This window comes from Sporosarcina sp. P18a, assembly GCF_002743135.1.
Taxonomy (GTDB): domain Bacteria; phylum Bacillota; class Bacilli; order Bacillales_A; family Planococcaceae; genus Sporosarcina.
On record NZ_PDYQ01000001.1, the window covers coordinates 1,325,713 to 1,521,772 of the forward strand.

Sequence of the window (196,060 nt, forward strand, 5' to 3'; positions counted from 1 at the left end):
CCGGTGATTTTCTCGAGATCTGAAATTCTTGGTTCGTGTTGATGTTCGTTGACATACTGTTCTTTTGCCCTGATGGCTTTATAAGCGATATCACGTAACGATCTGGATACACGAACGGCATGATGATCACGAAGATGTCGCTTGATTTCTCCAATGATCATCGGCACAGCGTAGGTGGAAAACCGGACATTATGTTTTAAATCAAAATTGTCTATGGCTTTCAACAACCCAATACAACCAACTTGGAATAAATCATCAGCCTGCTCTCCACGATAGTTAAAGCGTTGAACAAGGCTAAGTACGAGACGTAAATTCGCAAATACCAATTCATCTCTAGCAAATTCGTCACCGCTTTGCAAACGGATGAATGTCTCTTTCATCACATCTGCAGTTAATAAAGGCAGCTCGGACGTATTGATGCCACAAATTTCTACTCTTGTACGTACCATTGGCTCTTCCTCCGCATTCTATAGGTGAGTGTACAGAGTAGTGTGTCCTCAACTCTTTAGAATATGCGAATTCACGAATCGCCAATTTCTGCCGATAAGTCCAGTTATGAAATTGGCTGATTTAGTCGATCTCGAAGCTCAGAGATGATTTTCTTTTCCAATCTAGATATATAAGACTGTGAAATACCGAGGAGATCCGCCACTTCTTTTTGTGTCATTTCATTCGTCCCCATCAGTCCGAATCGTTGCTCCATAATATAACGTTCTCTTTCATCTAAAATGGAAATGGCATCGATCATATACTGCCGCTCCAGCTTTTTCTCAACATCGTCTATAATAATATCTTCATCCGTCCCCAAGATATCTGAAAGAAGTAACTCATTGCCATCGGCATCCGAATTTAACGGCTCATCAAATGAGATCTCTGAACGAATTCGATTCGTTTTACGCAAATGCATTAAAATTTCATTTTCAATACAACGGGAAGCATATGTCGCAAGCTTAATATTTTTATCCGCTTTAAATGTTTCGATTGCTTTGATCAATCCGATAGTTCCTATACTAATAAGATCTTCAATATTCGTGTTCGTATTATCGAAGCGCCTTGCGATATAGACAACGAGACGTAAATTCTTTTCAATCAATGTATCCCGTGCCGCAGCATCTCCATTCATTAATGCAGCAATCATTTTAGCTTCCTGCTCTTTATCGAGAGGCTTAGGAAGAGATTCATGTCCACCAATATAAAATATGCCGCCTTTTCGTCTGAAGAATCCCGCAATATAAGAAACCCATTTCTTTACTTCTATCAACATATAGCCGTTCTCCCTTCTTCTTTTAGTACATCCATCGCACTCATTTGCAAAATAGCCGCTGCACCTTGAGGGTATTGATGCTGTTCTTTCGTCAAGACGATATATCCTACAGGCAATAACTCTCCTTCGAGCAACCAGCTATCATACTTGATTCCGACAGCCCACGAAGCACCTTGAACAGTCTGCAATCGTATTAACCGAAGACTCTTTTGATAAGTAGCAGGGAAACTGGCCAAGTCTGGAGATTTTTCAGGGTTCCAGGACACTAGTGCTGAAGCGAAGTCGACTGGCAGCTGTTCTTTGATTGCCGAAAAGCCGATAAAATGTACAGGATCTCCTGACAATGGTTCTACGCAATGATTACCCGTATCGATGAATACCTTAAGCGGAATAGATTGTCCCCATAAATTTAATTCTGAGTCAAGCGTGAAACTCATTAACTTATTCATCATGCGTGTGTCAATCCATTTATGCTTCACGATGTATAACGATAGATATGTTAGACCAATCGCTACGAATAAAAAGCTCTGATTTACGCTGACACTTATCTGAGCATAGATCAAGGTCAACATTCCTCCTGCGAAGAAAGCTGCGATCAGTACAGCGAGGATCGAACTTTTCCAACTACTAAACGTTTGTCCAAATGCAATATACGTCATTCCTAAAAAAGTGAAGATCATCGCTAGCAAAGAATACGGGAACAATGTAATAAAGAAGGCACCGAGAAATGCCGCACTCCATAACCTCCTTTTGCTCGTTTGATGATTTCCCACTTTATTAGTGAACGATAGGATGGCGTAGTTAAAGAGCATATTGATCCCTATCATCAGTTCTCCATACATATGCCGGCCTCCTTACAAACAGATTATCATGGCTTTAATGAAAAACCTGTCGGGCTTTGGTTTGTTTCCAATAAAAACTTCGACATATTTTTAAATGCGTATAGTCATCACGGGATGGTGAAATCAAAAAAGCTTCCCGCATGAGAATTTCATCTCTTGCGGGAAGCTAGTTCTATTTATTATTTACGACGCGTACGATTACGTAAGAACGTAGGGATATCCAGTTGTTCTTCGTGCTGATGCTGATTAACCTGTGGCTGTCTTGGCTCAGCTTGTTGTTCGTAACGTGGTTGCTCTTCATACCTGCTTTGTGTTGGCGGTTGCTGTTGTACAGGTCGTTGTGGACGAACGCCCCCCGTTACACCAGCACCACGTTGTCTTGATGGAGCTAATTGTTCTTCGTTAAATCCTGTCGCGATGACTGTTACGATGATTTCATCTTTCAAATCGTCGTTGATGACAGAACCGAAGATCATGTTAACGTTTTCGTCTGAAGCAGTGGCAACAATATCAGCCGCTTCCTGTACTTCAAACAAGCTCAAGTTCGAGCCACCTGTTATATTCATTAGGACACCTTTGGCTCCATCGATTGATGTTTCAAGCAATGGACTAGAAATAGCTTTTTTCGCTGCTTCCGCTGCACGATTTTCACCGGTAGACATACCGATACCCATCAATGCAGAACCTTTGTTGTACATAATTGTTTTCACGTCAGCAAAGTCGAGGTTGATCAATCCAGGTACTGCAATCAAATCCGAGATACCTTGAACACCTTGGCGCAATACATTGTCAGCTTCTCTAAACGCTTCAAGCATAGGAGTGTTTTTATCTACAATCTCTAGCAACTTGTCATTCGGAATAACAATTAGCGTATCGATTGCTTCTTTCATGCTTGCAATACCGCCAGCTGCCGAAGTAGATCTCTTTCTTCCCTCAAAAGTGAACGGACGTGTGACCACGCCTACTGTTAATGCACCAATATCTTTGGCGATTTGAGCAATAACTGGTGCTGCACCCGTACCCGTTCCGCCTCCCATACCAGCTGTAACGAAGACCATATCTGCTCCACGTAAAGCTTCTTCGATCTGCTCTTTACTTTCTTCAGCTGCTTTTTTACCTACTTCAGGGTTAGCGCCAGCGCCTAGTCCTCTAGTCAGCTTTTCACCGATTTGTAGTTTGATTTCAGCCGATGATAATTTCAATGCTTGAGCATCCGTGTTAACCGCGATAAACTCTACGCCTTGCACTCCATGTTCAATCATACGGTTTACCGCATTGTTTCCGCCGCCGCCCACTCCAATAACTTTAATTACCGCTAATGCATCTATGTTCGTCTCAAATTCAAGCATTGATTTTCCTCCTCTAAATTATCTGCAATTCCCCGTCTAACATAATGTTTTACTCAAAGAAATTGTCGAATACTTTTTTAGCGCGTTTCATGAATCCTTGACCTTTTTCTTTCTTCGGTTTAACTGGCCGAGCTACAGGTTCCGCAACTTCATAAATGGAATCTGGCGTTTGAGGTGCCCCAACCTGCTCTTCTTCATAACCGAAGAACACATCTTCCATATACGCATAGCGAATCAAGCCAACCGCAGTAGAGTACATTGGCTCACGGACACCAATATATTCTGGTGTGTACAATCTAGCTCTTGTTTTAAAGACATCACGAGCCAACTGTAAAATTCCGTCCAGTTTAGCCGTACCGCCTGTGATGACGATACCTCCAGGCAAGTCACGGATGCCTGTTGCATACAAATCTTCGAGAATCAATTCGAACAATTCTTCAAGACGTGAACCGATAACATCAGAGATATATCGCTGGCTATATTGATCTTTTGCATCTGACCCTACTACTGGTACTTCAAATAATTCTTCGTCTGAAGCATCATCATAATAGGCATGTCCATACTGATGCTTAATCATTCTTGCTTGTTCTGTAGGTGTTTTTAAGACGATCGACAGGTCTTTTGTAATATGGTCTCCGCCAACAGGTAATACAGATGTACTAATCAAACGATTTTCGGCAAACACCGAAACCGTAGTTGATCCTCCGCCAATATCAATAAAGGCAGTTCCATGATACATTTCATCTTCGGATAATGCGAATGTACCTGCCGCTAATGGCTGCAAATAAATTTCGCGTATTTGTAAACCAGCTTTTTCTACACAGCGTAAAATGTTATGTAGTTGAGTTTTGGACGTCGTAATTAACGTTGCGTCCATTTCCAATCTTACTCCCATCATACCACGGGGATCTGTGATTTCATCATAATCATCGACAATAAATTGCTTTGGCACTAAATTGACGAATTCTCTTTCGGGTGGAACATTCATTACTTGTGATGACTTCATAACTCTTTCTAGGTCATCATCTGTGATTTCACGATTTTCAGAGTTCACTGCCACAACGCCTTTGACGTTTTGGAACTGGACGCCATTTGCAGGTATGCCAAGAACTACTTCTTCAATTTTCAAGCCTGTCATTCTTTCAGCCTGTTCAATCGCTTTACGGATTGACTGGACAGTGGCATCAATATCAATAATTGTTCCTTTGCGAATTCCAGCAGATTGAACATTTCCTACACCGATTACATGCAGGGCATTTTGATCCATCTCCCCAATTAAGACTTTAATTGTGGATGATCCTATATCAAGTGATACGTAATGATTTGATTTACTCAATTATTGACACCTCCTTAATGTAACTAGTAACTTCCATTCTATTGTATTATGACTGCTTTGTCTAAATATTTTCAACACCCTCTTCTAAAAACATGTAATATTACGTATTTGTGTCGGAATTTTTGTTTCTCCCCGTCCATTTTGCGAGCAGGATTCTTCTGATGACCGCGATGTTTTGGAATAATCGTACACCAAAAGCGAAAACTGCTGCCAAATATAAATCAACACCTAAGTGTACACCAATAAAAGCAAGTGCTGCTGCCAAAAGTATATTGAAGAAAAATCCGCTGACGAATATTCGATCGTCATACACTTGCTGAAGATAGGCTCTGATTCCACCAAATAGTGTATCAAATGCAGCGAGAATCGCAATAGTTAAATAGTTATTATAAACTTGCGGGATCTGTATATCCGAGAGCAAACCTAGTGAAACGCCAAGGAGGAGCCCAAGTAAGGGTAGCCACATATTGTCATTACTCCTTTGTTTGTTCTTTTAAAAATCGATTTTCAAAACCGCCCGTCCAGCCTTGTAACGTAATACGGTCCGTTGGTTCACTAATGGTCAAAATTAAGTCGTCCAAATAAAATTCATCTTGAATAGTAGTTGTCAATAATTGATTATACAACTCTTCACTTGCTTCCTTCGAAGGAGAAACGACTTTAATATTGAAAGGTGGTGTAGAAACCACTTCCCCACTGACTGTCAGATTACCATTGATATCCCGAATCCAACTCAATGTAGTAAAGCGTTTGCCGTCAATCTCCAACTCATTACCTTGTTGTTGATTCACCACATTAATAAACCAAGCCAGCAGTTCAGATGATACTGGCTTTATTTCATAACCAAGCGCAATACTTTCTGGAGATGGCGCGACTTTTATTACAAATCCTGGACCAGTGGTCGGCATGAATCCCGCTTGTTTATACAATTTATCCAATGTATCTTGCAACACATTTGCTGCATTCGCTTCGGGTGATGCGTTATAAGCAGCAAGCGTCTGGTCAATTCCTCTGATTTCTTCTAAAAGTTCAGAGTGGATTTTCTTTTCACTTGATAATTCTTTACGTATAGCCCATAAATCTCGTGTGTCTCGCGGAGATGTGGTATTCATCGTGTTATATTGTAAAGCCAATACAAATCCCACTATACCGAGAATCAACGTGAACTTCCAGTGTGTTTTTTGCTTCACTCTACCCCCCCCCACAATCCCTCATACTTCGTCACGAATCGCAGGTAGTTGAACTTCCTTCATTTCTTCTAATGTGACGACGATATTATCTCTCAACAAGCCATCTATAACACTGCCTTTTAAATGTAGCGCCGGTGATAGCACTTTCGGATCTCCTACTGCTTCTATAATAAAAGGTGCTGGAAACATTCTACCATCAACCATAATAACAGGGCCTGTACATTTTATGTACGAATTCGAATTAATCCGTTGCCCGTTGATTGTCATTCCTTGCGCACCTGCGATTTTCAATTCATTGATTACACGTAAAACGTGACTCTCATGGACGATATAATCATTCGGATTTTGTATTGAAGGATCATAGTCCGCATCTTCCAATGTCACTTTTATCCCCGCACCTTTTGACGGTATATCGCCAAGCAATAATCGTAAATCTCGTGCTTTTTCTACAAGGACCGCATGATTTTTTTCTTTGTCGGAGAAATCCTGTTCAAACGAATGCACTTTTTTCTGTTTCTCTAGTAATTCATTCGTCAATTCCTTATTTCTTTCTTGCTGTTCGATTAAATCCGCCCTATACTGTTCTTCTTGCTGAAATAAATTGGTTTGCTCTAAATCCAGCATTTGTTGCTTACTGCCAATTGTACGGTAGGAAAACGCAAGCATGAAGCCTAGGACTAGAAATACGATGGATAGCACTAATTGCTTGCCGCGTTTCTCTCTAGTTTTCTTCAGTTTTTTGCTCACTTTCTTCCTCCTTATTCGTTTCTACATCGACCGGTTTATTTTTTGTTGCATTTGACTCTTCAGTAGGCTGTGGGATCTCCACATCTATCGGTACTGGTTCTTTGTAGAAATCTGTATAGGTTTTAAAGTACACGCCAATTTCAATATCTAGAACGCCTTTTTCTTCTTTAGGCAATTGAGCGATGATATCCGGATAGTAGGACATTTTATCAGCAAAACCTAGAATTACCGCATGAACTTCATATCCATCACTCATAAATACGTCAATTTTTTCTTCTCCTTGATAACGAAGCTCTGACAGGAGTTCGAAAACTGTACTATCCATCATTTGTAGTTCATTGATCATTCGTTCCGTCACTTCAGGATCGGTAAAACCTGATAGAATGGGGGCATGCGAAAGGATATCTGGATCGGTAGTTTCTAAGCGTTCACCATTTTCCAACAATAGATCATATTGTCCTTTATTCTCTATAAAGGCAACCGGTTCCCATTCTGTAACATGAATAGAAACATCATTATAAAAATCACGGTTCACCTGAGCATCCTTCACGCCAGGAATTTTCTTGATATTTTTTTCTATATCTTTAGCACGGAACCCCCATAGTGATTGCCCCTTATACAATCCACTCTGATCTTTATACTCCTCACCTTCGTGTAAAACAGTCTCATTAATGGATATATTCGAAACATCGCTTAATGAAGATTGGAAATACAACAAGGCAAGAAGAACAAGGACGAATATCACGACTAGCAAAAGAAAGCTCATATTGGCCTTTCTTCTGCGTTTTTTACGCATGGATGGAATCCGATCTTCAATATCTATTATTTTTTCCACATCCTATTCTCCCTTCATCCTGCCCTTTTATTCGCAGAGTAGTGTAAAATTGTTCCAACGGCAAGCCAAGTGGTCAACAGCGAGGATCCTCCATAACTAATGAAAGGCAACGTCACCCCTGTCACAGGCAGCAAACCTGAAACGACTCCCATATTTAAAAACGTTTGGAAAGTTACCATGGACACCATACCGGTGACAATTAAAAAAGAATTCCAGTTGTTCAGCCGAATCGCTATGCCGAATGCAGAAGCGAACAACAAGATAAACAGCAATACGATAGACGCTGCCCCAATAAAGCCAATTTCCTCCGCAATGATTGAAAAGATAAAGTCATTTTGAGGTTCAGGCAAGTACAAAAACTTTTGACGACTATTCCCGAAGCCGTGACCGAATAATCCGCCTGGGGCAATTGCAAATAAGGATTGAATACTTTGAAATCCCGTACCGAGAGGGTCATTCCACGGATCAATGTAGGATTTAATTCGATCCAAACGATACGGTGCAGCTAGAATGAGTGCGATAAAAGCACCGATTCCTGAAACGAAAAGAAAGATAAAGAATGACAATGGATAGCCCGCCAAGAAAAGAATGACAAAAGCAGACACGATCATGATGACGGCCGATCCGAGGTCTGGTTGCAACATAATCAAAGTGGCAGGTAATAAAATCCAGGCAAAATGTTGCCATTGCCAAGACTTTTCTTTATGCTTCTTCATACCGCTGGCTAACTTCCCAAGTAAAGCCACCTTCACGAATTCTGCCGGTTGTAAACTGATCGGACCGAACGCGATCCAGCTTTGAGAACCATTTCTCACCGCTCCAATACCTGGGATCAATACAGCTATCAACATAAGGATTGAAGCGATATAGCAATACGTCCAGAATTTGGGATGTGATGTTAACGGACTTTTGACTAGCACATAAGCAACTGCCAAGGAAATAATCATATAAATGCCTTGCTTGACAATAAACGGAGAAGAATCTTGATAATGAACTTCTCCCCAATAAGATCCTGCCGATTGTACAAAAACTAATCCAATCAAAGACAATAGTAAGGCGGTTGTCAAAAAGATTATTCGGTAGGTTCTCTCCAGCGTTCGCATCCTTCCTCAAGTTAATCAGTCAGTTCTTCATTTTACTCACAAACTATTACAACGAATTTACAATTTCATAACAGCATCAATAAATTCGTCGCCTCGAATTTCAAAGTTCTTGTATTGATCCCAACTTGCACAACTAGGCGACAATAAAATCACATCGTCTTCACAACTGCATGCATACGCCTGCTCAACAGCCTCCTGCATAGTCGATGCCTGTGCCGTCTCCGTTACACCACAAGACTTCGCAAACTCTGCAAAACGCTCTGCTGTCTCCCCTATCGTCACGGCAGCGCGGACATTTTTCATAAACGGTCGTAATTCTTCAAATGAATGCCCTCTGTCAAGTCCACCCGCAATCAAAACGATTGGCTTCTTAAATGAGGAAAGCGCACTTTTTGTCGCTAATGTATTCGTCGCTTTCGAATCATTGTATATGGTACGACTGTTCACTTCACGAACGAATTGCATACGGTGGCGAACACCAGTGAAAGAACTTAAGACATTTTCTATCGCTGTTTTTTCACACCCTGACAATATGGCCGCTGCTGTTGCTGATAAGATATTCTCTAAATTATGGCGACCCGGTAATTTAATATATTTAATTTCTATGAAAGGTTCACCAAGCCAATAAATCCAGTCTTCATCTGCCGAGATACCCTCATTGGTTTTTCCAAGTACTGTGAAAGGAACTTTTTGAGCTTCAAATGATTCTACCGATTCTTTGATTAACTTTTGATCCGCATTAAAAATCAAGTATTCTTCCGAAGTTTGATTGCGAGCCATTTGCAATTTTGCATCCAAATACTCTTGCATCGTTCCATGATAATCCAAGTGCGCTTCATATAAATTCGTAAATATTGCAATTCGCGGTGCAAAGCTTTCTGTTCCAGCTAATTGGAATGAAGAAGCTTCGAGTACGATTACTTCATTCGCATGGGCTTTTTCCGCCACTGTACAAGAAACCGTTCCAATATTGCCGGCAATCAACGGTTTTTTCTTTGCCATATTGAGCATGTGATAAAGCAATGTGGTGGTTGTGGTTTTACCGTTTGAACCCGTAATGGCAATAATCGGTGCTTCACTGAGAATACCTGCTAATTCCACTTCGGTCCAAATCGGGATCTGTTGCTCAACAGCACTCGCTACCAACGAATTACTATAAGGAATCCCCGGATTCTTCACGATGAAGTCGAAATTCCGTTCTAGTAAATCACTTGGATGTCCCCCACCAATAACTTCAATTCCTTCGGTTTGAAGTTCCATTGCCTCTTCATTGCCTTCTAGCGGTTTAGAGTCATTAACCACAACTTCTGCACCTAAACGATGAAGCAAACCAGCTGCTGCCACTCCACTCTTCGCAAGACCAATTACAAGTACTCTTTTTCCTATGAATTGTTCTGTATTCTTCATCTACATGACCTCCAAGAAGACCGGTACGAGGGCAGCAAGCAATGCCACACCCCAGAACACAATCACTACTTTCCATTCCGACCAGCCTGATAATTCAAAGTGATGATGAATAGGACTCATTTTAAAGACGCGTTTTCCAGTCATTTTAAAGCTGATGACTTGAATGATGACAGATAGCGTTTCTACTACAAATACAATTCCGATGATCAACAACAATAATTCTTGTTTGATTAATACCGAAATCATAGCGAGTGCGCCACCTAGTGCCAATGAACCTGTGTCCCCCATAAATACTTTTGCTGGTTTGATATTGAATAATAAAAAGCCAAGCATTGCACCTGCTACTACAAATGCAAATAACGCGATATCGTTTTGCTCATACGCTAAAGCAAATACCCCAAATGCAGAGAATGCTATAGTTGATGTACCACCAACCAGACCATCCAAGCCATCCGTTAGGTTCACGGCGTTTGAAAAACCTACAAGCCAAAAGACCAAAAATGCCACATAAAACACACCTAAATCTATTCCAATTTCTGTGAAAGGAATCATTACGCTAGTTTCGAATGGTCCTAGTTTCAGTAAGAAAAAGGCGACAATCGCAATGATAATCTGACCGATTAATTTCTGAAGTGATGTCAACCCTAAGTTGCGCTTCGCCACGATGATAATAAAGTCATCTAGGAAGCCGATGATTCCGAAACCAACCAGCACGATCAATAACACAATCGTATGAGTAGTTAATGTGTCGTTTATGTAAGATAAAGTGAGTGTTGAAATCCATATGGAAAGAAGGAAGATTAGCCCGCCCATCGTAGGCGTACCCGCTTTCTTTAAATGTGCTTGCGGGCCCTCTTCCCGTATGCTTTGACCAAATTTCAACCTTCTAAGTAATGGGATGATGATCACCCCGATAATCGCTGATACGAAAAATGCGACAGCGATTATCGTGACTGTGGTGCCGAGTGTCATGTCAAGTTCTCCTTCTACTATCAATTGCGTGTCAGTGAAGCACTGCTATTCTGTGTACAAATGAATCGTGTCTTCCACGGTCATCAAAGTATGGGGAGCAGGCAACTGTCGAATGACTTTCTTGCCTTTTCCATGCCACTTAACTTTGAACGTGTAATTTTGTGACAGTAATTCTTTTTCATTCATTCCAAGTAAATCGGGTGAACGGAATGTAATCGCGTCTCCCCATCGGTATTCTTTTTCCAACTGTTCTTTTCTTCTTTCAATATTAGCAATTGGAGCGATTTCTTCAATAATCCGTCCGACAATTGGCGCAGCGATGACTCCTCCGAATTGAATGGAATTCTTTGGACTATCAATAGCTAGATATACGAGCAGTTCCGGATCATCTGCAGGCGCAAAACCAATGAAGGAGACGATATAATCACCATCTTTATAGCGACCATTCTCTACCTTCTGTGCTGTCCCTGTTTTACCGCCGATCCGAAGTCCATCCGCAAATGCATTACGCCCCGATCCATTTGCTACAACCGATTCAAGCGCATGCCGCACTTTAGCTGATGTCTCCTCGCTAATTACTTGTCTTTTTAATTCAGGTTCGAATTCTTTTAACGTTTTGCCTTCAGAATCCTTTATCGATTTGACGATATAGGGCTTATAGAGTTTACCGCCATTAATTGCTGCGGCAACTGCTTGCACTTGTTGGATGGGCGTGACTGAGATTCCTTGCCCGAACGCAGTGGTTGCCTGCTCTACCGGTCCAAATGCTTCTTTGGAAAACAAAATACCTTTCGATTCTCCAGCAATGCCTGACTCTGTCGAGCTACCAAAACCGAATTCACGAATATAGCGATCTAATCTTTCACTACCGAGTCGCTGCCCCATCGTAATGAAACCAGGGTTACATGAGTTTTCTACAACTTCTAAAAACGTTTGATCTTTATGTCCTTCTCGTTTCCAACACCGTAATCTAGCGTTTGCAACGACTTTATAACCAGGGTCATAAAAGTTTTCATTCTCCAAGTCGATGACGTCTTCTTCCAAACTTGCCGCCAAGGTAAGAATTTTGAATGTGGAACCTGGCTCGTATGTCATCCATACAGGCAAGTTCCGGTTATAGATAGTGGAATCCGCTGATTGGTATTCCCGTGGATCAAAACCAGGGACGGAGGCCAGTGACAATAATTCGCCCGTTTTCGGATTCATTATGATAGCCAGTGCCTGTGTTGCATCATACTTCTCCATTGCTTGGATCAGTTCGCGTTCCACAATTTGGTGCATCTTCAAATCGATAGTTAGTTCCAAGGTGGATCCATTTTTTCCATGTTCAAAACTATCCTCTACATGAGGCAATGCAATTCCTTTGGCATCCGTGAACAGTCGCACTTTGTCCCCTGTTCCGTTTAAAATTTCATCATACGCATACTCAATACCCGCCAAGCCGTTGCCATCATAGCCAGTAAAACCGATTAAACGTGCCAACAGATCGTCATATGGATAATGGCGGACGAAATCTACACCTACATACAAGCCAGCTACTTGTAGTTTAGTAATTTCATCTCCCTGCTCCTTCGTGATGTTTTTTCCTTCCGGAGCTAATTTCACCATATAGGTTTTTTTCTTCAGTTTTTCTTCTAACGTTTCCGGTGGCATGTTAAGGATTTTGGCAATTGCAGGTATGTCGCTAGAAATGTCAGGATTTTGAGCTGGCATGAAGTACAGTGTGGGTGCTAGTTTATTACCAACAATCAACTTACCGCTTCGGTCCGTAATATTTCCACGCATGGCACCAAAAGGAATTTCGATGTCCCAATTTTCTTCTGCTTTTTCGGTCAGCCACTCATGCTTGACGATTTGGACATGAAATAGTTTTCCTATGACAAGTAATAGACAGATAAGAAAGCCTAGGAAGACTGCACGTAAACGTTTTTTGGACTGCATATCAATAAATGAACGCAATGACTCACTACCTTTTTTCTATTAAGGTATGCTGTGAAATCATGCGCTATTCATTAGCCTCCCATGATTTGCACTTCTTCGTTCTGTTCCTTATCTTCATTACTTTTCTTTTTATTATACTGCTGTTCAGGCGTCCGAAGTTCAACAACAATCGGATCTTTTTTGTTTACTACTGTTCCTTCTGTTACGCTTTGTCCCACAACGTAACCTTCTCCGTTGATTCGAATGTCTAACTTCGAAAGGTTCATAAATGAGAGCACCACTTTTTTAGACCAACCTGTCATATCCGGGAATGTCGTATCCCCTTTTGTTTCCAACAAGATAATTGAATCCTCCGGTAATTTCGTGTCGGCTTTTGGTATTTGTTTCGTTACTTTGCCACCTTCTCCGATTAATACAGTTTGGAAACCATCTTCCACCGCTAGTGAAGCTGCTGTTTCCGCGTCTTCTCTTTCATAATCCCCAACTTTTTTGACAGGAATCACTTGTTCATCATCAGGAGCAATGTTCAAATATTTTAAGCTGTTTTCCATAATGGGATTAAACACTTTGGATACAGGATCAGACCCTTGTTCACCAGCTTTTAATTTAGGTTGCTGAACAGTTACATAAATCAGAAGCTGCGGATCATCAATCGGTGCCATTCCAAGGAACGAATATAAATAGTTCCCGGGGCCAGACATATACCCTTTTCCATCTGTTTTGGGAAGTTCCGCCGTACCTGTTTTACCGCCTACTGCATAATTTTCAAGATGATACTTTTGTGCAGTACCATTTTCTGATGTCACTGTTGTCGCAAGGATTTCTCGCACTTCTTTGGCTGTTGCTGCGGAAATCGGTGTTCCACTTTCTTCAGGTTCATGATTCTCCAGCACTTCTTTTGTATTCGGATCAATGATTTGGTCAATTACATATGGTTTCATCATGACACCGTTATTCGCAATAGCAGAAGCAGCCTGTATCATTTGTAATGGTGTAACTGTAGAACCTTGCCCATAGGAAGTCGTTAGTCGTTCAGCCGGATAATTGTCGAGTACTACACCTGCCGCTTCATTCGGCAAATCAATTCCAGTTTGTTTACCAAAGCCAAACTTATGAACATATTCAATGAATTTCTGATCGCCGATTCTTTCCAGAAGGTATGCCATTCCCACGTTAGAGGAGCGTTGCAACCCTTCCATAAACGTAATCGTACCCCAACCGTCTACATTCACATCTCTGATCACTCGGTCATAGATCCGATAAGAGCCAGATTTGAAGTAATCGTCCGGTGCCCATTTACCTTCTTCTACTGCAGCAGCCAATGTGAACATCTTCATAGGGGAACCTGGTTCAATCGTCTGTTCAACTGCATCATTCAACCAGTTTTCCGTCAGACCCTCTCGCGTCATCGGGTTAAATGTCGGTCGCTGACTCATTGCCAGGATTTCACCGGTTTTAGGATTAGATACGAGAACCATCATTTTCTTTGGAGAATACTCCTCTTCAACTTGATCCATTGCTTCTTCTACAAAGTTACTGATCGTCTTGTCCAAAGTAAGCTTAATCGTCTGGCCATCTTTGGGTTCTGTAATTTGTTTGCTAGCTGTGGGCAATAAATATCCCCAACCATCCGATTGATAATTTACTTTTCCATCGATACCAGTTAGTTGCTCATTATATGTTTTCTCAAGCCCCATTTTCCCTTTGGTGACGGTAAGATTGTTTTCCAATTCTTCTTTTTGAGCAAAGCCCACTAAGTAAGATGCGAATCGACCGTTAGGATAGAATCGTTTTTTACCTTCCACAAACAAAATACCCGATAATTTTTTTCTATCGAGTTCTTCCTTCATTTTCAAAACCGTTTCACGGTTCAGATCTTTACCCGCATGTCCAAACTCAATTTGCCACGCGCCTTCTCTAGCATTTTTCATTTTATCGTAAATTTCACGTTCTTTTAAAGGTAAATACTTAGCCAGTACTTTAGCCGTCTCTTTATAATCAACAACATGATATTTTCTTTTGCTGTTTTTACTAGCCGCTTCATTGAGAACAGCAACTACATGATAACTTAACGTATCCGATGCAATCGGCACATCGTTTCGATCTACAATTGCCCCGCGGCTTGCTTGTAAGACTGCATGTTTTTCATATTGGTTCGAGGCGATTTTCGCTAACTCTTTACCATCAACTTGGCCCGTCATTTGAATAAATAGGATTCTGCCGAATAATATGAAAAAGAGCCCTCCGAATACTACAAACATTAGAAAGGCTCCCCATTGAAAGCGAAACTTCTTCATCGTCCTGGTACGACCTTTACGTTACTTTCGTTAAGGTTCAAACCACTCTCTTGTGCTTTTTTCCAAATACGTTCGTACGTGGATTTGTCACTTACTTGAATGGACAATTCAGTATTCTGTTTTGCAGTATCTTCAATTTCGGAATTCATCAACTGCACTTCTTTATTTACAGCGTTTATATCTGAATGTGTCTGTAAAAGCATTGAAGAAGATCCAATTGTAAATGCCGCAAATAAAGTAAACAATATCTTTTCACCCTTAGAAAAACGTTTTTTTACACGACGGACAACCTGCGGCTGATTTAAGTCTGTATGTTGTTCTATCTCCGGTGTCAGTGACGTATTAAGGTTCCGTTGTTCTAGTCCCATTGCTCTATTCCCCTTTTCTAATTTCTCTCTATAATTCGTAATTTCGCTGATCTAGCACGTTTATTATGCTTTATTTCTTCATCTGTAGGGATGACCGGCTTTCGTGTAATAAGACGGAATTCCGGATCCATGCCCTCAGGTATAATTGGTAAGTTTGGCGGCAACTCCGGCATGGAAGATGCTTCCTTAAAAATAGTTTTACATAAGCGGTCTTCAAGTGAATGGAAGGTAATTACGCTAATCCGACCATTTTCACGCAATAACGTGAGTGCATCGGTCAAAGATTGTTCAGCTGCTCCCAACTCATCATTTACCGCAATTCGTATAGCCTGAAACACACGTTTCGCGGGGTGACCTCCGGTTCTTCTCGCAGCGGCCGGAATACCCATCTTAATAAGCTCAGCCAGTTCACCTGTTGTACGGATAGGCGCATTAGCGCGTGCTTCTTCAATTTTGCGAACGATTTGTTTCGAGAACTTTTCTTCACCATAGCGGAAGAATATTCTGACCAAATCTGAATACGACCATTCATTGACTACTTCAAAAGCTGTCAATGGTGCAGAGGTATCCATACGCATATCTAGCGGTGCATCATGATGGTAACTGAAGCCTCGCTCCGGTGTATCCAATTGCGGAGATGAAACTCCTAGGTCATATAAAATCCCATCTACATGAGAGATTCCCAATTTCGCTAATTCACTTTTCAAGTCTTTAAAGTTCGCATGGACGAAGTGTACTTGTGCAGTATAGTTTGATAGTTTTTTTTGTGCTGCTTCAATAGCTGTCATATCTTGGTCGAAGCAAATTAGTTGTCCTTCGGATGATAGAAGTTTGACAATTTCTTCACTGTGACCTGCACCACCAAGTGTGCAGTCCACGTAAATGCCATCTTCTTTTACATTCAAGCCTTCAACGGCTTCATGTAGTAATACTGTCGTGTGGTTAAACATGGTTATTCCGCCTGCTTTCAAAATTCAAAATCAATAAGGTTTTCTGCAATGTCATTGAATGATTCTTCAGATTCCTCGTAATACGCTTCCCATAGTTCTGTAGACCAGATTTCAATCCGGCTGGATACGCCGATAATCATACAGTCCTTTTCAATCTTCGCGAATTCTAGTAGGTTTGCGGGTATATTTACCCTCCCCTGCTTATCGAGATTCGCTTCGCTTGCTCCTGAGAAGAAAAAACGAGTGAATGCTCGTGCATCTCTTTTTGTAACCGGCAATGCTTTCAATTTTTCTTCAAGCTTTTGCCATTCATCCAGTGGATATCCAAACAAGCAATTATCTAGTCCACGGGTTAAAATAAAGCCTTCTGCCAATTGCTCCCGAAATTTTGAAGGAACGATCAGTCGACCTTTTATATCGATTGAATGCTGATACTCACCCATGAACATATAATTCACCCCACTGTATGAAATAATGTACCACATCCCCCCACTTTCCTCCACCCACTACACCATTTTTCTTCGCATAATTTTTAAAATGTGTCAATAGTACTTCTTTCTAATTTATTTTCTCTTCTGTATCCCGAAAAAACTACTTTTTTCGCAATTTTCTCAAGTTAGCACCTTTGAGAATGTTCACTATCAATTGGAAAGTCTACAAGTGAGTACGAAGGCTGGAAGCTGTCGTTAGAGTTGCTTTTTGTCTGCCGAGAAAGCGGAGTGGACTACAGATCTTTTATTGAAGTTAGTATGGGGGATTGTGTTGCATTTAAACTTATCTACGTTCAATTTTACATTCAGTTCATCCGAAAAAAGCGAAACATAAGAGGAGTATCACTTAGACGATTAATTCTCTGCGATATTCCGGAAATACATCACCTCTGAAACGACAATCCCTACCACAACAAATTTGCTTACCAATCTTTTACACACAAACAAAACCCGCCATGTATAGAACGAATGACGGGTTTGAGTGGTTTCTTATAAAAAGACTAACTGATGCGATCCATTACACGTATAAGGTTGTTTCAGTAGCTCGTCAATCAACCCTTCACCGAATTGGTTCATATAAAAGTATGGCGAATAGAGACGCTCTTGCAGGGAGCCTTCCGGAAATAGCTGTTCCGAAATAATCTTAAAACGTTCATATTGCACGTGGTTCTTAAGCAAAATCGACTGCTCTTTTTTCCTCTGTAAATATTCAAACTGACTATTATGGAATTGCAAGTTTTTATCGAGCAATTGTAGCAGTCCCGGATCTGTCGCTTCTAGATGTGATTGCAATAGTTCGTACTGCATTTGTAATTGATTCTTCGTTTCTGCCAACAAACGATCGAATTGCTCATCTCGCTGTTGTTCTTGCCATTTTTCCAGTAGTTCCGGTAGTTCGTAATTCATTACTTGATTCATTGTAGTACCCGTAAGCTTTAACGCTTCCTGAACTTGCCTAGTGACCAAAGTAATTGAAAGCCTTGGTACGACTACCGGCATATTGATTCCCATTATGTGAAATGCCTCTTTTAATAAAGACCAATATGCTATTTCTCCAGGTCCACCGACAAATGCCAATACTGGAAATATGAGATCTTGCATAATGGGTCTTGTGGCTACATTGTTACTAAGCAACCATGGCTCATTTTTCGCAATAATATGCATTTCTTGTTCTGTAAAAGATACACCTACTTGTTCATTAATGAATTTGCCATCTTTTCTTCTGAGTAGTACCCTACCTGTATCATGAACATAAAACAGATTGGCATCCTGTTCTTCCGATTCGATGGGCTTTGCATGACCATACGTGTGAAGCTGTTGTTCTGCATAGTAAATGCTTTTCGCCATTGCTTCCGTATTTTCAATCATCTGTGAGAAATAAGGTGACTCCAATTGACGCAATGGCTTATAAGCTGCGTCCATAAATAATAATCCATGCGCAGTAAATAGGTTATTCATTAATGAAGTGAAGAAATCTGTGAAATTCTGTTGTTGTTCTACGGTTTGTAGCACATCACGCAACAATTTTTGCGTATAAGATGTCTCTCCATAACTTTTAAAAATCTTTCTAATATACACGGTCATTTCTTTTTGATCGTACTGTGTGTCTGAGGCCATCGTTTTTAAAATGGTCGGCTGTTTAAACTGCCGCTTCATTGCTTTTCCTGCCTCCGCAGTATATGTATGATTGATTTCGTTAATATCATGATCTTCCCCAGCAATCCAAAACACTGGCACTACAGGTTTGCCTAATTCTTTTCGTTGTTTTTGTGCCAATAAAACCACGGATATAGCTTTATGAACAGAATATAAAGGTCCTGTCAAAACCCCTGCTTGCTGTCCACCAATTACTACCAACGCATCTTCAGAAAGCTCTTGAATATATCGTGCAGCCAAGTCTGATATTCCAAATGGCTTCATATAATTTTCTACAGTAGCAGCCAGCTGTTCTCTTTGAAAAGAACGTCGTTGTAATTCTGCCGCTCTTTCTTCATACCCTATAGGTGTTATTTCATATTCAAAAAATTTATGGAAAAATTGTGGATCGTGACGATACGCTTCCATCAATTTATTCTTTTTCGGCAACTCCATTGTGTCCAAGTCCATCTCACAAACTCCTTTTTGTACCATACTACAGCCAGTATATCACCTCATCCGATCAGGTTGAATAGATACGCTTATGAGGACTCATTAGTTCACGTAGCGGATGATCTGCACTGTAATTCCGGTAATGAACAGTAGAAAGTATGCTGTTGTTAAGAGTAGAAAATACGCTCTCCACGTTCTGCGTAATACCCAAGACGTCCGAAACTCTTTTTCCCTCGAACGTTCTATTACTGCAAACCCGATAGCAACCAAACACAATATTCCGATTAACAAAATGGGAAGCCAAGCATCCCAAATTGCACGAATCAAAATCAAAACGGTGAGTACCATAAACGGCGTAGTCCAGTCTACTGCCCAACCGATCCTCTTCTTCTTAGGTAACCCTATTTTCTTTGCAACGATAATTAATACAACTAAAATTATAAAAGGGAACAATAATAACGCTCCAAGTATATTCGTCAACATCCGCCACATTCACTCCTGTTTATTCCAAGCAGTGTAGTCTCAAGTATTTGCAAAAAGGGAGCATTGCCGCCTTTTTGATTAATTTCTTTCAACACTGCCGTTAAAATAGTTTCAATTTCCATATTCCGACCCTTTATTCTATCTACCAGCATAGAAGATTGATTGTCGGCTGTTCTACGGCATACCTCTTCTATATCGTCATAACTCAATAGATCGCTATACTCTTCAAAGTTATTGAGCAACTCTTCACATAGCTGACGGAATAATAAATGGAAGTAGGGATTTTCTAATAACTGTCCATTCCTAATTTCCAATAATGCTGTTAGTGGGTTGATCGCACAATTGATTAGGACTTTACGAAATAATAACTGTTTTGCATTTCGTTGTGTAGTAATGGGAAAATTATGTGGATCTATTTCTTGCATCCACTGTATGGTGGGAGCAATCTTTTCATTTTCCACGATGTTAATAGGTCCAATACCATTATGCGATACTGTCCGATCATTTATTCTCTTTGCACCATGCTCGACCGTCGCGAACGACACATGTCCAAGTGGATACTGCTCAATCAGCGATAGATGCCCAATTCCATTTTGAATGAATAATAAATCCGGTTGTATAGGTAGAGCGCTGATTTCGGATAATACAGCGTGTAACGCATCATACTTGACAGCAATAATCCATAATGCGTCTAACGGCAACTCTTTAATATGTATGGTTGAATCTACTTCATATGTAAAGTTTTCTGGCTCTCTTACTAGACCACTACGTAAGTGTTTTACTTGCTCCTCACGTCTTACCCAAAAGATGACATTTGCCTGGTGTTGAGCTAAATAGGAACCAATTAATAACCCAATGGATCCTGCTCCTACCACTACAAATCGCATAGTTTTCCTCCTTAAAAAAGAGACCCAGTGAAGGCGTCTCTGTTGGTACATTTTATTATACAGGATAGACAGGATGTTTTCTCGAAGAATTCACAATTTTTTTCGTTTTATAATATTCGAATCTTTCAGCAAGCACTGACCGTAGATTATGAGGTGCAACGATTTCATCAATGATAAGTTCCGAAGCCATTTTATAGACATCGATTTCTTCTTTATATTCTAGCTGTTTCTCCTTTATAAATGCAATACGCTCTTTCGGGTCCGCAATGGCTTCGATTTTATTCGAATATACCGCATTGACAGCTGCTTCAGGACCCATTACAGCGATTTGCGCAGTCGGCAACGCAATACAGACATCCGGCTCGAATGCAGGACCTGCCATCGCGTACAGTCCCGCTCCGTATGCTTTACGTACAATAACTGAAATTTTTGGTACAGTGGCGGAACTCATTGCCATAATTAGCTTGGCTCCATGACGAATAATACCTTGTCGTTCCACTTTCGTCCCAATCATGAACCCTGGCACATCCGCAAGGAACAGCAACGGAATAGAGAAAGCATCACATAATGTAATGAACTTCGTTACCTTATCCGCTGAGTCCACAAACAGCACGCCCCCCTTTACTTTGGGCTGATTGGCAATGATTCCAACAGGACGTCCGTCAATACGTGCAAGTGTAGTGATGACTTCCCGCGCAAACAACTTCTTGATTTCGAACAAGCTACCGTTATCCACTAATTGATCGATCGCCTCATACATATCGAAAGGAGCATTTTGATTTTCGGGAATGATTTCTTCCAACGAACGACCTTCCTTTACCCCACGGGGTTCCGCTATTCTAGTAGACTCTTCAAAGTTCGCTGGGAAGTAGGATAGATACCTACGCGCTTCTACAATCGCTTGCTCTTCAGTATTTACTAGCACATCCCCACATCCACTTACCGTACAATGCATGCGTGCGCCACCCATTTCTTCTAGCGTCACTTTCTCACCTATAACTTTTTCAGCCATTCTTGGTGAACCTAAATACATCGAGGCATTGCCTTCTACCATGATGACAATATCACAGAAAGCAGGAATATAGGCACCACCAGCCGCAGAGGGACCGAATAAAAGACATACTTGTGGGATGACACCCGATAAACGTACTTGATTATGGAAAATACGACCGGCTCCACGACGATTCGGGAACATGTCTAGCTGATCTGTAATACGTGCACCTGCAGAATCCACTAAATATAGCAATGGCACACGAAGCTTTTCGGCTGTTTCTTGAATGCGGATAATCTTCTCTACCGTTCTTGCACCCCAAGAACCCGCTTTAACTGTAGAATCGTTAGCCATAACGCAAACCGTTTGACCGTTGATTTTCCCAGTGGCTGTAACCACTCCATCAGCAGGTAGATCTTTCGCTTCACAGTTTGCAAATTTTCCATCCTCAGCATACTTACCGTCATCAAATAAAAGGCGTAATCGTTCTCTGACGAATAATTTACCCTGCTCTTCCAATTTTTCATGATATTTTTCTGCACCACCCGCCATAACATGGGCAGTGATTTTTTGAAGTTTTTCATTATACGTGGTCTTTGTTGATTCGTTTGTCAAGGAACGTCCCTCCTTTCATTACGATTGAATGGAAACTAACACTTCATCTTCATCTACAAAATCACCTTCAGCACCGTGGATCTTACTTATCGTTCCATCCACTTCAGCTTCTAGCGGAATCTCCATCTTCATGGATTCCAAAATGACGACAACTTGTCCCTTTGTCACAGGATCTCCTTCTTTTACTTCAATTTGAAATATCGTACCTGCCATAGTGGCTTTTACATCTTGCATACAATCACTCCTCACATTTCGAATGCAAACACTCGCTGAAAATAACTTCTTTATAGATAGTGTATCTTATCTATGAAACCGTTTTCAAGTACATTTTAAACAGTCCCGATAGTGTATGCCTGTCGGGACTGAAAGTTTACTTACTTTTTGTTAAAAAGTTTTGGACAGCTTCATGATGCGCGTCACTTTCCCAAAGAATGGAACAGACGCGAGCTTCTTCCTGCATGGCGTGTTCAAGCCCGTTAGCCTCCCACTTCCTAGTGGCGATAGATTTATACGCACGGTGTACATTTCTATGTACTTTAAGCTGGGGAGCTAGAAATTGATCAAGAGCTGCTTGCGTATCCCCCTCATACACTTCAGTCGCCCAGCCAAGCTCTAGTAGGTGTTCAGGTGAATGAATGCTAGCACCGCCCGTGAATTGAAGCAAACGGTCATGTGGGCCGTTTTTCTCGAATAATAGGGTAGCTCCACCCCAACCAGCCGTGATCGCCAAAGTACCTTGAATGAATCCAGCTCTTGCATGCGATGCAACCAATCGGTAATCGCAAGCCGTTGCCAGTTCACATCCGCCACCAACAGCTGCCCCATTTACCAGCGCTATTGTAGGCATCGGTAATGTCGCGATACGATATAAAATACTTGCCCCCCTGCTAAGCATCGGAAACGCATGCTCCGCGGTCTGAAAGCCGTGAAAATCACTAAGATCTCCACCAGAACAAAATGCCAAGTCGCCTTCTCCTGTAATGACAGCAAAAGAAACTTCAGGGTCATCCTCGATTTTATCTAGAAAGAATTCGAGTCCCTCCATGACATCATAATTTACCGCATTTCGCATGGCAGGACGATTAATTGTAAAATATGCAATTGATTGATCGATCTTTATAGAATAAGACAAAAAAATTCCCCCTTTTCTTTTAGCATACCATTTTTATGCAAAACAAAAAAGACTACCTTGAGCCATGGTCTCAAGGTAGCCTTTCATTCGTTGTGTAGAATCTAAATTATTCGCCTACAACGTCTTTTCCTTTGTAGTGTCCGCATGATTTGCAAACGTGGTGTGCCAATTTCATTTCGCCACAGTTGTTACAAGTAGTCATACCTGGCGCTTCAATTTTGAAATGAGTTCGACGCAAATTTTTCTTCGTTTTAGAAGTTCTTCTCTTTGGTACTGCCATTGGGGGGCACCTCCTTATAAGGGTTTACTCTTTATCGGTTTCAAAAAAATTAGCCAATCCCGCTAAACGAGGATCCACTTTTTCTTCTGCTTCTTGTCGTTGCGCTTCCAATTCTTCATCGGTTGTATAGGACCAACCTTTACCTTCCACCTGTCGCATCTCATCTGCATTTTCACAGAATACTTGCAGCGGGATTTCAAGCAAAATCAGTTCTTCCAATACAGGAGTAAAATCAATTGTTTCCCCATCAACCGGATGAATTTCATCATCCATCTGAAGTGTCTCGTCGTCCCAGCTGAATTGCTCAACTGTTTCAATGGAGAATGGATAATCGACGTCTTCCCACGTACGTGCACAAGGCAAAATCATTGAACCTTCTAGCCGAAGCTGGCATGTTAACTTTTTCTCACCAATTGTACATGTTCCACTTACTCGAACAGGCTGAATTGCCCTAATTTCTTCATTCCGATTTTTCACGGAATCCAAATTCACTGCTTCGTCAAACAGTAGCGGGCCTTGCCTATGTTTCCGTAATTGATGAATGGACCATTTCATGTCTATCACCTCAAGACAACAATGTTGATTATAGTATTTTAAATAAGGGATGTCAAGATATTTTCTTGTCACCTTAACAAGTTTAACGGTATAATTCAATATACGCAAGTACAGAGGAGGATTTCATTGATAGCTACTGGTATTGTCGTCGAATATAATCCCTTTCATAACGGCCATTTGTTCCATCTTAACGAAGCTAAAAGGCTAACAGATGCAGATGTTATGATTGCTGTGATGAGTGGACATTTTCTTCAACGCGGTGAACCAGCGATTGTCGATAAATGGACACGAGCGCGCATGGCCCTTGCTAGTGGTGCAGACCTGGTCATCGAGTTGCCATATGCTTTTTCCACAGCACATGCTCCTCAATTCGCGAAAGGGGCCGTACAAATCCTAGACGCTCTCCGCTGCGAGTATATTTGCTTCGGAAGTGAAGAAGGTCGTATCGCACCATTTTTGAATAGTTTGGACACAATGAATACACAGAAAGAACTTTATGAAAAAACCATAAAGAGTTCCATACAGGAAGGGATCAGTTATCCGAATGCATTGCGAATTGCATATGAAGCAATTTCACGCACCACTGAAGAACCACTCGCTGATTTATCAGAGCCAAATAACATTCTAGGATTTCATTATATGCAAGCCGTAAAAGAAATTCAATCGAAGATGATCGCCGTCACGCTTGAGCGAAAAGGAACACATTATCATGATGCCGCATTACCTGAGGATACTATTGCTAGCGCAACGGGAATACGCAAGGAATTGTTTGCGACCGATGTCGCGCACGTTCAGTCTTTCATGCCTACAACTTCCTTTGAGCTTCTTCGTCAACAGCCTCATCAAAGCTGGAATCATCTCTACCCATTTCTTCGGTACACAATTCTTCGTGAAGGACCTGAGCAATTAGCGTCCATTGCAGATATTACGGAAGGTATTGAGTTTGCTTTATGGCGCGCTGCAAAAGAACATGCTACATTTCAAGAATTTATGCATGCCGTCAAATCCAAACGTTACACATGGACGCGCATACAACGAATGCTAGTACATGTTTTGATTGGTTATCGAAAATCAACCCGCGCACAAATTACCAGACCATCTTATTTACGGCTATTAGGTATGTCTGCAAACGGACGAAGTTATTTACGCACAGTGAAAAAAGAAATGACTTTGCCACTTATCACTCGAGTAGGTTCTCACAAAGACCCATCACTTTTGTTAGATAGTAAAAGCACGGATATTTATATGTGTGGTATTCACAAAGAGCCAGGTCTTGATTTTAAAACACCGCCCATATTGCTGTGATGACTCACTTTTCCTGTAGTTTTTCCAAATAACTTAGTGCATCGTCAATCGTTTTGACCGGTACAACTTTCATCTTTGTGCCAATTTTATCCGCAGTTGCTTTCGCTTCTTCATAATTTGAGAGAAGCTGCGGATTCTTCTGTTTCACTTCCTCCGGTAATTCATCGTCAGGCGCGAAAAATATCTCCATATCTTGACGATCAGCTGCTATGATTTTAAAATCAATTCCACCAATTCGTCCCACTGACCCATCTTCATGCATCTCGCCAGTCCCTGCGATAGTATAGCCTTTCGTTAAATCGACATCCACTAGGCGGTTCATCAATTCCAGTGTGAACATTAAACCCGCTGAAGGCCCACCGATTTCTTCTGTACGTATATCAACCTTTGGTTCTGTCTCCAATTTAATCTGTTCTTCAAACTCTATTCCAAGACCTACTCGTCCGTCCGTCCCCGGAAGTTCTTTTAATTCTACCGGAACATCCAACAGCTGTTGTCCACGTTGTACTTGCAGATGCACTTTCTGACCTTCATGCTTATCACCGATTTCACGCATAAATGCTTCTGTTGAAGCAAGCTTTAGTTGATCAATCGATCGAATGATATCTCCTACTTCGAGCTTTCCTGCAGAAGCTCCTTTCGGTAATACACCTGCAACAAAGACTCCCGTGAATTTTCTATTGATAGGTAATCCTGCCTTCTCAAATGCTACCGATATGGCATGTGTTTTAGAATCAGCCATCATTTTTTTCTGACGCACTCCATACTCCGCATCACTTTCACCATGTCTTCTCACTTGCGTGGCCGGCAACAACTTCATTTTATCTGAAATTTTTGACCAAGCGTACGTTACAGGTGTCGCCTTGCCAATCGCAATTGTCATCAAGCTAAATGTTCCTACATCGTCAGTATCTCCGCCTACTACTTCTACGAGTGGCGCCAAATCATAAGCTCCGCCGGGTCGAGAAATATACATATCTAACGGATAAAGTGCTAAAAAAGCCACTACTAGTAGGATTACCGCAGCGATTCCCCACTTACGCATTTTCATAAAAGCTCACCTCCATTAATAGCCTGTACGAATACTACATATATATTACGGTAGATTTTCTTGTATTTCAAAAATTAGGAAGGAGTGCGACAGATGCTTTTTATTTACGACCCTGCCGTATTGAACAATGAGTAACGTACTCTTCATCTGGGCGCTAATTATTTTATTTATTTTGCAACCAGATGTCGCACATGAAGGAGCCATTTCAGGCATCCAATTATTCACTCATGCGTTACTTCCCTATTTGCTACCATATATTATTTTAACGCAGTGGTTATTGAAAATGCCTAGCAAACAAGGCACTAGTCAATGGAGTCGTTACATAAAAGCTTATGTGCTAGGTTCATTTGGAGGCTTTCCGGTAGGAGCCGTGACCGTTAGCGAAATGAAAAAAAATGGAGAGATCTCTGCCGCTGAAAGTTGTTTGCTTGTCGCATCCTGTCATGCACCAGGACCTATGTTCATTATTGGCTTTGTGGGTAACGAATTATTCGGCAGCACGACAAGTGGTTGGAAATTGTTGCTCGCCATTCATCTGGCTAATATCGTGTTTTTCATATTGGCCATGTCGCTTGTGGGAAGTCGGCATCAGCAGCCATCTGTCCCATTCATCCCCCAACAACATAAAACGTCACCTTTGCTGCGCTCTATTAAAGACAGTTCATCCGTCATATTGTTAGTGGCCACCACGGTCATTTTCTTCTCTTCCCTCGGTAATGTGCTTTCGCATTCCATATCTTCTATCATCACTGTGGATATGGGCGTTACCAAAACTTTATTGCTCGCAGTGTTCGAGATGACTTCAGGTGTCCAGTCGGCTACCGAGCATTTTGCCGATGATGCGATTTATCCGATGCTCATTGCGGCTATCCTTTCGATCAACGGTATGAGTATTCATATGCAGGTTATGACGATCGCGAGGAGCGCTGGTATTCGCATACTTCCTTACGTGTTTGCAAGGGTCTGGAATACGTTACTCGTCCCTGTATTATTCATTTGGATTTATTGAGCAAGTATTCAAAACTACTGCTGTGACACGTCTAGTTGTTTGGGAGAGCATGTGCGCTTCTAAGGGAAGTGTTTGTCGGTAAACTTACTGCTACGCAAAAGGAGGCTGGGACATAACTTAAAAAACAGTCCGTTCCCCTACGCTCCAAAAGGCATGCTTTCCGCGGGGCGCGCTTGAGCCTCCTCGTCGCTGGCGCTCCTGTGGGGTCTCAACATTCGCGCTAGATCCCGCAGGAGTCGGCCTTTTTCCGCTCCGGTACACTCTTGATTACTAACTAATTAAACTTTATAAATAAGTTTCAGTAAATTAAAAAAGGTATGAAGGTGTCTTCTCCTTCATACCTTTTGAGGTTTTGTCCCAACCTTTTTTATCATTTTTTAATTATTTATCCTTACTTTCCGAACTTTCTCATCAGAGCTACATTGACATGGGGGGGTACGAGCGTGGAGACATCTCCAGCGTAACGTGCCACTTCTTTGACCATGCTTGAGCTAAGGAACGAATACTGACTCTTTGTCATCACGAAGAACGTTTCAATACTTTCATCCAGTACCCGGTTCATCGACGTGATTTGCATTTCATACTCAAAATCCGAAATGGCGCGTAACCCACGAACTATGACCGAAGCGTTAACTTCTTGTGCATAATCTATCAACAGTCCTGCAGAAGTATCAATCTTGACATTGTCATATTTCGATATCGCTTCCTGAATCAAAGCAACACGCTCCTCCACTGTAAATAACGGTTTTTTTGAAGAGTTATTCATTACGGCAACACGGACTTCTTGGAATGTTTTTGCTGCTCTTTCTATAATATCTAAATGTCCATTCGTTACCGGATCGAAACTTCCCGGTACGATTGCGATTTGTGTCATGTCGTTAGCCTCTTTTCTTGTAAATCGTAATAGCAGTACTTCCATAAACAGCGGAACTGATTTGACCATATGTACCGTAGTGTTCAGGCAAGTCTATGTGTTTATCATGTTCACAAATAATAATTGCATCGTCCGCTAGCAACCCTTGCGTTATTACATCTTTAATTACATCATAGTATTCAACCGTTGCATAGGGGGGGTCTACAAATAGCAGATCAATAGAGACTTCTTTCTGCTTAAGAATCGCAGCTGCCTGTCGTGCATCTTTTTTTTCAATCCGCAGACATTCTTCCATTCGGCACTTTTCTGTATTTACTTTGATAATAGCACACGCTTTAGGATTCTTTTCAAATACAATAGCCTGTTCCATCCCTCTTGATAACGCTTCAATGGCAACGGAGCCACTACCGCCAAATAACTCAACAATAGTTCCTCCATCGAAGTAAGGACCGATTTTATTGAAAATAGACTCTTTTACCTTGTCTGATGTCGGTCGCGTAGACGTCCCGGGTAAGGATTTCAATGATGTACCCTTTCTCGAACCGGAAATGACTCTCATTCTTTTTCCATCTCCTTTAGTAACTTTTCAATTTGTTCGATAGAAATAGTTTCATCCGATTTATCAATTAACACTAAGAAGATTCGGCGCAACCAATTTTCATCAAAGTATAACGTTTTATTGATTGTGGTATAAGGCTTTTCCGTATAATCATATTTGCGATTATTCATAATGTAGAAAGGTTGTACTTTAGAAAAACGATAGGTGCGATTTGGACTGTCGAAATAAATCGACTGCTCGTTTGAACGAATCGAATAGCCCATTTTGGACAATAATTCTTCTGCAGGGTAAAAACTTTTACCATCCTGTACTATTACCTTCACTTCCGGAACTTCTTCCCCATCAAGCCATACAGTCCGTGGATCCAATAACAAAAAAGGATAGTTATACCGCTGCTCCTTCATCGTTTTATGAAAATAGTGCGTGTCGAACGCTAGTATCTTTGATAACGACCGATCCAAATCGGATGAAGATATTTTTTTACCTATTGTCTCCTGAATGTTTTGACGGAATTGTTGGTATTGCTCTGCAGAGATGGATTCTTTCAAACGTGTAAATGCTGCTTGTTCCACTTTTGTTCCGATAGGCTCGTCTACAAGTATAGAGGCTATCATACTGCTTATGGATGGCTCGTCCGTTTGGAAAGTGAAACGCGACTGGACACTCATTCTAGCTACTTGTTTTATTACTTGCGACATATTGTCCGTTTTCTCTATAATAAAGCGTTCCGCATACAACGGCTGATTACTTGAAGCTAACACTACACTTATATGATTCCCGCCAATAGCTTCTAGCATTTTAACCAGTCGGTCATTATACTTTTTATCGATACCTTCACCAAAGATTGTCAGCTTGTTTGAAGAGAATGCAAGTGGCACGTCCTGTTTCTGCCAATACAGCTCATTAACAAATCCTACGCCACGATATAAACGATAAGTAACACGCTCTTTATTTGCCTTTCCTACACGTTCCAACCCAGACACCCACATGCCACCAACACCTTGCTCATCTGTCACGTGAAGAACTGTCGTGAGTGGCTTTGCCTCCCGAAGAACCACAAATGGCTCCTTAAATAGTTTACGCTCGGTAAGCGGTGTCTTTTTCAGCAATTTATACTGAACGGATTGTTGACCACTTTCACCTTCTTCAAATGCCACAAGAGAATCATTGAGTCGAGCGCATGCGGAGGAGTCCTCAGCTTCGCATCCGTGCTCCACACTTCCTTTCGGCCAGATAATCTCGTGTCTACCATCTGACAAGTTATAAAAGTGGTGACGAATATACAATCCATCCGCTCGATTGATGACTTCGATTTCCTGACGATACGTATTTGAATTCGCGCCTTCTCCCTTTGCATTGGCCGATTGGCTGTAATGCAAATAAACGAGTCCTCCGTTTACTGCCGCCAAAAGAAATAAAATCCTTATAATAACTTTCAACGTACAACACCTCATCACATGGTATGATGGACACGAACCATTACTAATCGCCTGAAAGGAAGCGCTTGATTATGATCCAACAACGTTTTATCGAACTAGGGGAAGGCTATAGCGACATCTATGAATTACTCGAAATCATGTCTACAAACGCCGACCGAATTCATAAGTCCTATATTTTTTCATCCAAATATAAATCTAATGAACAATTGTCATTAGCAGTTTCTCTTACACCGGCAACTGAAAACAGTCATTTCATGCCGATCTATATTTGCAGGGAAGGAATTCGTTATTCTGCGGACAAACCATCGAAACGGTATGACTTGTTTGTTGAGCATGCAGAGTCGCTAAATAAAAAGCCCGTCCGAGTTGAAATAAAACATTCAACTGAATTTGCTGAGAACGAGCTGTTTTACCAATATATTACTGGTATCTTACGCTTAAACCACTTGTTGCCGCCGCTAAATTAATAAGCGGCAGCAAGTTACAAACCTGTTTTATAATCGTATTCTTTTGCTTTATCCGGCTTTGCATTTTCATATATCGTGCTAACAAAGGGACGCTGTGAAGGCAATACTTTCCGTACAGCCGATAAACGCTCCAACTTAGTAATTGTCGTTTCCACGTCTTCCATGTCACAGTAAAGCACAACGTATTTCATTCGTTTAGAAATATAATGAACATGCCCGAATTTGCGCAATGATTTTGCTTGTTTTAAATGATGGAGATAGACAATTATGCCTTGTCGATCAATCATGATTCTCCCCCTCTTTCTTACTTCATACAATACCATAGGTGAGAAAAGTCCTGCAACCTTGCATATGAAATGTTTGCGTATATATGAAACCAGGCCCGTCCTCAATCTTTGTTTGCACACCTTCTCTGGAATAGGTTACACTTAAGAAGACATTTATCTGAATCCAAGCTGTTTTGTTTTTTACAAGATGATTGGATACAAGTATTTTCTGTTCAGTTGAAGTATAAACATCGCTTAACAAAAATGTGAAAACTCATTATAGTATTGGGGAGGTTTTAGATTGGGAAGGAAAACAAACGTTGCATTAACTGTCGGAGCTGCAAGTGTGGCTGCATGGGCGGCTACAAAAGTGATAGCAAAACAAGAACCACGTGCTGAAAAGAAAGCGCTTAGTTTTTCTGAAGTAGCTATTTTAACCGATGCACAACTGTGCCAAAATACAGAAGTTGACCCACTTACCGCTTATACCGAGATTGCTGATTTAGGTGTTCACGGATTCGCGGTCGATATACAACTCACGAAAGATGAAGACATTCTTTTAGTGCCTAACCGAGAACTTTTGCTTTCCAATGAAATAGCCGACCCTGCGGTAGATGAAATCCTGACAAAACATCATAATGCCCATGATCTTGATACTTTGCATAGTGATTTATCTAGTGTGTCGTTACGTGAACTGTTGGAAAAGTTCCCCCATCTTTTACTTGTCGTCTCTATGAATGATTGCCCTACAACATATGAAGGAAGTTTAATCCCTTCCAAACTGTGGAGATTATTAAAAGAGATGGATGCTACTGAACGTGTTGTAGTGACGAGTCAATACGATGAACAAATCGATCGATTTAATCTGTATGCGCAGAATTCTGTTGCTTTAGGTGCAGGAAGTGAAGAAATAAAAAAAGCATACGTCGCTTACACGAGCAAGTTCGGTCATCTGTACCGGCCAAACGCAGATCTATTCTGCCTGCCTGAAAAAATCGGTGTGTTCCCACTTGCTTCAGAAGGCTTCGTCCGCTTTTTACAAGATCTCAATATAACTGTATTTTACGCATTGAATGAAACGGATGAACTTCCAAAACTAGCCAAATTGGATGTCGATGGTTTCATAACCAGTTATCCAAAACAATTGTTGACATTCTTTAATGAAAACTAAAGACTCAAAGTGACTAGAATGCTTACTGTGGACATGTTTTTACGCAAAACGTTGCTTAACGTTTCCTTGCTCTTTTGATACTAACTTTATTTAAAAAGTAACCCCCTGCAAATTTGTTTCTGCAGGGGGTTACTCATTCTTATGAAATAATTTATGCCGAACAAGAACAGCTACCGCCTGAACCACAACCTCCGCCACAAGAGCTGTTGGAGAATGTGCCGTCGCCTGCTGGTACTTTCACGGCTTCTGAAACAGACCGGCCAATCAAGATACCAATTTCGTCCAACAGATCCTGTACGTCATTTTCAGCCAGACGCAAGGCAGCCACTTCATCTTGCAAATCCAGTTCACGCTTTTGAAGTCGAATTTCCTTCATAATTACTTTATAGTCTGGATGATAGCGCCCGAAACGCTGCACATCCTCATATTGTTCTTTCATTTTAGTGAAATCCATGATCTTTTTTCGCAGATCGACGTTTGAATATACACGGTTATGTGCGTCTTGATAGGTTTTCACCACTTCAGAACACAGCAGCATATCGGAAAGTTCTTCCGCCATATCGATGACTCGCATCCACTCATCTGTCATCATTACCAATTGCCGCACCTCCTATCACAACTATCATAACAAAAAACTAGTTCCTCGACTATTCATTAAGACTTTTACTTTTTGGTATTTCGATTACGAAATGATTTTTTTACTTCTTCCATATCGCAAAAGTGCGTCGTCTGATTCTCTATTTGCTGGATTTGTTCATGTCCTTTCCCTGCAATGAGCACAATCTCGCCAGGCTGTGCTTGTGTGACAGCGTATTGGATTGCCTGGTGACGGTCGATGAAGATTTCGACAGGTGTAGCAAATCCCGCCATGCCTGCCAAAATATCCACAATAATTTGTGACGGATCTTCCATTCTTGGATTATCTGAAGTCAAAATTACGTGTGAACTGTAGTGAGCAGCTACCGCACCCATTTGTGGACGCTTCTGACGATCTCTCCCTCCACCACATCCAAATACAGTAATCAACCGTTTGGAGGACTCAGACAAGGCTTCCAACACCGCTTGCAAAGCATCTGGTGTGTGAGCATAGTCTACATACACTTCAATACCCGCTTCTTCGTATTTCTCCAGACGTCCAGTTGGAAGACGCAAAGCATGCAAATGGGGGGTTATTGCGCGTAATGAATAACCGAGTGCCATGAGAGCTCCTATAGCCGCTCTTGCATTCATTTCGTTATGATGACCTTGATTAGCAAGTAGAACCTTTTGTTGTTGCGTGCCATGAATATGTCGACTGCTAAAATAAATTGGTGGTGTAGTTAATTCCTCTCCTATAGCACGACACGTCTCGTCATCTTCATTCATCACAAGCTGATCAGCCAATGGAATGAGTAGTTTTTTGGCGTCGATGTATGGCTGCCTACCTCCATGTTCTGCGTAATGATCCATCCCAATATTCAAAAAAACACCAACAGTTAACGGGCAGTGCGCTAAACGATTGGTGGATAACCCAATTGAAGACGCTTCAAGAACAATATGGGTCACTTGTTGCTTAATACATTTACGTAAAAAAGGATGTAATTGTTCAGCCGGCATCGTCGTCATAGAATTTCGAATCGTCTCTGTTAGCTTACCGTCAATATAAAGACCCGTCGTTCCTATAACAGCTGTTTTATGTCCGAGTTCTTTTAATAATTGCCCGGTAAAGTGACTGACTGTAGTTTTACCGTTTGTTCCCGTAATGCCAATGATACATAATTCTTCAGCCGGGTTATCTGAAAATTTCGCACTTGCATAGGAAATAAATAGCGAACTATCAGGAATCAGAACGACCGTAATTTCTTCTGGTATGCGTGTTCGATCTAGGTTATCTCGATCGATTACCAACGTTTTGGCTCCATTTAATATCGCTTTTTCAATAAATATCATGCCATCTGTCTTAACGCCTTTCTTTGCTACAAATACATAGTTTTTCTTAACCCTCTTTGAAGATTCCGTGATCCCATCGATCGTTCGCCGAATTGAGCCCTGTAAAATAGTGCATGGCCAATCTTTTAGTAATTCAGATAAAAGCAAGGTCTCCCGCCCCTTCCCGAACATTTTATTCTTCAGAGAATATAATGAAACGAAGCATAAAGTATTCTATGAAAGGCGTAAGAAGAATGTCACGAAGAAAGTTGGGATTCTATGATTATCCAGAAGTTTGGCGGAATTGCCATGCAGAATCAACAACAACGTACCAAGTGTATTCAGCATATTCGACAAGCGTTGTCGAAATACCGTGCCGTCATCGTTGTAGTCTCTGCAATGGGTAGAGGGGGCGACGCCTATTCCACAGACGATTTACTTACTCTTACGGACTCCTTCTCAAAATCCGGCGAAGCCAGAGACTTGGCCGCTGCATGCGGTGAATTAATCGCTTCAGCTGTATTATCTGCAGAATTATCTACAGAAGGTATAGATAACACAATTGTCTATGGACAAAATACAGGCATTCGCACATCGGGAGATTTCTGTAACGCAACGATTGATAAAATTAACAGTACACACATTGTCAGTACACTTCAAACGCATTCATGTATCATCGTCCCCGGTTTTCAAGGTATGAATGTACAAGGGAAGTTTATGACTCTCGGTAGAGGTGGCAGTGATTTGACAGCGATCGCATTAGCCTCTGCATTGCAAGCTCATCATGTAGAGTTTTTCAAAGATGTACCAGGCGTCATGTCAGCAGATCCTCATACTACTTCTGATTATAAGCGTTTTGATCGACTCACATTCGATGAATTTCTTCCATTACTAAAATGTAATCGACCCATTATTCAGGAAAAAGCAGCAGTGTATGCAAAGCAAAATGCGATGCCTCTTCATATACGAGGCATCGCATCAAATGAGGAAGGTACATGGATTCTTCCTTAGTCATCATGTATGGAGTTTTCCGATTCAGTCTGCGCCATAAATGACTGAGTATAGTATTTATTATAAACACCAATGCCGGTATGCGTGAAATTCGGATTCAGTAAGACATCCCGGTGTTTTGGAGAATTTAACCAACCATGTACAGTTTCAATGGCATCAATATAATTAAACGCTATGTTTTCGCCAGCTTTGCTTGGTGTTAGTCCAACATCTTTTAATCGATCAGCAAACACTTCCACAGGTCCTTCATCATGAGAACTATATTTACGGAATATCATTTCCTGGCTATGCTTTCTTGAAAGTGTGGCCAGCTTATCATTATATGATAAAAGAGGCAGTTGATGCCCTTCACGCAATTGGTTAGTCAATTCAAACGTCTGTCGCTCCATCGCTCGATCCACTTCAGTCTGAACAGTAGATGAAGGCTTTGGCGCTTCCATCATTTCTCCCAGATAGGTCATGTCATAAGGCTGATGTTTCACCAAAGTAGTCGGATTGATGAACCGTACACCTTCGATCCCGCCATCTACTTGATCTATATATAATTGTACATACAAATTCTCATAGGGTATAAGAAGCCGATTCTTAATATCTTCACTATTTAACGAAAATGTATAAATATTTTCATTAATCGTCACGTCAATCTCGGATTCAATTGGCGTAAAGCGGTGAATATCCTGTACGTTTTGTCCGATTTTAAACGGAGCTAAATCTGTTGTAGGATCAGCAGTATATATTTGGTTCACTTTGCCATTCAAAACCCCTGCCATAAAACGCGGTTCTTCCGTATAAACCCACCATTCGTACTGAAAACTCGATGGTTCAATCCTTGAAGGTTTACCAAATTGTTCTTCCAGCTTATTAATTTTTTGCCCAACAAGTACTGACATGCCTTCATTGGGCCTCGGCATACCTTCTCCGCCTATCGATGGACCTTTTTCAGGAACGGCAATCGGTGAACCATGCTGTACCGGTGACTCTAGGGGCAAATTTTCACTTATTTTATCAGTCATGAAATAAAAGACTCCCATTACGATCAAAAGCAAAACAAGAATCTTCCATCCTACTCTCCACATGTTATCTTCCTTTCCACTCTTTATATACTACTCCTATAATAATATTACATATTACAAGAATTCATTTTGCGGTGAATATTTATTCAAGATGAACATCAATTCTAAATCGGTAACATTCTTATATTGTACAGAAGACACACACTATAGTCACCTATATCGGACAGGAAGGAAAGCGTTGACACAATGTTGTCATTGCAACTAAAAACGATTTGTTTTATGATATAATAGTATACGTATTCGTCAGGACGAACATAGAGGGGGATATACAGATGTATGTTGAAAATATTGGCCTTAAAGGCCTTGTAGCAGATTTACGAGTAATGGAAGAAATTATGAATAAGAACAATCTTGAAATTGATGGACAATGGGATTATGAGCGTGTAACTTTCGATAAGAAGTATATTGTTAAAGAAGGTACATACTACTTGCGCGTCTTCGGCGAACTGGTTGAAGGCGATATCGATGGTAGAAAAGCTACGGTTCGTCTAAAGCAACCTGTTCTAGGAAAGCACTACTACCCACACGGCGTTGAGTATGGCGAAGAAGAAGACTTCCCTGCTAGCTTAGTTAAGGATTGCGAACTAACGTTAAAGAAGGTATATGACGAGTTAAAGCAATATAGTTTGTAATGATATGGGAAAGCCGAAGAGCTAAATGTTCTTCGGCTTTTTCTACTATTACTCCACTAATTTGGTTATAATAAAAACAGTATCTATGTGGAGGACGATCACTTTTGAAATTGCTCACAAAACGTAATATCATGATTGCATTCGGTATCATCGTACTATTGGTTATTATATTCTTTATTTTACCCGTTTCCATTCCCATTATTTTGGCTTTGCTTACGGCACTATTCTTAGATCCACTTGTAAAATGGGTAGAAATACGATTTAAGTGGAAGCGTAAAGTTTCTGTCATTGTGAATTTTATCGTATTTGTTGGAATCAGTGTGCTTGTTCTATTCTATACCGTCACTACACTCATCGGAAAAATAGTTAATTTTACAAAAGAGATTCCGAATCACTTAAATTCTCTCTCAAGTGTATGGATTAACACGCAAAGCAAGCTATTTCAGTACACAGTAGGTATGCCCGAAGATATTTTGGCTATGCTGGAGAACGAATTCAATGAAATTATCGAATCCATTCGGATTTCAATCATTACACTTTTAAGTTACGATCGAATTTTAGCCATAATATCGGATATACCCAATTTCCTTGTTAGTTTTATTGTGTTCATGATCGCACTATTTTTGTTCATGTTGGAATTGCCAAACTTGAAAAAAACTTTTTACTTTCATTTAACAGAAGCTACTGCGGAAAAAGTCCACTATATGATGAGCCGATTACGTTACGTCATAGTAGGATTCGCTAAAGCTCAATTGCTTGTTAGCTTAATTATTTTAGCCGTTTCCTTTATCGGCTTACTCGTGATCATTCCTAAATATGCAGTAGTGATGGCGTTGGTGATCTGGATTATTGATATCATTCCGATACTCGGCTCGATTATAATTCTGGCGCCTTGGTCGATCTATCAGTATATTTCAGGCGATATCGCAATGGGGACAAAATTAGCTATATTAGCTGTAATCCTCTTGATTATCAGAAGAACTGTCGAACCAAAAGTAATGGGTTCTCAAATCGGATTATCTCCATTACCTACTTTGATTGCGATGTTTATCGGCTTGAAACTTTTCGGTATTCTCGGTTTCTTCATTGGACCATTGCTCGTCATACTTTTTAATACAGCAAGAGAAGCAGGCATCATCAAACTGAATTTCAAGATTTAAAACGAAAAGGGATATCTCCATGGAGGTATCCCTTTTCGTATATACAACGTACGACTTTATGAATTTGCTAGATATAAAAGACTGAAGCCGTCCCTTTAGGGTATGGCTTCAGTCTAAAATGAAATATGAAATACTACGAATCACTTTACATACAGAAGTTGTTTCTCTACTTTTCTTGAAGGCATACAGCAACAAGTACATGACGATCCTTGTAATTACTGTAGAAAATCAGATGGCAGATGTAACATGGTTTTTTGGTATACTCCCATTTTTCTTTGCCGTATCAACTACCATCCAATCGCGACCAAAATAGCAGATAAGCTGATGAAAATAGTACCGATGGGCTGCGGGTAGTCATATTACTCCCTAACTCCCTTTTGCACAATCAGCCATGCATAGTTAAGTTATGGCGTTTGAGTAAATCTTTTCGTGTGATTTCATCCGCATTGTCTTTTTCAAACTTTGACCAGCTATAGAAAATGCGACCAATAACGACTACATAAACAAGTTCTTGAATAACTTTCATCAATATTCCACCTAATTGCTGATCATACAACGTAGGCATATTTGTGAATAGTTCAGGTCCCGAGATGCCAAGGCCTGACAGACCTGCTAAAGTTCCGCTTGGTACACAGAGTGCCATCGCTTGTAGCCATGCTTCACCACTGTTATAGGTTTCGTACACCGGTACGTCCACGAAGATGATTAACGAACAAGCAGGTGTAATGAGCAATGCACTCAATATTACATATCCTATTTTTTTCAAACCGTGTAGTTGCGGTTGTCCTTTTACTGTATTCACTACTGGCCACCAGAGACAAATAGCAGAGAAGAACAGTGTGATAGTGAAAAGCGTGTGTAAAGGCAAACTCAACTTCACTTGATCCAGTATGAGTGGATAGTGATACATCGAGAACATAAATGTAAACAGTAATAAACTAATGAGCGGTTTAGTTAATAGCATGAATACTTTCTTGAACATCGTGTATGATAAAAGTTTTTCCCATACCCAGTTCGGTATGCCAATTATGAAGAACGGTGCTACAATCAAAAGCAATATAGCCATTTGGGCCATATGGACAGAAAATAAAATATGACCGATTAAATCCATTGGTGACCCTTTGACAATATACAGTAACAGCATGGAAGCTAAAAAATACACGGCCTGTCGTTTCGTTAACGGCTGTGATCCCTCAAAACGATCTCGCCATTTAACAGTTATAAGATAATATAAAACGATTCCAAGTGCTATGGCTATTAAGAAATAAGGACTCCACAAAGCCCTAAAACCAAAAATACTTAACGGCAAAACAATCACTCTCCTTTAATAATTAACCCACTAAATCTATTCTGTGTGTAATACGGAGTTATTTACAATTGATATTCGATCACAGCACGAAGTCGACAAAGTTCTTACCTATGCCTATTATACGAGCATATAGCTCATAACTCAATGTACGAACTTTGACAATTTCATCTTAAAGCGAATAGAAAAAGAGCTTATGGAAGAATCCATAAGCCCTTTCTGTTGCTTACCACCAAACGATTGTTACAAATGTTAGTGGGATCAAAAATCCTAACATTGCACCTGTAAACATAAACATTTGTGGTACGCCATGTCCTTTTTCATTCATATGCATGAAGTAGTATAGTTGAAGACCAACTTGTACAGCTGCAAAGAGGAATAATGTTGGAATAACAAAGAATTTTGAGAAACCAGCAACGTCATTTAGATGAGCAAACACCATAGAAAATGATACAAGTGTTAAGAAAATCATCAGCGCAAACATCGCAATTTGGCTGCGCATTGATTCTTTTGCTCGACGTTGAGACAGTGACTGTTCTGCAGGAGATCTTTTAATCATTTGAACTTCTGACATCAACCGACCACTCCCATCAAGTAGACTACAGTAAAGATGAATACCCAAACTACGTCAATGAAGTGCCAATAAAGTGAAAATGTATAATATTTAGTTGCGTTATACAAATTCAATCCACGCTTTGAGTTACGGAAGATCAACAAAGTGACCCATACTAAACCAATTGCTACGTGGAACCCGTGTGTTCCTACTAATGTATAAAACGCGGAACTGAACGCACTATTACTGAAAGTAAATCCTTCTTGAACGTAATGAGAGAACTCATATACTTCTAACATCAAGAATCCAAGTCCTAATAATGCTGTTAGACCTAACCATAGTTGCATTTTTTTGAAGTTGAAACTCTTCAAGTGATACATTGCGTAGACACTTGTAAGTGACGATGTTAAAAGAAGCATAGTCATCACAAATACTAACGGCAATGTGTATAGTTCTTGCGTTGTGAAACCAAAGCCACTCGGGCCTTTGTTTTTCAAAGCCATATACGTTGCGAACAACGTAGCGAAGAGAATTGTCTCTCCACCAAGGAATAGCCAGAAACCAACGAATTTATTCTTTGCTTCCAAAGTAGCTCTCTCTGGATGAGCGGGCCACGTTTCAGGGGTGAATTTTGTATTCAAATCCATTAGTTACGCCCCCTTTTAAAATTTTCTTGATCTTGCAAGATTTGCTCTTTTGTAACATAGTAACCAAGGTCATCTTTCACTGAACGAGTTGCCATTGTTACGAACGTGAAAGCAAGTCCAAAGATCAATACTCCTAGTCCCCATGAAGTTTCCTGGTGGAACATTGCACCGAATCCAGCGATGAATAATCCAAGACTCATCAACATTGGGATAATTGAACCGTGTGGCATATGAATGTCCGTAATAGGTTCAGCTGGTGTAATCATTTCCTTACTACCTTCCATCTTCTCAACCCATAATGTGTCCAAACCACGGATTAATGGAGTTGCAGGGAAGTTATAGAAAGGTGGTGGTGATGGAATCGCCCACTCAAGTGTACGTCCGTCTCCCCAAGGGTCATTTCCAACACGCTCATTTTTAACAGTTGTCATAATGATGTTGATTACCATGACTGTAAATCCAATTGCCATTAAAAGCGCACCGATTGTACTAATAAAGTTCGCAAGGTTCCAACCTTGTCCATCCATAAACGTCCAAACGCGACGTGGCATTCCCCAGAAACCTAACCAGTGTTGAATTAGGAATGTCAGGTGGAAACCGATAAAGAAGAATACGAAAGTGATTTTACCTAAAAACTCATTCAACATCGTACCGAACATTTTTGGCCACCAGTAGTGAAGGCCTGCAAAAATGGCTAGTACTACCCCACCTACAATTACGTAGTGGAAGTGAGCTACGATGAAATAAGAATCGTGTAACTGATAATCAAGTGGTGCTGCCCCTTGCATTACGCCTGTTACTCCACCCATTACGAATGAAGGAATAAAACCTAAAGCATAGAGCATTGGAGTCGTAACTTTAATACTTCCGCCCCAAATTGTAAGCAACCAGTTAAAGATTTTAACACCCGTCGGTACAGCAATTGCCATTGTCGCTACCGCGAAGATTGCGTTTGCTGTCGGCCCAAGACCAACTGTAAACATATGGTGAGCCCATACCATGAAGCCTAAGAAACCGATTAACACTGTAGCGAATACCATCGCTGTGTAACCGAATAGACGTTTACGTGAAAACACAGAGAATATCTCAGAGAAAATACCGAATGCTGGCAAAATCAAGATATATACTTCAGGGTGACCGAAAATCCAGAAAATATGCTCCCAGATAATCGTGTTTCCGCCCATCGTATGATCAAAGAAGTTACCACTAAACATACGGTCAAACGTTAGGAAGAACAATCCAACAGTCAACGGAGGGAATGCGAATAAAATCATTGCAGACGCAACAAACGTAGTCCATGTAAACAAAGGCATACGCATATACGTCATCCCTGGTGCACGCATGTTAATGATCGTTACAAGGAAGTTAATCCCTGCCATCAACGTACCACCACCCGCGATTTGTAAACCAATTGCATAGAAATCAACACCATGTCCTGGTGAGTGAAGTGATAACGATGCATAAGATGTCCAACCAGCATCTGGAACTTCACCGAATAACCAAGAGATATTAAGGAATAAACCACCAAATGCGAACATCCAAAAACCTAATGAGTTAATGAATGGGAACGCTACGTCACGTGCTCCGATTTGAAGCGGCATGATCGCGTTCATAAAGCCAAAGAGAATCGGCATTGCTGCCAAGAAAATCATGGTCGTTCCGTGCATTGTAATTAAGTCATTAAAAAGCCCTGCGCTTACGAGATCGTTGTTTGGTGTTATCAACTGAAGACGAATGATCATCGCTTCAATACCACCTAGAACGAAGAAGAATAATCCCCCGAGGAGATACAGAATTCCGATCTTCTTATGGTCGACTGTTGTCAGCCAATCCCATAGTGTTGCGCCAAAGCCACTTTTTTGAGCAACTGAACTCACTGTGTTACCTCCTATTCAATTTCCGTTTGAAAATTATTTTGCAACTTTTAAGCCCATTAAGTATTCAGCTAATGCATCTAAGTCTTCATCAGAAATTTGATCTTTACTGAATGAAGGCATCGTGTTGCCTGGTTTATGTTTCTGTGTATCACGAATCCAATCTTTCAAGTTCTCTTCATCGTGTTCAAGGAAGCCTGCTACACGATTACGATCACCGAATGAAGCCAAGTTTGGTCCTTGTGCACCAGATTCACCTACACCTGAAACTGCGTGACAACCGATACAGCTTTGAGAGAAGACTTTTTCGCCGTCAGCATTTGCAACAACAGGTTCTTCTGCAGTTTTTTGCATAGCTGTAACCCAGCTGTCAAATTGATCTCTCGGTAATGTTTTTACTTTAAAGTCCATCAATGCGTGAGAAGGTCCACATAGCTCAGCACATTTTCCGTAGAAGACGCCATCTTTCAAACCATCGGATTCTTTCTCAAATGACAGATAGAATTTATTTACGTTCTCCACGTTCGTATCTAGCTTACCGCCAACTGACGGAATCCAGAATGAGTGCTTTACGTCCGCTGCGATCAAGTTGAAGTAAACTTTTTCATCAGTAGGTACTACTAGTTCCTGAGCCGTAACAATACCTAGATCAGGATACTCGAACTCCCACCAATATAACTTCGCAGTAACATCTACTACTAGATTCTCAGCGTTGCCTTCTTCATCAACTGCTCCCATTGCTTTCACATCACCTAATTTATATGTGTAGTGAACGGTAGGAATAGCAAGAATCAAAAGTAATACGATTGGAATGAATGTCCAAATCAGCTCAAGTGTGTGACTTCCTTCCACTTGCTCTGGTATATGATCTTCACCCAACTTGGAACGTCTGAAGCGGAATAATGCAACAGTGTAAATAATTACTACTACAATGATAACCAGTAACATGATTCCTGATGCTAATAGCAACAACTTGAACTGGTCATTAGCGACTTGTCCAGCTGGTTGGAAGGTTGAAATTTCTTCATTACCACAACCTGCCATGAACACAGCGAAAAGCGCTAGTAAAGAAAAGAGACGCCACTTTTTGAGTCCTTTAATCATCGCTAACTAATACCTCTCTTTCTAAAAAAATGTTTTTCTACTCTGGAGGACTGAGTGCCCCTTTATGATGAATTCCTGTTTTAAAGAAAGAATTCCGATACGTTAGATGAATATAGAGAAAATAATCATGGATACAAACAAGATTGTCATATAGTTTAAAGAATATACGAACATTCCCGTCGCCCATTTCAAATCTTCTTTGGCCTTAAATCCTTTAATAGATAAATAAAGCCATCCAACATTCAACAGTGTTGCAAATACTACAAAGCCGGTACCGAGCTGTGGTAATAAGAAAGGCAGTGGAAATAGTAGCAATACCCACATAAGCATCGACTTTTTCGTCCGCTCAAACCCCTTAACTACTGGTAACATCGGAATGTTAGCCGCCCGATACTCTTCTGTTCTACGCATAGCCAACGCATAGAAATGCGGTGGTTGCCATATGAACATAATTAAAAACAACGCCCACGCTCCCATTGGCAGTGTAGGATCAACAGCTGCCCATCCGATTAGGGGTGGAATTGCACCTGAAAGACTTCCTACCACGGTATTGCTTACATGCTTACGTTTAGACCACATGGAATACAAAACAACATAAGCGAATACACCCAAGATGCCAAGCCAACCTGCCATAGGTGATGCAGAGAATAGTAATACTTCTCCAGCTAGCAGGAATGTAACAGCTAGCGTCATCACAGCGGGAGCTTTAAATCTACCTGTTACTGTCGGTCTCGACTTCGTTCTCGACATGACGGGATCAATATCGCGATCAATCAAGTTATTCATAGCGCCCGAAGATGCGATAATCAATCCAGTACCTAGAATTGCAAATACCAGTAGATCCAAGTTATGGAGAAAACTTTTACCAGTGAATTGAAATGCCAAAAAAAGACCGGTGAACGTAGTGATCAAGTTCGAGTTGACAATACCTATTTTGATCAGCGCCAAAAAGTCTTTCCACAAGGTAATGGTTTCTACTTTTGGATCCGCAACTGTCGAAAGCGTTCGACCGTTTGACATAATAACCCTCCTTTCAAAGTTTTCAGCAAAGACCCTATCACCTACTATATCTAAAATCGTCCGGAATTTCCAGACCATTTCTCAATTTATAGCGGTTTATGCAACCTTTGTGTCTTTATCATTCACCTTCTATATAGTAATGCATTTCTCGCACTCATTTGTGAAGTTAAAGAGACTATTTTATGAACAATTTGTGAAAAGCCTTATACATCAGTGGTTTATTAGCTTCTTGCATTGTGTTTCTGTTATTTTTTCGTTATCATAAAGCTTGCAATAGATGCTTCAATTCCGCGGAAACCATCGAGATTTAGCTATACATCTCCATATATTTTTTTTGGAATTCAGGCAATTTTTTACGTAAATCGACCTTTTGATGGTCAATTCAATAGAAGAAGGTGTTTCGTACTTGCGATATAACAGATTTTTAAAATGGTTTGGGGTAGCTTCTACGATTGGAATGCTCGCAATCTTACTCGGCGGAGCGCTAGTTACCAAAACCGACAGCGGTATGGGGTGTGGAAGACATTGGCCAGGTTGTAATGGACAACTTATTCCTGACGACATCACAGCGGAAGTTTTAATTGAATTCTCACACCGGATAGTTACAGGTTCAGTAGGTATTTTCATCGTCATACTGGCTATATGGTCTTGGAGGGCACTTGGTCATGTTCGCGAAACAAAGTTTTTAGCTTTCATGGCAGTATTTTTCTTGATTCTACAAGCATTGATCGGAGCAGCTCAAGTATTATGGGGACAAGGTGATTTTATCTTGGCCTTGCACTTTGGGATTTCACTCATTTCCTTTGCGTCCGTCTTCCTATTAACTTTATTGGTGTTTGAAGTAGACCAGAAATTTGATACAGATAAAATACGCATAGACAAAACATTACGTTTCCACACAATTGGCGTTACTATTTATTCTTACTTTGTTATATACACGGGTGCTCTTGTTCGTCATACTAGTTCAGGCCTTATATGTTCTGACTGGCCTTTATGCCGGAATAACGAATTTAGCTTACCGAACAATATGTATGAGTGGATACAGATGGGTCACCGTTTAGCCGCAGCATTGATTGTCGTATGGATTGGGTTCATCGCAATTAAAGCCATTAAACATTATAGTGATCAACGTGTTATTTACTGGGGTTGGATTACCGCATTTGGCCTAGTACTCGCACAAGCGACCACAGGGATGATTGTCGTACTGACTAAATTAAATCTCTATTTCGCATTGCTACATTCCTTGTTCATCACTTTATTATTTGGCTTATTAACATATCTAGTTCTTCTAGTCTCTCGCAGCCGGCAGAAGAAGTAAGTGAGGAGCGTGTAACAACTGTTTTAAAGGTTGTTACACGCTTTTTGTATAAGTATATAGAAAAACAGCTTCCACAGTCTTAACGACATGTGGAAGCTGTTTTTAATGGTCTAATTCTATCAACAAGTCTCCTGATGAGATGGAATCCCCAGGGCCTGCATATATAGCCTTGACTACTCCCGCAAATGGAGCTTGAATCGTAGTTTCCATTTTCATAGCCTCTGTAATTAACAAGTGCTCGCCGCGTTTTACTTTCGCGCCAATTGAAACTGCAACTTGTAAAACAGTTCCTGGCATAGTAGCTGCAATGTGCGTTTCATTTGTCGGATCGGCTTTTTGCTTTGTATCATCTCTTGTTTCCACTTGGAAATCTTGGATAATGATCTCACGTGACTGTCCGTTCAATTCGAAATACAGCGTGCGTGTTCCGTCAGGATTGGGTTCACCGATCGACACCAATTTGACGATAAGTGTTTTACCGAACTCAATCTCAATTTCGATTTCTTCACCTAAACGTAAACCATATAAGAATTCTGGCGTATTGATGACAGAAACATCATCGAATTGCTTTCTCACTTCGATATATTCTTCAAAGACTTTCGGATACAAAACGTAAGCGAGTGCATCATGCATTGTAGCGGGCTTTTCCATTTTTTCCGTCAACTTTTTTAGAACGTCTTGGAAGTTTACTGGTTCCAGTAACTCACCCGGGCGTACAGTGATCGCTTTGCGCCCTTTCAATATTACTTCCTGTAACTCTTTCGGGAAACCACCATATGGCTGCCCAATTGAACCTTCGAAAAACTCAATAACGGATTCTGGGAAATCAATAGTTTGTCCTTTCGCAATGACCGTATGCTCGTCCAATTCATTTTGTACCATGAACAACGCCATATCCCCTACTACTTTCGATGATGGTGTCACTTTGACAATATCACCAAAGAGGAAGTTCACGCGGGAATACATTTTTTTCACTTCTTCCCAGCGCTCTCCAAGACCTACCGCTTTTGACTGCTGTTGTAAATTCGAATATTGGCCACCAGGCATCTCATGAACATAAATTTCCGAGTGTGGACTGTTCATGCCACTTTCAAAAGGTTTGTAGTATTTTCGCACATCTTCCCAGTAATGCGAAAGTTTCTCTAACGACTCTGTATTTGCACGTACATGACGTTCACTGTTTTGCATTGCATACGCAAGTGAATTGGCCGAAGGTTGTGAAGTCATTCCCGCCATTGAACCAATAGCTGTATCGACAATGTCCACTCCCGCTTCTATCGCTTTGGCGTACATATAAATACCATTGCCACTCGTATCGTGTGTATGCAAATGAATTGGCAGACTTGTTGACGCTTTCAATTCTGATACTAAACGATAAGCTGCTTCAGGCTTCAGCAATCCTGCCATATCTTTGATCGCCAATATATGAGCGCCAACTGATTCGAGTTCTTTGGCCATCTCTTTGTAGTAGTTGACTGTATATTTAGCACGATTGTCGTCCAGAATATCTCCTGTATAACAAATTGTCGCTTCTGCAATCTTTCCTGTTGACCGTGTTTCGTCAATTGCAACTTCCATACCTTTGATCCAGTTCAAGCTATCGAAAATACGGAATACATCTATACCGGATGCAGCCGATTCTTTTATGAATTCGCGAATGACGTTATCTGGGTAGTTTGTATAACCAACTGCATTGGCTCCTCTGAAGAGCATCTGGAATAAGACATTAGGTACTTGCTTACGTAATTTCTCGAGTCGATCCCATGGACTTTCTTTCAAGAAGCGGTATGCTACATCAAATGTCGCGCCTCCCCACATCTCGAATGAAAAGAGATCAGGTAATAAATGCGCACTTTCTGTTGCAATCTGCGTTAACTCTTTCGTTCTCATACGCGTAGCCAGTAAAGACTGATGTGCATCCCGGAATGTAGTATCTGTCAGTAGTACATCGTCTTGCTTTAATACCCACTCGACTAACCCATCTGCACCTTGCTCGTCCAAAATCTGTTTCGTTCCCTTTTGTATCGGCATACTATCATCAATTTTGGGTATACGTACCGGATGCAAAACAGGACGTGTTGAGTCATCAATACCAGGGAATCCATTAATGGTAACGTTTCCAAGATACGATAAAACTTTCGTGCCTCTATCATGTTTCTTAGCAAACGCGAATAATTCTGGAGTTTCATCGATAAAGCTCGTATTGTAATTGCCTGATAAAAAGTTTTCATGACATACGACATTTTCAAGGAAAGGGATATTCGTTTTAATTCCGCGTATTCTAAACTCTTTCAAATTTCTGTGCATTTTGCTTGCAGCATCCCCAAAGGTCGAGCCCCAAGTTGAAACCTTCACTAATAAAGAATCATAGTACGGGCTAATCACAGAACCTTGATACGCATTGCCTGTATCCAAGCGAACACCAAATCCGCCACTCGAACGGTAGACCATGACTTTTCCTGTATCAGGCATGAAATCATTCAACGGATCTTCCGTTGTAACACGTGATTGAATAGCATAACCAAATAACGGAATATTTTGTTGCGCTGGTATGTTCACTCGTTCAGAATGAAGGGATTCGCCTGCAGCGATAAGCACTTGTGACTGCACAATATCAATTCCTGTAATCATTTCAGTGATTGTGTGTTCCACTTGAATACGCGGATTGACTTCAATGAAATAGAATGAATCACCAGCTACTAAAAACTCCACAGTACCCGCATTGATATAGGATACATTTTTTGATAGTTTAACCGCAGCATTACAAATCTCATGGCGTAGTTCTTCAGTCAATGAAATAGAAGGAGCGATCTCTACTACCTTTTGGTGGCGACGCTGAATAGAACAATCACGTTCGTACAAATGGACTATCTCTCCATATGTATCACCTAGTATTTGTACTTCGATATGTTTTGGGTTCGTAATGTATTTCTCTACATAGACTTCATCAGAGCCAAACGCTGATTTCGCTTCGGATTTCGCTCGATTATAAGCCTCTTGCACTTCTTCCGGTGATTCGACGATTCGCATACCACGACCTCCGCCACCTAACGAAGCTTTAATAATAATTGGATAGCTATGCTGTTCACCAAATGCCGCAACCTCTTCTACAGAAGTAACTGGTCCATCACTACCTGGTATAACGGGGATATCAGCTAATATTGCTTGCTCTCTAGCTTTTACCTTATCACCGAACATTTCTAAATGATTAGACGTCGGACCAATAAAGATAATTCCTTCTTCTTCTAGACGTGCTGCAAACTGAGCATTCTCCGCTAAGAATCCGTAGCCCGGATGAATTGCATCGACATTTGCTTTTTTTGCGATGTCGATTATCCCTTCAATATCCAAGTATGCATCAATAGGCTTCTTACCTTCACCCACAATAAACGATTGATCAGATTTGTAACGATGTAGTGAAGCACGATCTTCAGCCGAATAAATTCCAACTGTCGCGATCCCTAATTCTGTACACGCTCGAAATACACGAATTGCAATTTCGCCGCGATTTGCGACAAGTACTTTCTTAATCTCTCTTTTCTCCACTAACAAATCAATCCCCTCTACTCTGATCTCTCATATTTTACAAACATTGAAACGTTCATCAAAATACCTAGCGCAATCGACAAGAACACAACAGATGTACCGCCATAACTAATAAACGGCAATGTAACGCCTGTTAACGGAATTAATCCTGTCAATCCACCTAAGTTTACCAGTGTTTGAATAGCAATCAAACTACCTACACCAGCTGCGAGCATTCTTGCATGTGCGTCTTTCGTACGCAGTGCAACCGTAAACGCTCTCATCACGATGAAAAAGAGACCTCCAAGAACAAGCGTCGTTCCAAGCAGTCCAGTTTCTTCAGAGATTACTGCCATGATAACATCAGTATGTGGCTCAGGTAAATAGCCAAGTTTCTGAATACTGTTTCCGAGGCCTACACCTTTGAGCCCTCCAGCACCAATTGCAATGTATCCATTGACAATTTGCAGGCCTGAACCTTGTATGTATTCAAAGGGATCTGTAAAAGCAAGAAAGCGTCCCATACGCGAAACAGTCATGACCGTATCCCACTTAATCCACAGAACAATCCCGATTAACACGCCTAGCAAAGCGAAAAAACGACTGATGATTAGATAGTTCTTCACTTGCATTCCGCTTGCCATGATGACAGAAATAGCAACAAGGAATAAAATCATGGTGGCTCCAAAATCCGGTTCTAATAGTACTAATAAAAGAGAAGCTGTTAAAACAGAAAATGTCGGGAAAATAGTAGTTTTGATTTCATCCAATGTACCTGCATAATATTTATTCGCAAATACACCTGAGAAATATACGATAAATGCAATTTTCGCTACTTCTGTTGGCTGTAAGTTCCCTATTCCAAACGGTAATGAAAGCCAACTCTTCGCCCCTACAGCATCACCAAATCCGATGAACTTTACAATGACCAGTAAAGTAAACATGACGATTAGCGTACTATACAAGAACTTCTTATTTCTATAATGCCGGTAAGGAATAATGGACACCAACAGAAACGCTGGTATCGCAATGGCTAAGTTCGTTACTTGTTTCCTAAAGAAATGGGATGGTTCAAAGTTATAAATATTCATAGCCCACACCATACTTGCACTGTAAATCATAATCAGCCCAAATAAAGAGAGCAATAAATAGACAAAAAATAATGGATAGTCAAAATTGCGTAAAATTCGATTCATATAAGTCTTCATTTTCATTGTACCTCGTCGTCTTAAATAAAAAACTCAAACTGTTGGAGTAGTTTGAGTCTTCCATTTATTTATTTGTATACAGTTCGTGTAAAATATTTAACTCTTTTTCGAGAACAGAGATTATCTCACGGCCTTTATCTTGTTCGACTAGTCCGAGCTTAACAGCAAAATCAATCTCACGGGATAATCCGTACATTTGCGTATCGAGTACTTCCTCATATAGTGGACATTGCGGCATCGTTAAATTATCCATTTGAACTTTGATTAGCTTTGCAATTTTCTCTGCATCGATTTGCAGTTGTTTCATGGCCTGTTCTTTGTACGTATCTTGAACTTCTATTTCCATGGAGACGCCCCCATTATTCATTATTCCCGCAAGGTGTTAATGTCTAAATTGTATCTTTTGCTCTTACAAAATGCAAGCGTTACCCAATGAAAAAAACGAATCGAAATGAAATCCTTTTCACTTCTTCTATGAAAAGGTATACTAAAACTAGTGACTATCGATTGAGGGGGATATATTTTGGAACTTATTATACCAATTACCGGAAACGTGAAACATGCAATTACATTAGATCCTACTGTTTGGATATTTGATGATCGTCGTATTGATCTGGATGAATTCTTTTCAGAGGATTTTATTGAAAAAGATGAAATGGAAGAGTATAAAGAAAGAATGGGGAAACACTGGTCTAGAGAAATCATGGAAGGTGCCACATACCCACCCACTTTGAAAAGTGAAAAAAGATATGAAAAAGATAAAATGTTGTCAAACAGCTTTGGTATTGTATTGAAGCCATTCATACACAATGCTGTTCCATCTGCAAATGCAACAACATTTACACTCATTACAAAAGACGAAAAATACACGTATCCACTTGAGGAAGCAAACAACGTCATTTTCAAATTCAGTCATAATGGCAAACCTCTTCGAGAAGACGGTCCTGTACATGTACTGTTTAAAGACGGATCAAATCAAGATTCACCGATTCGTTATGTCCAGGCTATCCAAGTGGATTGAAGGAGAAATTCCAATGCGCGTTAAATGTGTCATATGTGACCAAAACGATCAATTAGAGGATGATAATCCGCTTGCCAAGAAATTACGAAACCGGCCTATTCATACGTATATGTGCCCTACCTGTAGAGAGCGGATCAGTAATTTAACAGAGAAGCGTATTGCAACTGGCAACTTTGTTTTCCACCGTAGCTCGGATCCGACTGAAAAAGATTTTTAATCGAATAAAAAAGACTCCGTTACTCAGTAACGGAGTCTTTTTTGTGTTCATTCATTCGTCGAACACGATAGATAATAAGAATAGCAGCAGCCACAAACAGTCCTTCTACGATTGGAAGAAAGAAAGCTAAGAATGTTAGTATGATACATCCAATAAATAGGAACGTATAAATGATAACGTTTCGACCAAAGCCAATCTTCCTTGCAAATCCAAGCTTATACACAATAGCAGACATGATGAAAACGAGCGCAAACAGAATATAGCCGGCTGTCGTGAAATTTGGCGCATATTCATAAATAATGCGAGCGGTTCCCGACAACCGATTGTAGACCATTTCTGAATCTTCTACTCTCATTCCATACATTCCCTTCTATCTTTATTATTCGCCAAGTTTTTTCTTTTTATTTATACGTTCACGTTCATTTTTGTCTAGAACTTTTTTACGTATACGAATAGATTCTGGTGTAACTTCACAGTACTCGTCATCAGCAATATATTGCAGTGCTTCTTCAAGCGACATAAGACGCGGCTTTTTCGTTGTAACAGTTTGGTCTTTCGAAGCTGAACGTACGTTAGTAGCATGTTTGATTTTCGTTAAGTTAATCGTCAAATCGCTATCACGGTTACTTTCTCCTACTACTTGACCAGCATAGATTTCTGCACCTGACTCCACAAACATGGTTCCACGGTCTTCAAGTTGCATAACACTATAACCAGTTACTGTTCCATTTTCCATAGACACAAGAACTCCGTGACGTCTGCCACCGATTTTACCAGTAGTAACTGGTTTATAGCTATCAAACGTATGGTTTAAGATTCCGTATCCACGAGTCAATGTAAGGAAGTCTGTTGTATAACCGATCAATCCGCGAGCGGGTACCAAGAAAATTAAACGCACTTGGCCGTTACCGTTATTGATCATATCCAACATTTCACCTTTACGTTCACCAATAGATTCGATGATTGATCCAGTATGTTCTTCCGGTACATCAATTTGAACGCGTTCGAAAGGCTCGCTACGCTTACCATCAATTTCGCGAATGATTACTTGTGGCTTAGAAACTTGAAGTTCGAAACCTTCACGACGCATATTTTCGATAAGAATAGACAAGTGAAGTTCTCCTCGTCCAGATACGATCCATTCGTCCGGAGAATCTGTTTGTTCCACTCGTAATGAAACATCCGTCTCAAGCTGTTGATCTAAACGCTCTTGAATTTTACGTGAAGTGACCCATTTCCCTTCGCGTCCAGCGAACGGACTGTTATTAACTAAGAAACGCATTTGAAGCGTCGGCTCATCGATGTGGAGTGCAGGAAGCGCTTCTTGATGATCGGTTGGACAAACTGTCTCACCGACATCAATGTCACCCATTCCCGAAACGGCTACGAGGTCACCTGCGTACGCTTCTTCAACTTCGACTCTTTTCAAGCCTAGGAAACCGTATAGTTTTGTTACCCGTAATGTTTTTACAGATCCATCACGCTTAAGAACTGCGACTTGCTCTCCAACTTTCATCGTTCCACGGAAGATACGTCCGATTCCGATACGACCAACGTAATCATTGTAGTCCAGTAGAGATACTTGGAACTGAAGTGGTTCGTTGCGATTGTCGATTGGTGATGGAATGTTTTCCAAAATGGATTCATAAAGAACACGTAATGTGTCTTCTTGTGTTTCAGGATCTGGAGAAAGACTCGCAGTACCATTGAATCCTGAAGCATAAACAACCGGGAATTCCAATTGTTCATCATTCGCATCAAGTTCGATGAATAATTCAAGTACTTCGTCTACTACTTCTTCCGGTCTTGCGAAATCACGGTCAATTTTATTTACAACAACAATTGGCTTTAGGTTTGTTTCCAGAGCTTTTTTCAGAACGAAGCGAGTTTGTGGCATACAACCTTCGAATGCATCAACAACTAAAATTACGCCGTCGACCATACGCAAGATTCTTTCTACTTCGCCACCAAAGTCAGCGTGTCCTGGTGTATCCAAGATGTTGATTTTTGTGTCATTATATTCAATAGCAGTGTTTTTAGCTAGGATCGTAATTCCTCGTTCACGCTCTAGTTCGTTTGAGTCCATTGCGCGGTCATCTACATGTTCATTCGACCGGAAAATACCGGATTGTTTTAGTAATTGGTCGACCAATGTCGTTTTACCATGGTCTACGTGGGCAATAATTGCAATATTTCTAAGATCAGTACGTTCGTTTGTCATTTTTTCACTCCGTTTATCTTTATTTCAGATGTTCAACTGTGTTATTATAGCACAAGATAGTCTAATTAAATAATATTTTAATTTATATGGAGGGATTTTTTTGAAAGACATTAAGTGGATTTTCGTAATTTATTCACTCGGTGCCGTACTTTCCATGTCCGCAATTGGTATTGGAGTAGGTATGCGTAGTCTATTCGTTGTTGTCCTTGCCATTGCCGCCCTTATTTTAATAATGGGTAACGGATTTAAAACGAAAGCACGTATGCGTAGAGAAGGCACGCTATAAATAACTCAAAGGGACTGTATATTAAACCGTTTTGGTTTAACAAACAGCCCCTTTTTTATTTTAGTCGGATATATTTCGATAAAATCTCTTCATGTAATCCCGGACGTGTGACAATAAATGTGTCAGATCCGAGTAGATGTGGTCTCACACCTTCTAAGTTCGTTGCTACAGCTCCTACTTCTTGCGCAATGACGATTCCCCCAGCTATATCCCAAGGTGCCAGTCGCATAGAAATATACGCGTCGATTCTTCCCGACGAAACATATGCTAGCTCAATCGCAGCCGAACCATATGATCGTGTCCCACGGCAACGTGTGACGAGCTCAATAATTTTTTCATTTTCCACGCGATGATTTGGCGCAACCCAGCTAGCATTGATGCCGATGATCGCTTCTTCAAGTGGTGTAATTTCCAGCTGGGGTAGACGCTCATCGTTGAAATAAGCACCTTCACCTTTCGCCGCATGGTATAACTCATCCCGCATTACATCATATATGTAGCCCAGCATCCCCACGCCGTCTACATAAATCCCCAAGGAAATCGCAAAGTTTCTTCTCTGATGGATAAAATTCATCGTTCCGTCAATTGGATCAAGGAACCAAATTATTCCATCAAGCGAAGATATCTTATCTCCAAATCCCTCTTCCGAAACCATTTTATGCTCAGGAAAGTCTTGTTTTACCCGTTCTACAAAAAAGCTTTCCACTTCTTTATCGATATTGGTAACTAAATCATTAGCATCTGCCTTTGAATCGATGTCAATTGTACTAAAAAAAGACACTCGTATTTTGTGGCCAGCCTCTTTGATTAACGATTTCGCATATCGATCTATCGCATTAAGATTCATTCTGCCACCTCTTCCCATTCCGACTATCGCTAGTATAACACAGAGGCAACGGAACAAAAGAGATAACAGTGATAGGATATTAAGTAAAAAGACACCCCGTCACATTTCCTTCAATTTCTGAAGTGAATGGGGATGTCTTTTATTAAACCATGCTTACATCGAAAAAACATTAAGTGTCTCCATTTCATTGTGAATTTCCGTCAATCGTAGTTTGCTTTTATCAACTTGAACTGTGTCTTGGTCTTGCAGTGCGTCGTATAGAGTAGCTAATTCATAATCCAATTCCAATTGTAAAGTTCTCACATATTCTCTCTCAACATCTTCTTTTCGGATAAAATGAACGACCTGTTTCATAAGTAGCACCCCTTTTAAGTTAATATTTGACTCTAACCGTCTTATTAGTAAGATATGCAAAAATTCCGACTTTTAGTGGTTAGAAGCCTTGTTATTTTAAATTATTCCCCAATTACTGATAAGATAAACGTAGTCACTACAAACTGGAGGAGATTTTCTTGTTTCAGTCTTATTGGTCATCAAATGATTTTGACGTTTTTACCATTGATGGCTTGGATAATCGCATGAAAGCTTTGCAGGAAAAGGTACAACCGAAATTCAAAGAATTAGGAAATCATTTTGCACACCGCCTTTCCGCACACGGTACGGGTGAGTTTTTTCCACATGTTGCAAAACACGCGAGGCGAACTGTCAATCCGCCACGGGATAGCTGGGTAGCATTCGCTCCTGCTAAGAGAGGCTATAAAGCGTTACCTCACTTTCAGATTGGCTTGTGGGGCACTCATTTATTCATCGTACTGGCAATTATTTATGAAAATCCCGATAAAAAAGGGATTGCTACACGTTTAGAAAAAGACTTGGAAGTTATGACTTCCCTACCAAAAGATTTTATAGTTTCCGGAGACCATATGAAGCCTGAAGCCGAGCATATTAGTGAAGCAGGTGTAAAAGGTCTCGAAAAATTGCTGGATCGTCTACATACGGTGAAAAAAGCGGAGTTTTTAGTTGGTCGTCACCTTTCAAGAGATGAAGCATCCAAAATGAGTGAAGAACAATTTTATGAGTATGCAGAGGATACGTTCACGAAGTTATTGCCTGTTTATGACGTAGTTATTCATTCTTTAGATTGAAATAAAAATTGCATGTGGGTACACACCATGGATCGACATACTAGGCGGATGCTTCCACGTTCGATCAACAGTGTGTTTTGTAAAACGCCTATTAGGAAGTGAAATCAAAGCAAAAGACACCTTTTAAAACGGGTGTCTTTTACATTGATTATTTTTTCACCTTTAGCAGTTCGCCTGGTTGGCTCTCTTTTGCCGCTTTCACTACGCGAAATGCAACATAGTCACTGCTTTCCTCAAATTCCTTGCATAGCGTTTTTTCTTCGGCCATGGATGGAACAACACTTTTGAAAGCTCGATAATATCTCATGAATTCGTCTCGTTCGATACTCGATTCATAGGCTTGCTCTACTTTTGTGAAAAAATCAATCACCTTCACGATCTCTTCTGTTGACCAATCCGCACGTAGAGGATATTGATAACCTGCCATTTACTTCTCTCCTTATCCGACACTCCATTTTTCTCGAATAGTTATTGCTTCTTTTTTCATTCGTTCAAACAATTCGGCAACGCTTGGAACATCTTCAATCATACCCGCTACTTGGCCACCCCAACCAAAGCCTTGATCATTCATACCATCGTGAATGAATTTACAATTTGCTTCCCCGCTAATAAACGCTTTCAGTCCTTCGTAACCAGCATCTTCCGCTTCCAACTTCAGAATCTTCTCTGTCCAATCATTCGTCAATGCACGAGCAGGTGCACCAATCGTGCGTTTGATAATCGTTGTATCTTGTTCACTGCTCGCTAAAAGAGTTTCAAGATAAGCAGGTGATGCATCCACACATTCTTTTGTCGCTATGAAACGAGTACCCATCTCGATTCCTTCTGCCCCTAGTGCTTGCGCTGCCATCCAGCCCCGTCCATCACCAATACCACCTGAACCTATGACCGGTATACTAACAGAATCTACAATCCTCGGAATTAAGACCATCGTACCTATATCGTCACGGCCTAAATGCCCTCCGCCCTCTTGTCCAACCGCTATGACAGCATCTGCACCAATCTCTTCGGCTTTTTGCGCTTGTCTTCTAGCGGCCACCAACACCATCTTCTTGACGTTAGTACCGGTTAACATGTCAAAAAGCGGCGCGGGATTTCCCCCGGTAACCGATATAATATCGATCTTTTCTTCTAATGCAGCTTCCACCATCGCTTCGTAGGATCTACCATGATTACCAATTGCAAAATTTATACTGAATGGTTTATCTGTCTTTTCGCGAACTTTGCGAATCTCTTCTTTCAATGCATCAGGTGAAGTCAAGCTCATCGCTGTAATTTGACCAAGTCCACCCGCCTCCGAAACGGCAGCAGCAAGGTCTGAATAAGCCAGATACGCAAGTCCCCCTTGCACAATTGGATATTCAATTCCAAACAGTTTTGTCACTCTAGTTTCCCACATGAAAATCCCCCATTTTTCATAATGTAAAAAGACCCATGAGAAAAAATCCCATGGGCTGTTCAATTCTAGCTGTTTTATTTCGTCATCATGTGAATCGGCTTACCAAGAGCAACTTCTGCTGCTTCCATAGAAATCTCACCGAGTGTAGGGTGAGCATGAATAGTCATAGAAATATCTTCAAGAGTCATACCCGCTTCAATCGCTAGACCAAGTTCTGCAATCATGTCAGAAGCATTTTCCCCAACGATTTGAGCGCCTAGTAATAAACCGTCTTCTTTGCGACCGACAAGCTTCACGAAACCTTCTGTAGCATGCAATGAAAGGGCACGGCCGTTAGCTGCAAATGGGAATTTACCGCTTACTACGTCATAACCTTCATCTTTTGCTTGTTGTTCGTTTAAGCCTACAGTTGCCAATTCCGGATCGGTGAAGCATACAGCCGGAATAGCCATATAATCCACTTCAGATTTTTCTCCAGAAATAGCTTCCGCTGCAATTTTTGCCTCGTAAGACGCTTTGTGCGCAAGCTGAGGGCCTGCTACAATATCACCGATTGCATATACATTCGGTAGATTTGTACGGCATTGCTTGTCCACTTCGATCAAACCGCGGTCAGTCATGTTCAAGCCAAGACCTTCCAAACCGATTTCATCTGTATTCGGACGACGACCCACTGTTACCAGAACGTAGTCCGCTTCAATTTTTACTTCTTCACCTTTAGCTTCGTATGTTACTACGACGCCGTCTTTCGTTTCTTCAACGCCTTTAGCAGATGCTTTCACAACTACTTCAACGCCTTTTTTCTTCAAGCCTTTTTTAACGATTTGCGTCATTTGTTTTTCGAAACCAGCAAGGATATCATCCGCGCCTTCAAGAATAGTTACTTCAGATCCTAGATTAGCATAAGCAGATCCAAGTTCTGTACCAATATAGCCGCCACCAACAACGACAAGCTTTTTCGGTAATTCTTTCAAACTTAAAGCGCCCGTAGAATTGATTACACGGTCTGTAAATTTGAATGAAGGGATTTCAACTGGGCGTGCACCCGTCGCGATAATAACGTTGTTGAATTTATATGTTTGAGCAGAGTTGTCTGTCATGACACGTACAGTGTTTGCGTCTACGAAATACGCTTCACCTGCAACTGTTTCTACTTTATTCCCTTTAAGCAAACCTGATACGCCGCCAGTTAACTTAGAAACAACACTTTCCTTAAATTTCATAGCTTTAGAAAAGTCTAGTTCGACAGATTTCGCAGTGATTCCCATACCATCTGCATTCTGAGCATCCACAAAGCGATGTCCAACAGAAATCATTGCTTTAGAAGGAATACATCCAACGTTCAAACAAACACCGCCGATTGTATCTTTTTCTACGATGGTAACTTTTTGACCAAGTTGAGCTGCGCGTATTGCCGCTACATATCCCCCTGGGCCTGAACCTACTACAAGTGTGTCAACTTCAATTGGAAAATCTCCTACTACCATTGCTTTACGCCTCCATTAATAAAAGTGATGGATTACTTATTAATTCCTTAAGATAGTTTAACGCTAATTGCCCCGTTACGCCATCAATCACTCTGTGATCAAATACTAATGATAATGCTAACATAGGTGCAGCTACAATTTCACCATTTTTTACAATTGGTTTTTCAGAAATTCTTCCGATACCTAAAATAGCTACTTCTGGATGGTTAATAATCGGTGTAAACCACTGTCCACCCGCGGAACCAATGTTCGTGATCGTACATGATGCACCCTTCATTTCTGCCGCTTGAAGTTTTCCATCGCGCGCTTTTCCAGCGAGCTCATTCACTTCATTCGAAATGGCGAACATGGACTTGCGATCAGCATTCTTCACGACTGGTACCATTAGACCGCGATCTGTATCTGCAGCAATCCCGATATTGTAGTAGTGTTTTTGAATTAATTCCTCTGTTGCATCGTCTAATGATGTATTCAATTGAGGGAACTCACGCAATGTGGCTACGAGCGCTTTTACTACATATGGAAGATATGTTAACTTCACATCTTTCTCTGCAGCAATCGCTTTGAATTCTTTCCGATGTGCAACAAGTGCTGTTACATCTACTTCATCTAACAGTGTAACATGTGCTGCTGTGTGTTTTGAATTTGACATTGCTTTTGAGATTGCCTTTCGCATAGGAGACAGTTTCTCACGAGTCTCTGGGAATTCACCTTCAAAAACAGGAGCTTGCTTCTCTGAAGTGCTAGGTGTTTCCTCGGTCGGCTGCGATTGGGTCGTTTCTTCAACCGATTGTTGTTGATCTCCCGCTTTAAATGAATCTATGTCTTCCTTTAATACACGGCCGTTTTTTCCACTCCCAGCCACTTGCGCTATCGTTACATCTTGTTCACGTGCATATTTACGAACGGATGGCATCGCGATTACTCGGCGATTTTCATCTACCTCACTAGTAGTTGTCTCGATAGTTTGTTCTTTTTGCGGTTCTGTCGATTGCCGCTCTTCAGATGCCTGTTCAGGTTTCTTGGAATCTACGCTACCAAGTGCTTCCCCTACTTGTTCATGAGATTTTTCTGCACTTGCTTCTTCAGAAGAGTCCGCACTTTCTTCATCGTCTTCATGATCTGGAATACCGTGATCCGGTGCATCAAAACGCACTAATTTATCTCCAACAACTGCTACCGTACCTTCAGTAACATAAATTTCTTCCACTGTACCTGATACAGGTGATGGAATTTCAACTACGGATTTATCATTTTGTACTTCTAGTAATGTATCATCTTCTTGGATTTCATCGCCCGGTTTTACGAACCACTTAACGATCTCCCCTTCGTGTATACCTTCACCAATATCTGGTAATCGAAATTCATAAGTCACGTAATTCACCCTTCCTGGATTGTCCAACAGTTATTTAGAATGTTAGAACTTCTCTTGCTTTCGCTGCAATGTCTTTGGCATTAGGCAACCATGTGTTTTCGCCTGCTGCAAAAGGATATACCGTGTCTGGTGCAGTCACACGCATCACTGGAGCTTCTAGACTCAAAATAGCGCGTTCAGTAATTTCAGCTACTACGTTAGCAGCAATTCCCGCTTGTCGCTGCGCTTCTTGCACTACGATTGCGCGGTTTGTTTTTTCAACAGATTGTATAATTGTTTCTATATCGAGTGGCTGAATCGTACGTAAATCGATTACTTCCACTGAGTAATTTTCTTTTTCAAGCGCTTCAGCAGCTTTTAAGCTTTCCTGCACCATTGCACCGTACGTGACAATGGTCAAATCTTTACCTTCACGCTTCACATCAGCTTTGCCTAAAGGAATAGAATATTCTTCTTCAGGAACTTCTTGTCTGAATGAACGATAGAGTTTCATATGTTCCAAGAAAATTACAGGGTCATCACTTTTGATTGCAGAGATAAGCAATCCTTTTGCATCATACGGAGTCGATGGGATAACCACTGTTAAACCAGGTTGTGATGCTACTAAACCTTCTAGGCTGTCCGCGTGCATTTCCGGAGTGGCTACACCTCCACCAAATGGCGCACGGATCGTAATCGGCGCATTGAAATGGCCGCCTGTTCTAAAGTTCATTCTCGCAATTTGTCCACTCACTGAATCCATTACTTCAAATAGAAACCCAAAGAATTGAATTTCCATGATGGGACGAAATCCAGTAAGTGCTAGTCCAATTGCCAATCCACCAATACCAGATTCAGCTAGCGGCGTATCAAAAACCCGCTCCTCACCGAATTCTTTGTGGAGGCCTTCCGTCGCACGGAAGACACCTCCGTTTGCGCCTACGTCTTCACCGAATAGCAATACGTTTTCATCTGTCTTTAGCTCAGTACGAAGCGCATCTGTAATCGCTTGAATCATTGTTAATTCTGCCATGGATTAGTTCGACTCCTTTCCAGCATACGCATCCAATTGTTCTTGTAAGTTAAATGGCATATCGCCTTTATACATGATTTTCATAAAGTCTGTTGCCTTTTGTTTAGGCTGTGCATCCGCTTTTTTGATAGCTTCTTTAATTTCTTCTTTCGCTCGTTCAATTACTTTTTCCTCTTGTTCTTTAGACCAAATACCTTTGGCTTCTAAATACGTTCTAAAACGCACAATCGGGTCACGTTTTTCCCATTCATTATCCACATCAGATGTACGATAGCGTGTTGGGTCATCACCAGCCATCGTATGAGGTCCGTAACGGTAACACATTGTTTCGATCAACGTTGGTCCATCTCCATTAACTGCACGCTCTCTTGCGTCACGTGTTGCAACGTATACCGCCAATGGATCCATTCCGTCTACGAGCACACTTGGCACGCCTGCTGCTACACCCTTTTGAGCGAGGGTTTTTGCTGCAGTCTGTACATCACGATGTGTAGAGATTGCATATTGGTTATTCTGAATGACGAAGATAGCAGGCACTTTATATGCCCCTGCAAAGTTCAATCCTTCGTAGAAATCACCTTGCGAAGTTCCGCCATCACCTGTGTATGTAATGACGACTGATTTTTGACCTTTTTTCTTAAAGCCTAGACCTACACCAGCTGCCTGGACATATTGTGCACCAATAATGATTTGCGGTGGGAAAATATTAAGTCCATCAGGAATCACACTTCCTGCATAATGCCCTCTTGACCATAGAAATGCCATATACAACGGCCAGCCATGGAATAATAATTGAGGAACGTCACGATATCCAGGGAGAATGAAATCATCTTTTTCCAACACATATTGAGAAGCTAACTGGGAAGCTTCTTGCCCTGCAGTAGGAGCGTAAAATCCAAGACGCCCTTGTCTATTTAAAGAAATAGATCGTTGATCAAGGATACGTGTATAGACCATGCGATTCATCAATTCCACTAATTCCTCATCAGGAAGTTTCGGATCTAAGTCCTTATCGACGATCTTTCCTTCCTCATTCAATATTTGCACCATATCAAATTGGCTTTCAATCAGTTGAAGCGCTTTCACCGGGTCATACTGATTACCTTTTTTAGCTACCATATCTTGATCTCTCCTTCGTATCTGTATTATATCTTTTTCAAATAAAATTGATACAACTTCTTATAAATACTAGTATACGCAAAACTGAGCGCTTGGTCAACCATTGTAATCAAAGACTTTTAATCATTTTTATATTTTTCTAAAAACGTACTGTACTAACACAATATCGTTTCTGTATTGGTACAGAACTGTTTTTATTGGGTCATACTGGCCAATCTATATCTATGAAAGTCATCAATGAACATTCATATAACAACTGAAATGATGAGCCTTTACCAAATACCTATCGCGTACTAGTTATCGCTTTTAATCCTACCTACTCACTACTTTATATTTCCTTTTTATTGTTTTCTAAACTTTTCAAAGCGCGGGCCACTAACCTGTTTACTTCCCTAGTTGCTTCATTGAATTCTATAAGTGATTGTTGGCTAGAAGTGATTAAATCATTTACATCACGAACATGCTTTTGAAGTTCATGCTCGCGGATGGATGGATCTTCAATTTGCGTATATAATTGCGTCTGACTATCTATAAGTTTTTTATACTGCATGATGAATGTCTCTTGTATTTCAGAACGTTCATACAATGCTCCAACTACTTCATCTAGTGAATCATGTAATTCCATACGCTCTACCCACTCAGACATCCGGTCTATCGCTTTCTTCGACTCGTGTAAAGCACTTTCCTCTTTTTCTAACAGTTGAGCCCGTTCATGTGCAGACTTTTTCATCGCAACCACTTGTTGTTTCACTTCTTGATATTGCTGTTGAGTCAGTTCCATTGTCTCAATAAACAAGACTTGTTCATTCTGCTCCTTCTCGTGTAACTTCTTCCCAAAGTTGTTCCCTTGTTTTTCTTTTTCATTCAGAACCACGAGTAAATCTGTAAGTTGTTGAGTTACTTCAGTCTCTTTGGAACAACTAGTTAGTAGAAGGAAGATGAACAATACACAAATTACTTTCTTCATTAATAACCCTCCAGACACTTTATATACTTTTTTCTTTCACCATTTTTCTCATTCGTCTATACTGTATAAGAGGAAATTGGTTTTTACGATTATATACCCTTCATGCACAATAGTTACTATTTTATCGTAGATTGTACTATACCTAATATATCCGAGAGGAAGAGTAGAAATGATTTTAATGAATGATATTATCCGGGAGGGTCACCCAACGTTGCGATTAAAAGCAAAAGAGGTGAGTTTTCCTTTAAGTAATGAAGACCGTCAATTATGCGATGATCTGTTGGAATATGTCGTCAACAGCCAAAATGATGAGTTGAGTAAAAAATACGGCTTACGATCTGGCATCGGTTTGGCCGCTCCACAAGTCAATGCATCTAAAAGAATCTTCGCTCTGCATATCCCGGACGGCGAAGTTCTATTGGAAAACTTTATAGCTATTAACCCGAAAATTATTAGCCATTCCGTTGAAAAGACCTATATAGAAACCGGTGAAGGTTGTTTATCAGTAGATCGTGAAGTGCCTGGTTATGTTCCCCGGTATGCAAGAATCACCGTAAAAGCTTTTGATAAAGAAGGAAACGTAATCAAAAAACGTCTAAAGGGATTACCCGCCATTGCATTCCAGCATGAACTCGATCATTTGAACGGCATTATGTTTTATGATCATATTGATGCGAATGCCCCTTACAAGGAAGTCCCCGGCGCAACAGCATTCGACAGAGAGTAAAGCTCTTACACTTGACAGGATGATGTTTTTCTGTTACAGTCTTGTCAAGGAGTGATGATGCCATGTACAAACGTCTAAAACGCAAACTGCTAAGACGACTTAATGGCCTGCTCGGTAAAAAGACAATTGCTTAGACATTTACGCCCGCCAACTAAATTGGTGGGCTTTTCTTTATTTTAGGGAAATTGCATGCTATTATTGATGATATGTATTATTAGGAACGTAAAAAGGAGAGTTAAACATGATTTTTAAAGTATATTACCATTTAAACGTACATGAAGTTCCAGTCCGCGAGAACACACTCAGCTTGTATGTAGAAGCTGAATCAGAAAAAGAAGTCCGTGATCAACTTAAAGATCGCGATCTTATGATTGAATACGTACAAAAGCTGGAGGGCGAGCATTTAGCATATGAACAAGCCTCCCCAGACTTTCACGTTGAGCAGGTCTAATCAATGAAATCTATTAAAAACAATGAAACAGCCGTTTTTGCCCTAGGCGGACTAGGTGAAATCGGTAAAAATACGTATTGTGTACAATTCCAAGATGAAATCATCATTATTGATGCCGGAATTAAGTTTCCTGAAGATGAATTGCTTGGTATTGACTATGTAATTCCAGATTACACTTATCTTGAACGCAATATTGATAAGATTAAAGGCCTTTTCATCACACATGGTCACGAAGACCATATCGGTGGAATTCCTTATCTATTACGCAAAGTGAACGTTCCCGTCTACGGTGGTAAATTAGCAATTGGTTTACTTCGCAATAAGTTGGAAGAACACGGTTTGTTGCGCACTACGGAAATTCATGAAATTGAAGAAGATGATTTTATCAAATTCCGTAAAACCGCCGTATCATTCTTCAGAACAACGCACAGTATTCCTGATGCATTCGGAGTAGTGGTTAAAACTCCTTCCGGAAACATCGTTCATACAGGTGACTTTAAGTTCGACTTTACGCCTGTCGGTGAACCTGCTAACTTGCATAAGATGGCCAAAATTGGTAGTGAAGGTGTACTTTGTTTGTTATCAGATAGTACAAATGCAGAAGTACCGAACTTCACGATGTCTGAACGTAAAGTTGGAGAAAGCCTAAATGATATTTTCCGCACTGTAGACGGTCGGATTATTTTCGCTACATTCGCTTCAAATATCCATAGATTACAACAAGTGATCGAATCGGCGCAGATTTTTGGTCGTAAAATCGCTGTCTTCGGGCGTAGTATGGATAATGCCATCACGATAGGTCGCGAACTTGGTTATATTGATGCTCCGAAAGATTTATTCGTAGATGCTCAATCACTCAACCGACTTCCAGCTAATAAAGTGATGATTTTATGTACAGGTAGCCAAGGTGAACCGATGGCTGCACTATCACGTATCGCAAACGGTACGCATAGACAAGTCCAAATCCAACCTGGTGATACCGTTATTTTCTCATCTTCACCCATTCCAGGTAATACTCTAAGTGTCAACAAAGCGATTAATTCATTGTTCCGTGCAGGTGCAGAAGTTATTCATGGTCCATTAAACAACATTCACACATCCGGTCACGGGTCACAGGAAGAGCAAAAGCTGATGTTACGTTTAATCAAACCTAAATACTTCATGCCAATCCACGGTGAATACCGCATGATGAATATGCACTCCCAACTTGCCATAGACTGTGATGTTGAACCTGATAACATTTTCATTATGGGCAATGGTGATGTACTCGCACTCACTGACTCGACAGCAAGACTTGCCGGACGTGTACCTTCAGGCGATGTATACATCGATGGAAGCGGTATTGGGGATATTGGTAACGTTGTACTACGCGACAGACGAATTCTTTCTGAAGATGGTCTAGTCATCGTTGTAGCAACCATCGACACCAAAAAGAACCGTTTAGTATCTGGTCCTGACCTGATCTCACGCGGTTTCGTCTATATGCGTGAATCAGGCGCTATGATCAATGAAGCACAATATATGCTTTCGAAAACATTACAACGCAAACTGGCTGCTAAACCTGATTCCGTCAACAACCTCAAAGGCGATATCATCGATACACTCGTTCCGTATTTATACGAGAAAACGAAACGTAAGCCGATGATCCTTCCTGTCATTATGGAACTCTAAAAAGCATACAAAAAAGCAAGCGCACATTAGCACTTGCTCTGGACTGAAGGCAACTCCTATAAATTAGGGGTTGCCTTCATTTTTTTATTTAGATTTTTTATACGATCTTTTAACCATTTACTAGATGTTCCAAGTTGAAAAACAACACTAGTTGTTCCTAAGTGAAAGGCGACGACTGATGGATCAGCTCGACAGGTGAGACAACCAAAGGGAGCTTGCGACCTGGTTGGCTCACCGCGGGTCCATAGGAAAGCGTCCGCCTGGAACGTCGATCAACGGCGCTCTCCCCTTCTCCCACTTTCTATTCATTAATGCAATGCCTTCCGTTCAAACCGATGAATATCTAAATCAGAACCAATCACAATCAACACATCATTCACTTCTATTTGCTCAATCGCCTGTGGAGAGACTAGTATATGTGTTCCACGCTTGATCGCTACAATATTCACACCGTACTTGGCACGGATATCCAAATCTATTAGCGAAGAGCCTGCGATGTGATTATTAGCTTGAATCTCCACGATAGAGTATTCATCGGATAACTCCAGATAATCCAGAATATTATTCGAAACCAAGTTATTCGCAATGCGCTTTCCCATATCCCGCTCAGGGTGAACAACTTGATCCGCTCCGATTTTTCGCAACACTTTTTCATGGTAGTCATTTTGGGCTTTCACTGTAATTCGCTGTACACCGATTTCCTTCAAAATCAACGTAGTCAAAATGCTCGCTTGAATGTTTTCACCGATTGCGATTACCACATGTTCGAAATTTCGTATGCCTAACGACCGCAATGCTGCTTCATCCGTCGTATCGACAGCCACAGCTTGTGTAGCAATATTCGCAAATTCCTCTACGCGTTCTTGGGACTTATCAATCGCCATAACATCGGCTTCCAGTTCAATTAGTTCTTTAACGATACTGCCACCAAAACGACCTAAGCCAATTACTACAAATTCCTTTTTCATCTCATTACTCCTCGCCATTGCGAATAGTCACATGTCTTATCGCAATCCCATTTTAAATTTCAGGAATAACTCATTATACACTCCAAGTGTTTCTAAACCTAAATTTTCATACACTTCAAGGTTTTTCCTTGCCTCTTCATCAGGATAAAATCGTTCATCACCTGTAATATCTTCATCCATAAATGACAATGCTGCAGTATTCGGCGTAGAATAGCCCACGTATTCTGCGTTTTGCGCCGCCACTTCAGGATCCAGCATGAAATTAATAAATTTATGTGCACCTTCAACATTCGTAGAGGTTTTCGGGATAACAATATTATCAAACCATAAGTTCGAACCTTCATTCGGCACGATATAATTAATATCATCATTCTCAGAAATCATATCTGCCGCCTGGCCAGACCACGTGAGTGCAACGGACGCTTCGTTATTGATCATAAGTTGGGTAACTTCATCGCCTATAACCGCTTTAACGTTCGGACCCATCGTTTCTAGCTTGTCTGTTGCCTCTTTTAGTTCCTGCAAACTAGTTGAATTCAATGAGTAGCCAAGTGAATTCAATGATATTCCGATCACTTCTCGCGCACTATCGACCAAAATGAGCTTCTGCCGCAGTGAAGCATCCCATAAACTCTCCCAACTCTCAAACGTCTGACCTTCCAATAAGGATGCATTATATGCGATACCCACTGTTCCCCAGAAATATGGAATCGAATATTGATTGTTTGGATCAAACGGTAAATTCATGAAGTATGGATCGATATGTTTAACGTTCGGAATTTTCGAGAAATCGAGTGGCAGTAAAAGATTTTTCTCTTTCATCATCTGCACCGCATATTCGGACGGAACTGTTACATCGTAAGCAGTTCCCCCTTGTTCAATTTTTCCCATCATACCTTCATTCGAATCAAACGTTTCATAAATTACTTTGATGCCTTCATTTTCTTCAAATTGCTTCAGAAGATCTGGGTCAATATACTCTCCCCAGTTGTATACTGTAATCGTGTCTTTACCTGCTCGCCCCGCCTTATGCTCGAGCTGATAATTAGTGAACAACAAGAGTCCCGAAACGAGTAGGATCACAAACGCACTACTCATTAATCCTTTCATTTTTTCACCCCCTGAGGTGATTTTGCTTTATTTCCGATTATATAATAACCAAGCACTAGAATTATTGTTATTAAGAAGATCAATCCGGATAGCGCATTGATTGTCAACGTGATTCCCGTGCGTGCCATAGAATAAATTTCTACGGACAGGGTAGAAAATCCATTTCCTGTCACGAAAAAAGTAACAGCAAAATCATCCAATGAATAGGTTAACGCAAGAAAGAACCCTGCGAAAATCCCCGGCTTAATATAAGGCAATATGACACGCGTCAATATATCTTTACGTGAAGCGCCTAAATCCCGTGCTGCATCTATTAACGTCGTACTCATTTCTAATAACTTCGGCAGCACCATAATGACGACGATCGGTATACTAAAAGCGATATGAGAAATTAGCACCGAAGCAAAGCCCAATTTCACACCAACCAACGTGAATAATATTAAGAAAGATGCACCGATAATTACATCTGGACTGACAATCAATATATTATTTAGCGACAATACCGCTTGACGTGCAGATTTATTTTTCATGAAGTAAATGGTGAGCGCACCAATCACACCGATTGTAGTAGACAGTAGGGCCGATAATAATGCGATAATGACTGTATTTAAGACAATAATTAGAAGTCGCGTATCTTGAAATACCGCTTGATAGTGATCCAAAGTGAATGATTCGAAATGCGACATCCCATCTCCCGAATTGAAGGAGTAGTATATGAGATAAAAAATAGGAGCATATAAAATTACAAAGACTGCTGCCAAATAAATTCTCGGCAAAATCCCCAGTTTCTTCATTTAATGATGCCCCCCTTTTTACCAGAAGTCAGTACCATAATTAAGAACATGAAGATGATGAGAAAGACAGCAATCGTAGATCCCATTCCCCAGTTTTGTGTAACAAGGAACTGTTGCTCGATTGCGGTACCAAGTGTAATCACTTTATTACCGGCAATTAAACGGGTAATCATAAATAAAGAGAGTGCCGGTATGAACACAACTTGTATACCTGATTTCACGCCATCCGTAGTCAATGGCCAAATCACCCGTTTGAATGTCACCCATGCATTCGCTCCTAAATCTTTCGATGCATCCAATAAAGTAGGATTGATTTTATCCAAAGCATTAAAAATAGGCAATATCATAAATGGAATAAATATATACACGGAAACAAACACGAAACTGAAATCAGTGAATAATATTTGCTGACTGCCTATCCCGACAGCCTCCAAAAAGGCATTAATTGGCCCATAAATCCCCATTAATCCGATAAATGCGTAAGTCTTTAACAACAGATTAATCCATGAAGGTATGATAATGAGTAACAACCACAACTGCTTATGCCTCGTCTTCGTTAAAAAGTAGGCTGTCGGATAGGATATCAATAAAGCAAAAAAAGTTATGAGAAATGCATACCAAAACGAACTTATCGTTAATTTGAAATAGATCGATGTAAAGAAGTTTCGATAGTTAGCTAACGTTAAATGGCCCGACAAATCAAAAAATGAATAATACACAATAACGGCAATCGGTGCTAGCACAAATAATAATAACCAGGCTGCATACGGTGTGGCATATATAAAACGTAACGGATTTTTACTCCTCATCTTCCGCAACTCCAAACGATTCCAGACGTGCATCAAAATCCGCTTCAGATTCATTTAAACGCATAACGTGAATGTCTGCTGGTTCAAAATCTAAACCGATTAACGTTCCTACATCCGCTGGTTTCGTTGAATGGACTAGCCACTCATTACCATCAGAATCGTACGTTGACAGTTCATAGTGTACACCCCGGAATAATTGCGTATCTACAGTGACACTTAATTTCCCTTTTTCAACAGTCGTCATTTCCAAATCTTCAGGACGAATGACGATATCGACTTTTTCATTAGGATAGAATCCTCCATCTACACACGGAAATTGTTTACCGGTAAATTCCACTAAATAATCTTCAATGATTCTTCCAGTTACTATATTCGATTCACCAATAAAGTCTGCCACAAAACGATTGATGGGCTCATCGTAAATATCGATTGGTGTCCCCGACTGTTGAATTTCTCCATTATTCATAACGAAAATTTCATCGGACATCGCAAGTGCTTCTTCCTGGTCATGTGTAACAAAAACAAAAGTCTTGCCTAGACGCTGCTGGAGCTCTCGCAATTCATATTGCATTTCAGAACGTAATTTCAAATCTAGCGCCGACAATGGCTCGTCCAGTAAAATCACTTCAGGGTCATTGATGATCGCTCTAGCTATGGCCACGCGTTGACGCTGCCCACCTGACATTTCAGTAATTTCACGGGTTTCATAATCAGCTAGATTCACGAACTTCAACGCTTCTTTTACCCGGCGATCCACTTCATTCTTATTCACTTTTTTTATACGTAAACCGAATGCAACATTTTCATACACATTCAAATGAGGAAACAATGCGTAATCTTGAAATACCGTGTTCACTTGGCGTTCATTTGCGGGTACCGAGTTGATCTTCTTTCCATTAAAGAAGATTCCCCCATCTGTCGCTTCCGTAAATCCGGCAATCAAACGTAAAATAGTCGTTTTTCCACAGCCTGAAGGTCCAAGTAATGTATAAAACTTACCGCGTTCCATTTCGAACGAAACACGATCGAGGACAGTTGAAGATTCATTATAGCGTTTTGTAACATTCTCAAAACGAATAATCGGGTTAGTAGTCAATACGTCTCCTCCTTGCTTAAACATATTATTTCTTGTAATGAATGAACAGTTGTAAACTCACTCATTATACACAAAATGTTGGTGAAATCAACTACCTATTATAAGTAGAATCAGAAAACAGCCTACAGGAAAATAGTCATGATTATTGTTTTTTCGCAGATGACATAGTAGAATGAAACCATATATTGAGGAGGGATTCAGTTGGAAGACCATTTATTTTTTTATTTGGACTCTGATGCCAAGCGGATTCGAAAAAACGAACCCGCAACAAGAGAAAATCATCTAGAAGGAATTTTTCTAGTAAATAATAAAAAAATCCGAACATGGAAAGAGATGGCCTCTCATTGCGTAGAGTGCATGGAGCCATTACATTATAGCGATGAATTTGACGCACGTTACTGTAAAGATTGCAATGAATGGCGAGAAATGATTTGTGATCCTAATTGCAAAACATGTCAAACACGCCCAGTAAAACCTTCTGACTGTAAACAAGACTTTGAGTAATCAGATGCTCAAATCCTAAATATATGAAGTGTATCGCTCTTTATAATAATAATTATTATCTTCGAGTCATTCTAATTGAATTTTACATGAAACTTTGTTATTCTAATTATAATTGTGCAACACAGTCATGTTGTTGTACAAAAGACTAATTGGAGGTTTTATATAATGGCTGAGCGTATGGTAGGTAAACAAGCTCCAGATTTCACAATGGAAGCAGTACTAGCTGACAAATCTTTTGGTAAAGTTAGTTTACAAGAAAACATGAAGAACGACAAATGGACAGTTCTTTTCTTCTATCCAATGGACTTCACTTTTGTATGTCCAACAGAAATCACTGCAATGTCGGATCGTTACGATGAGTTCGAAGACTTGGATGCAGAAGTAATCGGTGTTTCTACTGATACTATCCACACTCACCTCGCTTGGATCAACACTGATCGTAAAGACAATGGTCTTGAACAACTAAAATACCCACTAGCAGCAGATACTAACCACTCTGTTTCACGCGACTATGGTGTATTGATCGAAGAGGAAGGTATTGCATTACGCGGCCTTTACATCATCAACCCTGAAGGTGAACTTCAGTATCAGACAGTATTCCATAACAATATCGGTCGTGACGTGGACGAGACTCTTCGTGTACTACAGGCACTACAAACTGGCGGTCTTTGCCCAGCAAACTGGCGTCCAGGTCAAAAAACTCTTTAATTTTTGGACAACCATCCCCACGCGTTACACTATTCGTGGGGATTTTTTTATCACATACTATATACACCCACTTAGCTAGGAGGAATTCTTGATGAAATTACGTGAGCAAATGCCTGAACTTCAAGGTGCTACTACTTGGTTGAATGGTGAAACTTCTAAATCGGAACTTGTTGGAGAAAAACCGACACTGATCCACTTCTGGTCTGTAAGTTGTCACATGTGCAAAGAAGCGATGCCGGATGTAAACAATTTCAGAGATCGATACAAAGAGGAACTGAATGTGGTAGCCGTACACATGCCTCGTTCAGAAGACGATGTCGATTTGGAACAAATCAAGGAAGTAGCAGCTGAGCATGATATTACACAACCTATTTTCGTTGATAGCGAATTGAAGTTAAACGATGCATTTGAAAACCAATATGTCCCTGCCTACTATGTCTTTGACAAAGATGGTCAATTACGCCATTTCCAAGCTGGCGGTAGTGGTATGAAAATGCTAGAAAAACGTGTAAATCGCGTGCTAGATGAAATGAAAAAAGAAGATTAATTGTACCATCGACTCTTTTCTAAAAGGAGTCGTTTTTTCTGCCTTCTCCTCATAATCCCCTATAGCAAACATGAGACAGACATTGCCGATTTATTTATGATACGATTAGTAAAAAGTTTTTAGAAAGCGAGCTGCCGAATGAACAAAATACCTACAAAAATCGCACTTTATATTTTAATGTTCAACATGTTCATCGCAATGGCTGGTGTCGGCTTGATCATCCCCATTATGCCTGAATTCTTAGGTACTTTCGGAGTCGCAGGACGCGCACTCGGCCTATTGATTGCCATGTTCTCTTTCGCACAATTTATCTTTTCTCCGATTGCAGGAAATCTTTCAGACAAATACGGCAGAAAAAGCATTATTATTTTCGGTTTAATTATCTACGGACTTTCTCAATTAGCTTTTAGTTTATCAACTGAGCTATGGATGCTCTATCTCGCACGATTCTTTTCCGGCTTAGGTGCCGCCTTTATTATTCCGCCTACTATGGCATTTGTAGCGGATATTACATCCACTCAAACCCGCGGTCGCGGAATGGGATTACTTGGCGCTTCAATGTCTTTAGGTTTTATGATTGGTCCTGGAATTGGCGGTTTTTTATCTAAAATCAGCTTATATTTCCCATTTTATTTCGCTGCATCCGCGTCTATTCTAGCGGCGATCGTGTCCTTATTGCTTCTACCTAACCCTAAGCCTATACTGCAAGGAATCACAATGAACGAAAACATCTTCCAACAAATGCGTAGATCTACACAAACTTCTTATTTCATTATGCTGATTGTCATGTTTGTATTTTCATTCGGATTAGCTAATTTCCAATCCACCATTTCGTTGTATGTGGATCATAAGTATAACTATACGCCTGCTCAAATCGCTGTCATTATTACAGTCGGCGGATTTGTAGGTGTCATCATCCAGACATTTGTCATCGATCGTTTGTTCAAACGTTTTGGCGAAATGCGTATTATTTTAGTCAATTTAGTCTTAGCTGCTTTCGCAATGTTAGGCATTTTATTCGTGAATACATTCTTCACTATTCTCTTGGTGTCAACGATCTTCTCAACCGCCACTTCATTGTTGCGACCAGCAGTCAACACCTTAGTATCGAAACTCGCCGGTAAAGAACAAGGTTACGCAGCCGGTATGATGAATGCTTATATGAGTCTAGGAAACATGATTGGTCCAGCCACGGCTGGATACATATTCGACTGGAATATGGAATCTCCCTATATAGTCGGCACAATCATTCTCTTACTCTGCTTTATTCTCGCTTTGTACTGGGCTAGAAACAACAAGCCACTTATAGAATCTGCCAGGACTCCATGACACAGGTCGTGTTAGCCGCAGTAATCAGAAACGTTTTATCGTAGTAAAAAATGAAGACAAACTCTAGAACTCCTAGAGTTTGTCTTCATTTAAAGAGGTGGGACATAACTTAAAAAACAGTCCGTTCCCCTACGCTACACTCTTGATTACTAACTAATTAAACTTTATAAATAAGTTTCAGTGAGTTAAAAAAGGTATGAAGGTGTCTTCTCCTTCATACCTTTTGAGGTTTTGTCCCCGCCTCTTTTTATTTACCTTTTCTTAATAACTCTGCATACTCTTGCACGATATCTACAAATGCCTTCACTTGCTTCAATTCAAAAGTAGAACTATAGCCAATCAGCCATGTATCACGTGTCAGCTCAAACTCTTCTTCGCTATTGAGCAACGGGATCAGATTGACTTTTTCATCGCCTGACAATGTAATAGAAGGCAGTATGGCATAACCTATACCTTTCAACGCGAGTTGCTTGCACATTTCAATTTGATCCACTACGATTTGACGGCTTGGGTTTTGATTGAAGTGCTTATTCCACCAGCGCTGGATTTCCATGTAATAGTTTGAATCACTTTTGTACTGAATGAAGTGACGGTTCGTGTCTTTTAATTCATCAATTGTAGAGATTTCAGAATCTACTAGATAGAGCTGATCACGAAATAAATAGACGCGATTACTTTTCCAGTCTGTTTGCCCTCTAACAATACCTATATGCGCTTCCCCTTCGTACAATGCTTTGGAGATTTCTGAACTCCATCCTGTCATCAATGAAATTTTAGCGTCGGGGTAAAGTGCTACATAGTCTTTCAATACTTGGGGCAACCAAGTTTGACCGATTATAGAGGCACAAGCAATCTTCAATGTTCCATGTACTTTATCTTCGAGCGAGGCAATCAATTCCATCGTCTCATCTTTCTTCGCCAATGCTTCCTTCGCATAGCTGATGACGTGTTCGCCTGCTGGTGTCGGTTCCAAGCCTTTTTGCGAACGTATGAACAACTGCATGCCCCATTCTTTTTCAATCGTCTGGAGGCGCTGTGACAAAGCAGGCTGAGACAAATGAAGGCGCTCTGACGCTTTTCGCATATTACCTTCTTCAGCCAAAGCTTTGATGATATCCAACTCAATTGTTGACATGATCTTGCACCTTCCCTCGTGGAATTCGTAAAATCAACAATAAGCTGATGACCGCAAATACGGCAATCGCAATATACACCCCGTGCAACGAACTATCCAAACCATATTGTAAACTGATTAGCTCTTGTGATGCAATCATCGAACGACCATCTTCGGTTAACAATGTATTTACATCATCAATCGTGTAGGGCAATTTTTCTTTGGCAAAATAGGTAATGAGTGTAGCGTTCAAAATGGCACCAAACACAGAAGCACCAATCGTATTGCCAAAATTCTTCATGAACATATTAGTTGCGGTAGCCGAGCCTCTTTGTACGCGTGGCACAGCTCCTTGAATCGTCACAATAAAGGAGGTATTGGTCAGCCCCATTCCGACACCTATGAAGAAACTTGAACACCCCGCCCATACCGGCCCTAGCGTCGCGTTCATGAAGACAAACATCATGGTGCCAATCACAAGGGACACACCACCTGCAAACGATACGAGAAATGGACCGAATCGTATGAGTAAGTGCCCTGCCAACGAGGAAGCTAAAGGCCAACCAATTGACATGGCAGTTAATGTGAAACCTGCTATGATTGCTGGTTGTTCCATGACTCCAGATACGTAAGTAGGTAAATAAGAAGAAACCCCTATTAAAATAACTCCAGTAGTCAACGAGACGAGATTCGCATATAAAATAACGGGGTTTTTCCATATGCCAAAAGAAATAAGTGGATCTTTCGCCAACTTTTCTTGTCTAAAAAATAACCAAAATGAAATCCCTGAAACTATGATCAATGCTATACCGAAAGCTGAAAGACGTCCAAATCCTTGACCTCCCTCTACTAGCCAGATTAAGATGGTCGCCAAAGCAGATGTTAGGAAAAAAGCACCTTTGTAATCTACAGAAGCTTTTTGTGTTTCTTTTGGTTCATATAAAAAGAAATAAATGACACCCATTGAAAGTAGTCCGAGCGGTACGTTCACCCAAAATATATATTGCCAGCTTACGTATTGTACAAGCAATCCGCCAATGACAGGGCCCGAAACTGCAGAAACGCCCCACACACTCGACAAATACCCCTGTATTTTCGCACGTTCTTCCGTTGAATAAATATCGCCAATAATTGTAGTCGCAATTGGCATAACAGCTCCTGCTCCCAAACCTTGTATGAGACGATAGACAATTAATTGCTCCATTGTGGTAGCAAATCCACAAAGTATGGAACCAATTAAAAAAATCGTTAAGCCCATAAAAAAAATCGGTTTTCGACCAAATAAATCGGCTAACTTTCCATAAATCAAGACCGTCACGGTACTCATTAATAAATAAGATGAGAATATCCAACTATATCGTGAAAATCCACCTAATTCGGAAGCGATCGTCGGCATGGCTGTGGTAACAATAGTCGCTTCAACTGCTCCCACAAACATAGCGAGCATAACAGCAGCAAGTACAAAGGGCCGATTAGTTTCTTTACGCACAGCTATTTCAACTCCATCTATTAGAAAAAGACCCCTTTATCGGAGCCCTTTTATATTTTACCGATATATTCGCTTCACTGTTTTATCTACATCCATACATTATACATTGTAAATATATTTTTTAAACTCTTTCATAATCACACGTCGTGTAATAATACCTGCAAATGTTCCATCCTCTTCTGTAACACAGAGAAATGGATGATCAATCAATAGATCGACAGCACGTTGAAAACGGTCATTGACACGAATCGTTGGTAGATTCGTATCCATAATTTCATCTACTTTTATATCTTCTAATCTCTCATATTCAATGCGTTCCATGCCCAAAATGGAATCTGTAATCATCCCAATCCCAAGGAGCCCTTTCAAATGATACTGATTATCCAGTACAGGGATCGCGGAATAGCCAGTCTTCGTCAAAACAAGTAGCGCATGCTCTGCGTTATTGCCAATTTGCACGTGAGCAACTTTTTCCGAAGAAATAATTTGGTCTACGATGGGTGCGGTAAGAAAATCTTTATTGTTTATAGAAACCATAGGTGATCGCTCCTTCTGTTCTTCATCTACATACATTTACCTAAAAGTCCGTTCACTGCTTCCCATCCATCATACCACAAAAATCCATCTCTCACCTCAAAAGAAAGCGGATTCACAAAACAAAAAACCTCTTTCTTTAATAGAAAGAGGCCCAGTAATAAAAAATGATGATAAAGATAAAAACTGAAGCGATAATGATAATCCACAGTAATGGATTCATTGTAAATGGATGCTTCGCTACAACATTCGGTATACGATCCTTTTCATTTAACTGGAATGCACGACTCATTTTTCCTACCCCAGCTATTCCGATCCCTAGCATAATGACGGTTACAAACACCATTGGCCACAACCAAATATCCCACATCATAACTCCCTCCTTTTCGCACATACTATATGAAAGAGCATGTGCAATAAGTGAGTAAGTATGCACACTTAACATTCAATAAATCATTCGCAATTTGTTCGTTTGGATTCTTTAGACGACATATATAAAGAAGCACCTATGATTTGCTTATATTTCACTCTATATACTTTTTAATCAAAACTTGTGTTCCTTTTTCCCCATAACCTTTAGCGAGTAATTCCGTATACATATCGCGAGCTAGCTGTAATCCTGGCAATTTCAGATTCATTCTTTCTGTTTCCTGTAAGGCAATATTTAGATCCTTTACAAAATGTTTTACATAAAATCCTGGTTCATAATTCTCGTTAATAATTCGGGGGCCCAGGTCCGATAAACTAAAGGAATTCGCTGCACCCGAAGTGACGGATTGTAACATGGTGTCCGGATCAAGACCTGAATTCATAGCGTATGCAATCGCTTCGCATGCTCCTATCATATTTCCAGCGACAGTAATTTGATTGCACATTTTGGCGTGTTGCCCAGCTCCCGCTTGTCCCTGATAGATAATTTGTTTGCCGAAAACAGACATAACTGGTAACAGCTTTTCAAATAAATCTTTTTGACCCCCACACATGATAGAAAGTGTGCCATTTCGAGCGCCTATATCTCCACCAGATACAGGTGCATCAAGGGCATTCATTTGTAATGAAGCTGCCTTTTCTGCAATGGCAACGGCTAGCTCTGGACTTGAAGTTGTCATATCCACTACAGTCTGAGAAGGGCGACTGTTTGCAAATATACCTTGACGGGAAAAATACACGTCCTCCACGTCGGCTGGCATGCCAATCATCGTGAAAATAATGTCCGCATCTTTAATAGCTTCAGCCACGTGATCAGCCCATTTAGCTCCTAAAGCCATCAATGGTTCGGCCTTTGTTTTCGTTCTAGTGTATACGGTTACTTCATAAGATGCGTTAAGCAAATGCTTAATAATACTAGAACCCATCACACCTGTACCAATAAATGAAATTTTTTCTTTTTGCATATTCCCACTCCTCATGATATATGTTTATGTCCATCGTACAGAAGTTCAAATATTTTTACAATTGAGCAGACATAAAAAAGAGGACCAATACAAGATTGGTCCACAAAAGGGGGAAATGAGAATGTTGCTGTGTTCATTTATATTGTTCCCACTTCTATTTTAAGTTAAACATTCAATTTGTTATTAATTTAAGGTGATTGTGTTTCTTTTTTCTCGTTGAATTCATTAATCAATACATCTAATTTACGACTAAGTTCAATGGTGTTCTCAGCGTTCATACCATATTTTTCTGCGACTTGGATTAGTTGTTTTCTCACACGTTCAATTTCTACATTGCATTTATGCACTAGTTGCACACCTTCCGTCTTTAATTACTCTATTCTTTAATATACCAACAATTCAATTTTATTAAACCGAAATAGTATCGACATTTTGCGACATTATTTACATATGTATATTTTCTTGATTTCTAGAAATAAGACTTTACGTTTTGAAGATTATAAGGCAAACTATAAAGGAATTCCCAATAGTATGATTCATTGTTTCACTTAAAGTACAGGATGATTGAAGAAAGGATGGTTAGAATGACGATTGCAGAAATAGGTGATATTATAGAATTCAAGGAAGGCTTACAAGGAATTGTGGAAAAAGTGAACGAAAACTCTGTAATTGTAGACTTAACGTATATGAAAGACTTCGATGAATCGGTCATGCAGGAGAAAACAGTCATCAATCATAAACGTTATATCATTTTGAGTAGTAGTTCGCAAGAAGGAAACATTCCTCGCTGTGATCCGTCCAATAGAATAGAATAGTATAAGAAGGAGTGGTACCATATGAACAACAAATGGCGTATTATTTTCACTTCACTGACGGCCTCTATCATGCTTGCTGCATGCGGAACATCTGATGCAGATCCGGAAAAGGATACAACAGGTAATGCTATAGAAGAACCTGCTGCTCCCGTAACGGATGTGGAAGATAGCACTTCTTCCGAGAATGAAGCAGAAAATGAAACAGACACTGAAGTAGGAACAGACGACAATGGAATGAAAAATGCTGTGGAAACAACAAGCGATGAACAAGATTACTCGATGAAGGTACTCCCTGGATATAAACTTACAAGTGAAGAACCAGGAAGAGATAGTCTATATCTGGAAGAAGACGGCGAAATATTCATGCGAATCGAAACTATGTCTAAAGACGAGGAATCCTATACTTTTGATGAACTCTATGAAAATATGGAAGAATTGTTGACGGCTTCAAGTGACAGTGGAACACCTGTTGAGATAACAGAGCAAACAGATCTTCCACAAGCTGATGATATTCTGTCTGTTAAGGGTGCAGTAGTAGATTCTCCTGAAGGTTATTTTACAGGCTATGTCATCGAACGTGAAGACAAGTTAATTCGTGTAACCATTTACGCTCAAGAAGACAACGAACATATAACAGACTTTAAGGATATGGCAGCTACAATCAAGTGATATATCCATATAGAAGAGGCCTATCCTTATAGGATTGGCCTCTTCTATATGGACTTTCAATCATTCTGATCACGATACGAAAATTTGTGGAAATGATAAATGGAAAACCGTTCCTTTGCCGATTTCACTAGTAACAGATATAGATCCACCGTACTCTTGAACGGTTTTCTTAACAAATGGAAGTCCTAAACCGGTTCCTCCCGGTTTGTTTGTAATAAATGGCAAGAATAAATTTTCAAGCATCTCTTTTTCCATTCCACTCCCTGTGTCGGATATAAAGATATCTACATTCTGCTGATCACCTTCGCTTATCAAGACAGACAACGTATCATTTGTACTCATCGCTTCCATTGCATTTTTAAGAAGATTAATGAATACTTGTTTAATACGGTTAGGATTGGCCTTAATTAATAATGACCCGGTAGCATTAAATTCATTTACTAAATGAATTTGATCCAACAATGCTTTAGGGCGAAGCAATATAAGTACGTCTTCTATTAAAACGGATAATGAAAATATAGTGATTTCGTCAACAGTTGGTTTTGATAATGCGAGCATTTCGTTCAATATTTCGTTCATGCGTTTGACTTCATCTTGAATGACGTTTACATACATTTGGGCATTTCCAGTTACTTCGTGTTCCAGTAGTTGAAGAAACCCTTGTAATGTTGTCATCGGATTGCGTACTTCATGTGCAATGCTTGCAGCAATTTCTCCAGTCGTGCTTAATTGATCGGAGTGCGCTAGTTGCTCAAATAGACGTTCTCGTTCAGTAATATCTTCAATTCGTAAGATGAACATTTGTGTTTTACAATCCAGTTTCAAACTAACCTCTTGGAAACGCTGTATTCCCTTGGATGTGTAAGACATTTTCACTGTCGATGATTCTTGTGTCAGTACTCTTAAGATATATTCTTCAAAAGAAAACGGAGAAGTGGGAACCATTACATTAAAAAGATCTTGTAGATGTAACAGTTCACTAGTAGTTTGGTCTGGGAAGATTTCTGAAAATAGGTCATTTGTCGAAATAATATATCCCGATTCGTTCACTAACGCCATTGGCATAGTCGCCGTTAAATAAGCGCTTTCATATAGTTGATGCAATTTATGATTTTGTTCACCAATTTTTATTGTTAAAAGGGCCCTACTGCTATATTGTTGGTATATAATATGACAGGGTTCACGATTGTCATTTGGCATAGTTAGATGACCAGTCAATACAGTTTGATCGGCTATAGTTTCTGTTTTCATCAGAAACAATCGCTTCTCTATTTCTTCCAACAAACGATGGTCAAACATTTCAGATATATGGTGTGGTATAAAATCTTTAGGCATTAATAATTTAACAGCTTCCGTCATATCGAGTATATCGCCTTCTTCATCCAAGACGATTTTAAAAAGTGAACTTTCTAGATGACGTTTAAGATCTAGTGTTTTTAGCACTTGAGCAATACCCCCTTCACAAAATAGCAACTACCCATCAATTGCTTGTAATATCTTTCTTACTTGGAAGTAAATTCTGATAGAATCTTATTATGCCATAATGACAAACTGGTTCACATAGGCTGATAGTCTATTTTGTTTTTTTCATTTATTTATATTATTTATAGATTAGGAGTTTTGTCATGAGCATCATTTTATCTACATTAAACGCTAAATATATACATACCAATATCGCCATTCGCTACTTGAAAGCTTTCGCCGCACCTGAATTCCATTGTGAACTAGCTGAATTTACCATTCATGATCCTACACTTTCAATCGTTTCGGATCTATATCAACATTCCCCAGACGTCGTTGGTTTCAGTGTATATATTTGGAATATAGAAGAAACTATAAAAGTAATTCGTATGCTGAAATTGACAAGTCCTAAAACCGTAATAGTTTGTGGTGGACCTGAAGTAACGTATGACTATGATCAGTGGTTAAAAAGAGTACCGGAAATCGATATTATTGCGATAGGAGAAGGCGAAAAGACGTTTAAGGATATACTTCGAGCAGTCGATGGACAAACTGATCTTTCTTCTGTACAGGGTATTGCATATCGTACAGAAGGAAAATTAAAGATTACAGCTCCAGGTCCTAAATTGGATCTTCGGGAACTGCCCTCCCCTTTTCGTTTTCCGGAGGATATTCCGCATCTCACAAATCGTGTAATGTATATCGAAACAAGTCGCGGCTGTCCATTCTCTTGTCAATTCTGCCTTTCTTCAATCGAAGTGGGTGTTCGATACTTTAATCGAGAGGCCATAAAAGAAGACATTCGCTACTTGATGCAACATGGCGCAAAAACGATTAAATTTGTCGACCGTACATTCAATATTAGTAGAAGTTATGCAATGGAAATGTTCCAGTTTCTTATAGATGAACATTTGCCTGGAACCGTCTTTCAATTCGAGATCACCGGTGATATCATGCGGCCAGAAGTGATTCAGTTTTTAAATGACAATGCACCCAAAGGTCTATTTAGATTTGAAATTGGTGTGCAATCTACCAATGACCTAACCAATGAATTGGTTAAAAGAAGACAAAATTTCACTAAGTTATCGCGAACGGTCACTATGGTAAAAGAAGGTGGAAAAATTGCTCAGCACCTTGATTTGATTGCTGGACTTCCTGAAGAAGATTATGCATCTTTCCGTGATACGTTCAACGAAGTGTTTGCTTTACGACCTGAAGAATTACAGTTAGGCTTTTTGAAGCTACTACGCGGAACCGGTTTACGTATCCAGGCAGAGCAATATGGTTATCGTTACATCGACACCGCCCCTTATGAAATTGTATCAAATAATGTCCTGTCCTTTGATGATATGCTGAAGATTAAACAAACAGAAGACATTCTCGAGAAATATTGGAATTCAGGTCGATTCATACACTCTATGGAGTATATTGTCACGGAATTGGTCGATACACCATTTGACTTCTTCCAATTATTCGGAGCATTTTGGGAGAAGCAAGGTTGGTCACGAATCGGTCATCAGTTCGAAGACTTATTCACTCGCTTGGAACGCTTCCTAGAAGAAGTATTGAAAATCGATACTTCTATAGCAGAAAGTCTATTGAAGATGGACTATTTACTTCATCAAAAGTTTTTGCCAAGAAAGATCTGGTGGAATTCTGGTGTGCCTGAAGAAGAGTTAAAAGAGGTCTATCAATTACTCTTACGTTCCCCACATTTGCTTGGTGATACGTTTGAGTCAATGGATTACACTGAACGAACGATTCGAAAGCAAGTTTTCATCACAAAGACCTCAGCTAAATTAAAAGAAGATCTATCCGTAATAAAAGATCCCGGTTATCTGATTGTCCAATACACACCAAGTAAAGAAGCACAGCTCTACCATCTGTCTGAACAAGCACTAGACACCGTTTATCTATAATAAAACCGCAGCATGCGAAAATTCGCTTGCTGCGGTTTTATATTTCCTATTAACCAATAATTACACGCTCTTGTGGGTAATGATAAGGTGTTTTATTCGATTTGCCACCTATCGTATAGATGAACGATATCAAACCTACTCGACCGATAAACATTAGCACCATAATAATCACTTTACCGAACACTGATAAATCACTTGTAATACCAAGTGACATGCCACACGTTCCAAAAGCGGATGTGATTTCAAATAACAACGGAATTACAGGTATTCCAGGCTCCGTAAGTAATAGCAACAATAATGCCGCCAACACCATAAAGCACGCTACGAGGATGACTGCATACGATCGGAATACGTCAATTAGTTTAATTTGGCGTTTAAAAACGTGTATAACGTCATTCCCCTTCGCAAAGTTAATGAGAAATAATAGCGCAATAGCAAAGGTCGTCGTGCGGATACCGCCACCTACTGAACTGGGCGAAGCACCAATGAACATGAGCGCACTGACAAAAATATCTGTTGCTTCACTAAATTGCGTTACGTCATACGTCACAAGACCCGCCGATCGTGCAGAAACTGAATGGAATAACGCCGTGAAAAATTGCTGATGCCAGCTCATTCCTTTAAATGAATTCAATGATTCTAACACCCAAATAGTGAATGTACCTGCAAGTAACAGAACACCGAATGTCGCGGTCGTAATCTTAGTGAAAAGGGAGAAGCGAAAATGCGGCACTTTTTTCGAAAAGAAGCTCTTCACTTCAATCAGAACTGGAAAGCCAATAGCACCTAAAATAATTAATATCATCAGTATAAGTTGCACGAAGTAATCATCATGATACGGTATCATCGATGAACCCGTAATGTCAAAACCCGCATTCGTAGTTGCAGACACCGCCATGAACATGCCATTCAACAACGCTTCACTAAATGAATTGTAAGAACGATAAATATATAATGTTAAAATACCGCCACCAATAATCTCAATGGCTACGATAATTTGGATGATTTGACGTATTAATTGAACGACACCTTGTAATGTGTACTGATTCGTGTCCACCATAATCAGTTGCCGCTCTCTCATGCCTATTCTTTTCTTTACAACTAGCCAGAAAAATGTTCCTAATGACATGATGCCAATACCACCGAGCTGAAGGACGAGCATAATCATGCAAATGCCAAATACAGAGTAAGTTTCTCCGATACTAATAGAAGACAAACCCGTTACGCTCACGGCGCTCACAGCCGTAAATAAACTATCTACGAAGGCTACCTTCACGCCCGGTTTATAGACACCCGGCAAGTTTAACAAGACAAAAGAAGATGCAATTGCCAAAAAGTAGTAGAAGGCGATAATCTGTGCTGGCGTAAACTTATGAAAAACTTCCCTGGAAAGCCTCATCTTTTTCAAATTCCTTTCATAACGGAAACTTCATTTTCCTACTTTATCAAATCCCTTGATGAAAAGATAGCTATATATAGAACATTACACTCTTTATACAATTCTAAACTGAGGCAACAAAAAAGCAGTCTCTTCCGTTCACATGGAAGAGACTGCTTTCGTATTATCTGTTAGCTTTCACTTTAGATTTTGCAACGGCCAGTAGATATCCGCCGATAGCTAAGATTAATAACACAACCCAGAATGTTGTTTTCCACATTGTAGAGTGTGGGAATGCTTCTGGAATGATGAGAAGCGCAGGGTGTGCCAGCGTTAATACAACTAGCTTTACACCTACCCATCCGACAATTAAGAATGCTGCAGTTTCCAAGGTTGGATACTTTTCAAGCATTACCACAAATTGTTTCGCTGCAAATCGAATCATGACTAAACCAATCATACCACCTAGCAACATCACAGCGAACTGCCCACCATTAATGCCACCGATATGGAAGTCACCTAACTCAGGCAATGTTACGGCAAGCGCAACAGCCGCAAGCATAGAGTCCAAAGCGAACGCAATATCTGCAAGTTCCACTTTCAACACAGTCATCCAGAAACCGGATTGTTTTTTAGGTTTCTTATTCGGATGCCCTTCTGGCTTATGGGTCAATTTATCGTATATATTTTTACCGGATATAAACAATAAGTAAATGGCACCGATTGCTTGTATCTCCCAGAACTTCACTAAAAACGTAATCATAAATAGTGCAGTGAATCTAAAGACGAATGCCCCTAGCAAACCATAAAATAATGCTTTCTTTTGTTGGAGTTTCGGTAAGTGCTTTACCATTACTGCCATTACTACCGCGTTGTCTGTCGCTAATAGGCCCTCGAGTACAATTAACACTAGGAGTACCCATGCATATTCTAATAAAATCGGATCCAACATAATGCCTCCTTATTTTCTACAAAATAAAAAAGACCCTCACCTAATAATTAGGCAAAGGTCTCGCTAAGTTGGAATTTTACGTTCAAAATCCAGCTATCATAACCGATGACCATTGTGGCGGTCACGTATTGACGATTATGAAATAGGTTTCCCTATAGCTACTCCCCCTTGACATTGCGTCAAAAGTTATTAAGTTATCGGATACTTTTAAAGTATTATAACATGATAACTTTGATTTGCAAATGATTTAGGCGATGCCTGTAGAGCTATTCAATTTAGTATGCATAACTACTTTGATGTACATGTAAGCGTATCACGTGGGTACTGTCCATTGTATAGTTTACTCCTACCACTATACTTTTCCTTGACATGATTTATTCAATTTAATAAAAAAGCCGACAAATGAAAAGTTCCATTTGCCGGCAGTATGCATTATTTGGATTCTCTAACCGTTACAGTTTCCGTTACTGTCACGGTTACAGTTTCCGTTATCTTAACAGGCTGATCTTCCGTTACAGCGTGTTCTCTCTTCGGCGTATTCCTACCTCGACGCGTCTCCCGGTCCAACAAACTGTAAATGATGGGAACAATATACAATGTCAAGAACGTGGAACTGATCAATCCGCCAATTACTGCAATCCCCATCGGTTGGTTCAACTCAGAACCTTCACCGAGGCCTAGCGCTAACGGTAGTAAGCCCAATATAGTTGTGAGGGCTGTCATGAGGATTGGACGCACACGGTCACGTACAGACGACATGATGGCATCATACGAACTAAGTCCTGCTTCTTTACGCTGATTGATGTAATCAACTAACACAATTCCGTTGTTGACCACAATCCCAACCAATATGAGAAGACCTATGACTGCTGTTACACTAACTGGTGTATTCGTGAAGAATAACGCTAAGGCTACACCGATTAACATAAGAGGTACAGAGAACATGATAACGAATGGATATTTAAACGATTCGAACTGTGCAGCCATTACGATATATACCAATATCACTGCCAGTATAATCGCCAATAACATATCGTTAATCGCATTTTCAAATAACTCGCGATCTCCCCCGTATGAAAGTTCTACTTCACTTGGTAGATCGAGGTCATCTACAATATCATTCACCTTTTTCGTCATATCTCCCAATGATTCACTGGATAGATATTTCACAGTAAATGCGACTGAATGTGCTTGATCTACACGTACAATCGTTGCAGGACCTTCTGCGATTTCCACATCCGCTATGTCCTTCAATTTAACAAACGTATCCAGCGGTGTTTTTAATTCCAATTCCTTTAACTTATTTACACTATTGCGGAAACGTTCATCATAGCTCACGTTCACTCCAACTACTTCGCCTGTTTTCTCAAAGACGATTTGTGAAGCAAAGACACCTCGCGTAACGTCACTAACCGTTTGCGCTATTTGATATGGAGCCAATCCGACATCTGAAGCTTTGTCACGATCCACTTCAATTTTTATTTCCTCTACCGTATCTACCAAATCATTTTTGACGTCAGTTACAGTATCCATTTCACTCAATTTCTCATCAAGCTTTGATACCGCTTTTCCTAACCGTTCCTCATTCGTATCATGTAAGGAGAATGATAAGGTATTTGGACTCGAGCCAGCAGCAGTCTGCATGTTGAAACTGATTTCTGCGTCATCGCCGACTTCATCTTCTACGACTGGTTGTACTTTGTCTACAAATTCAAAGACAGAGCGGTCACGGTCTTCTAGTGGGATCAGTTTTACATACACTTCTGCCATATTGCTTTCTGATCCACCTTGGGCCATACTTTGCTGAGTTCCGCCGACTAAACTGACATACACTTCCACGTCGTCTTGTTTCTTCATTTCTTCTTCAATTCGTTTTACTACATCGTTTGTCGCATCGAGTGAAGCACCATTTGGTAACTTTACATTGACGCTGAAAGATCCTTCGTCCGTAGCAGGCAGGAATTCCGTTCCTACTTTTAGAATTCCGAATACGCTTCCTACTAGTAAAGCGGTTGTGAGTAGTAACACGAGTAGACGATGGCCTAAAGCCCACTCGACGGACTTTTCGAATCTCTGATTTTTCTTCACACGATTCTTTTTCTCGAGTGTTTCTTCATCAGGTGTTTTCAACAAACGGCTCGCAAGCATAGGCACGACAGTCAGTGCAACAACTAACGACGCAAATAAACTAAATGAAATCGTTAATGCGAACTCCGTGAAGATTTGACCAATGATTCCCGTAATGAAAATAATCGGTACAAAAACAGCTAGAGTAGTTAACGTAGACGCGGTTATCGCCCCGCCCACTTCCTTAGAACCATCTTTCGCTGCTTCTGTTGGTGTTTTCCCCATTGCTAAATGACGCTCAATATTCTCTATTACGACAATGGCATTATCGACTAACATACCAATCCCCAGAGCAAGTGCACCGAGTGTCATGATGTTTAACGAGAAGTCTGCGAAATACATGAGAACAAATGTTACAATAACCGAATATGGAATCGCTACTCCAATGATGATGGGACTCTTAATTCCACGTAAGAAAACAAATAATACGAGCATAGCGAACAAACCACCAAGAATTAATGACTGACCGATATTGCCAATTGCGATCTGTACATAGTCCCCTTGGTCGAACATCACATCAGATTCAATATCTTTGTATGCGTCTTTCTCCAATAACTTATCCAATGATTTTTTAAACTCTTTAGATACAGTTGCAGTATTTGCTCCTGATTCTTGAAGTACAGACAATAATACAGCTTCCTCATCATTGGCTCGTGTTTCTGTCTGTACTTCCGGCTCCAACAAAGCAACATCCGCCACGTCAGAGACTTTGATTTTGTCACCTGTCTGAGGATTAGCGCCTATTTGGATACCTCGTACATCCGAGATATTTTGTACAGTACTTAAGATTCTTGTAGTTAACTTTCTACCATCACTCGTGTCAATCGGATCTCCTGGCATAGATACATTACTAGCTTGTATTGCTTGCACGACATCGGATTGCGTTAAACCAAATCCTTTTAGTTTATCAGGATCTAAAATAACCTGAACGTCCTCAATGATTTTACCTGACACGTTGACACTGGCTACACCGTCAATACGACGTAATTCTTTCTCTAGCTCTTCTGCAATCTTCCGTATATTCGTATCTTGATCGACGGAGCGTAAAGATAATTGGATGATTGGGAATTGAGAGGGATCAAACTTCATAAAACGCGGTTTATTTGCACCGTCAGGCATTTCTACTTGATCAATCCGTTGGAGGATATCCATTTGAACATCATCGATCGATGAATCCCAGTCAAATTGTAAGAATACTAAGTTGGCTCCTTCTTGAGAAGAAGACTGCATCGACTTTAAGCCAGGAGCTGTCGATAAACTTTCTTCCAACGGTTTAGTGATTTTCTCACTTACTTCCGTTGGTGAAGCACCCGGATAATTCGTCACCACTACCGCTACCGGCGGATTTAGATCAGGAATTAATGTAACGGGAATTTTAAAGAAGGATACTGCACCTAAAATAATGACAAGAAACATAGTGACTAACGTAAAAACGGGTCGTTTGACCGAAAAACTACTAATCTTCATTGATCTATTCCTCTCTTTTATCAGCGCTCCAGCTGGAGAAACCTTTTCATCTTTCCACCATACCACCTGAATAGCGTACTTTCACCGATATTTGCTCGAATCATAACGAATACACACAAAAATTATTCACAATTTTAACAAATAACCCGGACGGATTACAATGAATCCGTCCGGGCCGTATATTTTACAATTTATAATTGGTTATACAGTTTGATATCCGGGTATTTATCTTGGAACCAACGCATCGCAAAATTGTTTTCAAACAAGAAAACTTTGTGATCATATCGATCTTTTACGAGTAATGCACGTTGTCCTGCCATGGTCTCTTTTACATCTTCTTCGTTTTCAATCCAGCGTGCTACTTTGGATCCCATTGTCTCCATCTGGACTTCCACATGGTATTCCGCTCTCATACGATGTTCGAAAACTTCGAATTGAAGCTGCCCCACTGCACCGAGAATGACTTCTTCCGTATGCAATGTTTTGTAATACTGAATAGCTCCTTCCTGCACAAGCTGTAAGATTCCTTTGTGGAACTGTTTGGATTTCATGACGTTTTTAGCATTTACTCTAACAAAAAGCTCGGGAGTAAATTGTGGAAGCGCCTCAAATTGAAAGTTCGCTTTACCACTGATGACCGTGTCACCAATTTGGTAGTTACCTGTGTCATATAACCCAATAATATCGCCTGCTACTGCCTGATTGACAGTTTCGCGGTCATCTGCAAGGAATTGAGTCGTTTGCGTTAACTTGAAGTTTTTAGAAAGACGCGGAACCGTTACCGTCATGCCACGCTCAAATTCACCAGAAACGATTCGAACAAATGCAATCCGATCCCGATGTGCAGGATTCATGTTAGCCTGAATTTTGAAGATAAATCCTGAAAAAACTTCAGACTCAGGATCTACGAATTCAGCATCTTTCGTTAACCTAGGTTGAGGCTCAGGTGCGAATTGTAAAAATGTTTCTAAAAATGTCTGAACACCAAAATTAGTCAACGCACTACCGAAGAATACAGGTGTCAAATCGCCTTTAGCGATACGTTCTTCATCAAAGTCGTTCCCAGCTTCATTCAATAGCATGACATCTTCTAGTGCTTGCTTATAGTAAGAAGTCTCTTTCATGGAGTGTTCTACTGCAAGCTCGCCGTCTTCGTCGATTGGAAGGAACCGTTCCTCGTCTGCATTCGGACGCGCTAGCTCTATACGTTCATTGAAGCGATCGTAAATGCCTAGGAACTCTTTCCCCATACCAATTGGCCAATTCATTGCGTAAGATTGGATTTCCAACACTTCTTCTAGTTCTTCCATTAGCTCCAAAGGCTCTTTACCTTGGCGATCCATTTTATTAATGAATGTGAAGATAGGAATTCCGCGCATTTTACATACTTTAAATAATTTAATCGTCTGTGGCTCGATTCCTTTTGCTGAATCAACCATCATGACGGCAGCATCCACTGCCATTAATGTTCTATACGTATCTTCACTGAAGTCTTCGTGTCCGGGTGTATCCAAAATATTGACACGTTTGCCCGCATAGTCAAATTGTAAAACGGAAGAAGTGACAGATATTCCACGTTGTTTTTCAATTTCCATCCAGTCAGACGTAGCGAATTTTCCTGATTTCTTTCCTTTAACTGTACCAGCATCACGAATCGCTCCGCCAAAATATAGTAACTTTTCAGTAATTGTCGTTTTACCGGCATCGGGGTGAGAAATAATCGCAAACGTTCGCCGCGATGTGATTTCATCATTTCTATTTTTTTGCATCCATTGTACTCTCCTTTTGCTTACGTTTTCTATCATAGAGAGAATAGGGATGCATTTCAATGGTTTTCATTGAATTGACTAAAAAACTATAAACTCTCAATTCCAAACTGTACTTCACTTATTGATGGGTGTGTCGCCGAACTTTTTGGTTGCTTCATCAAGTGCAATAGTTGCATCCGAATGCGCATATTTCGTATTGCCGATAATTTGAAAATCTTCATGACCTTTTCCAGCAAATATAATGATGTCTCCCGCATTCGCTTGCACAATAGTATGACGCACTGCTTCTTCTCTATCCCCTATACATGCGTACTGGTTATGCGGCATAGTGGCACTAAGTTCCGATAAAATCGACTCATATGGCTCGTCTCGTGGATCATCTGTCGTAAAGACAACATAATCTGCCGCTGCCGCTTTTTCTCCCATGATTGGGCGCTTAAGACGATCACGATTGCCTCCCGTTCCTATTAAGAATAATAGACGGTTGCCTTCCTTTTTTAAGGGTTGCACTGTAGCAATCGCTTTTTCAATCGCATCCGGCGAATGTGCATAATCGATGAAAATGGTCAGTGGTAAAGATGTTTCCACTTTTTCAAGACGGCCTTTCACTGTCGATACATTCGCCAGTAGCGGTAAAATATCTTCTGTCGCCATTCCTTTCGCATATAACGCTGCAATTGCGGCCAACGAATTATAGACGTTAAACTCTCCAATCAACGGCATCGTAACGGGGAACGTTCCATCTGGCGCATGCAATTGGAATTTCGTAAAGTTCGACTGCATTTCAATCGCTGTTGCTTGGAATGAAGACTTCACATGAATACCATATGTGTAAATTGGGAATGATGTCATTTCGATCATCTTACTGCTCCATGGATCATCAGCATTGATGATTGCATACTTTTGTTGATCAAGTTGCTGACCCAATTGTGCAAACAGTAAACCTTTCGCTGCACTGTAATTCTCCATCGTTTTGTGATAATCCAAATGATCATGCGTTAAGTTAGTGAAGATCGCGATATCAAATTCCGTTCCTGCCAATCGTCCTTCAACTAATCCGTGTGAAGACACTTCCATGATCATCGATTCGCAACCTTCATTTGCTGCTTGTGCAATCATCTGCTGAGTAGTCAAAACATCAGTCGTTGTATTTTCCGTTTCATAAAGGATGTCATTTAATTTAAAACCAATCGTACCAGAAACAGCTGTCTTTTCTTCAGTCTGTCGCAGCATGTCATGAATGATGTTGCCGACACTCGTTTTTCCATTGGTTCCCGTAACACCGATCATTTTCATGCGTTTCGAAGGATACTGATAGTACTTAGAGGCCAATAACTCAATCGCTTTTGATGTGTTTTCGACATAGACGACCGCTGTACGGTCTTCATCTATTATGATAGGCTCTGATGCGATAATAACACGTGCGCCACTCAACAATGCACTCTTGACGAATTGATGACCATTCACTGTATAACCTTTCAGACAAACAAATACCCCTCCATCTTGAACAGCTCTTGAGTCGACCGCTACGTCTGTTATATTTTCAGGTAATGTTCCTTTAATTGTTTTTACAGGTAGTACAGATAGTAAATCTTTCGTGTTCATTTGGTTTCCTCCAATACGTTGGTGAATAACTCGTGTAAGTATAACAAAAAGGCGAATAGTAATTCAAAAAGGCTTTTTTTCTGGAAAATGAAGTGTTATAGAATGTATCTATCATTCCTATTATACGCATCTTTTCTTATCACATCCAGCATGGAATATAGCATGAAGTTTCTATATCATGCCGAAATATATACTCCTATTGTCCGTTACTTAAATGATGTTGATTTGTAAAAAGATCATCGGTGATCACAAAGGCACTTTGCTGGCCAAAAGACAGCAAAGCGCATCTCAATAGTTTGGATTTCCTTACAGTTAGCGAATGAAACGCTTTACTACTGACAATTTCCCTCTATATGGAGGAAATGCTATAGGCACCGATACTGCGGTACTCTTTTTCATCATGGATTTCGAATGGGAGAATGTTTCAAAACTTGCTTTTCCATGGTATTGATTCATTCCAGAAGGCCCTACTCCGCCAAACGGTAAATGAATGTTGGCCACATGTGAAATGGTGTCATTGATGCAACCACCGCCAAAAGGCAATACTTCGATGAAATGATTGGCTGCCTCATCGTTTTCAGTAAAAAGGTATGCAGCAAGCGGCTTAGGTAACATGCTAATTTGCTGAATGGCCACACCTAAATTATCATACGGAAGAACAGGCAAGATCGGCCCAAACAACTCCTCTTGCATACTTGCGCTATTCCAGTCCGAAAGCGCTAAAATCGTCGGCTCGATGTATTTATCCGCAGCATCTGTCTTGCCGCCTTCTACGATATATGCTTGATCTTGTTCTAATATTTTTGCTAATCGATCGAAATGACGGTCCGCAATTATGCGACCGTAGTCAGCACTCTTCTGTGCATCTTTCCCGTAATAACGTTGGATAGCGCTCTTCATTTCATTTAATAATTCATCGTAAATCGAAACGTCAGCAAGGACATAGTCTGGTGCTACACATGTTTGACCTGCATTCATATACTTACCCCAAACGATCTTCTCTGCCGCTTTTTTGATATCTGCAGTATGATCGACAACGGCTGGACTTTTTCCGCCCAATTCTAGTGTCAATGGAGTCAATCTCTCCGCACAAGCTTTCATGACGATTTTCCCTACTTTTGCACTTCCGGTAAAGAATACATAATCAAATGGTGCGCCAAGTAACAGTTGTGTTTCTTCTTTGTGACCATGCACAACGGTTACATACTCCGACGGAAATATACTTGAAATGATTTTGTCCACGACAGCAGCTGTATGCAATGCATCTTCCGAAGGTTTCAACACTGTACAATTCCCTGTTGCGATCGAGCCTATTAACGGATCAATCAACAGTTGGAACGGATAGTTAAAGGGTCCAATAATCAATACAGTGCCATATGGTTCCTTCACGATAAAGCTCGTTGCCGGTTGTAAATGGAGTGGTGTCTTTACTTTTTCAGGTGCTGCCCATTCTTCCAAGTGATCCATCATATGTGTAATACTGGATAACACAAAGCCTATCTCTGCTACATAGGCTTCGAGCGGAGGTTTGTGTAGATCTTTATGCAATGCATCCGAGATTTCTTTCTCGTGCTTTTGAATCGCTTTATACAGCTTTTCCAACATCATTTTTCGAAATGAAATACTACGCGTTACTCCTGAGACATAATATTGCTTCTGTTTGTTCATAATCATTTCAAGTTCCAGACTGGTCATTGCCAAATTATCCACACTCCTCATGATTGTTGTTGTTATCAGTCTACCATTTTATTCAATAGAAAAAACTTCAGACGATTGATTCGACTGAAGTTTCTACGTATTTTATATTTTATTTTTCATAAGTCGCAATGAATTTAATACGACAATGACCGTCGCACCCATATCTGCCATAACCGCCATCCATAATGTCAGCCAACCTGGAATAATGAGAAGTAGTGCAAGCACTTTTAAACCAAGTGCGATCGAGATATTTTGTACAATGATTTGTTTCGTGCGCGAGCTTAATTTGATCGTATAGGGAAGTTTCTCCAAGTCATCTGCCATCAATGCAATATCTGCCGTTTCAAGTGCAGTATCTGTTCCCGCACCTCCCATTGCAATACCGACATTTGCTGTAGCTAATGCTGGCGCGTCGTTCACTCCGTCACCCACCATTGCTACTTTACCATATTGACCTAATGATTTAATCATCTCGACTTTTTGATCAGGTAATAATTCTGCTTTGACTTCCGATAACCCAAGTTGCGCTCCAATTGACAGAGCGGTCGATTGATTATCACCCGTTAGCATCACCGTCTTCTTACCCATCTCATGAAGCTTCCGGATAACCTTCACACTACTTTTACGCACTTGATCAGCTACTGCTATTATTCCTTCTAAACCGGTTTCAGACCAGACGAGCATAACTGTTTTACCTTGTTTCTGAAACGCTAGAATCTGCTGTTCAATGGATTCTTCCACTGTGTTCATTTCCCGGAATAAATTCGGACTGCCTACATGCACTAAACGCTCTCCAATCATAGCTTTTGCGCCTTTGCCTGTAATGGATTGAAATTGATGTACCGACAGTAATCCAAGCGGTAATTTCTCCGCCGCCCGCAAAATCGATGTGGCTAATGGATGTTGGGAAAACTTCTCGATAGAAGCTGCTTGTTGCACTATTTGATCTTCTGTTAATGAAGAAACCGACACGACATCTGTTACTTCCGGACGTCCTTCAGTCAGAGTACCTGTTTTATCAAAAGCTACCACGTTGATTTGTCCCGTTTCTTCTAAATGAATGCCACCTTTGATCAATACACCATTGCGTGCGGCGTTCCCAATCGCTGTAACGATCGCAATAGGCGTGGAGATGACTAATGCGCAAGGGCAGCCAACTACTAATACGACAAGACCTTTATAGAACCATTCACCCCATACTCCACCGATTAAAAGTGGCGGTATGATCATGATCAGTAAAGAAATAACTAAAATAGCTGGTGTATAGTATCTCGCAAAGCGATCGACAAATTGTTGTGTCGGTGCTTTTTCCGCCTGAGCTTCTTCGACTAAGTGAATGATTTTGGCAATCGTAGTATCTTCAGCGAGTTTCGTCACACGGACTTGCATTGCACCTTCTTCATTTAAGGTACCTGCAAACACTTCATCTCCAAGTACTTTGTGTACGGGCACAGACTCACCTGTAATGGCGGCTTGGTTAACGGATGAGTCACCTTGGATCACTTCACCATCCATCGCAATCTTTTGTCCCGGTTTAATCAAAATCACATCATTAATTCGTAAATCCTCTACATCTACTTCAAATTCATTATTTCCGCGAAGTACAATGGCTGTTGTAGGGGCGATTTCTATTAGTGATGTAATGGAATTTCTCGCTTTATCAATTGAATAACTTTCTAATGCTTCACTGACAGAGAAGAGGAACACTACGACCGCGCCTTCTGCCCAGTCACCAATGAGTGCAGCCCCAATGACTGCGATTGTCATCAATGTAGACATATCAAATTCAAGTTTAAAAAGATTCGTTAATCCTTCCTTCATCAAACTGAATCCACCGATTATAATCGCAGAGAGAAACAGAGCAATCGACAGCCAGTTATGATCACCATTTGCGGTAGATACTGCATACCCTGCTAGTAGCAAAACGAACGAAGCACTAGTCGTTTGATTTTCACGTTTTTTCCAAAAAGGCGTATGTTGTTTACTGATCCGCTGTTTTTCAGGAAACACTTTAATACCGTCAAATGCCCCTGCCTCTTCTAATTGTAAAATAGAAGCCTCTCCCGCAACTGTTAATTTGGATGCACCAAAGTTCAACTGCACATCTTCCACAGACTCAATCTGCCGGACATTTTTCTCGAATTTCGCAGCACAACTTGTGCACGATAAATTTTGCAGGCGATAGACATTTTTCTCAGAAGCCATGTGACCAGTCCTCTCAAAAATTCGTTCATTTTACCCTTTTTCATCATTCAATCGTCCATTTGATTGATTAATTTTAGTATATGCAATTCAAGATATTTTGTCAATTTAGCCATTCAACTATACATTTGAATGAAATCACATAAAAAAGCAGTTCCTTGGATATCCTAAGGAACTGCAAAATGAACCATTTTCTATTTTGAGCGCGTAATGAAGATTTGCGGTACTTCCGCTTCAAATCGAACTAATTCCCCTGTACGCGGATGTAGAAAAGACAAAGCTGTGGCATGAAGTCCCACTCTACGCAAAGGGTTGCCTGTAGCACCATACTTTTTGTCACCCATCACTGGATGACCCAATTCTTCCATATGCACACGGATTTGATTTTTTCGGCCGGTTTCCAGAAGAACTTCCAACAATGAGCAACTTTTATTCGCTTGTACTCTTCTATAATGTGTAATGGCATGTTGTCCTCCATTGTCAGTTGGGCTTGAATATACTCTGAATGCACTATTTTCCGTTAACCAAGACGAAATAGTTCCTGATTGTGCACGTACTTTCCCATCGACAAGCGCAGTATACAAACGTTCCTTTACCGATTCATTCCATGTACTTTGCAACGCTTGCTGGGTTTCTTCGTTTTTAGCAAACATCATCACACCCGATGTATCTCTATCCAGACGGTGCACAACAAAAATTCGGTTTTCAGGATGACTCCTCTTCACATACTTGGTGATTTCTCTATAGGCAGTCTGATCTTTTTCTTTTTCAGAAGCTACAGAAAGAATGCCTGCATCTTTATTGATCACGATAATATCGTCATCTTCATGGAGAATAGATACACCGACTAATTTTGAGACATTTATCGCCGTTTTATTGCTTTGTATTTCCACCTTTTGTCCAGGCGCTAACGGCTGATTATGCTTTGTTGTCATCTGACCATCCACCATAACTTGGCCACGTGTAAGAATGGATTTCACCGAATTTCTACTGCTTTTTGACATAACCTTCAATAAATACGGCAAGAGCTCTATCTGTTCTTCCACTGTATATTCTTGTACATTAGATGTAATCTGTTTTCTTTTCATTGTATGTTAGCCCTCCTGCTTATTTAAATAGGTGCTCGTATTATAACTATACACCGCATGACGGATGGTGCGCTTGAATATCATTTGACAGTACATGTGAAAAAATCTAGACATAAAAAAACAGCCCCTAGACATTCGGTCTAATAGGACTGTTTATTGTTATAAACCGTGTTCCTACGGTAAATAACTTAGGTTTGGCACCTATGACTCCGACTGGGCTCGAACCAGCGACCTCCACCCTGTCAAGGTGGCGCTCTCCCAGCTGAGCTACGGAATCGATCATACTAGGATGTGCATGTTGAAGTGAGTTAGTTAGGCTCTCAAGCACAAATACTATAATAGCATTATCTTTCCTTGTTGTAAACAAAGAAATTAAAAAATCGATAATTTTTCTATACCATTAGAAAAATTACCGACTTTTATGGACGTTTATTAGACTATTTAGAGACGCTTCTCCCTTCCCTTACTGCATAGGGTTTAATTGTTCTTCTGTTGATTCATTCTCAAAATATAAAAACTCTTCATGATCCAGCTCACTCATACGTTCTTTGTTGAAACCATGTGCCAAGTGCCCTTCAAAAACGTTTTCCCACCATGTCTCTTGTGTACTCATAGTATTTTCTCTCCTTTTTGATTTGATTGGTTTCTGTACCGATCTATATAGTTTATTCGTTATGACTGATTCGCTTATATGTAGTATATACATAACTCGTGTTGGTAAAACTGCGTAATTAGTCCAAAATAATTTGACTGATTTTTGGTCCTTCGGCTTCTTGACTTTTATTTTATCATGTGTTTTAAAATTCGAGTTTCGACGGGAATCCTTATATATAGTAGACCCGTCCTCTAGTAAAAATTCTATTTAGTCTAGTTCTTTTCACCCGACTAGATTTGTAGAGATATAAGAACGCGAATAAGTTTCTGAAAATTCTTATCTTTTATTAGTAAAATAAAAGACTTGCAAGCTCCATTTCGAGCTGGCAAGTCCTATTAGAAATTATTTAATTTGAAGCCAATGTTGGCGAATTATTTTTCTTATTACCCATCCACTGAGACACCAGCAAGACGATGAATAATACTAAACCGATAATATCTGTGATAGTTTCTGGGTAGATCAACAACATGCCTGTACATATCGTGATAATTCGCAGAATCCAGTTCAGTTTACTATACCAGAAACCAATGATCCCCGCCCCGATTGCGACCATACCAATAATGGCGGTCACCGTCACCCAAACAATCTCTAGTATACTCGAGTCGAGCATTAGCATCGCCGGATTAAAGACGAACATGTACGGAATGATGAATGCAGCAATCGCTAGTTTCGCGGAAGTGACACCAGTCTTGATCGGATCCCCACCTGAAATACCGGAAGCTGCAAAGGCAGCGAGTGCAACAGGCGGCGTGATATCCGCAATGATACCAAAGTAAAATACGAATAAGTGTGCAGATACCGCCACTACAATCGGCACAGCTGCACCTGTAGGCTCACCTAGCATCAATAACGTAATGATGGCAGGTGCTGCGATTGTAGATGTAATAACATAGTTTGCCGTCGTTGGAGAGCCCATGCCCAAAATAATTGCCGCGAACATCGTGAAAATTAATGTGAGCAAGATGTTACCGCCAGCTGCCGAGATCAAGCCGGTTGCCAAGCTAAGCCCAAGACCCGTCTTGACGACAACACCGACAATAATACCCGCACAAGCTGTTGCAGCTGCTACAGCCAATGCTGTACGGGCACCATCTACTAATGCCTCAATCATATCTTTAAAGCCAATTCTCGTTTCTTTACTAATTGCACTCACTGCAATGGTTAATACGATACCGAGTAAAGCCGCTTTCATCGTGGGAATACCTATTAATAGGAAGACAATAATACCTATAATCGGTAGTAATAAATAAATCTTCTTCAGCGTTTCTTTACGATTAGGAATTTGCGAGGCATCCATCCCTTGCAAACCAACACGCTTTGCTTCGAAATGGGTCATGATCCAAATTCCGGTGAAGTACAGCAACGCAGGGATAGCTGCTGCTTTGGCAATTTCCCAATACGTAACGCCGCCGATAAATTCAACCATCAGGAATGCAGCGGCCCCCATGATGGGTGGCATAATCTGCCCACCTGTAGACGCAGCTGCCTCTACTCCGCCTGCGAATTCTTTTCGATAACCTAGTTTCTTCATCATAGGGATCGTGTATGAGCCCGATCCAACAACATTCGCTACGGAACTACCGGAAATTGTACCTTGCAAAGCACTTGAGAAAATAGCGACTTTTGCCGGTCCGCCAGTCAAACGTCCTGCCAATACTACCGCCAAGTCATTAAAGTAGTTACCAACACCAGTCTTTACTAAGAACGCTCCAAATAATAGGAACACGAAGATGAAAGTGGCGGATACACTAATGGGCGTACCGAGAATTCCGTCCGTTGTAAAGAACATGAGTTGAACGAGATTTTCTACACTTTGACCTCTATGTGCAAGGAACCCGGGGAAATAAGGTCCAAAGAACGCATAAGTGAGAAACACCACTGAGATGATTGTGATCGGCATTCCTACCGCACGTCTCGCTGCCTCTAGTGTGAGGAGAACCGCTAAAATACCGATAATTAAATCGACATCGGATACACGCCCCACACGATATACTAATTCGTTAATAAATAATGGCCAGTATAAACCAACTGCTATCGCCAATAAAGATAAAATAATATCATAAAATGGAACTTTGTCACGACGCACACCGATCTTTTTCCTAGCAGGGAACAACAAGAAAATAAGTGATAAAGCAAATCCTAAGTGAATCGATCGCTGGATTTGAGCTGTAAATGGTTTACCAATCGCTGTATACAACTGGAATATGGAAAATGCCAACAAACCGAAAAATACAATCTTCCCGATAAGACCTTTCAGATCTCTCGTATTGGATTCAGGGTCGTACTTTTGAAGAATTTCGAGTTGTTCTTGTTCAGAAAGTGTACCCATTTCTTCATCAGAGATAGCGGGAATATCTTTTTCCCGATCTTTATTATTTTTCATTTAATCTGACTCCTTTTAACATCTTATAATTTGAAACCTTCGCCACATGAAATTCATAAGAATGCCCCTTTTGAAGAAATTCTTTTAGATGATAATCTTGTTGCTCATATCGCAAAGACAGATCTGTATTCACCCTACCTACGTAGAGAACAAACGAGTCTATTACGCGGTTTTCGAATGTAAGCGTATAAACACCATCTTCTACTTGCAGTGTTTCGCCTTCCTCTGCATAACCCGGCAAACCGATGGCTACATCTTCATACTGCATAAATTCGAAACGGAGCTTTCCATTGTCGGTAATGCGATACTGCTCTTTCACATTGGACAAATGGATTGAATGAATATATTGAATTTGAAAATTTCTATTCTCGTGTAATGGAAGATAATACGCTTTTGGTTGTTCGCTCCGAACCTCTTCAAGTATGATCATTTGTCTATACGGATAAAACCAGATGATCAGCATTACAATTCCGATAAGAAACGTCAGCAGAAACAGAATTTTTCGTGATTTCATCCGCTTAATCCTTTCTGTTTCATTACATACAAACGGCTAAATAGTTTATGTATTCCGCTAATTATATTTAAAAAAGTAAGAATGGGACGGACAAAGCTCTCGCTTGACCGTCCCTCATGATTCTTTCAGATAACTTACTCCGTTTATTAGTTCACTTCGTCAAAGTATTTCTGTGCACCTGGGTGTACAGGAATACCAATTCCATTCAAACCGTTTTCTGCTTTAATCAAAGCACCTTTAGCATGTTGGATTTTCGAAGCATTTTCATAAATCGCCTTTGTGATCTGGTAACCAAGTTCTTCAGAAATATCGTTCTGCATAACAAGCATTGCACCTACTGATACTGCAGGTGTCTCTTCTTTGGAACCATACGTTCCAGCAGGGATTATTTCTTTCGTATAGTATGGGTATTTCTCGATTAATTCATCTGCTTTGTCTTCTTCTACTGGAATAATGAAAACTTCTGAAGTAGCGTTTAGACCTTCAACAGCACCAGTCGGAGTTCCAGCTGTAATGAATGCAGCGTCAATTTGTCCCGCTTGCAGACTTTCTTGTGACTCACCGAAGTCCAAGTTTTGTGCTTTGATATCGCTTAAAGCTAAACCATGGATTTCAAGCAATTGCTCAGCGTTAGCAGCTGTTCCTGAACCTGGCGCTCCTATTGATATACTTTTGCCTTTTAAGTCTTCAAATGTTTTGATATTGCTTTTCTTCAATGTAACCAATTGAACCGTTTCTGGGTAAAGTGAACCAATAGCAGATACGTCGTCGATTACATCTCCGTCAAACATCATTTCACCTTTAGAAGCGTAGTATGCGATGTCCGTTTGTACGAATGCAATATTTGCATCTCCATCTTTAAGTGCTGTCATGTTAGCAGCAGACGCTTGAGATACTTCAGCAGTTGTCTTGATTCCTGTCTCTTCAGTAATGAATTCAGCAAAAGACCCACCTAATGGATAATAAGTTCCTTGTGTTCCCCCAGTAAGTAAGCTCAAGAACTTGTAGTCTTGCTCTGTCTTACCTTCATCTTTGTTTCCGTCTGCATCTTTGTTCCCGTCGGCTTTTTCGTCGTTACCGCAAGCTGCGAGCACAAGAAGCGCAAGCATGGAAACTAACGCCAGTAGGCGAAGTGAATTTTTCTTCATGTGACCATCTCCCCTTTACATTTTGTAGTCATAGACACTACCATTCTACCATGAAAGCGCTTTAACTTGTCAATATAATAATTTATATATTATTTCCTGTTCCTTTTATGCTATTGACCCCCGTAAATATATAGCCTTTATCAGGTGTTGCCCAACACCTATTCCAGCGAAGGCGACTGCCGTGGTAGATGTAGTGGTTCTAATGGACTCTCCACTCTCACCGCTTACCACATACTCATAACAGAACCGTAATCCTAGACGCACCTACTAATTTCATCTACAACAAAAAACTGCTGCTAGAAATGATGATCTAGAGCAGTTCGTTTTAATTATGAGCTCTTGCCATTTTGTACATCTTCAAACGTAAGGCCTGCTTCTTTCAAATCGCGCGTTCTATGCGCAATTCTAGATGCCGCACAAGCCGCCACACTTGCCACTAAATCATCTAAGAACGTATGGATACCAATTCCTTTTTTTGTATCCAATTCGTTGATGATGCCGACTTTATTCTTATCTAAGTGACCGAATGTAGTAACGGCGATTGATCCATACGTGTATACCGCACCCAATGCAATCGTTTCATCCACTCCAAATAGCCCCTCGTCTGATTCAACGATTTGCTGAAGCGGTCCCGATAATTGACCTCTTTCAGCAATTTCATCCAATTCAACTCCTACCAATATTGCATGTTGCAATTCACGTTTACGAAGAACGCTTTCTACTGAGTCGATACACTGTTCGAGTGACAAACCTTTGTTATAAGGCACTTGCAGTTCATACACAATTTTTGCAATATCTTCAATCTTAACCCCACGACGGATCAACGCGTCTTTTGTTGCCGCAGTCACAACGTCCGAATGAACAATGTTTTTACCTTCATCCATATTATTTCCCCTCTCTCTTCATACGCAATAGTTTTCACTAGCTTTACACTGTTATTTATCGGTATGATATTTAGTAAGTGTACATTAATTATGGAGGTCCTACAAAATGAATCCAGGAAAAATTGAAGAAATTCGTTTTTACAGTAATGAATTACAAGAAGAAATGGAACTATTGATATATTTGCCATCACGCTACTCCCCTTTATACAAACATAATGTCATGCTCGTCTCTGATGGCAAAGATTATTTTCAACTCGGACGGATTGGTCGAATTGCCGATGAATTAATGGAAGAAGAAATCATTGAACCGGTCATCATCGTAGGAATCCCATACAAAACGGTGCAAGAACGCAGACGTATGTATCATCCAGAAGGTGATCGACACAAAGCATATATCCGCTTTTTAGCGCACGAGTTAATTCAGTATATTGATGAAACCTACCCAACATACCAAATGGGCTCTTCAAGAATGTTAATGGGCGATTCACTGGCAGCATCGATTTCCTTATTGACCGCTTTAAAATATCCAAACTGCTTTGGAAATGTAGTATTGCATTCACCATTCGTTAATGAACACGTACTCGAAGCAGTTAAAGCCAATCAAACCCCTGCAAACCTTTCTATTTACCATGTGATCGGTGATAAAGAAACTGATGTACCCACAACTGCTGACGGCAGATTGGATTTTCTAGCACCTAACCGCGAGCTGCATAAAATCATTAAAGAAAAAAGATTTCCTCACTATTATGAAGAGCTGGATGGAGATCATACATGGAAATCATGGCAACCTGATATTCGCCGTGCGCTGATTGAAATAAATAGCCTTTAGTAATAGAAAGAGACATGTTGGAGTATTTTCTGATATACTAAAATAGATGTACCTAAAATTCAGTCAATTCACAAGGAGGCAAACTTAAATGAAATACGGTATTGTTGCATTCCCTTCAAAAAAACTTCAAGATTTAGCAAACGGCTATCGGATGAGATATGATCCGCATTATTCGCTGATCACACCTCATATGACGCTGAAAGATCCATTCGAAGCGAATGACAAGGAAATTGAAGAAGTAGCAAATGCGTTAAAAGAAATCACCATCAAAAACAGCCCTTTTGAGTTGAAAGTTACAAAAGTTAGCTCGTTCGCACCAACGACGAACACGATTTACTTTAAAGTTGTACCGAACGACGAAATTCTCGCGTTGCATAAGGATTTAAATGTAAACTTCTATCACGATGAAAACAATTATGCTTTTGTTCCGCATATTACAATTGCGCAAAACCTGACTTCTGGTGAACACGATGATGTGATTAACCAAATGAAGATGGTAGGTGTAGACCACACGGAAGTCATCGATCGTATTCATTTACTTTATCAACTAGAAGATGGATCGTGGACAGTCTATGAAACGTTCCGTCTTGATCGTGAGTCTTGATTTGCAGATTACAGTAAAAATCGTCTCAGATGAAAAAGGTCGGCAGGATGCGTATTCCGTCCGCAAGAAAGTTTTTGTGGAAGAACAGGGCGTCCCGCTGATTCTTGAGTTGGACGAACACGATCAAGAAGCTATCCACTTCGTTGTCTACGATGAAGTAGATCAACCAATCGGTGCTGGACGCATGAGAGGTCTGGTAAATGCACACGGTAAAATAGAGAGAATCTGTATTTTACCTGAACATCGCGGTAAACATCTTGGGAAATTAATTATGAATACATTAGAAGAACATGCACGAAAGAATTCTATGAAAAAACTTATTTTGAATGCGCAATCCTATGCTGTGCCTTTTTACGAAAAGCTAGGCTACGTCGTAACATCGCCCGAATTCATGGACGCTGATATTCCTCATCGCGCTATGGAGAAAAGTTTGTTAAACGACTGATTGCACAGAAAAAAATACCCCTTACCACTCTAGTGGTAAGGGGTATTTCCTTGCGTCAGACATATGCGTTAATCGATTGGCCCTTTCCTACAACTTCTGCAATTTCAGGTGAGAATTGGGCTGGATTTGGCGCAATAAATCCATTTTTAACTAAAGGTTGAGGTGCACGATTTTTTCGTTGTTTCTTCTGCTCTTCACGACGTCTTTCCTCATCTGCCAGAACATCTTCCCAATAGCTTGATTCCTCATTTTCCAGACGCACAGGATTTACGCGTCCGATATAAGCAAAATTATGACGTTCGTTATTCATACGTTCTGCATACTGTTGTGCTTGGTAATTTGGTATTGGTAGGATATAACCCATGATGTGCACCCCCTATTAAATATATTTTCATTAGTAGTTTACCCAGTTAGCTAGAAGTATAAACATGTTTTAGTAAGTTTATTTTACTTACCACCTAGCATTTGTGATATATCGTTCAAATTCAATCCTTTACCACTTGTTATGATGGAGTTAACTAATTCATCTTCTACTGATTGTGGCACATCTTTTTTAGCTACTTGACTAACTTTTCGAATGATTTTCCTCACTTGTTTTTCGTCTTTGAAATCGGCATATTGGATGGCATTCGCTAATGCAAAGACTTCTTCCATCGGCACACCCGTTTTAGATTCTATTTTTTTAAAGAATGAATCGTTCATATTCAGTTCTCCTCCTTAGAAATAGCTTCTGCCTACAATAATCAATAATATAAACAGAACTACAATCAAGACGAATGAAGAACCGCCATATCGTTCGCCACATCCTCCGCCGTATCCGTAACCACCGTGACCTTGAGATGGATAACATCCGTACATGAAAAACCCCTCCTTTCTTTCTTCTCTACTATATGCAGAGGAGAATGAATTGGAGAGGGCGTTTTGGTAGTTTAAATATTCCCTTTTGAAGTAAAAAGCAATGCACCGATTAATCCAAAAATGATGGCTGCGCTAATTCCCGAACTTGTTACTTCAAACATTCCCGTTACTACACCGACCAAGCCGTGTTTCTCGGCTTCCGCCATCGCGCCATGTGTCAATGCGTTCCCGAATGAAGTAATGGGAATCGTAGCGCCAGCACCAGCAAAATCAATAAACGGTTCATACCAGCCGAAACCATCCAGCACCGATCCTGCTACAACCAGTGAACATAATGTGTGAGCAGGCGTTAACTTTGCGACATCCATCAGCAATTGCCCGATGACACAAATCAAGCCACCCACTATAAATGATGTAATGTATATAGATATCATGGTGCCGTCACCTCATCCATTGTCAGTTCAATAGCGTGAGCAATACACGGAATTGTATCCCCTTGTTGAAATGACAAAGGGGATAGTAAAGCACCGGTCGCTAGCAATAAAACCCGCTTATACTCTCCGGTCAGCAATTTTTGATACACATCGGAAAAAAACACCGCTGCTGAACAACCAGATCCACTTGCTCCCGCTTTAAAGGACGGATCATTACCATAAAATTCTTCTCCGGCATCCCGAAAGTTTTTCGTATGCGGTAAACCATTTTCATTTGCCAACGCTTTAAAGATTTTGAAACCATTACTTCCTAAATCCCCGGTGATGATCGTGTCATAATCATCGACCGTTCTACTATGTCCTGTTAAGTGATTCATCAATGTATCACTGGCCGCTGGAGCCATTGCAGATCCCATATTCAACGGATCCGTCATCCCCATATCTATCACTTTTCCTACAGTGGCACAGTCAATCACTGGGGTGCCTTGTTTATGTTGTCCAATCAATACAGCACCAGCCGCCGTGACCGTCCACTGTGCAGTTGCTCCTTTTTGTGAACCATACTCCACCGGATATCGAAACTGCCGTTCAATTGCATTATGTTGACTAGAAGAACCCGCCACGATCCAGTTTGCATGCTTCGCATCCGCGAGCAATGCCGCTGTAATCATAGATGAAACAGAAGTAGCGCAAGCGGAAAACAGACCAATATACGGGATAGCTAATGCGTGGGCTGTGAAATTAGAAGGTGTCATTTGATTGACTAAGTCACCAGTTAATAAGAAATCAATTTTCTCCGGCTGTTTCTTCGCTTTACTCAGTGCAATCAATACAGCATCATACATTAACTGCTTATGACCGTCTTCGTTCGTCGGCAAATCACAACGCTCATCTTCGTACGATTTGTCGAATTGCTGCGCAAACACACTTTTCTTTTTTTCCAACGGACCTGCCGTTACACCTGTTGCGTAAATACTCGGCTTGGAATGAAAGGTTAACACGCCTCGTTTTACCATGAGACCACACCAAATTTCACTAAGATTGTCTTGATTAGTGCTACAACGAAGGCTGAAAAAACACCAAATAAAATAACTGAACCAGCTAGTTTAAACATATTTCCGCCAACACCTAGTACATATCCTTCCGATTTATGTTCAATAGCAGCCGAGACGACGGCATTGCCGAATCCTGTAATCGGTATCGCTGCGCCCGCCCCGCCAAATTGGGAAATCTTTTTATATAGTCCAAAACCCGTTAACAACATGGCGATGAAAATCATTGTGGCAACAGTTGGATTACTCGCTGTGCGTTCCGTAAAGTCAAAGTACGTAATATAAAAAAGTGCAATAAATTGGCCAATTAGACATATCAAACCACCAATCAAGAAAGCTTTAATGACATTTTTCATAATGGGTGGTTTAGGTGATAACTCTTTCTCTATTTGGGCATACTTTTCCTGTTGCATTAGGTTTGCTCCTTTTCGATTGATTTGATTTTATCAATTTTCTTTCGATAATTTTTCTCACTTTTTTTATTGATCAACTTCTCCGTTTCCAATAAGATTTTACTGTCTGCCGACACTGTGACTTTTAAGTCAGGATACTCACGTTCCAATTTTTTTTGAATTTTGTTGGCAATAGCTTTCTTTTGAAATCGGGAAAACGTATTGACACGAATCCCTGCTAGCAACTCATCTTCATATAGAAGTACCTTTGCTAGTTTCACATGTTCATTACTCATCAAAACATTCTCTAACGAATGCTCATCATATGGAGTAGTATTTTTAATATACGTTCCTTTCTCACTACAACCAGTGAGTAGACCAAGAATAAGTAATAATATACTTAGTTTCTTCAAATGCGACGCCTCCCTTCTATCTAGCATGTATCTTTTATGTCGGATTTATGCATATTGAGGAAAGCGCCCTGTCATGTCGATTACCCATGCATAAAGTATAGAGAACGACAAACAGGAGGTGGACAGTAGTGGGATGTGAAAAAAAAGACAGCAAACATGATGGCTGTCATAAGTCGAATTGTATTTGTGAAGTAGTACGCTTTATCCAACGCGTCCAGAATACGTGTCCGGAAGTGGATTGTGTAGAGTGTGATACAGATTGTTTCATGGCGCCGCTTGGCAGTTTGGTCAGCCCGGTTAGAGGCCGCGTCAACACACGCGTGTTCAGTTTGCTGACGGGTAACGGGGACTATTTCAAGGCAGTATTCAGAGGTGGTAAACGGAAGCATTATCCTAAAATGACAGCAGAAGAGACACTAGCTAATCATAAATCGACACATCATAAGCATACGAGCTGTGTTTCCGTATTTTTCCGTGTACAGACCGTGTTTGATTCTTGCTGTGCTACCATTCAAGTATTACAACCTTTGTATAACGGGCACCCGTTTGATATTACTACGGACGGAAAGATCAGTTTTGAGAAAATTTGTAAGGTCAATGGTTTTGGACCTACGAATACATGCTTGACGGTTGATTTGAGCTGCTTCTGCGGCATTCAGTGTATTGATGATGTGTTTATCAATTTCTGCGATGAAGATTGATTTATTTCTTGCAATGCTAAATGGCGAACCCTGCAGTAATAGGGTTCGTCTTTTTTGATGTAGCAAAGGAAATGTATGGAATGCAGGGGCGTCGTTGAACTACCTTTTAGGCGAAAGCTTTCTACATAAACGAAAAAACAAGGCGAACCCGTTTAACGGGTTCGCCTTGTTAGTTGTAAGAATTAAATAGTGAATGATTGCTGTTTCCAGAGGATATCTAAAATTTCTTCCATACGGACTGAGGTTATTTCTTTGTTCGAGTTGATCCAGACAACTTCGTTTTCTATACCATGCAACTTTCCTTTGATATTCCCTTTTTCTGTGATGATTTCTAATGGAGCATATAATTCTTTACGGAATGGATGTTGCAAGTACTCTAATCTTTGACGGATCAGTTGAGTAGCTACTAATTCCTTTTCAATCTCTGGCGACTCTTGCACCGACACATTTTCCGTAACAGGTAAGACTACGGGGCCCTCTGATCCTCTTGAGTGTTCCGGTTCGAAAACGGATGTGCTTTCTTCTTCAACTATAGGTATATACCGATATTTTCTAATAATCGGGCTGGAGATGAACAGCAACGGCTTTTCATTACGCATTTTCATCACTTCCTTTTAGTTAGCATATGTAAGTAAAGCGCCTAACGTTCCGAAATAAAAAAAACAGTATTCCTAGTTCATAAAGAACTAAGGAATACTGTTGCAAGTCCTAGATAAATGACGACACTGATGACGTCGTTGAGTGTGGTAATAAATGGCCCTGAGGCAACAGCCGGGTCCACTTTAAGTTTATGCATAAATAACGGAATAAATGACCCCGAAATGGTGGCAACGAAAATCGAAACCATCATTGCGGCTCCTACCAGTAAGGCAATAACCAGTTCATGCTTCCAGATAAAGATTAATAAGACTACGAATATCGCACAAATCAAACCTGTAATAATTCCCGTGCCTGCTTCTCGTATTAGTAACTTCAACTTACTTTCATCTTCAATATCACGTGTTGCGATACCACGAACTGCAACAGCAAGTGACTGAGTTCCACTATTTCCGGCAGTTCCGGCGATTAAGGGGATAAATGCTGCTAATAGAGCAACTTGAGAAATCGTTTCAGTAAATAAATCTATTAAGTTTGCAGTCAACATTCCGAGCACCAATAAAATCAGTAGCCATGGAATCCGTTTTTTGGCAGCAGAGAATGGATTTTTATCAAATGTATCCATAGTCGAAACACCGGCAAGCTTAGAATAGTCATCCGATGCTTCTTCATCGATTACGTCGATAATGTCATCGACTGTGATAATCCCTAGTATATGTTGCTGGAAGTCGACGACTGGAACAGCTAGGAAGTTATAATCCTGAATCGTTCGAGCGACGTCTTCTTGGTCGTCTGAAACGGATACGCTGACGAGACGATCACTCATAATGGAGCGGATTAATGTATCTTCATTGGCAATTATTAAGTCACGTAACGAAACGACCCCAGTCAAACGCTGGTAATCATCTACAACAAAAATATAGTAAATGGTCTCAGCGCTTGGTGCTTCACTACGCAAAATAGTCATAGCGGAACGAACTGTGGAATTCTCGGAAACCGTGACGAATTCCGTCGTCATGATCGAACCGGCTGTATATTCTTCGTAGTGTAGTAATGCTTTAATTTGGAGTGCCGCTTCTTTATCCATCAACGTTAAATAGCTAACGACTTTCTTTTTATCTAGTTCTTTCAGGACATCTACCGCATTATCCACAAACATGTATGAAATCATCTCTGCGGCATAAGTCGCGTCCATCTCCTCAAGGAACTCTTCGTATTCATCTTCCTCAATTTCACTTGTTTCAAATATTTCCGCAAGTTCTTTTGGTGATAGATAAAAATACATTAATTCACGAAGCTCTGCACCCACTTCTTCATAAAAAGTCGCTCGATCATATGGATGAAGTACCAGATATTCTTGTCTGAACGAATGTATATCCTCGTTGATCAGTAATTCTCGCAACTTCACCGCATCCAAAACGATTTCACTTTTCATTTGTTCTGGTTGAGTAGTCATGATTTCACACCTTCCCTTCTGCACATACGATACGCTTAAACGTACTAATTAGTTACTATAAAACGTTCTGACTGCTTTGCATTAATAGAGTTGTGCTGTTTTTCGAATCCGCACACTTGCTGACTTTGCCGTAAATAGTATTGCATATCTTCCGGCAACGGACTAGTAAAGTGCATTCTCTCTTTCGTGAGTGGATGAAGTAAACTGACACCAGAACAATGCAATGCCTGGCGTGGGAATACATCCCGGTCTGCCCCGTATAAATCATCACCTACAAGTGGATGTCCGAGCCATTGCATGTGCACACGAATTTGATGCGTACGACCTGTATGCAACGTCAAGTCTATGACAGTAAAACAGTCTGTTTCATGACGATAATGTGCAGTTACTGATACATCTGTTTTTGAATACTGACCATCATCCCGTACCATTCTCTCAATAATACTACCTTCTCTTCTGCCAATCGGTTGTTCAATAGTCAAGAATGGCGTAGTAATTATGCCTTCTGAGAATGCAGTATAGTGGCGTTGAAACAAATCTTGTGCCATTTGTTTGCTTAATAGATGATGGATATGACGGTTTTTCGCCACACAAATAATACCTGACGTATCCGTATCAAGACGTGTCACCATATGAGCAGTTGAAAGAATACCTTCTCTTTCAAATTTTCCACAAACAAAATTCGCAAGCGTTCCAGAAGGATGATTGCGAGATGGTATCGTACTTTGTCCAGCGGGTTTATCAAGCACCAAAAGAGTTTCATCTTCATACAAAATGGATAAGGTACCTTCTTGTGGAATCAAGCCATCACTCACTTGTTCAGGAGGGAATAATACTGTCACTTGATCATTTGGCTGTATTTGATGACGCACGTTTTGAGATTGCCCATTCACCAATATCTCTCCACCGCGATATTTAATAGCAGTTAACGTCGTTTTGGAAATTTCATGCTGTGCCAAAAATTCACGCAGCAATCCACTTTTCTTCACAACGAATTGTAATTGAAACAGCGTATTATTTTTTCTTTTCATCATCTTCACGTTCATAGATTAAATCACTCGCGACAAATGACTCTTCTACACGTTTCCAGAATGGGAAAGGACGGAAGCGCGCAAAGCCCATTTTTTCATTGGACACTTTATATTCGATGGATTTCACATCTTTATGAAGGAGTTGCAAGTGATCGACTGTCACCATGAAATCGGGACCTTTTACAGGCGTCAATGTACAGATATGATGATCGGGTAAAATGAGTGGAGAACCTACTGTACGGAATACGCGATTATTAATCGATGCCATTTCTGTCAATTGCATAGACGGCAATGAAGGATGGATAATCGCACCGCCTAGCGATTTGCTGTAAGCAGTGGATCCAGATGGCGTCGACATGCAAAGCCCATCTCCTCTAAATCGTTCAAAGTGTTCTCCATTTAATTCAACATCCATCACCAACGTAACTTCAGGTGATTTTACGGTAGATTCATTCAACGCTAAATAAGATGCACTTTTTTCGGAATGACGATAATTGATCGTCACTTCAATTAAAGGATACTCGATGACTTCGTACTCTTGTCTTGCGATCAAGATCACCAGTTTTTCTATTTCAGAAGGTTTCCAATCCGCATAAAACCCTAAGTGCCCCGTATGAATCCCCACAAATGATGTCTTATCCAAGCGGTGAATATATTTATGGAAAGCATGCAATAGCGTTCCATCGCCACCGATGGACAACACAATATCCGGCTCTTCCTCATCATACTTCAAACCGAAATCGCGCAAATATACACGTGCTTCTTTCATTAACTTATTGGATAGCTCATCATTTCGCGACTGAATTGTGAATTTCATAACATCACTTCCATTCTTTTTGTGAAATTCTTTTGCCATATATCAATTCACCTTTTCCAGCACCGGCTTGAATATTTCTTCTACAGCTGTACTGAATTCCTCGCCATAATTATCATTGCCTTCAATATTGAATATCAACGCCTGCAATTCGTCTGCAGCACCTGTTAAACGTATTTTCTGATCTTGCCAAATCAACACGGGATCTGCTTGTTGCAGTAGCATATCGACTAGCCCACGCCAGCTGTCTTTTGGGAAATACGCATAACGATAGCCAGTCTCGTGATCAAATATATATACAAACGATTGATGATCTGTGTCTGTCAACATTTTTCCAGTTGGAGAACCTAACGGCCACTCTGCTTCTGGATTCAATATAAATTGAACTTCATTACCGTTGTTACGTGTATCAATGATTTTATTTTTCATGTTCAAGACATCCACTTCCTTAATTAAAGTCTTTACGTTTAGTCTACCATATGCCACACATAGTTGCATTTCGTTATTGTGCATTATGGTAAGAAAGTTGGTATAATGAATATAATAAACGAACCTATTTACGATCTTCAATAAACAGGAGGAAAATGTATGAATCTCGAACCCATTAACACTCGGTTACTCCTTGAAATCAATACACTGCAAACTCTTGGAGCGGTTCAATCCTTCAGTAGTAATATACCGACCAGCTCCAATTCGTTCCAGATGGTACTTACGCAATTGTTGGAAGGCAATAACATTAGCGCTGAACTCGCAAAACAATCCGAGCAATTATTTAGTCAGGGAAGCAGCGTGTCTCCATTTGGTATATCACAAAGCCCAGTTGAAGTAGTTACCGCTGTATCACCAACCACATCGTCGCCAGCAACTACTAATCCATACGCAGATATCATCAAACAAGCTGCTGATAAATACCAACTACCAGAAAAACTAATTGCTGCCGTCATCAAACAAGAATCCAACTTCAAAAGCAACGCAAAAAGTCATGCAGGCGCAGCCGGACTCATGCAACTAATGCCAGGTACGGCTAAATACCTCGGCGTGTCCAACCCCATGGACCCTCACCAAAACATCATGGGCGGAGCCAAATATCTACGCAACATGCTCAACCAATTCGGCTCGAATGAAATGGCACTAGCAGCCTACAACGCAGGACCGGGGAACGTAAAAAAATACGGAGGCATCCCGCCTTTTAAAGAAACCCAGAACTACGTAAAAAAAGTCATGAACTACTACCACCAAATGGTGTGAAATTTCCGCTGTCGTTTTTCGCAACGTGTACCTATAACTATCTAGTGCATTGCAAGCCTAAGGCGACTTTAAATCGGATTAGCTAGCTAGTTGATCCGACTCGAGCGATTCAATCTGCTATATAACAAGAAACAAAATAAGTTCTTTTATTTGTATAGAAATTCGTTCGTTGATAGAATACAGATACAGATGAACGAAGGGGTGTGAATTCAATGACTCGAAAACCTGTCATCCCTTTTGAGGAGATCGGCGAGAAAAAATTACATGAACTGATTGAAACATTTTACGCAAAAGTGGCTGTTCACCCAGATCTCATTCCTATATTTCCTGATGATTTATCCGAAACCATTAGGAAGCAAAAACAATTTCAAACACAATATCTTGGTGGACCGAACCTATTCACGGAAGAGCACGGACATCCTATGATGAGAGCTCGACATAACCCTTTCCCTATAACACCTACACGCGCAGAAGCATGGCTAGCATGCATGGCTGAGGCAATGGACGACGTAGGACTGGAGGGTCCACTTCGGGAAGTCTACTATAAGCGCCTTGTCTTAACAGCCAACCATATGGTAAATAGGAACGAGGAGGAAGATCAGTGAACTATCTAACTGTTATTGATGATACGTTACACTTCTCTGCTTCAGTAAAGCCCATTGAACTCTATGTATTTCTTGATCCTTATTGTAAAGATTGTTGGTCACTGCAACCGTTGCTACGTAAAATGCAGGTCGAATACGATCACTATTTTACGTTACGCATCGCGTTAAGAACACCTATGACAAAACTGAATCCACCTTCTTTACTTGATCCGAACGATGCAAAATCAACCAAGCGGTCAAACCCTTGTTTCCCTAATATTGCAGTAAAAGCTGCAGAGTTCCAAGGTAAGCGAGCTGGATTCCGTTACCTATCCTGTTTACTTGAGTACTCCTTCTTGAAGAAGCGTGACGTCGCGTCCTATTCAGTTCTCGTTGAAATTGCTGCACGCATTAATTTAGACGTAGATGAATTTATCGCGGATTTCACTTCTGAAGAAACATCGCGTGCTTTGCAGGTCGATATGTATTTAGGTAATGAAATGGAAGTGGACGAGGCACCAACCTTCGTTTTCTTCAATAGCAATATAGAAGACGAAGGATTGAAAGTAAGCGGCCTCTATGACTATGCGATCTACGAACAGATTTTAGAAGAGCTAATCGGAGAACAACTTCTACCAGAAATACCTCCTACTATTGATTTGTTATTCAATCGTTTTGATTTACTCACAACGAAAGAAATCGCAGAAATGTGTCACGTGACGGAAAAAGAAGCTGAACGCGAATTAAAGAAACGCTTACTAAAACAGGAAATCGAACGAATCCCTTTCCAAGATCGTACGTTATGGCGTAAAAAGCAACCTAATTGTTCGCTAATTAAATAGCACTTATACTAGTCGAAGCCCCAATAATTTGTTGGGGCTCCGACTTTTTCACGTAAAAAAAAAGAAAAGAGCATCCGCTCCTGGGGGGGAGTGAATGCTCTCTTTCAAAGGGAATGGGAGAAATGTTCACGTTCAAACAAAAGGGGTGTATGTTTGGTATGTGATTTATTCCACAATTACACCATATCATAAATGACTTATGACTTCAACAAATTATAACAGTTTTCATCCAAATGTCATGGTCTTTGCGAAAGTCTGTCGAAACATGCAGTCAAAAGTTACCCTCTTTTTACCAATAACTGTTCCAGTTCTTCCAATCTCGCTTCAAATACCCGACACGCTTCTTCAATCGGTTTTTCAGATGTCATATCGACACCCGCTTTTTTCAGTACTTCGATTGGATAGTCAGATGAACCTGCCTTTAAAAAGTTCGTAATATAACGTTCTACCGCAGGCTCCCCTTCTTCTAAAATCTGCTTGCTGAGCGCTACAGCCGCACTATATCCTGTCGCGTATTGATAGACATAATAATTCATATAGAAGTGAGGAATACGCGCCCATTCTAAACCGATTTCCTCGTCACTAACAATCGCATCGCCATAATACTTTTTATTCAAAGCATAGTATTCTTCGGTTAACTTTTCAGCAGTCAACGGTACACCGTCTTGATCCAGCTGATGAATCAAATGCTCGTATTCCGCAAACATCGTCTGGCGGAACACCGTCGCACGGAACCCATCCAGCCAGTAGTTCAACAAGTAAATCCGCTGGTCTTCATCTGTCGTCACTTTCAATAAGTGATCATTCAGCAATGCTTCATTCACTGTTGACGCAACTTCCGCCACAAATATAGAATACCCACTATATATGAATGGTTGATACTTACGGGAATAATAGCTGTGTACACTATGTCCGAACTCATGCGCTAATGTAAACAAATTACTCACATTGTCTTGCCAATTCATTAAGATGTAAGGATTCGTTCCATAAGAGCCTGAAGAATACGCACCTGAACGCTTCCCTTTATTTTCACGAACATCAACCCAGCGATTATCCAGGCCTTCCTTTACAACAGCCCGATAATCTTCACCAAGCGGGTGGAAGCTCTCGAGCATAGTATCTTTTGCTTCCTCGTATGTGTACTTCATCTTTGTATCTTCGACTAGTGGTGTATAGATATCCCACATATGAAGCGTATCCACATTCAATACTTTTTTGCGTAATGCTACATAACGATGCAATAAACCTAGATTTTTATTGATGGTAGACAACAGGTTTTCATATACTTGCTCCGGAATATGGTTATTGGATAATGCTGCTGCTCTTGCTGAGCTATAATTTCTAATTCTGGCGTTGACATTATGCCCTTTTACATTACCGCTTAATGTCGAAGCAAATGTATTTTTAAACTCTCCGTACCTTGAATACATTTCTTTAAAAGCCGCTTCTCGTACTTTTGGGTCTTTGCTCTCTAAAAATTGTGAATAACGACCATGTGTCAATTGAACGTCATTTCCCTCTTCATCTTTGACTAAACCAAAAGTTAGATCTGCGTTATTTAACATACTGAATGTTTCGGAAGATTTTCCAGTCACTTCAGATAACTGCGCGATTAATTGCTCCTGTTCTGAAGACAGGACGTGAGCGCGTTCTGCATTCAACTCTTCAAATTCCTGTTTATATAAACGCAAGCCTTCATGCGACTCAATCGTTTCGTTCAGTTGCTTTTCATCGATCGAGAGTAATTCTGGAGTGAAATAGGATAATGCTGTAGATATTTTCACGACTAACGTTCTAATTCGACCATCCATTGCCTGATAAAAACTGTTCGTCGTATCCTGATCTGTTTTAAGATGCGCATAAGTGTACAATCTTCGTAGACGTTCTGCCAACTTATCACGATATGTTAACGCTTCAAAAAGTGGACGAGCTCCATTTCCTAGAGTGCCTTTATACTGTTCTGCCTCTTTAGCCATCTCTTCAATTTTGCTGTACTCTTTATCCCATTCTTCATCAGATGAAAATATATCTTCCAAGCGCCATGTTTCCTCTTCAGATACTTCATCGCGCATCAATACTTTGTGATCATTCGTCAATCCAATTCCTCCTCCTGCATTTACCGTTATTTGATTCTCTTGTATTTTCTCAATTCTTGGCATGCATTGCAAGAAATCGCCCTGAAAGTATTTCCAGCACAAAATCTTTACCCATGAATTGATCCAATCGATAGATATCTATGCGACGCTCTTTCAAGAAATCCACATAACTTTGACAGGCTTCCAATTGTCGGCTTGACTCTCCTTCAAAAGTTTTGACAAATGAATGAAGAATAGAGCGATTTAGTTGAAAGGGTGTATTCCTCGTGTGTCGGATAGCCGCGATAAGTAGTAATTGCCATTCACTATCAGACTCTGTAAATGCTGCTTGCCCGAATGTCGGAACGCCAATCCATGCGGGTAGTTGAATGGGCTGTACACGCAATTCATAACATGCACGCAAAAAGCGATGATGGATACCTCTTTGATTATACCCAATTACCGACCGAAGATACTTGCGGCGCGCAGATTGGTATTGACGTGTTAATTCTTCTATGTCTTTTGTGGATGGAGTAGCAGGAATAGCGAATGGAATCGTTTGATGTGTACTTCGCATGACGGAGTGACATACCACAAACGCAGTGCCTCGAAGATGGATGAAATGACTGAGGTAGTGAAATTGTTGCTTTAACGGATTGTACGTGATGAACACGGATAACGCTTCTTTAGTATGTGAATGAATGTGGCGGATAAAATGTTGTTGGAATTGACTAAATCGATAGGTAAGGACAAATGATGAAGAGTCTTGTAGTTGCGTAGGTGTGAGTATGATCCATATAGCCAACATTTTTGCGATATGGTAGCCAGCGTTACGTTCTACTATACGCGCAATGGGAATCGTACTGCACTGAAATTCAATAGGGACTTGCTCGTTTCGCCACGTCACAAGCAGATCAGGACGTTGTCGGATGTCGCGCAGATAGGGTTCCATTTCTGTTTGTAGTTGAAGACGTGAAAATAGTTCATAGAGTTGGATTTTACCGAGTAGATGGGTTGGGGACTCCCCTTCTGAGAAACTATCTCGGCAGGTGGTTTGCTTCAGATGGGCAAAGTGTGGGATCACCATGTCGCCGACTTTTAGGAGTACTTGTTCTTTGCATTGAGGACAATGAAAGGTTTCGTTTTTACGCCACTCTCGTAAGTTGACTCGGGACCACTGCCGTGTTAACACGACTTGTTTCCCGCCACTTGTAAGAGCTGTTAACAAGGCCTTCACACTCCTTCTCTTTTATACTACGAATTTTCTGATTAGTTGGCAAGAGAAAATTTATGTTTTTTTGAATGGAGAGACTAGGGTGTGGAGAGGCATCGTTGATCGACACTCCAGGCGGGCGCTTCGTCATAGGTGTGGCCTCTTGAATACACTTACGTGGAAGCACATACGCCTAACGCTTCGCTTGTACTCACAAAAGCCGTCCTTCGCTACGGCTCTCGTTGATCCATCGAGAGTTGCCACCTGAAACGAAGATCAACTAGTTTGTTTTTCTACTGGTAGTGAAATGTGTAGATTTCTCCATTCGCTAAATAAAATCCTCTACAAGTGGTAAAGGGTGTTCGTCTATCTATGTGACTTTCTGTGTCAAACCTGCACATTTAAATAGTGACGTGCTAGAACAGAGTACTAATTACTATTCCACTCTAAAAACGAAGGCGCCTCCCAAGCAGTAGTCGTAGTGAAGAGACAGGGACAGATGCACTTCCTGTCCTTGGCTCTTCACGGGAGCCATCTGCTAGCGCCGAAGTGGGTTCAATGACGTTACTTCCCTGCCCTTAGGATTCGAGATTTTTTGGAACATAGTAAAAAGGCTACCAAATTACCGGTAGCCTTTTAGAGTATTATGAAAAATATTTAGTTACTTGTTCAAATACGTCAGATCCCATAACTTCCTTGCCATATTCAGCTATACGATGAATAGACATTTTAGACACTGCACCGTATTCCGTTACCATGCTGGCAATGTCTTTCGCACGTTTCTTCTCAATGAGAGAATAATCGAAGCGTAAGTTGAGATAATAACGATCCTCGAATGCGTATAGTTGCGAATCAAATTCGTCTTCGAGTGAAATCATTTTGCTAGCCAATGGTATGATCTGATCAAATTCATTGAAAACAAATATTCTATCTGTCACTTGCAACTCTTCTTCATTTTCTTCTTCAGAATCAGTAATCGCATCGAAAATTGGATCGAATAATTCTTCTGGATCTTCAATTCCAAAAGGAAACTGTGATGATTCTGCGTTCTTCGGAAGATGCGCGCGAGTTACAATTACTTCAATGCCTTCATTCATCGCGTTAACTTGAATCCAAAGCGGTCCTTCTACTTCAAATTCCGTGTCGTCACCGAGTTCATCCATCATATCCCAAAAAAGCTCTTCGCTTTTGTCACGATTATACCAGACGTCTTCTTTACTAAAACCACGGGCTTCAATATCTCCATAGGACAGATTAAACTTTACCGTGTTTTCATTAATGCGCTCTATTTCCATCCCTTATCTCTCCCTTCTGTAAACAGGCCCTCCCCTGTTATATACTAATACACACTTGCAATGCTTATTACTACTATATGTCGACTTCGACGTTTTCGTAAGGGTTTATTGAATTTCATTTCATGTTATACGCATTGAAGTGGTTAAGCTAGAGGAACACAAGGGAATATCAATTCAAAAAAGCTGATAGGCACAATTGTATCCCGTGTCATCCCTATCAGCTTTTGTTATTAAGATTAGTTTACCATACGCCGCGCTTCGAGCAGCTGATAGGCTCTAACTTTTCTCGGTAGGAAACGACGAATCTCATCTTCATTATACCCTACTTGGAGTCTTTTTTCATCTAGAATGATTGGTCTTCTTAAAAGCCCAGGATGCTCTTGAATCAATTCATAAAGTCTTTGAAGTGGAAGACTTTCTACGTCAACATTTAATTTTTGAAAAATCTTGGATCGTGTTGAAATAATTTCGTCAGTACCGTCTTCAGTCATCCGAAGAATTTGTTTGATTTCTTGAATATTCAATGGTTCAGAGAAGATATTACGCTCTGTATAAGGAATCTCATGTTCCTCCAACCATGCTTTTGCTTTTCTACAAGATGTACAACTAGGCGATGTATAAAGTGTGACACCCATATATTGACACGTCCTTTCCTACGGCTTAAGCTCATTAGATTTTGTATACTTGCAATTCACGTAATTCAATTTAGAATTATTATAATTAATGTCTATACTGTTCATTATACACATAATCATTCTCAATTAATATAGTTTTTCAAAAAAACTTTTTCGGAATTCACAATTTCTTATTTTTCAACATTCCAGTAGAGAATCATGCTGTTTTCTGCGATTAATGAACACCTTCTACTGTTATACCCAGGGGGGAAATGTTTTAAACATTTCATTTGTAAAAAAATGCATTCTCATTTAGAAAATAAATCTACTACTTATTCCCTCACTATATAGTACGCACAGATGTACTAAAAGGTTTCATATAGTGTGAAAGTTTTTTCATTATATCAAATCAAAGTTGCATTTTTTATAAGGTATCGATATAATCTTAAGCAATAAGTGAATGGCATTGAAGGAAATAGTATTTTTGTGGCGGTTTTTGTAGAGAGCTTGTATAAGGTGAAAACAAGTAAAGCTGCACAAAGAGAATGGGCTCCTGAGCTTGATGGATGAAAACAGTACTCCATCACGTCTTCTCACGTTACGGGAATAGAGCGGCTATTTTTAGCAATTCGGGTGGTACCACGGTTACCTTTCATCAATCGTCCCTATTTACAGGGGATGACTGATGTTTTTTTATGCCATTTTTTTACGGACGATACAGTCGGTTTCGTTCCAGTCGACAATTCAAAGGAGGATACATGCTTATGAAAACTATTTTTTCAGGCGTACAACCAACAGGTGTCATCACATTAGGGAACTACATTGGCGCGTTCCGTCAATTTGTTGAACTTCAAAACGATGAGGACTGTATTTTTTGCATCGTTGATCAGCACGCAATTACAGTGCAGCAAAATCCAGATGACTTAAAACAAGCGATCCGTTCATTAGCCGCTACGTATATCGCAAGTGGCATAGATCCGGAAAAATCTACTTTATTCATCCAATCAGAAGTTCCAGCTCATGCACAAGCCGGCTGGATCATGCAATGTATTTCGTACATTGGTGAACTCGAGCGTATGACACAGTTTAAAGACAAATCAGATGGAGCAGAAGGTGTATCTGCCGCACTTCTTACCTACCCTCCATTAATGGCTGCGGACATTTTATTGTATAACACGGATATCGTGCCAGTCGGTGAAGATCAGAAGCAACATTTAGAGTTAACTAGAGATCTAGCAGAACGCTTCAATAGCCGATACGGAAAAGTATTGACCATTCCGGCCGTTCGTATTCCTAAAAATGGGGCTCGTATAAAATCTTTACAAGATCCATTGAAGAAAATGAGTAAATCTGATCCAAATAAAAAAGCAACGATTACCATTTTGGACACACCAAAAGAAATCGAAAAGAAGATTAAAAGTGCAGTAACGGATTCTGAAGGTATTGTGAAATTCGATGTTGAAAACAAACCGGGTGTTTCCAATTTATTGATTATCGAATCTTCACTGAGTGGTGTATCCATAGAAGAATTAGAAGCGAAATACGAAGGCCAAGGCTACGGAGCATTTAAAACCGGTGTCGCTGAAGCCATCAATACACATTTGGCGGGAATCCAAGAACGCTACCATGAATTAATCGATTCTCCTGAACTTGATGCAATCCTCGACCAAGGAGCAATAAAAGCAAACACCATCGCTTCCGCCACCCTCAAAAAGATGGAGGCCGCGATGGGCTTGGGACGCACACGGTAAGCAGTAATAAAATTACCGCCGCCACCAACATCATAAAATCTGTCGACTGCAAAATAAAAATCAATATCTGTCGATAATCATAACCCAGTGCAGAATAATTTAAGTAAAACAACAAATTGGCGAGCGTCACCACAATCACACAATAACTACAAATAAACACAAAAAAACGCGTCACAGCCATCTCGTCCTTTTCCCTTTTCTTTCATCCTATGTTCAAACTAGGTGCAATTAGACGAGTCCCGTTGGCCACAACCAAAAAGACTGAAAGCATCTCCTAGAATACCTTCAAAGGAGCATGTCTTCAGTCTTTTTTTTTTGATTTTGGTCTTGAGTATGAGTTTGGGTTTTATCTTTTGATTTAGAATTTTAATATAACGAACTTCTTTTGTTAAAAATATACAAGAGTTGAACGGAGTGGAAGGCGGCGACTCCAGCGGGAACAGCGCGAGCTGAAAGCCCCGCAGGAACGCAGTGACGAGGAGATTGAAGCCGTGCCCGCGGAACGCGTCCGCCTGGAACGCAGATCAACGGTGCCCTCCCACTTACTCTTGAACTTGAACTTCTACAATAATAAAAACGGAAAGGAGTCTAAACGACCCTTTCCGTCTATCTTTATATCTTCTTAAACACCAACGAAGCATTATGCCCGCCAAAGCCAAGCGAGTTACTCATCGCATACGTAATATCTGCCTTACGCGCTTCATTCACTACATAATCCAAATCACACTCTGGATCCGGCGTCTCATAGTTCATCGTAGGAGGTAAAATTCCTTCCTGCAACGCCTTCACAGTAAAGATTGCTTCAATACCACCGGCCGCGCCAAGCAAATGACCCGTCATGGACTTAGTCGAACTCATTGCCAACTTATACGCATGATCACCAAACACAGTCTTTGCCGCCATCGTCTCAAACAAATCATTATATGGCGTGCTCGTTCCATGTGCATTAATATAATCCACTTGATTAGGTTCAACGCCCGCTTTTGCCAATGCCTGTTGCATCGCACGCGCTCCGCCTTCTCCGCCTGGTGCTGGTGCTGTAATATGGTGCGCATCTCCTGTTGAACCATAGCCGACGATTTCTGCATAGATCTTCGCTCCACGTGCTACCGCATGTTCATACTCTTCCAAAATCAAAATACCTGCACCTTCACCCATTACGAAGCCATCGCGGTTTTTATCAAACGGACGGGAAGCTTTGCTAGGATCATCATTTAAAGATAACGCTGTGCTTGCGATAAAACCTGCTACTGCAAGTGACGTAATAGGCGCTTCAGTTCCACCTGTGATCATGACGTCTGCATCTCCGCGAAGGATTACTTCAAATGCATCTCCGATAGAGTTTGTACCGGATGCGCAAGCTGTTACGGAACAAGAGTTGATTCCTTTAGCACCCGTGAAAATCGATACCTGTCCTGCAGCCATATCCGGAATCATCATAGGAACGAAAAATGGACTGACGCGTCGGTACCCTTTTTCGAGGAATGTATTAAATTGTGTCTCATGTGATTCCATTCCACCGATTCCTGAACCAATCCAAACTCCTGTACGAAGCGCTAGGTCGCCTTCAAGTTCCAGATTCGCGTCTTTCATTGCCATCATTGCTGAAGCAACTGCATAGTGCGTGAATCGATCCATTTTGCGGGCATCTTTGCGGGAAACGTATTCCTCAATATTGAAACCTCTAACCTCTGCCATTACGCTGACCGGGAATTTCTCCTGATCCAGTCTTGTCATCGTGTCAATACCTGATTTCCCTTCTAACACGGATTTCCAAGATTCTTCAGCCGAGTTACCTACCGGAGAGATTCCACCGATACCCGTTACCACTACACGTCGTTTTTCCAATTTCAAACTTCCTTTCTATTGTCAACTTTTATTTGCCAGGCTATTTACTTACCCCATTTTATACATAAGCCGCCCCATGTCAAGCCGCCGCCGAATCCTACAAGTACAATCACATCATCATCTTTCACTCGACCTTCCGCTAAATCGTCTGTCAATGAAATCGGTATAGATGCAGCCGATGTATTTCCGTACTTATGAACCGTTTTCGACATTTTCTCAACCGGCAAGCCTAAACGTTCACGTGACGCTTCCATAATACGAATATTTGCTTGGTGAGGAATCAGGTAGTCCACTTCGTCCGTCGTTAAACCAGCTTTTTCAGCGACACTGACTGCTGTTTCGCCCATTTGACGTACCGCAAACTTGAATACTTCACGGCCATTCATCTCTAAATATTTGTCATGATGAAGATGTTTTCCACCTGAACCGTCTGCACCCAATTCAAATGAAAGGATCCCTCTTCCTTCACTAACTTTCCCAACAACTGTCGCTCCTGCGCCATCTCCAAACAAGACAGCGGTATTGCGGTCTTCCCAGTCAACGATTCCCGATAACTTTTCCACGCCTACTACTAAAACATAATCATACGTGCCAGATTCAACAAATTGCTTCGCTGTTACCACACCATACATGAACCCTGCGCACGCTGCAGAAACATCCATCGCTGCTGCGTTCTTTGCACCTAGACGTTCCTGGATCATCGATGAAACGGACGGAAAAATAGTATCCGGTGTAACCGTGGCTACCAAAATCAGACCGATTTGATCAGCACGAATATCTGCTGATTGTAATGCGTTTTTTGCTGCTTCAAATGCCATGTCTGATGTTTTAATATCATCTGATGCGATTCTACGCTCTTCGATTCCCGTACGCGTGCGAATCCATTCGTCTGAAGTATCTAAACTTTTTTCTAAATCTTCATTTGTTACAATAGTGGGCGGAACATATTTCCCCATTCCTAAAAGTCCAGCTCTCATCTCATCTACCCCGTTCCTTATCATCTAATATTAGTACCTGGTAGTAATTATAGAAGAAAAAATATGTTTTTTCAAGACGAGGACACTTTTTCGTCAAATATAATACATATATTGTTTTCAACGATTTAGTTTGCTATGGTATGATGGATGATGAAATAGACTAGTCGAGGTGAAAATCATGCACTATATTATGACATTTGTTTGGTCGTTCCTCTTGGTAGCTATGTTAAACTACGTTGCGGGCTCCATTGGTGGCAATGCATTTGACTTCATGGCGGGCGTTACCGTCTCAATCGTTTTGGCTGTACTTGTATTGATTATCACTGCAATCATTCCAAACGAATCTCCAGCAGACGTTTGATTTACGATCAAAAAGCGTAAGAACTGTTAACCAGTTCTTACGCTTTTTATTTTGATCTCATCGGACAACTTCTACAACCAATTCCCCTTCGTGCATGGACAATTTGATTTGCTGTCCTTCTACAAGACCACCTCGTATTACTTCTTTCGCAACTTTCGTTTCCACATGTCGCTGAATGAATCGTTTCAATGGCCGCGCACCAAAGTCCGCATCTGCTCCTTCACGAACAATCCAGTCGAGTACTTCATCATCATAGACAAGCTCGAGATCCTGCTCTTCCAGACGACCAACTAAATCACCTAGCATCTTGTTGGTAATTGCTTTAAATGAATCTGTAGTCAATGAATGAAAAATGATGATATCATCCATTCGGTTCAATAACTCAGGTTTGAAATGACCGCGAAGAGCTGCCATGATCAGATCTTCTTTGGCATGTTCTGTATCCTCCAAATCATTATCGAGTAAATAAGCGGACCCGATATTCGATGTCATGATGACAACAGTATTTGTAAAGTTTACTAAACGTCCTTGACTATCTGTAATACGCCCATCATCTAGAATCTGCAGTAATATATTTGCCACATCAGGATGCGCTTTTTCAATTTCATCCAACAACACGACAGCATATGGATTTCTTCTAACCGCTTCCGTTAACTGACCGCCTTCTTCATAGCCGATGTATCCTGGAGGTGCACCGACTAGACGTGACACACTGTGTTTCTCCATATACTCGGACATATCGATTCGCACGAAATGATCTTCCGAATCAAATAACGTAGCAGCCAGCGTTTTCGCAAGCTCTGTCTTTCCTACACCAGTAGGCCCAAGGAACAAGAACGACCCAATAGGCTTATTCGGATCTTGTATGCCAGCACGCGCACGCCAGACAGCTTCAGTGACGAGTTGTACTGCATTGTCTTGTCCAATGACACGTTCTTTCAATGTTTCATGCAAGCGCAATAATTTCTCACGCTCACCTTCAACGAGTTTCGTTACCGGAATGCCTGTCCAGCGCGCAACGATAGAAGCAATTTCTTCTTCCGTCACTTCTTCACGTAAAAGACGTATATCTTTTGTTCCTTCTAACGGACTTTCCAATTCTTTTAATTCTTTTTCCAACGTCGGGATTTTACCGTACTGTAATTCAGCGGCTTTGTTCAAATCAAAATTACCTTGCGCTTCCTCAAGTTCACGGCGGTAGCGATCAAGTTCTTCCCGTTTACTTTGAATAATTTTTAACGCTGCTTTTTCTTCATCCCACTGTTCCCGCATATCTTTTGAAGAATCTTTCAAGTCTTGCAGCTCTTCTCGTAAAGTCTGAAGGCGTGACTGACTCATCGTATCTTTCTCTTTACGTAACGCTTGCTCTTCAATCTCGAGTTGCATAATTCTACGAGTCACTGCATCCAGTTCAGATGGCATCGAATCAATTTCCGTACGAATCATTGCGCTCGCTTCATCAATTAAATCAATCGCTTTATCCGGCATGAAACGCTCAGTTAAGTACCGATCAGATAATGTTGCCGCCGCAACAATTGCACGGTCATGAATACGCACACCATGATGCAATTCAAAACGTTCTTTTAATCCACGCAAAATGGACACTGTATCTTCTATAGACGGTTCACGTACCATCACTTGCTGGAATCGCCTTTCAAGTGCCGGATCTTTCTCGATATACATCCGGTACTCGTCAAGCGTAGTCGCACCAATACAGTACAATTCACCACGTGCAAGCATCGGCTTCAACATATTCCCCGCGTCCATCGCACCTTCTGTTTTTCCAGCACCTACGATAGTATGAATCTCATCAATGAACATGATGATTTCTCCATCACTTTCTTTCACTTGTTTCAAGACACTTTTCAGACGCTCTTCAAACTCTCCACGATACTTCGCACCCGCAATTAGCGCACTCATATCCAGTTCGAAAATCTGACGGTTTTTCAACCCTTCAGGCACATCACCTTTTACAATACGCTGTGCCAATCCTTCAACAATCGCCGTTTTACCGACTCCCGGCTCACCGATTAAGACTGGGTTATTTTTTGTCTTTCTCGATAATATACGGATTACATTTCGAATTTCTTCATCCCGGCCAATAACCGGATCCATTTTCCCGTTTTTCACTTCTTCCACAAGATTGCGACCGAATTGCTCTAGTGGTGAGCGCTGATCTTCTTGCATTCCATCCATACGCATATACATCCGCCTCTCATTTATTTGACTTTGACTATCTTTGATTAATTTAATTATAGTATATTTTTTGCGTAATGTAAAAGATTAACACTCGAATGAATGTACGTTTTTTAGATAAAAAAGGTCGCCCGCAATTAAGCGAGCGACGTGTATTAAACTAGTTGGCGAGGCGCAACGACTACCCCGTCTTCATCCGCGTAAACATAGTGACCTGGTGTCCATTCAACGTTTCCGAAATGAAGGACTTCCTCTTTCTGCCCTTCGCCACGTTTGATACTTTTCACGGGCATGCTACCGATCGCCATGACACCGATTTCCTGTGTACCAAGATCCGCTGTGTCGCGTGCACAGCCATAGATAATAACACCCGCAAGTTTACGATCTTGCGCGATTTCGCCGAGCATGTCCCCCATGAGTGCGCAGCGTTTTGAACCCCCACCGTCTACAACCAATACATTGCCTTCTGGAATCGTTTGAAGTGCTTCCTTTACTAACACATTGTCTTCAAAGACCTTTACTGTCGAGATCGGCCCCGAGAATCTCTTGTGCTTCCCGTAGGATTTGAACTCTACTGTGCACACTTGCAGTTCGTCGATGAAGTCATCACATAGGTCTGCTGTTTTAACTGACATTTCCCATTCCCCCTAGTACATTCTGTTTGACGCTACCCTATTCCTATTCGACAAAATCTTGCATTTCCTTTTTTATTTCTTATGTTTTCATTTTGGATATGGGGATTGGCTCGGTGGGTTATTTTGTGTTCGTCATGGGATGGAAGCTCCAGCTAGCGGACGCTTTCCCATGGGCTCGCGGTGAGCCAACCAGTTCGCTGCGCTCTCTTTTGGTTGTCTCACCTGATCGAGCTGATCCATCGGGAGTCACCGCTAGCTTCCGCTTCCATCCTACTTATTAAAGTGGGAGAAGTGGATCACACACTGGCAAGTGGATATGAATTATTGTTGTCTCTTGAAATGGGTTAAATTTAAGTTCGAATATAAATCACAATGATAACTTCAATGCACAACAAGTGGCCTCCACTCACACCATAAGGGATTGGTGCGAAAGCCGTTGCGAAGTGCGGCTTTTGTGAGTAAAAGCGAAGCCTTAGGAGCATATCTTTGCACCCGCCGCCAGCTTCCGCTTCCATCCTACTTAATTAAAGTGGGAAAAGTAGACAAACACTGGCAAGTGGACACGAATTATTGTTGTCACATGAAATGGGTTAAATTCAATTTCGAGTTCAAACTAAATCACAATACTAACTTCAATGCACAACAACAAGTGGCTTCCACTCACACCGTAAGGGATTGGTGCGAGAGCCGTTGCGAAGTACGGCTTTTGCGAGCATAAGCGAAGCGTTGGGAGCACATCTTTGCACTCGCCGCCAGCTTCCGCTTCCATCCTACTTATTAATGTGGGAGAAGTGGATCACACACTGGCAAGTGGATATGAAGTATTGTTGTCTCTAGAAATGGGTTAAATTTAAGTTCAAAACAAATCACAATACTAACTTCAATGCACAACAACAAGTGGCCTCCACTCACACCGTAAGGGATTGGCGCGTAGGAGGGGCGACTCTGGGAGGATCAGCCCGATCAGGTAAGACCACTAAAGGAGCGCAGCGACTAGGGGGCTTACCGCGGGCCCTCCAGAACGCGTCCCCTCCGAAGTGCCAATCCCCTACCCCAACACCACGTCAGCCTATTCTATATAATGCAGGCTATTGTTACCAAGAGAATCTGCTCGATCAAGTGAGACAACCAATAATGAGCAAAGCGAAATGGTTGGCACACCGCGAGCCCTCAGGAAAAGCGTCCCCTCCGAAGCGCCAATCCCCTACCCCAACACCCCATCAGCCAATCCTTTCCATTAAAAAAACCACACCATATTAAAACGGTGTGGTTTATATGATTTATTAACGTACGCCTAGTGCAATCTTGGCATAACGTGACATGTTATCGCGGGACCATGGTGGATTCCAAATGATATCTACCACTGTGTCCTTGACCTCTGGAAGTTCCATTAGTTCTTGCTCGATATTCGCTACAATCTGTGGACCCATTGGGCAACCCATTGACGTCAGTGTCATTGTCACTTTCGCGACTCCTTCGTCAAGCAACTCTGCATTGTAAACCAATCCAAGATTGACGATATCAATACCTAATTCAGGGTCGATGACGTTTTCCAACGCACCAAATAAATACTGCTTGATTTCTTCTTCTGTGTTCATCGGAATGCTCCTCTCTGCTGTGTAGTAATCTTATCTTACCAACATACTACCTTGCACGCAAATGGTGTGCAAGCCAATCGACTGATGCAAGCATTCCTGGACGTGAAACGGAGTGGCCTGCATTTTCGTCAGGCATCCACTTCAAAAGCTCTGGCTGATCTACGTAATCCTTTTGAATTTCCTCGTAAAATTCTTTCGTAAACTCAAACGGTACCATCGAATCTTGTTCTCCGTGCCAAATGAAAAGCGGACGCTGATGCAGTCTGCCTGGATTTTGTGATAGATCTACTTGGTCAAGGGCCGCGAATAGTTGTTCTCGTTCTTCTTGAGACACCGGGATTTCTCTACCGCCACGCTCTGCGTAAGAAATTTGTCCTTTCGCTAAGCGCGTGAATGCAGGTGAACCCATCATGACGGAAGCTGCGTCGATCCAATCATAATTCGCGAGGCAGCCGAATGTCGTGATTCCACCCATTGAAGTACCACCCATGCCGATTAATGTTTCGTCATCGATCAATTCTCTTTTATATAGTTCATCATGTAAAACATCTGCTTCTTTAATAGAAGTCAACACGATGTCCCAAAAGCTTAAGGCTAGTTGAAACTCATCGAGTGATTTTGAACATTCCCCATGCAGTTTAGCTTCGGGTAATATCACACGAATTCCTTGTTTTGCTAGATTGTATGCGTAGTGTAAATTATGTTCTTTTGCACTAGTAAATCCATGAAAAAATAGTACAACAGGAATGCGTTCTTTCTCTTTTGACTCTTCCACCATATGAAGTACCGGGATCTCTTGCCATTTTTCTGAACGAATAATCATGCCGATTCCTCTTTTCCTACAATCATTTACTGTTATGTTAGAATAGCAACATGTTACAGATAAGACAATACCTTCGCCTTATCACTCATTTTTTTGACTTACTTACACCGTTAACGATAGACTATAAAGACATAACAATCTGAAAGTATTAGCACTAGTAGGAGAGGATTTTTTTGAAACCACATTTGATTGTTTTAGATTTAGATGGAACATTATTGACGGATGAAAAAATCATTTCACCCAAAACAGAACAGACACTACGTAAGGCTGTTTCGCAAGGCCACCACGTCATGATTGCGACTGGTCGACCATACCGCGCTAGTGAAGTCTATTACCAGCAGCTGGATCTGACCACACCCATCGTCAACTTTAACGGTGCCTTTGTTCACCACCCTACCGATCGTTCATGGCAAACTATTCACGAAACGATTGCGTTACCGGTCGTCAATGAAGTAGTAGATGCCATGCAAAACTTCCCAGTTAAAAATATCATAGCGGAAGTCATGGACGACGTCTATGCGCAGTATCATGATGAACGATTTTTAGACATTTTAAACTTTGGTAATCCACTCATCACTGCTGGTGATATTCGGAATTCATTAAGAACCGATCCAACTAGCTTGTTAATTCAAGCCGATCCGTTAACAGTTGATCCGATTCGACAGCATCTTGAAGACTTGCATGCAGAAGTCATCGATCATCGACGTTGGGGGACTCCATTTAACATCGTGGAAATAGTTCGTCACGGCCTCAATAAAGCAGTAGGCATTGACGCGGTTGCGAAATGGATGAACGTACCGGTTGACCGAATCATCGCATTTGGAGACGAAGACAACGACCTAGAAATGATCGATTATGCAGGAACAGGTGTCGCAATGGGGAATGCCATCGACCGTTTGAAATCCATTGCAGACGAAATAACCGATACGAATAATGAAGACGGAATTTCACGTATACTAGAAGAGCGATTATCCTTACAGAAAAACATCGTCGTATAAGGGGGAAAAGAAATGAAAATTTTTGCGGATAGCGCTTGTGATTTACCTTTAGACTTCTTTACAGATAACGAAGTAGAACTATTCCCGTTAAGCGTTCTTCTAGACGGCAAAGAATACGAAGATATCGTCGAGATCAACTCCAAGGAAGTTTTCGATGCGATTCGCGAGGGACAACAACCAAAGACATCCCAAGCTTCACCCGATAAAATGATGACCAGCTGGAAAGACCTTGCAGCGTCCGGTGAAGACGGTATGTACATCGCCTTCTCCTCCCAACTGTCAGGAACATACCAAACAGCCGTTATGACGAGTGACCTAGTAAAAGGAGACAACCCTTCCATGAACTTGGCAGTCATCGATACGCACTGCGCTTCACTTGGCTATGGTCTTCTCGTTAAGGAAGCCGTTCGTCTGCGCGACAAAGGCCTCGGCATGCAGGAAATCGAACAAGAAATTCGCACCATGGCGATGCATATGGAACATCTATTCACAGTAGAAGACCTGGACTACTTGGCAAAAGGCGGTCGTGTATCCAAAGCAAGCGCATTTTTCGGCGGCCTGCTCAATATTAAACCACTGCTTCACGTAGAAGATGGAAAACTCGTTCCAATCGAAAAACATCGGGGACGCAAAAAAGTCCTACGTCGTATGATTGAAGTGATGGAAGAACGCGGCAGTAATCTTCAACAACAAACCATCGCCATCAGCCACGGCGATGACCTGACTACTGCCAAAGAGTTTCAGGAAATGATCCAAGAAGTCATTCAACCAAAAGCAATCGAAATCCACCAAATAGGCTCCGTCATCGGTTCACACGCCGGTCCCGGAACCATCGCCCTATTCTTCCTCAACCACACAAAAAACGAATAAAAAACAGCCTGCATAAACTGCAGACTGTCCAAGGCTCAAGACTTGTTCCAGTATCAGGAACTTTTCTTGAACCTTTTTCTTTTGAACTTTTTTGAACTACTCTCTAATTTCAATGGAATACGCCAGTTGATCGTAAGTGTAGGGTGGCGAGTGCCAAGATGTGCTCCTAACGCTACGCTTTTACTCGCAAAAGCCGTTCTTCGTAACGGCTCTTCCCGGAGGATCAGCGTGCGCCTTGAGACCCTGGACAGGTGCCTTAATTTCTGCAAAGTACACAGAAATACGGCAAAGCGAACCCTTCGCTGTTCGCTTGGCTCAAGCCACGCCCTCGGGAAAGCGTCCACCCGGAACGTTGATCAACGGTGCCTTATCCCTTACTTCTTTTCACTAACCGAGTCTCCATTCCGCCCCTTCTTACCCTTCCGTATAACCATATACAAGAACAAGATAAACAGGACAACGACCATAATCGAAGCAATCAGATAAGGCGTATTAAACCCCTTATCCTCCTCGACGATGTATACTTCCGCCAACTCACGGTCAAGGACGACGTGATATTTATTATCCTTCGTCTCTTTGATCAAATCTTGACCAAGCACGCCTCGAAGTTTCTTATTCTCCCCAAGCTCAGAAGGATCAAGCTCCAAGCTTTGCACTTTCGACGTATTATTGAGCGCAATGATCCACTTCTCATCTTCAGAAGATCGTTCAAATACGACAAATCCGTCTTTATTATGCAAAATCTTGAAATCACCTGTACGAAGTGTTTCCGAATCATTTCGAAGAGTGTTTAGATCACCAATCCACTCATGTAACTCCATATCGGTTTTAAAATTAAAGAACGGATGAGATTCCGGTGCTTCTTTACCATTCACGGCAATTTCCGTTGCGTAAGGAACTAGTGGAACTCCAGGAAGCATGAATTGTGCAACCGTCGCGACTTTCCAACGTGTCGGTGGGAATTGACGAAGCTCCACCATTTTATATGTAAAACGCGGTCCAGTTAAATCATCAAGCTGAAGTAATTTACCTGCATCGTCATTACTAAACTGATCCAATGAAGAAGTATCTGGATCTACTTGCACGAATGATTCCTGAATGGCTGCACTTTGTTTTTCAGCCGGTACACTGTCAAATGACGCATCACTCTGTTCATTTGTAATCACGTATAACCCCTTGTTCGCATCCTTCACGGCTTCAATTATGTTGTTTAGGAACTTCGTATCCGCATGATCAAGTAATGTCAAACGAAGCCCGTCCAACTCATAATCGGAAACAAATTGTACAGCAGCATCTGTCAGTTCTTGCTGTACAGCAGGATCGCTAAGATCACCTACTAAAGGAAAATCCGCCATAATTTTTAAATCGTTCGCATGCATCTCTTCAATTAAAGCGATGAACTCTTCCGCTGTACCGAAGTGCGGCTCAATCTCATAATAATCAAGAACTTCATTTCCATCATATGAAGCTGTTTTGAAAACCGGTCCGACAGAAATCATCGTAAAGTGCATGTCGATCAAGTGTTGCAAGCGATTGCTGATTCCGGCAAAGTCGCCACCGTTAAACGCAGCTGGATCTTGTGCGTTGACTTCGAAATCATTGGATTCGATCCCATTATTGAAACGGTCGACAAGTAAATCATAGATACTTTCGTCGCTGAAAACCCGGTCAGTATCTGCAAAAGCGGGTGGTGCTATCGATAGGGCAAGCATACAGATTGCCAGTAGTCCGATTATTCGTTTCACTTTAGTATATCCTCCTCATCCAAACTCTTCTTTTAGTTTATCAAACGGCCACGGACCGCGCCATTCTTTCTTATGAAAACCATTGACGCGTTCAGTAAATACGACGATCTTGTGAAAGTATGGTTTTTAGATCAATAAAAAAAGCAGAAGAGGAAAGCTCCTCCACTGCTTGCGCACATTAGTTATCGTCTTCAGCAAAGAAGTCCGGATCCCGTTGTTTACGCGCACTGACCAAAACGGAGATAGCAAACAGTGCCATCAGTAACAGGATCACAATCAAAAATATCCAGCCAACCTGTGTGGCCATTGGCTCATCTCCTATACTAGTCAGTAATTATTATGCGAAAAAGTTGAAACCTACCGGTAATTTGAAACCTACGAACATCGTTGCAAGTAATGCGATGATGAAGAGAATCCACATAAGACCTGTGTTCTTCCCTTTACTACCGCTAACCAGAACCATTTCCATAAATCCGATTGTCAGAATACCGAGGACAAATTTGATGCCATATAGCATAGAATCAATACTCATATGCTTAAAGAATAGCGCAGCTCCCGTGATGATGATCAATACATAGAACAGACGCAAAATCATATGTGTAATCTTTTTTCCTTTTGTTCCATTTGCCATGCTTGCTGTAACGAAAAAAAGTACAATGCCTACTACCCATGTAAAAATATGCATATGGGTTGTATCAGTTAAAAATCCCATTTCTTCCACCTCGTTATTTGTCTAGTCGATTAATATCCTACCATATCTTTCAAACTACGACTATTCTGAAGCTTATTTCATAGACCTGCCTATTATTCAAAACGGTTAACTAGTGTACCAATGCCTTCGATGGATACCTTTACCGTATCGCCCTTTTTTAAGTAGGTCGGTGGTGTCATACCTTTACCAACACCCGCTGGCGTACCTGTCAAGATGACATCACCTGGCTCTAATGTGACATACTTAGAGATTTCAGCGATCAACTCATCAATTTTGAAAATCATATTGGACGTATTGCCGTTTTGGCGCACTTCGTCATTCACTTTCGTAACGACTGATAAATTTTGCGGATTGGGAATTTCGTCTTTCGTCACCACATAAGGACCCATCGGACAAGAATCGTCTAAACTCTTTCCTAGGAAGAACTGTTTGTGCTCTGTTTGAATATTGCGCGCAGTAATATCATTACCAATTGTGTAACCAAACACGTAATCATACGCCAGCTGCTTAGGAATATTTTTGCCTGTCTTACTAATAACGACAGCCAACTCCCCTTCATAATCCAATGAATCCGTCACGTCACTATGGACCGATAATGTTTGCTCGTCTCCTGCGATTGCTGTTGGAGACTTAGTGAATAGCATCAATTTCTCAGGTGCTTTTGATCCAAGTTCCTCTGCATGGTCAAGATAGTTCTTACCAACACACAAGACGTTTTTCGGTGTGCGTGGAATTGGAGACAACCATTCGATGTCAGTGAACGCATGCTTGAACTGCTCTACATTGCCTTCAACTTCAGTTTTCTCTACCAATTTACGAACTTCCTCCACAAAATCCATCCCATGTGAAACGCCTTCAATCATCGTTTTGGGGAAATCAGTTTGTTCCAAAGCTTCCGCCATAGCGAGTAGATCCCATACAGCTTCCTCACGTTTAACTTTTGGTCCGAATAAAGTCTGTCCCTCGTAACGGAATGACAATAATTTCATTTGAATACCCAACCCTTTCCATGTGAATTCACATATTCCTATGTTACGACAAAATCTACTTTTTTTCCTCTTTAACGACGAAATTCTTTCCGTAAGACCACTTCCGCCACACAGCTTCTAGTGGCCCCATTCGGAATTTCGTCAACCATACCTGCGCTATAATGAGCTGAATCGCAAAAATCCCGATTGCCAGCCACGTGCCGGTCACTATATCTACTTTACCATACAGACCTACTCCATATGAATAAAATATCATCGTCGCAATGAGTGACTGCATAATATACGTCGTAAACGCCATTCTGCCTACATTTGCAAACGGTTGTGTCAGTCTTTTCAAAAACGGAATTTGAAACAGCAATAAAAATAATGCTGCGTAGCCAAGCGTCAGTATGGGGCCACCCACTATGGATTGAATGAGTAAGACATTCTCAAATTTCGCACCGTCCCAGCTCGGAATATTTTTCAAGGTTACGCCAATCGGAATGAATACTAGCATCGCAAGAAATAACTTCCCTTTCAACGCATACATACGCTCAATCATCTTGAATTTCGATAACGCTGCACCGAACATAATCAAAGGCAATATGATAAAGACTGCTGTAATCGAACCAATGATTTCAAAAGTAAAGAATTCATTCAAACGGAAAGCGAAGATCTCTCTGAACGTTCCGTTTCCATAGGAGGAAATCGCCCGTTCGATCTGTCGTGTATCCACGAATCCATCCAATAGACTCGAAGTGGACTTACTGCGGGTCAGCGCCAATATACCGTACAACAATAGCGTGGGCACAAAATAGATCACGAGTGAAAGTGTCAACAACCACTTTTTTGGAATACGGATCACCGCAATCATGATGAATCCCATCAACGCATAGGTGAACAAAATATCCCCTGACCAAATGAGCAACGCATGCAGCACGCCAAAAATTAGTAAAATCCCCATACGGCGTGCCATGAATGGCGCAAACTGTGTATGATTTCTCCATGATTTCTCATACTGCATATTCACGCCATAGCCAAATAACATGGCGAATAGCGGATAGAAACTAGCTTCTATAAACACATCGATAAAATGAAACATCGACTGCTCATGCGGAATGGTATACCACGAATACGGATCCATATACGCATACGGTGAGTGGAAATGAAGCATATTCGCAATCAAAATCCCAAGTAGCGCAATACCTCTCAAGTAATCAAGTGCTTCCACTCGTTCTGTTAAAGATGTAGGAGTCAACTTCAAACAAACTCCTCCTGTAAGCGAATCATTTTTGCTCCACTGAATAAGTACAGCACCATTTCTTTAATTTCGATGGAAAGAATGGATTCCAACACATTCTTATACAAATTTAACTGAGTGCCATACCGAACTTGCATTTCTTTGGAAATTGCCGAATCGGAACGAAATTTACTGACATCGTCCGTTTTATAATCTACGAGTACCCACTCGCCGTCTTCATGAAATAGACAGTCGGCAATACCTTGTAACAACTGAAATTCACCTTCAACAGCTGGTAGCGCATAAGTAAACGGCATTTCACGCAATACCTGATCGGCTTGCTTCATCCGTTTGCCTAGTGACGTCTCGAAAAATGCTACAATCGCCTGAATGTCAATCGCAGCTGCTTCTTCTCTTGTCAGCAGTTCACGTGTTTCGAGTTGCTTGACGAAGTTTTTGGCACTCACTTGATCCAATTCCTCTTTCAAATCCAAATGCTGCATGACGGTATGCATCGCAGTTCCAATTTCCGCTGTCGTCAATGAACGTTTCTGTAAAAATGATGGTCGTGCATGAAGGTTTGAGATGCGTTTCGTGGCGTCTTGTTCCATTTCTTCAAACGGATCCGCATCTCCTCGTTCTAACTCAAGCAACGCAATCCGCTTTAACTCACTGACGGATTGTTTCGAAGATAATTCCACCGCAAATTCAAACGGATAATGCGCATCAAAACGGCTTCGCACTTCTTCCACCAACTCTGGATTCGCCATGGCGTTTTCCTGATCGACAGGTATCCAGTCCTCGATCTCCACTTCATTCGTATGATGAAAAGCAGAAAATGGCAAGGCATTTACTTCCCATGATGACGAATCCGCGATTAGTTCTCCGCCTGTCATCTTACCAAACTTACCAAAATCCATATGACGCGCAACGGCTGGTCCTATCCAATCGAGGTAACCGGTTGCCCGTGAACGTGTGTATTCCGGCAAAGGATCATCTTCATCCAATAACTGGGCTTCTTGCCACTTGTTTATCGTCTTTTCGATATCTTTAACGGAGGCAATCAATTCCAAATGCTCTTTAGCACGTGTCATGGCTACGTAGAGTACGCGCATTTCCTCTGCTCGCATCTCTAGCTCCTTTTTCTCTTTGATCGCTAGAAACGGTAGTGACGTGAACATGATTCGTTTATCTGGATCGATCGCTTTGACGGCGAGTCCGAAATGCTGATCAAACAAATACGGATTATGGAAATCCATTTTATTAAACGGACGCCCCATTCCCGCTAAAAATACATACGGGAATTCTAGACCTTTCGATGAATGAATGGTCATGATCCGCACGACGTTTTCCTTTTCGCTCAAGAAACGTGCTTCCCCAAGATCATCTCCGCGTTTACGCATGCGGTCGATAAATCGAAGAAAGCGGAACAATCCACGGAACGACGTCTTCTCATAGGCCATCGCACGGTCATGCAATGCACGTAGATTCGCTTGACGTTGTTTACCGTTCGGCAAAATCCCGACCATTTCGTAGTAATGCGTATCTTGATAAACTTGCCAGATCAATTCGGATAACGAACCGTGCCGCGCCATATTCCGCCAATCTTCAAGTAATAGGAAAAACCGTTGAAGCTTTTGCTGTGTAGCAGGATTCACTCCTGCACCACCGGTCTGCATGAATACTTGCAGTGCTTCATAAAACGTCGCATTACGATTGACGAGACGAATTTGCGCTAGTTCATTTTCGGTCATGCCAACAAATGGCGCACGCAACACTGACACGAGCGGAATGTCTTGGTATGGATTATCGATGACACGCAATGTATTAAGCATAATCATCACTTCAATCGCGTCAAAATAGCCCGAAGATAAAGATACATAGACAGGAATTCCGGCGGCTTTTAGTTCATCCGCAATTTCACTCGACCACGTCATCGAACGCATGAGTATGACAATATCACGGTATTCGAGCGGACGTTGTGTACCACTGAATGCATCCGCTACTTGCGCCTGTTGATCTTTCCACGCCTTGATCTTCTGTGCAATACACCGCGCTTCCACTTGGGATTTCTTCAGCTCTTGCTGGGCTTCTTGCTCTTGCGACATGTCATCTTCTTCATTCTCATACAAAATCGTCAAGCCCGCGGATACGTCTTTTTCAGGATATTGTGCACCGTACTTCAACGCGGCCGCGTCATCATACTCTATTTCTCCCACTCGCGTTCCCATGATCTGCCTAAAAATATAGTTCGTTGCATCGAGCACTTCTTTACGGCTCCGGAAGTTGGCATTCAAGTCAATTTTCAATCCTTGATCCCCTATATCTGATGTAAAGCGATCATACTTCCCTAAAAATAAACCTGGTTCTGCCAAACGGAATCGATAAATTGACTGCTTGACGTCCCCTACCATAAATAAATTGCCATCTACTTCTCCGCCTTGCTTCACTAACTGCAAAATAGCTTCTTGTAAGAAGTTTGTATCTTGATACTCGTCCACCAATACTTCCGCAAATCGATTTCGATAATCGTTCGCGATATCAGAAGGCACTCGCTCCCCGTCGACTTCTTCGGATAAGATCTGTAACGCATAATGTTCGAGATCCGAGAAATCCACTAAGCCGCGTTCTTCTTTCAACGTTTGGTAACGCGCCGCAAAATCCTCTACCAATCCGACGAGCGTGTGCATAAGTGGCGCCATCAAACGAATTTCCTCTAATAATCTGGCAGGTGTGCGAGTAAAGTACGTATCTTTTAATGCAGTGACCATTTTCTTCACTTGATCACGCATCGTCTTACCACGCGCAGCCAAGTCTTCGTCACATGTACCTTTACGAATCGTACCTGCTTTGACCCACTTCAACGTCTGGAAATACGCAAAGGCATCTTCCCACTTCCCGTGAAGCATATAGTCAAGCGCTCCGTCAATCCAGGCTTCATCAGCTTTCGCGGTTTCAAGCAACGGCAGCGGTCCGTCATTCATTTCTGCTACTCGCTGCAAATCGCGCGCAATCGTCTTAGCTTCTTCAAGCGTATGCTGAATTGATACTTTCAGCGAATCGATGAACGACAATTCGTCAATCGTCGCATCCTCCCCAATTTCATATTGCTGTGGAATGAGTTCTAGCCACTGCGATGGATTCGGATGTACACGGGAATAATCATAGAGTTTATCAATCAGCGTCTCGATCGCCTGATCATTCCGGTCTGCTGTGAAACTATCACTCAAACGATAAACGGCTTCCGGATCGGGCTGACTGTAGGCATCTTCCAACACAAGGGCAATCGTGTCATCACGTAAAATCGCCGCCTCTGTTGCATCGGCAATACGGAATCCGGGGTCTATATCCAATACATATGAATACTGTCGAACGACTTGCAGACAAAATGAATGCAAGGATGAAATCTGTGCTTTATTCAGTAAATTCAACTGTCTGCGCAAATGAACGGAAGAAGGATCCTTGACGATTGCTTCTTCGAGCGTACTCGCCATTCGGTGACGCATTTCGGCAGCCGCCGCATTTGTGAATGTCACAACAAGTAGCTGATCCACGTCTATCGGGTGTTCCGTGTTTAATACTTTTTCAATCATCCGCGTGATGAGGACTTTCGTTTTCCCTGAACCTGCTGCAGCAGATACGAGAATATCTTTACCGGATGCATGGATTGCTTTCCATTGATCATCCGTAAATGTCTCATGTGGCGGCTTATCTGGAATTCGCATCTGGATCGATCTCCTTCCTCATCATTTCTAGTGATTCTTCCGGCTTATAGGCCGAATAGTTCCGTGTAGGCTGTGTCGGATCCGTACTATCAAACTGACAAATTGATTGATACGAACAGAACGTGCACGGCATATGTTCTTTTAGGCGGTACGGGTAGACACGGGTATCACCTGACAGCATGCCGTCTCCTGCCTGCTGATGTTTCTTGCGGACAAATGACCGCAAAATGTTAATATCTTCAGGAGGCACGACTTTCGAATTCGAATAAAACGAGCCGTCTTTCTTTAATCGTGCTGGAATAATTAACGACTCACTTTCAATATGGTCATCCATCGCCAAAGCAACGTCCGCATCTTCCACTATATAGCCCTGCATTTTATAAGATTTCAATAACTCTTTTTCCACAGCCTCATCGTTTAACTCTTTTGTCAAACGCAACATCGGATTGTGAACATACATATAGAGCACACCTGCGGGATTTGCATAAACGCCGAGCCAATCTTCCGCATGCTCGAGTGCAACATCTAGATACGTCAGCATTTGTAGCGATAAGCCATAATACACTTCAGTCAAATCAAGTGCACGAGCTGACGATTTGTAATCGACTACTCGCAAATACGTCTGATCGTCTTTTTTCATCGTATCAATTCGGTCGATTCGTCCTCTAATATGCATCTGTTGACCATTTTTCAAATTGATTTCAAGCGGTGCAATTTCTTCATCCGGACCAAAACCTGCCTCAATCGCAATCGGCGTAAAGCTTGAATTACGCGCCTGCGACTGTAGTGCACGGATCGTCCGTTGAATAATTTGCATCAACTTTCGTTGAATATACGCATAGCGTGGACTCGACAATAAAATTCTATGGAAGAACTTCGGCGCTAGTGCATCAATTGCTTCACGACCTAACTGCCAGCACTGTTCTTTCGTCAACGCAGCCCAGGACAAACCTTGGCGCATGACTTCGTCAGATACCCATTTCAATGCCGCATGGAATAAATCCCCGATATCCGGTGCTTCCAGCTGGAATTCAAAACGCTCTTGCAAATTTAGACCATAAGTCGTGAAATGTTGGAACGGACAACTGTAATACGATTCTATCCTGGATACACTCGTTGTAAAGGACGAACCATATAAACCTGTCGTCAGTTCGGTATCGAGCAACTCAGTTTTCTGTCGCTTCAATGCAGGTTGAACGATGGACTCTATAACTGAAGACCACAGTGGATCTTCCTTATAATACGCTAGAACCGCTTGCCATTCAGGTGCGATTTCTTCCTGTGTTGAAGCTTGGCGCATCATACGAATCGCATAGGACAGCGCCACGTCCGGGTGTTCGATATACGTAAGCTTGTCTTCAACCTCGGATAATTCCGTTGGTTCCATGACCGCGATCTCCGTTGGTATATTCGATACAATTTGCTGTAATCTAGGAATGTAAAGTGATGGAATCAACGCTTTCCCTTCTTCATCCGCAATGGGATAGCTGACAGTCAAACGCGCACTCGCTCCGGTAAACGCTCGGTACGCCATATACGATTCACGCATGAGCTGAAGCTTGGTCGTAGGTGCGAGAGTCATGCCGATTTCACTAAACAACTCTCGGTCACTGTCCGATAGCAACCCTTCGTGATCATTACGCAAAGGCAATACCCCTTCATTCGCACCGAGTACAAACACCGCTTCAACATCCATCGCATTGAATAACTCTATCGTTGTCACAGTGACCTGATCGAGGGAAGGCGGAATCAATTTGAATTCGAGAGTATCGAATCCTTCATCCAAGATTTTAATAGCTTCTGCAATCGGCAGTTCTTTCTCCCCGAACATCAGTACAAACTGTTCCAGCACATTAATCCAACTCGTCCACGCTTGTTCATGTTCCGCTGCTGCTTGCAAACGATTTGTTGTATGTTCCGTTTGCTGCAACTCTATTATTTTATCGTAAATATGAAGAGATTCTATTGTGTAAAACAACGCTTCCGCCACGTCTTGACCGGTACGAGCAGACGTTAACTTCTGCTGTAACTGCTCAATCGGTTCGCGGATCCTGTCGCGAGTCTCAGCAAACTCTGCTTGAGTCGCGAGTTCTTCATCCGTCTGTACGGTACGGACTTTTTCCAGACCTCTGTAGCGACTGACCTTCCAACGCTCTTCATCTTGCCAGCGGGATTTACCATGGATTCCTTTAGCCAGTACGAAATTCTCCAAACGGTCTGCCCGCTCTCTCCACACTTGTTTGCTTTCATTGATCGGGAAAAACAAATCCGTCTTCACTGCCCTGAACACTGCTTCATACGACCAATCTGTCCGCACCGCTTCAAGTAATGAACGCACAAATTCAATCAACGGATGATGAAGCATCGGTTTCTTTTGACTAATGAACACAGGAATATCATATTGCGTGAAGATGTTTTGGATTAATTCGTTGTAGACATCCGGTTGACGATTTACAACCGTTATCCCTCGGTAACGTTTGCCTTCACGCATCATCTTGCGAATCGAACGCGCCACTGCATGAACTTCCGCGCGGCGATTCGACGCTTCGATTAGTTGAATCGCGCCTTCTGATTCAAACGATTCAGGAGGATAGTGATCAAACTGCTCTTCTAAATGCGCCAATTCTTGACTTGAAAAGCGTTGCAACTCTGTCAAATGAATACGTTCTTCACGATCGACTGACTCACTATAGGCCAGTTGCTGAAGCGTTTCGTACTGTTGCTGTGCAGTATGGAATAATTCATGCTCGCTGTTATGCACTTTTTCTTCCATTGGTAACACGACTGTAACGCGTTTCGTATATTTCATTAATTGCGTAATAATCGTGTATTCCTGTGTCGTGAAATCGCCGAATCCATCGATGTAGATCGACGCATCCTGCAGCCACTCCGAATGCGCTAACTGTTCAGCTAACGCATTTAGTTGCCCTTCACTGTCCATATACGTCGTTCCAAGACGCTCTTCTATTTTCTCAAGCAACAAGTGCAAATCATGCGCTTTATCTTGCAAAATTCGAGGAGCTTGCTGATCGGCAAGCGAAGTCATCAATTCGGAAAATGCTTGCTGATCGATACAATATTTACTGAATTCCTTCATGATGTCACTAATTTGCTCAGCGAACCCGTGCTTCGAAGCGGCTTGTTTAAATAACTTAAACGATTCTTTATTGTCCTCTAGCACACTACGTACGAGCATGCGATATCCGAAACTATCTACCTCTTCACGTGTAATGCCGCCGACCTCTTGCAACACCCGCCATGCAAGACGTTTAAATGTTAATACTTGCGCGCGGATCATGCCAGTCAATCCAGATTTGACGGATAAACTGTATTCCATCGAATAAGATAGTTGGTCCGGTACGATGACTACAATAGGAGCCCCCATCGGACGTACATTCAGCTCTTGTGCAATTTCACGTTCAATAAAAGTAGTCTTTCCTGTTCCGGAGCGACCTGTAATAAAGCGCAGTGACATAGTACTCTCCCCTTTCGTTGGAAGTTGGGTTTATATAAGTTCATTTAGTAAGTTAGTAAGCAGCTCTGGGTTGTGGTTCTGCACTTGTTTTTTCTATTTATGTTTGGTCCATAGTTTGTAGTTTTTCTGGCAATGTAAGTGTAATGTTCATTGGCCCCACTTCGGCGCTGTTGGATGACGTTCGCAAGAAATAAATGATAGGAAGCACGATCTCGCTGATTTTCTGCCTTTCAGAACCACAAACTAGTTGATCGGAGTGGAAGGCGGCGACTCCCGATGGATCAGCCCGATCAGGTGAGACAACCAAAAGAGAGCGTAGCGAACTGGTTGGCTCACCGCGGGCCCATGGGAAAGCGTCCGCCTGGAACGCAGATCAACGGTGCCCTCACCCCCCCCATCACTTCTCTCTATTTCAGAAAGAAAAAATCCTGCCACTCTTTCTTCCATTGTACCGAAAGAAAAGAGAGACAGGAAACGTTAACCTTTATTCTTTTTTGCGATCACCATGTACACTAGAAAAACTCCTGAAATCCTCTTCTACTTTCCGCGTCAACCTGCGCTCAAACCATTTCCCCACCAACCATAGCAAGAAAATAACGACAAACATAATCAACGTCCGAATCGGCTGCGTGACGAGCGCTCGCACATCATACCCGATAAACGTAATCATCATAATCATCACCAGCTTACCAAGCATCAGCACGAACAAATAATTCTTCTTATTCATATTCGACAAGCCCGCCACGAGATTCACCAAAGCGGAAGGCGTAAACGGAAAACAAATTAAGACAAACAACGGACCAAAACCATTACGCTCAACCCATTGAATTAACTGTTGCACTTTTTTAGGACGGGTCAGAAACGAGAAGAACTTGCTGCCGCCAAATCTCCGGACGAGCAAGAACACCACATACGAACCCGCTACCGTTCCAGCCCAGGAAAGCAGAAAGCCTAGCCAAAAACCGAATGCGATGGCATTGGCGATAACAAATACGAAAAGTGGCAGAAATGGGAGGAATGCCTCCAAAAACGTTGGAATTAATCCCATGAAAAAACCTAGAGCCTCATACTGCTCTGCCAAATCCTCCACTTTATCAATTGATAGCCATTCATTCATCGCCAACACCCTCACTGATTTTCATAATTTTTAGTCATAACGCTGTGGAATTTGTTGAATTATAGTATACTAGCTCCTAGATTGGTAAAAGAAAGATGGGCTGCCTAGTGAATACAACCTTTTTTCATGGCCTGAAAGCAGGATCGAGCATTGCCATTGGCTACTTTCCCGTTGCGCTGACATTCGGACTGCTCGCTAAAACGACTGGCCTCTCGATTATCGAAGCAACCGCAATGAGTGTATTCGTCTACGCGGGAGCCGCTCAATATATGTCACTTAGCTTACTTGCGACTGGTGTTGCGCCGTGGCTCATCGTGACGAATACATTTATCGTCAATATTAGGCACTTTCTCATGACGGCTGCTCTAAGCGAGAAAGTGGAGCCTGCGCCAAAATGGAAGAAAGCCATCTACGCATTTGGAATCACTGATGAAACATTTTCCGTTCTTGCTACACAGAAGAATCGGCAAGTCACGACCGCCTTTACGTTTGGCGTTGCCTTGATTGCCTATAGTAGTTGGGTGGTCTTTACAGCAGTTGGTCACGTCATCGGAGCCAACTTACCACAATTTCTGCAAAAAGCAATGTCCGTTGCGCTCTATGCGATGTTCATCGGCCTGCTCGTCCCGTCCATGAAAGGCAATCGCAAAGTGGTGTTGCTTGCGGTGATTGCAGCAGTCATTCACTGCGCATTGTATTACACGCAGTTACTGTCTACTGGATGGTCGATCTTGGTCGCGACGCTCGCCTCTGCTATATTTGTTGAGATTCTTTATGTAAAGAGTAATAAAAACGTCGAACGCTTTACTAAACGGAAGGAGGCAAACTGATGGGATCTATGTATTGGTGGATGTTGCTCGGCATGGCCGTTGCTACATATGTACCCCGAATGATTCCGTTGACCATTCTTGACGGCAAGGAATTACCGCCAATCGTCAGTGGTGTGTTGCGCAATATTCCATATGCAGTGCTCGGTGCACTTATTTTCCCGGCTATTTTACATATCCAAGATGATATTCTTTTCGGCGTAATAGGTGCGATCACAGCGTTTACACTAGCCTTCCTCGGCCTCGACGTAATGTTTGTCGTGATTGGTACCATTGCAGCGCTCGCTGTGTACAGTTTATTTTAACTCTTAGTCTCACTATTCCCCACTGTGGAGACAATTAAAACAGGTACTAGCTAGTATTCGAGACAAAAAAGCGGTTTTCAAAGCATATACGCTCTTTGAAAACCGCTTTTTCACTCCTCGGTTTGATTCAGTCGCGCATTCTTCACCATGCGCGATGCAAACCAAAAACCTACTGTCAAAGACACTGCATCCGCTACATACAACATCCAGTTATGCGTATAGCCCGCATAGACCGATGCTGCGATAAGCGACAATGTCAATATTAATCCAACGACGTGATGAAATGTCACGCGCGTAAAAAATACAACTAAAATCCCTGGCAACAACATCGCAAATAGTAACTTCGTATCGAAATCATGCATATTGTTCTCCCCTTTTAACGCACAACCACAATACCTAGACGGAAGTGGTCATGACGGAACAGCACTTGTTGCTTTAGACGTACCTCTTGATCACGGCCGATGACTTGTAAACGACAGTGTGCGGCATTGACTTGGATCGCATCATATAATTCATCTTCATTGTGAATCGAGATCCCGTTAACCGACTTGATCAAATCACCCGGCACTATGCCCATTTTCTCTGCTGGTGAATCGCTAAGAACCGCTACTACATACACACCTTCTGATTGAGGCACTAACAACACTTGTTTATTGCGTTCTGATAGTGAAATCATAGCACTCAACAAGATACGGCATAGAACCCCGGCGAGCAATGCTGCCCAACCAAGGATCGGCATCCAAATTGCACCAATACCTACTACCGCGACAGCTACACCGAGCCAAGCGATCGCTTTTCCCATTTTAGGAAGTAGCACGTCTGGGAACGTGGAACGAATCCATTGCGAGAATCCGATGATTACAGGTACCGGAATGAATGAAAATTGCTCTGCGCCTAGTGTGAATTGCGGCCAGTATGGAGCAAATTCCGCTACCATATGTCCAGGTACTATAAATACCACCGGCACGAGCCAAAGTAACTTCGACTGATAAATTGCACCACGCATTCCGCGCTGAGTCGGAACGAACGATGGAGACGTATGACGCGCCGCATGACGACGAACCAATAAGCCTTCTGAAATTAACAACAATCCTGCAATAATCGGTACCGTAATCGCTAATGTACCGAAGAAGTCCAAGTCTTCCTGGACGAACCACGTGCCGATTGAAAAATCTCCTGCAAAACGATCCAATGCCCACAGCGCAAAAAACGCGATAGTTACATAGTAGATTGGTGAGGCTAGTTTATAGGAGAAGGATACGATAACGAGCAACATGATAACGGACAAAATAATGATCCAGTTAAAATCGACAATCAATCCAACACCAGCGATCAAAATCGATAGAACTAGACCGTGCAACCAACCTACTGAAATAGCGTGTTTCATTTCAGCGGAACCTTTGTTTATGCCCACATTGAAATCTGTTCGCTCGCGGCTTACGCGTTTACTGCCAAGCATATAGGCAGCCACTAAAGCGATTAGCCAGACTGGATTCAGAAAAAAGTACAGTACTGCATCTTTTAAATTAAGTAATAGTTCGCTAGACATCTTCTGTCACCTTTCTCGCTTGTCTTTATAGCTCTTTTCTTCATTGTACAAAAAAAGAAGGAAAATAGCGAGAGAGTTCTGAAGGAAGTTCCAATTTAAGCTAAATTGCGTAAAAAAAGAGGCTGTTCGCGCGTGTCCTGTTTTTTCAAGACCTTGCCGAACCGCCTCTGCTATTATTTTTCCAGTTTATTGACGAGGAAATCGACCGCCATACGCAACTGTTTGTCGTTCTTTGGCTCAGCCCGATATTCTTCTGCAGCCGTTTTTAATGCCGTGAAGAATTCTCTGTCCATATCATAGCCTTCTTTGATTTCATACTCCGCGCGGAATGCATGTACCGCTTCTGCCGTTTCGCGATCGAAATAGCCATCCGTTCTACCTGGACGATGATCAAATGCTTTGAGCATGCGTTGCGCATACGCAACTTGGTCATTGAAATGCCCTTCTTTCATAGTATCCGTCACCATCTGCAAGTGCTCTGTGAATAAAGCATTCTGTTTTACTTCAATATCTGCCGTGACCCCTTTGCCATGAATCCACTTTTCTTTAGGCGTCAACCATTTACTCGTGGATAGCTTCAATTCTCCACCGTTAGATAATTCCATCGTTTCTTGTACGGTTCCTTTGCCAAAACTTGTCGTGCCGATGATCTCACCACGTTTCAAATCTTTGATCGCTGCACTCAACACTTCACTTGCAGATGCGCTACCTACATCCTGTACGATAACAATCGGGACGTGTTTCAAGCGTTCATTAAATGAAAGCTTATCGTCCTTCTCCGTTGACACTGGCGTTAAATTCCCTTTTGCATCTTGCATTACGACGAACGTTCGATCTTCTTCCAATAGACTACTGGAAATTTCGGATACAGCCTTCAAATAGCCACCCGGATTACCGCGCACATCGATGATGATAGCTTGGGCACCTTTTTTGAGGACGTCAGACGTAGCCTTTTGCCACTCTTTTGCTGTCTCTTCACCAAACATGCTTAGCGCTATGTACCCGAGCTTAGCATCCCGTTCTTTAATCAGCTCATGCGACACAGATATCACAGGCATGTGATCGCGTGTGATGGTGTATTCCATATGCTTATCCGCTTCAGGTCGGAAAATAGTCAACTTCACTTCCGTCCCTTTTTCGCCCCGTATCATATTGACTACGTCACGTAATGTTTCATTGGCCAAACGTTCTCCGTTAACACGCACAATTTCATCATAAGGCTGTAATCCCGCCTTTTCAGCTGGACCTCCTTTAATTGGCGCTACGACAATATATTTGCCGTTAGTCCGTGTCATTTCCGCACCAATCCCTACACGTGATCCTGCAAGTGATTCCCGGTGAGACTCTGCTTCCTGTTCGGTCAAATACGTCGAATACGGGTCACCGATTGTATCGGTCATCCCACGCAACGCCCCTTCAATCAGCTCGTCCTTCTTGACTGGGTAAACGGCTCGCTCTTGAATCTTTTCAAATACCTCATCTACTACAGGTAACTTACTGATCGACTCATTCTTTGCAGCTTCCTGCTTCCCGCAGCCATTTAGCCATATGGCGCCGATCAGTAATAACACCCCCACCAAAAAAAGCCTGCTCTTACGCATTCATAACCTCCTCCTCTCTTCACTATATGAAGAAAGACAAGGAGTTACGACACGAGAACAGACTCTTTTTTCAGTCCATGGAATCGACTAATTCATTCAATGTTTTTTCATCTAATGGGCCAATGACTTTTTGTGCAATGCGCCCTTGCGTATCAATCATATACGTTGTCGGCATCGAGAACACACCATACATATGTGTGACTTCCGCCGTCTTGTCTAGCGGAATCGGGAAGCTTAATTCATAGGAAGCCACAAACTTTTCCACTTCACCTATACCACGTCGCTCAGATTCTGTGACGTTGACTGCGATGAGTTCCACTTGGTCTTCATCCGTAAGTTTTGAATAATAACTTTCCATATGCGGCATTTCTGCTTTACATGGAGGACACCATGTAGCCCAGAAGTTCAAAATAACTTTCTTCCCTTTTAACTCGGAAAGCGTCACCGTTTCGCCTGCAAGTGTTTCAAGTGTAAAGTCCGGGGCAAGTGAATATTGCGCCAAACCTTCCTCTTCTTCTTGCAATGCATCTGCCTGGCTTGCTTGTGTAATCGGTGCTTCTACCGTTTGTTTCTGGCCAATAGAATTTTCTACCATGATAAAGATCAATGCACCGACGAGCAATGCTGTAATAATATATCCAATCATTTTCTTACTCACTTTACCTCTTCCTTTCCACTAATCGGTTGGGCGGAAGATTTCTCTACCCCCCACATTAACAAACCAATACAAATGGTCGTGATGAATGCTGTGTTCAACAGATTTCCTTGAATGGCGGATACGAGAAAATGAGCCGCTAGCAAGACACCAGCAAGTTCGCTCACTGTATTGACTTTCTTTTGTTGACACCACCACGACAACATAAAGACGGCGACAAATAATAGAATCGTTGCGCTTTTCACAACCAGACTGCCTTCATTAAGAAGCGTCATAGCGATTTGATAGACGGCTTGCCAGCAAATTAACGCAAGCAATAACGTCCATTTATCGATACGCTTCCACTTCTGTTTATATACTTGCCGAAGCATCCATAAACCTGCTACGACTAGCCCGAGTATCCAGCCAAACTTTCCCCCGTGGAAATAAAGAATAGACAGTGGATTTTTCATAACCATCGAGAAATCTGTTACAATCACTGATACCTTCCAAATGATGACGATATAAAAAAACAGATCACCGATTCGTTCACCATGCACTTTACCAAAGTATAACCGAATGAAAAGATAGGTCACTATGAAACCCGAAATGAAGGCGATCCAAGAAGACGGCATCGTAATAGAACCGATTGGATAATACTGCGTAACCGGCATCTTCCATCCTCCTAATCTTTCTATGAACGTAGGAAAACCCACCTATTCAGGCAGGTTTTCAATTTATGCTATATTAAAAAGAAACGTAATGCAAAGGATTGACTGCACTTGGCCCTGTGGCGGAGAAGTTTCCTACATGCACTTCAAAATGCAAATGCGGACCTGTTGAGAAGCCTGTCGAACCGACCGCTCCAATGAATTGACCTTTATCGACAGATTGTCCTGAACTTGTACCAATCGAGGAAAGGTGAGCATAGACCGTCGTCATGATCTGACCCTTTACAGAGTGCGTGATCATAATCACGTTACCGAACCCTTCCATACTTCCCGTATACGATACTACACCATCTCCTGCCGCTACAACCGGAGTTCCTGTAGGTGCACTAATATCCATTCCACGGTGCTGTTTTCTCACTTTCGATATCGGATGAGTCCGCCAGCCAAATCCTGAACTGAAACTACCCGTTGTCGGTTTTGTCCAAGATCCACTTGAGACAGGCGGAGCAGCATTGGAACTGGAACTGGAACTCGAAGATGCACTTGAACGGCTATTTGCCGCGGCCGCTGCTGCTTCTGCTGCCAATCTTTCTTGCTGCAACTTATGCTTTCTCGCCTGTTCCTTACGAGCAATTTCCGCTAAACGATTTTGCTCTGCGATAATCTTCTTCTCTAGTTTAGAACTGAATGCTACCGTTTCGCTATATTCTTCTTCTAACGCGCCTTTTTCACTCGAAAGTTTTTCTTGACTCTTTTCGAGCTGATTGACCACTTCTCTTTTTTCAAGCTTTTTGTTATGCAATTCGTCTTTCAATGCTTGAATTTTTTGCTTGCGCTCTTCTTGTTCCGCTAACTTCTGCTCAACAAGTTTCTTTTCTTCCTCAAGCAACGCTATATCTTCTTCTTGCTGTTGAATGATTTTTCGATCTGCATCCATCAATGTAGATACTGCCGAGAAACGGTCAATGAAATCTGCGAAACTGTTAGCGCCAAGAAGCACGTCCAAATAACTGACTTGATTCCCCTTGACTTGCATAACGCGAACGCGCTCACGCAAAACTTCGTCTCGTTGTTTGATTCGAATCTCTAATTCTTTAATAGATGATTGAAGTTCCTCAATTTCAATTTGGGTCTGATTCATTTCTGCAATGATCCGATCCATGTTTTGATTGGTTTCTTCAATTTTGTCATTCAGTTTTTTAATTTGAGAGACCAGTACATCGACTTTCGACTGTTTCTCCTGTATTTGAATTTCTTTTTTCTGAATAGTAGAATCTAAATTTTTCTTTTTGATGTCTGCTGCATTTTTTTCATTCTGCAAATCTTTCAAAGAGTCTGCGAAGACGTCTGCACTGCCAACTGTTGTGGTAAGTAGACCAATCGCAAGGACACTCGAAATGATTCTATGTCTTTTTATCAAATTCTAGTTCTCTCCTTAGTAAAACTTACGATTTCAAGAATTTTCTGACGGACATGAAACTGCCCCAGACGCCAATAAAGACGGCGACGAATAGTAGTAAAAAGTTTAATTGTAATAGGAATGGGTTAGGATCTAGCAAATGGAATAATTGATTTTGCAAACGACCTTCCCAGAAACTATACAACTTTGAATAAAATGTCGTCATAAGAGCCATCGGAAGAACCGCACCGAAAATTCCAAGCCACACTCCTTCGAGCATGAAAGGAATCCGTACGAAACTATCTGTTGCACCGACCAGTTTCATAATATCGATTTCTGTACGTCTCGCCACGATGGTGAGTCGGATCGTATTCGATATGAGGAACATAGCGGTAAACAGCAAGGCTACTATTAAGCCGAGTCCGATGTTTCGTCCTATTTTTAAGACATGGAAAAGTTTTTCTACCTTGCCTTCTCCGTACTCCACGTCAAAAGTATGCGGGTACGTTGCGATTTCATTTGCGATGGATGCGGTGTTTTTCGGATCATCCGCTTTAATATATAATGCATCACCGAGGGGATTGTCCTGTTTGTAGAGCGCTAACTCATCACCGAACGATTGAATCATGCTCTCCAATTCCTGTTTTCGTGAGGAATACTGGACTTCGGCAACACCTGGGGTTTCTTTGACTTCTTGCAATAGTTCCTGGACTTCATCTTTACTAGCGCCTGGTTCCGCGACTACTTTGATTTCCACATCATTTTCGATGTTATCAGCCAGTTGATTCAAGTTCATCATGATGACGATGAATACGCCAATCAATAATAAAGTCACGGTCACAGCGCTCACTGAAGCAAAGGTCATCCAGCCGTTTCGACTAAGACTTTTGAAACTTTCCCGAATATGACGTCGTACTGTTCTAGATTTCATTGGAGTATTCTCCTTCGTTCTCATCCCGTGTGATGAGTCCGCCTTCGATCTGTATCACGCGATGTGGTTGATTATCCACAATATCTTTATTATGTGTAGCCATAATAATTGTGGTGCCTCGTGCATTTATCCGTTCAAAAATCTTCATGATCTCCCATGAAGTCTCTGGATCCAAATTTCCTGTCGGTTCATCTGCAATGACGAGCTTCGGTTGATTGACGATCGATCGTGCAATCGACACACGTTGCTGTTCTCCACCTGACAGTTCATTTGGAAACATTCTAGTTTTCTTGGTGAGTCCTACTAATTTCAGCACTTCTGTCACTTTTTGACGTATGACACTCGGTGATTCTTCAATTACCTCTAGCGCATACGCGATATTTTCGTAGACAGTCAGTTTTGGCAGAAGTTTAAAGTCTTGAAATACTACGCCAATTTGTCTTCTCAAATAAGGGACATCTTTTCTTTGCATTTTTGTTAGTTCCGTATTGTTGAAGTAAATCAAGCCACTAGATGGGACTTCTTCACGATACATCATTTTAATGAACGTGGATTTACCTGCGCCACTCGGTCCAACAACATATACAAATTCCCCTTTTTCGATTTCGACATGAATTCCGTTAGACGCTACAACGCCATTCGGGTACTTTTTGTATACATTTTTCATTACAATCATACATCATAACCACCTGAATTTTGTTTTTCTCTCATATTCGCCATTTTTATTATAGCATGGCCTTCATCTTACTATGTATTACAGTTATGTATCAATTAATCAAGCAAGCGAAATGGTAAAAAAGTGTTCTTGATGGATGTACAAAAAAAATCGCCACCAAGAAAATCTTGGAGACGATTGAGTATTTATTATTTCTTTTCAGCTAACCAAGCAGCAACTGCGTCTGCTTCTTCGCCTTTAATAATACCAGGAGGCATAGCGCCTTTACCGTTTACGATCACGTCGTGGATTTCTTCTTCAGAAAGTGTTGCACCAATTTTATCAAGTGCTGGTCCTGCTCCACCTTCTAAGTTTCCTCCGTGACATGACGCACAGCTTTGTTGTACAACTGCTTCTGCATCTACTTCGGAAGTTGCTGCGCCGTTGTCTTTTGTCGCGTCATTATTTGGTTCTGAAGCGTTGTTGTTGCCACCACAAGCGCCTAGCACTAGTGCTGCTCCGAAGAGTGTAGCCAATAGTTTGTTCTTCATGTAATATCCTCCCTTTTACTTAAATTTTTCTAACATATAGTAGTATACCAAATCTCGATCGATTTATGGTGAATAGAGAGGATAAAGTTACAAATTATCAAGGATAATCGTGTTTTTCGTCTCTTTCATCCCATAAAAGACGCTTTGGTAGTAAGTACATATATAGTATTGACCAAATTGATAATTCTTAAACATAACATTTTGTCATGTGGGTAAAATAGAGAAAAAATTCAGTATTTATGGAGGGATTTCCGATGGGCGTGGCTTGAATCACCTCAGCTTCCGTGGAAAACCTATGTAGAAATCGTATGGATAAAAATAATTCTTTGTCATAGTGTGTAATATTGTAACCTCTTTGTAATATACAAACATCCATTGTGTCGAGAGTTCACATACATAATTGATTGCAAGACATATTTTCATACATTATGATCTATTTTCACTGTAAACAATAAAACGTCATTCCATGAAATTGCTTACAAGTAGTAGTAGCAGTTACAACTCACTACATCCGGATGTGTCTAGTAAAAAAACAGCCACAACAAGTCATGTAGAAATGACTTGCCCGGCTGTCTTTTTATGATTAAGAAATTCTTGAACGCAAATACGCATTGATAAACTGGTCGATCTCGCCGTCCATTACAGAACTCACGTTACCTGTCTCTTCATTTGTACGGTGATCCTTCACCATTGAATACGGATGGAAAACATACGAACGTATCTGACTGCCCCAACCGATTTCCTTCTGCTCGCCACGGATATCCGCCAAACGCGCTTCCTCTTCCTCCACACGAATCTGGTAAATCTTCGCTTTCAAAAGATTCATCGCACGCTCACGGTTCTTAATTTGCGAACGTTCCGTCTGACACGTAACAATCGCACCTGTTGGAATGTGGGTCATACGAACAGCGGAGTCCGTCGTGTTAACGTGCTGTCCGCCGGCACCGCTTGAACGGTACGTATCAATTTTGATGTCTTCCATCTTCAGATCCAATTCGATATCGCCGTCAAACTCTGGCATGACTTCAATAGAAGAGAATGATGTATGGCGTCTGCCTGAAGAATCGAATGGGGAGATCCGAACAAGTCGGTGTACACCTTTTTCCGCTTTCAAGTAGCCATATGCATTATGCCCTTTAATTCCGAGTGTGACAGATTTCACGCCCGCTTCGTCACCCGCTTGATAATCGAGTGTTTCGACTTTAAAGCCATGGTGCTCTGCCCAGCGCGTATACATGCGAAGCAACATCGACGCCCAGTCTTGGGACTCGGTGCCGCCTGCGCCTGAGTGTATTTCAACTACTGCACTATTTTTATCAAATTCATCGCTCAATAACATTTGAAGATCGAATTGCTCCATCTTCTTTTTGAACTCTTTTAATTCGGAAATCAGATCTTCTTGTAACTCTGCGTCTGCTTCTTCCCGTAGAAGTTCAAGCGTCATTTCCAAATTTTCTTGTATTTCGTTCAATTCGTTATATTCGCCGACAATGTCTTTCAATGCATTCGATTGTGAAATAACCTTTTGCGCCGCGTCCTGGTCATCCCAGAAACCTGGCTCCAACATCATTTCATCTAACTCCTGCATGCTAGCCTCTTTGTTTTCTAAGTCAAAGAGACCCCCTAAAGTCCGCTAATTTCTTAGCTGTTTTGTCGAGATCGTTGCGAACATCGGATAATTCTATCATAATGGTTTCCTCCTGAGTGGTTGTTTCTCTTTATGCTTTGCCGTGGCAGTTCTTGTACTTCTTGCCGCTACCACACGGACAAGGTTCGTTACGTCCGATATTGACAGTACGTCGGATAGGCTTTTTAGCAACCGGTGCGCCGTCTTCTTTCGGGTTGTTCGCTTGACCTTTTGCTACTTCCTCGCGCTCCAAGTTATTGCGAATTTCTGCCTTCATGACATACTTCGTCGCATCGTTTTCGATGGCCATTAGCATATCTTCAAACATGGCAAATCCTTCTGCCTGGTATTCACGAAGCGGGTCACTCTGTCCATATGCACGTAAATGAATTCCATTACGAAGCTGATCCATCGCATCGATATGATCCATCCACTTGGTATCAATCGCACGCAACAAGACGACCTTCTCAAATTCACGCATACGCTCTTCGGACATTTCCTGCTCTTTCTCATTATAGCGCGCAATGACCAATTCGTGAATAAATGTTTGCAACTCTTCTGGTGTTTTACCTTCTAGGTCTTCTATTGTCACAGTGTCTTCAGCCAATAAGTTCGCTTCCAAATAGTCTTTCAAGCCTTTGGAATAGACGGTATTGTCTGCAGTGTGGATCGCCACGACACGTTCAATAACCGAATTCAACATATTTTCAAGTACTGGCCGAATATTTTCTGAACCAAGTACTTCATTACGCTCTTTGTAAATCACTTCACGCTGCTGACGCAGTACATCATCATATTGTAATAGACGTTTCCGTGAATCAAAGTTATTCCCTTCTACCCGTTTCTGGGCAGATTCAACTGAACGTGAAACCATTTTCGACTGGATCGGTGTTTCATCGTCCATACCGAGTTTGGTCATCATCGATTTCATTTGTTCAGAACCGAAACGACGCATTAATTCATCTTCTAATGAGAGATAGAATTGCGTAACACCCGGGTCACCTTGACGCCCTGAACGTCCACGTAGCTGATTATCAATTCGTCGTGACTCGTGCCGCTCCGTACCGATGACCGCTAAACCGCCAACGTCTTGGATATGATCACCCAGTTTAATATCCGTACCACGACCCGCCATGTTGGTTGCGATCGTTACAGCACCTTTTTTACCAGCGTCTTGAATGATTTCGGCTTCGCGCTCGTGATTCTTCGCGTTCAAGACATTATGCGGAATGCCGTACTTTTTCAAGAATGCTGAAATAATTTCTGACGTTTCAATCGCTACTGTACCGACTAGCACGGGTTGGCCCTTTTCGTGTCGTTCTCTAATATCTTCCGCTACCGCTTTATACTTTCCATCCATCGATGCAAAGATCAAGTCTGGACGGTCATCACGAGCAATCGGCTGATTGGTCGGAATGGCAATCACGTTCATATTGTAGATGTTGCGGAACTCTTCTTCCTCAGTCTTCGCTGTCCCCGTCATTCCAGAGAGCTTTTCATACATACGGAAATAGTTCTGGAACGTAATGGTCGCCAGTGTCATCGACTCGTTCTGAACTTCAAGACCTTCCTTCGCTTCAATCGCTTGGTGCAAACCATCGCTATACCGACGGCCTTTCATCAAACGTCCCGTGAAGGAGTCCACGATGACGACTTCGCCTTCTTCCACAACATAGTCTACGTCATTATGCATACTTACATGCGCTTTCAATGACTGATTGATGGCATGGTTTAGCGTCACGTGTTGCAGATCGAATAAGTTCTCAATGCTAAATGCCTTCTCCGCTGCTTCAATCCCTTGTTCAGTCAAAACCACACCTTTAGTCGACTCATCAAATGAATAATCTTCTTCTTTTTTCAGCGTGATCACAAAGCGATTGGCTAAGCGATATAATTCCTGAGCCTTCGCTGCTTGACCCGAAATGATCAGCGGTGTACGCGCTTCATCGACTAAAATGGAGTCTACTTCGTCAATTACAGCGAAATGAAGCGGGCGCTGTACTTTATGTTCATTATAAAGCACCATGTTATCACGCAAATAGTCAAAACCGAGTTCGTTGTTCGTGCTGTATGTGATGTCGGCTTCATACGCTTCCCGCTTTTCTTCTTTGCTGAGACTATTCAAGTTCAAGCCTACGCTCATGCCGAGGAATGAATACAACTGCCCCATCTCTCCCGCGTCACGGCTAGCCAAGTATTCGTTAACGGTTACCACGTGGACGCCCTTGGAAGTCAGCGCATTTAAATAAACGGCGAGTGTAGAAGTCAACGTCTTCCCCTCACCGGTCTTCATCTCTGCGATATTCCCTTCGTTCAGCGCTGCAGCACCCATGATTTGCACGCGGAACGGGTATAACCCGAGCACGCGGCGAGAAGCCTCACGCACGACAGCAAATGCTTCAGGTTGCAAATCTTCAATGGTTTCGCCTTGCTGATAGCGCTCTTTGAATTCATCTGTTTTCGCTGTCAGTTGTTCGTCTGACAGTTTTTCCATATCCTCAGCCAATAATTCTACTTGATCGGCAATTTTCTCAAGTCGTTTTAAGTCACGTTTGTTTGGGTCGAACATCTTATTCAATACGCCAAGCATTTATTGTCACATCCTTATAGCTTCATCAATTAGCAGGACGCACCTGCCAGTTGTAAGTTCGTTGTCTAGGTATATTTAAGCCACACTCCATTTTAACATTGTAAAAAGCTAGGTGCAAATAGTGCGCTGTATCTTTTTTCCTAAGTTTGATTGGGTTAGGCTGAACGGGGTTTTGGGTAAAGGGATTGGTGCTTCGGAGGGGACGCTTTCCTAGAGGGCCCGCGGTGAGCCAACTAGTTCGCTAGTGCAAAGATATGCTCCTAACGCTTCGCTTTTACTCGCAAAAGCCGTTCTTCGTGACGACTCTCGCTCTCTTTGGTTGTCTCACCTGTCAGGCTGATCCTCTGGGAGTCGGCCCTCCTACGCGCCAATCCCTTGCAATGTGAGCGGGTTATACTTTTTGTTGTGCATTAAAATTAGTCTTGTAATTGTTATTGAATATCTGTGCTCGAACATAAATAAGTCAAGACACAACAATAATTAACACATCCTCTCCAGTAAGTGATTCAAGTACCTCCACTATCCACGTAGGATGAAAGCGGAAGTTGGGGCGACTCCTGGAGGATCAGCGTGAGTTCGAGACCCTGGACTGAACGAAGTGAGGGAAGCGGCTCGGGCCACGCCCTCAGGAAAGCGTCCCCAACTGGAGCTTTCATCCCCTCATACACACCCCGTCACTCACAAGTCATAAACCAAAAAACAAGCCCAGCATAAGCTGGACTTGTCTCGTTGCGTATTAGTTTGTTTCGATTAAGCCGTATTTACCGTCTTTACGCTTGTAGACAATGTGCGTGCCGTCGGAATCTGCATCTGTAAAGATGAAGAAACTGTGGCCTAGCATGTTCATTTGAAGGATCGCTTCTTCTTGATCCATCGGCTTTAAATCGAACTGCTTCGTACGTACTACGTCGAACTCCACGTCGTCTTCAAGCTCTTGAGTATTATTGCCATCAACCGACTGGAAGAAAGCTGCTACACCTTCACGCTCACGTGACTTACGATTAACACGTGTTTTATATTTACGAATTTGACGCTCTAGCTTGTCGACGATTAAATCCACAGCTGCGTACATATCATTGTGACGCTCCTCTGCGCGAAGTGTCAAATTCTTCATTGGAATTGTAATTTCCACTTTTGTTTGCTTATCACTATACACTTTCAAGTTAACATTTGCTGTAGCGTTTACACCTTCCGTAAAGTAACGCTCCAGTTTCTCAACTTTCTTTTCAACGTACTCTCTGATCGCCGGAGTTACCTCGACGTTTTCACCGCGAATATTGAAGTCTAACATATGAACTCCTCCTTTGTTTAAACCCTCACTACCTTACTTCTTCATAGTACCCTTAAAATCCTTTCTAAAACTTAAGAAATATGCAGAATTGTAAAGAAACTTCTGATTCATGTTAATTTATTCTGTTTCTTTCACTTTACGGGCATGATGTTTTAATTCTTCGGTGATCAGCGCATCCATTTTTTGCTCTTCACCAAACTCGAATCCATACTCAAAGCCATATTCGGTTTCCTTTTTCCAAGCCACATTGCCTAAAATTTCAAAAGGATGCTGATGGATTGTAAACCCTAATTGCAGTGCAAGATTTTCTAAACGAACAGGCAGATCCAGATACGTCACGAACTTCACTCCGCCTGTACTGATATCCAAAATTTCACAATGACCTTCATTAGACATGCTTTTCTCTTCATTATTTAGTTGAATGCGGAATGTGGCCGGTATATATGGATTGAATGTGTACCGAAAGTAGTCGTGGCGATTATAACGCATAGGATTATTCCTTTCTCTTGAATACCAATATGTAAAAAAACCGAAAGAGATTCCTCTCTTCCGGTTATCAGTGCTTCGAATCGAAATAGGCACCGTCTTGAGACATCTTACCGTATGGATTTATATAGCTATTCATGTTTTCTTTTTTCGCTTGGGATTGTGAAATGTCTGTGCGAATCGCATGTGTGAAGCGTTCCAGACTCGTTTGCACATCTTTCTCTAGACGAATTAATTCCCCACCAAATTCATCTTCTTCCGCTGTGAAAGGCTGGACGATTTGTGACTGCAACAGATCACGTTCATTCAGTATCTTATCGATTTGTTCGATGATTTCATCACGCTTTTCTTCATCTACTACCTGTACAAGCGCAATCAATTGAAGTGAACGGTCATGCCACATCGTCATGGCAGGTCGGATCATATCTCACTCACGTTGGAGTATTGTTTCGAACGATTAATCTGGATTACTTGTTTCCAAGTATCGCGGAATTCCGTAATGATTCCTGCCGCTTCTTCAAACATCGCTGGATCATTTTGGATATTGCCATCAATCAAGCGGCTGTTTACGAATTCGTACAGGACAAGCATGTTTTTGGATACGTCATAGGATGTATCCAATGTCAGCATTAATTCCGTCACAATCGCTTGTGCTTTTTGAATCGCAATATTTTTTTGTTCCAAATTACCTTTAGCCAGCTCCATCTTTCCTTGCTGAATAAATTTAAGGCATCCGTTATAAAGCATTAAAGTTAGCTCACCGGGCGTTGAAGTCGTCACCGTATTCGTTTGATATGCTGCATAAGGGTTGTTAGTAGCCATGTATGTCATTCTCCTTTTTCTAGCTAAGTTGCGTTACATGCCGCCAAGTGAACTCATCAACTGAGCAGACTGTGAATTCGCACGTTGGATAGCTTGCTCCATTGCGTTAAACTGTTTCCAGTAACGACTTTCCATCATTTTTAACTTACTTTCAAAGCGCTCGATTTGTTTGTCCATGTTTTTGATGGAACGTCCAAGGGCAAACGTGTCGTTTACCGCTGTTGAACTGCCCGCTTTAACGGTAATCTTTTTTTGAGCGTCTTGTAATTCAGTTCGGTATTGTTGTGCAATTCCTCCCTTTTTAGGGTCCGTATTGCTTTTACCGATTAAATCATAGATTGCGTTTGGATTTTCCGAAATTTTCGCACGAAGCGTATCTTCATTGATTGTCAATTTACCGTTGTCCAGATAGCTTTTAGAAGTTTCAATCCCTAAATCTTTCAGACTGATCTTAATTGGATTGCCGTCTTTGTCAGTAGTGGCAACAGTGCTACTCATAATAGAACGTAAATTATTTAACATAGAAGTAAGTGCTGGATCGCCCTTTAAAGTACCGCTCTTGGCTTTTTCTTCCCAAAGTTCAATTTCCTTTTCTTTCATATCGGCTTTTTGTTCATCGGAAAGTGGGTGGAAAGACTTGAATTGTTTTTCTTTAATTTTGCTGTTCAGTTTTTCGATCATTTCGTTATAGTCATTGACGAATTCTACTACTGACTTTAAGATTTGATCCGTGTCGGTTGTTGAGTTAAATGTTACAGGCGAAGTTGTCGTCTGTTTAAGTGAAACTTCAAATCCATTTATCGTAAACGTGTTAGATGCGCGTGTTGTTTCTAGACCATTAAAGGTAAACTTTGCATCTACACCTGCTTTTGATCTAGGTCCTTCAGGATCAAAAAGAGGAACTAAATCATCTGGATTATCAGATTTTGGTGGAGACGGAACATTTAACTTCAATTTATCAACTATGTCACCTGATAATTTTATTTCACCCGCACCACTATTCTTAGCGCTCATTGCAATTTTACCGGATGTGGCATCGTAAAATGCGCTTACTCCGGATTCTTCATTTATTTTTTTAAGAATAGAGTCTAGTGTATCGGTTCCATTAAATTTAATTACATCTTCATTCCGTCCAGGAACCTTTATTCTTAAGATTTGTTCCCCTTCCGCAATGTCTAATCCCAATTCACTTAACTTTGTATTCTTGGCATTTTCGTCAGTCAAAGTTAACTTTCCACTTTGTAACGTAGCCTGCGTAGCCAATCGTTCTACTTCAATCGTCCCCGAAAAGTCCGAAGTAGAGCCTTTTGCCGTAATACTAACCGCTTGATCATTAGATACGTTGACGCTTTTCTTCATATACGTACTCTGCTTCATAACCGTGTCAAATAGCTTATCACTCGATTTTCTCAAGTCACGGTTGGTGGAACGATAATCGTCTAGTTGCCATTGTGTGTATTGTTTCTTTTGTGTAATTTTATCAAGAGGAATCCGATGCGCTTTCATCATGTCTCTGATAATGGATTCTGTATCGATTCCGGATGCCAATCCGCCGATTCTCATCGTGCCTCACACCTTTTTTGTTATATTTTATGATCGATTAATAATCCAATGAAGTCTCTCATGGCTGCATGTATGTCGAGCAATTTTTTTGGCGGTATTTCACGCACTACCTCTTCTGTTTCAGGGTCCACGATCGTTACGTAATATTCATTCAGCTGTTCGTGAAATTTAAATCGTAACTGGACATTCGCACTTTCGAGGAATTTATTCATACCATCCGTTAATTCTTTCGCCTCACTCTTCGACAACTCCACTTGTAGTTCTGGTGTCATCTGTTGAGTTGGTTGACCAATGGGCTGAATACTTGGAACTTCACTTCTGTTTTCAACAGTCCCACTCGCATAAGATGTTTGCACTGGTTGGGTTGCGGGGCCTTCGCCAATTCGGTTGACCATGCTGGTCCCCCCCGTCTTTAATGAACAATCGTTACGTATAGTATCGGATTGAAATACGCGATGTTGAGCATAGCTCCAGTTTTTTCTTCTATAGATTCATAGCGATTGTATTTTTACGTTGCGGATGTTGTATAAAAATTCTTACCACTTCTATTATTATGCAAATAAATATTTATCACGTTATGAAAAACAGACTATTAGATTAGTCAAAAGTACTGTATGATAAGAATAATCTATAAGAGTAAAGGAGCATACATCCATGTTTCATTCCATCAAAACGAAAATGATCCTTCTTGTCCTCGTGCTTGTTGCTGGCGGGGTCCTGACAATGACGGGAATTAGTAGCTGGTTAGTCAAAGAACGGACAGAGAAAAATCTTACAGAATCGAGCAGTACATTGCTAAATGAAATGAGTGCTTCCATTGAAGCGGATTTGCAGCAATACAGTAAAGGGTTAGATTTGCTGACCGATTCATCAGACTATACGAATGCGACCGCCACAAGCGGTGAGGCAGACGTTGCGAAAGCACTTACTCACACATTGGAGACGTACCCTGACGTATCTAGTACGTATCTTAGCTTTGCGACAAAAGAAACGATGATTCGTCCTTACGTGGATTTGACAGACTTCGATCCGACTACACGTGAATGGTATCAAAAGGCAGTAGCAGAAACAGATCGCGTACACTGGACCAAACCGTATATTGACGCAGCGACAGGTAACTTCATTATTAGTGCTTCAAAAGCCGTGATGAACGGCAACCAACTAGTTGGTGTGGTAGGCATTGATATTCAATTATCCACCATGTCAGAAGATATCTCAGCGACAGCTATCCCCCATGGCGGTTATGCATTCATTCTCGATTCAGAAGGGACAGCTATCGCCCATCCTTCACTCGTCGGAAAGAATCTCATGGATCGTGACTATGTAGCCGAAATGTACAAAAAGACAGCTGGCCACCATACATTCGAGCAAGATGATGTCAAAAAGGTGGACATGTTCACAACGATTCCGAACTTTGACTGGAAACTCGGGGTCATTTACGATGAGAAAAACATGCAATCTCTCGCAGCCGGTTTACGAAACGTCATGATCATTGCGGCTATCGTGACACTGGCGATACTGGCGATCATTCTATTCATTTTCATCAGCCGAATATTGAAGCCTATTTTCCGTTTACAAGAGACCGTGCAGCAAGTAGCGGACGGTGATTTAACGGTCAGAGCCAACATCCAATCCACGGATGAAATTGGGGAACTGGCTACAGGTTTTGATAAGATGCTTGACCACATGAACAGTTTGATTACGACCGTTACACATTCCGCCTCCAATGTACTGGCGAGTTCACAAAACTTGAGTGCAGTATCCGAAGAAACCAATGCGACAAGTGAAGAAATCGCGAGTGCTTTGGCGGAAATTACGCGAGGCGTTGTGGAGTCTGCAGACAATGCGGAAACCGTGACGACTCGTGCGGAGTTATTGAATCAGCAAATTCAAGAAGCCAATGATACGGCCAGCGAAATGGCAAGTTTGGCAACAGAAGCCGTAACATTCAACGCAGATGGGCGCGCACAGATGAGTATTTTAAGCTCCTCCTTCAATAACTGGAATCAAGACTTGCAACAAATGGGCACGATGATCGGCTCATTAGAAGATAAAGTGAAAGCGATCAGTTCCGTCATTGACGCCATCACATCGATCTCTTCCCAGACCAATTTACTCGCGTTAAACGCTAGTATTGAGGCAGCGAGAGCCGGTGAACACGGTAAAGGCTTTGCAGTCGTAGCAAACGAAGTCCGTCAGTTGGCAGAGCAGTCTGCGAAATCTGCGGAACAAGTACGTTCTACGATTCAGGAACTGCAAAACGGCACACAACATGTCATTGAGCAAATGGACAATACGCGGAATACATTTGAACGACAAAGTACAGTCGTACAAGATACGGAAGGTATTTTCGAAAGTATTTCTAGTTTCATCGGCGATATGCAATCCCGGATTAATCAATTCACTATGGCTCTTCAAGAAATGGACGTGCATAAAAACGATGTCTCTGCGCAAATTCAAATTTTACTATCCACAACAGAAGAATCTGCAGCTGCTTGTGAAGAAGTGAGTGCCTCTTCAGATGAACAACTCCACGCAATTGGTTCTGTTGCCGAAGCGGCTGAAGCACTGACTCAGTTGAGTGAAGACCTTAGTAATGCCGTGGAACGATTCAAAATCTAACAAGATCCGCCTTTCCTTCTCTAAGGATTGGCGGATTTTTTTATAAAAGCCAAGGCACTCTGAGAATCTTTGCATAGAATAAGGGTAGTTCCACATTTGGAGGTGAAATCAATATGGGAGAATCAGTTAAAGGATCCGGATACGATGGAGGCTTCGGCTTTGCAATGATCGTTGTTCTGTTTATCTTATTGATCATTGTCGGCGCAGGATTTATGGGTTACGGTTGCTAATTACCAAAGAAATGGAGGTGGAGACATGTTTGGATTCGGTGGATATGGATACGGTGGTGGCGGTTACGGAGGATCCGGTTGTGATACTGGTGGCTCTGGTGAATCTTACCGCTCATGCGGTAACGGATTCGCATTGATTGTTGTTCTATTTATCTTACTCATTATTGTAGGCGCTGCTTGCCTATAATATGTTAAAAAGAAACCTGTCGATTTTTCGACAGGTTTCTTCGTTTTCTTTACACAACGATGAACATATAGGAAATATAGCCGATATCAAGTTAGGCACACTATAGCATCACACATCTTAGAAGGAGCTGAACACCACATGTTACGGTCAATTAAAACAAAAATCATCTTAACCGCTATCATTTTATTCATTCTCGGCATTTCATTCATGACATGGATGACAAACGAGCAAGCGAAGAAACAATCCCTAGCCAATGCCATTGATTCCAGTAATGCTATCGTCAATGAAATGAGTTTTGGAATTTATCATTTTATGGACAAGTATGAAAAAGGATTGGCATTGCTCGCAACGACCGATACAGTGACTAAATTTGTCGGTGAAAATGGCAAGGACGTATCCGTTAAAGAATTAGAGGAACGTTTGGGCAATTTCTTGTCCATGTACCCAAGTACGGATGCCGTCTATTATTCATTGACATCTAAATTTACTGTTATCAAACCGAATGATGATTTAACGGATTATGATCCAACGACTAGGAATTGGTATAAATTAGCGCAACAACATCCAGACGAAGTGCAATGGACGGAACCGTATTTAGACGATACGACCAATCAGTTTGTCATCACTGCTTCGAAAGCCATTATGCTAGACGGCACGTTTATCGGTGCTCTCGGCCTGGATATGGAACTAGCCGCTCTAACAGACCAAATAGCGAGTCGTGATATCGGCTATAACGGATATCCAGTGTTGCTCGATGATCAAGGACTGGCTATCGTGCATCCTTCCAAATCAGGAACCGATGTAACAAACGAAGCGCACTTCAAAAAATTGTATGATGCAGACAACGGTGTAATCCAATACACCGATGATCACGGTATCGACAAGCGCAATATCTATACGACAATTCCCGACTTTAACTGGAAAGTTGGAGCCGTTTTTGAAGAACGCAATCTGAGCGCGATGGCGCATTCATTACGCAACTCCATGCTTCTTATTGCACTCCTTACGTTGATTCTCACATTCGTCGGTCTATTTATCGCCATCAGCCGTATGTTGAAGCCACTCGATACAGTCAAAGAATTGATGGCTAAAGTATCTGGCGGAGATCTGACAGTACGTTCAGATAACCAAAGTGCAGATGAAATTGGTGAACTGAGTCGCGACTTCAATCATATGGTGCAAAATATGAACAATATCATTACAGTCGTCCATACATCAGCAGACCATGTCCGTTCGAATTCCGAAAGCCTAAGTGCCGTCTCAGAAGAAACCAGTGCCGCAAGCAATGAAGTCGCCATGGCTGTTGGGGAAATTGCACAAGGTGCCGCTAAATCTGCAGAAGACGCAGAAACTGTGACTGAACGCATCGACCTGCTTAGCCAGGAAATCAATGAAATTCAAGAAAAATCGCAAGTGATGCTGGATATCTCCACACAAACCGGTATTCAAAACTCCAATGGTCAGCAACAAATGCATGCACTGAAGACTTCCTTTACGACAACGGGTAAAACGCTAGAAGAGATGTCCCACGATATACATTCACTCGCGAGTAAAGTACAAGCAATCGGTAGTGTCATGGAAACGATTATGAACATTTCAAAACAAACCAATCTCTTGGCTCTAAACGCAAGCATTGAAGCAGCTAGAGCCGGCGAGCACGGCAATGGATTCGCAGTCGTAGCAGAAGAAGTCCGCACACTGGCTGAACAATCCGCACGTGCCACAGACGATGTCAAGGTGACAATAGAAGAATTACAAAAAGAATCACATATCGTATCTGAACAAATGCAACAAACGATCCACATATTCCGCGACCAAGGCATAGTTGTCGAAGATACGGAAAATACGTTTGAAGAACTGTCTTCACTCATGGACACGATGCAAGAATCCATCCATATAGTATCCGATGAAATTCGCCTGATCGCTACGCATAAAGACGACGTGTCGTTGACCGTGGAAACCATGTCCGCCACATCACAAGAAACCGCAGCGGCCTGCGAAGAAGTCAGCGCATCCTCAGAAGAACAACTTCGCGCCATCCAGTCGGTAACAGAAGCCGCCGAAACATTGACTGAACTTAGCGAGCAGCTAACAGAAGTCATTGCACAATTTAAAATGTAAGTGATTTAAGAGAAGATCCCCGGTATGTGGGATCTTCTTTTTTTCGTGTGTGCGTTCTGTTAAACGTGGTATACGATCATACTCTGCGCACGAACGCTCCATCAAACTACACATTCGCCACCTACCCTAAATCCACCCTTTCCACTAACCAAAAACAACCAAATCTATTCAACTTCATCCAGTAAAAGCATTTGCTTTCCCCTAACCAAAGCATACGCTTCACCCCAGACATAACTACAACATGACGATTCGATATCCCCTTCAAAACTTCCTATTATATAAATACCCAGGGAATCCAATGTGTCGTGCACGGCCTGAAGAGGTCGCTTTTATGGAAAAGAGTCAGAATGAAAACTTTGAACAACTAATGGAACAATACGAACCTATGATTTCAGCCGTCATCAGAAAACTAAACATTTACCGTGATTTCGACAACTTCCGTCAAACCGGACGCATCGCACTGTTTCATGCGTGGACACGCTTTGATGAAACGAAAGGAAATTTCACGCCCTTCGCCTATCGTTCCATCTATGGCGCTATGCTCGACGACCTAAAAAAAGAAAGTCGATTCAGCGAAGTCAACACATCAGTCGAAACCGAAACGTTAGAACACCTAACACAAAACCACTTTACCGAAGATCCTGACAACGAACTACATGACATCATCACTGCACTCCCGACAAGCGAGCGCGAACTGCTCATCCATCTTTACGTAGAAAACAAAACCCAAGCTGAATGCGCCACTCACTTCAGCATTACAGTTTCCGGAATCAAAAAACGTCGGGAAAAACTACTAAAGAAATTAAAAGACCAACTAACTACTAAAAGAAATATTGACGTATAAACAAAAGCAAGAGCACCCTATACGGGTAGCTCTTGCTTTTGTTCGCTCTATTGATCGTGTTTTTGACTTTATACGTTATTTTAAAACGTTACATGACAATTCCAGTTCAACCTATGTAGAATGCGGCACCTCACCCTACGTCAGCCCTTCCACTTCCGAAACCCACGGCGTTGCGCAAAACGCGCACAAGACGAACAAACTTTTATCTTCTTATCATTCGGCAAATAATATCCCTGATAGACAGACGTTCGTTTCTTGCAATATTCACACTTCGGCTTAAAGAAATCAAACAACATACTCTTCCCTCCTGACCGCTCATGAACAGAGTCCCTAACCAAACGATTCATTATTACACTGATTATACCACCCCGCCTACCAAAACAGTGAACATTTCACAAAACGATTCGACAAAAAAAGCGCTCCTCCAATGAGGAACGCTATGTATATTTTTATTTACTCATCCGTGATCTCATAATTCCCACGCTTGTGATTCTTTCGGATCAAATACGTTTTATACCCCTTCTTCTCACCGAGCGCCATTTGCGTGAACCTGGCCGTCAATCCATTCTTTAACATACAGGTCCGCTGGTATCTTTTCTGGAACACTGAAAAACTACAGTTTACAGTGAACACATTGCCATCACGGAATATCACTTTTGTATGTTCTTTATCGAACGGTAAGAACGTCAATATGTGTGACAATGAAAACCACACGCATTCAGTACTTGAAGGTGAATTACTTGGAAACCAATACATATCCAATCGCTCATTGACCATCACAGGTGTCATATGTATTCTGCCCATCAACGCCTTACCACCGTCGATTCCGCCACGCAAACTCGTCCCGTAAAACTGCATACTCAAGTCCACTACCTCAGTTGGACTTTTATCCACCCGTACAAAATCACCGCTTTTTAGTAACACCGCACATAACTTTCCCTCATCGTCATAATACGGATATACCATACTCGTCCCTGGTGAAATCACTGACTTTGTTTCTTCATCCATACCCCATTATCCCCCTTTTAATAGAAACTCCTTTCGGTTAGTGGAATAAAGGGGTATACTAACGATATGTTGGTATAACCAGCTAGTAAATCCTCGAGTCTGTCTCCCATGACATGAAGCACTCGGGGATTTTCTCTATCCACTACGTGATGCAATCATTTCTCACCTCCTTTCAGACGTATACGTTGACGCACTAAAAACAGGCCAATAAATATAACTTTAGTTATCGACCTGCATTCATTCATTTTTAAAGATAGTAAGCGTTTACATAGCGAACTGCATACAAAGTACCTGTCTTAAGGACTAGTATATAGCACTACATTGTTTCCGTCTACCATAATTTCCATTATTCAGATTTTATTGTTGGATTGTTGTATCATTTGACATATTATGTATTAAAATAATGAATTCTGTAGTGGCATTACGTTCAGTATGTGTGGTGAATTAAATTACATATCAAGACGTTATGCGGTTTTGGCAAGGACGTAAGTGGGGTTAGCTGTAGAACCGCGCTATTAACATCGAACACCGCGCATTGACTCTTCGGAACCGCGCTATTCTCCAATCAAACCGCGCCATACTGCTCCAACACCGCGCTATTAACGCTGAACACCGCGCATTAACCCTTGCGAACCGCGCTATTCACTAATCAAACCGCGCCATTCCACAATTATTCACTGCCATCCACAATCAAAAAAGTTCTCAACCGACAACTAGTCGAGTTGAGAACTTTTTACCTTACAAAACACTAAGCTCTGAATCCTACTGATCACTAATGAACATACAACCTGGAGAATGTGTGATCATAATGGCCGGCTTACTGTGCATAGCTACGGCCTGCGGAGTGACGCCACACGCCCAGAATACGGGGATCTCGCCTTCATTGATCGTCACCGCATCGCCAAAATCCGGCGCGGAAATATCGTCTATTCCAATCAAACTGGGATCACCGAGATGAATGGGTGCCCCGTGAACGTCTGGGAAACGAGTCGTAATTTGAATCGCTCGAATCGCGTCTTGCGCATTCATTGGTCGCATGCTGACTACGGTCGGCCCTTCAAAAACACCCGACTTTGTACATGCAATAGACGTCTTATACATCGGGACATTGCGATTTTCTTCGATATGCCGAATAGGAATTCCGCCCGCGAGTAACGGTGCTTCAAACGTGAAACTACATCCGATTAAAAAGCCGACCATATCGTCTTCCCAGTAATCTGTGATATCGTTCACTTCTTCGGTCAACACACCGTCTCTATAGATGCGGTAACTCGGTAGATCACTGCGAATGTCTGCATCCTTCGCGATCTTAGCCGGACGATACGACCCCGGTTCTGTGATGTCTAGTAGTGGACAAGACTTGGGATTGCGTTGGCAAAACAGTAGGAAATCAAGCGCATGCTCTTGTTTTAATATGACCAAATTCGCTTGCGTAAATCCTGTGGCCATGCCAGACGTCTGCCCTGTAACTTTTTGCTCTCGGATCAACTTCCGAACTTCTTGCGCATTCATGGAACGATACTCTTCCATCCATAAAACCTCCTATGCATTAGGTAAAGAGTAATGGGATCTGTTCAATCAACGTCATAACACCTAACACGCCCATTATGACCACGACGATCGCCCCGCCAATCGTGAGCCACAGTGGATGTTTGTATTCCCCAACAATATTCTTCTTATACGCCGCAACGAGCAACGTACCGAGTGCTAGTGGCAGAATCAATGCATTCAGTGCCCCTACCAACAATAGAATCGTGACTGGCTTTCCAACAAATGCGAACGTCGCAGTCGAAATGACAATGAATAAAATAATGATCCAGTTGTGATACTTTTCAATGAGTGGGTGGAAGGATCGGATGAACGAAACTGAAGTGTATGCTGCACCTACAACAGACGTGATAGCTGCTACCCACATGATGACTCCGAACAATCGTAAGCCAAGTTCTCCTGCTCCAAGTTGGAACACAGACGCAGGTGGATTGTCTGGATCAATCTGCAATCCTTGCGCAACGATACCGAGTACTGCTAAGAATAATGCCACTCGAATGATTCCCGTGACCGCAATACCTGTGACGGAACTTCTCGTGACAAACGGAACAGAATCAATTCCTTTAACTCCCGCATCTAGCAAACGGTGTCCACCTGCGAACGTAATGTAGCCACCAACTGTACCGCCAACCAACGTGACGATCGCAAAGAAGCTAATTTCAGAAGGATTAAACGTTCGGACGATGGCTTCCCCGACTGGTGGAGAGGTCTTGAACGCGACAAATACGACCAAAATAATCATGATCACACCCGCCACAGCCACGACTTTGTCCATCACCTTACCCGCTTCTTTTACCATAAAGATCAAAATTGCAAAGACCGCACTGATGACCGCGCCCATGATGGGATCGATGCCAACCATCGCGTTAAGCCCTAAACCTGCACCCGCCACGTTTCCAATATTGAACGCAAGACCTCCTACGACAATGAGGAAAGCGAGGACGAAACCTAGACCAGGTAGCACTTTATTGGCAATTTCTTGTCCACGTAAGCCGGACACCGCGATAACTCTCCAAATATTCATTTGGGCAAAAACATCTAAAATTAATGAAATTAAAATAACAAAACCGAAACTTGCTGCGAGCTGCTCTGTAAATACAGTAGTCTGTGTTAAAAAACCGGGCCCGACAGACGAAGTCGCCATCAGGAAGGCGGCGCCAAGTAAGACGCCACGCGTTACCTTTTTCTGTTCCTGCTCATGAGTAAGTCCTAACTTCTCATTTTTCATAAGGAATCCTCCCTGTCAGTAATAGCGGTAATCGTGATCCCTTCACCGCTTAACCGGTCTGTAATGTATTTCGCGAACTCCACTGCGTGCTCACCATCTCCATGAATGCAAATGGTATCTGCTCGTAGCGCGACATCGGTCTGTTGCTGAGAACGCACTTTTCCTTCTTTTACCATCATAATGACTTGCTCAGCAGACTTTTCTTGATCGGTAATCATCGCATCCTCTTGCGAACGCGAAGTGAGCATGCCGTTTGATTGATACGTACGGTCAGCGAATACTTCATGTGCCGTCACAAGTCCAATCGCTTCTCCAGCTCTTGACAATTCACTATCCGCAAGCGCGAACAGTACAAGGTCTGGCGATACATCATAGACGGCCTTTGCGATCGCTTCGGCAATGCCTTGATCTCTTGACGCCATCTGATAGAGCGCGCCATGCGGCTTAACATGCTGCATCGGTTCTTGATGTACAGCCAAAAACGCTTGCAAGGCACCAATTTGATAGACGACCATGTCATACGCCTCTTGAGGAGTAATGTTCATATCTCTTCGCCCGAATCCAACTAAATCCGGTAACCCCGGATGCGCACCGATTCGTACTCCATTATCGATCGCAAGCTGTACCGTCTCCCGCATCACGGAAGGATCTCCTGCGTGGAATCCGCACGCTATATTAGCAGACGTGACATATTTCAAAATTTCTTTTTGTTCTCCTAATGTATAGCGGCCAAAACTTTCTCCCAAATCACTATTCAAATCTACTGTTGCCATGTATATGACCTCCTTTATTTTTCACAATGAATTCATCCGCCAACGATAAGTAAGCGTTTGCACACCAAGTAGTTCCGAAATTCGAAACTTAGGTTTTGAACTTGAAACTTAGTCTATCACAAAAATCTTTTGTTGAATAGACCATTGTCTAAATATGGTGAGTATTTTCATTAACTGAATAATATGCTTGTATTTTCTTTTTAGAAATCTATAATAGAACTACGATTCGTTTTTCAGAATAAAGGTTTCGAATTTTGGAATTTGAAGGAGATGTTACGATGAATGAACAGAAATCTCTCGATATCAACGCACTTGGCGATTCTGCCATTATGATAAAATTAGGCGAAGGCATCCATCCTGCTGTTCACCAGCAAGTAAAAAACCTGTCTTTCCTTTTAGATGAATATCCATTTGACGGATTCATTGAGTCGGTTCCGGCTTATAATAGCTTGGCAGTATACTACTCTCCATATTTGGTGTATCAATCAACGCATGGATTTCAAATAGACGGCACGCCTATAGAAAAAGTCATCGATTATATGAATACACTAGCTATCCAAATGTCCGATCTTCCCGTTACAGAAGGAAGTTTAGTAGAGATTCCCGTTCTGTACGGTGGTGAATTCGGTCCCGATCTTCAAATCGTAGCGGACACGCATAATATGTCGATTGAAGAAGTCATTGAGATTCATACGACTCCTGAGTATCTTGTGTATATGATCGGCTTCGCACCCGGTTTTCCGTTTCTAGGTGGCCTTGATGAACGAATTGCGACCCCGCGAAAGTTAACACCACGGACATCGATTCCTCCAGGCTCTGTAGGAATTGCAGGCAAACAAACAGGTGTCTATCCACTTGAAACGCCGGGCGGCTGGCAAATTATCGGACGTACACCAACGGAACTATTCGTACCGGACATGTCCCCCCCCTCTTTATTGCAGTCGGGAGATAATATAAAGTTTTATCCGATAACACAAAAAGAGTATGATGAACAAAAGAAGGTGACGACATGTCAGTAAACGTATTGAATGCCGGGCTTTTGACTACTATACAAGATATCGGGCGGACCGGTTCGCAAAAATTCGGTGTGCTTGTAAGCGGTGCCATGGACAGTTATTCGATGCGGGTCGCGAACCTCCTTGTGGGCAATGAGGAACGAGAAGGTGTTTTCGAAATCACGTTATTTGGAACGATGCTACAGTTTGAAGAAGATACATTGATCGCCATTACGGGTGGAGATCTTCAAACAACGATTGACGGGATACCGGTTGCGAATTGGCGGCCTCTTATTGTCAAAAAAGGCTCCATACTGAAATTTGGCTTTGCGATTGAAGGTTGCCGAGCGTATTTAGCAATTGCCGGAGGAATCGACATACCGGTTGTGATGGGAAGTAAAAGTACGTATCTAGTGGCGGGAATTGGTGGATTTAAAGGAAGAGCACTGCAGCAAAACGATCACCTTTCATTCGGTCAATTGACAGAATCAAACAATAAAGTCTTCACATCGATCAAACAACTGGGCACGCCAGACTGGGCTGTACCTCATCATCTGTTAATAAGTCTGGCCTCCACACAAACTATTCGAATAATTGAAGGCACTGAATATCAGCACTTTGACGATGCGAGTAAACAACGACTGGTAAGTGAGCCGTATGTCGTCACGCCGCAATCTAATCGAATGGGCTTACGACTCGAAGGACAGGCGCTTTCGTTAACCGAAAAACTCGAACTCCTATCAGAAGGCGTGACGTTCGGTACGATTCAAATCCCCCCTAACGGCAAGCCGATTATTTTAATGGCGGACAGACAAACTGCTGGCGGCTATCCGAAAATCGGACAAGTCATTACCGCCGACTTAGGTAGTTTATCGCAAGTGAAACCTAACGCGAAACTCTATTTCAAGCTCATCACCCATGCAGAGGCAGAGCGTGAACTTATCGTGAAAGAAGAGCTGATCCATCAAATCAAAATCGGCATACAGCAGAAACTTCAGTAGTAAAGCAAAAAACCTTGCATTTCAGTATCACTCTACTAAAATGCAAGGTTCCATTCATCCTGTATACCCAAGCTGCCTAGAAATTTCCAAGGCAGCTTCTTTTACTTTGGGAACAAGTATTTTCAAATTCTCTTCTTGATAATTCGCTTCAATACCCGCGACACTAATCCCCGCAATGACATCACCGCTAAAATCAAAGATCGGCGCCGCCACAGCAGAAGTGAAATTCTCAAGCTCCGAATGACTAAGTGTATAGCCATTTTGTCGCGTTTCATTAATTGACGCAAGCAGCAATTCCCGATCCGTTAAGGTCCCATTCGCAAACGGCTGTAATTCCGTTTTCTCCAAATACTCGGCGATATAGCGATCAGACAAGTTAGATAAAATAATTCTCGAACAGGCGCCTGCATAGAGCGGACTACTCCTACCAATCGCCGTATACAAACGAACCTTCTGGTAGGTATCGATCTTCTCCACATAAATCGCCTGATCCTCTTGGCGAACAATCAAATTAATCGCTTCCTTCACATCATTGTGAAGCTCTTCCATAATCGGATAGGCGATCTTCCGAATATCCAACCGTTTTGATACTAAACTACCGTATTTCAATAGCAATAGACCGAGACGATACTGTGAATCCGTCCCCTTCTCGAGGAACTTCATTTCTTCGAGCGAGGACAGCATACGATAGACGGATGATTTCGGAATACCGGATAGGTCGATGATTTCTTGGAATGTGAGCGCTGGGTGATCAACGAAAAGGTTAAGTATGTCTAAGGAACGGACGACTGTTTTGTTGTTTGTGCTCATGTTGGCTCCTTTCCGATGAATTATCTAGGTCGATTAGTAGGTTTAGGATGAAAACTTGTATGGTTGATTATAGCATTGAAGTGAAATGTTGCCTAGATGATACCCAGAGACTCGTACTATTGGAGTTTTTCTAAAAGTAAGAACTTACTGGAGGAAATCGCTAAACCGAATACCATCCATCAAACACGTTTTATTATTAGATAATCTTTCTAATACACAAGTTGATAACGCAATAATTTTGCTAGCGAATGGCAGTCTTATTAGCAAACCTATTTATTAACATTCTAATAATGCTTAAAAGCAACTTCATGCGTATTAAATTAAGTGCAGAATTGAATAGCGTTTATGGTACTTTCTTATGTATATCTAACTTTATTAAAGCTTTCTTTGATAACTTATTTCAATAGTTGCAATATGCCTTGTGTCATTTGATTAGCTTGCACAGACATAGCCTGTGAAGCCTGTAACAGAATTTGTTGATTCGTAAGCTTTGTAATTTCGCCCGACATATCCAAGTCACGTATACGTGATTCGGCACCCGATATGTTTAATTCATAATTTGATACATTATTAAATGTATGCTCTAATCTATTTTGATACGTTCCGACTGACGCCCTTGCGCTTGAGATTGCACTTATTGCATCATCAATTTCAGTTATGGCTGCATTCGCGTCATTACGAGTTAGTATCGAAATATTTTCTATGGCTAATTCCTTGATTGTTAGATTTGGTATATCAAGAATAATACTTTGACCTGCATTGCTTCCCACTTGAATATTTAACCTAAGTACTTTATCCTTCTCTATTGTCTCCCCGTGGACTGTAGGTTCAAATCTTCCATGTCCGCCAGTCGTAGGGAACTTTGTACCTGCATATAGAGATCTATCATCATGTATATATAATTTCGTCCCATCAAAGCCTAATTTAGAAAAATGAGTAACAAATGCTGTAGCAGTGCTTGGTAATGAAGCATTGTCTGGTAATGAGTCACTTGAATTTTTATCAGGAATAAACTCAAAATCATCTTGTCCATAAGCAGTACTAATTACCTTACTTACTAAATCGCTTCCATTTTCAATCTGAGTTATATCTACTTCCATTACAGGATTTGTACTGTCAAGTCTCGTTGTATCGGGATTTCCATCTACAAATTTAATACTGTACGCTATATGACAAGTTGGACAAGTGTAGTGAACACCTTTTCCTGCTAAACTTTTGACATCATTCACAGTATTTAAATTACTAAAATCTATTACTGCGCTAGCATAATCAATACCATCTATAGTGTAAGTATCATTTATACCACCAGTACTCGTAATACTTTGAACAACATCAGCTAAAGAATTTGATGGTCCTGAACTTCCACCGCCAGCAGTATTCCCAGCAAGTAATTTAATACCATTAAATTCTGTATTATTGGAGATAACATCTACTTCTTTAATAATTTGCAATAACTCATTCTGCATAGCGTTTCGATCTTCATCCGTATTTGTATCATTAGAAGATTGCACAGACAACTCTCTCGCTCTTTGTAATAAACTTTGCATCTCTCCCATTGCTCCCTCTGCAACTTGTATTAAAGAAATGCCATCCGTGATATTCTGCTTCGCTTTTTCTAGCCCACGGATCTGTCCTCGCATTTTCTCTGAAATTGCTAGTCCCGAAGAATCATCAGCAGCTTGATTTATTCGCATCCCTGATGATAATTTCGCAATAGAATCAGTGGTGGTTTGACTATTCCGCTGTTGATTTCTATAAGAATTAATTGCAGATAGATTATGATTAATTATCAATATATTCATCTCCGATTCACAAAAATATCACAATTAAAAGTATAAAAATTATACTCTTATAGTTAATAGTACTCCAATGCCAATTTTAGTATAATAGTATCATAAAAGAGAATAATAATGTAAATAGATTTCAAATTATTTATTAATAGTAGTACATGTTATGTAAAGACTTTAAGTGCTACCGCAGTGTCTTGATTCATCAACTCCTTTGGATATTATTAAACCCCAAGAAAATACATTGCTTTCTCCTCTCTAATGCTTCAAGTTGTAACTTTCGCTATATAGTCTATATTTTATTTTGCATAAAGGTGGACATAACCATATTCTGTTCATTTTCTTTAACGACCCGTGTTAGCACAGTTAATTCCCATGCTATACTAGTACTTATTGTTTTAAAAAAGGAGTCCTTCTATATGCCATACGACGTACTATTATTCGATCTAGACGATACTTTATTCGACTTTGCCGAAACAGAAAAACATGCACTCGGCAATACATTTAACACATTCGGACTACCAAACGGCTTGGAAGCGTACCGGGACACATACCGCGCGATCAGCTCCGTTATCTGGGACGACCTCGAGCAAGGACGCATCACACTAGAAGAATTAAAAGTAGAACGTTTCCGTCGGTTATTCACACAGCACGAACTACAACTTGATGCTTCTCACTTTGGAGAACTATACATCGAAAATCTAGGCTTCGAATCACATTTGATTGACGGCGTAGAAGAGATGATTTCGAAGCTATCTAATTACCGATTGGCGATCTTAACGAACGGTTTCACCATCGCCCAACACGCACGCATAGCCGGCTCTCCTTTACGCGATACGTTCGAAGCGATTATCGCTTCTGAAGAAACTGGCTACAAAAAGCCGCAGCCTGAGATTTTTGACTATACATTTCAGAAACTAGGTATTACAGATCCTTCACGTGTACTGATGATTGGTGATTCGTTGACTTCCGACATACAAGGTGGAATCAACGCGGGTATTGATACGTGCTGGTTCAATCCAGACCGACGCGAAAACAACACAGGAATTCAGCCGACATTTGAAATTCATTCATGGGCAGAATTCAGCTTCGGACGCAAGACAGTGCTAAACAACTGACTTGTAACTAATCACAGCTAAACCCTCCAACACCTTTCGTTGGAGGGTTTAGTCATGTATTGAACGGAGTATGGTTTTTGATGCCTGTCAACCGTTGAAAAACAAGTGCTTGGCATGATGAAATGTATGCCTATCTCCCCTACGTTTTCTGATTAGTATTTATAACACTAAATATCGATTTGAAAGCGCATACATATTCAACTAACATATCGCATTATATAGAAGTAATCCACCCCCTACTCAATCCGTTACTGTAAACAGTTTTCTTTCACCACGTCTTCTTCCGGCAAAATAATCTTATACGGAATAGGCGACGACAAGACAATAGAAGTCGTTAACGAACCGAATGGTATGAGTCGGTCGATCAACTCGCTCATTTTGGCCATGCTAGACGTAGCAGCTTTTAAGATATAATTTGTCGTTCCGGTCACACGGTGACATTCAAGAATCGACGTTTCTCCTTTTATTTGTTCCTCAAAATCAGCGGGTTTCTTTTTCAACTCACTCACTTGGATGAATAGTAATATATCCAGGCCGAGTGCTTGCAATGAAAGGCGCGCAGTGAAATCTTCTATAATACCTTTCTCCTGCAGACGCGCGATACGCTCCGAAACACTTGGGCGGCTAAGAGATAATTGTTTGGATAGTTCGCTGATCGTGACTCGACTGTTTTCCTGCAAAAGTGCCAATAATTTAATGTCTGTTATGTTCAAAAAACACACCTCTTTCCAAAATGAAGGATAAATGCATTAAAGTCGTTCAAAATTGTGTCTTTTTTGTGAAATCTACTTTTTTCTGATATGTAATTAAAGTATATCTTACTCTATTATTAAGTCAAAGGGAATCTAACAGAAGAAGGAGGGACAGAATGGACCACATGTATCCCAAAAACATATGGATAAATATTTTTTCACTCACAAATGTAAGCGATTTCAAAAGATCGAAATCCTTCACAACGAAAATTATAAAACAAAAGGAACGTGACGCATGCATACACATAATCAGTGGTCTTCTAAATTAGGATTTATTTTAGCAGCGGCAGGCTCAGCTATCGGTTTAGGCGCAATATGGAAATTCCCTTATGTAGCAGGCACTAGTGGCGGTGGAGCTTTTTTATTGATCTTTTTACTCTTTACTTTTCTGATCGGACTCCCCCTTCTACTGGGTGAATTCATTATTGGACGGAGCACGCAAAAAGACGCGATTGATTCCTATAAAACCGTCGCACCGGGTACATCTTGGCACTTGATTGGAAGACTAGGAATTGTTACATGTTTCATCCTTCTATCTTTTTACAGCGTGGTGGGCGGTTGGGTACTCATCTACATTTGGAAAGCTGCAACTGGCAGTCTGAGCGGTCTAACGCAGACGGACTATGGAGATTTATTTGGCAACATCGTATCCAGTCCCTACACAAGTGTAGGCGCGCAGCTTCTATTCATGGTGATGACAACATTTGTTATCGCAAAAGGCGTGACAAGCGGGATTGAAAAGGCCAGTAAATACATGATGCCCGCACTGTTCGTGTTGTTTATCATCTTGACGATACGTTCATTCACTCTCGACGGAGCGATGGCGGGCGTCAGCTTTTTCCTAAAACCGAATTTCGGTAATATTACTTCCGAAACTATTTTGTTTGCGATGGGGCAATCATTCTTCGCGCTTAGTATCGGTGTTTCTGTAATGGTGACGTATAGTTCGTATTTATCTAAAAAGGAAAGTTTGCCGCAGTCTGCTATTTCCATCGTATTGATGAACTTGCTCGTGGCCATTCTAGCGGGGTTGGTTATTTTCCCAGCGGTCTTTGCATTCGGTCTTGAACCGGACGCGGGTCCCACGTTACTCTTTAACGTCATGCCTACTATTTTCGGGCAACTTCCGTTTGGCACATTGTTCTTCCTAGCATTCCTGATTTTGTTCTTGTTCGCTGCGCTGACTTCCGCATTTTCTATGCTGGAAATTATTGTGTCGGCCACTTCCAAAGGAGATGACGAGAAGAGGAAAAAGTATGCCTGGATGATTGGAGCGGCCATCTTTATTGTCGGTATTCCATCCGCATTATCGTACGGTGTACTATCAGACTTTACAATTTTCGGTATGATTCTGTTTGATGCGTTCGACTATTTAGTAAGTAATATTCTAATGCCGCTCGGTGCGTTGTTGATCGCTATATTCATCCCATTAAAAATACCGAAAGAGCGGCTCTATGAGGAATTGAAAGCCGGCTCCAACATCAGCAAAAAAATCTTTTCTGGCTGGTTTTTATTGATCCGTTACCTCGCACCGGTAGCTATTTTAATTGTCTTTGCAGATGTGCTCGGACTACTAGACTTCTTGAAATAAATAGATCGATTGCTGATACTTTTTACTAGTTAACAGCAATAAAATTAGAGGGGGAAATTATTTTGGTGACATTAGAACAAACTTTACAAGACGACAAGGCAAGTGTATTGGATAAAATGGTCGAGCACGAACAAATTCTATTTTGTCATGATAAAGCAACCGGGCTTCAGGCTATCATAGCTGTCCACGATACGACGATGGGGCCTGCACTTGGCGGATGCCGCATGGCGCCGTATAAAACGATGGATCTCGCATTACAAGATGTTCTTCGCCTGTCTAAAGGAATGACATATAAATGCGCGGCAGCTGATGTAGACTTCGGTGGCGGTAAATCTGTCATCATCGGAGATCCGTTAAAAGATAAAACGCCTGAGAAATTCCGTGCTTTCGGACAATTCATCGAATCATTGAACGGACGCTTCTATACAGGGACAGACATGGGCACGACGCTTGAGGACTTCGTGCACGCAATGAAAGAAACAAACTACATCGTCGGCAAGCCCGTTGAATACGGTGGTGGCGGAGACTCGTCCATCCCTACTGCACTCGGCGTCTTCTATGGTATCAAAGCGACAAACCAGACGTTGTTTGGTGACGACAAAGTAGAAGGCAGAACATACAGTATCCAAGGTCTTGGAAAAGTAGGGTATAAAGTAGCTGAACATATACTACATGAAGGCGGAAACGTGATCGTCACAGATATTAATGAACAGGCCATTGCAGATATTCAGAAGCTCGGTGGTAGCGCCGTCAAAACTGTATCAAGCGATGAGATTTACAGCCAGCAGTCAGACATTTTTGTTCCTTGCGCATTCGGTGGCGTGATCAATGACGACACGCTGAGCGTATTGAAAGTCCGTGGAATCTCGGGCTCCGCAAACAACCAGCTCGCGGAAAGTCGCCACGGCGAACTGCTCCGTGAAAAAGGCATTTTGTACGCACCGGACTATATCGTCAATGGCGGTGGTCTGATCCAAGTGGCAGATGAACTGTACGGAACGAATCCTGCACGTGTACTCGCCAAAACGCAAAACATCTATAACTCACTACTTGAAGTATTCAATCAGGCGGAACAGGATCATATTACGACTGCCACTGCCGCAGACCGAATGTGCGAAAAGCGTATTGAAGATGCGAAGAACCGCAACAGCTTCTTCACGCAGTCCAACAGACCGAAATGGAATTTTCATCGGTAATAAAAATAGCTAAATGAGGTGAAAGATTCATGGAAGAACTATATCCAATTACTCAATATGTGAATGAAGAAGGGAAATTCTCGGATGATTCCATTAAAGGAGACATCTCAACCGAATTAGTTCATACATTTTACTATAATATGCTACGAATCAGAACGTTTGACCGCAAAGCGAAGAGCCTACAGCGTCAAGGCAGACTTGGAACGTATGCCCTATTCGAAGGACAGGAGGCGGCACAAGTAGGAAGCGCTCTTTCCTTGGAAATAGACGACTGGGTGTTTCCTACCTATCGTGATCACGGCGCCCTGTTGACGTTCGGCGCGAATATGCCGAACGTGTTGCTCTACTGGAACGGGCGCACAGAAGGTAATGTGCATCCTGGCCGCAATATCTTCCCTCCAGCCGTTCCCATTGCCACACAGCTCCCGCATGCAGCAGGTGCAGCGTGGGCAGATAAGCGTAAAGGCAATAACCATGTTTCGATCGCCTATTTTGGTGACGGGGCGACATCTGAAGGAGACTTTCACGAAGGCATGAACTTTGCCAGTGTCTTCAAGTTACCTGTCGTGTTCTTTAACCAGAACAACGGCTATGCCATCTCGACGTCAATTGAGAAGCAAATGAACTCCAAAACCATCGCGCAGAAAAGTGTCGCATACGGCATGCCCGGTATCCGCATTGATGGAAACGATATTTTTGCCGTGTATTTTGAAACGAAAAAAGCATTCGACAGAGCGAGAAACGGTGGCGGACCGACGTTAATTGAAGCCGTTACTCAGCGATTCGGTGCCCATACCACAGCGGACGATCCAACGAAATACCGCGATCAAAACGAAGTCGAATCCACACGCGATCAATTAGATCCCCTGCTGCGCTTAGAACGTTTCATGAAAGAACAAAAATACTGGGACGAAAAATGGGTGCAAGAAATCAGTACACAGATCCATGAGGAAATTGAAAAAGCAGTCGTGGATATGGAAAACTTCCCGAAAGCGAATGTAGAAGATTTATTCGACCATGTATTTGAAGAACTGCCATGGCCACTACAGGAGCAGAAAGAACAATATCTACAATCAGTAAGGAGTGGACAATAATGAATCCAGTTACTGAAAAACCAGCAGGTGAAACAACTAAAACGACACAGTCATTAACGCTTGTACAGGCGGTAACAGATGCACTCGGTACGATGCTTGCTGAAGACGACCGTGTCATGCTGCTCGGAGAAGACATCGGGAAAAACGGTGGCGTATTCCGCGCAACCGAAGGCCTTCAAGAAAAATTCGGTGAAGATCGTGTCATTGACACACCGCTAAGTGAAGCCGGCATTGTCGGTGCTTCAGTTGGGCTAGCAGTCAACGGAATGATTCCGATCGTGGAAATACAATTTCTCGGTTTTATTTATCCAGCATACGAACAAATTGCTACACATGTGACCCGAGTTAGAATGCGGACGATGAGCAAATATACGGTGCCGATGGTCATTCGTGCGCCGTACGGGGCGGGAGTGCGCGCACCCGAAATTCATTCAGACAGTCCGGAATCCCTTTTTACACATATGCCAGGCATTAAAGTCGTCTGTCCTTCATCTCCTGCCGACGCCAAAGGTTTGCTCATCGCGGCGATTAAAGATCCCGACCCGGTATTGTTCATGGAGCCGATGCGTTTATATCGCGCTTTCCGTGAAGATGTTCCGGAAGAGATGTATGAAATCGAAATCGGCAAAGGGAAGAAAGTTGCGGAAGGTGATGATGTAACCGTCATCGCTTGGGGCGCCATGGTGTCTGTCGCGAAGAAAGCGGCTGAAAAAGCGAAAGCTAGAGGGATTCAATGTGACGTAATTGATATGCGCACGCTATTCCCTCTCGATAAAGACATCATATCAGAATCTGTACAAAAAACGGGCCGCGTAGTCGTCGTACATGAAGCACATGAAACGACTGGCGTCGGAAACGATATTTTATCTATTATTAATAAATATTCATTCTTATATATGAAAGCACCAATTGAAAAAGTAACGGGATTTGATGTCCCGGTTCCCTTCTTCGCACTGGAAGATGATTATCTACCCACTACCAAACGTATAGATGAAGCAATCGAAAAAGTCTATACATTCTAAGGAGGTTTCCACATTGTTAGAAGTAAAACTGCATGATATAGGAGAAGGAATGACGGAAGCCGAGATTCTTCACTATCTTGTGAAACCCGGTGACTCCGTTGTGGCGGATCAAGCCCTTGTAGAAGTACAAACAGATAAAATGGTCGCGGAATTACCGTCTCCCGCAACGGGAATTGTAAAAGAACTATTAATCGACACTGCCTCTACGGTTGATGTAGGTACGACGATCTTATTGATAGAAGTAGAAAATGATTCTAGGCGGGCCGGGAAAGCCACGGCTACCAAGACGGCCCTAGCTGAAACAAAGAAGCCCGCCGCCACAATCTTTAAAGGCCCTCACCGGGTCATGGCAGCTCCGTACACACGGAAAATTGCCAGAGAAAACGGCGTGGACATTACACAGGTCAACGGAACGGGTCCTGCAGGTCGTATTTTAGAAGTGGATGTTTACCGCTTCATGGAAGAAGGAAGCAACCAAACTTCCGCGGTGCTGGAAACTGCAGCAACAGATACTTTGCAATCCACTCCTGCTGCTATAGCAACACCAGCAGTAGCGGAGACGATACCTTTCACAGGCATTCGTAAGCAAATCGCAAAGAAAATGACCCAGTCATTGACAACGATTCCGCATGTTACACATTTCGAGGAAATCGATATGACGAATCTCTTTGCGCTGCGCGAGGAACTAAAAGCCGAAGGTGCCTCAATTTCTGCAGTGGCATTTTTCATCAAGGCATTGGTCGTAGCATTGAAAGACTTCCCTGTTTTCAACGCGAAGCTGGATGAAGAAAATGGAGTCATCATTCTGGAAAAAGACTATCATATCGGACTCGCTGTTGATTCCACACTCGGACTGATTGTGCCCGTTTTGAAAAATGCTCACAAGAAAACGTTGCTAGAAGTCAACACTGAAATGAAAGAGCTGAATGAAAAAGCACGGCTCGGTACATTGTCAGGTAATGAAATGCGCGGTGGCACCATGACGATCACGAACGTCGGACCGCTCGGAAGTACAGGAGCGACGCCAATTATTAACCATCCTGAAACAGCGATTATCGCATTCCATAAAACAAAGAAATGCGCAGTGGTCACGGATGATGACGAAATAGTTATCCGATCGATGATGAATATTTCCATGTCATTTGACCACCGAGTAGCGGATGGCGCAACGGCAGTAGCCTTTACAAATCGCTTTGCGGAATTAATTGAACATCCTAAAAAGCTTTGGTTGGAGTTGATATAATTAGTAGTAGGTGAAATTATCCAAGTAGTAACGAATCACTGTTAGTAGCTGTCGAAAGCTTGGCTGGAGAGGCAATCCACATGGCACCGATGAAAAAACCCGGGTTTACAGTAACCGGGTTTTTTCATGTCTGATTTCATTCGCTTCAAAAATAAAAATCTTTCCCATTTTACCGGAAAAGATTTCTTGAGATCGCCTTCACAAAGCTATTAAACTACCCAAATACTATGTACGTAAGAATGAGCACTACTGACCACCGTTCATCTGCACTAGTTCACCTTACTTAGCCAAGATCATTACAGAAGAAACGACGTCTCCAACTTTCTTGTCATTTTGAAATAGACTAGCCACTACATACGCCATCTTGCGTCCGAGCCGTTCTACACGCGCCTCCACTTCCACCGTTCCTATCAACACGGGCCGGTGAAACGTCGTATGAATATCTACAGAAGCAAATGTCTGATCTTCAGCTATTTTGGAAGCAACCGCATAAGCCATCATAATATCTGCCGCAGATGTTAAAAAACCGCCCATCGACACGCCGTTTCCATTCATGAACTTCTCATCCACTGTCCAAACACCACGAGCCAGTCCACCCTCTGCTGACAGTACGTCAAGCTGCAATGTCAAATCACAATTTGGAGGCGTTGCTTCCCCCTTCACTACTTTCATCAAATCTACTGTTTTCAGCTCTGCCATCCGCTCATCCACTCCATTACTTTGTTTTACTATCTGATACACCAGGGGGTAATGCAACCTGAGGTTAATAGGCTTCCAAACAACTACCGCGATACATAACCCGCTATCAGCCCAGTCCTCTAGGATGATCTTAAGCAAGGATGCAAACCACTTCGGTCAGCTATATATTGAAAATCTAGGCTTTAGTAAGTATGCCGTTACTTATCCCCATACTCCCGATAATACCGCTCTACCCCTTCGATCAGACGCTCCGTACGCATCGCTGTATACTGTTCAAACGAAGGGTCTTCGTTCTCTTTAACAAGCGACCATAACGACCAAAGAAAGTCAGTCTTTAACTTTTGCAGATCAAGCGACTCTTTCGAGGAAGCTGGCAAACCGTAATAATCGAGTAACACTTGCTCTTGTTGCTCACTTAACTCACGTTCTAAAATAAACGCCGCCAAATCCCATTCAGGCAAATAATTCGCACTGTACTCCCAGTCGATCAACAGCACTTGCTTGGCATCATTCTGAATAAAATTACCCGTCACCGAATCCATATGACACGGCGCATACTCTTGCCGCTCCCCTTGCGTCAATTTCCGTAACCGCTCCTCCAACAACACATAAAGCGAAGGAATTTCCGTTAACGAATGCTTATACTTCTCCACCTCGTCCCAATAATTAAAACGATTATTAAATTCCCTATTCGACGAATGAAGCGTAGCCAACACACCCGCCACTTTCTCCAAATACTCCGGTGTCACAATCAAATCCCGCGTTAAATCAGCTGTCGCATCATAATACGGAGTCATTTTAATACCGTCATCGGTAAACACCACATTACCGACCGTCACCCCAATTTCAGCCGCAATCTGCTGGTTTGCTTTTTCATTTTGGCGATTAATAATGTCTTCAAACTCATGCGCTGGAAAACGTAAAACGTATTTTTGTCCTTTATGTGCGACGAGGAAGTTCAGATTGGTAAGACCGCCTAGTCTTTTGATGTATGTAAGTTCTTCGATTAAAAACACTTTTTATGCACCTCGTTTTTCTGTACTATCGTACTTATTATTCTACTAATATATTTCTGAATTGAAATTAATTATATCAGGACCAACTGTACAATCAAGTAACTATCAGAATAGGCCGATTTTTAATATGTAATCAAAAACACATTTGATTTAGTGCTTGTTGTTTAATGGCTTCTTTGTTGTTTTTTAGAGAGGTAAAACTTCAAATATGCAGGGCCGATATACATTGTCATTTCAGTTCACAGCGTCTTGTGTTGATTCTCTTTGCTTATTACCACTCACTTGTCATATAGAGTGTTTTTCTAAAAAGGATACAGGTATTTACTAATTCTTTTGGAGATTGATTATATGTGACTGGTTTTTGTATTGCTTTCCTGTTTTGTCATTTAGGTAATTGATTATGAAATTTGCAACGTCGAGATTCTTCTCGACAATGGTCTTACTCTTTTTATTCTTAAGTTCTTTGGTTATTGGCTGTCTCATTGTGGGATAAGCCTTCGTAACAATGTGGGTTGGCACAGCATACAATTGTGGGTCGACAATCTTCTCATGTTGGGTGGGTGCAGCATCCAACATTGTGTTAGTTGATATTTTGTTTGGATTCGAAGGTGTTTCCTACACACCACAAAGAGTCATCTGATCGTGAAAACGATTGGATGACTCTTTTGATATTATTTTAGCGTACCTATGCGCCATCTAACTTCGAAAATTTCCAGGATATTTCCTAAGTTGTGTAATGCACAGATGCTCAATATTATCTTTCGTTTTTCACTGTTGCTCTCATCTAGTTATCCTAATTAACTACTTACGTTATATATTCATAATCCGAAGGTTTCTTGATAAAGCCGTCAAAATGTTTGCTTTGTGGGGCTTCTTGAATTTCTTTAAGTATCTTTAAAGGTAGTTGTATTGTTACGGCAGTCTCTACTTTGTTTCCATGAAGTTTCATAACCTCTCTCTTATATGCCTCCCGATATGGTGTATAAACATGTGAGCCGCCAAAGTTAGATATATTACAAACAACAATATTACAATATAGTATTCTGTGTAAAGAGTCTGAAATAGAGTAATAATAATTTAAGTCCGGATTGAATGCTACTATAAATAAGGTTTGAATCTTCTTTTGCAGAATTTGATGGATCGGTAAATTCAAATAATCTACACAAATTAATACAGCCCAATTTCCAAATTCTTTACTCTTAAATAAATACAGCTTGTTGCCCGGCAAGAAATGATAACCCTCTTTTTTTATAATTGCTTCTTCCGTTGTAGCAGGATATATTTTAGGAACTCTCCAAACCATCGCTTTCTCTCTCATTCCTAATTCTGCCTTAGGACCTGGTACTGCAATGAAAGCTTCATTTTGAATGAACCTTTTCCCATTAATAGTGCTTTTGTGATAAAATTCTACTCCACCAATAATGGTGAGATTATGCGCATTACATATAGTAGGTATATGTGAACTAATATAACTATTCGGAACTGTAATTTCTGGTAGTATTAAAAAGTCTGATTTTTCTTGCCTAGCTACTTCTATCGCTTTGCGGATTTTCTCCCACATGACTTTTGGTTGTTTATAGCTCAAACCATTATTAGGGTCAAGTTTTTCTAAATCAGAAAAATTATCATTACCTATCTGACCAATTGTCACCTTAATATCTTCCTTCATGTCCCTATCCCCTTAACTGATCTGTATCTATCTCTAATAATTCTAGTTTTCTGTTATACTTTTTAAAAATCAATTCATTCTCTATATTTGTAGAATAATCCTTAATAAAGTTTACGATACCATGATCGGATCTATTAGAGTGGTAAGCTTCTCGATAAGGCAACCTTTCATACGGTGCTCCGTAAATATCTTGATAAAACTCTTGATGAATATTTAAATTATCTACAAAAAAACTTGCAACTTTTGAAGATGGATAATAAGTTAATTCGAAATAACTTTGTAAATCATTCCACTTGTACAGTGAGTACTCTTTTGTGATATGGCTGTGAACTGGTTGGTTTGTGAGTAATGAAAATAGTAACTTAGCATAATAGTGAGTACTGGCTAATCTCAAAGAGTCGTTATTATAAAAATCTTTTTTTATAATCTCATTACGAATTAACTTCCATTCATCAAAATTAATTTCTATATTAAATAAATTATTTTTTTCAAAATAATTGTCGTCTTTACTTTCAATTTTTATCTCTTCTTGTTTTTTTATTATTGTAGCCAATATATTAATATATTCATATTCAGCTAAGGGATGAAAAACATCTTGTTTTGCTGATATAGTTTCTAGATTGTAAGGCAACATTTCACAATAAAATATCCAGTCAGCAATTGCTATGTTCACCTTGGAATCCTTATGCTGTTCAGGCAAAAATGCAAAGCGATCATCTGAAACCGAATAATACTTTCTAATTCTTGTGAAGGATTTAAATCTCTCTCTTGCAAAAGAGCGATAAGGCGAATCTGTTATACTATCATTATTTTCACACTTTTCATCGCACCATTCATAAATACCTTTATAGTATTTCGGATTTCCAAAATATTTTTTTATACTATGGTGTATAAATTCCTGCACTTCAAAATATAATTCCTTTTTGGAACCTTGTAATAATACGCCTAAATCTCTGCCATCTGTAATATCATCAAGCTTCAAAAGGAGATTTTTATTTAAGGTTTTACAGGATATTTTTGCAAAAGCAAGCCAATTAGTAATATCTTTATTTTCTTCTGATAGGATCTCTTTATTTATTACGTTATATATAATACTATCTATTTCATTGAAACTATATTCTTTAATATTCCTATCCCAATATAGTCCTCTTTTAAAAATTTCGATACCCGTCATTAAAATATTATCTGAATTAATGAATTCCTTTTCAATAAATACTTGTTTTTTAGGATAAGCAAATATGTATTCATTATATGCTATATACATGATTCTGAGGTTATTCGGACATTCATTATCTATGTTGCACAATTGAAGGGGTAGCCTCAATCTCATAATCGAAAGTGACCAATAAAGTTCAAATTTTTCTGGCCATGTAATGAAAGGCATAGCATACCATGTTAAAAATACTTCATTAAAAATATTTCTTAATAGATTTCTCTGCATTTCTGTAAAAGCATACCAATTAGTAGATATTATATTAAGTATTCTAGCTCTGATAGTAGAGAAATATACAAGATTATTTTTATTTGAATATCCGATATGGGAGGACAAGTTAAGTAAGAACTTCTTTAATTTATCGTAACCATCATCTTGATCTTGGATTAGTTTTAGAATCATTAAAATATAGACATCATAAAAACCCATTTTATAAGGATATTTTTTTACAGCTTCAGTTAATAGGCAAAAAAACTTACTGAGTTGTTCCTTTTTTAAAGTTGTTCGATGGATTATTTCATGGTAAGAATTTTTCAGTCGCCATGCGGCGAATATTTTAACAGTTTCTTCTTTTAACTCTCCCAGATCATTATTTGCACTCATGTAAAACAGCATTTCTTGAATAAACATATTCAACTCTTGATCACTTAACGCTTTTAATTTTGTATCAACTGTTGTAGATACGCTTTTAGTTATATGACTAGTTTCTATACAACTTTCCGTTATGGAGTTTGGGTATATTTTTATTCCTAGCCAAGTTAATCGTTGTTTTAAGTTTTCATCATAGTCTACTGGATCTACTTCTAGCTTGTTAATTTCCTCTTTTAATATTTGTATATTAGAAGGGTCTGCCTTTTTTGTCTTTTCTAATTCATCCAGAATCATTGAAATTTCTTCATTGTTAGTCGGTAACGTTTTCGAAAGAGAAGTTTTCAATTCTATAGATTTAATTTTCGATTTAACTTTCTTAATATATTCAATAAGAGTTTTTTCATTTCTAGACATAAATACATAATCATCTGTATATCTTAAAATAGATATTTCATCTTGTTTTTTCTCTTCTTTTATGTAAGACTGAATAGATTTATCTACAAAATGATTTAAAGTACAATTCGATAAAAAATTCGATGCGATCAAATCTAAAGGTAAAGTACTATTCAAATATAGCACTAATTTATTTACATCAAATTCCATATTTTGATGACTAGGATTTAAATTTTCAAATAACCGCTTAAGCAGTTCTAAATAACTTTTGTCAATATTATCCACGTCAGGATAAGTTATTTCAATTTGTAATAAAGCTTTTATTGTTGAAGAAATTGTTTTGGTGTTAAAGTATGTGGTATCAAAATCTTTTATATTTCGAAGCTCTGCCAACCTTTTATTAATTGCTATTTCTATATAAACTTTTTTTAAAGTAGGAAAGAATTCCTTAATATCAAGTTCACCTATAAAGACCTTATTTCTACCAGTTAACAACTTATCTACTTCTTTTGTTTTATGATAATTAAACTTCCTCAAAGCCATTTGATGGCTTTCATATAACTTTTTATCATTATAATGTATATAACTTGATGTCCAAGTATTACTTTCTTCTACCACTTGAGTACTGGACAAACGCTTTAATCTTCCATTAAAACTCCAAGGAACCATCCAATTAAACTTTTCTCGAATATTTTCATCGCAGATTGAATAGGTATTTTTAATTTTTTCATTGGTGTCGAACCATTCACCTATAATAAGGATAATTGTTGCCCATAAAACTTGATATTTAAAAGGGAAAGATACTTTAGGTCTCATCCTCACCTCATCGTTCTGCCCGTTCGATTTTGGAAAGAAATAAAGATATCCTTTCATTCGATTAATTTCTTGTACTAATTCCTCAGGGTTTTCTAACAGCTCGTATAAATTATCAATATTCGATTTCAAGTCTTTTTCAAATGAAAGTATGTCTACTGGATCCGTGAAACTCGTTTCTATATTCACAAAATGCTTAGCTTTTTTATAGCCGAAGTACAAAAAATTTATATAAGTATCTTTTTCCATAAGATGACCTCGCTAAAATTATTATTATTCCACAAATCTATCACTTTCTACTAAAAAATAATATCTATTAAAAGAGACGGTAAATATCAAGAGGATAATTTATATTTATTTCTTCGAACTGTATTCAACTAATAGATAACATAACTAAGTTATTAATTTTATTGATTTAAATGGTATTATATAATACTAATATTAATATCGGTAAGAAATGACTAAATTGAACCAATGCTCAAATATTTAAGAGTAAATGATTTTAACTAATTCATGTCTAGAACATTTAAGAATCCAAATAATTCTGCAACGACTCCATTACAACCTTATGCTCCTTTATCTACTCATCCAAATTCACGCTTTTCTATCTCTTCCAAAATTCGATCTGCTGATTAACTTGCTCCAACTGTTGTTTCAACCGCTCAATTTCTTCTGAGTTATCCTTCATTTGCTGTTCCTCCTTTACACTTTCATACCAGTTCTGCTTTCAGATTATAATTAGCTATCTATCCTCAAACATTATATAATAAGAACACACATTCTCGTCTTGTAGGAGGGCTCACTATGACGATTGGAGAATTGATATACTCTACGAATTCACGATCTTACAACTTTTTACTGGAAGATAGTAAAGCGGCAAAAGAATAATAAACTGCCAATTGTTAGAACAGCAATCTGAAGATAAATTCACTGCCTTCTTCTAATGAAAAATTGAACAGTCTGCTCTGCGCATTACTGCTTAGCAGTGGACGTATTATGTCTTCTGCCATTAACCACAAATATTTCCGATTCACTTTCCATACAAAATACAATGAATGGACTCATTCCTGCTATCAACAGTTACAATCCTATGTACCAGACTTTCTTATTAAGAAGGAACAAACTACGGATACACGGAGTAAATTCGGCTTTACGAAGCGCGTGGTGATTAAATCTGCTCCTTGTGCTACTGCTGAAGCATTATACTGCGATTGGTATCAGAACGGCTCCAAAGGCATACCTCTGGAGTTTGTTGAACAGCATATGACGGCTCAGACACTCGCGTGGTGGGATCAGGAATGCGGTCACTTGAAAGTGAAAGAAAACGGCACGCTGGAGAAACTGATTCTCTCCACCGAGCAATGGACCGAGGACGAGCTTCGGTTACTTCAATATGTAGTAAATATCAAATTCAATTTCCTTTTTGCGATAGACGGGCAACGAAGACTTATCCTGTATGACCAACTGCAAATCAAATATTTTCTAGACATGGTTGCACATTGGATCCATCCTGTGTTCTCCTATAAAATTAAGAATGTAGAAGTTCGCAAACCCATTGCTAAGCGGACAACTATACGGCTTCCCAATCAAATTTCTATTACCTCTCCTACTGAAGAAATCAATCAAATGATTCAGCAATGATTTAGCGCACCTGTGCATTACACAAATTCTAAACTATTCAGAATCCTCTTCAATTTGTGTGATGCACATGTGCTTAATATCTTTGCTGCAAATAACGCTGTGAATTTGGAAACTCAGTTAACAAATGCTTTATCACATATAACTGATGCCGATATTGCAAAAGCCTCAGCTCAATTAACAAAACAGCGAGTACTTTTACAGTCAACTCAATCAATGATTGCTCAAGTAAATCAGACTAGTCAAGGTGTGTTAGAATTACTGAAATAGAAGTAGATATGAATTAAAACTGGAGCTAGTATAGATGTATGGACACAAGTTAGTTAAGTCTCTATCCTAATAAATATAGACGTTTTAGCAATATAGAAACTGTGTAGATAATCACCTTTGCTGAAGATAGCATCAAGTAATTCACACCTGCCTAACTCACGGTAATTTATATGCTCTTTACCTTTAGCTTTCACTAAGTAGTATTCACCTTCACTAAAAAACAACGGCAAAGTTCCACCCCTGAAATCTGGTGTTGCATAAATATCAATAGATACTAAATCAAAACAACTGTTCAGACGTTCGCTAAATCCATTTGGCATTATACCTTTACCAAAATCAATCATTATTGATTCCATAATATTCTCCTTCAAGAATTATGTTTTTCTGGTTTGTCTGTTCATTATACAACTTAACGTATAATGCACAGGTTGTGTTCTATATTAGTTTTAGCAAATAAGCGTCACCTGATAAGTTATCAGGTGACGCTTTAATTTCTAAGTTTAGATTAGCATTATTCAGGTAATTGTGTTACAGCTTCTTTTTCCACCGTTACCTCAACTTTTTCACTTTCATTACTATTTGTATTTGTCAGACTAACTTTAATTGTCGACTCTACAAATTGTTGTTTTAAACTGATTACCAGTTCACCTTCTTTAGATGCAACAGCAGTTCCCAGTAACGTTATACCATCTACTTTATATATTTTAACAGTATCTTTCAAAGCCAATCCTGTCAGAGTAACAGTGTCGGCAATTCCCACATTATTCGCTACAGTGATTGTGTCGACCTCTGGAGCGGTTGTTTCTTTTTCAGCGGCAATTGTAGCTTCGATCTTCTCACTCTCTAGACTGTTGGCATTCGTCACACTAACT

The 196,060-nt window shown here is 41.2% G+C and carries 189 protein-coding genes, 1 tRNA gene and 1 other annotated feature (1 of these 191 cut by a window edge); of the genes, 51 read left to right on the forward strand and 139 right to left on the reverse strand.

What is annotated here, in order from left to right; genetic code table 11:
• From sigG to CSV75_RS06855, 25 genes are all read right to left on the reverse strand, one after another.
• On the reverse strand, positions 1-449 hold the 5' portion of the coding sequence (gene sigG / locus CSV75_RS06735; protein ID WP_085133171.1) for an RNA polymerase sporulation sigma factor SigG. It extends 337 nt beyond the left edge of the window; only the first 449 of its 786 coding nucleotides appear in the window; it begins with the start codon at positions 447-449; the stop codon falls past the left edge of the window.
• Between the two features lie 104 nt (positions 450-553).
• Entirely contained in the window at positions 554-1,264 is a 711-nt protein-coding gene (gene sigE / locus CSV75_RS06740) for an RNA polymerase sporulation sigma factor SigE (protein WP_099630854.1), read from the reverse strand.
• Positions 1,258-2,106, reverse strand: coding sequence for a sigma-E processing peptidase SpoIIGA (locus CSV75_RS06745; RefSeq protein WP_099671923.1), 849 nt, complete (start codon positions 2,104-2,106; stop codon positions 1,258-1,260). The genes sigE and CSV75_RS06745 overlap by 7 nt, the downstream gene beginning before the upstream one ends.
• A 179-nt stretch (positions 2,107-2,285) precedes the next feature.
• Positions 2,286-3,455, reverse strand: a complete 1,170-nt coding sequence (gene ftsZ / locus CSV75_RS06750) for a cell division protein FtsZ (RefSeq protein WP_099630852.1) — start codon at positions 3,453-3,455, stop codon at positions 2,286-2,288.
• Between the two features lie 49 nt (positions 3,456-3,504).
• Entirely contained in the window at positions 3,505-4,722 is a 1,218-nt protein-coding gene (gene ftsA / locus CSV75_RS06755) for a cell division protein FtsA (protein WP_369802722.1), read from the reverse strand.
• A 169-nt stretch (positions 4,723-4,891) separates the two neighbouring features.
• Positions 4,892-5,257: a small basic family protein gene (locus CSV75_RS06760; RefSeq protein WP_099630850.1), complete on the reverse strand. Its 366-nt coding sequence runs from the start codon at positions 5,255-5,257 to the stop codon at positions 4,892-4,894.
• A 7-nt stretch (positions 5,258-5,264) separates the two neighbouring features.
• Complete coding sequence (locus CSV75_RS06765) at positions 5,265-5,981, reverse strand: DUF881 domain-containing protein (protein WP_099675179.1); 717 nt, start codon at positions 5,979-5,981, stop codon at positions 5,265-5,267.
• Positions 5,982-6,002: 21 nt separating this feature from the next.
• Positions 6,003-6,728, reverse strand: coding sequence for a DUF881 domain-containing protein (locus CSV75_RS06770; RefSeq protein WP_099675180.1), 726 nt, complete (start codon positions 6,726-6,728; stop codon positions 6,003-6,005).
• On the reverse strand, positions 6,703-7,563 hold the full coding sequence (locus CSV75_RS06775) for a cell division protein FtsQ/DivIB (RefSeq protein ID WP_099675181.1): 861 nt from the start codon (positions 7,561-7,563) through the stop codon (positions 6,703-6,705). The genes CSV75_RS06770 and CSV75_RS06775 overlap by 26 nt, the downstream gene beginning before the upstream one ends.
• 14 nt (positions 7,564-7,577) lie before the next feature.
• On the reverse strand, positions 7,578-8,666 hold the full coding sequence (gene ftsW, locus CSV75_RS06780; protein ID WP_099630846.1) for a putative lipid II flippase FtsW: 1,089 nt from the start codon (positions 8,664-8,666) through the stop codon (positions 7,578-7,580).
• A gap of 57 nt (positions 8,667-8,723) precedes the next feature.
• The gene (gene murD / locus CSV75_RS06785) at positions 8,724-10,073 is read right to left on the reverse strand and encodes a UDP-N-acetylmuramoyl-L-alanine--D-glutamate ligase (RefSeq protein ID WP_099675182.1); all 1,350 of its coding nucleotides are present in this window, start codon (positions 10,071-10,073) and stop codon (positions 8,724-8,726) included.
• Positions 10,074-11,045, reverse strand: coding sequence for a phospho-N-acetylmuramoyl-pentapeptide-transferase (gene mraY, locus CSV75_RS06790; RefSeq protein ID WP_099675183.1), 972 nt, complete (start codon positions 11,043-11,045; stop codon positions 10,074-10,076).
• A gap of 45 nt (positions 11,046-11,090) precedes the next feature.
• A complete protein-coding gene (locus CSV75_RS06795; protein ID WP_099631024.1) occupies positions 11,091-12,986 on the reverse strand; it encodes a penicillin-binding transpeptidase domain-containing protein in 1,896 nt (631 codons plus the stop codon).
• Positions 12,987-13,057: 71 nt separating this feature from the next.
• On the reverse strand, positions 13,058-15,247 hold the full coding sequence (locus CSV75_RS06800) for a penicillin-binding transpeptidase domain-containing protein (RefSeq protein ID WP_233191597.1): 2,190 nt from the start codon (positions 15,245-15,247) through the stop codon (positions 13,058-13,060).
• Positions 15,248-15,279: 32 nt separating this feature from the next.
• On the reverse strand, positions 15,280-15,651 hold the full coding sequence (gene ftsL, locus CSV75_RS06805) for a cell division protein FtsL (RefSeq protein ID WP_099671918.1): 372 nt from the start codon (positions 15,649-15,651) through the stop codon (positions 15,280-15,282).
• Positions 15,652-15,668: 17 nt separating this feature from the next.
• Positions 15,669-16,601 (reverse strand): 16S rRNA (cytosine(1402)-N(4))-methyltransferase RsmH, encoded by a 933-nt coding sequence (gene rsmH, locus CSV75_RS06810; RefSeq protein WP_099675185.1) that lies wholly within the window; start codon positions 16,599-16,601, stop codon positions 15,669-15,671.
• 17 nt (positions 16,602-16,618) lie between these two features.
• A complete protein-coding gene (gene mraZ / locus CSV75_RS06815; protein ID WP_099631023.1) occupies positions 16,619-17,050 on the reverse strand; it encodes a division/cell wall cluster transcriptional repressor MraZ in 432 nt (143 codons plus the stop codon).
• Positions 17,051-17,581: 531 nt separating this feature from the next.
• On the reverse strand, positions 17,582-19,198 hold the full coding sequence (gene bshC, locus CSV75_RS06820; protein ID WP_158231616.1) for a bacillithiol biosynthesis cysteine-adding enzyme BshC: 1,617 nt from the start codon (positions 19,196-19,198) through the stop codon (positions 17,582-17,584).
• 84 nt (positions 19,199-19,282) lie between these two features.
• A complete protein-coding gene (locus CSV75_RS06825; protein WP_158231617.1) occupies positions 19,283-19,663 on the reverse strand; it encodes a DUF3397 family protein in 381 nt (126 codons plus the stop codon).
• Positions 19,657-20,550: a ketopantoate reductase family protein gene (locus CSV75_RS06830; protein WP_158231618.1), complete on the reverse strand. Its 894-nt coding sequence runs from the start codon at positions 20,548-20,550 to the stop codon at positions 19,657-19,659. The genes CSV75_RS06825 and CSV75_RS06830 overlap by 7 nt, the downstream gene beginning before the upstream one ends.
• Before the next feature lie 55 nt (positions 20,551-20,605).
• Positions 20,606-22,093, reverse strand: coding sequence for an acyl-CoA carboxylase subunit beta (locus tag CSV75_RS06835; protein WP_099675350.1), 1,488 nt, complete (start codon positions 22,091-22,093; stop codon positions 20,606-20,608).
• Between the two features lie 81 nt (positions 22,094-22,174).
• Entirely contained in the window at positions 22,175-22,390 is a 216-nt protein-coding gene (locus CSV75_RS06840; protein WP_099630838.1) for an acyl-CoA carboxylase biotin carboxyl carrier protein subunit, read from the reverse strand.
• Between the two features lie 136 nt (positions 22,391-22,526).
• A complete protein-coding gene (locus CSV75_RS06845) occupies positions 22,527-23,288 on the reverse strand; it encodes an enoyl-CoA hydratase/isomerase family protein (RefSeq protein WP_099675189.1) in 762 nt (253 codons plus the stop codon).
• A 106-nt stretch (positions 23,289-23,394) separates the two neighbouring features.
• Positions 23,395-23,568 carry a 50S ribosomal protein L32 gene (gene rpmF, locus CSV75_RS06850; protein ID WP_099630836.1) on the reverse strand — a complete coding sequence of 58 codons (174 nt, stop codon included), beginning with the start codon at positions 23,566-23,568 and terminating at the stop codon, positions 23,395-23,397.
• 24 nt (positions 23,569-23,592) lie between these two features.
• Entirely contained in the window at positions 23,593-24,123 is a 531-nt protein-coding gene (locus tag CSV75_RS06855) for a YceD family protein (protein WP_099630835.1), read from the reverse strand.
• Between the two features lie 126 nt (positions 24,124-24,249).
• Between CSV75_RS06855 and CSV75_RS06860 the strand changes: the two genes are divergently transcribed.
• A complete protein-coding gene (locus CSV75_RS06860; RefSeq protein ID WP_099675190.1) occupies positions 24,250-25,428 on the forward strand; it encodes a nucleotidyltransferase in 1,179 nt (392 codons plus the stop codon).
• Between the two features lie 4 nt (positions 25,429-25,432).
• Here CSV75_RS06860 and CSV75_RS06865 read toward each other — a convergent pair whose 3' ends face one another.
• Complete coding sequence (locus tag CSV75_RS06865; RefSeq protein ID WP_099675191.1) at positions 25,433-26,479, reverse strand: SepM family pheromone-processing serine protease; 1,047 nt, start codon at positions 26,477-26,479, stop codon at positions 25,433-25,435.
• 127 nt (positions 26,480-26,606) lie between these two features.
• Here CSV75_RS06865 and CSV75_RS06870 point away from each other — a divergent pair, with 127 nt between their 5' ends.
• Positions 26,607-27,488 (forward strand): hypothetical protein, encoded by an 882-nt coding sequence (locus tag CSV75_RS06870; RefSeq protein ID WP_099675192.1) that lies wholly within the window; start codon positions 26,607-26,609, stop codon positions 27,486-27,488.
• Positions 27,489-27,879: 391 nt separating this feature from the next.
• On the opposite strand, the gene coaD is transcribed toward CSV75_RS06870, so the two are convergent.
• The 3 genes from coaD to CSV75_RS06885 are packed head-to-tail and all read right to left on the reverse strand — an operon-like array spanning position 27,880 to position 30,360.
• Positions 27,880-28,362 (reverse strand): pantetheine-phosphate adenylyltransferase, encoded by a 483-nt coding sequence (gene coaD, locus CSV75_RS06875; protein WP_099675193.1) that lies wholly within the window; start codon positions 28,360-28,362, stop codon positions 27,880-27,882.
• A 4-nt stretch (positions 28,363-28,366) separates the two neighbouring features.
• A complete protein-coding gene (gene rsmD, locus CSV75_RS06880) occupies positions 28,367-28,921 on the reverse strand; it encodes a 16S rRNA (guanine(966)-N(2))-methyltransferase RsmD (protein WP_099675194.1) in 555 nt (184 codons plus the stop codon).
• Entirely contained in the window at positions 28,918-30,360 is a 1,443-nt protein-coding gene (locus CSV75_RS06885) for a hypothetical protein (RefSeq protein WP_099675195.1), read from the reverse strand. The genes rsmD and CSV75_RS06885 overlap by 4 nt, the downstream gene beginning before the upstream one ends.
• Positions 30,361-30,431: 71 nt before the next feature.
• On the opposite strand from CSV75_RS06885, the gene CSV75_RS06890 reads away from it, so the two are divergent.
• Positions 30,432-30,827 carry a DUF7147 family protein gene (locus tag CSV75_RS06890; protein ID WP_369825344.1) on the forward strand — a complete coding sequence of 132 codons (396 nt, stop codon included), beginning with the start codon at positions 30,432-30,434 and terminating at the stop codon, positions 30,825-30,827.
• A 14-nt stretch (positions 30,828-30,841) separates the two neighbouring features.
• Here the strand turns inward: CSV75_RS06890 and CSV75_RS06895 are convergent, their stop codons facing one another.
• Positions 30,842-31,114 (reverse strand): YlbG family protein, encoded by a 273-nt coding sequence (locus CSV75_RS06895; protein WP_029052395.1) that lies wholly within the window; start codon positions 31,112-31,114, stop codon positions 30,842-30,844.
• A gap of 280 nt (positions 31,115-31,394) precedes the next feature.
• On the opposite strand from CSV75_RS06895, the gene CSV75_RS06900 reads away from it, so the two are divergent.
• Complete coding sequence (locus tag CSV75_RS06900) at positions 31,395-32,264, forward strand: glycerophosphodiester phosphodiesterase (RefSeq protein ID WP_099675196.1); 870 nt, start codon at positions 31,395-31,397, stop codon at positions 32,262-32,264.
• Positions 32,265-32,415: 151 nt separating this feature from the next.
• Here CSV75_RS06900 and CSV75_RS06905 read toward each other — a convergent pair whose 3' ends face one another.
• Together CSV75_RS06905 and CSV75_RS06910 are read right to left on the reverse strand one after the other, a co-directional pair.
• Positions 32,416-32,856, reverse strand: a complete 441-nt coding sequence (locus tag CSV75_RS06905) for a YlbF/YmcA family competence regulator (protein WP_099675352.1) — start codon at positions 32,854-32,856, stop codon at positions 32,416-32,418.
• Positions 32,857-32,927: 71 nt separating this feature from the next.
• Positions 32,928-34,340 carry a UDP-N-acetylmuramoyl-L-alanyl-D-glutamate--2,6-diaminopimelate ligase gene (locus tag CSV75_RS06910; protein ID WP_158231619.1) on the reverse strand — a complete coding sequence of 471 codons (1,413 nt, stop codon included), beginning with the start codon at positions 34,338-34,340 and terminating at the stop codon, positions 32,928-32,930.
• 111 nt (positions 34,341-34,451) lie between these two features.
• Between CSV75_RS06910 and CSV75_RS06915 the strand changes: the two genes are divergently transcribed.
• On the forward strand, positions 34,452-35,183 hold the full coding sequence (locus CSV75_RS06915; RefSeq protein ID WP_099675198.1) for an amino acid kinase family protein: 732 nt from the start codon (positions 34,452-34,454) through the stop codon (positions 35,181-35,183).
• Here the strand turns inward: CSV75_RS06915 and CSV75_RS06920 are convergent.
• A complete protein-coding gene (locus CSV75_RS06920) occupies positions 35,180-36,196 on the reverse strand; it encodes a CAP domain-containing protein (protein ID WP_158231620.1) in 1,017 nt (338 codons plus the stop codon). The two genes, CSV75_RS06915 and CSV75_RS06920, sit on opposite strands and share 4 nt — an antisense overlap.
• A 332-nt stretch (positions 36,197-36,528) precedes the next feature.
• Here CSV75_RS06920 and CSV75_RS06925 point away from each other — a divergent pair, with 332 nt between their 5' ends.
• A complete protein-coding gene (locus CSV75_RS06925; protein ID WP_099633075.1) occupies positions 36,529-36,888 on the forward strand; it encodes a YugN family protein in 360 nt (119 codons plus the stop codon).
• Between the two features lie 104 nt (positions 36,889-36,992).
• Complete coding sequence (ytvI, locus tag CSV75_RS06930; RefSeq protein ID WP_099675200.1) at positions 36,993-38,048, forward strand: sporulation integral membrane protein YtvI; 1,056 nt, start codon at positions 36,993-36,995, stop codon at positions 38,046-38,048.
• A 385-nt stretch (positions 38,049-38,433) separates the two neighbouring features.
• On the opposite strand, the gene ctaG is transcribed toward ytvI, so the two are convergent.
• The 6 genes from ctaG to cyoE all read right to left on the reverse strand — a co-directional run bounded on the left by ctaG (position 38,434) and on the right by cyoE (position 44,552).
• Positions 38,434-39,357, reverse strand: coding sequence for a cytochrome c oxidase assembly factor CtaG (gene ctaG / locus CSV75_RS06935; RefSeq protein WP_099675201.1), 924 nt, complete (start codon positions 39,355-39,357; stop codon positions 38,434-38,436).
• Positions 39,358-39,580: 223 nt separating this feature from the next.
• Complete coding sequence (locus CSV75_RS06940) at positions 39,581-39,928, reverse strand: cytochrome C oxidase subunit IV family protein (protein ID WP_099632354.1); 348 nt, start codon at positions 39,926-39,928, stop codon at positions 39,581-39,583.
• Positions 39,928-40,554 carry a cytochrome c oxidase subunit 3 gene (locus tag CSV75_RS06945; protein WP_099632355.1) on the reverse strand — a complete coding sequence of 209 codons (627 nt, stop codon included), beginning with the start codon at positions 40,552-40,554 and terminating at the stop codon, positions 39,928-39,930. Before CSV75_RS06945 ends, CSV75_RS06940 begins: the two co-directional genes overlap by 1 nt.
• The gene (locus tag CSV75_RS06950) at positions 40,554-42,431 is read right to left on the reverse strand and encodes a cytochrome c oxidase subunit I (protein WP_099675202.1); all 1,878 of its coding nucleotides are present in this window, start codon (positions 42,429-42,431) and stop codon (positions 40,554-40,556) included. The genes CSV75_RS06945 and CSV75_RS06950 overlap by 1 nt, the downstream gene beginning before the upstream one ends.
• A 33-nt stretch (positions 42,432-42,464) precedes the next feature.
• Positions 42,465-43,532, reverse strand: a complete 1,068-nt coding sequence (coxB, locus tag CSV75_RS06955; protein WP_099632357.1) for a cytochrome c oxidase subunit II — start codon at positions 43,530-43,532, stop codon at positions 42,465-42,467.
• 102 nt (positions 43,533-43,634) lie between these two features.
• Entirely contained in the window at positions 43,635-44,552 is a 918-nt protein-coding gene (cyoE, locus tag CSV75_RS06960) for a heme o synthase (RefSeq protein WP_099675203.1), read from the reverse strand.
• A 373-nt stretch (positions 44,553-44,925) separates the two neighbouring features.
• Here cyoE and CSV75_RS06965 point away from each other — a divergent pair, with 373 nt between their 5' ends.
• Positions 44,926-45,870 carry a COX15/CtaA family protein gene (locus CSV75_RS06965; RefSeq protein WP_099675204.1) on the forward strand — a complete coding sequence of 315 codons (945 nt, stop codon included), beginning with the start codon at positions 44,926-44,928 and terminating at the stop codon, positions 45,868-45,870.
• A gap of 102 nt (positions 45,871-45,972) precedes the next feature.
• Here the strand turns inward: CSV75_RS06965 and CSV75_RS06970 are convergent, their stop codons facing one another.
• The 3 genes from CSV75_RS06970 to CSV75_RS06980 all read right to left on the reverse strand — a co-directional run bounded on the left by CSV75_RS06970 (position 45,973) and on the right by CSV75_RS06980 (position 50,949).
• On the reverse strand, positions 45,973-49,416 hold the full coding sequence (locus CSV75_RS06970; protein ID WP_099675353.1) for a pyruvate carboxylase: 3,444 nt from the start codon (positions 49,414-49,416) through the stop codon (positions 45,973-45,975).
• 17 nt (positions 49,417-49,433) lie between these two features.
• The gene (locus CSV75_RS06975; protein WP_099632360.1) at positions 49,434-50,603 is read right to left on the reverse strand and encodes an FtsW/RodA/SpoVE family cell cycle protein; all 1,170 of its coding nucleotides are present in this window, start codon (positions 50,601-50,603) and stop codon (positions 49,434-49,436) included.
• 64 nt (positions 50,604-50,667) lie between these two features.
• On the reverse strand, positions 50,668-50,949 hold the full coding sequence (locus CSV75_RS06980) for an Fpa/YlaN family protein (RefSeq protein ID WP_085133128.1): 282 nt from the start codon (positions 50,947-50,949) through the stop codon (positions 50,668-50,670).
• Between the two features lie 177 nt (positions 50,950-51,126).
• On the opposite strand from CSV75_RS06980, the gene CSV75_RS06985 reads away from it, so the two are divergent.
• Both CSV75_RS06985 and CSV75_RS06990 read left to right on the forward strand, forming a co-directional pair.
• Positions 51,127-51,624, forward strand: a complete 498-nt coding sequence (locus CSV75_RS06985) for a hypothetical protein (RefSeq protein WP_099632361.1) — start codon at positions 51,127-51,129, stop codon at positions 51,622-51,624.
• Positions 51,625-51,637: 13 nt separating this feature from the next.
• Positions 51,638-51,841, forward strand: coding sequence for a YlaI family protein (locus CSV75_RS06990; protein ID WP_085133126.1), 204 nt, complete (start codon positions 51,638-51,640; stop codon positions 51,839-51,841).
• Positions 51,842-51,860: 19 nt separating this feature from the next.
• On the opposite strand, the gene CSV75_RS06995 is transcribed toward CSV75_RS06990, so the two are convergent.
• Positions 51,861-52,196, reverse strand: coding sequence for a YlaH-like family protein (locus CSV75_RS06995; protein ID WP_369802708.1), 336 nt, complete (start codon positions 52,194-52,196; stop codon positions 51,861-51,863).
• A 24-nt stretch (positions 52,197-52,220) separates the two neighbouring features.
• Positions 52,221-54,062, reverse strand: coding sequence for a translational GTPase TypA (typA, locus tag CSV75_RS07000; RefSeq protein WP_099675205.1), 1,842 nt, complete (start codon positions 54,060-54,062; stop codon positions 52,221-52,223).
• 100 nt (positions 54,063-54,162) lie between these two features.
• Here typA and CSV75_RS07005 point away from each other — a divergent pair, with 100 nt between their 5' ends.
• On the forward strand, positions 54,163-54,348 hold the full coding sequence (locus CSV75_RS07005; protein WP_099675206.1) for a YlaF family protein: 186 nt from the start codon (positions 54,163-54,165) through the stop codon (positions 54,346-54,348).
• 55 nt (positions 54,349-54,403) lie between these two features.
• Here the strand turns inward: CSV75_RS07005 and CSV75_RS07010 are convergent, their stop codons facing one another.
• Together CSV75_RS07010 and CSV75_RS07015 are read right to left on the reverse strand one after the other, a co-directional pair.
• A complete protein-coding gene (locus tag CSV75_RS07010) occupies positions 54,404-55,195 on the reverse strand; it encodes an inositol monophosphatase family protein (protein ID WP_099671900.1) in 792 nt (263 codons plus the stop codon).
• 153 nt (positions 55,196-55,348) lie between these two features.
• Positions 55,349-55,549: a hypothetical protein gene (locus CSV75_RS07015; protein ID WP_099671899.1), complete on the reverse strand. Its 201-nt coding sequence runs from the start codon at positions 55,547-55,549 to the stop codon at positions 55,349-55,351.
• A gap of 158 nt (positions 55,550-55,707) precedes the next feature.
• Here CSV75_RS07015 and CSV75_RS07020 point away from each other — a divergent pair, with 158 nt between their 5' ends.
• A complete protein-coding gene (locus CSV75_RS07020) occupies positions 55,708-56,340 on the forward strand; it encodes a YktB family protein (RefSeq protein ID WP_099675207.1) in 633 nt (210 codons plus the stop codon).
• A gap of 148 nt (positions 56,341-56,488) precedes the next feature.
• Here CSV75_RS07020 and CSV75_RS07025 read toward each other — a convergent pair whose 3' ends face one another.
• The 7 genes from CSV75_RS07025 to CSV75_RS07055 all read right to left on the reverse strand — a co-directional run bounded on the left by CSV75_RS07025 (position 56,489) and on the right by CSV75_RS07055 (position 63,699).
• Positions 56,489-56,767: a UPF0223 family protein gene (locus tag CSV75_RS07025; RefSeq protein WP_099632368.1), complete on the reverse strand. Its 279-nt coding sequence runs from the start codon at positions 56,765-56,767 to the stop codon at positions 56,489-56,491.
• Between the two features lie 12 nt (positions 56,768-56,779).
• Positions 56,780-57,739: an NAD(P)H-dependent flavin oxidoreductase gene (locus CSV75_RS07030; protein WP_099675208.1), complete on the reverse strand. Its 960-nt coding sequence runs from the start codon at positions 57,737-57,739 to the stop codon at positions 56,780-56,782.
• Positions 57,740-57,813: 74 nt separating this feature from the next.
• Positions 57,814-59,226: a dihydrolipoyl dehydrogenase gene (gene lpdA, locus CSV75_RS07035; protein WP_099675209.1), complete on the reverse strand. Its 1,413-nt coding sequence runs from the start codon at positions 59,224-59,226 to the stop codon at positions 57,814-57,816.
• A 4-nt stretch (positions 59,227-59,230) separates the two neighbouring features.
• Positions 59,231-60,601, reverse strand: a complete 1,371-nt coding sequence (locus CSV75_RS07040) for a dihydrolipoamide acetyltransferase family protein (RefSeq protein ID WP_099675210.1) — start codon at positions 60,599-60,601, stop codon at positions 59,231-59,233.
• A 34-nt stretch (positions 60,602-60,635) separates the two neighbouring features.
• Positions 60,636-61,613 (reverse strand): alpha-ketoacid dehydrogenase subunit beta, encoded by a 978-nt coding sequence (locus tag CSV75_RS07045; RefSeq protein WP_099632372.1) that lies wholly within the window; start codon positions 61,611-61,613, stop codon positions 60,636-60,638.
• 3 nt (positions 61,614-61,616) lie between these two features.
• Entirely contained in the window at positions 61,617-62,732 is a 1,116-nt protein-coding gene (gene pdhA, locus CSV75_RS07050; protein WP_099632373.1) for a pyruvate dehydrogenase (acetyl-transferring) E1 component subunit alpha, read from the reverse strand.
• 328 nt (positions 62,733-63,060) lie between these two features.
• A complete protein-coding gene (locus tag CSV75_RS07055; protein ID WP_099675211.1) occupies positions 63,061-63,699 on the reverse strand; it encodes a YkyA family protein in 639 nt (212 codons plus the stop codon).
• 169 nt (positions 63,700-63,868) lie between these two features.
• On the opposite strand from CSV75_RS07055, the gene def reads away from it, so the two are divergent.
• From def to rnjA, 3 genes are all read left to right on the forward strand, one after another.
• Positions 63,869-64,426 carry a peptide deformylase gene (def, locus tag CSV75_RS07060; protein WP_099671892.1) on the forward strand — a complete coding sequence of 186 codons (558 nt, stop codon included), beginning with the start codon at positions 63,869-63,871 and terminating at the stop codon, positions 64,424-64,426.
• A gap of 241 nt (positions 64,427-64,667) precedes the next feature.
• The gene (locus CSV75_RS07065; protein WP_099632376.1) at positions 64,668-64,877 is read left to right on the forward strand and encodes a DNA-dependent RNA polymerase subunit epsilon; all 210 of its coding nucleotides are present in this window, start codon (positions 64,668-64,670) and stop codon (positions 64,875-64,877) included.
• 3 nt (positions 64,878-64,880) lie between these two features.
• The gene (gene rnjA / locus CSV75_RS07070) at positions 64,881-66,548 is read left to right on the forward strand and encodes a ribonuclease J1 (RefSeq protein ID WP_099671891.1); all 1,668 of its coding nucleotides are present in this window, start codon (positions 64,881-64,883) and stop codon (positions 66,546-66,548) included.
• 308 nt (positions 66,549-66,856) lie between these two features.
• On the opposite strand, the gene CSV75_RS07075 is transcribed toward rnjA, so the two are convergent.
• Genes CSV75_RS07075 through CSV75_RS07095 form a run of 5 tightly spaced genes read right to left on the reverse strand, consistent with a single transcriptional unit; the run spans position 66,857 to position 71,325 of the window.
• Positions 66,857-67,516, reverse strand: a complete 660-nt coding sequence (locus tag CSV75_RS07075) for a potassium channel family protein (protein ID WP_085428510.1) — start codon at positions 67,514-67,516, stop codon at positions 66,857-66,859.
• A 36-nt stretch (positions 67,517-67,552) separates the two neighbouring features.
• Entirely contained in the window at positions 67,553-68,626 is a 1,074-nt protein-coding gene (locus CSV75_RS07080; RefSeq protein ID WP_099675212.1) for an ABC transporter substrate-binding protein, read from the reverse strand.
• Positions 68,623-69,420 (reverse strand): ABC transporter permease, encoded by a 798-nt coding sequence (locus CSV75_RS07085; protein ID WP_099632379.1) that lies wholly within the window; start codon positions 69,418-69,420, stop codon positions 68,623-68,625. Before CSV75_RS07085 ends, CSV75_RS07080 begins: the two co-directional genes overlap by 4 nt.
• On the reverse strand, positions 69,417-70,229 hold the full coding sequence (locus CSV75_RS07090) for an ABC transporter permease (RefSeq protein WP_099675213.1): 813 nt from the start codon (positions 70,227-70,229) through the stop codon (positions 69,417-69,419). Before CSV75_RS07090 ends, CSV75_RS07085 begins: the two co-directional genes overlap by 4 nt.
• The gene (locus CSV75_RS07095; RefSeq protein WP_199171306.1) at positions 70,219-71,325 is read right to left on the reverse strand and encodes an ABC transporter ATP-binding protein; all 1,107 of its coding nucleotides are present in this window, start codon (positions 71,323-71,325) and stop codon (positions 70,219-70,221) included. The genes CSV75_RS07090 and CSV75_RS07095 overlap by 11 nt, the downstream gene beginning before the upstream one ends.
• Before the next feature lie 201 nt (positions 71,326-71,526).
• Here CSV75_RS07095 and CSV75_RS07100 point away from each other — a divergent pair, with 201 nt between their 5' ends.
• The 4 genes from CSV75_RS07100 to CSV75_RS07115 all read left to right on the forward strand — a co-directional run bounded on the left by CSV75_RS07100 (position 71,527) and on the right by CSV75_RS07115 (position 74,413).
• The gene (locus CSV75_RS07100) at positions 71,527-71,829 is read left to right on the forward strand and encodes a hypothetical protein (RefSeq protein ID WP_099675215.1); all 303 of its coding nucleotides are present in this window, start codon (positions 71,527-71,529) and stop codon (positions 71,827-71,829) included.
• A gap of 165 nt (positions 71,830-71,994) precedes the next feature.
• Positions 71,995-72,537: a peroxiredoxin gene (locus tag CSV75_RS07105; RefSeq protein ID WP_099632383.1), complete on the forward strand. Its 543-nt coding sequence runs from the start codon at positions 71,995-71,997 to the stop codon at positions 72,535-72,537.
• A gap of 91 nt (positions 72,538-72,628) precedes the next feature.
• Positions 72,629-73,084, forward strand: a complete 456-nt coding sequence (locus CSV75_RS07110; protein ID WP_099632384.1) for a TlpA disulfide reductase family protein — start codon at positions 72,629-72,631, stop codon at positions 73,082-73,084.
• 138 nt (positions 73,085-73,222) lie between these two features.
• Complete coding sequence (locus CSV75_RS07115) at positions 73,223-74,413, forward strand: MFS transporter (RefSeq protein WP_099675216.1); 1,191 nt, start codon at positions 73,223-73,225, stop codon at positions 74,411-74,413.
• Positions 74,414-74,660: 247 nt separating this feature from the next.
• Here CSV75_RS07115 and CSV75_RS07120 read toward each other — a convergent pair whose 3' ends face one another.
• From CSV75_RS07120 to CSV75_RS07145, 6 genes are all read right to left on the reverse strand, one after another.
• Positions 74,661-75,548, reverse strand: coding sequence for a transcriptional regulator CcpC (locus CSV75_RS07120; protein WP_099671885.1), 888 nt, complete (start codon positions 75,546-75,548; stop codon positions 74,661-74,663).
• Positions 75,535-76,974: an MDR family MFS transporter gene (locus tag CSV75_RS07125; protein WP_199171325.1), complete on the reverse strand. Its 1,440-nt coding sequence runs from the start codon at positions 76,972-76,974 to the stop codon at positions 75,535-75,537. The genes CSV75_RS07120 and CSV75_RS07125 overlap by 14 nt, the downstream gene beginning before the upstream one ends.
• Positions 76,975-77,115: 141 nt before the next feature.
• Positions 77,116-77,553, reverse strand: a complete 438-nt coding sequence (gene cbpB, locus CSV75_RS07130) for a cyclic-di-AMP-binding protein CbpB (protein WP_099632388.1) — start codon at positions 77,551-77,553, stop codon at positions 77,116-77,118.
• Between the two features lie 136 nt (positions 77,554-77,689).
• Complete coding sequence (locus tag CSV75_RS07135; RefSeq protein WP_099632389.1) at positions 77,690-77,920, reverse strand: hypothetical protein; 231 nt, start codon at positions 77,918-77,920, stop codon at positions 77,690-77,692.
• A 154-nt stretch (positions 77,921-78,074) separates the two neighbouring features.
• Positions 78,075-78,944 (reverse strand): NAD(P)-dependent oxidoreductase, encoded by an 870-nt coding sequence (locus tag CSV75_RS07140; RefSeq protein ID WP_099675218.1) that lies wholly within the window; start codon positions 78,942-78,944, stop codon positions 78,075-78,077.
• Between the two features lie 188 nt (positions 78,945-79,132).
• Entirely contained in the window at positions 79,133-79,291 is a 159-nt protein-coding gene (locus tag CSV75_RS07145) for an aspartyl-phosphate phosphatase Spo0E family protein (protein ID WP_099675219.1), read from the reverse strand.
• A 237-nt stretch (positions 79,292-79,528) separates the two neighbouring features.
• Here CSV75_RS07145 and CSV75_RS07150 point away from each other — a divergent pair, with 237 nt between their 5' ends.
• Positions 79,529-79,759 (forward strand): YkvS family protein, encoded by a 231-nt coding sequence (locus tag CSV75_RS07150; protein ID WP_099632392.1) that lies wholly within the window; start codon positions 79,529-79,531, stop codon positions 79,757-79,759.
• A gap of 21 nt (positions 79,760-79,780) precedes the next feature.
• Complete coding sequence (locus CSV75_RS07155; RefSeq protein WP_099675220.1) at positions 79,781-80,428, forward strand: hypothetical protein; 648 nt, start codon at positions 79,781-79,783, stop codon at positions 80,426-80,428.
• A gap of 69 nt (positions 80,429-80,497) precedes the next feature.
• On the opposite strand, the gene CSV75_RS07160 is transcribed toward CSV75_RS07155, so the two are convergent.
• Positions 80,498-81,871, reverse strand: coding sequence for an ATP-binding protein (locus tag CSV75_RS07160; RefSeq protein ID WP_099675221.1), 1,374 nt, complete (start codon positions 81,869-81,871; stop codon positions 80,498-80,500).
• A 182-nt stretch (positions 81,872-82,053) separates the two neighbouring features.
• Here CSV75_RS07160 and CSV75_RS07165 point away from each other — a divergent pair, with 182 nt between their 5' ends.
• Positions 82,054-83,808 carry a B12-binding domain-containing radical SAM protein gene (locus CSV75_RS07165; RefSeq protein WP_099675222.1) on the forward strand — a complete coding sequence of 585 codons (1,755 nt, stop codon included), beginning with the start codon at positions 82,054-82,056 and terminating at the stop codon, positions 83,806-83,808.
• Between the two features lie 49 nt (positions 83,809-83,857).
• On the opposite strand, the gene CSV75_RS07170 is transcribed toward CSV75_RS07165, so the two are convergent.
• The 14 genes from CSV75_RS07170 to CSV75_RS07230 all read right to left on the reverse strand — a co-directional run bounded on the left by CSV75_RS07170 (position 83,858) and on the right by CSV75_RS07230 (position 103,678).
• Complete coding sequence (locus CSV75_RS07170) at positions 83,858-85,207, reverse strand: TrkH family potassium uptake protein (RefSeq protein ID WP_099675223.1); 1,350 nt, start codon at positions 85,205-85,207, stop codon at positions 83,858-83,860.
• 163 nt (positions 85,208-85,370) lie between these two features.
• A complete protein-coding gene (locus CSV75_RS07175; RefSeq protein ID WP_099675224.1) occupies positions 85,371-86,135 on the reverse strand; it encodes a TerC family protein in 765 nt (254 codons plus the stop codon).
• A gap of 435 nt (positions 86,136-86,570) precedes the next feature.
• Positions 86,571-89,732 (reverse strand): efflux RND transporter permease subunit, encoded by a 3,162-nt coding sequence (locus tag CSV75_RS07180; RefSeq protein WP_099675225.1) that lies wholly within the window; start codon positions 89,730-89,732, stop codon positions 86,571-86,573.
• Positions 89,733-89,923: 191 nt separating this feature from the next.
• The gene (locus CSV75_RS07185; RefSeq protein ID WP_099675226.1) at positions 89,924-91,501 is read right to left on the reverse strand and encodes a peptide chain release factor 3; all 1,578 of its coding nucleotides are present in this window, start codon (positions 91,499-91,501) and stop codon (positions 89,924-89,926) included.
• Between the two features lie 114 nt (positions 91,502-91,615).
• Positions 91,616-93,106, reverse strand: coding sequence for a UDP-N-acetylmuramoyl-L-alanyl-D-glutamate--2,6-diaminopimelate ligase (locus CSV75_RS07190; RefSeq protein ID WP_099675227.1), 1,491 nt, complete (start codon positions 93,104-93,106; stop codon positions 91,616-91,618).
• Between the two features lie 312 nt (positions 93,107-93,418).
• A complete protein-coding gene (locus CSV75_RS07195) occupies positions 93,419-94,807 on the reverse strand; it encodes an aldehyde dehydrogenase (RefSeq protein WP_099675228.1) in 1,389 nt (462 codons plus the stop codon).
• Between the two features lie 99 nt (positions 94,808-94,906).
• Entirely contained in the window at positions 94,907-97,009 is a 2,103-nt protein-coding gene (locus CSV75_RS07200) for a heavy metal translocating P-type ATPase (protein WP_099675229.1), read from the reverse strand.
• A gap of 191 nt (positions 97,010-97,200) precedes the next feature.
• Positions 97,201-98,094, reverse strand: a complete 894-nt coding sequence (locus CSV75_RS07205; protein WP_099675230.1) for an RluA family pseudouridine synthase — start codon at positions 98,092-98,094, stop codon at positions 97,201-97,203.
• Between the two features lie 204 nt (positions 98,095-98,298).
• A tRNA-Val gene (locus CSV75_RS07210) sits at positions 98,299-98,371 on the reverse strand.
• Between the two features lie 186 nt (positions 98,372-98,557).
• The gene (locus CSV75_RS16425) at positions 98,558-98,707 is read right to left on the reverse strand and encodes a hypothetical protein (protein WP_180960147.1); all 150 of its coding nucleotides are present in this window, start codon (positions 98,705-98,707) and stop codon (positions 98,558-98,560) included.
• Between the two features lie 388 nt (positions 98,708-99,095).
• Positions 99,096-101,132 carry a TRAP transporter permease gene (locus CSV75_RS07215; protein ID WP_369825345.1) on the reverse strand — a complete coding sequence of 679 codons (2,037 nt, stop codon included), beginning with the start codon at positions 101,130-101,132 and terminating at the stop codon, positions 99,096-99,098.
• Positions 101,122-101,646 carry a DUF1850 domain-containing protein gene (locus CSV75_RS07220; protein WP_099675231.1) on the reverse strand — a complete coding sequence of 175 codons (525 nt, stop codon included), beginning with the start codon at positions 101,644-101,646 and terminating at the stop codon, positions 101,122-101,124. Before CSV75_RS07220 ends, CSV75_RS07215 begins: the two co-directional genes overlap by 11 nt.
• Positions 101,647-101,792: 146 nt before the next feature.
• Positions 101,793-102,794, reverse strand: coding sequence for a TAXI family TRAP transporter solute-binding subunit (locus CSV75_RS07225; protein ID WP_099675232.1), 1,002 nt, complete (start codon positions 102,792-102,794; stop codon positions 101,793-101,795).
• A gap of 329 nt (positions 102,795-103,123) precedes the next feature.
• Complete coding sequence (locus tag CSV75_RS07230) at positions 103,124-103,678, reverse strand: phosphatidylglycerophosphatase A family protein (protein ID WP_099632406.1); 555 nt, start codon at positions 103,676-103,678, stop codon at positions 103,124-103,126.
• 106 nt (positions 103,679-103,784) lie between these two features.
• Here CSV75_RS07230 and CSV75_RS07235 point away from each other — a divergent pair, with 106 nt between their 5' ends.
• The 3 genes from CSV75_RS07235 (at position 103,785) to CSV75_RS07245 (ending at position 105,556) form a co-directional block, all read left to right on the forward strand.
• Positions 103,785-104,507, forward strand: a complete 723-nt coding sequence (locus tag CSV75_RS07235) for an alpha/beta hydrolase (protein ID WP_099675233.1) — start codon at positions 103,785-103,787, stop codon at positions 104,505-104,507.
• 88 nt (positions 104,508-104,595) lie between these two features.
• Positions 104,596-105,111 carry a YjcG family protein gene (locus CSV75_RS07240; protein WP_099675234.1) on the forward strand — a complete coding sequence of 172 codons (516 nt, stop codon included), beginning with the start codon at positions 104,596-104,598 and terminating at the stop codon, positions 105,109-105,111.
• Positions 105,080-105,556: a GNAT family N-acetyltransferase gene (locus tag CSV75_RS07245; protein WP_099675235.1), complete on the forward strand. Its 477-nt coding sequence runs from the start codon at positions 105,080-105,082 to the stop codon at positions 105,554-105,556. The genes CSV75_RS07240 and CSV75_RS07245 overlap by 32 nt, the downstream gene beginning before the upstream one ends.
• Before the next feature lie 55 nt (positions 105,557-105,611).
• On the opposite strand, the gene CSV75_RS07250 is transcribed toward CSV75_RS07245, so the two are convergent.
• The 7 genes from CSV75_RS07250 to CSV75_RS07280 all read right to left on the reverse strand — a co-directional run bounded on the left by CSV75_RS07250 (position 105,612) and on the right by CSV75_RS07280 (position 108,705).
• A complete protein-coding gene (locus CSV75_RS07250) occupies positions 105,612-105,920 on the reverse strand; it encodes a hypothetical protein (RefSeq protein WP_099675236.1) in 309 nt (102 codons plus the stop codon).
• Between the two features lie 83 nt (positions 105,921-106,003).
• Positions 106,004-106,258, reverse strand: a complete 255-nt coding sequence (locus CSV75_RS07255) for a stage VI sporulation protein F (RefSeq protein ID WP_099675237.1) — start codon at positions 106,256-106,258, stop codon at positions 106,004-106,006.
• Positions 106,259-106,273: 15 nt separating this feature from the next.
• On the reverse strand, positions 106,274-106,414 hold the full coding sequence (locus tag CSV75_RS16630; protein ID WP_099632412.1) for a YjcZ family sporulation protein: 141 nt from the start codon (positions 106,412-106,414) through the stop codon (positions 106,274-106,276).
• Between the two features lie 71 nt (positions 106,415-106,485).
• Entirely contained in the window at positions 106,486-106,848 is a 363-nt protein-coding gene (gene spoVAE, locus CSV75_RS07265) for a stage V sporulation protein AE (RefSeq protein ID WP_099632413.1), read from the reverse strand.
• Complete coding sequence (locus tag CSV75_RS07270; RefSeq protein ID WP_099675238.1) at positions 106,845-107,864, reverse strand: beta-ketoacyl-[acyl-carrier-protein] synthase family protein; 1,020 nt, start codon at positions 107,862-107,864, stop codon at positions 106,845-106,847. The genes spoVAE and CSV75_RS07270 overlap by 4 nt, the downstream gene beginning before the upstream one ends.
• Positions 107,858-108,313, reverse strand: coding sequence for a stage V sporulation protein AC (gene spoVAC / locus CSV75_RS07275; RefSeq protein WP_099675239.1), 456 nt, complete (start codon positions 108,311-108,313; stop codon positions 107,858-107,860). Before spoVAC ends, CSV75_RS07270 begins: the two co-directional genes overlap by 7 nt.
• Positions 108,313-108,705: a hypothetical protein gene (locus CSV75_RS07280; RefSeq protein WP_099675240.1), complete on the reverse strand. Its 393-nt coding sequence runs from the start codon at positions 108,703-108,705 to the stop codon at positions 108,313-108,315. Before CSV75_RS07280 ends, spoVAC begins: the two co-directional genes overlap by 1 nt.
• Before the next feature lie 128 nt (positions 108,706-108,833).
• Here CSV75_RS07280 and CSV75_RS07285 point away from each other — a divergent pair, with 128 nt between their 5' ends.
• A complete protein-coding gene (locus tag CSV75_RS07285) occupies positions 108,834-109,406 on the forward strand; it encodes a CotY/CotZ family spore coat protein (RefSeq protein WP_099675241.1) in 573 nt (190 codons plus the stop codon).
• Between the two features lie 182 nt (positions 109,407-109,588).
• On the opposite strand, the gene CSV75_RS07290 is transcribed toward CSV75_RS07285, so the two are convergent.
• The 5 genes from CSV75_RS07290 to CSV75_RS07310 all read right to left on the reverse strand — a co-directional run bounded on the left by CSV75_RS07290 (position 109,589) and on the right by CSV75_RS07310 (position 113,733).
• Positions 109,589-110,005: a hypothetical protein gene (locus tag CSV75_RS07290; protein WP_099675242.1), complete on the reverse strand. Its 417-nt coding sequence runs from the start codon at positions 110,003-110,005 to the stop codon at positions 109,589-109,591.
• Positions 110,006-110,082: 77 nt separating this feature from the next.
• The gene (gene mgtE, locus CSV75_RS07295) at positions 110,083-111,459 is read right to left on the reverse strand and encodes a magnesium transporter (protein WP_099675243.1); all 1,377 of its coding nucleotides are present in this window, start codon (positions 111,457-111,459) and stop codon (positions 110,083-110,085) included.
• Positions 111,460-111,503: 44 nt separating this feature from the next.
• Positions 111,504-112,505, reverse strand: a complete 1,002-nt coding sequence (locus tag CSV75_RS07300) for an RluA family pseudouridine synthase (protein WP_233191598.1) — start codon at positions 112,503-112,505, stop codon at positions 111,504-111,506.
• On the reverse strand, positions 112,474-113,307 hold the full coding sequence (locus CSV75_RS07305; RefSeq protein WP_099632627.1) for an NAD kinase: 834 nt from the start codon (positions 113,305-113,307) through the stop codon (positions 112,474-112,476). Before CSV75_RS07305 ends, CSV75_RS07300 begins: the two co-directional genes overlap by 32 nt.
• 42 nt (positions 113,308-113,349) lie before the next feature.
• Entirely contained in the window at positions 113,350-113,733 is a 384-nt protein-coding gene (locus tag CSV75_RS07310; RefSeq protein WP_144034769.1) for a UPF0738 family protein, read from the reverse strand.
• A gap of 159 nt (positions 113,734-113,892) precedes the next feature.
• Between CSV75_RS07310 and CSV75_RS16715 the strand changes: the two genes are divergently transcribed.
• From CSV75_RS16715 to CSV75_RS07325, 3 genes are all read left to right on the forward strand, one after another.
• Positions 113,893-114,552, forward strand: coding sequence for a lytic transglycosylase domain-containing protein (locus CSV75_RS16715; RefSeq protein ID WP_099675245.1), 660 nt, complete (start codon positions 113,893-113,895; stop codon positions 114,550-114,552).
• Positions 114,553-114,764: 212 nt separating this feature from the next.
• The gene (locus CSV75_RS07320) at positions 114,765-115,157 is read left to right on the forward strand and encodes a globin domain-containing protein (protein WP_099675246.1); all 393 of its coding nucleotides are present in this window, start codon (positions 114,765-114,767) and stop codon (positions 115,155-115,157) included.
• Positions 115,154-115,978, forward strand: coding sequence for a DsbA family protein (locus CSV75_RS07325; protein WP_099675247.1), 825 nt, complete (start codon positions 115,154-115,156; stop codon positions 115,976-115,978). Before CSV75_RS07320 ends, CSV75_RS07325 begins: the two co-directional genes overlap by 4 nt.
• 278 nt (positions 115,979-116,256) lie before the next feature.
• Here the strand turns inward: CSV75_RS07325 and pepF are convergent, their stop codons facing one another.
• The 4 genes from pepF to spxA all read right to left on the reverse strand — a co-directional run bounded on the left by pepF (position 116,257) and on the right by spxA (position 121,196).
• Complete coding sequence (pepF, locus tag CSV75_RS07330; RefSeq protein ID WP_233191620.1) at positions 116,257-118,050, reverse strand: oligoendopeptidase F; 1,794 nt, start codon at positions 118,048-118,050, stop codon at positions 116,257-116,259.
• 73 nt (positions 118,051-118,123) lie between these two features.
• Positions 118,124-119,281, reverse strand: a complete 1,158-nt coding sequence (locus CSV75_RS07335) for a competence protein CoiA (RefSeq protein WP_158231621.1) — start codon at positions 119,279-119,281, stop codon at positions 118,124-118,126.
• Positions 119,282-119,910: 629 nt separating this feature from the next.
• The gene (gene mecA, locus CSV75_RS07340; protein ID WP_099674214.1) at positions 119,911-120,561 is read right to left on the reverse strand and encodes an adaptor protein MecA; all 651 of its coding nucleotides are present in this window, start codon (positions 120,559-120,561) and stop codon (positions 119,911-119,913) included.
• 236 nt (positions 120,562-120,797) lie between these two features.
• Positions 120,798-121,196: a transcriptional regulator SpxA gene (gene spxA / locus CSV75_RS07345; RefSeq protein ID WP_009765721.1), complete on the reverse strand. Its 399-nt coding sequence runs from the start codon at positions 121,194-121,196 to the stop codon at positions 120,798-120,800.
• A gap of 436 nt (positions 121,197-121,632) precedes the next feature.
• Positions 121,633-121,845 (forward strand) — a binding site (T-box leader).
• A 94-nt stretch (positions 121,846-121,939) separates the two neighbouring features.
• Here spxA and trpS point away from each other — a divergent pair.
• Complete coding sequence (gene trpS / locus CSV75_RS07350) at positions 121,940-122,926, forward strand: tryptophan--tRNA ligase (protein WP_099675250.1); 987 nt, start codon at positions 121,940-121,942, stop codon at positions 122,924-122,926.
• Between the two features lie 612 nt (positions 122,927-123,538).
• On the opposite strand, the gene fabF is transcribed toward trpS, so the two are convergent.
• Together fabF and CSV75_RS07360 are read right to left on the reverse strand one after the other, a co-directional pair.
• Positions 123,539-124,774, reverse strand: coding sequence for a beta-ketoacyl-ACP synthase II (fabF, locus tag CSV75_RS07355; protein ID WP_099675251.1), 1,236 nt, complete (start codon positions 124,772-124,774; stop codon positions 123,539-123,541).
• Between the two features lie 44 nt (positions 124,775-124,818).
• Entirely contained in the window at positions 124,819-125,751 is a 933-nt protein-coding gene (locus CSV75_RS07360; protein ID WP_099631037.1) for a beta-ketoacyl-ACP synthase III, read from the reverse strand.
• 178 nt (positions 125,752-125,929) lie between these two features.
• Between CSV75_RS07360 and CSV75_RS07365 the strand changes: the two genes are divergently transcribed.
• Positions 125,930-126,112 carry a YjzD family protein gene (locus CSV75_RS07365; protein WP_099631038.1) on the forward strand — a complete coding sequence of 61 codons (183 nt, stop codon included), beginning with the start codon at positions 125,930-125,932 and terminating at the stop codon, positions 126,110-126,112.
• 57 nt (positions 126,113-126,169) lie between these two features.
• Here CSV75_RS07365 and CSV75_RS07370 read toward each other — a convergent pair whose 3' ends face one another.
• Positions 126,170-128,308, reverse strand: coding sequence for an ATP-dependent Clp protease ATP-binding subunit (locus CSV75_RS07370; protein ID WP_369825355.1), 2,139 nt, complete (start codon positions 128,306-128,308; stop codon positions 126,170-126,172).
• Positions 128,309-128,463: 155 nt separating this feature from the next.
• Positions 128,464-128,943, reverse strand: coding sequence for a ribonuclease E activity regulator RraA (gene rraA / locus CSV75_RS07375; RefSeq protein ID WP_099674241.1), 480 nt, complete (start codon positions 128,941-128,943; stop codon positions 128,464-128,466).
• Positions 128,944-129,123: 180 nt separating this feature from the next.
• Here rraA and CSV75_RS16265 point away from each other — a divergent pair, with 180 nt between their 5' ends.
• Complete coding sequence (locus CSV75_RS16265; RefSeq protein WP_158231622.1) at positions 129,124-129,291, forward strand: hypothetical protein; 168 nt, start codon at positions 129,124-129,126, stop codon at positions 129,289-129,291.
• 935 nt (positions 129,292-130,226) lie between these two features.
• Here CSV75_RS16265 and CSV75_RS07380 read toward each other — a convergent pair.
• Together CSV75_RS07380 and CSV75_RS07385 are read right to left on the reverse strand one after the other, a co-directional pair.
• On the reverse strand, positions 130,227-130,541 hold the full coding sequence (locus CSV75_RS07380) for a metal-sulfur cluster assembly factor (RefSeq protein ID WP_029052483.1): 315 nt from the start codon (positions 130,539-130,541) through the stop codon (positions 130,227-130,229).
• A 46-nt stretch (positions 130,542-130,587) separates the two neighbouring features.
• Positions 130,588-131,364 (reverse strand): prolyl oligopeptidase family serine peptidase, encoded by a 777-nt coding sequence (locus tag CSV75_RS07385; RefSeq protein ID WP_099675253.1) that lies wholly within the window; start codon positions 131,362-131,364, stop codon positions 130,588-130,590.
• A gap of 173 nt (positions 131,365-131,537) precedes the next feature.
• Here CSV75_RS07385 and CSV75_RS07390 point away from each other — a divergent pair, with 173 nt between their 5' ends.
• Together CSV75_RS07390 and CSV75_RS07395 are read left to right on the forward strand one after the other, a co-directional pair.
• Positions 131,538-132,362, forward strand: coding sequence for a Cof-type HAD-IIB family hydrolase (locus CSV75_RS07390; RefSeq protein WP_099675254.1), 825 nt, complete (start codon positions 131,538-131,540; stop codon positions 132,360-132,362).
• A 12-nt stretch (positions 132,363-132,374) separates the two neighbouring features.
• Positions 132,375-133,232, forward strand: coding sequence for a DegV family protein (locus tag CSV75_RS07395; RefSeq protein ID WP_099675255.1), 858 nt, complete (start codon positions 132,375-132,377; stop codon positions 133,230-133,232).
• A gap of 374 nt (positions 133,233-133,606) precedes the next feature.
• On the opposite strand, the gene CSV75_RS07400 is transcribed toward CSV75_RS07395, so the two are convergent.
• The 8 genes from CSV75_RS07400 to CSV75_RS07430 all read right to left on the reverse strand — a co-directional run bounded on the left by CSV75_RS07400 (position 133,607) and on the right by CSV75_RS07430 (position 146,214).
• Positions 133,607-134,977 carry an alpha-amylase family glycosyl hydrolase gene (locus CSV75_RS07400; protein ID WP_099675256.1) on the reverse strand — a complete coding sequence of 457 codons (1,371 nt, stop codon included), beginning with the start codon at positions 134,975-134,977 and terminating at the stop codon, positions 133,607-133,609.
• A 178-nt stretch (positions 134,978-135,155) separates the two neighbouring features.
• A complete protein-coding gene (locus tag CSV75_RS16635) occupies positions 135,156-135,284 on the reverse strand; it encodes a hypothetical protein (RefSeq protein WP_255406630.1) in 129 nt (42 codons plus the stop codon).
• A 30-nt stretch (positions 135,285-135,314) separates the two neighbouring features.
• Positions 135,315-135,689 carry a YisL family protein gene (locus CSV75_RS07405; protein WP_099675257.1) on the reverse strand — a complete coding sequence of 125 codons (375 nt, stop codon included), beginning with the start codon at positions 135,687-135,689 and terminating at the stop codon, positions 135,315-135,317.
• A 92-nt stretch (positions 135,690-135,781) separates the two neighbouring features.
• Complete coding sequence (locus CSV75_RS07410; protein ID WP_099675258.1) at positions 135,782-136,678, reverse strand: fumarylacetoacetate hydrolase family protein; 897 nt, start codon at positions 136,676-136,678, stop codon at positions 135,782-135,784.
• 55 nt (positions 136,679-136,733) lie between these two features.
• On the reverse strand, positions 136,734-137,921 hold the full coding sequence (locus tag CSV75_RS07415; protein WP_233191599.1) for a DUF418 domain-containing protein: 1,188 nt from the start codon (positions 137,919-137,921) through the stop codon (positions 136,734-136,736).
• On the reverse strand, positions 137,918-141,622 hold the full coding sequence (addA, locus tag CSV75_RS07420) for a helicase-exonuclease AddAB subunit AddA (protein ID WP_099675259.1): 3,705 nt from the start codon (positions 141,620-141,622) through the stop codon (positions 137,918-137,920). Before addA ends, CSV75_RS07415 begins: the two co-directional genes overlap by 4 nt.
• The gene (addB, locus tag CSV75_RS07425) at positions 141,606-145,097 is read right to left on the reverse strand and encodes a helicase-exonuclease AddAB subunit AddB (RefSeq protein ID WP_099675260.1); all 3,492 of its coding nucleotides are present in this window, start codon (positions 145,095-145,097) and stop codon (positions 141,606-141,608) included. Before addB ends, addA begins: the two co-directional genes overlap by 17 nt.
• Positions 145,098-145,581: 484 nt before the next feature.
• The gene (locus tag CSV75_RS07430; protein WP_099675261.1) at positions 145,582-146,214 is read right to left on the reverse strand and encodes a TVP38/TMEM64 family protein; all 633 of its coding nucleotides are present in this window, start codon (positions 146,212-146,214) and stop codon (positions 145,582-145,584) included.
• A 107-nt stretch (positions 146,215-146,321) separates the two neighbouring features.
• Between CSV75_RS07430 and CSV75_RS07435 the strand changes: the two genes are divergently transcribed.
• A complete protein-coding gene (locus CSV75_RS07435; protein ID WP_233191600.1) occupies positions 146,322-147,044 on the forward strand; it encodes an AzlC family ABC transporter permease in 723 nt (240 codons plus the stop codon).
• Positions 147,044-147,346, forward strand: coding sequence for an AzlD domain-containing protein (locus CSV75_RS07440; RefSeq protein ID WP_099631055.1), 303 nt, complete (start codon positions 147,044-147,046; stop codon positions 147,344-147,346). The genes CSV75_RS07435 and CSV75_RS07440 overlap by 1 nt, the downstream gene beginning before the upstream one ends.
• Before the next feature lie 110 nt (positions 147,347-147,456).
• On the opposite strand, the gene CSV75_RS07445 is transcribed toward CSV75_RS07440, so the two are convergent.
• The 17 genes from CSV75_RS07445 to flaG all read right to left on the reverse strand — a co-directional run bounded on the left by CSV75_RS07445 (position 147,457) and on the right by flaG (position 164,111).
• Positions 147,457-147,708 (reverse strand): CsbA family protein, encoded by a 252-nt coding sequence (locus CSV75_RS07445; protein WP_099631056.1) that lies wholly within the window; start codon positions 147,706-147,708, stop codon positions 147,457-147,459.
• 14 nt (positions 147,709-147,722) lie between these two features.
• A complete protein-coding gene (locus tag CSV75_RS07450) occupies positions 147,723-148,895 on the reverse strand; it encodes a PDZ domain-containing protein (RefSeq protein WP_099675263.1) in 1,173 nt (390 codons plus the stop codon).
• A 173-nt stretch (positions 148,896-149,068) separates the two neighbouring features.
• Positions 149,069-150,496: a S41 family peptidase gene (locus CSV75_RS07455; RefSeq protein ID WP_099675264.1), complete on the reverse strand. Its 1,428-nt coding sequence runs from the start codon at positions 150,494-150,496 to the stop codon at positions 149,069-149,071.
• Positions 150,497-150,566: 70 nt separating this feature from the next.
• A complete protein-coding gene (locus CSV75_RS07460; protein WP_099675265.1) occupies positions 150,567-151,154 on the reverse strand; it encodes a peroxiredoxin family protein in 588 nt (195 codons plus the stop codon).
• Positions 151,151-151,804, reverse strand: coding sequence for a hypothetical protein (locus CSV75_RS07465; protein WP_099675266.1), 654 nt, complete (start codon positions 151,802-151,804; stop codon positions 151,151-151,153). Before CSV75_RS07465 ends, CSV75_RS07460 begins: the two co-directional genes overlap by 4 nt.
• 73 nt (positions 151,805-151,877) lie before the next feature.
• On the reverse strand, positions 151,878-153,221 hold the full coding sequence (locus CSV75_RS07470) for a murein hydrolase activator EnvC family protein (protein WP_233191601.1): 1,344 nt from the start codon (positions 153,219-153,221) through the stop codon (positions 151,878-151,880).
• Between the two features lie 25 nt (positions 153,222-153,246).
• On the reverse strand, positions 153,247-154,131 hold the full coding sequence (gene ftsX, locus CSV75_RS07475; protein WP_099675267.1) for a permease-like cell division protein FtsX: 885 nt from the start codon (positions 154,129-154,131) through the stop codon (positions 153,247-153,249).
• On the reverse strand, positions 154,121-154,807 hold the full coding sequence (gene ftsE, locus CSV75_RS07480) for a cell division ATP-binding protein FtsE (RefSeq protein ID WP_099675268.1): 687 nt from the start codon (positions 154,805-154,807) through the stop codon (positions 154,121-154,123). The genes ftsX and ftsE overlap by 11 nt, the downstream gene beginning before the upstream one ends.
• Positions 154,808-154,995: 188 nt before the next feature.
• Positions 154,996-155,337: a cytochrome c551 gene (gene cccB, locus CSV75_RS07485; protein ID WP_099675269.1), complete on the reverse strand. Its 342-nt coding sequence runs from the start codon at positions 155,335-155,337 to the stop codon at positions 154,996-154,998.
• A gap of 583 nt (positions 155,338-155,920) precedes the next feature.
• Positions 155,921-157,022, reverse strand: a protein-coding gene (prfB, locus tag CSV75_RS07490; RefSeq protein ID WP_099675358.1) for a peptide chain release factor 2 whose coding sequence is annotated in 2 segments (ribosomal slippage) — positions 155,921-156,949 and positions 156,951-157,022 — 1,101 coding nt in all. Because the reading frame shifts where the segments join, the coding sequence is not laid out codon by codon here.
• A gap of 33 nt (positions 157,023-157,055) precedes the next feature.
• Positions 157,056-159,554: a preprotein translocase subunit SecA gene (gene secA / locus CSV75_RS07495; RefSeq protein ID WP_099675270.1), complete on the reverse strand. Its 2,499-nt coding sequence runs from the start codon at positions 159,552-159,554 to the stop codon at positions 157,056-157,058.
• A 736-nt stretch (positions 159,555-160,290) separates the two neighbouring features.
• Positions 160,291-160,845: a ribosome hibernation-promoting factor, HPF/YfiA family gene (hpf, locus tag CSV75_RS07500; protein ID WP_099675271.1), complete on the reverse strand. Its 555-nt coding sequence runs from the start codon at positions 160,843-160,845 to the stop codon at positions 160,291-160,293.
• Between the two features lie 117 nt (positions 160,846-160,962).
• A complete protein-coding gene (locus CSV75_RS07505; protein WP_099675272.1) occupies positions 160,963-161,334 on the reverse strand; it encodes a PilZ domain-containing protein in 372 nt (123 codons plus the stop codon).
• A gap of 67 nt (positions 161,335-161,401) precedes the next feature.
• Positions 161,402-161,755 (reverse strand): flagellar protein FliT, encoded by a 354-nt coding sequence (gene fliT, locus CSV75_RS07510; RefSeq protein ID WP_099675273.1) that lies wholly within the window; start codon positions 161,753-161,755, stop codon positions 161,402-161,404.
• Positions 161,752-162,153 carry a flagellar export chaperone FliS gene (gene fliS / locus CSV75_RS07515; RefSeq protein ID WP_085133016.1) on the reverse strand — a complete coding sequence of 134 codons (402 nt, stop codon included), beginning with the start codon at positions 162,151-162,153 and terminating at the stop codon, positions 161,752-161,754. The genes fliT and fliS overlap by 4 nt, the downstream gene beginning before the upstream one ends.
• Positions 162,154-162,186: 33 nt before the next feature.
• Positions 162,187-163,716, reverse strand: a complete 1,530-nt coding sequence (locus tag CSV75_RS07520; protein ID WP_099675274.1) for a flagellar hook-associated protein 2 — start codon at positions 163,714-163,716, stop codon at positions 162,187-162,189.
• Positions 163,717-163,736: 20 nt separating this feature from the next.
• A complete protein-coding gene (gene flaG / locus CSV75_RS07525) occupies positions 163,737-164,111 on the reverse strand; it encodes a flagellar protein FlaG (RefSeq protein WP_099631070.1) in 375 nt (124 codons plus the stop codon).
• Between the two features lie 259 nt (positions 164,112-164,370).
• Between flaG and CSV75_RS07530 the strand changes: the two genes are divergently transcribed.
• From CSV75_RS07530 to CSV75_RS07550, 5 genes are all read left to right on the forward strand, one after another.
• Entirely contained in the window at positions 164,371-166,338 is a 1,968-nt protein-coding gene (locus CSV75_RS07530) for a methyl-accepting chemotaxis protein (protein ID WP_099675275.1), read from the forward strand.
• A gap of 113 nt (positions 166,339-166,451) precedes the next feature.
• Positions 166,452-166,568: a YjcZ family sporulation protein gene (locus tag CSV75_RS07535; RefSeq protein WP_099631072.1), complete on the forward strand. Its 117-nt coding sequence runs from the start codon at positions 166,452-166,454 to the stop codon at positions 166,566-166,568.
• A 25-nt stretch (positions 166,569-166,593) separates the two neighbouring features.
• On the forward strand, positions 166,594-166,755 hold the full coding sequence (locus CSV75_RS07540) for a YjcZ family sporulation protein (RefSeq protein WP_099673819.1): 162 nt from the start codon (positions 166,594-166,596) through the stop codon (positions 166,753-166,755).
• A 138-nt stretch (positions 166,756-166,893) separates the two neighbouring features.
• Positions 166,894-168,876, forward strand: a complete 1,983-nt coding sequence (locus CSV75_RS07545) for a methyl-accepting chemotaxis protein (protein WP_099675276.1) — start codon at positions 166,894-166,896, stop codon at positions 168,874-168,876.
• A 331-nt stretch (positions 168,877-169,207) separates the two neighbouring features.
• Positions 169,208-169,720 (forward strand): sigma-70 family RNA polymerase sigma factor, encoded by a 513-nt coding sequence (locus tag CSV75_RS07550; RefSeq protein ID WP_099675277.1) that lies wholly within the window; start codon positions 169,208-169,210, stop codon positions 169,718-169,720.
• 453 nt (positions 169,721-170,173) lie between these two features.
• Here the strand turns inward: CSV75_RS07550 and CSV75_RS07555 are convergent, their stop codons facing one another.
• The 4 genes from CSV75_RS07555 to CSV75_RS07570 form a co-directional block, all read right to left on the reverse strand.
• Positions 170,174-170,728, reverse strand: coding sequence for a competence protein ComK (locus CSV75_RS07555; protein ID WP_099675278.1), 555 nt, complete (start codon positions 170,726-170,728; stop codon positions 170,174-170,176).
• A gap of 762 nt (positions 170,729-171,490) precedes the next feature.
• A complete protein-coding gene (locus tag CSV75_RS07560; RefSeq protein WP_099675279.1) occupies positions 171,491-172,258 on the reverse strand; it encodes a putative hydro-lyase in 768 nt (255 codons plus the stop codon).
• 19 nt (positions 172,259-172,277) lie between these two features.
• Positions 172,278-173,504 (reverse strand): NRAMP family divalent metal transporter, encoded by a 1,227-nt coding sequence (locus CSV75_RS07565; RefSeq protein ID WP_099675280.1) that lies wholly within the window; start codon positions 173,502-173,504, stop codon positions 172,278-172,280.
• Positions 173,501-174,277, reverse strand: a complete 777-nt coding sequence (locus CSV75_RS07570) for a LamB/YcsF family protein (RefSeq protein ID WP_099675281.1) — start codon at positions 174,275-174,277, stop codon at positions 173,501-173,503. Before CSV75_RS07570 ends, CSV75_RS07565 begins: the two co-directional genes overlap by 4 nt.
• A gap of 278 nt (positions 174,278-174,555) precedes the next feature.
• Between CSV75_RS07570 and pxpB the strand changes: the two genes are divergently transcribed.
• Together pxpB and CSV75_RS07580 are read left to right on the forward strand one after the other, a co-directional pair.
• Positions 174,556-175,296: a 5-oxoprolinase subunit PxpB gene (gene pxpB / locus CSV75_RS07575; protein WP_099675282.1), complete on the forward strand. Its 741-nt coding sequence runs from the start codon at positions 174,556-174,558 to the stop codon at positions 175,294-175,296.
• Positions 175,287-176,273, forward strand: a complete 987-nt coding sequence (locus CSV75_RS07580; protein WP_099675283.1) for a 5-oxoprolinase subunit C family protein — start codon at positions 175,287-175,289, stop codon at positions 176,271-176,273. The genes pxpB and CSV75_RS07580 overlap by 10 nt, the downstream gene beginning before the upstream one ends.
• 54 nt (positions 176,274-176,327) lie before the next feature.
• Here CSV75_RS07580 and CSV75_RS07585 read toward each other — a convergent pair whose 3' ends face one another.
• Entirely contained in the window at positions 176,328-177,083 is a 756-nt protein-coding gene (locus tag CSV75_RS07585; protein ID WP_099675284.1) for an IclR family transcriptional regulator, read from the reverse strand.
• 395 nt (positions 177,084-177,478) lie between these two features.
• Positions 177,479-178,876: a flagellin gene (locus CSV75_RS07590; protein ID WP_158231624.1), complete on the reverse strand. Its 1,398-nt coding sequence runs from the start codon at positions 178,874-178,876 to the stop codon at positions 177,479-177,481.
• 413 nt (positions 178,877-179,289) lie between these two features.
• Between CSV75_RS07590 and CSV75_RS07595 the strand changes: the two genes are divergently transcribed.
• Complete coding sequence (locus CSV75_RS07595; protein WP_099675286.1) at positions 179,290-179,988, forward strand: YjjG family noncanonical pyrimidine nucleotidase; 699 nt, start codon at positions 179,290-179,292, stop codon at positions 179,986-179,988.
• Between the two features lie 248 nt (positions 179,989-180,236).
• On the opposite strand, the gene CSV75_RS07600 is transcribed toward CSV75_RS07595, so the two are convergent.
• On the reverse strand, positions 180,237-180,701 hold the full coding sequence (locus CSV75_RS07600) for an Lrp/AsnC family transcriptional regulator (protein ID WP_099675287.1): 465 nt from the start codon (positions 180,699-180,701) through the stop codon (positions 180,237-180,239).
• 274 nt (positions 180,702-180,975) lie between these two features.
• Between CSV75_RS07600 and CSV75_RS07605 the strand changes: the two genes are divergently transcribed.
• The 5 genes from CSV75_RS07605 to CSV75_RS07625 all read left to right on the forward strand — a co-directional run bounded on the left by CSV75_RS07605 (position 180,976) and on the right by CSV75_RS07625 (position 186,886).
• Positions 180,976-182,331, forward strand: coding sequence for a sodium-dependent transporter (locus CSV75_RS07605; protein ID WP_099675288.1), 1,356 nt, complete (start codon positions 180,976-180,978; stop codon positions 182,329-182,331).
• A gap of 116 nt (positions 182,332-182,447) precedes the next feature.
• The gene (locus CSV75_RS07610; RefSeq protein ID WP_099675359.1) at positions 182,448-183,527 is read left to right on the forward strand and encodes a Glu/Leu/Phe/Val dehydrogenase dimerization domain-containing protein; all 1,080 of its coding nucleotides are present in this window, start codon (positions 182,448-182,450) and stop codon (positions 183,525-183,527) included.
• A 29-nt stretch (positions 183,528-183,556) separates the two neighbouring features.
• A complete protein-coding gene (gene pdhA, locus CSV75_RS07615) occupies positions 183,557-184,621 on the forward strand; it encodes a pyruvate dehydrogenase (acetyl-transferring) E1 component subunit alpha (protein ID WP_099675289.1) in 1,065 nt (354 codons plus the stop codon).
• A complete protein-coding gene (locus CSV75_RS07620; RefSeq protein ID WP_099675290.1) occupies positions 184,621-185,643 on the forward strand; it encodes an alpha-ketoacid dehydrogenase subunit beta in 1,023 nt (340 codons plus the stop codon). Before pdhA (CSV75_RS07615) ends, CSV75_RS07620 begins: the two co-directional genes overlap by 1 nt.
• Positions 185,644-185,656: 13 nt before the next feature.
• On the forward strand, positions 185,657-186,886 hold the full coding sequence (locus CSV75_RS07625; protein WP_199171307.1) for a dihydrolipoamide acetyltransferase family protein: 1,230 nt from the start codon (positions 185,657-185,659) through the stop codon (positions 186,884-186,886).
• 279 nt (positions 186,887-187,165) lie between these two features.
• On the opposite strand, the gene CSV75_RS07630 is transcribed toward CSV75_RS07625, so the two are convergent.
• The 4 genes from CSV75_RS07630 to CSV75_RS07645 all read right to left on the reverse strand — a co-directional run bounded on the left by CSV75_RS07630 (position 187,166) and on the right by CSV75_RS07645 (position 193,529).
• Positions 187,166-187,585, reverse strand: a complete 420-nt coding sequence (locus CSV75_RS07630) for a PaaI family thioesterase (protein WP_099675292.1) — start codon at positions 187,583-187,585, stop codon at positions 187,166-187,168.
• A 197-nt stretch (positions 187,586-187,782) separates the two neighbouring features.
• Positions 187,783-188,601 carry a choline kinase family protein gene (locus CSV75_RS07635; protein WP_099675293.1) on the reverse strand — a complete coding sequence of 273 codons (819 nt, stop codon included), beginning with the start codon at positions 188,599-188,601 and terminating at the stop codon, positions 187,783-187,785.
• Positions 188,602-189,406: 805 nt separating this feature from the next.
• A complete protein-coding gene (locus CSV75_RS07640) occupies positions 189,407-190,270 on the reverse strand; it encodes a carbon-nitrogen hydrolase family protein (RefSeq protein WP_099675294.1) in 864 nt (287 codons plus the stop codon).
• A 4-nt stretch (positions 190,271-190,274) separates the two neighbouring features.
• A complete protein-coding gene (locus CSV75_RS07645; RefSeq protein ID WP_099675295.1) occupies positions 190,275-193,529 on the reverse strand; it encodes a reverse transcriptase domain-containing protein in 3,255 nt (1,084 codons plus the stop codon).
• Positions 193,530-194,231: 702 nt separating this feature from the next.
• On the opposite strand from CSV75_RS07645, the gene CSV75_RS07650 reads away from it, so the two are divergent.
• Positions 194,232-194,921: a hypothetical protein gene (locus CSV75_RS07650; protein ID WP_255406631.1), complete on the forward strand. Its 690-nt coding sequence runs from the start codon at positions 194,232-194,234 to the stop codon at positions 194,919-194,921.
• 99 nt (positions 194,922-195,020) lie between these two features.
• The gene (locus tag CSV75_RS16750) at positions 195,021-195,188 is read left to right on the forward strand and encodes a flagellin (RefSeq protein ID WP_158231625.1); all 168 of its coding nucleotides are present in this window, start codon (positions 195,021-195,023) and stop codon (positions 195,186-195,188) included.
• 53 nt (positions 195,189-195,241) lie between these two features.
• On the opposite strand, the gene CSV75_RS07660 is transcribed toward CSV75_RS16750, so the two are convergent.
• Both CSV75_RS07660 and CSV75_RS16275 read right to left on the reverse strand, forming a co-directional pair.
• Entirely contained in the window at positions 195,242-195,544 is a 303-nt protein-coding gene (locus CSV75_RS07660) for a hypothetical protein (RefSeq protein WP_099675298.1), read from the reverse strand.
• A gap of 155 nt (positions 195,545-195,699) precedes the next feature.
• Positions 195,700-196,060: Ig-like domain-containing protein (locus tag CSV75_RS16275; protein WP_233191602.1), on the reverse strand; the 361-nt coding region annotated here is incomplete at its 5' end.

Bases quoted from the DNA above. Each gene is read 5' to 3' on its own strand.
- CSV75_RS07305 (WP_099632627.1), bottom strand. From the start codon at position 113,307: ATGAAATTCACAATTCAGTCGCGAAATGATGAGCTATCCAATAAGTTA.
- pdhA (WP_099632373.1), bottom strand. From the start codon at position 62,732: ATGGTAGCTAAAAAAGGTAATCAGTATGACCCGGTGAAAGCGCTTCAA.
- CSV75_RS07560 (WP_099675279.1), bottom strand. From the start codon at position 172,258: ATGGAAGAGTATCGTTCCATGAATGCGCAAGAAGTTCGGAAGTTGATC.
- CSV75_RS07395 (WP_099675255.1), top strand. From the start codon at position 132,375: ATGAAAATTTTTGCGGATAGCGCTTGTGATTTACCTTTAGACTTCTTT.
- CSV75_RS16715 (WP_099675245.1), top strand. From the start codon at position 113,893: ATGAATCTCGAACCCATTAACACTCGGTTACTCCTTGAAATCAATACA.
- CSV75_RS06945 (WP_099632355.1), bottom strand. From the start codon at position 40,554: ATGGATTTGAATACAAAATTCACCCCTGAAACGTGGCCCGCTCATCCA.
- CSV75_RS07220 (WP_099675231.1), bottom strand. From the start codon at position 101,646: ATGAAATCACGAAAAATTCTGTTTCTGCTGACGTTTCTTATCGGAATT.
- CSV75_RS06835 (WP_099675350.1), bottom strand. From the start codon at position 22,093: ATGGCGGGTGGTGCAGAAAAATATCATGAAAAATTGGAAGAGCAGGGT.
- CSV75_RS07010 (WP_099671900.1), bottom strand. From the start codon at position 55,195: ATGAATCTTAATGCGATAGATCGATATGCGAAATCGTTAATCAAAGAG.
- CSV75_RS06870 (WP_099675192.1), top strand. From the start codon at position 26,607: ATGAGTAACGTACTCTTCATCTGGGCGCTAATTATTTTATTTATTTTG.
- CSV75_RS07140 (WP_099675218.1), bottom strand. From the start codon at position 78,944: ATGCAAAAAGAAAAAATTTCATTTATTGGTACAGGTGTGATGGGTTCT.
- bshC (WP_158231616.1), bottom strand. From the start codon at position 19,198: ATGGACTTGGACACAATGGAGTTGCCGAAAAAGAATAAATTGATGGAA.
- CSV75_RS06925 (WP_099633075.1), top strand. From the start codon at position 36,529: ATGTATGTTGAAAATATTGGCCTTAAAGGCCTTGTAGCAGATTTACGA.
- CSV75_RS07440 (WP_099631055.1), top strand. From the start codon at position 147,044: ATGGGATCTATGTATTGGTGGATGTTGCTCGGCATGGCCGTTGCTACA.
- CSV75_RS06975 (WP_099632360.1), bottom strand. From the start codon at position 50,603: ATGAAGACTTATATGAATCGAATTTTACGCAATTTTGACTATCCATTA.
- CSV75_RS06830 (WP_158231618.1), bottom strand. From the start codon at position 20,550: ATGCGATTTGTAGTGGTAGGAGCAGGATCCATTGGGTTATTAATTGGT.
- CSV75_RS07180 (WP_099675225.1), bottom strand. From the start codon at position 89,732: ATGAAGATTAGTAGTTTTTCGGTCAAACGACCCGTTTTTACGTTAGTC.
- cccB (WP_099675269.1), bottom strand. From the start codon at position 155,337: ATGAAGAACAAACTATTGGCTACACTCTTCGGAGCAGCACTAGTGCTA.
- CSV75_RS06865 (WP_099675191.1), bottom strand. From the start codon at position 26,479: ATGAAAATGCGTAAGTGGGGAATCGCTGCGGTAATCCTACTAGTAGTG.
- CSV75_RS06760 (WP_099630850.1), bottom strand. From the start codon at position 5,257: ATGTGGCTACCCTTACTTGGGCTCCTCCTTGGCGTTTCACTAGGTTTG.
- CSV75_RS06840 (WP_099630838.1), bottom strand. From the start codon at position 22,390: ATGCAAGATGTAAAAGCCACTATGGCAGGTACGATATTTCAAATTGAA.
- CSV75_RS07595 (WP_099675286.1), top strand. From the start codon at position 179,290: ATGCCATACGACGTACTATTATTCGATCTAGACGATACTTTATTCGAC.
- coaD (WP_099675193.1), bottom strand. From the start codon at position 28,362: ATGACACAAATCGCAATCGTACCGGGAAGTTTCGATCCGGTAACGAAT.
- CSV75_RS16635 (WP_255406630.1), bottom strand. From the start codon at position 135,284: ATGGCCACACAGGTTGGCTGGATATTTTTGATTGTGATCCTGTTACTG.
- pdhA (WP_099675289.1), top strand. From the start codon at position 183,557: ATGGAAGAACTATATCCAATTACTCAATATGTGAATGAAGAAGGGAAA.
- CSV75_RS07605 (WP_099675288.1), top strand. From the start codon at position 180,976: ATGCATACACATAATCAGTGGTCTTCTAAATTAGGATTTATTTTAGCA.
- CSV75_RS07450 (WP_099675263.1), bottom strand. From the start codon at position 148,895: ATGTCTAGCGAACTATTACTTAATTTAAAAGATGCAGTACTGTACTTT.
- CSV75_RS07320 (WP_099675246.1), top strand. From the start codon at position 114,765: ATGACTCGAAAACCTGTCATCCCTTTTGAGGAGATCGGCGAGAAAAAA.
- CSV75_RS07165 (WP_099675222.1), top strand. From the start codon at position 82,054: ATGAGCATCATTTTATCTACATTAAACGCTAAATATATACATACCAAT.
- CSV75_RS07370 (WP_369825355.1), bottom strand. From the start codon at position 128,308: ATGGATGGAATGCAAGAAGATCAGCGCTCACCACTAGAGCAATTCGGT.
- CSV75_RS07230 (WP_099632406.1), bottom strand. From the start codon at position 103,678: ATGGATGAAGGTAAAAACATTGTTCATTCGGACGTTGTGACTGCGGCA.
- CSV75_RS07565 (WP_099675280.1), bottom strand. From the start codon at position 173,504: ATGAAAAATGAGAAGTTAGGACTTACTCATGAGCAGGAACAGAAAAAG.
- CSV75_RS16630 (WP_099632412.1), bottom strand. From the start codon at position 106,414: ATGTACGGATGTTATCCATCTCAAGGTCACGGTGGTTACGGATACGGC.
- CSV75_RS06980 (WP_085133128.1), bottom strand. From the start codon at position 50,949: ATGGAAATAGAAGTTCAAGATACGTACAAAGAACAGGCCATGAAACAA.
- addB (WP_099675260.1), bottom strand. From the start codon at position 145,097: ATGTCACTGCGCTTTATTACAGGTCGCTCCGGAACAGGAAAGACTACT.
- CSV75_RS07205 (WP_099675230.1), bottom strand. From the start codon at position 98,094: ATGAAAAGAAAACAGATTACATCTAATGTACAAGAATATACAGTGGAA.
- CSV75_RS07250 (WP_099675236.1), bottom strand. From the start codon at position 105,920: ATGGGTTATATCCTACCAATACCAAATTACCAAGCACAACAGTATGCA.
- CSV75_RS07380 (WP_029052483.1), bottom strand. From the start codon at position 130,541: ATGAACACAGAAGAAGAAATCAAGCAGTATTTATTTGGTGCGTTGGAA.
- CSV75_RS07365 (WP_099631038.1), top strand. From the start codon at position 125,930: ATGCACTATATTATGACATTTGTTTGGTCGTTCCTCTTGGTAGCTATG.
- CSV75_RS07410 (WP_099675258.1), bottom strand. From the start codon at position 136,678: ATGAAATTATTGTCATTCCGTTACGAGGGACAGACTTTATTCGGACCA.
- trpS (WP_099675250.1), top strand. From the start codon at position 121,940: ATGAAAACTATTTTTTCAGGCGTACAACCAACAGGTGTCATCACATTA.
- CSV75_RS06800 (WP_233191597.1), bottom strand. From the start codon at position 15,247: ATGTTTGTAGTATTCGGAGGGCTCTTTTTCATATTATTCGGCAGAATC.
- CSV75_RS07090 (WP_099675213.1), bottom strand. From the start codon at position 70,229: ATGAGGAGTAAAAATCCGTTACGTTTTATATATGCCACACCGTATGCA.
- CSV75_RS07520 (WP_099675274.1), bottom strand. From the start codon at position 163,716: ATGAGAATCGGCGGATTGGCATCCGGAATCGATACAGAATCCATTATC.
- CSV75_RS07120 (WP_099671885.1), bottom strand. From the start codon at position 75,548: ATGTCAACAATTGAGTTGGATATCATCAAAGCTTTGGCTGAAGAAGGT.
- CSV75_RS07530 (WP_099675275.1), top strand. From the start codon at position 164,371: ATGTTTCATTCCATCAAAACGAAAATGATCCTTCTTGTCCTCGTGCTT.
- CSV75_RS07065 (WP_099632376.1), top strand. From the start codon at position 64,668: ATGATTTTTAAAGTATATTACCATTTAAACGTACATGAAGTTCCAGTC.
- rpmF (WP_099630836.1), bottom strand. From the start codon at position 23,568: ATGGCAGTACCAAAGAGAAGAACTTCTAAAACGAAGAAAAATTTGCGT.
- lpdA (WP_099675209.1), bottom strand. From the start codon at position 59,226: ATGGTAGTAGGAGATTTTCCAATTGAAGTTGACACACTTGTAGTAGGT.
- CSV75_RS07135 (WP_099632389.1), bottom strand. From the start codon at position 77,920: ATGTGGGATATTTGGTTGTGGCCAATGGTGTTTGTAACCGTCATTATG.
- addA (WP_099675259.1), bottom strand. From the start codon at position 141,622: ATGCGAATTCCAGATAAGCCGCCACATGAGACATTTACGGATGATCAA.
- spoVAE (WP_099632413.1), bottom strand. From the start codon at position 106,848: ATGATATCTATATACATTACATCATTTATAGTGGGTGGCTTGATTTGT.
- ftsZ (WP_099630852.1), bottom strand. From the start codon at position 3,455: ATGCTTGAATTTGAGACGAACATAGATGCATTAGCGGTAATTAAAGTT.
- CSV75_RS07535 (WP_099631072.1), top strand. From the start codon at position 166,452: ATGGGAGAATCAGTTAAAGGATCCGGATACGATGGAGGCTTCGGCTTT.
- CSV75_RS07115 (WP_099675216.1), top strand. From the start codon at position 73,223: ATGAACAAAATACCTACAAAAATCGCACTTTATATTTTAATGTTCAAC.
- secA (WP_099675270.1), bottom strand. From the start codon at position 159,554: ATGCTTGGCGTATTGAATAAGATGTTCGACCCAAACAAACGTGACTTA.
- CSV75_RS07045 (WP_099632372.1), bottom strand. From the start codon at position 61,613: ATGGCAGAATTAACAATGATTCAAGCGATTACAGATGCGCTTCGTACT.
- CSV75_RS06795 (WP_099631024.1), bottom strand. From the start codon at position 12,986: ATGCAGTCCAAAAAACGTTTACGTGCAGTCTTCCTAGGCTTTCTTATC.
- CSV75_RS07240 (WP_099675234.1), top strand. From the start codon at position 104,596: ATGAAATACGGTATTGTTGCATTCCCTTCAAAAAAACTTCAAGATTTA.
- CSV75_RS07125 (WP_199171325.1), bottom strand. From the start codon at position 76,974: ATGCTCGCTATGTTTGTGGGAGCAGTTGAAGCGACTATTGTTACCACA.
- spoVAC (WP_099675239.1), bottom strand. From the start codon at position 108,313: ATGCAACAGGAAAAGTATGCCCAAATAGAGAAAGAGTTATCACCTAAA.
- CSV75_RS07030 (WP_099675208.1), bottom strand. From the start codon at position 57,739: ATGTGGGAAACTAGAGTGACAAAACTGTTTGGAATTGAATATCCAATT.
- CSV75_RS07290 (WP_099675242.1), bottom strand. From the start codon at position 110,005: ATGCGTAATGAAAAGCCGTTGCTGTTCATCTCCAGCCCGATTATTAGA.
- CSV75_RS07075 (WP_085428510.1), bottom strand. From the start codon at position 67,516: ATGAAAAAGGAATTTGTAGTAATTGGCTTAGGTCGTTTTGGTGGCAGT.
- flaG (WP_099631070.1), bottom strand. From the start codon at position 164,111: ATGGTCAACCGAATTGGCGAAGGCCCCGCAACCCAACCAGTGCAAACA.
- CSV75_RS07645 (WP_099675295.1), bottom strand. From the start codon at position 193,529: ATGGAAAAAGATACTTATATAAATTTTTTGTACTTCGGCTATAAAAAA.
- hpf (WP_099675271.1), bottom strand. From the start codon at position 160,845: ATGTTAGACTTCAATATTCGCGGTGAAAACGTCGAGGTAACTCCGGCG.
- mraY (WP_099675183.1), bottom strand. From the start codon at position 11,045: ATGACACTCGGCACCACAGTCACGATAATCGCTGTCGCATTTTTCGTA.
- CSV75_RS07640 (WP_099675294.1), bottom strand. From the start codon at position 190,270: ATGAAGGAAGATATTAAGGTGACAATTGGTCAGATAGGTAATGATAAT.
- CSV75_RS07150 (WP_099632392.1), top strand. From the start codon at position 79,529: ATGACGATTGCAGAAATAGGTGATATTATAGAATTCAAGGAAGGCTTA.
- CSV75_RS07580 (WP_099675283.1), top strand. From the start codon at position 175,287: ATGTCAGTAAACGTATTGAATGCCGGGCTTTTGACTACTATACAAGAT.
- CSV75_RS07110 (WP_099632384.1), top strand. From the start codon at position 72,629: ATGAAATTACGTGAGCAAATGCCTGAACTTCAAGGTGCTACTACTTGG.
- fliS (WP_085133016.1), bottom strand. From the start codon at position 162,153: ATGGCTACTAACAACCCTTATGCAGCATATCAAACGAATACGGTGACG.
- CSV75_RS07455 (WP_099675264.1), bottom strand. From the start codon at position 150,496: ATGCGTAAGAGCAGGCTTTTTTTGGTGGGGGTGTTATTACTGATCGGC.
- CSV75_RS06990 (WP_085133126.1), top strand. From the start codon at position 51,638: ATGCGCGTTAAATGTGTCATATGTGACCAAAACGATCAATTAGAGGAT.
- CSV75_RS07360 (WP_099631037.1), bottom strand. From the start codon at position 125,751: ATGAGAGCTGGACTTTTAGGAATGGGGAAATATGTTCCGCCCACTATT.
- pxpB (WP_099675282.1), top strand. From the start codon at position 174,556: ATGAATGAACAGAAATCTCTCGATATCAACGCACTTGGCGATTCTGCC.
- CSV75_RS16425 (WP_180960147.1), bottom strand. From the start codon at position 98,707: ATGAGTACACAAGAGACATGGTGGGAAAACGTTTTTGAAGGGCACTTG.
- CSV75_RS07015 (WP_099671899.1), bottom strand. From the start codon at position 55,549: ATGAAACAGGTCGTTCATTTTATCCGAAAAGAAGATGTTGAGAGAGAA.
- CSV75_RS07245 (WP_099675235.1), top strand. From the start codon at position 105,080: ATGAAACGTTCCGTCTTGATCGTGAGTCTTGATTTGCAGATTACAGTA.
- mraZ (WP_099631023.1), bottom strand. From the start codon at position 17,050: ATGTTCATGGGTGAGTATCAGCATTCAATCGATATAAAAGGTCGACTG.
- CSV75_RS07235 (WP_099675233.1), top strand. From the start codon at position 103,785: ATGAATCCAGGAAAAATTGAAGAAATTCGTTTTTACAGTAATGAATTA.
- CSV75_RS07630 (WP_099675292.1), bottom strand. From the start codon at position 187,585: ATGGCAGAGCTGAAAACAGTAGATTTGATGAAAGTAGTGAAGGGGGAA.
- CSV75_RS07155 (WP_099675220.1), top strand. From the start codon at position 79,781: ATGAACAACAAATGGCGTATTATTTTCACTTCACTGACGGCCTCTATC.
- CSV75_RS07660 (WP_099675298.1), bottom strand. From the start codon at position 195,544: ATGGAATCAATAATGATTGATTTTGGTAAAGGTATAATGCCAAATGGA.
- CSV75_RS07310 (WP_144034769.1), bottom strand. From the start codon at position 113,733: ATGAAAAATAAAATCATTGATACACGTAACAACGGTAATGAAGTTCAA.
- rsmH (WP_099675185.1), bottom strand. From the start codon at position 16,601: ATGTTTAACCACACGACAGTATTACTACATGAAGCCGTTGAAGGCTTG.
- CSV75_RS06905 (WP_099675352.1), bottom strand. From the start codon at position 32,856: ATGATGACAGATGAGTGGATGCGAGTCATCGATATGGCGGAAGAACTT.
- coxB (WP_099632357.1), bottom strand. From the start codon at position 43,532: ATGATTAAAGGACTCAAAAAGTGGCGTCTCTTTTCTTTACTAGCGCTT.
- cbpB (WP_099632388.1), bottom strand. From the start codon at position 77,553: ATGGTTTCTATAAACAATAAAGATTTTCTTACCGCACCCATCGTAGAC.
- CSV75_RS07405 (WP_099675257.1), bottom strand. From the start codon at position 135,689: ATGGGATTTTTAACTGATACAACCCATATGCATATTTTTACATGGGTA.
- CSV75_RS06915 (WP_099675198.1), top strand. From the start codon at position 34,452: ATGATTATCCAGAAGTTTGGCGGAATTGCCATGCAGAATCAACAACAA.
- CSV75_RS06895 (WP_029052395.1), bottom strand. From the start codon at position 31,114: ATGATTGATCGACAAGGCATAATTGTCTATCTCCATCATTTAAAACAA.
- CSV75_RS06745 (WP_099671923.1), bottom strand. From the start codon at position 2,106: ATGTATGGAGAACTGATGATAGGGATCAATATGCTCTTTAACTACGCC.
- CSV75_RS07215 (WP_369825345.1), bottom strand. From the start codon at position 101,132: ATGAAAAATAATAAAGATCGGGAAAAAGATATTCCCGCTATCTCTGAT.
- CSV75_RS06855 (WP_099630835.1), bottom strand. From the start codon at position 24,123: ATGAAATGGTCCATTCATCAATTACGGAAACATAGGCAAGGCCCGCTA.
- CSV75_RS07385 (WP_099675253.1), bottom strand. From the start codon at position 131,364: ATGATTATTCGTTCAGAAAAATGGCAAGAGATCCCGGTACTTCATATG.
- CSV75_RS07105 (WP_099632383.1), top strand. From the start codon at position 71,995: ATGGCTGAGCGTATGGTAGGTAAACAAGCTCCAGATTTCACAATGGAA.
- typA (WP_099675205.1), bottom strand. From the start codon at position 54,062: ATGACAAACGAACGTACTGATCTTAGAAATATTGCAATTATTGCCCAC.
- CSV75_RS06940 (WP_099632354.1), bottom strand. From the start codon at position 39,928: ATGTCAGAAGTTCAAATGATTAAAAGATCTCCTGCAGAACAGTCACTG.
- CSV75_RS07430 (WP_099675261.1), bottom strand. From the start codon at position 146,214: ATGAATGAATGGCTATCAATTGATAAAGTGGAGGATTTGGCAGAGCAG.
- CSV75_RS07080 (WP_099675212.1), bottom strand. From the start codon at position 68,626: ATGAAAGGATTAATGAGTAGTGCGTTTGTGATCCTACTCGTTTCGGGA.
- ftsL (WP_099671918.1), bottom strand. From the start codon at position 15,651: ATGGGACTAGAACAACGGAACCTTAATACGTCACTGACACCGGAGATA.
- CSV75_RS07620 (WP_099675290.1), top strand. From the start codon at position 184,621: ATGAATCCAGTTACTGAAAAACCAGCAGGTGAAACAACTAAAACGACA.
- CSV75_RS07185 (WP_099675226.1), bottom strand. From the start codon at position 91,501: ATGCAAAAAAATAGAAATGATGAAATCACATCGCGGCGAACGTTTGCG.
- rsmD (WP_099675194.1), bottom strand. From the start codon at position 28,921: ATGAGAGTCATTTCCGGTTCGAGAAAGGGTACATCATTGAAATCCTTA.
- CSV75_RS06965 (WP_099675204.1), top strand. From the start codon at position 44,926: ATGGTCAATTCAATAGAAGAAGGTGTTTCGTACTTGCGATATAACAGA.
- CSV75_RS07170 (WP_099675223.1), bottom strand. From the start codon at position 85,207: ATGAGGCTTTCCAGGGAAGTTTTTCATAAGTTTACGCCAGCACAGATT.
- CSV75_RS06995 (WP_369802708.1), bottom strand. From the start codon at position 52,196: ATGAGAGTAGAAGATTCAGAAATGGTCTACAATCGGTTGTCGGGAACC.
- CSV75_RS06920 (WP_158231620.1), bottom strand. From the start codon at position 36,196: ATGACTGATAAAATAAGTGAAAATTTGCCCCTAGAGTCACCGGTACAG.
- CSV75_RS07225 (WP_099675232.1), bottom strand. From the start codon at position 102,794: ATGAAGAAAAATTCACTTCGCCTACTGGCGTTAGTTTCCATGCTTGCG.
- CSV75_RS07610 (WP_099675359.1), top strand. From the start codon at position 182,448: ATGGTCGAGCACGAACAAATTCTATTTTGTCATGATAAAGCAACCGGG.
- CSV75_RS07270 (WP_099675238.1), bottom strand. From the start codon at position 107,864: ATGGTAAAACGAGGCGTGTTAACCTTTCATTCCAAGCCGAGTATTTAC.
- CSV75_RS07550 (WP_099675277.1), top strand. From the start codon at position 169,208: ATGGAAAAGAGTCAGAATGAAAACTTTGAACAACTAATGGAACAATAC.
- rraA (WP_099674241.1), bottom strand. From the start codon at position 128,943: ATGTCAGTTAAAACAGCAGACCTATGTGATGACTTCATCGACGAACTG.
- mecA (WP_099674214.1), bottom strand. From the start codon at position 120,561: ATGGAAATAGAGCGCATTAATGAAAACACGGTAAAGTTTAATCTGTCC.
- pepF (WP_233191620.1), bottom strand. From the start codon at position 118,050: ATGCGCGATGAAGTATCTGAAGAGGAAACATGGCGCTTGGAAGATATA.
- spxA (WP_009765721.1), bottom strand. From the start codon at position 121,196: ATGGGTGTCACACTTTATACATCGCCTAGTTGTACATCTTGTAGAAAA.
- CSV75_RS07505 (WP_099675272.1), bottom strand. From the start codon at position 161,334: ATGCGTTATAATCGCCACGACTACTTTCGGTACACATTCAATCCATAT.
- CSV75_RS07445 (WP_099631056.1), bottom strand. From the start codon at position 147,708: ATGCATGATTTCGATACGAAGTTACTATTTGCGATGTTGTTGCCAGGG.
- CSV75_RS07255 (WP_099675237.1), bottom strand. From the start codon at position 106,258: ATGAACGATTCATTCTTTAAAAAAATAGAATCTAAAACGGGTGTGCCG.
- CSV75_RS06890 (WP_369825344.1), top strand. From the start codon at position 30,432: ATGATCCAACAACGTTTTATCGAACTAGGGGAAGGCTATAGCGACATC.
- CSV75_RS07055 (WP_099675211.1), bottom strand. From the start codon at position 63,699: ATGAAGAAAGTAATTTGTGTATTGTTCATCTTCCTTCTACTAACTAGT.
- fliT (WP_099675273.1), bottom strand. From the start codon at position 161,755: ATGATCCGACCTGCCATGACGATGTGGCATGACCGTTCACTTCAATTG.
- rnjA (WP_099671891.1), top strand. From the start codon at position 64,881: ATGAAATCTATTAAAAACAATGAAACAGCCGTTTTTGCCCTAGGCGGA.
- ftsX (WP_099675267.1), bottom strand. From the start codon at position 154,131: ATGAAATCTAGAACAGTACGACGTCATATTCGGGAAAGTTTCAAAAGT.
- CSV75_RS07085 (WP_099632379.1), bottom strand. From the start codon at position 69,420: ATGAAGAAACTGGGGATTTTGCCGAGAATTTATTTGGCAGCAGTCTTT.
- CSV75_RS07555 (WP_099675278.1), bottom strand. From the start codon at position 170,728: ATGGATGAAGAAACAAAGTCAGTGATTTCACCAGGGACGAGTATGGTA.
- CSV75_RS07540 (WP_099673819.1), top strand. From the start codon at position 166,594: ATGTTTGGATTCGGTGGATATGGATACGGTGGTGGCGGTTACGGAGGA.
- def (WP_099671892.1), top strand. From the start codon at position 63,869: ATGATTTTAATGAATGATATTATCCGGGAGGGTCACCCAACGTTGCGA.
- sigE (WP_099630854.1), bottom strand. From the start codon at position 1,264: ATGTTGATAGAAGTAAAGAAATGGGTTTCTTATATTGCGGGATTCTTC.
- CSV75_RS07025 (WP_099632368.1), bottom strand. From the start codon at position 56,767: ATGGCAGGTTATCAATATCCTCTACGTGCGGATTGGTCAACAGAAGAG.
- ftsW (WP_099630846.1), bottom strand. From the start codon at position 8,666: ATGCGAACGCTGGAGAGAACCTACCGAATAATCTTTTTGACAACCGCC.
- ftsA (WP_369802722.1), bottom strand. From the start codon at position 4,722: ATGGATCAAAATGCCCTGCATGTAATCGGTGTAGGAAATGTTCAATCT.
- CSV75_RS07465 (WP_099675266.1), bottom strand. From the start codon at position 151,804: ATGCCGGTTACGCAGTATTATCCAATCGGTTCTATTACGATGCCGTCT.
- CSV75_RS06825 (WP_158231617.1), bottom strand. From the start codon at position 19,663: ATGTTGACGAATATACTTGGAGCGTTATTATTGTTCCCTTTTATAATT.
- murD (WP_099675182.1), bottom strand. From the start codon at position 10,073: ATGAAGAATACAGAACAATTCATAGGAAAAAGAGTACTTGTAATTGGT.
- CSV75_RS07190 (WP_099675227.1), bottom strand. From the start codon at position 93,106: ATGAACACGAAAGATTTACTATCTGTACTACCTGTAAAAACAATTAAA.
- ftsE (WP_099675268.1), bottom strand. From the start codon at position 154,807: ATGATTGTAATGAAAAATGTATACAAAAAGTACCCGAATGGCGTTGTA.
- CSV75_RS07545 (WP_099675276.1), top strand. From the start codon at position 166,894: ATGTTACGGTCAATTAAAACAAAAATCATCTTAACCGCTATCATTTTA.
- CSV75_RS07300 (WP_233191598.1), bottom strand. From the start codon at position 112,505: ATGAACGTGAAGATGATGAAAAGAAAAAATAATACGCTGTTTCAATTA.
- CSV75_RS07585 (WP_099675284.1), bottom strand. From the start codon at position 177,083: ATGAGCACAAACAACAAAACAGTCGTCCGTTCCTTAGACATACTTAAC.
- cyoE (WP_099675203.1), bottom strand. From the start codon at position 44,552: ATGTCAAACGGTCGAACGCTTTCGACAGTTGCGGATCCAAAAGTAGAA.
- CSV75_RS07570 (WP_099675281.1), bottom strand. From the start codon at position 174,277: ATGGCAACAGTAGATTTGAATAGTGATTTGGGAGAAAGTTTTGGCCGC.
- CSV75_RS07200 (WP_099675229.1), bottom strand. From the start codon at position 97,009: ATGGCTTCTGAGAAAAATGTCTATCGCCTGCAAAATTTATCGTGCACA.
- mgtE (WP_099675243.1), bottom strand. From the start codon at position 111,459: ATGACTACTCAACCAGAACAAATGAAAAGTGAAATCGTTTTGGATGCG.